The 230,686-nt window shown below is 36.3% G+C and carries 246 protein-coding genes, 1 pseudogene and 1 other annotated feature (1 of these 248 cut by a window edge); of the genes and pseudogenes, 68 read left to right on the top strand and 179 right to left on the bottom strand.

The window, feature by feature from the left end; translation table 11 throughout:
• The 6 genes from priA to ACZ5R4_RS01210 form a co-directional block, all read right to left on the bottom strand.
• Window positions 1–804: the 5' portion of a primosomal protein N' gene (priA, locus tag ACZ5R4_RS01235; protein ID WP_464367982.1), read on the bottom strand. Its footprint begins 1,605 nt before the window's first position; 804 of the gene's 2,409 nt are visible here — the first part of the coding sequence; the start codon lies at window positions 802–804; its stop codon lies beyond the left edge, outside the window.
• Window position 805: 1 nt separating this feature from the next.
• On the bottom strand, window positions 806–2,005 hold the full coding sequence (coaBC, locus tag ACZ5R4_RS01230; RefSeq protein WP_464367981.1) for a bifunctional phosphopantothenoylcysteine decarboxylase/phosphopantothenate--cysteine ligase CoaBC: 1,200 nt from the start codon (window positions 2,003–2,005) through the stop codon (window positions 806–808).
• A 247-nt stretch (window positions 2,006–2,252) separates the two neighbouring features.
• Window positions 2,253–2,462 (bottom strand): DNA-directed RNA polymerase subunit omega, encoded by a 210-nt coding sequence (rpoZ, locus tag ACZ5R4_RS01225; RefSeq protein WP_109984464.1) that lies wholly within the window; start codon window positions 2,460–2,462, stop codon window positions 2,253–2,255.
• Complete coding sequence (gene gmk, locus ACZ5R4_RS01220) at window positions 2,459–3,079, bottom strand: guanylate kinase (RefSeq protein WP_054859528.1); 621 nt, start codon at window positions 3,077–3,079, stop codon at window positions 2,459–2,461. Before gmk ends, rpoZ begins: the two co-directional genes overlap by 4 nt.
• Before the next feature lie 15 nt (window positions 3,080–3,094).
• Window positions 3,095–3,355, bottom strand: coding sequence for an extracellular matrix/biofilm regulator RemA (remA, locus tag ACZ5R4_RS01215; RefSeq protein WP_054787587.1), 261 nt, complete (start codon window positions 3,353–3,355; stop codon window positions 3,095–3,097).
• Window positions 3,356–3,395: 40 nt separating this feature from the next.
• Window positions 3,396–4,277, bottom strand: coding sequence for a YicC/YloC family endoribonuclease (locus ACZ5R4_RS01210; RefSeq protein ID WP_277677830.1), 882 nt, complete (start codon window positions 4,275–4,277; stop codon window positions 3,396–3,398).
• A 150-nt stretch (window positions 4,278–4,427) separates the two neighbouring features.
• On the opposite strand from ACZ5R4_RS01210, the gene ACZ5R4_RS01205 reads away from it, so the two are divergent.
• Together ACZ5R4_RS01205 and ACZ5R4_RS01200 are read left to right on the top strand one after the other, a co-directional pair.
• Window positions 4,428–6,137, top strand: coding sequence for an Rqc2 family fibronectin-binding protein (locus ACZ5R4_RS01205; protein ID WP_109984466.1), 1,710 nt, complete (start codon window positions 4,428–4,430; stop codon window positions 6,135–6,137).
• 232 nt (window positions 6,138–6,369) lie between these two features.
• Window positions 6,370–7,677 carry a DUF2254 domain-containing protein gene (locus ACZ5R4_RS01200; protein WP_464367980.1) on the top strand — a complete coding sequence of 436 codons (1,308 nt, stop codon included), beginning with the start codon at window positions 6,370–6,372 and terminating at the stop codon, window positions 7,675–7,677.
• A gap of 279 nt (window positions 7,678–7,956) precedes the next feature.
• Here ACZ5R4_RS01200 and pyrE read toward each other — a convergent pair whose 3' ends face one another.
• From pyrE to ACZ5R4_RS01105, 19 genes are all read right to left on the bottom strand, one after another.
• Window positions 7,957–8,580: an orotate phosphoribosyltransferase gene (gene pyrE / locus ACZ5R4_RS01195; RefSeq protein ID WP_054859532.1), complete on the bottom strand. Its 624-nt coding sequence runs from the start codon at window positions 8,578–8,580 to the stop codon at window positions 7,957–7,959.
• Window positions 8,573–9,277, bottom strand: a complete 705-nt coding sequence (gene pyrF, locus ACZ5R4_RS01190) for an orotidine-5'-phosphate decarboxylase (RefSeq protein ID WP_277677828.1) — start codon at window positions 9,275–9,277, stop codon at window positions 8,573–8,575. The genes pyrE and pyrF overlap by 8 nt, the downstream gene beginning before the upstream one ends.
• Window positions 9,270–10,184: a dihydroorotate dehydrogenase gene (locus tag ACZ5R4_RS01185; protein ID WP_109984470.1), complete on the bottom strand. Its 915-nt coding sequence runs from the start codon at window positions 10,182–10,184 to the stop codon at window positions 9,270–9,272. Before ACZ5R4_RS01185 ends, pyrF begins: the two co-directional genes overlap by 8 nt.
• On the bottom strand, window positions 10,181–10,942 hold the full coding sequence (locus ACZ5R4_RS01180) for a dihydroorotate dehydrogenase electron transfer subunit (protein WP_464367979.1): 762 nt from the start codon (window positions 10,940–10,942) through the stop codon (window positions 10,181–10,183). Before ACZ5R4_RS01180 ends, ACZ5R4_RS01185 begins: the two co-directional genes overlap by 4 nt.
• Complete coding sequence (gene carB / locus ACZ5R4_RS01175; RefSeq protein ID WP_464367978.1) at window positions 10,939–14,139, bottom strand: carbamoyl-phosphate synthase large subunit; 3,201 nt, start codon at window positions 14,137–14,139, stop codon at window positions 10,939–10,941. Before carB ends, ACZ5R4_RS01180 begins: the two co-directional genes overlap by 4 nt.
• Window positions 14,139–15,245 (bottom strand): carbamoyl phosphate synthase small subunit, encoded by a 1,107-nt coding sequence (locus ACZ5R4_RS01170; protein WP_464367977.1) that lies wholly within the window; start codon window positions 15,243–15,245, stop codon window positions 14,139–14,141. The genes carB and ACZ5R4_RS01170 overlap by 1 nt, the downstream gene beginning before the upstream one ends.
• Window positions 15,245–16,522, bottom strand: coding sequence for a dihydroorotase (locus ACZ5R4_RS01165; protein WP_054859535.1), 1,278 nt, complete (start codon window positions 16,520–16,522; stop codon window positions 15,245–15,247). The genes ACZ5R4_RS01170 and ACZ5R4_RS01165 overlap by 1 nt, the downstream gene beginning before the upstream one ends.
• A complete protein-coding gene (locus ACZ5R4_RS01160; RefSeq protein WP_109984475.1) occupies window positions 16,482–17,411 on the bottom strand; it encodes an aspartate carbamoyltransferase catalytic subunit in 930 nt (309 codons plus the stop codon). The genes ACZ5R4_RS01165 and ACZ5R4_RS01160 overlap by 41 nt, the downstream gene beginning before the upstream one ends.
• 206 nt (window positions 17,412–17,617) lie before the next feature.
• Window positions 17,618–18,166 (bottom strand): bifunctional pyr operon transcriptional regulator/uracil phosphoribosyltransferase PyrR, encoded by a 549-nt coding sequence (gene pyrR, locus ACZ5R4_RS01155; RefSeq protein WP_109984476.1) that lies wholly within the window; start codon window positions 18,164–18,166, stop codon window positions 17,618–17,620.
• Window positions 18,167–18,376: 210 nt separating this feature from the next.
• A complete protein-coding gene (locus tag ACZ5R4_RS01150; protein WP_054859536.1) occupies window positions 18,377–19,291 on the bottom strand; it encodes an RluA family pseudouridine synthase in 915 nt (304 codons plus the stop codon).
• Window positions 19,288–19,758, bottom strand: a complete 471-nt coding sequence (lspA, locus tag ACZ5R4_RS01145) for a signal peptidase II (RefSeq protein WP_054859537.1) — start codon at window positions 19,756–19,758, stop codon at window positions 19,288–19,290. The genes ACZ5R4_RS01150 and lspA overlap by 4 nt, the downstream gene beginning before the upstream one ends.
• A 201-nt stretch (window positions 19,759–19,959) precedes the next feature.
• Window positions 19,960–22,713, bottom strand: a complete 2,754-nt coding sequence (gene ileS, locus ACZ5R4_RS01140) for an isoleucine--tRNA ligase (protein ID WP_109984617.1) — start codon at window positions 22,711–22,713, stop codon at window positions 19,960–19,962.
• A 74-nt stretch (window positions 22,714–22,787) separates the two neighbouring features.
• Window positions 22,788–23,013 (bottom strand) — a binding site (T-box leader).
• A 58-nt stretch (window positions 23,014–23,071) separates the two neighbouring features.
• Window positions 23,072–23,581, bottom strand: a complete 510-nt coding sequence (locus ACZ5R4_RS01135) for a DivIVA domain-containing protein (RefSeq protein ID WP_109984477.1) — start codon at window positions 23,579–23,581, stop codon at window positions 23,072–23,074.
• A gap of 83 nt (window positions 23,582–23,664) precedes the next feature.
• Window positions 23,665–24,438 carry a YlmH family RNA-binding protein gene (locus ACZ5R4_RS01130; RefSeq protein ID WP_109984478.1) on the bottom strand — a complete coding sequence of 258 codons (774 nt, stop codon included), beginning with the start codon at window positions 24,436–24,438 and terminating at the stop codon, window positions 23,665–23,667.
• Window positions 24,439–24,447: 9 nt separating this feature from the next.
• Window positions 24,448–24,717, bottom strand: coding sequence for a YggT family protein (locus ACZ5R4_RS01125; protein ID WP_054787596.1), 270 nt, complete (start codon window positions 24,715–24,717; stop codon window positions 24,448–24,450).
• Window positions 24,718–24,721: 4 nt separating this feature from the next.
• A complete protein-coding gene (locus tag ACZ5R4_RS01120; RefSeq protein ID WP_277677822.1) occupies window positions 24,722–25,144 on the bottom strand; it encodes a cell division protein SepF in 423 nt (140 codons plus the stop codon).
• A gap of 16 nt (window positions 25,145–25,160) precedes the next feature.
• The gene (locus tag ACZ5R4_RS01115; RefSeq protein ID WP_109984480.1) at window positions 25,161–25,841 is read right to left on the bottom strand and encodes a YggS family pyridoxal phosphate-dependent enzyme; all 681 of its coding nucleotides are present in this window, start codon (window positions 25,839–25,841) and stop codon (window positions 25,161–25,163) included.
• 31 nt (window positions 25,842–25,872) lie between these two features.
• Complete coding sequence (gene pgeF, locus ACZ5R4_RS01110; RefSeq protein ID WP_464367976.1) at window positions 25,873–26,676, bottom strand: peptidoglycan editing factor PgeF; 804 nt, start codon at window positions 26,674–26,676, stop codon at window positions 25,873–25,875.
• Between the two features lie 104 nt (window positions 26,677–26,780).
• On the bottom strand, window positions 26,781–27,056 hold the full coding sequence (locus ACZ5R4_RS01105) for a YlmC/YmxH family sporulation protein (protein WP_054787599.1): 276 nt from the start codon (window positions 27,054–27,056) through the stop codon (window positions 26,781–26,783).
• 190 nt (window positions 27,057–27,246) lie between these two features.
• Between ACZ5R4_RS01105 and ACZ5R4_RS01100 the strand changes: the two genes are divergently transcribed.
• Window positions 27,247–27,432 (top strand): YfhD family protein, encoded by a 186-nt coding sequence (locus ACZ5R4_RS01100; RefSeq protein ID WP_054859541.1) that lies wholly within the window; start codon window positions 27,247–27,249, stop codon window positions 27,430–27,432.
• A 58-nt stretch (window positions 27,433–27,490) separates the two neighbouring features.
• Here the strand turns inward: ACZ5R4_RS01100 and sigG are convergent, their stop codons facing one another.
• From sigG to ACZ5R4_RS00990, 22 genes are all read right to left on the bottom strand, one after another.
• Entirely contained in the window at window positions 27,491–28,273 is a 783-nt protein-coding gene (gene sigG / locus ACZ5R4_RS01095; protein ID WP_054787601.1) for an RNA polymerase sporulation sigma factor SigG, read from the bottom strand.
• 73 nt (window positions 28,274–28,346) lie between these two features.
• Window positions 28,347–29,066 (bottom strand): RNA polymerase sporulation sigma factor SigE, encoded by a 720-nt coding sequence (sigE, locus tag ACZ5R4_RS01090; RefSeq protein WP_054859543.1) that lies wholly within the window; start codon window positions 29,064–29,066, stop codon window positions 28,347–28,349.
• A gap of 21 nt (window positions 29,067–29,087) precedes the next feature.
• On the bottom strand, window positions 29,088–29,981 hold the full coding sequence (gene spoIIGA, locus ACZ5R4_RS01085; RefSeq protein ID WP_054859544.1) for a sigma-E processing peptidase SpoIIGA: 894 nt from the start codon (window positions 29,979–29,981) through the stop codon (window positions 29,088–29,090).
• Window positions 29,982–30,205: 224 nt separating this feature from the next.
• A complete protein-coding gene (ftsZ, locus tag ACZ5R4_RS01080; RefSeq protein ID WP_109984483.1) occupies window positions 30,206–31,351 on the bottom strand; it encodes a cell division protein FtsZ in 1,146 nt (381 codons plus the stop codon).
• Between the two features lie 134 nt (window positions 31,352–31,485).
• Window positions 31,486–32,781 (bottom strand): cell division protein FtsA, encoded by a 1,296-nt coding sequence (gene ftsA, locus ACZ5R4_RS01075; RefSeq protein ID WP_109984484.1) that lies wholly within the window; start codon window positions 32,779–32,781, stop codon window positions 31,486–31,488.
• A 164-nt stretch (window positions 32,782–32,945) separates the two neighbouring features.
• A complete protein-coding gene (locus tag ACZ5R4_RS01070) occupies window positions 32,946–33,293 on the bottom strand; it encodes a small basic family protein (protein ID WP_109984485.1) in 348 nt (115 codons plus the stop codon).
• Entirely contained in the window at window positions 33,294–34,028 is a 735-nt protein-coding gene (locus ACZ5R4_RS01065) for a DUF881 domain-containing protein (RefSeq protein ID WP_464367975.1), read from the bottom strand.
• Complete coding sequence (locus tag ACZ5R4_RS01060; protein ID WP_054787604.1) at window positions 34,028–34,714, bottom strand: DUF881 domain-containing protein; 687 nt, start codon at window positions 34,712–34,714, stop codon at window positions 34,028–34,030. Before ACZ5R4_RS01060 ends, ACZ5R4_RS01065 begins: the two co-directional genes overlap by 1 nt.
• Window positions 34,704–35,498, bottom strand: coding sequence for a cell division protein FtsQ/DivIB (locus tag ACZ5R4_RS01055; protein ID WP_109984487.1), 795 nt, complete (start codon window positions 35,496–35,498; stop codon window positions 34,704–34,706). The genes ACZ5R4_RS01060 and ACZ5R4_RS01055 overlap by 11 nt, the downstream gene beginning before the upstream one ends.
• A 200-nt stretch (window positions 35,499–35,698) precedes the next feature.
• The gene (gene spoVE / locus ACZ5R4_RS01050) at window positions 35,699–36,808 is read right to left on the bottom strand and encodes a stage V sporulation protein E (RefSeq protein ID WP_277677817.1); all 1,110 of its coding nucleotides are present in this window, start codon (window positions 36,806–36,808) and stop codon (window positions 35,699–35,701) included.
• A gap of 83 nt (window positions 36,809–36,891) precedes the next feature.
• Window positions 36,892–38,238 carry a UDP-N-acetylmuramoyl-L-alanine--D-glutamate ligase gene (gene murD / locus ACZ5R4_RS01045; RefSeq protein ID WP_464367974.1) on the bottom strand — a complete coding sequence of 449 codons (1,347 nt, stop codon included), beginning with the start codon at window positions 38,236–38,238 and terminating at the stop codon, window positions 36,892–36,894.
• Window positions 38,235–39,218 carry a phospho-N-acetylmuramoyl-pentapeptide-transferase gene (mraY, locus tag ACZ5R4_RS01040; RefSeq protein WP_109984490.1) on the bottom strand — a complete coding sequence of 328 codons (984 nt, stop codon included), beginning with the start codon at window positions 39,216–39,218 and terminating at the stop codon, window positions 38,235–38,237. The genes murD and mraY overlap by 4 nt, the downstream gene beginning before the upstream one ends.
• Before the next feature lie 112 nt (window positions 39,219–39,330).
• Window positions 39,331–40,803 carry a UDP-N-acetylmuramoyl-L-alanyl-D-glutamate--2,6-diaminopimelate ligase gene (locus ACZ5R4_RS01035; protein WP_425454581.1) on the bottom strand — a complete coding sequence of 491 codons (1,473 nt, stop codon included), beginning with the start codon at window positions 40,801–40,803 and terminating at the stop codon, window positions 39,331–39,333.
• A gap of 88 nt (window positions 40,804–40,891) precedes the next feature.
• Window positions 40,892–42,814: a stage V sporulation protein D gene (locus tag ACZ5R4_RS01030; protein WP_109984492.1), complete on the bottom strand. Its 1,923-nt coding sequence runs from the start codon at window positions 42,812–42,814 to the stop codon at window positions 40,892–40,894.
• A gap of 84 nt (window positions 42,815–42,898) precedes the next feature.
• Entirely contained in the window at window positions 42,899–45,073 is a 2,175-nt protein-coding gene (locus ACZ5R4_RS01025; RefSeq protein ID WP_464367973.1) for a penicillin-binding protein, read from the bottom strand.
• Window positions 45,074–45,084: 11 nt separating this feature from the next.
• The gene (gene ftsL, locus ACZ5R4_RS01020) at window positions 45,085–45,471 is read right to left on the bottom strand and encodes a cell division protein FtsL (RefSeq protein WP_109984494.1); all 387 of its coding nucleotides are present in this window, start codon (window positions 45,469–45,471) and stop codon (window positions 45,085–45,087) included.
• A gap of 38 nt (window positions 45,472–45,509) precedes the next feature.
• Window positions 45,510–46,445 (bottom strand): 16S rRNA (cytosine(1402)-N(4))-methyltransferase RsmH, encoded by a 936-nt coding sequence (gene rsmH, locus ACZ5R4_RS01015; RefSeq protein ID WP_464367972.1) that lies wholly within the window; start codon window positions 46,443–46,445, stop codon window positions 45,510–45,512.
• 21 nt (window positions 46,446–46,466) lie between these two features.
• Window positions 46,467–46,898: a division/cell wall cluster transcriptional repressor MraZ gene (gene mraZ / locus ACZ5R4_RS01010; protein WP_109984496.1), complete on the bottom strand. Its 432-nt coding sequence runs from the start codon at window positions 46,896–46,898 to the stop codon at window positions 46,467–46,469.
• A 161-nt stretch (window positions 46,899–47,059) separates the two neighbouring features.
• Window positions 47,060–48,682, bottom strand: a complete 1,623-nt coding sequence (gene bshC, locus ACZ5R4_RS01005; RefSeq protein ID WP_109984497.1) for a bacillithiol biosynthesis cysteine-adding enzyme BshC — start codon at window positions 48,680–48,682, stop codon at window positions 47,060–47,062.
• A gap of 277 nt (window positions 48,683–48,959) precedes the next feature.
• The gene (locus ACZ5R4_RS01000) at window positions 48,960–49,424 is read right to left on the bottom strand and encodes an RsfA family transcriptional regulator (protein ID WP_109984498.1); all 465 of its coding nucleotides are present in this window, start codon (window positions 49,422–49,424) and stop codon (window positions 48,960–48,962) included.
• Window positions 49,425–49,544: 120 nt separating this feature from the next.
• Entirely contained in the window at window positions 49,545–49,718 is a 174-nt protein-coding gene (rpmF, locus tag ACZ5R4_RS00995; RefSeq protein ID WP_054859554.1) for a 50S ribosomal protein L32, read from the bottom strand.
• 31 nt (window positions 49,719–49,749) lie between these two features.
• Window positions 49,750–50,286, bottom strand: a complete 537-nt coding sequence (locus ACZ5R4_RS00990) for a YceD family protein (protein ID WP_464367971.1) — start codon at window positions 50,284–50,286, stop codon at window positions 49,750–49,752.
• A gap of 252 nt (window positions 50,287–50,538) precedes the next feature.
• On the opposite strand from ACZ5R4_RS00990, the gene ACZ5R4_RS00985 reads away from it, so the two are divergent.
• Complete coding sequence (locus ACZ5R4_RS00985; protein ID WP_464367970.1) at window positions 50,539–51,744, top strand: nucleotidyltransferase; 1,206 nt, start codon at window positions 50,539–50,541, stop codon at window positions 51,742–51,744.
• Window positions 51,745–51,761: 17 nt separating this feature from the next.
• Here ACZ5R4_RS00985 and ACZ5R4_RS00980 read toward each other — a convergent pair whose 3' ends face one another.
• Entirely contained in the window at window positions 51,762–52,781 is a 1,020-nt protein-coding gene (locus tag ACZ5R4_RS00980; RefSeq protein WP_109984499.1) for a SepM family pheromone-processing serine protease, read from the bottom strand.
• Window positions 52,782–52,962: 181 nt separating this feature from the next.
• Here ACZ5R4_RS00980 and ylbJ point away from each other — a divergent pair, with 181 nt between their 5' ends.
• Window positions 52,963–54,141, top strand: coding sequence for a sporulation integral membrane protein YlbJ (gene ylbJ / locus ACZ5R4_RS00975; RefSeq protein ID WP_464367969.1), 1,179 nt, complete (start codon window positions 52,963–52,965; stop codon window positions 54,139–54,141).
• On the opposite strand, the gene coaD is transcribed toward ylbJ, so the two are convergent.
• The 7 genes from coaD to ACZ5R4_RS00940 all read right to left on the bottom strand — a co-directional run bounded on the left by coaD (window position 54,138) and on the right by ACZ5R4_RS00940 (window position 58,068).
• Window positions 54,138–54,617 carry a pantetheine-phosphate adenylyltransferase gene (coaD, locus tag ACZ5R4_RS00970; protein WP_464367968.1) on the bottom strand — a complete coding sequence of 160 codons (480 nt, stop codon included), beginning with the start codon at window positions 54,615–54,617 and terminating at the stop codon, window positions 54,138–54,140. The genes ylbJ and coaD overlap by 4 nt on opposite strands.
• 4 nt (window positions 54,618–54,621) lie before the next feature.
• Complete coding sequence (gene rsmD, locus ACZ5R4_RS00965) at window positions 54,622–55,179, bottom strand: 16S rRNA (guanine(966)-N(2))-methyltransferase RsmD (protein ID WP_054859557.1); 558 nt, start codon at window positions 55,177–55,179, stop codon at window positions 54,622–54,624.
• Window positions 55,180–55,436: 257 nt separating this feature from the next.
• Window positions 55,437–55,712, bottom strand: coding sequence for a DUF2129 domain-containing protein (locus ACZ5R4_RS00960; RefSeq protein ID WP_054859559.1), 276 nt, complete (start codon window positions 55,710–55,712; stop codon window positions 55,437–55,439).
• A 108-nt stretch (window positions 55,713–55,820) separates the two neighbouring features.
• Window positions 55,821–56,264 (bottom strand): YlbF/YmcA family competence regulator, encoded by a 444-nt coding sequence (locus ACZ5R4_RS00955; RefSeq protein WP_109984502.1) that lies wholly within the window; start codon window positions 56,262–56,264, stop codon window positions 55,821–55,823.
• 63 nt (window positions 56,265–56,327) lie between these two features.
• The gene (locus tag ACZ5R4_RS00950) at window positions 56,328–56,561 is read right to left on the bottom strand and encodes a YlbE-like family protein (RefSeq protein ID WP_054787608.1); all 234 of its coding nucleotides are present in this window, start codon (window positions 56,559–56,561) and stop codon (window positions 56,328–56,330) included.
• Between the two features lie 13 nt (window positions 56,562–56,574).
• Entirely contained in the window at window positions 56,575–56,955 is a 381-nt protein-coding gene (gene ylbD, locus ACZ5R4_RS00945) for a spore coat protein YlbD (RefSeq protein ID WP_054859560.1), read from the bottom strand.
• Window positions 56,956–57,027: 72 nt separating this feature from the next.
• On the bottom strand, window positions 57,028–58,068 hold the full coding sequence (locus tag ACZ5R4_RS00940; RefSeq protein ID WP_109984503.1) for a CAP domain-containing protein: 1,041 nt from the start codon (window positions 58,066–58,068) through the stop codon (window positions 57,028–57,030).
• Between the two features lie 146 nt (window positions 58,069–58,214).
• On the opposite strand from ACZ5R4_RS00940, the gene ACZ5R4_RS00935 reads away from it, so the two are divergent.
• Complete coding sequence (locus tag ACZ5R4_RS00935) at window positions 58,215–58,580, top strand: YugN family protein (protein WP_054859561.1); 366 nt, start codon at window positions 58,215–58,217, stop codon at window positions 58,578–58,580.
• 123 nt (window positions 58,581–58,703) lie between these two features.
• Window positions 58,704–59,762: a sporulation integral membrane protein YtvI gene (ytvI, locus tag ACZ5R4_RS00930; protein ID WP_109984504.1), complete on the top strand. Its 1,059-nt coding sequence runs from the start codon at window positions 58,704–58,706 to the stop codon at window positions 59,760–59,762.
• Between the two features lie 171 nt (window positions 59,763–59,933).
• Here ytvI and ACZ5R4_RS00925 read toward each other — a convergent pair whose 3' ends face one another.
• The 7 genes from ACZ5R4_RS00925 to cyoE all read right to left on the bottom strand — a co-directional run bounded on the left by ACZ5R4_RS00925 (window position 59,934) and on the right by cyoE (window position 66,408).
• Window positions 59,934–60,389: a DUF420 domain-containing protein gene (locus ACZ5R4_RS00925; RefSeq protein ID WP_054859563.1), complete on the bottom strand. Its 456-nt coding sequence runs from the start codon at window positions 60,387–60,389 to the stop codon at window positions 59,934–59,936.
• A 22-nt stretch (window positions 60,390–60,411) separates the two neighbouring features.
• The gene (gene ctaG / locus ACZ5R4_RS00920) at window positions 60,412–61,293 is read right to left on the bottom strand and encodes a cytochrome c oxidase assembly factor CtaG (RefSeq protein WP_277677810.1); all 882 of its coding nucleotides are present in this window, start codon (window positions 61,291–61,293) and stop codon (window positions 60,412–60,414) included.
• A 189-nt stretch (window positions 61,294–61,482) separates the two neighbouring features.
• Window positions 61,483–61,806: a cytochrome c oxidase subunit IVB gene (gene ctaF / locus ACZ5R4_RS00915; protein WP_054859565.1), complete on the bottom strand. Its 324-nt coding sequence runs from the start codon at window positions 61,804–61,806 to the stop codon at window positions 61,483–61,485.
• 3 nt (window positions 61,807–61,809) lie between these two features.
• Window positions 61,810–62,430 (bottom strand): cytochrome (ubi)quinol oxidase subunit III, encoded by a 621-nt coding sequence (locus ACZ5R4_RS00910; RefSeq protein WP_054787614.1) that lies wholly within the window; start codon window positions 62,428–62,430, stop codon window positions 61,810–61,812.
• A 1-nt stretch (window position 62,431) separates the two neighbouring features.
• Window positions 62,432–64,279: a cytochrome c oxidase subunit I gene (gene ctaD / locus ACZ5R4_RS00905; protein WP_464368524.1), complete on the bottom strand. Its 1,848-nt coding sequence runs from the start codon at window positions 64,277–64,279 to the stop codon at window positions 62,432–62,434.
• Between the two features lie 48 nt (window positions 64,280–64,327).
• Window positions 64,328–65,383, bottom strand: a complete 1,056-nt coding sequence (coxB, locus tag ACZ5R4_RS00900; protein ID WP_464367967.1) for a cytochrome c oxidase subunit II — start codon at window positions 65,381–65,383, stop codon at window positions 64,328–64,330.
• A gap of 89 nt (window positions 65,384–65,472) precedes the next feature.
• Window positions 65,473–66,408: a heme o synthase gene (cyoE, locus tag ACZ5R4_RS00895; protein ID WP_109984508.1), complete on the bottom strand. Its 936-nt coding sequence runs from the start codon at window positions 66,406–66,408 to the stop codon at window positions 65,473–65,475.
• A gap of 360 nt (window positions 66,409–66,768) precedes the next feature.
• Between cyoE and ACZ5R4_RS00890 the strand changes: the two genes are divergently transcribed.
• A complete protein-coding gene (locus tag ACZ5R4_RS00890; protein ID WP_281269922.1) occupies window positions 66,769–67,683 on the top strand; it encodes a COX15/CtaA family protein in 915 nt (304 codons plus the stop codon).
• On the opposite strand, the gene ACZ5R4_RS00885 is transcribed toward ACZ5R4_RS00890, so the two are convergent.
• Together ACZ5R4_RS00885 and ACZ5R4_RS00880 are read right to left on the bottom strand one after the other, a co-directional pair.
• Window positions 67,680–68,912, bottom strand: coding sequence for an FtsW/RodA/SpoVE family cell cycle protein (locus tag ACZ5R4_RS00885; protein ID WP_109984509.1), 1,233 nt, complete (start codon window positions 68,910–68,912; stop codon window positions 67,680–67,682). The genes ACZ5R4_RS00890 and ACZ5R4_RS00885 overlap by 4 nt on opposite strands.
• 112 nt (window positions 68,913–69,024) lie before the next feature.
• The gene (locus ACZ5R4_RS00880) at window positions 69,025–69,306 is read right to left on the bottom strand and encodes an Fpa/YlaN family protein (protein WP_054859567.1); all 282 of its coding nucleotides are present in this window, start codon (window positions 69,304–69,306) and stop codon (window positions 69,025–69,027) included.
• Between the two features lie 161 nt (window positions 69,307–69,467).
• Between ACZ5R4_RS00880 and ACZ5R4_RS00875 the strand changes: the two genes are divergently transcribed.
• Window positions 69,468–69,929: a hypothetical protein gene (locus ACZ5R4_RS00875; protein WP_109984510.1), complete on the top strand. Its 462-nt coding sequence runs from the start codon at window positions 69,468–69,470 to the stop codon at window positions 69,927–69,929.
• Window positions 69,930–70,057: 128 nt separating this feature from the next.
• On the top strand, window positions 70,058–70,648 hold the full coding sequence (locus ACZ5R4_RS00870) for a YhcN/YlaJ family sporulation lipoprotein (protein WP_109984511.1): 591 nt from the start codon (window positions 70,058–70,060) through the stop codon (window positions 70,646–70,648).
• A 23-nt stretch (window positions 70,649–70,671) separates the two neighbouring features.
• On the opposite strand, the gene ACZ5R4_RS00865 is transcribed toward ACZ5R4_RS00870, so the two are convergent.
• Window positions 70,672–70,923 (bottom strand): hypothetical protein, encoded by a 252-nt coding sequence (locus ACZ5R4_RS00865; RefSeq protein ID WP_109984512.1) that lies wholly within the window; start codon window positions 70,921–70,923, stop codon window positions 70,672–70,674.
• Between the two features lie 131 nt (window positions 70,924–71,054).
• On the opposite strand from ACZ5R4_RS00865, the gene ACZ5R4_RS00860 reads away from it, so the two are divergent.
• Entirely contained in the window at window positions 71,055–71,261 is a 207-nt protein-coding gene (locus ACZ5R4_RS00860; protein WP_109984513.1) for a YlaI family protein, read from the top strand.
• A 69-nt stretch (window positions 71,262–71,330) separates the two neighbouring features.
• Here ACZ5R4_RS00860 and ACZ5R4_RS00855 read toward each other — a convergent pair whose 3' ends face one another.
• A complete protein-coding gene (locus tag ACZ5R4_RS00855) occupies window positions 71,331–71,708 on the bottom strand; it encodes a YlaH-like family protein (protein WP_109984514.1) in 378 nt (125 codons plus the stop codon).
• A gap of 99 nt (window positions 71,709–71,807) precedes the next feature.
• Here ACZ5R4_RS00855 and ACZ5R4_RS00850 point away from each other — a divergent pair, with 99 nt between their 5' ends.
• Window positions 71,808–71,981 carry a DUF5325 family protein gene (locus ACZ5R4_RS00850; RefSeq protein WP_245902313.1) on the top strand — a complete coding sequence of 58 codons (174 nt, stop codon included), beginning with the start codon at window positions 71,808–71,810 and terminating at the stop codon, window positions 71,979–71,981.
• 73 nt (window positions 71,982–72,054) lie between these two features.
• On the opposite strand, the gene ACZ5R4_RS00845 is transcribed toward ACZ5R4_RS00850, so the two are convergent.
• Complete coding sequence (locus tag ACZ5R4_RS00845; RefSeq protein ID WP_109984515.1) at window positions 72,055–72,858, bottom strand: inositol monophosphatase family protein; 804 nt, start codon at window positions 72,856–72,858, stop codon at window positions 72,055–72,057.
• Window positions 72,859–73,002: 144 nt separating this feature from the next.
• Between ACZ5R4_RS00845 and ACZ5R4_RS00840 the strand changes: the two genes are divergently transcribed.
• Window positions 73,003–73,620 carry a DUF1054 domain-containing protein gene (locus tag ACZ5R4_RS00840; protein WP_054859570.1) on the top strand — a complete coding sequence of 206 codons (618 nt, stop codon included), beginning with the start codon at window positions 73,003–73,005 and terminating at the stop codon, window positions 73,618–73,620.
• Here ACZ5R4_RS00840 and ACZ5R4_RS00835 read toward each other — a convergent pair.
• Complete coding sequence (locus ACZ5R4_RS00835) at window positions 73,615–73,884, bottom strand: UPF0223 family protein (protein WP_054787620.1); 270 nt, start codon at window positions 73,882–73,884, stop codon at window positions 73,615–73,617. The two genes, ACZ5R4_RS00840 and ACZ5R4_RS00835, sit on opposite strands and share 6 nt — an antisense overlap.
• 140 nt (window positions 73,885–74,024) lie before the next feature.
• On the opposite strand from ACZ5R4_RS00835, the gene ACZ5R4_RS00830 reads away from it, so the two are divergent.
• Window positions 74,025–75,497: an aminotransferase class I/II-fold pyridoxal phosphate-dependent enzyme gene (locus ACZ5R4_RS00830; protein WP_054788639.1), complete on the top strand. Its 1,473-nt coding sequence runs from the start codon at window positions 74,025–74,027 to the stop codon at window positions 75,495–75,497.
• A gap of 44 nt (window positions 75,498–75,541) precedes the next feature.
• Here the strand turns inward: ACZ5R4_RS00830 and ACZ5R4_RS00825 are convergent, their stop codons facing one another.
• The 6 genes from ACZ5R4_RS00825 to ACZ5R4_RS00800 form a co-directional block, all read right to left on the bottom strand.
• The gene (locus ACZ5R4_RS00825; protein WP_109984516.1) at window positions 75,542–76,399 is read right to left on the bottom strand and encodes a polysaccharide deacetylase family protein; all 858 of its coding nucleotides are present in this window, start codon (window positions 76,397–76,399) and stop codon (window positions 75,542–75,544) included.
• A gap of 73 nt (window positions 76,400–76,472) precedes the next feature.
• Window positions 76,473–77,882, bottom strand: coding sequence for a dihydrolipoyl dehydrogenase (lpdA, locus tag ACZ5R4_RS00820; RefSeq protein ID WP_054859572.1), 1,410 nt, complete (start codon window positions 77,880–77,882; stop codon window positions 76,473–76,475).
• 2 nt (window positions 77,883–77,884) lie between these two features.
• Window positions 77,885–79,165, bottom strand: coding sequence for a dihydrolipoamide acetyltransferase family protein (locus ACZ5R4_RS00815; protein ID WP_109984518.1), 1,281 nt, complete (start codon window positions 79,163–79,165; stop codon window positions 77,885–77,887).
• Between the two features lie 30 nt (window positions 79,166–79,195).
• Window positions 79,196–80,173 carry an alpha-ketoacid dehydrogenase subunit beta gene (locus ACZ5R4_RS00810; RefSeq protein ID WP_054788638.1) on the bottom strand — a complete coding sequence of 326 codons (978 nt, stop codon included), beginning with the start codon at window positions 80,171–80,173 and terminating at the stop codon, window positions 79,196–79,198.
• Window positions 80,174–80,176: 3 nt separating this feature from the next.
• The gene (gene pdhA, locus ACZ5R4_RS00805) at window positions 80,177–81,259 is read right to left on the bottom strand and encodes a pyruvate dehydrogenase (acetyl-transferring) E1 component subunit alpha (RefSeq protein WP_109984519.1); all 1,083 of its coding nucleotides are present in this window, start codon (window positions 81,257–81,259) and stop codon (window positions 80,177–80,179) included.
• Window positions 81,260–81,776: 517 nt separating this feature from the next.
• Window positions 81,777–82,421, bottom strand: coding sequence for a YkyA family protein (locus tag ACZ5R4_RS00800; RefSeq protein WP_109984520.1), 645 nt, complete (start codon window positions 82,419–82,421; stop codon window positions 81,777–81,779).
• Between the two features lie 193 nt (window positions 82,422–82,614).
• Between ACZ5R4_RS00800 and def the strand changes: the two genes are divergently transcribed.
• The 3 genes from def to ACZ5R4_RS00785 all read left to right on the top strand — a co-directional run bounded on the left by def (window position 82,615) and on the right by ACZ5R4_RS00785 (window position 84,880).
• Window positions 82,615–83,169, top strand: a complete 555-nt coding sequence (gene def / locus ACZ5R4_RS00795) for a peptide deformylase (RefSeq protein ID WP_109984521.1) — start codon at window positions 82,615–82,617, stop codon at window positions 83,167–83,169.
• A gap of 402 nt (window positions 83,170–83,571) precedes the next feature.
• Window positions 83,572–84,060, top strand: coding sequence for a DUF2243 domain-containing protein (locus tag ACZ5R4_RS00790; protein ID WP_054859577.1), 489 nt, complete (start codon window positions 83,572–83,574; stop codon window positions 84,058–84,060).
• Between the two features lie 94 nt (window positions 84,061–84,154).
• Window positions 84,155–84,880, top strand: coding sequence for a cytochrome c oxidase assembly protein (locus tag ACZ5R4_RS00785; RefSeq protein WP_464368523.1), 726 nt, complete (start codon window positions 84,155–84,157; stop codon window positions 84,878–84,880).
• A 100-nt stretch (window positions 84,881–84,980) separates the two neighbouring features.
• On the opposite strand, the gene ACZ5R4_RS00780 is transcribed toward ACZ5R4_RS00785, so the two are convergent.
• The 4 genes from ACZ5R4_RS00780 to ACZ5R4_RS00765 are packed head-to-tail and all read right to left on the bottom strand — an operon-like array spanning window position 84,981 to window position 88,316.
• The gene (locus ACZ5R4_RS00780; RefSeq protein ID WP_109984523.1) at window positions 84,981–85,958 is read right to left on the bottom strand and encodes an SPFH domain-containing protein; all 978 of its coding nucleotides are present in this window, start codon (window positions 85,956–85,958) and stop codon (window positions 84,981–84,983) included.
• Between the two features lie 29 nt (window positions 85,959–85,987).
• Complete coding sequence (locus tag ACZ5R4_RS00775; protein ID WP_109984524.1) at window positions 85,988–86,758, bottom strand: TPM domain-containing protein; 771 nt, start codon at window positions 86,756–86,758, stop codon at window positions 85,988–85,990.
• Window positions 86,755–87,783: a TFIIB-type zinc ribbon-containing protein gene (locus tag ACZ5R4_RS00770; protein WP_464367966.1), complete on the bottom strand. Its 1,029-nt coding sequence runs from the start codon at window positions 87,781–87,783 to the stop codon at window positions 86,755–86,757. The genes ACZ5R4_RS00775 and ACZ5R4_RS00770 overlap by 4 nt, the downstream gene beginning before the upstream one ends.
• A 14-nt stretch (window positions 87,784–87,797) precedes the next feature.
• Window positions 87,798–88,316, bottom strand: a complete 519-nt coding sequence (locus ACZ5R4_RS00765) for a PspA/IM30 family protein (RefSeq protein ID WP_109984526.1) — start codon at window positions 88,314–88,316, stop codon at window positions 87,798–87,800.
• A gap of 332 nt (window positions 88,317–88,648) precedes the next feature.
• Between ACZ5R4_RS00765 and ACZ5R4_RS00760 the strand changes: the two genes are divergently transcribed.
• Genes ACZ5R4_RS00760 through rnjA form a run of 3 tightly spaced genes read left to right on the top strand, consistent with a single transcriptional unit; the run spans window position 88,649 to window position 90,697 of the window.
• The gene (locus ACZ5R4_RS00760; RefSeq protein ID WP_181397514.1) at window positions 88,649–88,786 is read left to right on the top strand and encodes a hypothetical protein; all 138 of its coding nucleotides are present in this window, start codon (window positions 88,649–88,651) and stop codon (window positions 88,784–88,786) included.
• A 31-nt stretch (window positions 88,787–88,817) separates the two neighbouring features.
• The gene (locus tag ACZ5R4_RS00755) at window positions 88,818–89,027 is read left to right on the top strand and encodes a DNA-dependent RNA polymerase subunit epsilon (RefSeq protein ID WP_054788632.1); all 210 of its coding nucleotides are present in this window, start codon (window positions 88,818–88,820) and stop codon (window positions 89,025–89,027) included.
• 2 nt (window positions 89,028–89,029) lie between these two features.
• Window positions 89,030–90,697, top strand: a complete 1,668-nt coding sequence (rnjA, locus tag ACZ5R4_RS00750) for a ribonuclease J1 (protein ID WP_277678686.1) — start codon at window positions 89,030–89,032, stop codon at window positions 90,695–90,697.
• A 111-nt stretch (window positions 90,698–90,808) separates the two neighbouring features.
• On the opposite strand, the gene ACZ5R4_RS00745 is transcribed toward rnjA, so the two are convergent.
• The 8 genes from ACZ5R4_RS00745 to cbpB form a co-directional block, all read right to left on the bottom strand.
• The gene (locus ACZ5R4_RS00745) at window positions 90,809–91,480 is read right to left on the bottom strand and encodes a potassium channel family protein (RefSeq protein ID WP_109984528.1); all 672 of its coding nucleotides are present in this window, start codon (window positions 91,478–91,480) and stop codon (window positions 90,809–90,811) included.
• A 158-nt stretch (window positions 91,481–91,638) separates the two neighbouring features.
• Window positions 91,639–93,450: an ABC transporter ATP-binding protein gene (locus ACZ5R4_RS00740; RefSeq protein ID WP_109984619.1), complete on the bottom strand. Its 1,812-nt coding sequence runs from the start codon at window positions 93,448–93,450 to the stop codon at window positions 91,639–91,641.
• Between the two features lie 44 nt (window positions 93,451–93,494).
• Window positions 93,495–95,243 (bottom strand): ABC transporter ATP-binding protein, encoded by a 1,749-nt coding sequence (locus tag ACZ5R4_RS00735; RefSeq protein ID WP_109984529.1) that lies wholly within the window; start codon window positions 95,241–95,243, stop codon window positions 93,495–93,497.
• Window positions 95,244–95,421: 178 nt separating this feature from the next.
• Entirely contained in the window at window positions 95,422–95,871 is a 450-nt protein-coding gene (locus ACZ5R4_RS00730; protein ID WP_054788631.1) for a TlpA family protein disulfide reductase, read from the bottom strand.
• A gap of 142 nt (window positions 95,872–96,013) precedes the next feature.
• Window positions 96,014–96,556: a peroxiredoxin gene (locus ACZ5R4_RS00725; protein WP_054788630.1), complete on the bottom strand. Its 543-nt coding sequence runs from the start codon at window positions 96,554–96,556 to the stop codon at window positions 96,014–96,016.
• Between the two features lie 134 nt (window positions 96,557–96,690).
• A complete protein-coding gene (locus ACZ5R4_RS00720; RefSeq protein WP_277678684.1) occupies window positions 96,691–97,806 on the bottom strand; it encodes an N-acetyldiaminopimelate deacetylase in 1,116 nt (371 codons plus the stop codon).
• Between the two features lie 79 nt (window positions 97,807–97,885).
• Window positions 97,886–98,605 (bottom strand): 2,3,4,5-tetrahydropyridine-2,6-dicarboxylate N-acetyltransferase, encoded by a 720-nt coding sequence (gene dapD, locus ACZ5R4_RS00715; RefSeq protein WP_181397516.1) that lies wholly within the window; start codon window positions 98,603–98,605, stop codon window positions 97,886–97,888.
• Window positions 98,606–98,677: 72 nt separating this feature from the next.
• Window positions 98,678–99,112, bottom strand: coding sequence for a cyclic-di-AMP-binding protein CbpB (gene cbpB / locus ACZ5R4_RS00710; RefSeq protein ID WP_054788629.1), 435 nt, complete (start codon window positions 99,110–99,112; stop codon window positions 98,678–98,680).
• A gap of 161 nt (window positions 99,113–99,273) precedes the next feature.
• On the opposite strand from cbpB, the gene ACZ5R4_RS00705 reads away from it, so the two are divergent.
• The 3 genes from ACZ5R4_RS00705 (at window position 99,274) to ACZ5R4_RS00695 (ending at window position 101,204) form a co-directional block, all read left to right on the top strand.
• Window positions 99,274–100,128 carry a metallophosphoesterase gene (locus ACZ5R4_RS00705; protein WP_054859584.1) on the top strand — a complete coding sequence of 285 codons (855 nt, stop codon included), beginning with the start codon at window positions 99,274–99,276 and terminating at the stop codon, window positions 100,126–100,128.
• Window position 100,129: 1 nt separating this feature from the next.
• Window positions 100,130–100,702 (top strand): SCO family protein, encoded by a 573-nt coding sequence (locus tag ACZ5R4_RS00700; RefSeq protein WP_245902314.1) that lies wholly within the window; start codon window positions 100,130–100,132, stop codon window positions 100,700–100,702.
• A 61-nt stretch (window positions 100,703–100,763) separates the two neighbouring features.
• The gene (locus ACZ5R4_RS00695) at window positions 100,764–101,204 is read left to right on the top strand and encodes a YkyB family protein (RefSeq protein WP_054859702.1); all 441 of its coding nucleotides are present in this window, start codon (window positions 100,764–100,766) and stop codon (window positions 101,202–101,204) included.
• Window positions 101,205–101,342: 138 nt separating this feature from the next.
• Here ACZ5R4_RS00695 and ACZ5R4_RS00690 read toward each other — a convergent pair whose 3' ends face one another.
• A complete protein-coding gene (locus tag ACZ5R4_RS00690) occupies window positions 101,343–101,660 on the bottom strand; it encodes a hypothetical protein (protein WP_054859586.1) in 318 nt (105 codons plus the stop codon).
• 108 nt (window positions 101,661–101,768) lie between these two features.
• On the opposite strand from ACZ5R4_RS00690, the gene ACZ5R4_RS00685 reads away from it, so the two are divergent.
• Complete coding sequence (locus ACZ5R4_RS00685) at window positions 101,769–102,923, top strand: aminotransferase A (RefSeq protein ID WP_109984533.1); 1,155 nt, start codon at window positions 101,769–101,771, stop codon at window positions 102,921–102,923.
• 81 nt (window positions 102,924–103,004) lie between these two features.
• On the opposite strand, the gene ACZ5R4_RS00680 is transcribed toward ACZ5R4_RS00685, so the two are convergent.
• Window positions 103,005–103,196, bottom strand: a complete 192-nt coding sequence (locus tag ACZ5R4_RS00680; protein WP_054859587.1) for an aspartyl-phosphate phosphatase Spo0E family protein — start codon at window positions 103,194–103,196, stop codon at window positions 103,005–103,007.
• Window positions 103,197–103,678: 482 nt separating this feature from the next.
• Between ACZ5R4_RS00680 and ACZ5R4_RS00675 the strand changes: the two genes are divergently transcribed.
• Together ACZ5R4_RS00675 and ACZ5R4_RS00670 are read left to right on the top strand one after the other, a co-directional pair.
• Window positions 103,679–104,842 carry a zinc-ribbon domain-containing protein gene (locus ACZ5R4_RS00675; protein ID WP_054859588.1) on the top strand — a complete coding sequence of 388 codons (1,164 nt, stop codon included), beginning with the start codon at window positions 103,679–103,681 and terminating at the stop codon, window positions 104,840–104,842.
• A gap of 15 nt (window positions 104,843–104,857) precedes the next feature.
• On the top strand, window positions 104,858–105,988 hold the full coding sequence (locus ACZ5R4_RS00670) for a S1C family serine protease (RefSeq protein WP_464367965.1): 1,131 nt from the start codon (window positions 104,858–104,860) through the stop codon (window positions 105,986–105,988).
• A gap of 23 nt (window positions 105,989–106,011) precedes the next feature.
• On the opposite strand, the gene ACZ5R4_RS00665 is transcribed toward ACZ5R4_RS00670, so the two are convergent.
• Window positions 106,012–106,458: a hypothetical protein gene (locus ACZ5R4_RS00665; protein WP_054788624.1), complete on the bottom strand. Its 447-nt coding sequence runs from the start codon at window positions 106,456–106,458 to the stop codon at window positions 106,012–106,014.
• A 216-nt stretch (window positions 106,459–106,674) separates the two neighbouring features.
• Between ACZ5R4_RS00665 and ACZ5R4_RS00660 the strand changes: the two genes are divergently transcribed.
• The 4 genes from ACZ5R4_RS00660 to spoVAE all read left to right on the top strand — a co-directional run bounded on the left by ACZ5R4_RS00660 (window position 106,675) and on the right by spoVAE (window position 109,041).
• Window positions 106,675–107,136 carry a hypothetical protein gene (locus ACZ5R4_RS00660; RefSeq protein WP_464367964.1) on the top strand — a complete coding sequence of 154 codons (462 nt, stop codon included), beginning with the start codon at window positions 106,675–106,677 and terminating at the stop codon, window positions 107,134–107,136.
• A 13-nt stretch (window positions 107,137–107,149) separates the two neighbouring features.
• Entirely contained in the window at window positions 107,150–107,602 is a 453-nt protein-coding gene (gene spoVAC, locus ACZ5R4_RS00655; protein WP_464367963.1) for a stage V sporulation protein AC, read from the top strand.
• Window positions 107,603–108,607, top strand: a complete 1,005-nt coding sequence (spoVAD, locus tag ACZ5R4_RS00650; protein ID WP_109984537.1) for a stage V sporulation protein AD — start codon at window positions 107,603–107,605, stop codon at window positions 108,605–108,607.
• A gap of 83 nt (window positions 108,608–108,690) precedes the next feature.
• The gene (spoVAE, locus tag ACZ5R4_RS00645) at window positions 108,691–109,041 is read left to right on the top strand and encodes a stage V sporulation protein AE (RefSeq protein WP_054788621.1); all 351 of its coding nucleotides are present in this window, start codon (window positions 108,691–108,693) and stop codon (window positions 109,039–109,041) included.
• 44 nt (window positions 109,042–109,085) lie between these two features.
• On the opposite strand, the gene ACZ5R4_RS00640 is transcribed toward spoVAE, so the two are convergent.
• Entirely contained in the window at window positions 109,086–110,066 is a 981-nt protein-coding gene (locus ACZ5R4_RS00640; RefSeq protein WP_464367962.1) for a zinc-binding dehydrogenase, read from the bottom strand.
• 4 nt (window positions 110,067–110,070) lie between these two features.
• Complete coding sequence (locus tag ACZ5R4_RS00635) at window positions 110,071–110,538, bottom strand: DUF6884 domain-containing protein (RefSeq protein ID WP_054788620.1); 468 nt, start codon at window positions 110,536–110,538, stop codon at window positions 110,071–110,073.
• Between the two features lie 731 nt (window positions 110,539–111,269).
• On the opposite strand from ACZ5R4_RS00635, the gene ilvB reads away from it, so the two are divergent.
• The 9 genes from ilvB to ACZ5R4_RS00590 all read left to right on the top strand — a co-directional run bounded on the left by ilvB (window position 111,270) and on the right by ACZ5R4_RS00590 (window position 121,152).
• Entirely contained in the window at window positions 111,270–113,003 is a 1,734-nt protein-coding gene (gene ilvB, locus ACZ5R4_RS00630; protein ID WP_109984539.1) for a biosynthetic-type acetolactate synthase large subunit, read from the top strand.
• Window positions 113,000–113,521, top strand: coding sequence for an acetolactate synthase small subunit (gene ilvN / locus ACZ5R4_RS00625; RefSeq protein WP_054788619.1), 522 nt, complete (start codon window positions 113,000–113,002; stop codon window positions 113,519–113,521). The genes ilvB and ilvN overlap by 4 nt, the downstream gene beginning before the upstream one ends.
• Before the next feature lie 58 nt (window positions 113,522–113,579).
• A complete protein-coding gene (gene ilvC, locus ACZ5R4_RS00620; RefSeq protein ID WP_109984540.1) occupies window positions 113,580–114,611 on the top strand; it encodes a ketol-acid reductoisomerase in 1,032 nt (343 codons plus the stop codon).
• Window positions 114,598–116,124, top strand: coding sequence for a 2-isopropylmalate synthase (locus ACZ5R4_RS00615; protein WP_109984541.1), 1,527 nt, complete (start codon window positions 114,598–114,600; stop codon window positions 116,122–116,124). Before ilvC ends, ACZ5R4_RS00615 begins: the two co-directional genes overlap by 14 nt.
• Before the next feature lie 24 nt (window positions 116,125–116,148).
• Window positions 116,149–117,216 (top strand): 3-isopropylmalate dehydrogenase, encoded by a 1,068-nt coding sequence (gene leuB / locus ACZ5R4_RS00610; RefSeq protein WP_109984542.1) that lies wholly within the window; start codon window positions 116,149–116,151, stop codon window positions 117,214–117,216.
• 92 nt (window positions 117,217–117,308) lie between these two features.
• A complete protein-coding gene (gene leuC / locus ACZ5R4_RS00605; protein ID WP_054788618.1) occupies window positions 117,309–118,727 on the top strand; it encodes a 3-isopropylmalate dehydratase large subunit in 1,419 nt (472 codons plus the stop codon).
• 24 nt (window positions 118,728–118,751) lie between these two features.
• Window positions 118,752–119,336 carry a 3-isopropylmalate dehydratase small subunit gene (gene leuD / locus ACZ5R4_RS00600; protein ID WP_054859598.1) on the top strand — a complete coding sequence of 195 codons (585 nt, stop codon included), beginning with the start codon at window positions 118,752–118,754 and terminating at the stop codon, window positions 119,334–119,336.
• Between the two features lie 190 nt (window positions 119,337–119,526).
• Window positions 119,527–120,237, top strand: coding sequence for a TraR/DksA C4-type zinc finger protein (locus ACZ5R4_RS00595; RefSeq protein ID WP_109984543.1), 711 nt, complete (start codon window positions 119,527–119,529; stop codon window positions 120,235–120,237).
• A gap of 141 nt (window positions 120,238–120,378) precedes the next feature.
• On the top strand, window positions 120,379–121,152 hold the full coding sequence (locus tag ACZ5R4_RS00590; protein WP_109984544.1) for an alpha/beta fold hydrolase: 774 nt from the start codon (window positions 120,379–120,381) through the stop codon (window positions 121,150–121,152).
• Between the two features lie 31 nt (window positions 121,153–121,183).
• Here the strand turns inward: ACZ5R4_RS00590 and deoC are convergent, their stop codons facing one another.
• The 7 genes from deoC to ACZ5R4_RS00555 form a co-directional block, all read right to left on the bottom strand.
• The gene (gene deoC / locus ACZ5R4_RS00585; RefSeq protein ID WP_109984545.1) at window positions 121,184–121,846 is read right to left on the bottom strand and encodes a deoxyribose-phosphate aldolase; all 663 of its coding nucleotides are present in this window, start codon (window positions 121,844–121,846) and stop codon (window positions 121,184–121,186) included.
• Window positions 121,847–121,866: 20 nt separating this feature from the next.
• A complete protein-coding gene (locus tag ACZ5R4_RS00580; protein WP_109984546.1) occupies window positions 121,867–122,268 on the bottom strand; it encodes a cytidine deaminase in 402 nt (133 codons plus the stop codon).
• Between the two features lie 19 nt (window positions 122,269–122,287).
• Window positions 122,288–123,100 carry a purine-nucleoside phosphorylase gene (locus ACZ5R4_RS00575; protein ID WP_109984547.1) on the bottom strand — a complete coding sequence of 271 codons (813 nt, stop codon included), beginning with the start codon at window positions 123,098–123,100 and terminating at the stop codon, window positions 122,288–122,290.
• Window positions 123,101–123,114: 14 nt separating this feature from the next.
• Complete coding sequence (deoB, locus tag ACZ5R4_RS00570) at window positions 123,115–124,293, bottom strand: phosphopentomutase (protein ID WP_464367961.1); 1,179 nt, start codon at window positions 124,291–124,293, stop codon at window positions 123,115–123,117.
• 105 nt (window positions 124,294–124,398) lie between these two features.
• Window positions 124,399–125,700 carry a pyrimidine-nucleoside phosphorylase gene (locus ACZ5R4_RS00565; RefSeq protein WP_109984549.1) on the bottom strand — a complete coding sequence of 434 codons (1,302 nt, stop codon included), beginning with the start codon at window positions 125,698–125,700 and terminating at the stop codon, window positions 124,399–124,401.
• Between the two features lie 56 nt (window positions 125,701–125,756).
• Window positions 125,757–126,953 (bottom strand): NupC/NupG family nucleoside CNT transporter, encoded by a 1,197-nt coding sequence (locus ACZ5R4_RS00560; protein ID WP_277679354.1) that lies wholly within the window; start codon window positions 126,951–126,953, stop codon window positions 125,757–125,759.
• Between the two features lie 458 nt (window positions 126,954–127,411).
• Window positions 127,412–128,137, bottom strand: a complete 726-nt coding sequence (locus ACZ5R4_RS00555; protein ID WP_109984551.1) for a GntR family transcriptional regulator — start codon at window positions 128,135–128,137, stop codon at window positions 127,412–127,414.
• 221 nt (window positions 128,138–128,358) lie between these two features.
• Between ACZ5R4_RS00555 and htpG the strand changes: the two genes are divergently transcribed.
• The 3 genes from htpG to ACZ5R4_RS00540 all read left to right on the top strand — a co-directional run bounded on the left by htpG (window position 128,359) and on the right by ACZ5R4_RS00540 (window position 132,615).
• Window positions 128,359–130,239, top strand: coding sequence for a molecular chaperone HtpG (gene htpG, locus ACZ5R4_RS00550; protein WP_109984552.1), 1,881 nt, complete (start codon window positions 128,359–128,361; stop codon window positions 130,237–130,239).
• A gap of 253 nt (window positions 130,240–130,492) precedes the next feature.
• Window positions 130,493–132,430 carry an aconitate hydratase gene (locus ACZ5R4_RS00545; RefSeq protein ID WP_277678824.1) on the top strand — a complete coding sequence of 646 codons (1,938 nt, stop codon included), beginning with the start codon at window positions 130,493–130,495 and terminating at the stop codon, window positions 132,428–132,430.
• 32 nt (window positions 132,431–132,462) lie between these two features.
• On the top strand, window positions 132,463–132,615 hold the full coding sequence (locus ACZ5R4_RS00540) for a DnaJ-like cysteine-rich domain-containing protein (RefSeq protein ID WP_181397538.1): 153 nt from the start codon (window positions 132,463–132,465) through the stop codon (window positions 132,613–132,615).
• 192 nt (window positions 132,616–132,807) lie between these two features.
• On the opposite strand, the gene ACZ5R4_RS00535 is transcribed toward ACZ5R4_RS00540, so the two are convergent.
• The 8 genes from ACZ5R4_RS00535 to ACZ5R4_RS00500 form a co-directional block, all read right to left on the bottom strand.
• On the bottom strand, window positions 132,808–133,683 hold the full coding sequence (locus tag ACZ5R4_RS00535) for a YitT family protein (RefSeq protein ID WP_109984554.1): 876 nt from the start codon (window positions 133,681–133,683) through the stop codon (window positions 132,808–132,810).
• Window positions 133,684–133,811: 128 nt separating this feature from the next.
• The gene (locus ACZ5R4_RS00530; RefSeq protein WP_054859604.1) at window positions 133,812–134,852 is read right to left on the bottom strand and encodes a lactonase family protein; all 1,041 of its coding nucleotides are present in this window, start codon (window positions 134,850–134,852) and stop codon (window positions 133,812–133,814) included.
• A gap of 349 nt (window positions 134,853–135,201) precedes the next feature.
• Window positions 135,202–135,459, bottom strand: coding sequence for a hypothetical protein (locus ACZ5R4_RS00525; protein WP_054787471.1), 258 nt, complete (start codon window positions 135,457–135,459; stop codon window positions 135,202–135,204).
• Window positions 135,460–135,537: 78 nt separating this feature from the next.
• Window positions 135,538–136,065 carry an RNA polymerase sigma factor gene (locus tag ACZ5R4_RS00520; protein WP_054859605.1) on the bottom strand — a complete coding sequence of 176 codons (528 nt, stop codon included), beginning with the start codon at window positions 136,063–136,065 and terminating at the stop codon, window positions 135,538–135,540.
• Between the two features lie 52 nt (window positions 136,066–136,117).
• Window positions 136,118–137,812 (bottom strand): hypothetical protein, encoded by a 1,695-nt coding sequence (locus tag ACZ5R4_RS00515; protein WP_464367960.1) that lies wholly within the window; start codon window positions 137,810–137,812, stop codon window positions 136,118–136,120.
• On the bottom strand, window positions 137,787–138,686 hold the full coding sequence (locus ACZ5R4_RS00510; protein WP_109984556.1) for an ABC transporter ATP-binding protein: 900 nt from the start codon (window positions 138,684–138,686) through the stop codon (window positions 137,787–137,789). The genes ACZ5R4_RS00515 and ACZ5R4_RS00510 overlap by 26 nt, the downstream gene beginning before the upstream one ends.
• Window positions 138,661–139,056 (bottom strand): GntR family transcriptional regulator, encoded by a 396-nt coding sequence (locus ACZ5R4_RS00505; RefSeq protein ID WP_109984557.1) that lies wholly within the window; start codon window positions 139,054–139,056, stop codon window positions 138,661–138,663. The genes ACZ5R4_RS00510 and ACZ5R4_RS00505 overlap by 26 nt, the downstream gene beginning before the upstream one ends.
• Before the next feature lie 217 nt (window positions 139,057–139,273).
• Window positions 139,274–139,894: an alpha/beta hydrolase gene (locus ACZ5R4_RS00500; RefSeq protein WP_054859609.1), complete on the bottom strand. Its 621-nt coding sequence runs from the start codon at window positions 139,892–139,894 to the stop codon at window positions 139,274–139,276.
• A 136-nt stretch (window positions 139,895–140,030) separates the two neighbouring features.
• Between ACZ5R4_RS00500 and ACZ5R4_RS00495 the strand changes: the two genes are divergently transcribed.
• Window positions 140,031–140,666 carry an NAD(P)-dependent oxidoreductase gene (locus ACZ5R4_RS00495; RefSeq protein WP_464367959.1) on the top strand — a complete coding sequence of 212 codons (636 nt, stop codon included), beginning with the start codon at window positions 140,031–140,033 and terminating at the stop codon, window positions 140,664–140,666.
• Between the two features lie 54 nt (window positions 140,667–140,720).
• On the opposite strand, the gene ACZ5R4_RS00490 is transcribed toward ACZ5R4_RS00495, so the two are convergent.
• The 5 genes from ACZ5R4_RS00490 to nirB (ACZ5R4_RS00470) form a co-directional block, all read right to left on the bottom strand.
• Window positions 140,721–141,749: an anthranilate phosphoribosyltransferase gene (locus tag ACZ5R4_RS00490; RefSeq protein ID WP_109984559.1), complete on the bottom strand. Its 1,029-nt coding sequence runs from the start codon at window positions 141,747–141,749 to the stop codon at window positions 140,721–140,723.
• A 2-nt stretch (window positions 141,750–141,751) separates the two neighbouring features.
• The gene (locus tag ACZ5R4_RS00485; RefSeq protein WP_109984560.1) at window positions 141,752–142,492 is read right to left on the bottom strand and encodes a sirohydrochlorin chelatase; all 741 of its coding nucleotides are present in this window, start codon (window positions 142,490–142,492) and stop codon (window positions 141,752–141,754) included.
• 11 nt (window positions 142,493–142,503) lie between these two features.
• Window positions 142,504–143,283 carry a uroporphyrinogen-III C-methyltransferase gene (gene cobA, locus ACZ5R4_RS00480; protein ID WP_109984561.1) on the bottom strand — a complete coding sequence of 260 codons (780 nt, stop codon included), beginning with the start codon at window positions 143,281–143,283 and terminating at the stop codon, window positions 142,504–142,506.
• Between the two features lie 63 nt (window positions 143,284–143,346).
• Entirely contained in the window at window positions 143,347–143,685 is a 339-nt protein-coding gene (gene nirD / locus ACZ5R4_RS00475) for a nitrite reductase small subunit NirD (RefSeq protein WP_054787551.1), read from the bottom strand.
• Window positions 143,686–143,702: 17 nt separating this feature from the next.
• Complete coding sequence (gene nirB, locus ACZ5R4_RS00470; RefSeq protein WP_464367958.1) at window positions 143,703–146,102, bottom strand: nitrite reductase large subunit NirB; 2,400 nt, start codon at window positions 146,100–146,102, stop codon at window positions 143,703–143,705.
• Window positions 146,103–146,312: 210 nt separating this feature from the next.
• Here nirB (ACZ5R4_RS00470) and nirB (ACZ5R4_RS00465) point away from each other — a divergent pair, with 210 nt between their 5' ends.
• Window positions 146,313–148,655: a nitrite reductase large subunit NirB gene (gene nirB, locus ACZ5R4_RS00465; protein ID WP_464367957.1), complete on the top strand. Its 2,343-nt coding sequence runs from the start codon at window positions 146,313–146,315 to the stop codon at window positions 148,653–148,655.
• Between the two features lie 22 nt (window positions 148,656–148,677).
• The gene (nasC, locus tag ACZ5R4_RS00460) at window positions 148,678–150,810 is read left to right on the top strand and encodes an assimilatory nitrate reductase catalytic subunit NasC (RefSeq protein ID WP_464367956.1); all 2,133 of its coding nucleotides are present in this window, start codon (window positions 148,678–148,680) and stop codon (window positions 150,808–150,810) included.
• Window positions 150,811–150,910: 100 nt separating this feature from the next.
• On the opposite strand, the gene ACZ5R4_RS00455 is transcribed toward nasC, so the two are convergent.
• From ACZ5R4_RS00455 to ACZ5R4_RS00435, 5 genes are all read right to left on the bottom strand, one after another.
• Window positions 150,911–151,126 (bottom strand): hypothetical protein, encoded by a 216-nt coding sequence (locus ACZ5R4_RS00455; RefSeq protein ID WP_464367955.1) that lies wholly within the window; start codon window positions 151,124–151,126, stop codon window positions 150,911–150,913.
• Window positions 151,127–151,395: 269 nt separating this feature from the next.
• Entirely contained in the window at window positions 151,396–152,364 is a 969-nt protein-coding gene (locus ACZ5R4_RS00450; protein ID WP_464367954.1) for a 2-hydroxyacid dehydrogenase, read from the bottom strand.
• A 37-nt stretch (window positions 152,365–152,401) separates the two neighbouring features.
• Window positions 152,402–153,211, bottom strand: a complete 810-nt coding sequence (locus ACZ5R4_RS00445; RefSeq protein WP_277678835.1) for a pyruvate, water dikinase regulatory protein — start codon at window positions 153,209–153,211, stop codon at window positions 152,402–152,404.
• A gap of 19 nt (window positions 153,212–153,230) precedes the next feature.
• Window positions 153,231–153,869, bottom strand: a complete 639-nt coding sequence (locus tag ACZ5R4_RS00440) for a helix-turn-helix transcriptional regulator (protein WP_054859617.1) — start codon at window positions 153,867–153,869, stop codon at window positions 153,231–153,233.
• Between the two features lie 369 nt (window positions 153,870–154,238).
• On the bottom strand, window positions 154,239–156,167 hold the full coding sequence (locus tag ACZ5R4_RS00435) for a glycoside hydrolase family 127 protein (RefSeq protein WP_109984568.1): 1,929 nt from the start codon (window positions 156,165–156,167) through the stop codon (window positions 154,239–154,241).
• 170 nt (window positions 156,168–156,337) lie between these two features.
• Here ACZ5R4_RS00435 and ACZ5R4_RS00430 point away from each other — a divergent pair, with 170 nt between their 5' ends.
• A complete protein-coding gene (locus ACZ5R4_RS00430) occupies window positions 156,338–157,573 on the top strand; it encodes an MFS transporter (protein WP_109984569.1) in 1,236 nt (411 codons plus the stop codon).
• Window positions 157,574–157,676: 103 nt separating this feature from the next.
• Here ACZ5R4_RS00430 and ACZ5R4_RS00425 read toward each other — a convergent pair whose 3' ends face one another.
• The 4 genes from ACZ5R4_RS00425 to ACZ5R4_RS00410 form a co-directional block, all read right to left on the bottom strand.
• On the bottom strand, window positions 157,677–159,389 hold the full coding sequence (locus tag ACZ5R4_RS00425; protein WP_464367953.1) for a DNA-binding protein: 1,713 nt from the start codon (window positions 159,387–159,389) through the stop codon (window positions 157,677–157,679).
• A gap of 82 nt (window positions 159,390–159,471) precedes the next feature.
• The gene (locus ACZ5R4_RS00420) at window positions 159,472–160,155 is read right to left on the bottom strand and encodes a hypothetical protein (RefSeq protein ID WP_109984571.1); all 684 of its coding nucleotides are present in this window, start codon (window positions 160,153–160,155) and stop codon (window positions 159,472–159,474) included.
• Between the two features lie 32 nt (window positions 160,156–160,187).
• A complete protein-coding gene (locus tag ACZ5R4_RS00415) occupies window positions 160,188–161,132 on the bottom strand; it encodes an alpha/beta hydrolase (RefSeq protein ID WP_109984572.1) in 945 nt (314 codons plus the stop codon).
• 2 nt (window positions 161,133–161,134) lie between these two features.
• Window positions 161,135–161,674 carry a helix-turn-helix domain-containing protein gene (locus ACZ5R4_RS00410; protein WP_181397519.1) on the bottom strand — a complete coding sequence of 180 codons (540 nt, stop codon included), beginning with the start codon at window positions 161,672–161,674 and terminating at the stop codon, window positions 161,135–161,137.
• Between the two features lie 75 nt (window positions 161,675–161,749).
• On the opposite strand from ACZ5R4_RS00410, the pseudogene ACZ5R4_RS00405 reads away from it, so the two are divergent.
• The 3 genes and pseudogenes from ACZ5R4_RS00405 to ACZ5R4_RS00395 all read left to right on the top strand — a co-directional run.
• A pseudogene (locus ACZ5R4_RS00405) lies at window positions 161,750–161,881 on the top strand (helix-turn-helix transcriptional regulator); the annotation flags it as partial.
• A 72-nt stretch (window positions 161,882–161,953) separates the two neighbouring features.
• On the top strand, window positions 161,954–162,196 hold the full coding sequence (locus ACZ5R4_RS00400) for a hypothetical protein (protein WP_054859624.1): 243 nt from the start codon (window positions 161,954–161,956) through the stop codon (window positions 162,194–162,196).
• A 380-nt stretch (window positions 162,197–162,576) separates the two neighbouring features.
• Window positions 162,577–162,885: a hypothetical protein gene (locus tag ACZ5R4_RS00395; RefSeq protein ID WP_464367952.1), complete on the top strand. Its 309-nt coding sequence runs from the start codon at window positions 162,577–162,579 to the stop codon at window positions 162,883–162,885.
• On the opposite strand, the gene ACZ5R4_RS00390 is transcribed toward ACZ5R4_RS00395, so the two are convergent.
• The 4 genes from ACZ5R4_RS00390 to ACZ5R4_RS00375 all read right to left on the bottom strand — a co-directional run bounded on the left by ACZ5R4_RS00390 (window position 162,859) and on the right by ACZ5R4_RS00375 (window position 165,091).
• Entirely contained in the window at window positions 162,859–163,548 is a 690-nt protein-coding gene (locus ACZ5R4_RS00390) for an ATP-binding cassette domain-containing protein (RefSeq protein ID WP_464367951.1), read from the bottom strand. The two genes, ACZ5R4_RS00395 and ACZ5R4_RS00390, sit on opposite strands and share 27 nt — an antisense overlap.
• Window positions 163,545–163,916, bottom strand: coding sequence for a GntR family transcriptional regulator (locus ACZ5R4_RS00385; RefSeq protein ID WP_109984622.1), 372 nt, complete (start codon window positions 163,914–163,916; stop codon window positions 163,545–163,547). The genes ACZ5R4_RS00390 and ACZ5R4_RS00385 overlap by 4 nt, the downstream gene beginning before the upstream one ends.
• 1 nt (window position 163,917) lies before the next feature.
• Entirely contained in the window at window positions 163,918–164,667 is a 750-nt protein-coding gene (locus tag ACZ5R4_RS00380; protein WP_464367950.1) for a hypothetical protein, read from the bottom strand.
• Between the two features lie 139 nt (window positions 164,668–164,806).
• On the bottom strand, window positions 164,807–165,091 hold the full coding sequence (locus tag ACZ5R4_RS00375; RefSeq protein WP_054787489.1) for a DUF2524 family protein: 285 nt from the start codon (window positions 165,089–165,091) through the stop codon (window positions 164,807–164,809).
• A gap of 126 nt (window positions 165,092–165,217) precedes the next feature.
• Between ACZ5R4_RS00375 and mnmM the strand changes: the two genes are divergently transcribed.
• Entirely contained in the window at window positions 165,218–165,778 is a 561-nt protein-coding gene (gene mnmM / locus ACZ5R4_RS00370; protein ID WP_054859629.1) for a tRNA 5-(aminomethyl)-2-thiouridylate-methyltransferase MnmM, read from the top strand.
• Between the two features lie 37 nt (window positions 165,779–165,815).
• Here the strand turns inward: mnmM and ACZ5R4_RS00365 are convergent, their stop codons facing one another.
• The gene (locus tag ACZ5R4_RS00365) at window positions 165,816–166,490 is read right to left on the bottom strand and encodes an HD domain-containing protein (protein WP_109984624.1); all 675 of its coding nucleotides are present in this window, start codon (window positions 166,488–166,490) and stop codon (window positions 165,816–165,818) included.
• A gap of 9 nt (window positions 166,491–166,499) precedes the next feature.
• Entirely contained in the window at window positions 166,500–167,594 is a 1,095-nt protein-coding gene (locus ACZ5R4_RS00360; RefSeq protein WP_464367949.1) for a tetraprenyl-beta-curcumene synthase family protein, read from the bottom strand.
• A gap of 52 nt (window positions 167,595–167,646) precedes the next feature.
• Between ACZ5R4_RS00360 and ACZ5R4_RS00355 the strand changes: the two genes are divergently transcribed.
• Both ACZ5R4_RS00355 and ACZ5R4_RS00350 read left to right on the top strand, forming a co-directional pair.
• Window positions 167,647–168,162: a gamma carbonic anhydrase gene (locus ACZ5R4_RS00355; RefSeq protein ID WP_464367948.1), complete on the top strand. Its 516-nt coding sequence runs from the start codon at window positions 167,647–167,649 to the stop codon at window positions 168,160–168,162.
• 61 nt (window positions 168,163–168,223) lie between these two features.
• The gene (locus ACZ5R4_RS00350; RefSeq protein WP_277679211.1) at window positions 168,224–169,078 is read left to right on the top strand and encodes a C39 family peptidase; all 855 of its coding nucleotides are present in this window, start codon (window positions 168,224–168,226) and stop codon (window positions 169,076–169,078) included.
• Here ACZ5R4_RS00350 and asnB read toward each other — a convergent pair.
• The 6 genes from asnB to ACZ5R4_RS00320 all read right to left on the bottom strand — a co-directional run bounded on the left by asnB (window position 169,069) and on the right by ACZ5R4_RS00320 (window position 175,351).
• A complete protein-coding gene (asnB, locus tag ACZ5R4_RS00345; protein WP_109984627.1) occupies window positions 169,069–170,973 on the bottom strand; it encodes an asparagine synthase (glutamine-hydrolyzing) in 1,905 nt (634 codons plus the stop codon). The two genes, ACZ5R4_RS00350 and asnB, sit on opposite strands and share 10 nt — an antisense overlap.
• A gap of 247 nt (window positions 170,974–171,220) precedes the next feature.
• Window positions 171,221–172,423, bottom strand: coding sequence for a methionine adenosyltransferase (gene metK, locus ACZ5R4_RS00340; RefSeq protein WP_109984628.1), 1,203 nt, complete (start codon window positions 172,421–172,423; stop codon window positions 171,221–171,223).
• 423 nt (window positions 172,424–172,846) lie between these two features.
• A complete protein-coding gene (gene ytkD, locus ACZ5R4_RS00335; protein ID WP_109984629.1) occupies window positions 172,847–173,341 on the bottom strand; it encodes an RNA deprotection pyrophosphohydrolase in 495 nt (164 codons plus the stop codon).
• A 16-nt stretch (window positions 173,342–173,357) separates the two neighbouring features.
• Window positions 173,358–173,930, bottom strand: coding sequence for a hypothetical protein (locus ACZ5R4_RS00330; RefSeq protein ID WP_054859632.1), 573 nt, complete (start codon window positions 173,928–173,930; stop codon window positions 173,358–173,360).
• 148 nt (window positions 173,931–174,078) lie between these two features.
• Window positions 174,079–174,393 carry a hypothetical protein gene (locus ACZ5R4_RS00325; protein WP_054859633.1) on the bottom strand — a complete coding sequence of 105 codons (315 nt, stop codon included), beginning with the start codon at window positions 174,391–174,393 and terminating at the stop codon, window positions 174,079–174,081.
• Between the two features lie 118 nt (window positions 174,394–174,511).
• Window positions 174,512–175,351 (bottom strand): ABC transporter ATP-binding protein, encoded by an 840-nt coding sequence (locus tag ACZ5R4_RS00320; protein WP_054859634.1) that lies wholly within the window; start codon window positions 175,349–175,351, stop codon window positions 174,512–174,514.
• A 268-nt stretch (window positions 175,352–175,619) separates the two neighbouring features.
• On the opposite strand from ACZ5R4_RS00320, the gene ACZ5R4_RS00315 reads away from it, so the two are divergent.
• The gene (locus ACZ5R4_RS00315) at window positions 175,620–176,867 is read left to right on the top strand and encodes a DNA polymerase IV (RefSeq protein ID WP_109984630.1); all 1,248 of its coding nucleotides are present in this window, start codon (window positions 175,620–175,622) and stop codon (window positions 176,865–176,867) included.
• On the opposite strand, the gene ACZ5R4_RS00310 is transcribed toward ACZ5R4_RS00315, so the two are convergent.
• The 5 genes from ACZ5R4_RS00310 to ACZ5R4_RS00290 form a co-directional block, all read right to left on the bottom strand.
• On the bottom strand, window positions 176,864–178,333 hold the full coding sequence (locus ACZ5R4_RS00310; RefSeq protein WP_109984631.1) for an o-succinylbenzoate--CoA ligase: 1,470 nt from the start codon (window positions 178,331–178,333) through the stop codon (window positions 176,864–176,866). The genes ACZ5R4_RS00315 and ACZ5R4_RS00310 overlap by 4 nt on opposite strands.
• 102 nt (window positions 178,334–178,435) lie before the next feature.
• Window positions 178,436–179,254: a 1,4-dihydroxy-2-naphthoyl-CoA synthase gene (gene menB / locus ACZ5R4_RS00305; protein WP_054787497.1), complete on the bottom strand. Its 819-nt coding sequence runs from the start codon at window positions 179,252–179,254 to the stop codon at window positions 178,436–178,438.
• Entirely contained in the window at window positions 179,251–180,063 is an 813-nt protein-coding gene (gene menH, locus ACZ5R4_RS00300) for a 2-succinyl-6-hydroxy-2,4-cyclohexadiene-1-carboxylate synthase (protein WP_464367947.1), read from the bottom strand. Before menH ends, menB begins: the two co-directional genes overlap by 4 nt.
• Window positions 180,053–181,798, bottom strand: a complete 1,746-nt coding sequence (gene menD / locus ACZ5R4_RS00295; protein ID WP_464367946.1) for a 2-succinyl-5-enolpyruvyl-6-hydroxy-3-cyclohexene-1-carboxylic-acid synthase — start codon at window positions 181,796–181,798, stop codon at window positions 180,053–180,055. The genes menH and menD overlap by 11 nt, the downstream gene beginning before the upstream one ends.
• Window positions 181,785–183,188: an isochorismate synthase gene (locus ACZ5R4_RS00290; protein ID WP_277679208.1), complete on the bottom strand. Its 1,404-nt coding sequence runs from the start codon at window positions 183,186–183,188 to the stop codon at window positions 181,785–181,787. The genes menD and ACZ5R4_RS00290 overlap by 14 nt, the downstream gene beginning before the upstream one ends.
• 264 nt (window positions 183,189–183,452) lie before the next feature.
• Here ACZ5R4_RS00290 and ACZ5R4_RS00285 point away from each other — a divergent pair, with 264 nt between their 5' ends.
• Entirely contained in the window at window positions 183,453–184,394 is a 942-nt protein-coding gene (locus ACZ5R4_RS00285; protein ID WP_054859703.1) for a 1,4-dihydroxy-2-naphthoate polyprenyltransferase, read from the top strand.
• Between the two features lie 21 nt (window positions 184,395–184,415).
• Window positions 184,416–184,799 (top strand): hotdog fold thioesterase, encoded by a 384-nt coding sequence (locus tag ACZ5R4_RS00280; RefSeq protein WP_109984636.1) that lies wholly within the window; start codon window positions 184,416–184,418, stop codon window positions 184,797–184,799.
• A 48-nt stretch (window positions 184,800–184,847) separates the two neighbouring features.
• Here the strand turns inward: ACZ5R4_RS00280 and ACZ5R4_RS00275 are convergent, their stop codons facing one another.
• Window positions 184,848–185,903 carry a M20/M25/M40 family metallo-hydrolase gene (locus ACZ5R4_RS00275; protein WP_464367945.1) on the bottom strand — a complete coding sequence of 352 codons (1,056 nt, stop codon included), beginning with the start codon at window positions 185,901–185,903 and terminating at the stop codon, window positions 184,848–184,850.
• 79 nt (window positions 185,904–185,982) lie between these two features.
• On the opposite strand from ACZ5R4_RS00275, the gene ACZ5R4_RS00270 reads away from it, so the two are divergent.
• Window positions 185,983–186,981 (top strand): potassium channel family protein, encoded by a 999-nt coding sequence (locus ACZ5R4_RS00270; RefSeq protein ID WP_109984638.1) that lies wholly within the window; start codon window positions 185,983–185,985, stop codon window positions 186,979–186,981.
• 37 nt (window positions 186,982–187,018) lie between these two features.
• On the opposite strand, the gene ACZ5R4_RS00265 is transcribed toward ACZ5R4_RS00270, so the two are convergent.
• Window positions 187,019–188,365, bottom strand: a complete 1,347-nt coding sequence (locus ACZ5R4_RS00265) for a glucose-6-phosphate isomerase (RefSeq protein ID WP_109984639.1) — start codon at window positions 188,363–188,365, stop codon at window positions 187,019–187,021.
• A 188-nt stretch (window positions 188,366–188,553) separates the two neighbouring features.
• The gene (gene yugI / locus ACZ5R4_RS00260) at window positions 188,554–188,913 is read right to left on the bottom strand and encodes a S1 domain-containing post-transcriptional regulator GSP13 (RefSeq protein ID WP_054859704.1); all 360 of its coding nucleotides are present in this window, start codon (window positions 188,911–188,913) and stop codon (window positions 188,554–188,556) included.
• 316 nt (window positions 188,914–189,229) lie between these two features.
• On the opposite strand from yugI, the gene ACZ5R4_RS00255 reads away from it, so the two are divergent.
• Window positions 189,230–190,039, top strand: coding sequence for an alpha/beta hydrolase (locus ACZ5R4_RS00255; RefSeq protein WP_277678563.1), 810 nt, complete (start codon window positions 189,230–189,232; stop codon window positions 190,037–190,039).
• Between the two features lie 144 nt (window positions 190,040–190,183).
• Window positions 190,184–191,359 (top strand): MalY/PatB family protein, encoded by a 1,176-nt coding sequence (locus ACZ5R4_RS00250; protein WP_464367944.1) that lies wholly within the window; start codon window positions 190,184–190,186, stop codon window positions 191,357–191,359.
• A 16-nt stretch (window positions 191,360–191,375) separates the two neighbouring features.
• Here ACZ5R4_RS00250 and ACZ5R4_RS00245 read toward each other — a convergent pair whose 3' ends face one another.
• The 3 genes from ACZ5R4_RS00245 to ACZ5R4_RS00235 form a co-directional block, all read right to left on the bottom strand.
• Window positions 191,376–191,966, bottom strand: a complete 591-nt coding sequence (locus tag ACZ5R4_RS00245; protein WP_054787502.1) for a superoxide dismutase family protein — start codon at window positions 191,964–191,966, stop codon at window positions 191,376–191,378.
• A 61-nt stretch (window positions 191,967–192,027) separates the two neighbouring features.
• On the bottom strand, window positions 192,028–192,198 hold the full coding sequence (locus ACZ5R4_RS00240) for a hypothetical protein (protein WP_181397541.1): 171 nt from the start codon (window positions 192,196–192,198) through the stop codon (window positions 192,028–192,030).
• Window positions 192,199–192,486: 288 nt separating this feature from the next.
• Window positions 192,487–192,747, bottom strand: a complete 261-nt coding sequence (locus tag ACZ5R4_RS00235; protein WP_054787503.1) for a phosphocarrier protein HPr — start codon at window positions 192,745–192,747, stop codon at window positions 192,487–192,489.
• Window positions 192,748–192,957: 210 nt separating this feature from the next.
• Here ACZ5R4_RS00235 and deoD point away from each other — a divergent pair, with 210 nt between their 5' ends.
• Both deoD and ACZ5R4_RS00225 read left to right on the top strand, forming a co-directional pair.
• Complete coding sequence (gene deoD, locus ACZ5R4_RS00230) at window positions 192,958–193,665, top strand: purine-nucleoside phosphorylase (RefSeq protein ID WP_109984643.1); 708 nt, start codon at window positions 192,958–192,960, stop codon at window positions 193,663–193,665.
• A 278-nt stretch (window positions 193,666–193,943) separates the two neighbouring features.
• Window positions 193,944–194,420 carry a divergent PAP2 family protein gene (locus ACZ5R4_RS00225; RefSeq protein ID WP_109984644.1) on the top strand — a complete coding sequence of 159 codons (477 nt, stop codon included), beginning with the start codon at window positions 193,944–193,946 and terminating at the stop codon, window positions 194,418–194,420.
• Between the two features lie 84 nt (window positions 194,421–194,504).
• Here the strand turns inward: ACZ5R4_RS00225 and ACZ5R4_RS00220 are convergent, their stop codons facing one another.
• From ACZ5R4_RS00220 to ACZ5R4_RS00210, 3 genes are all read right to left on the bottom strand, one after another.
• Window positions 194,505–195,194 (bottom strand): 3D domain-containing protein, encoded by a 690-nt coding sequence (locus ACZ5R4_RS00220; protein WP_181397542.1) that lies wholly within the window; start codon window positions 195,192–195,194, stop codon window positions 194,505–194,507.
• 92 nt (window positions 195,195–195,286) lie between these two features.
• Window positions 195,287–195,598, bottom strand: coding sequence for a YuiB family protein (locus ACZ5R4_RS00215; RefSeq protein WP_054787504.1), 312 nt, complete (start codon window positions 195,596–195,598; stop codon window positions 195,287–195,289).
• A gap of 170 nt (window positions 195,599–195,768) precedes the next feature.
• Window positions 195,769–196,986 (bottom strand): NAD(P)/FAD-dependent oxidoreductase, encoded by a 1,218-nt coding sequence (locus tag ACZ5R4_RS00210; protein WP_245902325.1) that lies wholly within the window; start codon window positions 196,984–196,986, stop codon window positions 195,769–195,771.
• A gap of 319 nt (window positions 196,987–197,305) precedes the next feature.
• Between ACZ5R4_RS00210 and ACZ5R4_RS00205 the strand changes: the two genes are divergently transcribed.
• The gene (locus ACZ5R4_RS00205; protein WP_054859642.1) at window positions 197,306–198,289 is read left to right on the top strand and encodes an NAD(P)/FAD-dependent oxidoreductase; all 984 of its coding nucleotides are present in this window, start codon (window positions 197,306–197,308) and stop codon (window positions 198,287–198,289) included.
• 51 nt (window positions 198,290–198,340) lie between these two features.
• Here the strand turns inward: ACZ5R4_RS00205 and ACZ5R4_RS00200 are convergent, their stop codons facing one another.
• From ACZ5R4_RS00200 to ACZ5R4_RS00180, 5 genes are all read right to left on the bottom strand, one after another.
• Complete coding sequence (locus ACZ5R4_RS00200; RefSeq protein WP_425454583.1) at window positions 198,341–199,534, bottom strand: MFS transporter; 1,194 nt, start codon at window positions 199,532–199,534, stop codon at window positions 198,341–198,343.
• Window positions 199,527–199,943, bottom strand: coding sequence for a MarR family winged helix-turn-helix transcriptional regulator (locus tag ACZ5R4_RS00195; RefSeq protein WP_054859645.1), 417 nt, complete (start codon window positions 199,941–199,943; stop codon window positions 199,527–199,529). Before ACZ5R4_RS00195 ends, ACZ5R4_RS00200 begins: the two co-directional genes overlap by 8 nt.
• A gap of 268 nt (window positions 199,944–200,211) precedes the next feature.
• Complete coding sequence (locus ACZ5R4_RS00190) at window positions 200,212–200,571, bottom strand: HesB/IscA family protein (protein WP_109984647.1); 360 nt, start codon at window positions 200,569–200,571, stop codon at window positions 200,212–200,214.
• A gap of 57 nt (window positions 200,572–200,628) precedes the next feature.
• Window positions 200,629–201,492 (bottom strand): diaminopimelate epimerase, encoded by an 864-nt coding sequence (dapF, locus tag ACZ5R4_RS00185; RefSeq protein ID WP_054859647.1) that lies wholly within the window; start codon window positions 201,490–201,492, stop codon window positions 200,629–200,631.
• 10 nt (window positions 201,493–201,502) lie between these two features.
• Window positions 201,503–201,751, bottom strand: coding sequence for a DUF1450 domain-containing protein (locus tag ACZ5R4_RS00180; protein ID WP_054787507.1), 249 nt, complete (start codon window positions 201,749–201,751; stop codon window positions 201,503–201,505).
• Between the two features lie 298 nt (window positions 201,752–202,049).
• Here ACZ5R4_RS00180 and ACZ5R4_RS00175 point away from each other — a divergent pair, with 298 nt between their 5' ends.
• Window positions 202,050–202,280: a NifU family protein gene (locus ACZ5R4_RS00175; protein WP_054787508.1), complete on the top strand. Its 231-nt coding sequence runs from the start codon at window positions 202,050–202,052 to the stop codon at window positions 202,278–202,280.
• A 219-nt stretch (window positions 202,281–202,499) separates the two neighbouring features.
• Here ACZ5R4_RS00175 and thrB read toward each other — a convergent pair whose 3' ends face one another.
• From thrB to ACZ5R4_RS00155, 4 genes are all read right to left on the bottom strand, one after another.
• Entirely contained in the window at window positions 202,500–203,417 is a 918-nt protein-coding gene (gene thrB, locus ACZ5R4_RS00170) for a homoserine kinase (RefSeq protein ID WP_054859648.1), read from the bottom strand.
• Window positions 203,414–204,475 (bottom strand): threonine synthase, encoded by a 1,062-nt coding sequence (gene thrC, locus ACZ5R4_RS00165; protein WP_109984669.1) that lies wholly within the window; start codon window positions 204,473–204,475, stop codon window positions 203,414–203,416. Before thrC ends, thrB begins: the two co-directional genes overlap by 4 nt.
• A 5-nt stretch (window positions 204,476–204,480) precedes the next feature.
• Window positions 204,481–205,773 carry a homoserine dehydrogenase gene (locus ACZ5R4_RS00160; RefSeq protein WP_054859649.1) on the bottom strand — a complete coding sequence of 431 codons (1,293 nt, stop codon included), beginning with the start codon at window positions 205,771–205,773 and terminating at the stop codon, window positions 204,481–204,483.
• Between the two features lie 183 nt (window positions 205,774–205,956).
• A complete protein-coding gene (locus ACZ5R4_RS00155) occupies window positions 205,957–206,928 on the bottom strand; it encodes a hypothetical protein (protein WP_054859650.1) in 972 nt (323 codons plus the stop codon).
• A 268-nt stretch (window positions 206,929–207,196) separates the two neighbouring features.
• On the opposite strand from ACZ5R4_RS00155, the gene ACZ5R4_RS00150 reads away from it, so the two are divergent.
• Window positions 207,197–207,712 (top strand): phosphatidylglycerophosphatase A family protein, encoded by a 516-nt coding sequence (locus ACZ5R4_RS00150; protein WP_054859651.1) that lies wholly within the window; start codon window positions 207,197–207,199, stop codon window positions 207,710–207,712.
• A 35-nt stretch (window positions 207,713–207,747) separates the two neighbouring features.
• Here the strand turns inward: ACZ5R4_RS00150 and ACZ5R4_RS00145 are convergent, their stop codons facing one another.
• From ACZ5R4_RS00145 to ACZ5R4_RS00105, 9 genes are all read right to left on the bottom strand, one after another.
• Entirely contained in the window at window positions 207,748–208,134 is a 387-nt protein-coding gene (locus ACZ5R4_RS00145; RefSeq protein WP_054859652.1) for a YbaN family protein, read from the bottom strand.
• Window positions 208,121–208,732: a molybdenum cofactor guanylyltransferase gene (locus ACZ5R4_RS00140; protein ID WP_109984650.1), complete on the bottom strand. Its 612-nt coding sequence runs from the start codon at window positions 208,730–208,732 to the stop codon at window positions 208,121–208,123. The genes ACZ5R4_RS00145 and ACZ5R4_RS00140 overlap by 14 nt, the downstream gene beginning before the upstream one ends.
• Window positions 208,720–209,241, bottom strand: a complete 522-nt coding sequence (gene mobB, locus ACZ5R4_RS00135; protein ID WP_054787513.1) for a molybdopterin-guanine dinucleotide biosynthesis protein B — start codon at window positions 209,239–209,241, stop codon at window positions 208,720–208,722. Before mobB ends, ACZ5R4_RS00140 begins: the two co-directional genes overlap by 13 nt.
• Window positions 209,242–209,247: 6 nt before the next feature.
• On the bottom strand, window positions 209,248–209,481 hold the full coding sequence (gene moaD, locus ACZ5R4_RS00130; protein WP_054787514.1) for a molybdopterin converting factor subunit 1: 234 nt from the start codon (window positions 209,479–209,481) through the stop codon (window positions 209,248–209,250).
• On the bottom strand, window positions 209,474–209,953 hold the full coding sequence (locus ACZ5R4_RS00125; protein ID WP_109984651.1) for a molybdenum cofactor biosynthesis protein MoaE: 480 nt from the start codon (window positions 209,951–209,953) through the stop codon (window positions 209,474–209,476). Before ACZ5R4_RS00125 ends, moaD begins: the two co-directional genes overlap by 8 nt.
• Before the next feature lie 21 nt (window positions 209,954–209,974).
• Window positions 209,975–211,201, bottom strand: a complete 1,227-nt coding sequence (locus ACZ5R4_RS00120) for a molybdopterin molybdotransferase MoeA (RefSeq protein ID WP_054859657.1) — start codon at window positions 211,199–211,201, stop codon at window positions 209,975–209,977.
• A gap of 12 nt (window positions 211,202–211,213) precedes the next feature.
• Window positions 211,214–212,227, bottom strand: coding sequence for a ThiF family adenylyltransferase (locus tag ACZ5R4_RS00115; RefSeq protein ID WP_109984652.1), 1,014 nt, complete (start codon window positions 212,225–212,227; stop codon window positions 211,214–211,216).
• Between the two features lie 14 nt (window positions 212,228–212,241).
• Window positions 212,242–213,258, bottom strand: coding sequence for a GTP 3',8-cyclase MoaA (gene moaA / locus ACZ5R4_RS00110; protein WP_109984653.1), 1,017 nt, complete (start codon window positions 213,256–213,258; stop codon window positions 212,242–212,244).
• Between the two features lie 100 nt (window positions 213,259–213,358).
• A complete protein-coding gene (locus ACZ5R4_RS00105; RefSeq protein WP_054787515.1) occupies window positions 213,359–213,796 on the bottom strand; it encodes a DUF86 domain-containing protein in 438 nt (145 codons plus the stop codon).
• A 128-nt stretch (window positions 213,797–213,924) separates the two neighbouring features.
• Here ACZ5R4_RS00105 and ACZ5R4_RS00100 point away from each other — a divergent pair, with 128 nt between their 5' ends.
• Window positions 213,925–214,191, top strand: coding sequence for an SAV0927 family protein (locus tag ACZ5R4_RS00100; protein ID WP_245902326.1), 267 nt, complete (start codon window positions 213,925–213,927; stop codon window positions 214,189–214,191).
• Window positions 214,192–214,253: 62 nt separating this feature from the next.
• On the opposite strand, the gene ACZ5R4_RS00095 is transcribed toward ACZ5R4_RS00100, so the two are convergent.
• Entirely contained in the window at window positions 214,254–214,529 is a 276-nt protein-coding gene (locus tag ACZ5R4_RS00095) for a YutD family protein (protein WP_054787517.1), read from the bottom strand.
• Window positions 214,530–214,612: 83 nt separating this feature from the next.
• Between ACZ5R4_RS00095 and ACZ5R4_RS00090 the strand changes: the two genes are divergently transcribed.
• Complete coding sequence (locus ACZ5R4_RS00090; protein ID WP_109984654.1) at window positions 214,613–215,593, top strand: M23 family metallopeptidase; 981 nt, start codon at window positions 214,613–214,615, stop codon at window positions 215,591–215,593.
• Between the two features lie 37 nt (window positions 215,594–215,630).
• On the opposite strand, the gene ACZ5R4_RS00085 is transcribed toward ACZ5R4_RS00090, so the two are convergent.
• The 6 genes from ACZ5R4_RS00085 to ACZ5R4_RS00060 form a co-directional block, all read right to left on the bottom strand.
• Window positions 215,631–215,732 (bottom strand): methionine/alanine import family NSS transporter small subunit, encoded by a 102-nt coding sequence (locus ACZ5R4_RS00085; RefSeq protein ID WP_109984655.1) that lies wholly within the window; start codon window positions 215,730–215,732, stop codon window positions 215,631–215,633.
• Window positions 215,733–215,779: 47 nt separating this feature from the next.
• Window positions 215,780–217,261 (bottom strand): sodium-dependent transporter, encoded by a 1,482-nt coding sequence (locus ACZ5R4_RS00080; RefSeq protein ID WP_109984656.1) that lies wholly within the window; start codon window positions 217,259–217,261, stop codon window positions 215,780–215,782.
• A gap of 196 nt (window positions 217,262–217,457) precedes the next feature.
• Window positions 217,458–218,234 (bottom strand): sporulation protein YunB, encoded by a 777-nt coding sequence (gene yunB / locus ACZ5R4_RS00075; protein WP_109984657.1) that lies wholly within the window; start codon window positions 218,232–218,234, stop codon window positions 217,458–217,460.
• A gap of 93 nt (window positions 218,235–218,327) precedes the next feature.
• A complete protein-coding gene (locus tag ACZ5R4_RS00070; RefSeq protein ID WP_054859661.1) occupies window positions 218,328–218,633 on the bottom strand; it encodes a DUF1805 domain-containing protein in 306 nt (101 codons plus the stop codon).
• Window positions 218,634–218,695: 62 nt separating this feature from the next.
• The gene (locus ACZ5R4_RS00065) at window positions 218,696–220,081 is read right to left on the bottom strand and encodes a bifunctional metallophosphatase/5'-nucleotidase (protein ID WP_109984658.1); all 1,386 of its coding nucleotides are present in this window, start codon (window positions 220,079–220,081) and stop codon (window positions 218,696–218,698) included.
• Window positions 220,082–220,142: 61 nt separating this feature from the next.
• Window positions 220,143–220,994 carry a sulfite exporter TauE/SafE family protein gene (locus ACZ5R4_RS00060; RefSeq protein WP_464367943.1) on the bottom strand — a complete coding sequence of 284 codons (852 nt, stop codon included), beginning with the start codon at window positions 220,992–220,994 and terminating at the stop codon, window positions 220,143–220,145.
• Window positions 220,995–221,227: 233 nt separating this feature from the next.
• Here ACZ5R4_RS00060 and tlp point away from each other — a divergent pair, with 233 nt between their 5' ends.
• Window positions 221,228–221,458: a small acid-soluble spore protein Tlp gene (gene tlp / locus ACZ5R4_RS00055; RefSeq protein WP_054859662.1), complete on the top strand. Its 231-nt coding sequence runs from the start codon at window positions 221,228–221,230 to the stop codon at window positions 221,456–221,458.
• Between the two features lie 163 nt (window positions 221,459–221,621).
• Here tlp and ACZ5R4_RS00050 read toward each other — a convergent pair whose 3' ends face one another.
• Both ACZ5R4_RS00050 and ACZ5R4_RS00045 read right to left on the bottom strand, forming a co-directional pair.
• Window positions 221,622–222,101 (bottom strand): GNAT family N-acetyltransferase, encoded by a 480-nt coding sequence (locus ACZ5R4_RS00050; protein ID WP_109984659.1) that lies wholly within the window; start codon window positions 222,099–222,101, stop codon window positions 221,622–221,624.
• A 122-nt stretch (window positions 222,102–222,223) separates the two neighbouring features.
• Complete coding sequence (locus tag ACZ5R4_RS00045) at window positions 222,224–223,408, bottom strand: MFS transporter (RefSeq protein WP_109984660.1); 1,185 nt, start codon at window positions 223,406–223,408, stop codon at window positions 222,224–222,226.
• Window positions 223,409–223,680: 272 nt separating this feature from the next.
• On the opposite strand from ACZ5R4_RS00045, the gene ACZ5R4_RS00040 reads away from it, so the two are divergent.
• Complete coding sequence (locus ACZ5R4_RS00040; protein WP_109984661.1) at window positions 223,681–225,138, top strand: MFS transporter; 1,458 nt, start codon at window positions 223,681–223,683, stop codon at window positions 225,136–225,138.
• Window positions 225,139–225,201: 63 nt separating this feature from the next.
• On the opposite strand, the gene ACZ5R4_RS00035 is transcribed toward ACZ5R4_RS00040, so the two are convergent.
• The 4 genes from ACZ5R4_RS00035 to ACZ5R4_RS00020 form a co-directional block, all read right to left on the bottom strand.
• A complete protein-coding gene (locus tag ACZ5R4_RS00035) occupies window positions 225,202–226,701 on the bottom strand; it encodes an alpha/beta hydrolase (protein WP_464367942.1) in 1,500 nt (499 codons plus the stop codon).
• Between the two features lie 80 nt (window positions 226,702–226,781).
• On the bottom strand, window positions 226,782–227,201 hold the full coding sequence (locus ACZ5R4_RS00030; protein ID WP_054859668.1) for a MarR family winged helix-turn-helix transcriptional regulator: 420 nt from the start codon (window positions 227,199–227,201) through the stop codon (window positions 226,782–226,784).
• Between the two features lie 265 nt (window positions 227,202–227,466).
• Window positions 227,467–227,727: a hypothetical protein gene (locus tag ACZ5R4_RS00025; RefSeq protein WP_464367941.1), complete on the bottom strand. Its 261-nt coding sequence runs from the start codon at window positions 227,725–227,727 to the stop codon at window positions 227,467–227,469.
• 64 nt (window positions 227,728–227,791) lie between these two features.
• Window positions 227,792–228,757, bottom strand: a complete 966-nt coding sequence (locus ACZ5R4_RS00020; protein WP_109984663.1) for a helix-turn-helix transcriptional regulator — start codon at window positions 228,755–228,757, stop codon at window positions 227,792–227,794.
• Window positions 228,758–228,853: 96 nt separating this feature from the next.
• Between ACZ5R4_RS00020 and ACZ5R4_RS00015 the strand changes: the two genes are divergently transcribed.
• Window positions 228,854–229,384: a dihydrofolate reductase family protein gene (locus ACZ5R4_RS00015; RefSeq protein ID WP_109984664.1), complete on the top strand. Its 531-nt coding sequence runs from the start codon at window positions 228,854–228,856 to the stop codon at window positions 229,382–229,384.
• A gap of 154 nt (window positions 229,385–229,538) precedes the next feature.
• Here ACZ5R4_RS00015 and ACZ5R4_RS00010 read toward each other — a convergent pair whose 3' ends face one another.
• The gene (locus ACZ5R4_RS00010) at window positions 229,539–229,901 is read right to left on the bottom strand and encodes an MmcQ/YjbR family DNA-binding protein (RefSeq protein ID WP_054787523.1); all 363 of its coding nucleotides are present in this window, start codon (window positions 229,899–229,901) and stop codon (window positions 229,539–229,541) included.
• 249 nt (window positions 229,902–230,150) lie between these two features.
• Window positions 230,151–230,501, bottom strand: a complete 351-nt coding sequence (locus ACZ5R4_RS00005; protein WP_109984665.1) for a DUF2200 domain-containing protein — start codon at window positions 230,499–230,501, stop codon at window positions 230,151–230,153.
• Between the last annotated feature and the right edge of the window lie 185 nt (window positions 230,502–230,686).

The following is a 230,686-nucleotide window of genomic DNA, read 5'->3' as shown; positions in this document are numbered from 1 at the left end:
TTGATCACTTAAGGGTAGTGGTTTTGTTCGTTTAAATTCTCTGTTTTGGTAAGGATTACGGTATACCTTCTTTTCAATTTTCTTTAACAATCCCTTTTTAATCAATGCTTGAATAGTACTTGTTGTCGTCTCACAAGCACGAAGTAAATCACCTTGTTCGACAGATTCATTGTTTTTAAGAAAATATTCTAACACTAACCGTTGTTTTTGAGCGTTTTTGGATAGATCTTGTATCGCCTCTTCTATTAAGTATAACTCTTTATTTGGTTCAATAAACGATACTTTTTTGATCGTTTCCTTCGATTGAACTATATAATGAATCTGAACATGTCCATTTTTCATTTCCTTGTGTAATTCTCGATAATTTCCATTTCGCTGCAAAAACTCATCAAAGCTAATAACTGTTCTGCCATCAAATAATTTTTGTAAGGACTTCGGCAATTCTTCAAAGGTTAATGCTTCAATTTCCTTTTTGTATTTTGCTTTTAAAACTTGTGGTAGCATTGCTTGATATGCTTGAATATATAAACTAATTGTCTCCTCTGCAAGCCATTTACCTAGTTCTAATAATTCATCTGTTAATACAGGGGTCATATCCATTACCTGACTAATTTTACGCAACTTATCAAATTCAGATTCCGCTACAAGATTGACAACGAATCCCATCACCTTTCTTGGTCCAAACGGTACAGAGACTCTCATACCTTTTTTTATTAATCCTACCATCTCAGGTGGAACGAGGTAATCAAACGAGTGATTCGTTTGATTTGTCGGAACATCGACAACTACTTTTGCTACTTGCATATTAATCCTTCCCTAATTCCTGATCAATAAATAATAATATTTGTCTAGCGATTTCGTTCTTAGAGTTTTGGTTGATGTGACTTTCTTTTCCATCCTTCGTTAAAAAGGTTACTTCGTTTTGATCTGATTGGAAGCCAATATCGATTCGACTTATGTCATTTATCACAATCGCATCTAAGTTTTTTTTCGTTATTTTTTCTTTACCATATTCTATTAAGTGTTGACTTTCTGCTGCAAATCCCACCAGATATTGATCCTGTTTTTGACCTCCAAGATACTCTAAAATATCACGTGTTCTTTCCAATTCTATAGACAAATTATTTGGTTGTTTTTTTAATTTTTGCTGATGGAATTCAACAGGTCGATAGTCTGCTACGGCTGCAGCACTAATCACAATATCCATTTCCCCATACAAACGATTCATCTGTTGAAACATTTCCTCTGCTGTTACTACATCAAATCGGTTCACATGCTTAGGAGTTTCAAGTGAAGTAGGACCAGAGACCAAATACACTTGGGCGCCTTCTTTACTAGCTTCTTCCGCAAGTGCATAACCCATTTTTCCTGACGAATGATTCGTAAAAAAACGAACAGGATCTATTGCTTCTCTGGTCGGTCCAGCCGAAATTAATATTTTCTTCCCTGTTAAATGTTGTCTTGACTGAAATTGTTGCTCTAACAAACGAACAATTTGCTCTGGTTCTTCTAAGCGACCTTTCCCAACATAACCACAAGCGAGATAGCCTTCTCCTGGTTCGATGAAATGATAACCCCAATTGTCTAATGTCTGCATATTCCGTTTAACTGCAGGGTGTTGGTACATATGAACATTCATTGCAGGAGCGATGTATACGGGGGCTTCTGTTGCTAACATTATCGTTGTTAACATATCATCTGCTAACCCGTTAGCGATTCGACCGATTAAATTAGCGGTGGCAGGGGCAAGCAAAATGAAATCCGGCCAATCTGCCAGATCAATATGTGCAATCTTATTCGGGTCCTTTTCATCAAACGTATCAATATAGACTTCATTTCTTGAAATAGCTTGAAAGGATAGTGGTGTAACGAATTCAGTTGCACTTTTAGTCATGACTACTTTCACATTAGCTCCAGCTTGCGTTAGCTTACTAGTTAATGCAATAGCCTTATATGCCGCAATTCCTCCTGATACACCTAATAATACTTTTTTTCCATTAAGCATGATCTCACACCCTCAAAATGAATTTTTACAAGTACTGTATAGAAGAAACCCTCGCAAGCAGAAGCAATGCGAGGGATATAATCGTCTCATTATCAGGGAGACTTCCGTCAGTAGAATTTTCTCTTTCTTCATAGCTAGCGAAACTTATCAGGATGTTAAGCGCCTGTTCTTCTAAGCTTTATATGTTTGATCTACACACCTCTTAAAGCAAAGGAGTTAAGTACACTAAGCGCCGTGATAACTGAAATTAATCTATTACCGAATCTTCGTCTACTGTTAGTTTTTCTTCTAAAATTTCTTCTAAGGCTAAACCTACATATGTTGCAGAGTCAGGACGGGAAACCTGATGGATCTTTGTGTCTTGAATTTGTCTAGCTCTTTTGGCAGCTAAAGTTACCAACGTGTATTTTGAATTGATTTTCGATTGAAGCTTATCAATAGATGGCTCTAATATCATTCTTTTTCAACCTCCAATAATGATTTATATTGTTTAATTACTCTTTCTTTTTTACAATGCTCTCCTTGGACAATGGATTGAACTTTGCTTACTGCATTCATTACATCGTCATTCACCACAACATAATCATAGGCATCCATCATCTCAATCTCATTACGCGCTTCTTCTAATCTACTCGAGATTAGATCCTCAGACTCTGTACCTCTATCTTGTATCCGATTTTTCAGCTCCTCTAAACTTGGAGGAATTAAGAATATGAAAACACCTTGAGGAAAGTTTTCCTTAACCTGCATGGCACCCTGTACTTCAATTTCAAGAAATACATCATGGCCATCCTCGATCATCTTTTCTACATATTGTTTTGGTGTTCCGTAATAATTGCCTACATATTCAGCATATTCTAATAGCTTTCGCTGTTGTATCATTTCTTTAAACTCGTCATGGGTACGGAAGAAATAGTCTACACCATCTCTTTCGCCCTCACGTTTTGAGCGGGTAGTCATTGAAATTGAATATTTCAAGTTAGTATCTTGCTCAAATAATGCCTTTCTAACAGTTCCTTTGCCAACACCTGAAGGTCCTGACAAAATAAATAGTATCCCTTTTTCTTCTATCAAAATACTTCCTCCTATTTATTCATCACTAATTTCATCATGACTAATCACTCTTTGTCCAACGGTTTCAGGTTGAACGGCTGATAGTACAACATGATCACTATCTGTGATAATAACAGCTCTTGTCCTTCTTCCGTATGTAGCATCAACTAACTTATTATTATCTCTTGCTACTGTAATAATTCTTTTAATTGGTGCAGACTCAGGTGATACAATTGAAATTATACGATTTGCGGAGACTACATTTCCAAAGCCAATATTAATTAATTTTAAACTCATCTCGAGCTCCCCCTTATTTAAATAAGAACACATTTCTCTATTATTCAATATTTTGAATCTGTTCTTTGATCTTCTCTAAATCACTTTTCATATGTATAATTTGTTCACTTATTCCCGCATCATTTGATTTGGATCCGATTGTATTACACTCTCGATGCATTTCTTGTACGATAAAGTCCAATCGTCGCCCCACTGCACCTACCTCGTGCACCAATGAATCAAATTGATTTATATGACTATGCAATCTTGCCAATTCTTCAGATATATCCCCTTTTTCTGCTAGGACTGCTATATCCTGATTTAACTTAGTTTGATCGATAATTGGAGCATCCTGAAGATATTCATCCATTCTAGCTTTTATTCTTTCTTGATACTCTATTATAACAATATTTCTTCGTTCACCCAACCATTTTAATTTATTTTCTATGTTTCTTATATAATTCAAGATATCAATGCATAGATTTTGTCCCTCTTTTTTCCTCATTTCCTCTACTTGTTTTAACGCTTCTGCTATTTTTTCTAATATAATGGAATCTAAGTGGGAACTCATTTTGCTATCTTCTTCTTCGATTTCCATAACTTGAGGTAATCGGGCGACTAAATCTATCGTTATCTCTCCAGCAAGGTTCAATTCTTTTTGTACTTCCTTTAACTGCTCGACATATTGCCTCACAAGATTCCAATTCGTTCGCATGCGTTGTTGTTGTAACTGCTCACCTTGTATTTGTATGGAAAGCTCCACTCGTCCTCTATGTAAATGTTTTTTTATCATTTGTTTTATTTTGTTCTCGATTGGTAAAAGGAAATTCGGTATCTGGGAAGAGATATCTAAAAAACGATGATTAACTGTTCTCATTTCAATTATAATATTCCAATCTTCTGTCTGATACTGTGCCTTTCCATAGCCTGTCATACTTCTCATTCCAATCACTTCCAATTAATAACTAGTATGGACGCACTTTATCCACCATAAACATCATACCAAAAACAAGAAAGCTTTCACAACTGATTTTGAGTCTGATTGGGTAAATAATAAAGCATCATGTTATAATATGAAAACGAGGTGATAGAAATGGTCTTTGATGGAGTCGTAACAAGAGCTATTGCTCATGAATTAGATAGGAAGCTTTCTTCTGGAAGAGTCCTTAAAATATATCAACCAACAGAAACAGAGCTATTGTTCACCATCCGACAATATGGAGAGAATAAACAATTGTTACTGTCTGCACACCCTTCTTATGCAAGGATTCATGTAACAGAAGATCAATATGATAATCCTAGAGAACCAACCATGTTTTGTATGATGTTAAGGAAACATCTAGGTGGTAGTTTCATTGAATCCGTCGAACAAATAGAAAATGAAAGGATTCTTCACATCCATTTCCAAACAAAAAACGAAATTGGTGATTTAAGTGTAAAAAAGCTAGTCGTTGAGTTAATGGGAAAGCACAGTAATATCATTTTAGTTGATCAAGATAGACAATTGATATTAGATAGTATTAAACATATTTCTGGTGCACAAAATAGACATCGATCTATTCTTCCAGGAAATGAATACATCTCCCCCCCTAGTCAAAATAAGGTAAATCCAATAAACGTGGACGAAGAAATGTTCATTCGCAAGCTTGACTTTAATGCAGGAAAACTGGATCAACAAATTGTCCAAACATTTATGGGGATCTCCCCACTTTTAGCAAATGAAATTATTTACCAAGCAAGGCTCGGGAATTTAGACGATTATAAGCAAGCTTTTAAAAAAATTATCTCCCCAATTAGAGAAAATGAGTATGTGCCACAAATTCTGCACGATAATAAAAGTCGTTTTTATGTTCTTGATTTAGAAAGTTATAGCGGTGAGAAAAAACGTTTTAATAGTGTAAGTGAAATGCTAGATACTTATTATTCCGGAAAAGCAGAACGAGATCGTGTCAAGCAAAAAGCAGGTGATTTAATTCGTTTTTTAACGAATGAAGTGAAAAAAAATCAACGAAAGCTCTTGAAGTTAGATAAGACTTTAGAAGAGGCAGAGCATGCTGATCGATATCAACGAGATGGAGAATTGTTAACTGCGCATATGCACCTTGTCCGAAAAGGAGATAAACAGGTTGAGGTGACAGATTATTATGATCCAAATCAGGTGACAAGAACCATAAAACTCAATGAGCATAAAACACCAAGTGAAAATGCCCAAGCCTTCTTTAAAAAATATCATAAATTAAAAAAGTCTAAGCAAATGGTGGAAGAAGAGAAGAAGAAAGCTAATGAAGAAATTGTCTATTTAGAAGAGATTATCGAACAAATTAATTCTGCTCGCGAACAGGATATTGAAGAAATCCGAGAAGAATTACAAGAACAAGGTTATTTAAAGAAAAAAAGCGGAAAGGGTAAACCAAAGAAAAAAACGACAAAACCAGAACCTGAAACCTTTTATGCGTCCGATGGTACTATTATCTTAGTTGGTAAAAACAATAAACAGAACGAGTATTTAACCAACCGTATTGCTCGAAAAAATGAAATTTGGTTGCATACAAAGGATATTCCTGGATCACATGTTGTCATTCGTTCCACTGATCCTAGTGCAGGCACATTACATGAAGCAGCGCAATTAGCTGCGAACTTCAGTAAGTCAAAAAACTCTTCTTCCGTACCAGTGGATTATACGTTAATTCGCCATGTTAAAAAACCGAATGGGGCAAAGCCTGGATTTGTAATATATGAAAACCAAAAAACTCTTTTCGTCACACCAGATAAAGCGTTTATAAGCAAATTAAAAAATAAATAGCAAGAGCGATCTCATTTGAGGTCGCTTTTTTTATACGTTAGGAAAGTATAAATTTTTGCAGGAGGTAAAGCGACGAAGCGAAAATCTTGATGTCCAAAGTATAAGAAAAGCTAACGCATCCGCTAAAGGATGATATGAACGGGCGTCCAGCGATTTTGTTCTGGACGAACATCCTCATGCTTAGAAAACTTCATTCAGGGTATGAATAAGTGAAATGGTAAAATAGCGGGAGATGAAATGGATGAAAGATAAATTCTTACTAAAAATTAGAGATAGCTTCTGGTTTGTTCCTTTTCTTTATGGAATTAGCGCCATTATTCTTGTCTATCTTATTATCTATATAGATGCCATTGTTATCGATCATTTTAAACAAGAAATACCCAATGTATTGCTAACCTCTACGGAGGTAGCCATCGAATTGTATGCATCTTTAGTTACTGCAGTGTTAACAATGACAACAATCAGTTTTTCCGTCATTATGGTTGTATTAACGACTTACAGTATGCAGTTTTCTCCGAGGACCTTACAAGATTTTATGCATCATCAAACAACGCAGCATGTTCTTGGTGTCTACAGCTTTAGCTTTATATTTGCACTTCTTAATTTATTGATGGTTGGAAAAGCAGACCTGCTTCTTGGTCCGATAATCATGGTAATAATCGCTATTATTGATTTAGCATTTTTTATTTCATTTATCCATCATTCGGCCAGATGGATTCAAGTAAATAATCTCATTGCTTCGATTCGAGATGATGGTACAAAAATTATTAAACGATCAGATAAAGAGGTAGACTTTGTTGAATCAGAAGAGTGGAATGAAGAAGAAATAAATGGGTTAGGTAAGTTACAAATAACAAAGATTCCAACATTAAAATCTGGTTATGTCCAAAAAATTGATTGGGATGGATTAGTCCGATGGGCTATGAAACATGAGTGTGTCATTCGGGTACATGTACATGTTGGTGATTTTGTTTCACAGGAATATGTCCAAATGTCCGTATACATGAACAAATCCATCGATACTTTCCAAATGCTCGAGGAAATGGTTATTGTTGGAAATGAAAGAACAGACCTACAGGATATTGAATTTATATTACAAAAAATGGTTGAAATAGCTTTAAGGGCTATCTCACCTGCGGTTAACGACCCTCATACAGCCATAAATTGTATTAATCGAATTGGAGCGTTACTTATAGATATCGGTGAATCCTATAAGGAGACAAAATTTATTGCGGATAATAATAACAGACTCAGAGTAATCAAAAAAACGAAAACCTATCAAAATTATCTGTACAAAAGCTTTTATCAAATTCGCCATTATGGAAAAGAAGATATTTCTATTGTTTATAGTATGATAGAAATATTATTTAAAATAGCAATCGTTAGTGACGATAGAATAAAGAAAGAGATTTGGAAATTTCATGGTTACATTATGGATATTATCGATTGGGAATCATTATCAGAGTTAGATTATTACCATTTGAAACAGATATACGATAAATTAGTAGCTTGCTGTTCTGGATATGAGCATACAAAATAATGTGAAATCAGGATGATAATTAAACAATTAACAACCCAGACTCTATCCTTCGGCTAAGTCTGGGTATTGTTTTAGTAATCTTTAATCATCTTTAGTTTTTATGATTAACTTTAAACTTAATTCGATTGATAATAGCCAGCTAATAGTATATTTCCTTAGCGCAAGATTCTACTTAGAGAAAAAATACTACTGCACCACCCACATTCGTCATCTTTGGATTCAGAATAAGTCGAACAATAGCGAATTTATTCTTTTCTTGCGGTTGCCCGGGAAATGAACTTAACTATTCCCTAATTCATCTCGCCATTCTAACAGACTATTTTTTTCTTCTACTGTAATTTCATTATTCTCTACCAATGCCTCTGCTAAAACATCAAAGTTCGTAATGGTGGCATAAGCTATCTTCTCACTTGTAAACTGCTGATCTGCTTTCTTTAATCCATAGCTAAAGATGGCAAGAACACTTAACACTTTTGCACCTGCCTCCTGTAAGCCAAGGGCACTTTCTATAGAGGATCCGCCTGTTGAAATTAAATCCTCAATAACGATTACCTTTTCGCCTTTTTCAATTTTACCTTCAATCTGATTTTGCTTACCATGACCTTTTGGCTTTGACCGAACATAAACCATAGGTAAACCTAAATGTTCTGCAAGCCATGCCGCATGAGGAATCCCTGCAGTTGCACAGCCAGCAATTACGTCTGGTTTTTCTGGCAATTGTTCAATTATATTAGCAAATTCGATCACTATCTTCTTACGGATTTCTGGATAAGACATCGTTAATCGGTTATCACAATAAATGGGGGAATGAATTCCTGAAGTCCAGACGAATGAACGATCTGGCTTAATTTGAATTGCATTAATTTTGTAAAGTGCATTTGCTATTTCTTTTGATTTAAGCATTATTCCACTCCTTTATCACACGTTCGTAATTCGCCTTTGGATTATCTGCTTTAGTAATACTACGGCCTATTACTAAATAATCGGCACCATTTTTTTTGGCAAAGGCAGGTGTTGCTACTCGTTTTTGATCATCCTTATTCGAATTAGCGAGGCGAATACCTGGCGTTACGGTTAAAAATTCATTGCCACATACTTGCTTAATCCTATTTGTCTCTCTTGCTGAACACACCACCCCATCGGCACCACTTTCCTTCGAAAGGAGAGCTAACCGTTTCACAGCATCCTCAATAGACTGTTTAATATATAATTCATTCTCTAAAACAATCTGATCCATCGATGTTAACACTGTAACAGCAATTAGTTTAGGGGGACTATCAGTAGTGCCTGCTTGTAAACCTCTTTTGGCTGCTTTAATCATCTCACTACCTCCAGTTGCATGAACATTGACAATATCGACATTTAGATTAGCTAAATTGAACATTGCTTTCTCTACTGTTGTTGGAATGTCATGTAATTTTAAATCTAAAAAGATTGGGTGATTATGTTGTTTTAACCATTTTATAATTTGCGTACCTTCCCGATAAAATAGTTCCATTCCAACTTTAACAGGAACTCCGTAGAAATTATGCTTATCTATAAATTGTTGCACTTCTTTTGCTGAGCGAAAATCTAGTGCAAGAAAAAATGGATTATCCATCAACATGCCCCTTTCCTATCGCTTCTTCTACAGACAAAAACCCGTATTTCGCCAATGTTGCTTCTAACTGATGAATAATATCAGGACAAGCAAATGGGTTTTGAAAATTTGCCGTACCGATTGCTACTGCATGAGCGCCAGCGAGTAAAAATTCTAATACATCCTCTGCTGTCATAATCCCACCCATTCCAATAATGGGAATGTCTAGTGCCTGTCGCACTTCATAAATCATTCGAATCGCAATTGGTTTTATCGCAGGTCCAGATAGTCCTCCTGTTCGATTAGCGATCAGTGGGGCACGTTTTTTCAGGTTTATTTGCATACCTGTCAATGTATTAATCATGGAAAGTCCATCAGCACCTGCATCTACCACTGCTCTTGCCATTGTTGTAATATTAGTCACATTTGGGGAAAGCTTCACATAAACAGGATACTTGCTTGCCTCTTTCACTTTATACGTAACTTCCTTCGCAAGATCAGGATCTGTTCCAAACTGGACCCCACCTTCTTTGACATTGGGACAAGATATGTTCAATTCAATTGCAGCGATATCTGTTGAATGATTTAGCTTCTCTATAACCCTTACATATTCTTCCACAGTACTTCCTGCAACATTTGCTATAACAGGTGTATTAAACTGTCGTAAAAAGGGTAGCTCATCTTTTATTATAGTTTCTACACCAGGGTTTTGAAGTCCAATTGCATTTAACATACCACTTGAAGTCTCTGCTACTCGAGGTGTAGGATTACCATATCTTGCTTCACCCGTTGCTGCCTTGACAATAATTGCACCTAACTCATTAAGATCGAAAAATTGACTGTACTCTTTCCCAAATCCGAAGCAACCAGATGCAGGCATAACAGGGTTCTTTAAATCTAATCCAGGTAATTTCACTGCCACATTCATGCTAAAATCACCTCATTTGCATAAAATACCGGACCATCCTTACATATCTTTTTGTTCTTTGATGGATCAGCTTTTAATGGAACAACACACGCATAGCAGGTCCCTACACCACAACCCATTCTTTCCTCTAATGAAATATAGCCTTTTTGATCTTGCAATTGGTTAGTAACCGCCTGAAGCATGGGAGTCGGACCACATGAAAAATAATAATCTATCGGGGAATTTAAATTACCAATTATATCCGTAACAAAGCCCTTTTGACCATAAGATCCATCATTCGTTGCAATGTATACATCACCTAGCTGTCGAAACTTTTCTTCGTAAAAAACTTGTGCTTTTGCTTGAAATCCAAGAACACTAGTGACCCTTACCCCTTCTTCCTTCAATTTCTTACCAAGATAGTACAGAGGAGGGACACCAATCCCTCCACCTACTATAAGAGCGTGATCTAAATTTAAATCCTCAATCGGATAATGTGTACCACAAGGGAGGATAACATCTAGGTAATCCCCTGTCTTAGATTTACTTAGTTCACGTGTTCCTTCTCCAAAGATTTTAAAAATGACGGTAAATGTCTCTTTTTCCGTATCTACATTGGCAATGGAAACTGGTCTACGTAACATGTGACCATTTAGTGCAATATGAACAAATTGCCCTGGCTTTAATTCATGACTGATGGTTGAATGCAAAACCATTTCGAACGTATCCTCTGCAATTTCTATATGGCTTTTGATTTCGATTAATTGCTTCGTTATCACAGAACCACTGCCTTCCCTTGTACTGCTGGTCTTGCAGTAAATGTCGTGGAATCAATTACATTGACGATAGCTTCAGCTGTATCTAAGCTTGTGAGACAAGGAATTCCATGCTCCACAGCTTCTCGGCGAATTCTAAAGCCATCGGATCTCGGCTTTTTCCCTGATGTTAGGGAGTTTACGACAACCTGAACCTCACTTTTTTCAATGATGGATAGAACATTTTTACCTTCTGCACCCACTTTTCCTACAGAGGTTACTGGTAAATTTAAGCTTTCGAGATGGTTTGCTGTTCCTTCTGTTGCAAATAAGTGGAAGCCGAGCTCAAAGAATCTCTTGGCTATTTCTCCCGCCTCTTCTTTATCCTTATCGGCAACGGTAATTAGCACGGCACCTTCCATTGGTATCTTTAATCCGGATGCTGTAAGTCCCTTGTATAATGCTTTTTCTAATGTGCGGTCCCGTCCAATCGCTTCACCTGTTGATTTCATCTCAGGTCCGAGCATGGTATCAACACTCCGCAGTTTTTCAAAGGAAAAGACAGGCACTTTTACAGATACCGTTTCCGGTTCAGGGAGTAATCCTTTTTCATAACCCATTTCGGTTAACGATTCACCGATAATACATCTTGTTGCTAAGTTCGCCATCGTAACACCTGTAATTTTACTTAAAAACGGGATTGTACGACTTGCTCTTGGGTTAACCTCTAGCACATATACTTCATTCTTATGCACCACAAACTGAATATTAATGAGTCCTTTGACACCTAGTTTTTCTGCAATTTTGATCGTAATGTCCACACATTGTTGTTTGATATTCTCTGTTAAACGTTGCGTTGGGTAAACTGCGATCGAATCTCCAGAGTGAACACCTGCACGTTCAATATGTTCCATTACTCCAGGAATAATGGTTGTATCTCCATCACTAATCGCGTCAACCTCTACTTCTATACCTGTTAAATATTTATCAATTAATACAGGATGCTTATGCTTAATATGATTCGTTTTGGCAAGATAGCCTTCCAGCTCCTCTTCATTGTAAACAATCTCCATCTGACTACCACCAATGACATACGATGGACGCACTAATACTGGATATCCGATTGATTCGGCTGCTTCCTTAGCTTGATCTAGTTTACGAACACTTTTTCCCTTTGGTTGAGGAATCTGAAGTTCTTGTAACAGTTGCTCGAATTTATCTCGATCTTCCGCTGTATCAATTGCTTCAAGTGGTGTACCTAGTATCCGGACACCTCTACGTTCTAAGCCTTCTGCTAAATTAATAGCGGTTTGCCCACCGAATTGAACAATTACACCTTCTGGCTTTTCTAAATCCACAACATGCATCACATCTTCAAGAGTCAATGGTTCAAAATACAGCTTGTCAGATACACTGAAGTCTGTCGAGACGGTTTCTGGATTACTATTCATAATAATTGCTTCATAGCCCGCTTCCTTTAGAGCTAATACGGAATGTACTGTAGCATAGTCAAATTCTATCCCTTGTCCAATTCGTATTGGTCCAGAACCAATAACGATAACTTTTTTACGATCTGTTACGATCGATTCATTTTCTTCCTCATAAGCACTATAGAAATATGGTGTTTCCGATTCAAATTCTGCCGCACATGTGTCAACCATCTTATAGACAGGCAATAATCCTTCTGATTTCCTAGTCTCATAAATTTTATCGACATTGACTCCCCATACTCGGGCTATTTGCGTATCGGACAACCCGAGATGTTTCGCTTCCTTTAATGCTATTAAATCATTTCGATTATTAGCCAGCTTTATTTCGAAATCTATCATTTTCTTTACTTTTGTTAAAAAGAAGAGGTCAATTTTTGTTAACTGATGAATTTCTTCTACTGTCATACCTTTTCGTAAAACTTCAGCCAAAACGTAGATTCGTTCATCGTCTGGTTTGACTAAACGTTCTGTTAATTCTTCTATGGTGTTTTCTGTTAGTTTAGGTAAGAAAAAGTCTTCACCACTAATATCTAATGAGCGAATTCCCTTTAGCATCGATTCCTCAAAATTCCTCCCAATTGCCATGACTTCACCCGTCGCCTTCATTTGTGTCCCTAATTGACGGTTACCGAGGACGAATTTATCAAAAGGGAAGCGTGGAAATTTAGTCACAACATAATCCAATGCTGGCTCGTAGCACGCATAGGTTGTACCAGTAATTGGGTTCATTATTTCATCTAATGTCATTCCAATCGCGATTTTTGCTGCAATTTTTGCAATAGGATAACCTGTTGCTTTTGAGGCGAGTGCAGATGAGCGGCTTACCCTTGGATTTACTTCGATAATATAGTATTGGAAGCTTTCCGGATCGAGCGCTAGCTGTACATTACAACCACCTTCAATTTTTAATGCGCGAATAATTTTAAGAGATGCCGATCGTAACAGCTGGTATTCGCGGTCGCTTAATGTTTGAGAAGGTGCTACAACGATTGAATCTCCTGTATGAATACCTACTGGGTCAATATTCTCCATATTACAAACAACTATTGCTTGATCATTTTGATCACGCATTACTTCATACTCTATTTCTTTATATCCTGCTATATTTCTTTCAATTAAGCATTGATTGACCGGGGACAAAGAAAGTCCGTTTCGCGTGATCTCTCTTAATTCCGTCTCATTGTAGCACATTCCGCCTCCAGTACCACCAAGTGTGTAGGCAGGACGTACGATAAGTGGGTAACCAATCTTTCCTGCAAATTCTAGTGCTTCGTCTACTGTATGAACAATTTGGCTTTCAGGTACAGGTTCGTTAATTTGATTCATTAGATCACGGAATTTTTCACGATCTTCTGCTTGTTGAATTGCTTCTAGCTTTGTACCGAGTAATTCTGTCCCTGTTTCCTCTAGTATTCCAGATTCATCTAAAGCAACTGCCAAATTTAGTCCTGTTTGACCTCCAAGTGTAGGTAAAATCGCATCAGGTCGTTCTTTTCTAATAATTTTGGATAAGAATTCAACAGAAAGAGGCTCCATATAAACAGTATCCGCTACTGTATGATCTGTCATAATGGTTGCCGGATTCGAGTTTGCTAAGATAACAGTATAGCCCTCTTCTTTTAAGGATTGGCAAGCTTGCGTACCAGAATAATCAAATTCGGCTGCTTGTCCTATGACAATCGGTCCTGAACCAATAACTAGTATTTTTTGAATATCTGTTCTTTTGGGCATTATGCTTCCTCCTTCAATGATGCTTGAAATGCTTTAATCGTTGCAATAAACTGATCAAACAAATAGTTGGTATCATCAGGTCCTGGTGAAGCTTCTGGATGATATTGCACGGAGAAAGCAGGATATTTCGAATGCTTAACCCCTTCAACCGTCTTATCATTTAACGCTATTTGTGTTAATTCTAATTCCGTATTTTTAATGGAGTCCTCTGTTACAGCATAGCCATGATTTTGAGATGTTAAGTACGTACGCTTTGTTTCATAATCGTAGACAGGGTGATTGGATCCTCGGTGTCCAAATTTAAGTCTTCCCGTATCCGCACCACAAGCAAGAGAAAGCAGTTGGTGACCTAAACAAATTCCAAAGGTTGGGACTGTTGGGATTACCTTTTTAATCATTTCAATCGCTTCTGGAACATTTTTTGGATTACCTGGTCCGTTTGTTAACATTATTCCGTCTGGTTTAAGGCGTAATATGTTTTCTGCACTATAATTATATGGAACTACTGTCACATGACAACTTCTTTTCGTTAATTCTCGTAAAATACCATGCTTCATTCCGAAATCTACTAGTACAACTCGATATCCTCTACCAGGGGCAACATAAGGCTTCATCGTTGAAACGCGAGCAACCTGATCTGTAAGTAATTCTTTCGACTCCAATTTAGCTAGTAAAAATTCTTTTTCTTCATACTCCCCATACTCTTTAGCCTTTGATAGGATACCTTTCATTGTTCCATACTTGCGGAGAATTTTCGTTAGTTTTCTAGTATCGATACCAGCTATACCAGGAATATTATTGGCTTTTAGAAATTGATCGAGACCCTCGTCACTTCTAAAATTTGAAGGAGTTTCACAAAATTCTTTAACGACAAAGCCAAAAATTGATGGATTAATCGTCTCAAAATCATCCTTATTGATACCATAATTTCCGATTAATGGATATGTCATTGTCACAATCTGCCCGCAATAAGAGGGATCAGATAAAGTTTCTTGATAACCAGTCATTCCTGTATTAAAAACAACCTCTCCGATACTCTCTTCAGTAGAACCAAATGCTTGACCTTCAAAAACTGTTCCGTCCTCTAAAACTAACAATCTATTCACTATGCTTCCTCCTTATATACGACTACTCCTTGATAGATGGTTGCAATAGGCTTTCCTACTATTTCCCACCCATCAAAAGGTGTATTTTTCCCTTTTGACAAGAAAGTTTTTTTGTTGATTTTTTCTTCTGTTTCAAGATTGATTAAGGTTAAATCTGCACTTGTACCAACCTCTATTCGACCAAATGGTAAACCAAATGTATCGGCAGGTTTTACTGTTAACCAATCAATTAATTGCTTTAAAGTAAAGATCCCCTCTTTTACAAAATGTGTATAAAGCAGTGAAAAAGCTGTCTCAAAACCAACAATACCGAAAGGAGCTTCTTCCATTCCATTCGCCTTCTCTTCATGAGTATGAGGAGCATGGTCTGTTGCAATAAAATCGATCGTTCCATCTAATAACCCATCAATTAAAGCTTGTTGATCATCACTTGCCCTTAAAGGTGGATTCATCTTATAATTTGCATCATTTTCCCTTATAAAAGTATCATTCATTAATAAATGATGTGGTGTCACCTCTGCTGTTACATGAATTCCCGCTTTTTTCGCATCACGGATGACTCTGACTGATTCCTTTGTACTTACATGGCAAACATGGTAATGGCAGTCTGCCGCTTCAGCTAACAGAACATCTCTAGCAATTTGGACTGATTCACATACCGAAGGGATACCTGGTAGATTTAGTTGTTTATTTACCTCTCCATCATGCATCACACCACTATGAATTAAGGTGTTGTCCTCACAGTGTGCAACAACTGGCATATCAATTGCTGCAGCTTGCTTCATCGCTTGGAGCATCATATCTGCAGATTGGACGCCGACACCATCATCTGTAAACGCAAATGCACCATTTTCTTTTAGAGCACTCATATCCGTTAATTGCTCCCCGACTAACCTTTTTGTAATAGAAGCATAAGGTAATACACGAATTTTTGCTGTTTGGTCAATCCGTTGTCGTACATCTAGTAAGATTTCTACTGAATCAGGAGTAGGCTGTGTATTAGGCATGGCACAAACAGTAGTATAACCACCTCTGGCAGCAGCATTTGTCCCTGTGTGAATCGTCTCCTTTGTCTCACCACCTGGTTCCCGTAAATGGACATGAACATCGACAAAGCCTGGTGTCACTAGTTGATTTTCCCCGTCGATAATTTCTAAACCGCTTCTATCAAAATTTTTCCCGATTGCTTCAATTTTTCCATTTTGAATTACTAATTCACAATCATCCATCTGACCATTATCCAATAATCGTTTGACGTTGACTAAAATTTTCTTCATCGAATTTTCCCCCTTGATTGAGTACTCTTTGAATGACAGCCATTCGTGCTGCAACACCATTTTGCATCTGCTTAAATATTCTCGATCTTTCGCATTCGACTAAGCGACTATCCAGCTCAACTCCACGGTTTACAGGAGCAGGATGAAGGATAATGGCCTCTTTTTTCATTCTATTCTCCCTCTTCATCGTTAAGCCATATGTTTGGAGATAGCTATTATGGTCTAAAGCTACGTGGGCCTGATGTCGCTCATGCTGTATTCTTAGAAGCATTAGGACATCCGCCATTTCTACAGCTTCATCCATTGTAATATACGGAAAGTCAAGTGTTTCATCGTGCCAGCTGTCCATGCCTGTTAGGTAAATATCACAGCCCAATTTAGAAAGTGCAATAGCGTTTGACCTTGCAACACGACTATGTTTGATATCTCCTGCAATTACTACTTTAAGACCTTGGAAGCTTTTGAACTCCTGATAAATAGTGACTAAATCGAGTAATGATTGAGTAGGATGCTCTCCAGTGCCATCCCCAGCATTAATCACAGGGATGTTAATGGAATCAGCAAGCTTTTTGGCGATATTGTTTTCTTGGTGTCTAATAACTATTAGGTTTGCTCCAATCGATTCAAATGTTCTAGCAGTATCATATAAGCTTTCCCCTTTCGTTACACTTGAAATCTCCGAAGCAAAGTCTAATACCTCGATCCCTAACCGTCTTTGGGCAACAATGAAACTCATCTTTGTACGTGTGCTTGGTTCAAAGAAAAGATTTGCAACAAAGTATTGTCCTAGCATTGGCTTTACCCCATTCTCTGTGATCCTGTTTGCTTGAAGTACAAGCGTGAGTATTTCCTCTTTAGTCAGATCCTGCATGGAAACAAAATGTTTCATTCGAAGAGCCTCCTTCTGCTAAATATTAAAATCAGCCATTTTGATATTTTGGTCCATCTTTTGCCACTTGCTATCTGAATTTTCTAATTTCCTACTTTAGGCCATAAAAAAACCCCTTTGCAAAATCGCAAAGAGGTAGACGTGTCCTATATATACACGCTTATCTTCCATGCAACCTTGCAAGCATCTCTGTACTTTCTTAAAGGTTACTTATTCTTTTCATATATGATCACATGATCTTCGTGATCAATTTCTTCCAGTTCAACTGTTATAATCTCATTTTGAGAGGTAGGAATATTTTTCCCAATAAAATCAGCCCTTATTGGCAGTTCTCGGTGTCCTCTGTCTACAAGCACAGCAAGCTGTATTTGGGAAGGCCTTCCATGATCCATGATGGCATCCATTGCTGCTCGAACCGTACGACCAGTATAGAGAACATCATCCACAAGAACGACATTTTTATCGGTTACTTGTTCTTTTAGTTTTGCATCATTTAACTGTGGTTCATTTAAATCACCAGCATGGGACAAATCATCTCGATAAAGTGTAATATCTAATTCACCTATCGGTATTTCTACTCCTTCAATTTCTTTAATTCGTTCTTTTAAGCGGTTGGCAATAGGAACTCCCCTTGTTTTAATTCCGACAAGCATGAGTCCTTCTACCCCTTTGTTTCTTTCCAATATTTCATGAGCAATTCTTGTCAATGCACGTTTCATGGCATTGGCATCCATTACATTTGCTTTCTTATTCATCATAAAAACTCCTTTTAGGAACGTTATAGTGTTTCGTAAAATTTTTGGATATTACAGCATAGAAAAAGCCTTATTCTCCGTGAGGGAATAAGGCTTTTTAGATACACGTATACCGTACAACGTTATCTCTGCTCCTTTTCCAGCCTCACAGGACTGTTTTAAAAGGTCTTTATGATATTAAATATATTATGACAAATAATGAGTTTTTCGTCAATAACTTTTTCGAATATTATCTAAAACCTGTTCGAATTTTGCTGGAAGACCTGCTTCAAATGTTAGTTCTTTCTCTGTCATCGGATGGGTAAAGGTTAATTTATATGCATGCAATGCTTGACCTTCTACATCTATCGATTTTTTTTGTCCATATTTGGGATCACCAACTATAGGAAAACCGATATATTTCATGTGAACCCGAATTTGGTGAGTTCTTCCGGTGTCTAATATACATTTTATGAAGGTAAACTTACCATGCAACCTTTCCAATATTTCAAAATGTGTGATTGCTTGTTTACCATTTTCTACAACATCCATCATTTGGCGATTTTTCACACTTCGCCCGATCGGAGCATCTATTGTGCCATATTCATGAGGAATATCTCCATGGACTAATGCTTTATATTCACGTCTCATTTTTTTGTTTTTTAATTGTTCTGCTAACTTCTCGTGAGCTATGTCGTGTTTCGCCACAACTAATAGACCACTCGTATCCTTATCGATTCGATGTACAATGCCTGGCCTCGCTACTCCATTAATACCTGATAGATCTTGACAATGATAAAGCAGTGCATTAACTAATGTATCCTCATAATGCCCTGCAGCGGGATGAACAACCATACCACTCTTTTTGTTTATCACTATCAAATCACTATCTTCATAAACAATATCTATTGGAATATTTTCGGCCTTCACCTCAAGTGGTTCCACCTCTGGAATATCCCATTTTATTACATCACCGATTTGGCATTTATAGTTTTGTTTTACGACATGATCATTAACCTGTACAAGCTTTTTATCAAACCATGTTTTGATCTGCGACCTTGAGTAATCCTCTGTAATGTCTACTAGAAGCTTGTCAATTCGAATGCCTTTTTCGTTATTTTCTACTTTATATTGAAAGTTGTTCATGAATTCTTGCTCCTTTTCTTGTTGCGTTCGTCCAAGATTGTAAAAATAAAGATGCTTATTACCCCAATTACTAAAGAGGAGTCGGCAATATTAAAAATTGGGTAATTATAGCTACCTATGTAAAAATCAAAAAAGTCTACTACTTCTTTGCGAAAGAGACGATCAATAAAATTACCAATCGCACCACCCAGTATGAGTGCTAATGCCAGCCCGAGTAATTTACTCTCTTTCGCATGTTTTTGAATATAATAGATAACAAATCCGATCACGATTACTGTAATAATATAAAAAAATGTCATTTGGCCTGATAATATTCCCCATGCTGCTCCAGTATTCCTATGTGATGTAAGGTAAAAGAAATTTTCTATTACTGTAATCCGCTCACCTAATTCCATATTTTTTACTACCAATAATTTTGTTAACTGATCTAATAATATGACGACAAATGCCACGAGATAAACCCACATAGCTTTAACCTCCAACTTTCCTTCAATTTAATACTCAACACTAAAAATTATTATATCATGTTCTTATTAAATATAATAATTAGAATGGAATCAAGGCTTTCACCCACTTTATCTAATAACTTACCTTTTTCCTCCTATTCCGCATACTTCGCCAATAAAAAACCAACTACCTTTTTGTCATGGTAGTTGGTTTTTCCATCTTTATGCTTCTGTGTAATGTTCGTTAACAACAGATGCACATCTAGCGCAAAGTGTCGGATGGTCATTGTTTTCACCGACGGAATCAGAAACAACCCAACAACGTTCACATGTTTCTCCTTGATGCTTCATAATTTTCACTGTAACAAATTCATAAGCTTTACCATCCGTTAATTCATCGACAATTTGAACTTCAGAAACGATTAACAGCTGATGCAAAAATGGAATATTTTGTAGAATTGCAGCTGTTTCTTCACTGTTCGGTTGGATAATAACTGAAGCTTCCAATGATTTTCCTATTACTTTTTCAGAACGCGCCTCTTCCAATGCTTTAAGAATATCATCCCTCACTTTCATAAAGCTATCCCATTTTTTCTCTAATCGAGCTGCATTACTTAGATCTCTTGTTTTTGGCATTTCACATAACTGGACATATTCTTCTTGGACATCCGGAATAAAAGACCAAACCTCTTCCATTGTATGTGTTAAGATTGGTGTTAAAAGCTTTACTAATGAAGTAACTATTTCATAATACACTGTCTGAATACTTCTTCTTCTCGGATGATCCTCTGCTTCAATATAGAGAATATCTTTTGCAAAATCTAGATAGAATGAGCTCAATTCAATACTACAAAAATTATGGATGGTTTGATAAACTGTTGAAAAATCATAATTCTCATAGGCATTTAATGATTTATCTATTACTTTTTGGAGCTTCAATAGCATAAATTGATCGATTTCTTCTAACTTATCATCCGCCACTTTGTGTTCTAAACGGAAATCAGCTAAATTTCCTAATAAAAAGCGGAAGGTATTACGAATTTTTCGATATCCCTCAGATGTTTGTTTAATAATTTCATCAGAGATTCGTACGTCTGCTTGATAATCAACAGAGGCAACCCATAAACGTAGAATATCTGCACCATATTGCTTCATAATCTTCGCTGGGACTACTACATTCCCAACTGATTTACTCATTTTTCTTCCTTGTCCATCAAGAGCAAATCCATGACTAATTACTGTTTCGTAAGGGGCTTTCCCCGTCACCGCAACTGCTGTTGAGATAGAAGAATTAAACCAGCCACGGTATTGGTCAGAACCTTCTAAATACACATCCGCAGGTCGTTGTAATGCCTCTCTTTCCTCAAGAACACCTTCATGGGAAGAGCCTGAATCAAACCAAACATCCATAATGTCGGTTTCCTTCGTGAAAGTACCATTTGGACTATGTTCAGAAGTAAATCCGTCTGGTAACAGATCTTTTGCTTCCCATTCAAACCAAACGTTGGATCCGTGTTCTCTAAACAAATTAGCAACATGAGCAATCGTTTCATCAGTGATAATCGGGGTTTTATCCTCACCATAGAATACAGGAATAGGAACGCCCCAAGTCCTTTGTCTTGAAATACACCAATCTTCTCGATCACGAACCATATTATACAAACGGGTTTCTCCCCAATTAGGTATCCAGTTAATTCGATTAATTTCAGTTAAGATATCTTCGCGAAAATCTTTAATTGATGCAAACCATTGATTCGTTGCACGAAAAATCGTTGGTTTCTTTGTGCGCCAATCATGTGGATAGGAGTGTGTAATAAACTCCATTTTTAATAAGGCATCAGTCTCTGTTAATTTTTCTGTTACCACTTTATTTGCTTGGTCATAGAATAGTCCTTCAAATCCAGGCGCTTCATCTGTGAAATAACCTTTTTCGTCTACTGGACATAGAACATCTAATCCATATCTTCTTCCGACAATAAAGTCATCCTCACCGTGTCCAGGTGCCGTATGAACAAGTCCTGTACCGCTTTCGGTTGTAACATGATCGCCAAGAATAATTAGTGAATCTCTATCATAGATAGGGTGTTTGGCGACAATGTTTTCTGCTTCTGTCCCTTTAAATGTTTGGATAACCTCAGCATCTTTCCATTCTAAGGTTTCATTCACTTGGCCTAGCATGTCATGAGCAATAATAAATTTTTGGTTTGCCGTTTTTATTACTGCATACTCTAAATCTGGATGTAGGGAAATAGCTAGGTTTGCTGGAATAGTCCATGGTGTTGTTGTCCAAATAATAAATTTCTCATCACCATCTAATAAATCTTTGCCATCCTTTACATCAAAGGCAACGTAAATAGATGCTGAACGTTTATCTTGGTATTCGATCTCTGCTTCTGCAAGGGCAGATTCAGAAGATGGGGACCAGTAAACTGGCTTTAGTCCTTTATAGATATAGCCTTTTTTCGCCATTTCTCCAAACACTTTAATTTGTGCAGCCTCATAGGACTTATTCAGTGTAATATATGGATTCTCCCAATCCCCTCTTACACCTAGCTGTTTAAATTGAACCCGTTGATTATCTACCTGTTTTAATGCATATTCCGCACATTTTTGGCGAAATTCGGCAATGGTCATCTTTTTTCGATTCACTTTCTTTTTGGCTAATGCTTGCTCAATAGGCAGGCCATGTGTATCCCATCCGGGTACGTAAGGTGCATGGTATCCAGCCATCGACTTATACTTGACGATAAAGTCCTTTAAGATTTTATTTAAAGCATGGCCCATATGGATATCGCCATTTGCATATGGCGGTCCATCATGAAGAATAAACAATGGATTACCTTTTGTTTTTGCTTGGACTTTTTCATATAGCTTTTCTTCATCCCATTGCTCTTGCATTTTAGGCTCTTTGTTTGGAAGATTTCCGCGCATCGGAAAATCTGTTTTAGGCATATTTAACGTTTGTTTATATTCCACTATATTTCCTCCTTTTTCTGTCATCCCTAAACGATTCGTATCCTTCATTAGATTAAAAAAGCTCCTCACATCCCAAAAGGGACGAGAGGAGCTCGCGGTACCACCCTAATAGATAATTTCCAGTAAATTATCCACTTTCTATTCGTAACGTGAATCAATCGACTATCCCTACACATCCAATTACTTCAGGATAGCAACTCATGGGTGATCTTCTATTGATACGCTATATTAGGCTCCCACCATCCCTAACTCGCTATGAATAACCTGTTATCAATATACTGTCCCAATCGCTGTATTTATAATGGATATTAATGCATAAATTATAGAGAATTTCAGATAAAACGTCAAGTATGATTTCTTAATTATTGGCTTCTTCCGCCTTTTCTAATTCCTCATTCTCTAATTCAACTTTAAATAAGCCATCCCAATCATCATTGTCAATCAAATCAAGCTGTGCTTCTACCATCATTCTTAACCTTGTGCGGAAAACCTTTGCTTGTTTTTTTAATTCTTCTACTTCAAGTGCAATCGCTCTTGATTTATGTAAAGCTTCATTAATAATTCTATCAGCATTTTTCTCTGCTTCTTTTATGATTAATTTTGATTCTTTTTTAGCATTTTCCTTCACTTCTTCTGCAGTTTCTTGGGCAACTAGAATAGATTTATTTAAAGTTGTCTCGATATTAGAGAAATGTTTTAGTTTTTCTTCTAATTGTTCAACTTTCTCCTTATACTCTTTCTTTTCTTTAATCACTGCCTCATAATCCTTAATAATTTGGTCTAAGAATTCATTGACATCATCTTCATCGTACCCACGGAACCCTCTGGTAAATTCTTTATTATGAATATCCAATGGTGTTAATGGCACACCGGCCACCTCCTTCATTCAAGTCAGTACTTTTAACTATAGTACCATACATATTTGACAAAAACACAAAAAATCCTGCATTTTTATAATAATTTTTCGAAAGTGATTCTTAATTTGTCCTTTTTTGTTTTTCCTTGTATTTCTGTTAGCCTCGTTCTACCTTTTCCGCGCACCGATACCATATCCCTCTCCTCTAAAAAATAGGATGGCTGTTCGATTTTTTGAAAATTGACCTTTACCCATCCTTTTTTAATGAGGTCAAGGGCTTGTTGACGTGATACTTGGTACATTTCCTTTATCAATACGTCTAGGCGTAAAGAAGCACAAGTAGTCGTTTTTTCCACCCAATTGTCGCTATTAACCATTCGGTCTGACAGTGAAATCGGCTCAAATTGAACACTAGCTTTTTTTATCGAGGTAATGTTTGATAAAAGATATGTCGAAATATCTTTGGAGACAAGTATTTGGATTTCACCATGATGGATCTTAATGTCTCCTATTTTTTTTCGTTCAATGCCTGAAGAAAGAAAAGCACCGAGAACATCTGGGTGCTCGATTTTCACAAATTTAATTGGATAGCTTGCCCGAAGTAATTCTGTTTCAAATGATTCTTCTCCCAGCTCTTCATAGTATGGGGCTAATATTGCTCGTTTTCTTTCGGCGTGCTCCCATGCACCAAAAAACGCCAGCTGAAGTGTATCATCATTGCCAATTATTGATTGAAATATCCACTGTTCTCGTGGGTGCAGAAAATCTGTCAGTCGTGGAATGAAGCTTCTGTTGATCTCATCTTTCCAAGACATTACCTGATCAACGAAAGGTGCTTCCTCCTGTCTAAAATGTTGATAAATATCCATCTCCATCACCTAATATAAAATACTCATAAATAAATAAGCCAATCCTTGTCTCGCAAAGTGAAGTACAAAAAGTGCTACAATTGGAGAAATATCAATCATTCCGCCAATCGGAGGAATAATTTTTCGAAACGGCTCTAGGTATGGCTCTACAATTTTTGCTAATACCTGTCCGATGGAGGAATCTCTTGCCCCAGGGAACCAAGACATTAAGATATAAATAATAATCGCATAAGTATAAATCTCCATGGCGATATCTATTGTTCTAAACAACCAAAACATTAAATTACCACCTTTGCTCTGGATCTACATCTTCCATTATTTCCGTGATACTACCAGTTATTTCAATATTCTCAGGCGTACAAAGGAAGGTCTGTGACCCTAATTTTTTTATTTGGCCTGACACGGCATAAACAGCACCACTCATAAAATCGATTATCTGTCTTGCCTGACCTGTATCAACTCGCTGTAAATTAATCACAACAGAACGTCTATTCACAACATGCTCCGCAATATCTTGAACCTCATCGTACGAACGTGGTTCACACAATACCATTTTTGCGCTTGGTTGAACGGATTTTAAGCTAACAACATTTTTCTTGGAGCGTCTTTCCTTTTGTTCTTCATCTGATTCTTCCATTTCTTCTTCGATGATTTCATATTCTTCATCTAGTCCAAATAAGTTTTTGAATTTCCCCTTCATTCCCACCGTGCATCACCTCGTTTCAGTTATCATATGGTCCAACTAATTCAGAGCCTATTCTAATATGGGTAGCGCCTTCTTCAATTGCAATCATATAATCATTACTCATCCCCATAGACAAAAAGGAGCATGGGGCATGCTGCCAATTATTCGCCATGATCTTATCACGTAAAAGTCTCAGCTCTCGAAAGGTATTTCGAATAAGTGCTTCGTCCTCCGTAAATGGTGCCATTGTCATTAATCCAACGACTTGAATATGAGGATAACTTGCAAGTTTTTCGATAAAAGGAATAACTTCATCCTTGGTTAAACCGTGTTTAGACGTTTCACCGCTTATGTTTACTTGAACAAAACAAGGCGTTTGTTTAGATGCCCTTTTATTAATTTCTTTTGCAAGAGATTGACGATCAAGTGAATGAATGAAGTCTACTTTATCGATGATATCCTTTACTTTACGTGATTGTAATGACCCAATAAAATGCCAGTGTACATCTTGTTCCAACTCTGCTTGTTTTTCTAATAATCCTTCTAAACGATTTTCACCAAGATTTGTAATTCCAGCTGCGAACGTTTCTTTTGCCCTATCTATTGTAACATACTTCGTTACACCGATTATCGTAATATCGTTAGGGCTTCGATCCACACGATCACATGCTTGTTCGATTTTTGTTCGGATGCCTGCCAAATTTTCTACTACCTTCATTTGTCAAAACTCTCCCTCTGTCATTTATGCTTTATCTATTTTGTGATGTGATAAAACCAATCATTCTGCCTGTCTTATTATCGTCTCTTCGGTGAGAGAAGAATTGCGAGTCATGAGCTGTACAATATTTGGAAACATATATATTGGATGATTGGATTCCCGCTTCTATTAGTTGGGCATAGTTAAGTTCTTTTAAATTTAGGAAATAGCTCGAATCTAATCTAGAATATACACTGCTGTATGTATCTGGCACGTGTTTAATTACTTGCTCACTTACTTCATAGCATTGCCCACATATGCTTGGACCAATCACTACCTCGATCTCTTCTAATGGAATAGATTGGTTTTGAAATGCTTGAATTGTTTTTGCTGCAATATTTCCGACAGTACCTTTCCACCCAGCATGAGATATTGCAAAGGTTAAATTCTTTTTTGCTAAAAAAAACAGAGGTACACAGTCTGCAAACAATGCAGCAATTAAAATATTTGATTTATTCGTGATTAATCCATCCGTATTTCGTATAGCATCATTAAGTTTGTAGCTTCCTTTACCACAGTCAGAATCATCGACCACTTCCACATTGTTTCCATGTATTTGGTCGGCCAAAACCCAGCTATTAAGAGGCACATTTAGCTCTTTTGCTAAGATTTCTCTGTTTCTCAATACATATGCCGGATTATCATCTACGTGAAAACCAAAATTAAAGCTATTGTATGGACTTTCACTAACTCCACCATTTCTGGTTGAAAATCCTGCTAAAATATTAAATTTCTGTCTCCAATGATCTATATATAAAATATTATTATTTTTTCCAAGAAAAAATGGCTCTTTCATCGTAATCCTCCTATTTTTCATCATTTTACCACATTTTCTGAAAACATAACAATTTCATGTACATTACGAAGAGGAAAACGAATCAGACGCATGAATCAAGCAAGCTACTCCTTCACTCGGATCTGATTTGGTTCGTGGAAGGTATAGTTATCTTTTTTAACTAAAATAACATCTTGCCCTATTTTCATTACATTTTCCCAAGGGATGATAATTTCTCTTGATTCTCCAAAAACACCAAAAACTTTTGATTTTGTTGCGACAACTAAATTCGTTATACGCCCAATTTCAACATTAATTTCTATATCCGTTAAATTTCCTATTTTTGTTCCATCCTCTATAAACACGATATCCTTCATCTGCATAGCCGATAATGTAATCATTTTACCACCACCTTATTAAACAATATATGTTGCTATTGATAAAATATGGTGAACCTTACAACAGATTTTTTAAAATTCATGAAAAAAATCGTATGACAAAACACTCACTGCAAATAATGATAAGGAGACTTTTACTTACTAGGATGGTTTGGGTAAAAGGCTTGATAACTAGCTTTAGGAGTTGATTAGATTGGGTAAGGATGAACATAAATTAAATAGTAATCGAAATAAATTAGCACAAACACCTAAAAATCAAATCGGGGATGGGTTAGATATTGAATTCTCTGAAGAGGTAGCAGATATAGAGGACAAACAAGCACAAGCACGTAGTAGAGCTGCTGATAAGCGTGTAAAAGGAGCTGCTTCTAGAAGTTAGTAAATAAATACAAAACCCTGTTTCATTATCGAAACAGGGTCGTATTTTTGTTACATTTTCACGAATCAAACATCTCTTTATTCATTTCTTTGATTGCGGCTTTTTCAAGTCTTGATACTTGAGCTTGGGAGATGCCGATTTCATCAGCAACTTCCATTTGGGTCTTACCTTGGAAGAAACGTTTATTTAAAATCATTTTCTCCCGTTTATTCAGTCGTTGCATTCCTTCTTTAATAGATAAGTAATTAATCCAGTCATTATCTTTTATGGAATCATCGCTTACTTGATCCATTACGTAAATCGGATCCCCTCCATCATTAAATATTGGTTCAAACAAGGACACAGGATCTTGTATTGCATCAAGCGCAAAGATTACATCTGTTACTGGAACATCTAGTTCTTCAGCGATTTCCATTGGAGAAGGATCTTTTGCTGTTTTACTCATTAACTTTTCTCTTGCATGTAATGCTTTATAAGCGATATCGCGAAGTGACCTTGATACTCGAATCGGATTATTGTCTCTTAAATAACGTCGAATCTCGCCAATTATCATTGGCACAGCATAAGTAGAAAATTTTACATTTTGACCAAGATCAAAATTATCAATGGATTTTAGCAGACCGATACATCCAACTTGGAATAAGTCATCACCGTATTCACCGCGATTGTGAAAACGTTGAATTACACTTAAGACCAACCGTAAATTGCCATTGACAAGCTTTTCTCGCGCTGTTTGATCTCCTTCATGCATTGCTTTAAACAGCCTTCTCATTTCTTCATTCTTTAATACTGGTAATGTAGATGTGTCTACCCCACAAATTTCAACTTTATGTCTTGTCATCATGCACCCTCCCGATTGGAGATCCTTCTCAAAAATCAGTATCACCAATCAGGGCGTTTTTATGCATACATAACTAGACCATCTTATTAAATTCCTTTTGCAATCGCTTGATTATTTTCTTCTCAAGCCTTGATATATATGACTGTGAAATACCTAGCATATCTGCTACATCTTTTTGGGTTTTTTCTTCATTATTTACTAGACCAAACCTAAGCTCCATTATTTGTTTTTCCCTGCCATTTAATTGATCTAAGGCATCCTTTAGTAGTGATTTATCAACACTTTGTTCTAAATCCTTAAATGTTACATCATCATCCGTTCCAAGCACATCTGATAATAAGAGCTCATTGCCATCCCAGTCGACATTTAACGGCTCATCAAAAGAGACTTCTGTTTTTAATTTATTATTTTTGCGTAAGTACATGAGAATTTCGTTTTCGATACACCGTGAAGCATAAGTTGCTAGCTTAATCTTCTTTTCTGGATTAAAAGTATTGATTGCTTTTATAAGTCCAATCGTTCCAATGCTAATTAAATCTTCTATATTGATTCCCGTGTTTTCAAATTTTCTTGCAATATAAACAACTAAACGCAAATTTCGTTCGATTAACATAGCGCGAGCAGATTTGTCTCCATTAGGTAATCGGTTAATTAATTCAAATTCTTCTTCTTTTGATAAAGGAGGTGGTAATGCTTCGCTACCACCAATATAAAAGATCTCCTCTTCAATAAAACCGAGCTTTTTTAATACCTTATAAAGAATCATTTTATATTTGTTTTGTACAATTAGCATTAATTCCACTCCTATCTCTATTTATCCTGCTTTTTTAAATAATCTAGGGTGAAGCAAGCATTGATAGCTGTTATCACCAACTAACCTCCCAAATTGAATACCAATAAGCACGTCTTCAATAAGCAAAGGATTTTGTTTATTCATATGTATTTGAATGTAATCAGGCTTAAATGCAAGTAACCACTCACTCTGACCTCCCACCCCTTTGAAAGGAATGATTCGAAAGAAGGGATAAGGAAATTCATCTGCTTCACCATCTTTGAATTGTTGAAAGCTATCTTTTAATTCTTTGAATGATTGCTTATCGAACCATGTTTGCATTAAATATTCATCACCTATAATGACGGGTAGTTGTGAAATTGGTTCCACAAGCTGATTACCACTATCCATGTAGCCCTTGACATTACTGGTCTTTTCTCGCCAATAGACCGAAACCTCATAGAGATGATCTTTCTTAAATTGATAGTACTTGTGCTTGTCCATTCTCCACTTTGTAAACAGAAAAATTATTGGAAAGCCAACCCCTACAAAGACGACATGAATTTGGGTTGGTTCTAATTCGACATTTAATTGAGTAATGTCATAAGTAAACATATAATGTGCAGCCAATAAGCCACCACCTATTGCAAAAGTCATAAAATAGAAGGAAAAAAGCCTTTTGAGAAATACCGCTAAATTATGAAAACCAAATGCAAGATAGACAATGACGAAAGAATGAATGATTTTTATATACCATGCACCTAAAGAAAGGTCTGGAAAAAGAATGGTTATTGGAACAATAATGGAACCAAAAAAGCCCGCAAAACCTATTCGGTACCATTTCGAGCTTGTAAGATTTATGGATTGTGTTAATAAAAGGATCATCCAATCAATTAGCCAATTTAGTAACCATATCAACTCAACATATATAATCACCTTTTCTATCTCTCCATTATAGGGATTTGTTAATCTTGTTTACCTAGTATAAATGACAAGCTGAAAGAAGTCTGTCAGAATTCGTATGCAAAAAGCCGCTTTTTTTTAGAACTTTTCACTTATTTTGTAGAAGCTTCTTTCTTGTAAATTGTGAGGCTATAGTGAGGCTAGAAACAGAGGATGGAAAAAAAGCAAAAGACCGGGGAAAATCCCCGGTCTAGTTGTTATCTTCTTCGGTTTCGGTTTCGTAAAAAGGTTGGTATGTCTAAAGTATCTTCTTGTTGTTTCGATCCTCTTGAAGAAGAGGAAATGCTAGCAGTAGATTGCTCCTGTGGCTTTTCTTGTACCTCACGTTGTTGTGGGGTATTTTGCTGTAACGAAGATGGCTTTGGTTTAGACTGTGCATTGCGAAGTTGCGATTCATCAAAGCCTGTTGCGATAACCGTTACGACAATTTCATCCTTGAGATCTTCATTAATGACAGAACCAAATATGACATTCACCTCTTGATCTGCTGCAGATGTAACAATGTCTGCAGCTTCTTGTACCTCATAGAGGCTTAAATTAGTTCCACCTGTAATATTCATCAATACCCCGTGAGCACCATCAATAGATGTCTCCAGTAATGGAGAAGAAATTGCTTTTTTGGCTGCTTCAGCTGCCCTACTCTCACCTGTAGCAATACCGATACCCATTAATGCCGAACCTTTATCCTGCATAATTGTTTTCACATCAGCAAAGTCTACGTTAATTAAACCTGGTGTTGCGATTAAATCAGAGATACCTTGTACACCTTGTCGTAATACGTTATCTGCTTCACGGAAAGCTTCTAGCATTGGGGTGTTTTTATCAATTATTTCTAGTAATCTATCATTTGGAATGACGATTAAAGTATCTACATTACTTTTTAAACCTTCAATTCCAGAGACTGCTTGTGTTGCCCTTTTTCTCCCTTCAAAGGTAAAAGGTCTTGTAACCACACCAACAGTTAAAGCGCCTAATTCCTTCGCTACCTGTGCGATAACAGGAGCAGCACCAGTACCTGTTCCACCACCCATACCAGCTGTAACGAAGACCATATCGGCTCCTTTTAATACTTCTTCAATCTGTTCCTTGCTTTCTTCTGCAGCCTTTCTACCAACTTCTGGGTTTGCACCTGCACCCAATCCTCTCGTAAGTTTTGTGCCGAGCTGCATTTTCACTTCAGCCTTAGACAAATTTAATGCTTGTGCATCTGTATTAACAGCAATAAAGTCAACGCCCTGAACACCATGCTCAATCATTCGATTGACGGCATTACTTCCTCCACCACCAACACCAATTACTTTAATTGATGCTAGTTGATCCATATTCGTATCAAAGTCCAACATTTTATTTCCTCCTAATTTTGCTAGTTTACAGGTCTGTCTCTTTCTACGTGTATTATTTTCCAAAATCTACATTTCTCTTACTTTATGTAAGAGGCATATTCACATATAGTTATTGGAAAACAAAGCATTCCCTATTAATCAAAGAAATACTTAAATAAGTTTGCTAGCTTAGGTTCCTTTTTCTCTTTTTTCTCTTTTTCTTTTGGTTGTCTTGTTTTTACTTGTTCCTGTTGTCTTTGTTCAACAGGTTGTGAGACCTCTACTTGCTCTGAAACAGAGCTTGAAAATGCTTTCCCTTGTATTTTCGCATTCTTATAAGCAAATTTCAAGATACCAATTCCAGCCGTATATTGCGGATCTCTAACACCAATGTAATCCGGGATTGCAATTCGAATATTACTCTGAAAAAGTTGCTGTGCTAAATCGGCTGCACCAGGCATGCTCATAGTACCGCCAGTTAAAACAAGCCCACCAGGTATTTCATTATAGCCCATTTTTTGAATTTCTCTAGCACTATAAAGAAAAATTTCTTCTAATCTAGCCTCAATGATCTCTGCAAGATGCACTTGATTATAGACTTCTTTTTGGTTACTACCAATTATATTAACTTCAAAACCTTCCTCCTCATTGGCATCATCATAAAAAGCATAACCGTGATCTAGCTTAATATCTTCTGCTTCTTGAGTCGTTGTTCTCAGACCAATCGACAAATCCTTCGTAATGTTATCTCCACCTAATGGAATAACACTCGTACCTGTTAGCGTATCATCCTCGTATACAGATACAGTTGTACTGCCCCCACCAATATCTAGTAAAGCAACTCCTAGATTCTTCTCATCTTTTGATAAGGCAATTTCACCAGTAGCAAGAGGGTGTAAGCATAAATCTAAGACATTTAATCCAGCTCTTTCTACACATTTTAACACATTATGTAGCATCGTTTTAGAGCAAGTGATAATCGTCCCTTCCATCTCCAGACGAACACCAATCATTCCCCTTGGATCACGGATTTCATCTAAACCATCCACGATAAATTGTTTTGGAATTACATCCACGATTTCACGTTCTGGTGGGATCGAAATTACTTGAGCTGCATCCATCACACGATGGATATCCTCCTCTTTTATCTCCTTGTCTTCACTAGAGACAGCTACCACTCCATGACATGGCTGTAATTCCACATGATTCCCATTAATTCCGACTACTACACTATCAATATGTACATCAACCATTCTTTCCGCTTGCTCTACTGCTGAGCGAATGGAATGAACGGTTTCATCAATATCTACAATTGCACCCTTTTTCATCCCTAGGGATTTCGCGGATCCAACTCCAATAATATTAAGTGTTTCTCCTACAACTTCGCCGATAATTACTTTAATTTTTGATGTACCTATATCTAAGCTGACCAAAATTTCATTGTTGTCCATGAGGCACCTCCTATTTCATACATTAATTAGTCTTATAGTGCATATAGTAAACTATGTTAAACACTATTATAATAAATGTCACGATATTTTTCATGATTTAATGAAAAAAATATCAAGAAAATTGAATTCTCCAAGATAATTCTACACTTTTTGACAAAAAACCGTTATTTTTTTATAAATCGGTACTTTTCCAATAGTAATCTTCTAATTATTGCCAAGTTCTGAAACAATCTCACACCAAATGCAAAAATGGCAGCAAGATATAAGTCAATTCCAAGCTGAACTCCTAGGAATGCTAAGAATGCAGCAAGTGAGACATTGAAGAAGAAACCTGTTATAAACACCTTTTGATCGAATTTATCTTCAAGTTGTGCTCTTATACCCCCGAATAGAGTATCTAGTGCGGCTAATACAGCAATGGATAAATAATTGGCATATATATCAGGAATCGTTATATTTGTCAAAAACCCTAGAATTAATCCCAAAACTAAAAACAATGCAGGCAGCCACATCTATTCTTCACCTTCTTCAATGGAATCCAAAACCTTAAGCCCATCTAAATTAATAGGAGCGTCATATGCTGGTAATACAAGTTCGGTTACTTTTTTAATTTCTAATCGTATATCTTCTAAGGCAAAATAATCTCTGAGCTCACTAACTTCCATATGATCCATTAAATTATTGCTATCACTTGTTAGGACATAGATAGTTGTCGGCAAATCTCCGATTGAGCTTCCATTTACATACACATTATTATTGACATCACGTATTGGGGAAATATTGATGATTCGCTCATTTCCTATCGCAATATCAGTCGCTCCATAATCATTGAGTTCGTTAACTAAAAGCTGTAGTAACTCTGCATTGAGTTGTGGGTATTCAAGATTATTTTCCTTATTACTAAAAAGAGGTTTTAAGCTGATGGTTATACCTTGTCCCTTCTTTTCAGTCAAACCAGCATTTTCCTTTAAATCACCAATGGATTCTTTCAGTGAGGAAATTTGTTGATTTTCTGATTGCCCATTATATTCTTGAAGAACCTTTTCAGCTGTAGCAATTTCATTGTAAAGTGCTTCTTGTGATTCCTGTTCTTCTTTAATACTTGTACGAATTTCCCAAAGATCTCGAGTATCCCTCTGATCTGTTTGTTGATTAGTAACAAATAGGATGGCAATCATAAAACCAATGATTAGACAGATAAAACTAATCCATAGTTTTTCTTTATTTTTCAAGCGATTCATTTTCATCACGTTTCCCTTGCTAGCATCTCAATATTTGATTTTTTTTCAAGTTTTACCTCTACATTATCTTGCACAAGATTATCCACTACACCGTTCTGAAGATTTAAACTCACCTCTAAGGTGTGCTGATCTCCAATTGCTGTTATGACAAATGGTGCTGGGAAGTTGTTTCCATCAATAGAGATTACTGGTCCAACACAAGAGATAGAGCTGTGACGATAGATTCTTTGTCCATTTATCGCAATGGCCTTTGCACCTGCACTATACAGTTCGTTCACAACCTGATGAATGTGCCGGTCATGCACAATGTATTGATTGGCATGCTCTTCTTCTGGTATATAACTTGAATCACTTAACGTAACTGCTACCCCATCACCTGAAACAGAAAGCTCACCTACAAGCTTTTGTAGATTAAGCTTCTGGTCAACTAGATCCTTTAAAACATCCGCTTCATTAGCCAATTCCTGCTCTTGTGTCTGTATTTCTTGTCGGATATTAGCAAGCTCGTTTCTTAGTTGCTTATTTTTATCCTCTAATTCGATTAATTGTTGTCGATAGTAATAATCCTGCTCCCAATCTTTTTCACTTAGTTGCGTTACTTCATTTTTGGATTTAGTATACTGATAACTAAATGTTAACAAAAATCCAAGTACAAAGAAAACAAAAGCAAAAATAAGCTTCCTACTCTTCATCTTTTTCCTCCAACAATTTTTGTTCCTCTTCATTCACATCATATGGAGTAAAGACGGCACCTCCATCATCTATCTTAATGACCCCTTTCTTGTCGCCTTCTAATTGACTAACGATAGAAGGATAGGTTTTCAAGTTTGATGCAAAGTCTCTTGCCGTTGTTTCTACTTCGTAGCCATCATTCATATATAACCTTATAATATATGGATTAGTATCAGATGGTTCACTATGTATTTCTGAAATAAGTGTTCTAATATACCTCGGCAGCTTACTCAATTCATTAGCTAAGCTTTGAAGATTGTTCGCATCTTTAAACTGAAAAATCATAGGGACGCTGCCATCAATCACTTCTTTATTTACTTGCTCCAGAATAGTTCCATCCTCCAATACAGGATACATCACTTGTTCAACTGTCATATAGCCTATATGTGTTAATTCAGTCACTTCAATTTTAATCGTGCCCGGTAACTTTTTTGAAACCTCTGCTTCTTTTATTTGAGAATGATCACGTAATGCTTCTTCTACTTTATTCGATTGTGTGCCCCAGAAATTGGTATCAAGATCTAATTTACTTGTTTCAATAATTTCGTCCTCTGTTAGAAATTGCTCACCCTCTACTTCAATTTTACTTATATTACTCAATGGAGACTGTAAGTAAATACCCACCAATATTAGAATGAAAAATATTACTATGTAAATAATTAATTTTCGATTTGCTTTTTTTCTACGCTCTTGCTTCAGTTTCGGAATACGATCCTCAATCGAAACTACCCTTTTCTCTTCCATTTTTGAACTTCCTTTTTTATCATTCTTTTTAATAGAATGGTATTTAACAATTATAGCTATCACAAAAATTATAACACATCCTCGTACACATGAAAGCATCCAAATTAATCAAATAGTATTTTTTTCAAAACATTCTCTCAAGGTAGTGAAAACCATCAAAAAAGCATTTGTCAAGAATGTTGACAAATGCTTTTTTCGCTTTATTTCCTATACTTGCTAATATTAATTAATATTCCTACTGAGCATAAGGTAAGTGTCAAGGAAGATCCGCCATAGCTTAAAAATGGCAGAGTTATTCCTGTTACTGGGATTAAACCAATTACAACACTAATATTGATCATAACTTGAATGGCTATCATTCCAACTATTCCAATAGCTAACAGTCTTGCAAATAGATCTGGAGCATGTATAGCTACTAAAATTCCTCTCCAAATAAATAAAAAGAATAATGAGATGACAAACATTCCACCAATAAACCCTAACTCCTCAGCTACAATAGCAAATATAAAATCATTATGAGGTTCAGGTAAATAAAAATACTTTTGAAGACTATTCCCAAAACCAACTCCAAATAACCCACCAGGACCAATTGCATAGAGTGATTGAATAATTTGGAAACCATTTCCTAATGGGTCCTGCCAGGGGTCTAAAAAGGCAGTAATTCGGTTAATACGATACGGTGCAGAAATGATTAGAAGTAAAAACCCGATCAAACCAAAGCCAGCTAAAAATACAAAGTGTAATATACGTGCTCCTGCAACAAACAATAATAAAAAGCTCGTAAGTACAAAAACCATACCTGTTCCTAAATCAGGCTGAAGCATAATTAATAAAAACAAAAGAATGATCATCGTAAGGGGTGGAATAAAGCCTTTTCTAAATTGTGTTAAAGTATTCTGGTGATGAACAAGATAACCACTTAAAAACAAAATCATACCTAGTTTCATAAATTCAGCAGGCTGGATACTAAAAGCACCTATTCCTATCCAGCTTCTAGCTCCACCTCTAACCATCCCAATACCAGGGATCAATACTGCAATAAGAAGAAGGATACATCCAATAAAGATCAATTTGCGATACTTGACCCATTGAAAATAAGGAATGTTAGAGACAATAAACATAAAAATAACGCCAATACCCGCAAACAGTAATTGTCTTTTTAAAAAGTAAAAAGAGTCGTTAAATTTATACTCCGCCCAAATGGAGGAAGCACTGTATACCATAAGAACTCCTATCGCTAAAATGGCTAAAATGACAATAATAAGAAAACGATCACTTGACTGTTTATTTGCTTGGACAGTATTTTGCATAAAAAAACCCCCAAATCATTATAGATCTTGGGGCTATGTTGATTGAAAGTCAATGAAGCTTAATTATAGTAGACATGCCCCTACTATAATTTATGCACAGACTCTACAAACATGTTTCCTCTCTCTTCAAATGTTTTGTATTGATCCCAGCTAGCACAGGCTGGTGATAATAGAATAACATCTCCTTCTTCTGAAAGCTTGAACGCTTCCTCAACGGCTTCTTCCATATTATTTACAGTTGCAATACTTTCCAGACCAATTTTCTCAGCAAGTGCTTTTAATTTTGGTGCTGTTTCTCCAAAAAGGACGAAACTTTTTACATTTTTTAAATAGGGTGTCAAATCATCAAACTCGTTCCCTCTGTCTAATCCACCTGCTAACAATATTGTAGGTTGTTGAAAAGACTGTAATGCTTTGGAGGTTGCAAGGATGTTCGTTGCTTTAGAATCATTGTAAAAAAGTCTACCTTCGATATTGTCTACAAATTGCAATCGGTGCGATACTCCAGTAAAGGTAGTAAGTACAGATTTTATTGCCTCATTAGAGATACCTTCCAGCTTTGCCACTGCTATTGCTGCCAAGATATTTTCAATATTATGCTCACCAACCAATGCTATTTTCTCAATCTCTATTATTTTTTCATTTTTATAATAAAGTGCTATCCCATCACTATATGTACCATTATCTAAGTGCTCCTTCGTACTGAACGGAACTAAGTTAGTCTCTGCCTGTTGAACCATTAATTCTACCATTTGGTCGTCGGCATTGTATACAAGAAAATCACCTGTTGATTGGTTTTTAAAAATGTTCGACTTTGCCTCCATATAATGATCTAGCGTATGATGATAATCTAGATGTGCTTCGAAAAGATTTAGCACAACTGAAATACTAGGTTTAAAACATTGAGTTCCTAACAATTGAAAGGATGAAAGCTCTACAACTAATGCTGCACCGTCCTCTATGGTTTCTGCTACCTCTGATGCTACCAGTCCAATATTACCAGCAACCTCTACTTTACGACGATCTTGTTTATACATCTCGTAAATCAGGGTCGTAGTCGTCGTTTTTCCATTCGATCCCGTAATTCCAACTAATGAATCCAGTTCAAAATAATAGAGTAATTCAATTTCTGTAAGAACAGGTAGTCCTTGTTCCGTAGCTTGACGAACTAGGGGGTTCTCATATGGTATTCCTGGGTTTTTTATAATTACGTCAATACCATCTAATAAGGAGAGAGGATGCTCTCCTAAGATGATTTCCATACCTAGATTTTGTAGTTCTTGAACATGGGCATCAGATTCTACTGCCTTTAAATCATTTACTATCGTCTTTATGCCATTTCTATTTAGTAGTTTTGCAACAGCAGTACCACTTTTAGCTAATCCTAGTACGAGCACACTTTGATAAGGGAACTTTTTTAGTTTTCTCATGATGTCAACACCTCAATATAAATACCTAATATAGCAAATAGAATTCCAACTGCCCAAAATGTTGTAACAACTCTCCATTCAGTCCAGCCTTTTAATTCATAATGATGATGTAATGGGCTCATTCGAAACACACGCTTACCAGTTGTTTTAAAAGAAATGACTTGAATGATAACAGATAATGTTTCAATAACGAATACACCACCTATGATGACAAGAAGGACTTCCAGTTTTAGCAGAATTGCAATTGCTGCAATAACTCCACCAAGTGCTAATGATCCAGTGTCTCCCATAAATACTTTAGCTGGATGGGCATTAAACACAAGAAATCCTAGCAATGCGCCCACTGCACTTAGAGCAAACAAGGTAACCGTAAGATTTGGTGTACCATACCATGCTAAAATGGCAAAAGCTCCGAAAGCTATTGCCGCTGTACCTGCAAGTAAACCATCTAACCCATCTGTTAAATTGACGGCATTAGAGGAACCCACTAACATAATAATAATGAAAACAGCATAAAACCAACCTAGTTCAATATTTAATTCTGTTCCTGGAATAGAAATATTTGTCGGAAAATCTTGTTGTTTTAACACCACATAAAAAATGATCGAAATGATAATTTGCCCTAATAGCTTTTGCTTAGAGTTAAGACCTAAATTTCGTTTCATAACCACTTTAATAAAATCATCCAGAAAACCTAATAGACCAAACCCTAATAGCACTAAAAGTAAAAGGCTAATCTCGAAGTTCCAACCACTATTTACCTTTAAGGTTACGATTATACTTGTAATTGCAATACTAAGAATAATCATTAATCCACCCATTGTCGGTGTTCCCGATTTCTTTTGGTGTGATTTAGGACCTTCCTCTCGAATGCTCTGTCCGAATTTTAATCTCTTTAAAAAAGGGATAAAAATAGGGGATAGTAAGACTGTAATCAAAAATGCTATAGCTATTGTAATTAAAAAAGTATATTCACTCATCTATGTTCTCTCCAATCCACTTACATACCCTACAAAAGCATCATCATTCCTGTTCATGAATAATGAAACCCTTTAGGATGTTCCCAACTAAATTACTAATTAATCGAGGAAGTTAACCACGTGTAAGATTTGTCAAAATACGCTGTGCTATTTCTGCATCATCAAAATCTAATACCTCTTCACCGATAATTTGATATGTTTCATGTCCCTTACCAGCTATGAGAATGACATCACCTTCATTAGCAGAGTGTATTGCTTCTTTTATTGCTTCCTCTCGATCAACAACCACTTGATAATTGTCAGCATTTAATCCTTTTTCCATATCTTTAATAATCGCTAGTGGATCCTCCGAACGAGGATTATCTGACGTAAAAATAGCTTGATCTGCTAATTGACATGCAACAGAAGCCATTATTGGTCGTTTTGTTCTATCCCTGTCGCCACCACAGCCTACCACAACATAGATCTTCGCTTTACTGAATGATTTTATGGTTGTTAAAACATTTTGCAAAGAGTCTGGAGTATGAGCATAATCAACAATGACACCAATACCTAAATCATTCTCAATTGGTTGAAATCTTCCATTTACTCCATTTGTTTCTGCTAATACCTCTTGAATTAGTGGTAATGGTACCCCACTGTAAAAAGCAGCTGCTGAGGCAGCTAGCATATTGTAGACACTAAATAATCCCATTAGCTTACTATTTATTTTAACGATACCTTCAGGTGTTTTCATGTCAAAGCTGACACCATTTGCTCGAAGTACGATATTTTCAGCCCTAAAGTCTGCTTGCATCTCAATGCCATATGTTACAACTGGCTGTGCTGTTGCTTTGATAATAAATTCACTATTTTTATCATCCATGTTGATAATGGCATATTTGTTTTTATCTACCTCATAGTGATTGCCTAATTGAGCAAATAATAAGCTCTTTGCGAATAAATAATGATTCATCGTTGGATGGTAATCCAGATGATCTTGCGTTAGGTTTGTAAATACTGCTATATCAAATTCTGAACCGTGCACTCTACCTTGGTCTAAAGCATGTGAGGATACTTCCATGATAGCCGTATCTACCTTTTCTGTAACCATTTGATGAAAGCTTTTTTGTAAAAATAGTGCATCAGGTGTTGTATTCTTCACTGGGTAAACTTGATCGTTAATTCGCATCTCTATTGTTCCAATAATACCCGTTTGTTGCTGATTTTTTTTACATATTTCATCAATTAAATGTGTAACAGAGGTTTTTCCATTCGTGCCAGTAACCCCGATTAATTTCAACCTTTGTGTAGGGTGTTGAAAAAAAGCATTGGCAAGTATTGGTAAAACCAGATCCGTATTTGATACTCTAACTACAGGTATGTCCACGTCTAGTTCTTTTTCTGCTACAATTACAGTAGCTCCATTTTCTACTGCTGATTGGGCAAAATCATGTCCATCAACCGTAAAGCCTTTTATACAAACAAATAGTGAACCTTTCTTTACCTCACGATTGTCCTTCTCCACACTTGTTATCATTATTTCATCGATATTATGATTGCATGTATAATTAGGTACATTTTTAAGTAATGCAGTTACATTGATCATCATTTGTCACCTTACTTTCTATTCCTTTATCCACAACTATAATATTATACCAAAACTTCTGTCACATATCGATAAATCTTTGTAACTATTTATCCCCAAGCACTATACGTATTTTACTACCTTCCTCTACCTTTTCTCCTGCATTTGGTGCTTGATCAATAATATAGTCTCCTTCCCCTAAAGTTTCAATTTGAAGAGATATCATATATTCTGGAAGCTCTGACTTTTTCATACCAATTAACTCAGGTACTTCAATCTTAGGATTTTCTGGCCATTGGTATTTTTTCTCGACTCCATTCTTTTGCTTTGGAACATCTAATGCTCGTAAGCTGTCATCAATTATCGTTCCAACTATTGGTGCAGCCACCACTCCACCAAACTGAACGGCTCCTTTAGGATTATCAATGGCAACATATACTACAATTTCTGGATCATTCGCTGGGGCAAACCCTATAAAGGATACAACATAATTATTCTCCATATACTGTCCGTTTTCCCCTACTTTTTGAGCAGTACCAGTTTTCCCTCCAACTCGGTACCCTTCAACATAAGCATTTCTACCAGTTCCTAACGCTACAACATGTTCTAAGGCATTACGAACTTCCTTGGAAGTCTCAGTGGAGATTACTCTTCTTTTTAATATTGGTTCATTTTCGTCGAGAACTTCCCCCGTTACTGGATCTAACAATGCCTTTGCAACGTATGGCTCATATAAATAACCTCCATTAACCGCAGCCGAAACGGCCATAACCTGCTGAATAGGAGTGACGGATACTCCTTGCCCAAAGGAAGTTGTCGCTAATTCTACTGGTCCTACATTTTCCAGATCAAATAGGATCCCACTTGCTTCTCCCTGTAAATCAATACCTGTCTTACTACCAAATCCAAAATCTTCAATGTAGGAGAATAGCTTCTCTTTGCCTAATTTTTGTCCGAGAACGATAAATCCAGGGTTACATGAGTTTTGGACAACCTCCAAAAAGGTTTGATGACCATGCCCGCCACTTTTCCAGCAATGCAAGTGAGTTCCACCAACCTCAATACTCCCATCATCGTTATACGTATCCTTTAATAGATCTACCTTTTGTTCCTCCAACGCCGCTGCAAGTGTTATAATTTTAAAGGTAGATCCCGGTTCATAAGTACTCCATATCGGTAAATTACGGTTGTACACCTCTGGATCGATTTCTTGATAGTTTGCTGGATCAAATGAGGGTCTTGATGACATACCCAACACACTTCCATCATTCGGATTGACGGCAATTGCAATGGCGCTATCAGGATTAAATTTTTCAACAGCAATATCTAATTCTCTTTCTATGATAGTTTGAACACGGTCATCGATTGTTAGCTGTAGGTGAGCCCCATCCTCAGGAGGTGTATACTTATCAGCCATTTGAGGCAAACGCATCCCCTTTGCATCACTATAAAATGACAAGCTACCTTCTTTACCACTTAGCTGATCATCATAGAATAGCTCTAATCCTGTTAATCCCTGATTGTCTATCCCACTAAAACCTAAGACGTGTGATAAATAATCACCATTAGGGTAGTGTCTTATGGAATCTTCGGCTATATAGACACCCTCTAAGTTAAGTGATTGTACTGCGACAGCTTTTTCCTCGGATATTTTTCTACCTTCCGGAATTTTTACGATTCTCTCCATTTTAGTAACATAATCCAATGCAGATTCATAATCCATATCTAACACTTTAGCAAGCTCTCTTGCCGTTTTTTCTGGTTCCGTTACTTGCCGAGGCACAACCATTACTGTGGGCGCAGAAACGTTTTCTGCTAACACTTCCTTATTCGTATCTAGAATTTGCCCTCTTTCTGGCTCAAAGACAATATCTCTGCTCCATAGCTCCTCTGCTTGTCCGATAAGAAAATCGGACCAAATAAACTGCACGAATCCTAGGCGAAATAGGATGATTAATAAGACGATAATCGCAAAAAGAAACACAGTGACAATTCGCTTTTGAACCACCATATTGGTAATACGCTTCATAGCAAATCTCCTTTAGCAAAAAGAAACTTTTTGTCCCAATATATGTGTGAATCAAAATGAATAGAACACTGTGATCATTCTCAATTAGCTTTCTTCTTCTTTATTACTACTTTCTTTTTTTGGCCCCGATAATTCTATCGTTAAAGTATCTTGACTCGTAATAGGTTTCCCTTTAGCTATACTTTGTTTCACGACATAGCCCTCACCGAACCAATCTAAATTAAATCCTAACATATCACGAAGTACTAAAACTTCTCTTCTTGACCAACCTGTAAGATCTGGTATTTTAGGTTGATCTGTAACAATAAATATTTTTTGAATTGGTGTAATTTGTTCACCAGCATTAACACTTACATCCATGATTTTGTTCCCGTCTCCAATTACCTCATAGGTTGCACCAAGGGAGTCAAGACTTTCCGTCAGCTCACTTGTTGACTTATTTTTCCATTCGGGCACTTCTATTACATTAACAGGATCTGTTTTTTCTTTATCTGCGTCAATATTTAAGTACCGCAAACTATTTTCCATTACATTTCTAAATATAAAGGAAGATGGTGCAGAATCTGGTTCATCATCCTCTAGCTCTGGTTGCTTTACAGAAACATACATCATAAGTTCTGGATTATCAGCAGGAGCCATACCTAAGAAGGAAAATACATAGTTTTCTCTTCCCGTTAAATATCTACCTGTTTCAGGATCAGGGATTTGTGCTGTTCCTGTCTTTCCTGCGACAGTATATCCATCCAAGTTGTATCGATTATAACCTGTACCTACTTTTGAAGTAACGACTGTTTCTAAAATTTTCAATGTCTTTTTTGCTGTCTCGCTTGAAATAGGCTGTCCGACGACCTCGCTTACACCTTTCGAAATCGTTTCACCTGATTCCGCATCCTTTATTTCTTTAATAATGTACGGTTTTAACATTTTTCCATTATTAGCAACCGCAGTAGCAGCCTGCATTAATTGTATAGGGGTTGTGGTTGTCCCTTGTCCAAATGCTGTCGTTATTTGTTCTATCGGATAGTTATACAGAATGCTCCCGGAAACTTCCCCAGGAAGGTCAATTCCAGTTTTTTCTCCAAATCCAAATGCCTTTAAGTAATGTAAAAACTTTTCAGATCCGATTTTTTCATAGGCTAATTTAGCAGCAGCTACGTTAGAGGATCGCTGAATCCCCTCTAAATAGGAGATATTTCCCCACCCAGTCCAGTTATGATCACGAATCGCAGTAATATTTTCTCCACCTTTGTATTTTCCTGACTTAAATTTCTCATCTGGATTCCAAACACCTTCCTCAATAGCTGAAGCCAAGGTGAATATTTTCATTGTTGAACCAGGCTCAAATGGATTGGCTATAGCGTCATTGTACCAATTTTGGACATCGCCTAGATTATTTGGATTAAAGCTCGGTCGATTCCCCATTGCCAAGACCTCACCTGTTTTTGGGTCCATAACAATTGCTGTCACTCGTTCAGGATTATATTCTTTTACTACTTCTGTTAAGGAGTCCTCTAGTAATGTTTGAATTTTTTGATCCAAAGTTAAGTAAACATTGTCTCCATCATCTGCTTTATTAATAATCTCATTTGGGTTAAGAAGTTTCACGTTGAATTTATCTCTTTGGTAAGAAATACTTCCACTTTCCCCTGTTAAATATTCATCCATGGACCCTTCTACTCCACTAATCCCGATAATATTATTATCTTGTTTGTCTGTTAACCCAATGGTATGGGACGCGAAGGTTCCATTTGGATAGAAGCGAATCGGTTCCTCCATAAAATATATTCCAGGTAGATCTAGTGCTGCTATATCATCTTTTTGTTCTTGATTTAACTCCCTAGAATTGGAACCAAATTCAACCTGAAACCTATCATCTTCTTTTCCATTTTTTAAGATTTTAGCAATTTCGCTAGCTTCCAAATCAAGATGTGGAGCTAACTTCGCAGCAGTAGTCTGGATATCTATGACATGTCTTGGCTCGTCTTCATTTGTAGTATACTTCTCATCCAAGACTGCATACAAACGATAGACAATATGCTCCTGTGCTAAAGCCATTCCTTTTCGATCATAAATCGTCCCTCTTTTAGCAGGAATTGTATATTCATTTGTTCTCTTCTCAGCAGCTAATTTCTTAATATCTACTCCGTTCACTTCACCAGTTGCTTGGATATACACAAATCTCCCTACAATAATCAAAAAGGCAATAGAAAATAGACATATCCAAAGAAGAGGCATTATTTCTGTACTCTTTTTTTTCATATTCTTTTCACCTATTCTGCTACTTCACTTGCTTGCTTCACTTTAGCATTTTGAATTTCCAGGCCGTGTTTTTTGGCATTAGCAATGATGCGATCTGGTTGACTTAATTCCTTTACTTCATAAGATAAATTTTGATTTAAAGAAGTTTGTTGACTTATCTCCGTATTCATTGTTTGGATGTTACGGTTTAATTGATCGATGTGTGAGCTAAAATAAACCATGTAGGCAAGTCCTAGTAATAATCCGAAAGCAAATAAAGAGTACAAAAACTTTTCCCCACGAGTAATCCATCGCTTCTGAACGGCTACTCTTTTGCGTACAATATTGGGTTGCTTCGTCTGTTGATGCTCTTTCCAAGTTTCGTGATTTTGAAAATTTCTTGCATGTTGTGTGCTCATTTTTGTTCCACCCTTCTCCTAAATAGTTTCGAATTCAACTACTTTATTTTTTCTATAACCCTAAGCTTTGCTGATCTAGATCTTCTGTTTTCTGTCAATTCTTCATCTGAAGCTATAATTGGCTTTCTAGTCACTAATCGAAAAGAAGGCTGATGTTCCTCTGGTATTATAGGTAAATTTTTTGGAAGATCTGGTGCCTTACTCCACTTTTTGAAAATTTGTTTGCAGATACGATCTTCAAGAGAATGAAATGTAATGACCGATATTCTTCCGTTTACTTTTAATAGCCTGCCAGCTTGTTCGATAGCTTCATGAAAGGCAGTAAGTTCATCATTCACAGCAATTCGAATAGCTTGAAAGATACGTTTGGCAGGGTGACCGCCTTTTCTTCTTGCAGGTGCTGGTATTGCTTCTTTAATAATATCCACTAATTCATATGTAGTCTCGATTGGTTTTTCTTGTCTTTTTGCTTCTATTTTCCTTGCTATTTGCTTTGAGAATTTCTCCTCACCGTATCGGAAGAAAATAGAAACAAGTTCTTCATAGCTCCATTCGTTTACAACGGTATATGCATCTAATCCATGCTCTCTATCCATTCTCATATCTAATGGGGCATTGTGCTGATAACTGAAGCCTCTCTCTTCCTGATCCAGTTGCGGGGAGGAAACACCTAGATCAAATAATATCCCATCTACATTTGGTATAGCTAATTTGGATAACTCCTCCTCCAAAAATCTAAAATTACGTTTCACAAAAGAAATTTGATTTATAAAAGGTTGGAGCCTTTCCTTTGCAGCAGCTATTGCCTGTTGATCTTGATCAAAGGCGATCAATTTCCCTTTTTCATTCAGCTGTTGTAATAAATATTCTGAATGTCCACCGCCACCTAATGTACAATCGACGTATGTTCCATCAGGTTTAATATGTAAGCTATTCACTGTTTCCTTTTTTAGCACGGTATAATGTTCAAACAAAAGGTCACCTCTTTTCTTGCTTTACATTTCGAAATCCAACATGTTTTCTGCTATTTCCGCGAACGACTCTTCTGATTCGTCAACAAATTCATTCCATTTCGATGCAGACCAGAATTCTACACGATTGGAAACCCCAATAACAGAACATTCTTTTTCAATTTGTGCGTATTTTCTTAAAGGTGCAGGAATATTTATTCTGCCCTGTTTATCAATCTCGCATTCCACTGCCCCTGAGAAGAAGAAGCGCGTAAAGGCCCTTGCATCTTTTTTGGTGAGGGGTAGTTTTTTTAATTTCTCTTCAAGCAGGCGCCATTCGTCCATTGGATAGGCAAATAAACATTGATCCAGTCCACGAGTAATCACAAATTGTTCCCCAAGGTTATCTCGGAACTTGGAAGGAACGATAATTCTACCTTTATTATCAATGTTATGTTGATATTCCCCCATGAACATGTTAGGCCACCCCACCTTCTTACCTTATCGTACCACAATCCCCCACTTTGTACCACTATTATTTCAAAAATTGTCCTTCCAATTTTTTATAGTCGTAAAATCCACTTTTGAGCAATAAAAAATAGAGCTAGCAAAGGCTAGCTCTATTTTTTATTGAATACCTATATATACACAATATAATGCTGGTCATTTACTTTGATCTGATTCGTCGTTAGTTCAGATATGATCGAATCTCCATAATGATTTAGAAAATAAATAATATTCCATATTCGTTCTTGTAAGCCATTTTGTGGACGTACATGTAATTGAATATAATCATACTCTTTAAGATTAATCTCATACTTACCTGCAATTTGCTTTTCTATTCGATGGGTCAATTGGTCAACATGATCAAACAGATATTGTAAATTCTTTTCTGCATACATTCCTAAATCATCTTGAACAGTTTTAGCATAACTCCTAATTGGTTGGTGCGCCTCAGCTATGACAGATTTTAATTGCTCTCCTAATAAGGAAACGGGAGGGTTTGCTTGTTGGGCTATCCAATTTTGTTTTTCCTTAGAGATACCGTACTCTATCGCACTAGAGGCAGATATGCCATATTTATTTAATAGCTTTTGTACTTTTCGTTCCATAAATGTGATCGATACACGTGGTAAAACGGGAGGCATTTTTATTGCCACTGAATGGAAAGCTGGCTTCAGAATAGACCAATAAGCCACCTCACTTGGTCCGCCTAGAAATGCTAATGTAGGAAAGAGCTTTTCCTGCATAATAGGTCTTGTTACAACATTATTGCTTAGCTTCTCTGGATTAGAGTGCGCAATTTCCAAAATTTCAGCTTCTGACAACTGATATTCATAATTTTTGCCTACCCAATCTTGGTTTTCCCGTTTTAATAAAATCCGTTCATTTTGGTTGTGAAAGAATAGATGCCCATCATTCGCTTCAACATCAACAGAGATTGGATAGCCTTTTTGTCTAAGCTGGTTTAAAGCAGTATAAACCCCTTCACTTATAGGAGACTGTTGTTGAATAAGTTCTTGAAAATAACGAGACTCTAGCTTTCTAACTAAAGCATCACCAGAATCAATCAACACAATTCCCGAATCTTTAAATAAATCATGAATGAAATTCGCAAAAAAGTCTACAAGCGTGACAGATTTTTCTAAAAACGATACTAGTCTTGCATATAAATCCTTCGTATAAGCAGTCTCATCAAGAAAGTGGAACACCTCATCGAGCCAACGTTGGGCTTCTTGTTTGTTCCAGTTACGATGAGAAACCGAAGCTTTTTCAGAGCCTTGATTGTCTAAAACAACTTTGTTCCATTTAAGGTGATCTGCCAAAAAAACATGATTCACTTCATCATAATCGTGATCTTCTCCCGCAATCCAAAAGACGGGAATAACCGGTATATTCAATTTTTGCTCTTGTTCTTTAGCGAACTGAATGATTGAGATAATTTTATGTATTGTGTAAAGTGGGCCTGATAATAGTCCCGCTTGTTGCCCCCCTATAACGACAACACTTTCTTCATTTTTCAACATTTCGATATTTTGAAAGGTAGCATTAGATCCATTCCACCTTTTATTAAGCGTTTTTAACACATTAGCTAAACCATCTCTATCGAACGTTCTTTCTTTCAAATCTTGGACACGTTGTGTATATACATCCTTATCATATGGTAAATAATCAAAATATTTCATCAATTCATCAGACTGTTTCTTGTAGTCTTGGAGGAATTTATTATTAGAATTGAGTCTAATTGGTTCGATATGCATCGATAACAGGCTCCTTTTATTATCATTATAAACTGTAGTAATTCATTAGTATTTTACATAATCCATTCTCTAAACGCACACATTTTGTTTTAGAATAGGGTTTTAAAATTCGATAAAGGAATAAGAACCTCATCCAATAATCAGATGAAGTTCCCTACTTAACGCATACCATTACATATTTTCTCAAGAATATTCTGCTACATTGTAATTCTTCACTTGCTATCATTTATACTTTTCTGAATGAAAATTAAGCTTCCCACTCATTGCCTTCTATTAATCAATGATTTTTCCCTTTTTTTCTCCATTTGTCCATAATGGCTTCAATCTCTTGAAACACTTGATTACATTCTTCTAATTGTTCCTTCAAGAGATCATTTTCCTTCTTTAGCAATGTAAGCTTTTCGGTAATGTCACTTTTTTGATAATAGGAAGATAATTTTTCTAATGAATGAATTAATGCGGAAATATTCGGTAAATCAGTTTCTGCCTTATCAAAAAATGGTTCTTCAGACATGGAAAGCTTTTTACGGTTACTCTTAGCTAGTTGGATCGCTTCCTCATAATGCTTCCTCAATGTAGCATTCCATCGAAAGCCACAAGCTGCAGATGTCCTTGATAACATATTACCTACCTTCTTAAATGCTTCTAATTGTGTTTTCCCCTCTCTTATATAGCGTAAAACAGTTTCTGCTAGTAATATGTCCTCATCCTTTGTCCACGCATCCTGACGATGTCCTTGCATTCATCCACCTCCTCTATATTTCTGCTATCAATGTATGCAATTAATAGAAGAGATAGACTCGAATCGATAAAAAAATAGTGTGAGCAACTTATAAAGTTACACACACTATTTTAGGAATTATTATTGTTCTACAACTTGTTTTCCATCATAATGTCCACAAGATTTGCATACATGGTGTGGCTTTGTTAGTTCACCACAGTTAGAACATTCAACCATACCAGGTACGAATAATTTTTTATGAGTACGTCGTTGGTTTTTAACTTTTTTTGAAGTTCTGCGCTTAGGTACTGCCATGCATTACACCTCCTTTAAGCAAAGCAAGGAACTATCCTTTACTATCTTCATCTTTACTGTTGTCATCTAATAAGGCTTTTAACTTCTCCAACCGAGGATCCACCTTTTTCGTTTGTTCCTCTTCTGTAATCAGTGTCCAGCCGTCACCTTCTTCTATCGTATTTGCTTCCAGCTTATCTCTGCTAGCAAATACCCGAAAAGGTGTTTCTAATAATACATTTTCCTTGATGTATGGTACTAAGTCAAGCACCTCTGAGTCAATCACATGTACCTCATCATCTTGCTGATAAGGGGAAGTTGAAAAATTTTCAATAACATGAATAGAAAAATCATATGGCACATCCACTAAAGTTCTAGCACATGGTAAAATCATCTCACCTTTGATCGTAAAATCACACATTACTTCTGTGCCGTCTAATTTAGCAAAACCTTTCACTTTTACAGGGGTTATTTCTCTAATATCATTATCTAATTGAACGATATCTGAAATATTCACAACTTCTTCAAACTCCATTGGTTCACCATGGGATTGCTTTAATTTTTGTAAATAAATTTTGATATGAATCACCTCAAGGCAACAAGAAATATTTTAAAAGGAAATTACTAATTTGTCAATGTTTTTTCTTTACACAACAGGAATCTAAAAAATTCACGTACCCGAATAGAGGGCGTAAAGGGCCACCGCCTCGATGCTTGGCGGTAAAAAGTTTTTCCAACAGACTTCCCTCTATGATATACTATCGACAAGAATTATCTTAATTCCTATATATTCCACTTTAACAATATTGAGTGGTTATTGCAAAAGTTTAGGGAGGTTATCATGAAGGCTTGTGGTTTGATTGTAGAATACAATCCTTTTCATAATGGTCATCTTTATCATGCGCGAAAGGCGAAGGAAATATCCAATGCAGATTGTACGATTGCAGTCATGAGTGGAAATTTTCTGCAACGGGGTGAGCCTGCTATTATCGACAAATTCTCGAGAGCAAAGATAGCTGTTGAACAAGGGATTGACCTTGTTGTCGAATTGCCATACTATTATGCAGTTCAGCATAGTGAATTATTTGCAAAAGGAGCTATTACGTTACTAAGTGCACTAAAAGTCCACTCTGTTTGTTTTGGTAGCGAGCATGGTGACATTGCAGGATTTAACCAAATACTAGGGCTTCTGAGCAACCATCAAGATACTTATATAACCTATTTCAAACAAGCCTTAACAGAAGGAAATTCTTATCCAAAGGCTCACCAAAAGGCCTTCTATCGGATTGGTGGAAAAGATCTCCCTGTTGATATTGCGAAACCAAATAATATACTCGGGTTTCAATATGTACACAGCATTAACGAAATTGATCGCTCTATTACACCACTTACCATTCAAAGGATCCAAAACGACTACCATGATCAAGTGATTTCGGAGCCAATTGCTAGTGCAACAAGTATTCGTAACGAATTGTTAAAAGAGAAGCTCCCTGACAAAATATTAAAAACTACCATTCCTAATACAACAAGAAGGATTTTATTAGAATATAAAAAAGATCATAGCTATTGGCATGATTGGGAAAAATACTTCCCGTTGTTAAGATATCGAATTCTAACAATGACGGCTGACGAAATAAGCGGAATTCATGGTGTGGTGGAAGGTCTCGAGCATCGATTAATAAATGCAGCGAAGGAAGCTATATCATTTGAGAGCTTTATGAAAGCAATAAAAACGAAGCGTTATACTTGGACAAGTCTTCAACGGGTTTGTACACATATACTTACCAATACCACAAAACAAGAGATTATTGCAAAGATCCATACCGAAATGGAGCCAGTTCGTATATTAGCCATGTCTTCTGTAGGACAGCAATATTTAAATCAAAATAAAAAGCAAATCTCGGCATCTGTTTACACGAGTATAAAGAAGCCATATCCTAATCATTTGCTTGATGAGCGATTAGCAGCCGCTTATTACAGCATATTGCCAATACAAAGCCAACAAGAACAAATAGCACAAGATTACATGCCTCCTTATCGGCTGTAATCTTGTGTAAAGATATATCAATTGGAGAGATTTTCTAAATATTCTACTGCATCCTTGAAGTGATCAACTGGAACAACTTTCATATCTGTACCTATCTCTTCTGCAACTTTTTTTGCCACTTGATAATTGGAGTTATCTCTGCCATTTTCATTTGGTGCAAAGAAAATATCGCTATTGGCACGATCGGCTGCTACCACCTTTTTGTCAATTCCGCCAATTCTCCCAACATTGCCATCATAATCAATCTCACCTGTTCCTGCGATTTGGAAGCCATGTGTCATGTCCTCCTCTGTTAACTGATCATAGATTTCCAAAGAAAACATTAATCCAGCACTTGGACCTCCTATATCTCCACTTGAGAAGTTGACTGCTGGTTTTTCTGTGACTTCTCGATTAGTGACTAACTGAATTCCAATTCCCGGTTTTCCATCTAGCTCTTCCATTTTTACTAATTCTATATTCTCGTTAAATTCTTTTCCATCTCGTTGAATTTTTAACTGTATAGTATCCCCAGGTTGTTTACTAGTAACAGCTTGGATAAGGTCATCCGCTTCTTGGATTTGATCATGATCGATTTCTATGATCTTATCTCCTGGCTTTAATATTTTTTCTGCAGGCATTCCTTCTAACACGGATACGACATACACTCCCTCATATTCAATATCGATCTCACGATTTGCTGCTTGATAAGCAACTACGGTAGCCGCTTCTTGGGAGCTTTCCATCATCATTAATTGTAGCTGATGATAACTATCATTAGACATCCCTTCTGGCAACACTTCCTCAATTGGCAGAATTTCATGATAGTCTCTCACTTTAGCTAATAAGTATTGAAAAGGAGTAGCTTGCCCTCCTTGAATTGTCACAAGATGCATATCCCCTTCACTTTTATATCCATCTGTTACTTGAACAACTGGATTCAAAGCGTCCGCACTTCCAGGTTTATGTATATAAAACGGTAACTGATAGCTGAAAAATAAAAAAATTGCTACTAAGGCTACGATATAACCAGTAAATCTAAGCGTCTTTCCCTGCATGAAATCCCTCTTTCTTTTTTTAACTTCCATTATCTCCATCAATATAAAAGTATATATTTCTATCGAGAATCATATATCTTGAATGATGGTTGTCCTAAAATTAGCCGGATACAATCCATGCTCATTTTACTACTTATTCCATTTTACGTACAGAATATTGTCGAAATAAGGAGGAAGCAATTTGAAGCAAAAAATCATCTCTATTATTTATGCTTCTTTTATTATATTTATTGCAGCATCCGTTATTTATTTTCCGCAGACTGTGTTAAGTGCTAGCAAACGAGGTTTAGAAATGTGGGCAGGTGTTGTTTTTCCCTCATTACTCCCGTTTTTTATTGTTGCTGAATTATTTATAGCATTTGGTGTCGTACATTTTATCGGTGTACTATGTGAACCGTTCATGCGACCATTATTTAATGTACCAGGTGTTGGTGGCTTTGTTTGGGTGATGGGTATGGCAAGTGGTTACCCGTCAGGTGCTAAATTCACAGCAAGATTACGTCAAGAAGGACAACTATCCCAAATTGAAGCAGAGAGACTAGTTAGCTTCACTAATTCATCTAATCCATTATTTATTATTGGTGCTGTAGCAATCGGTTTTTTTCATGATCAACAGCTAGGTATACTCTTAGCATTAACCCATTACATCAGTAATTTCTTTGTAGGTATCTGTATGAGATTTTATAAGAAAAATGAAAGGGAACACTACATAAGAGAGCCGTTTTCGATTAAACGTGCCTTCCAAAAACTCCATCAAACGCGAATGAAAGATAAACGCCCATTTGGAAAAATACTAGGTGATGCAGTTATTCATTCCATTCAAACATTACTATTAATTGGTGGTTTCATTATTCTATTCTCTGTTCTCATTAATATTATCCAGGAAGTAAAGCTTGCACTATTTTTCTCTCATTTTATCGGAGTTATTCTCAACTTTGCTGATCTTCCAAAAGAACTAGCGATTCCTGTCCTCTCAGGGTTGTTTGAAATCACCTTAGGAGCTCATGAGATTGCACTTGTCGAAAAATCCAGTATGTTAATGAAGGCAATTGTGATGTCTTTTATTTTAGCCTTTAATGGGATGTCTGTGCAGGCACAAGTAGCAAGTATTCTTGCTGAAACGGATATTCGTTTTCGCCCCTATTTCTTTGCACGACTCATTCATGGATTAATTTCTTGTATAGTAGTCATCATATTATTTCAACCAATTTATCAACAAAAAAGTGCGATCCATACATTCTCCCAACAAGGAGTTAACTATTTAGAAAGTTCACTTGATTTACTACAAGCTACTGGTATTCCACTTACACTAATGGCATTGGTTATATATTTCTTCCTTATGTTTCAACAAAAAAACTAGCTAAATTTAGCCTTCAATGCTTTATCAACTGGGGGTGGAACAAGATCAGAGACATCTGCATGATACTTAGCTACTTCCTTTACCATACTTGAACTAAGAAAAGAATATTGATTATTAGTCATCATAAAAAATGTTTCAATTTCTTCGTTTAATTTTCTGTTCATTGAGGTTATTTGCATTTCATACTCGAAATCGGAAACGGCACGTAACCCTCTTAGTACAGCTTGAGCGTTCTTACTTTTGGCATAATCCATTACCAGTCCTGCACAGGAATCTGTTGTAACGTTCTCGAGGTGGACAGTTGACTGTTTCAATAACTCCACTCTTTCCTCTACAGAAAATAGTGGGGTTTTCGATTGATTATTAAAAACTGTTACGATTACTTGATCAAAAATCTTTGCACCTCGTTGTATAATGTCTAAATGACCATTCGTAATTGGATCAAAACTTCCTGGATAAATAGCTAGTTTAGTCATATGTTTAGTCATCCTTTCTTAAAATGGTAATTGCCGTCGTATTGCCATAATTATCTTGTTTCTCGACTTGATATCCTTTTATTGGTAATGGGAAGGAATAGTTAACGTCATGTTCGCAAACGACGATACCTTTATCTTTTAACAGGTTATATAAGTTTATTTCGTTTAAAATCTTTTCATATGGTATTTTTTGATATGGTGGATCTAGAAAAATCATATCTAGCTTTAATTCCCGTTTCTTTATTGCCTTAAGTGCCCGTAAGGCGTCGTTACGATAAATCTCAACTTGTGAATCGATTCCTAGCTGTCGAACATTTGTATGGATAACAGAAATCGCTTTAGGCTGTTTATCAACAAAAATAGCCTTTTCCATCCCTCTACTTATCGCTTCAATACCAAGTGCTCCACTACCAGCGAAAAGATCTAAACAAATTCCTTGATCGAAAAATGGACCAATTATCTGGAACAATGCTTCCTTTACTTTATCCGTAGTTGGACGTGTTAACTTATTTGGAACTGCTTGAATACGGTGCCCTTTATATTTTCCTGCAATAACTCTCAAATTATTACCTTCTTTCTAGCGTGAATCTATCTTACTATAGCACGCATTCAATCTTTTACTCAAATACTGATGTATATTTTTAAAAAAATTGTCCAAACTTTTAGTAGAGCAACTATTGGTTGCTTAATTCGGAGAAGACTTACATTTCCCCATAAGTTCTTCCTCCGGTTTCTCCTCTCCCTTTTCTTTTTATTTTCTGATAGAAAATAAAAAGAACCTGCAACAGTTGGTTGCAGGTTTTTTTTATTCTATAGGTATTAAATACCCATCTTATAATCATATTCTTTAGCCTTATCAATTGACGTACTCTCGAACTCTGTTTTGATAAAAGGCTTATATGATGGTTCTACCTCTGTAACGTAAGATAATTTCAATAATGCAGCCATTACTTCGTCTAATTCTTCTTGATTAACATAAATAATGGCATATTTAAGCTTTTTCGATACATGAATCAAATGACCATATCGTTTTAAATGCTTGACATGTTTCATTTGGTGGAACCAAACAATGACTGCTTGGCGTTTTATTAGCATGATTATCCTCACCTTTTTGAAGATTTACCCCACAAATAACTACAATTAGACCTAGATTAAAAGCAAAAATCAAATAGAGTAAACTGTCATACCCTTTTCTCTAATCCATTAAGAAGCTCTACAGCCACAGCCTCCACTTCCAGAGCCACAACCACAGCCTCCGTCAGTTAATAAAGCTCCATCCTTTGGCACTTTCACTTTATCACTAACACTAAAGGCAACGATTTGACTAATTTCATCCAGTAATCCTTGAAGATTCGTTTCAGCAACTTTATATGTAGCAATAGTCTCGTGCATGTCCATCTCTCTTTTTGCTACACGCATCTCTTTCATAATTTTACTATAATCAGGGTGGTAACGACCGAATCGCTCTACTTCCTCATATAATTCTTTCATTTTATTAAATTCTTTTATTAGCTTCTGCGCATCATTATCTTGCTCCATGCGCTTTTTTGCCTCGTCATAAGCTTGTTTTACTTCAGATTGAAGTACCATTTGGCCTAAAGCCTCGGATTTATCTAAAATATCAACAATTTCCATTGTTGCTATCATCAAAACACCTCCATATTTGTATCATATCAACTTTTAGGCAAAAATAAAAGAGGCAGCATTCAATTAATCATTCATTGAACCTGCCATCTGCATTAGTAATTGCACTAATTGAATATTTTGCTGTGTCTTTTCAAGCCTCTGCGGAAGTGTCTTTCCGTAATATTGCTTCGATGTATATTCCAGTTCACGCAAACGATTCTTATCCCTTGATAAATAACGATACCATTCAGGATTTTTTCGAATGAAGCTCCACAAGTCTTCTCTTTGTTGCAAATAATGGTAAGTTTCTGGCTCCAATTTTATACCTCCTCTAATCTCGCGTTCTAAATGCAAATGGATCTGGTCTATTGGTTACGTCTTGATTAGAAGAGTTGGTATAATCCTTATACTGACCAATTAGACCGACAACCTGGTTAATGGCTCCACTCAAATCATTGATATGTTTCTCTACCTTGTCAAGATCTAATTGGCCTAGCTGCTTTAATATTTTGGCATGTAGTGAATCGCTTTCTTCCTTGTTATGTTCTGATTTGTTCTCCTTCCAAATGGGATCATCTTCACCAAGTAATACAAACTGCTCGTAAAGTTCCTGCCAAGTCGATTCCCCACTCCGAACTTTTTTCACCAGCTCAGGATGGTCTTTTATAAATGCTTTAAATTGCTTAACAGATGGATGGAGTGAATCAGTCATGATCGGACTTCCTTCCTTTTACTAGTATCCACTATAGTCTATGTTGAAAATAGTGACATGTGTCAATCCGTATTATTTTTGTAAAAAGTTTTGGGTATAGTAAAGGTGGTAGGCACCTGCTCCAAGATGGGTATATTCTTCTTTTAATAAGGCATCTCTATGACCTTCGCTATTTAACCAGCCATGAATGACTGCAGGTACATCAACATAGTTTGCAGCAATATTCTCTCCCGCAGATAAATAATAGGCATCTGCATTGGTTAAACGCTCCTTTAAACCGTCACCATTAAGACTATAATGAGAAAAATAATTCTGCTCGAACATATCCTTACTATGATCCTTGGCTGCTTTCGCTGCTAAATCATCCCAAGATAATTCACTCACGTTATACTGAGCTCTGATAAGATTAGTTACATCCAAAATCTGTTTCTCCATCCCTTGCTCAATCCCTTTCCATTCTTCCTTAGAAGGGTTTTCTGGCTCTGTTATCGTTCCAGCATAATAAAGCTCATAAGGCTTTTGTATCTCCATCAGTTCCTTGTTCATATACCGTACACCTGCTAAAATTTGTTCATATTGGTCAAAATATAATTGAACATAGTTGTTATCGGATAACTTTACAACAGGTCGTAACTTTAAATCCTTGTCTGATAATTTAAATCGCAAATTATCAAATTCTATTTCATTCTTTAGTTCGTATGAGTCTGAAATTTCCTGATAGGCTTGACCAATTTTAAAGGGTTGGATGGAGATAGGTTCAGATGGTGTATAGATCGAAACTATCTTGTTTTCTTTAACACCTATCTGAAAGTATTGGTCTTTCTCTTTATAGATCCACCACTCGTATCCATAGGGTGTTGGATCTATTCGATCAGCTTCACCATAATTATCTATTACTTTTTGCACATCTTTGTTCATATATTTCCATATAACATGTTGATAGGCCATAATTGGATGATCTTTCGCTAAATTTTCCTTGTTCGATGGACCTTTGTTTGACACGACATTTTTTTCTGCACGAATTTCTACCATTTCCTCTTTCGTTAAATAAAAGCAAAGAAATACTACAACGGGGATGCCTATGATTAATAGTATCTTGATTCTTGTTTTCATCTATTACTTCCACCATCCTTTTCTATATTCCTATATTAAATATATAGAGGAGAAAAAGTTTTTATACTGATTCTTCAATATAAATTGCATCTTCCTGCAATTCATACTATTATAGTTTTAGTGATAATTTTAGATGGGGTGAATGTATGAAAATTCAAGACACAGGTTTAGAAGAATTATTGATTGATTTAAAACCATTAGATGATGGGATGGAACGCGCTAATTTTGTTCGTGCCGGTCAATGGGATTATGAGCGAGTTACATATGATTATAAAATTGGATCACCAGAAGAAAATGTAACCTATTACATTAGAATGCAAGGATATGCAGTAGAAGGAGATGTGGATCGTGGAGATGCGGTTATTAAACTACTTACTCCTTTAATCGGTAAACATTATTACCCACATGGTATTGAATATGGAGAAGAAGAAGACTTCCCAACAACTACTGTAGAACGCGCGAAAAAAATATTGAAAAATGTGAAGGAAAATATTCAACCATTTGCAAAATGATGTATGTAGTAATGCATATCCGGCTGTATACCTAATTATACAGCCGTTTTTTAGCAAAACTGATAAATAGATTGGCATCTAACACTGGGGCAATTATCCTGTGAAAGGAGAAATTGGTTTATTTTGATAAAAAATATTACAAAACAACAATGGAAGTTAATTATTTCGTTGATCATTATTGTCATTGCAGCTTTCTTCATTTTGCCTGTTTCCATACCGTTAATTATTGCTTTTATTACAGCACTGGTGCTAAATCCACTTATCCGCTGGTTCATGAGAGTAGCTAAAATGAATCGAAAACTTGCCGTAACAACTGTGTTTATTTTATTTCTACTCTTAATCAGCACAATCGGTACATATGCTGTTACAAAATTAATTACTCAAGTAATCCAATTCACCGAAAATTTACCTGATTATATTGTTCAAATAAATCATAAATTAGCAGAATGGGAAGCTAACCTAGAGCATGTTACAGAGGATTTGCCTGATGAACTGATGGATCAAGTAAAATCAGAGATTGAAGGTACATTACTCACTTTAAGCAATCAGTTACGAGAAATTCTTAACATAGAGAAAATCGCAAAAGCTATTAGCCTAGTTCCTGAATATCTTGTAAGCTTGCTTGTCTACTTAATCGGCTTATTTCTGTTTATGCTTGAATTACCAAAATTAAAATCGATCGGATATTCCCATTTAACGGAGAGAACAGCTGAAAAAGTAAAATTTATGAATGCACGTCTATCCTATGTGATTTTAGGATTTTTCAAGGCTCAATTTTTAGTTAGTGTGATTATTTTTATTGTCAGCTTAATTGGATTACTGATTATCGTTCCAGAATATGCGCTTATCATGTCCTTAATTATTTGGATCATCGATTTTATCCCAATCATTGGTTCTATCGTTATTTTAGGTCCTTGGGCTTTATATATGTTTATTGTTGGTGATCTATTTGTTGGGATTCAGCTATCTATTTTAGCTATTATTCTACTGGCTATCCGAAGAACAGTGGAACCTAAGGTGATGGGGAAACATATTGGCTTATCACCACTTGCCACATTGATTGCGATGTATGTAGGATTAAAATTACTAGGCCTGCTTGGTTTTATCGTCGGTCCGTTAATTGTTATTGCATTTAATTCAGCAAAAGAGGCAGGGATAATTAGATGGGATTTTAAACTTTAAAAAGAGCTACCCGCAGGGGTAGTTTTTTTTATGTGTGGCTGGGACAAAAGAATAGTAAAGAAAGAAAAATCCGAACATTAATATTTCTGCACTGAAATCGCAGCGTAAGAATACTCCGTTTAGTCAGAGTGTTCGGATTCTCATTCGCCTTAATTAGTTATCTCCTAACTTTTATGTTCCTAAAATGGCTTTTATTAAACTTGTCGTTTTACCGCCATCATATAAGACGTATAGTAATAAATAGACCACAACTCCTGTAATTGCGGAGAAAAACCAGATTACACTTGTTATTGGTCCAATTTTCTGATGTATGGCAATTTTTCGCTTCAATGCTAAAATGATCGTTACAACACCAAAAACGGCACCTGTTGTGGCTAAAGTAATATGAAATATCAAAAAAATCGTGTAGTAAATTTTTAGATCATCTGGTCCACCAAAGCTTGTGTTTCCTAGAAATATCGTACGTGATACATAAATGATAAAAAACGCGAGTGCACTAAATGCCGCTGCCAACATTGCTTTTTTATGAGCTTTATACTTCTTTTTTATCACTAGTCGCCAACCGATGGCCACGAAAATAGCACTTATAATAATAAAAAGTGTACTAATTGTTGGTAATAGCTCCATAACAACCTACCTTTCCAATACATTAAGTTTGTTGCTCCGTTGGAAGTGGATCAATTTTGTCCGCACCACTTCTAAACCATGGGAAGAAAATTCTGGCAAGAATAATTCCGTAGATAATCTCCTGTGAAATCTTCATTAAAATACCGCCCAATTGCTGATCCTCCACGAGTTTAAGTGGTGAGAACATTTCAGGTCCACTTAATTCTAGCCCGCTAAGTACATTTGCTGGAACACATAGTGCCAGAGCTTGTATCCAACCACCGCTTGCCCCGTAAGTTTGATACAGTGCGTTTGGTGCGAAAATGATCAATGCACAGGCTGGGGTGATCAGAACACCATTTGCGACTATGTATCCAATTTTGAGAATTGGAGACAATGTATCCATTTCTTTAATCGGTGTAAAAACTGGCCACCACATTAAAAATGCTGCAATCAAAATGGTTACCGTAATGAAAGCATGAGCAAACACATCCGCCTTGGCGAAATCAAAAATGACTGGAATATGGTAAAAAGAAAATAAACCGTTAAAAACAATTAAAGCTATCAATGGTTTAGTGAGTAGTCTCAAAATATTCCGAAGAACTGGAACATTGAAAATACGCTCCCATGCCCATTTTGGAATCCCTTTAATAATTAAAATAGGGAAAAACAAATAATACAATGCCATTTGTACCATATGTGCTGTAAACATAATATGAGATAGTAGATCAATTGGAGACCCCTTTATAATGTATAGAAATAGCATTCCAATGTGAAAGTAAATGATTTGGTTTTTGGTTGCTCTCTTTTCCTCTCTTCGTTTAATAAAAAGAAGAAAATAAGCGAATATTAAAACTCCGATAAAAATTAAGTAATAGGGACTCCATAATGCTCTAAATCCAAAAATTTGTAGCTCTTGCCACATTTTTATCACTCCAATTTAAGTCGTCACACTAATGCCTATTATACCGAATGTGAATATAATTAAAAAGCAGATAATCTGATTATTTTCTACAATTTCATGAACAAAACATCATACCCATTCTTCTTTGGTCTTTCCCCGTAATAGAAAGAACCTGTGAAATGTGTTGATCCACTTCACAGGTTCGAATGATTACCACCAAACTAATACAACTAACGCCAAAATCGTTAGAAATGCGGCAAATACTCCACCATAGAACATAAAGGCAGGCATCTCGTGCCCTTTATGACTCATATGCATGAAATAATAGAGTTGAAAGCCAACTTGTACCGCAGCAAGAACAATGATTACTGGAATAACGAATAACTTACTCATTTCTGCCATTACCATACCAAATGCAATAATGGTAAAAATAATCATTAAGGCAAAGGTAATCACTTGTTGCTTCATTTCTTCTTTTCTTTTTTGCTTTTCATATTCTATTTGTGCAGTAGTTGCAGATACTTTTTCCGCCATCGCTTAAAGCACCCCCATTAGGTAAACTACCGTAAAGATAAACACCCATACTACATCAATAAAGTGCCAGTAAAGACTTGCAATGTAAAACTTAGGTGCATTATAAAGATTAAGTCCTCTTTTCGCATTTCTAATCATTAATGAAACAATCCATAATAACCCGAATAGTACGTGGCCACCGTGAAAACCAACTAAAGTGTAGAAAGCAGATCCAAATGCAGAGGATCTTAATGTAAATTCATATTCATGAATATAGTGTGTAAACTCGTAAATTTCTAATCCAAGGAAAGAAAAACCTAATACTACAGTAATACCTAACCAGATTTGCATCTTTTTAAAGGCATTGTTTTTCATGTGATACATAGCATAAACACTAGTTAATGAACTTGTTAAAAGTATCATTGTCATGATAAAAACTAATTCTAATCCGAATAACTCTTCAGATGTTTTTCCACCATTCACAGAGTCATTTAAGGCCAAATAAGTTCCAAATAAGCTTGCGAAAAGAACAGTTTCTCCACCGAGAAAGAACCAAAACCCTACAAATTTATTTCTTCCTTCTAAAGTTCCCTTTTCAGGATTAAGAGGCATTTCTTTTGGATTTAGTACATCGTGTTCACTCATTTTATTCAGCCTCCTTTTCTAAATCCTTTTTGTGAATATGGAATCCTAGATCATCCTTTAATGAACGGATTAACATGGAGCCGAGAGTGATACCCATTCCAATAAAGAGGACCCATAGCCATGCAAGGTTATCTTTTTGATAAATAAATCCGAATCCAGCGATAAATAGACCAACAGACATAACAAATGGTAGTATCGTACTGTTTGGCATGTGAATATCGTTTACTGGTTCAGCAGGAGTCATGCCTTTTCTACCTTCTGTTTTTTCAATCCACAATGGATCTAAACCACGTACTAAAGGTAATTGTTTAAAATTATAAAATGGTGGTGGTGAAGGAATAGACCATTCTAATGTTCGCCCATCCCATGGATCTCCACTTACCTTCTCCCCTTTAACTTGTGTTATAACAATATTGTAAAGAAGGACAATGGTTCCGAGTCCCATTAGGAATGCTCCGGCAGTACTTATAGCATTCCCCAAATCTAATCCTTGATCCTCTAAATATACCCAATATCTTCTTGGCATACCCATCAAACCTAGGAAGTGTTGGATAAAGAAAGTAAGGTGGAACCCTACAAAGAATAACCAGAAGGTTAATTTTCCTAACTTATCACTTAATACTGTTCCAAACATTTTTGGCCACCAGTAGTGTGCCGCTGCAAATAAACCGAAGACAACTCCACCGACAATTACATAATGGAAGTGTGCGACAACAAAGTAACTATCATGATACTGATAATCGGCAGATGCTGCTGCGACCATTACCCCTGTCATTCCACCCATCGTAAAGGTTGGAATAAAACCTAATGCCCATAACATTGGAGTAGTCAATTGGATGCTTCCACCCCAAAGTGTAAAGAGCCAGTTAAAGATCTTAATACCTGTAGGAACCGCAATGGCCATGGTTGCAACCGCAAAGATAGAGTTAGCTGCTGGACCCATACCAACCGTAAACATGTGATGAGCCCACACCATAAAGCCTAAGAATCCAATTAATACAGTGGCAAATACCATTGCCGAGTATCCGAAAAGACGTTTCTTAGAAAATGTTGAAAAGATTTCACTAAAAATACCAAAAGCAGGAAGTGCCAGAATATACACTTCAGGGTGTCCAAAGATCCAGAAAAGGTGTTGCCAGATAACAGCATTACCACCCATATTCGGATCAAAGAAGCCTGAACCGAATAATCGATCAAACATCATTAGGAACAACCCAACTGTCAATGCCGGGAAAGCGAATAAAATTAGTGCGCTTGCGACAAATGCAGACCATGTAAATAATGGCATACGCATATAGGTCATACCTGGTGCTCTCATATTTACAATCGTTACAAGGAAATTAATTCCCCCCATTAATGTACCTGCACCAGATATTTGTAAACCTAGAACATAGTAATCGACACCTTCACCAGGTGACGTAGTGGATAATGGCGCATATGCTGTCCAACCAGCATCTGCTGCCCCACCTGTAAACCAACCAACATTAAGCATAATCCCACCGAATAAGAACAACCAAAAACCAAGTGAGTTTAAAAATGGAAAGGCGACATCTCTTGCCCCAATTTGTAAAGGTACTACCGCATTCATAAATGCAAAGATCAATGGCATTGCTGCCAAGAAAATCATGGTCGTCCCATGCATAGTAATAAGTTCATTGTAAAACCCTGCACTAACGAAGTCGTTCATAGGTTTTACTAATTGCCATCTTATTGCTAGTGCTTCTAATCCACCTAGAATGAAAAATAATCCACCAGCAACTAAATACAGAATAGCAATTTTTTTGTGGTCTACTGTCGTTAAGTAATCCCACAACACTGAGCCAAAGCTTCTTTTTTTCGTTGCTACCATTGTGCTCACGTTAGGTTAACCTCCCTTTATTTCTATCGTCCGAATCCTTTATTTTGCGCTTTCTGGAGTAATTTCAGAAGGCTTTAATTGCATTAAATAATCCGCAATCTTTTCTGCCTCTTCTTCACCAATTGTATCTTCATTTAAATAAGGTGCTTCAAGCATTCCGTTTCCAGGTTTCTTTTCTGCTGGATCTAGAATCCATCCGACTAACTCCTCTTTAGTATGCTCTAATACTCCAGCTACCATAGATCGGTCACCAAAATTGGACAAATTAGGTCCTACTGATGGAGTATTGTCAAGTGCATGACAGGATAAACAACTTTGTTCAAAAAGCGCCTTTCCTTCTTGAGCTGTCGTAGATTCAGGGGTTGCTTCTGGGTCTACATTTTGCATATCCTCCACCCATTGATCATATTCATCTTGACTTACTGCAACAATTTTGAAATCCATTAATGAGTGAGAATCTCCACAGAATTCCGCACATTTCCCCCAATAAACGCCCTCTTCATTCGCTTCAATATACATGGTGTTCTCATTGTCAGGGTTTACATCCATCTTACCAGAAAGTGCAGGCACCCAAAATGAGTGAATCACATCACTTGATAGCATATTCAAATAAACTTTTTCTCCAACAGGGATATACAAATCCTGACTTGTTTGAATTTGTTCCTCTGCATACTCAAAATGCCACCAGAATTGACTCCCCGTAACATTAATATTAATGCTATCCTCTTTTTTTGACTCGTCAGCTAAGTCATATGTAACGGCTATAGTCGGTACTGCAATTATGAGCAATAGTAAGATCGGAATTGTTGTCCAAACAATCTCAAGTGTTTTGTTACCTTCGACTTGTTTTGGAATTTTGTTTTCCTCACCCTTTTTCTGACGGAACTTCATGATGACGTATACGTAGATAATCATAACGATTAAAAATACTACAATCATCACTAAAGTAGAAATAATAATGACTTTAAATGATTCCTCTGCCCCGTATCCTTTTGGCATCAATGCAGTTAAATTATCTTTACCACAAGCCGAAAGAACTAACACCATCAATGAAAACAAGGACAGAGTTCGGATTTTTCCCATCCATTCTTTCATCTTTATACCTCTCTTTCTATAGATACATACTAAATTATTATTTAGAAAAACTTGATAAAAATCAAGTTCTACTGACAATAAATTGTGATTTACAATAAATTATTTGGCAATGTGAATAGTATCAATGATAGAAACATTACCGTAAGATAAATCAATGAATAGACAAACATCTGATTTGCCCATTTTTTGTCATCTTTCACAAAAAAGCCTTTTACAGATAACAAAAACCAGCCTATCGTTAGCAATGCTGCAAGAATGACAAACATATAACCAATACCATGTAGAAAAAATGGAATTGGTAGTAAGCAGGTTACATATAGTATCATCTGTCGTTTCGTGATCGCAAATCCATGAACTACTGGGAGCATAGGGATGTTTGCGCTTCGATAATCATCCACCTTTTTCATTGCGATAGCTAGAAAATGTGGTGTCTGCCATATAAATACTAATAAAAATAAAATCCAAGCAACTGGATGCAAATTAGGTTCCACACATGCCCAACCAATTAATGGGGGTACGGCACCAGAAAGGCTTCCTATCGCTGTATTAATGGTATATTTCCTCTTGGACCACATCGTATACAAGATAACATAACTAAACCATCCAATAAAACCATAAAGCGCGGCCTGAAAGGATGCTAGCGATAATGTTAATAGTCCTATTAGAGAAAAAGCTGTTCCTAATATTAATACATGCTGTAAAGAAACAGTGCCAGTAACAGTCGGCCTATTTTTTGTACGAGCCATCACCCGATCAATATCACGGTCATAATAGTTATTTAAAACACAGCCACCAGCTATCACAAAAGCTGTTCCAATCACACAAACTAACAGTAGATGCCAATTCGTCTTTAAGGAGGTTCCAGTATAATAGAGAGCTAGCCAAAATCCAGCAAATGCAGTCAACGTATTAGAATTTATTATGCCTATTTTTAATAAAGCTTTGAGATCAGACCATTTAAAAATATACTCACTAGACTTTGTTACAAATACGGAATCATTTGTCGATAACTCCATCTTATCCATTATAGTATTCCCTCCTTTCTACCATTACAAAACAAAAATAATCAATTATATCCAATGATATTGTATCACGGATTTAATCAGTGTGCTATTTAACTTTCATTTTCCATTGTAATTATGACATTTTTGTGAACTTTAACAGTTTCCTCCTAACCATGAACAAATCTATATCATTATTTGATATAATAATGATTCATGACAGGGTTTACTATAGGAAAATGGTGAGTTACAACATAATCTCACACACTATATAATTACTAGCATAATCTTTAAAGACTTTGCAAGAATTTTATGTCATTTTTTGTATCATTATGCTATGATGCCATTATAATCCATGCACAGGAGATTGGAAAGAGTGAATTTATGAGTAAACAAATGATTAAGTCATTAAAAGTTTTATCTATTATTACTACATTATGTATGATTTTCGTATTAGTAGGTGGGGCATTAGTTACGAAAACAGAATCAGGAATGGGCTGTGGGGCGAATTGGCCATTTTGTTATGGGGAATGGTCGAAAGAAATGTTCATTGAATTAAGTCACCGACTAGTTTCAGGGCTTGCTGGAATATTGGTATTAGCTTTATCGATTTTGTCTTGGAAATTTTACGGACACATTCGTGAAACGAAATTTTTAGCCTTCATATCCTTTTTCTTTTTAGTACTTCAAGGGTTAATTGGTGCCGCTGCTGTCCTTTGGCCTCAATCGGATTTTGTCCTAGCATTACACTTTGGAATATCACTAATATCCTTTGCTGCTGTCTTACTTCTGACATGTTTAATTTTTGAAATTGATCAAAAATTTGATGCGGATTCGTTACATATAACACCAGTTTTTAGACGTCAGTTTCTATATTTAACTATCTATATTCTAATTGTTGTATACACAGGGGCACTAGTAAGACATTTAGACTCAAGTCTAGCATGCCCGAGCTGGCCATTTTGTGACAACAGCACTCCCTTTTCCATTGATTATCACCTTGGTCAATGGGCACAAATGATTCATCGTGTGTTAGCTGGGGTTGCGTTTATTTGGACTTGGGTATTATTATTTTCTATTTTGAAAAAATATTCAGATTTTAAAGTAATGAAGCAAGGATGGATCATTCAGACTACATTCATCACTTTTCAAGTATTGCTTGGTGCATTCGTTATTTTTACAAGAGCTAACCTTATGATTGCTCTCTTACATGCTCTAGTAATTACTTTATACTTTGGATTTTTGTGTTACTATCTACTTCTATCTTACAGAAGCACAAAAAAAGGCGAGACCAATTAAGGTCTTGCCTTTTTTGTATTGATTCTTCTCGTAGATTGAGCTATTTTTCTTTTATTTTTCGTTTTAAAAGGATTAGCAGATGGTTGTTTTTCTTCTTCTGTTGTCAATTCCTTAAGATTTCGGTTATAGTTTACATGTCTTGCTATATTGTTTAGAATACCAACCGAAAATAATGATACAACCAATGATGTTCCACCATAACTAACAAATGGTAATGGCACTCCAGTAATTGGTAATAATCCACTTATTGCTCCTAAATTTATAATGGATTGAATGGCGAACATGGATGAAATACCAATTGCTATCAGAGCTCCAAACCTGTTTTCACATTGCTTTGCAATAAACAGTCCTCTTAGTACAATGATAGCTATGTTCACTACTACAAATAATACTCCAAATAAACCTAGCTCTTCGGCGATGACCGCCATGATAAAATCACTTTCCGCTTGAGTTAAATATCCTAGCTTCTGAATACCTTGTCCTATTCCAGAACCTGAAATCCCACCAGTAGCTATCGCGATATAGGATTGAATGAGCTGGTATCCACCATGATCTGGATCGGCAAATGGTTGGTAGGCTCCGGTAAATCGTGATATTTTTTCATCTGTTAACATATGGATTCCAAGCGCAATTAAAACTGTAAATCCTATGGAAATTAAGACAAACAGATGGCGAAATTTAATCCCTGAACTAAAAATAACGGAACAAGCAATGGCGAATATGATCGCACCTGTACCGATATCTGGCTGAAGCACTACTAGCCCAACTAATAAACTAGTAATAATAAGAGGTGGTAAAACCCCTTTAAAAAAATCACCTATGTATTCCTGCTCTTGTTTTTTCGTGTAAACAGATGCAAGATAGATAATGATGCCAATTTTAACAAATTCGGATGGCTGAATAGAAAATGAACCGATATATATCCATGATTTTGCGTTATTAACAGTCGCACCAAACAAAAGTACTGCGAATAAAGAAATAATCAATAATAAAACAATCCATTTAGTCAGCTTATGGTAAAATTTATAATTAAAAAAACAGGCAAATAGAAATCCTGCTAATCCAATTACAAACCACATTGCTTGTTTTAGCATTAATTCATAAGCTGGCTCTCCCTCTAAATAAGAAGTTACCATACTCGCACTATATACCATCACTATTCCAAATCCAGCTAACAATAGGGGTGGTAACATTAAGATAAAATCAAAAGTTTTCCGTTTTGGCTTCATAATGAATACCTCTTATATTTTAAATATAGTAGTCTACTGATTTACTACATACTCTATTCTATCATAAAATATAAAAACCTTGCCAATATGGCAAAGTTCCTAATTAAAAATATTATACTTTTTGTGATGCTTCATGCAATACATTCAATTGTCTCTCTAGATTCTCAAGCAATTCTTTTCCGTCTTTTTCATCTATTAGATTAAGTCTAACGGCAAAATCAATTTCTCTAGACAAACCAAACATTTGTGTATCTAATACTTCTTCGTATAGAGGACATTGCGGCATCGTTAAATTATCTATTTGAACTTTGATCAACTGTAAAATTTTATCTGCATCAGCCTTTAGAAGTGCATATGCCTGCTCTTCTTTACTAACCGCCACATCAGGTATCAAAAAAATCCCCTCCGTCAAAAACTTACTTCTATACTTTATATTATCGTGAATAAAGGAAAATTGCAAGATAATACAAGGTTGTTTACTAATATTCTATTCTATTAATTCACATTCATGCATTTTTTATTCCACTCTGCTATTCTTATATAGGGGTGATAAATTTGATTATACAAATTAAGGGAAATGTAAAATATCCAATTACATTGGACCCTAGTGTTTGGATTTTTGATGATCGAAAAATTCTGTTAGAAGATGCGTTCAAGGATAAGGTTATAGAAAAAAATGAGGAAGAATTTTCTGGACAAGATAGTAATCGAGTCAAGCCACAAGTGCACAATAGTATTAAGAAATATAATAAAGATGAATTATTACATAGATCTTATGTAATGCCAATATACGATTTTATTGGTAATGCAGAAATAAATGAGGAAACTGAATCTGTTCAATTAGAAACATCAGAAGAAGTCATCGATATTACGATTGATCAATTGAATTCTGGCTTGCTTCTATTCTCGATCGAAGGTAAACAAATTAAAGAAAATGGACCTGCCTATTTCCTATTCGGTGATGGGTCTAATCAAGAGGCTCCCATAAAAGGACTTAAAGTCATCCACATACTATAATATTTAATATAACGTATCTACAGCTTTTAACTAAAAAGCCATTATCATCTGACAACCTTCTCTAAAAGTGTATGTATATTTTCAAACATAAAACGAAAAATATTCATATAAAGAGGAGGTTATTTTTTATGGTGAAATATATAACAATTGCTTTCGTTTTATTTTTTATGGTAGCCTGTGGTCAGCAACAACAGGAAAGTCAAACGAATGAACAAAATGATTTAGGAACGGTACAGCTACAAAATTCTGATCCAGCTCAACAAGAAAATATGAGTAACCAAGATAAAGCGAAATACCTAGCAAATGTGGCAAGTCAAGTGCCCGATGTCAATGACGCAACAGCACTCATCACTAATCGCGGCGTAATCATAAGTATTGACGTAAATGAAGACCTTGATCGCTCCGAGGTAGGTTCCATTAAATTTTCGGTGCTAGAAGCTATACAGCATGATCCATACGGAGAAAATGCCATTATTGTTGCAGATCCAGATATGCATGAAAGATTGAAAGGAATTGGAGATAAAATACAGCAGGGCCATCCAATTGAGGCAATTACTGAGGAATTATCCAATATTACTGGTCGATTAATTCCTGAAATTCCATTGAACGAAAAACAGTCCGAAAAAATAGATCAAAATAAGCAAAAAATGGACGAAGAAAAAGATCAGGAATTAGAAAATATTACAGATGAGCAATCTAATCATCAAAAGGATCGTTAATGCTAACGATCCTTTTTCCTTTCTTATTGTTTTGCTTTATTGTAATAGTTTACACCATATTGGGAACCTTCAGAAACCATTTCTGCATTTTCTAAGCTAGAATCCTCTGGATGTCCTGCAGAATTAATCGGCAAATCTGTATCCTTCTTTCTTAGAGAATCAGATATTTTTTGGAATTTATTTTTTATTTGAGCCCTTCTCGATTTTCCCATCAACGCATAGGATAATGTGACAACAGCTGCTCCACCGAGTGCACTTGTGATTTTTTTATTCATTTCTCTCACCCTCTCCTTACCTTCTGTTATAAGTTATATACCCTATCAAAACTAACTAAAACATTTTAGGTCTGACAAAATATGTTACAATAAAAAAAGAAAGTTTTATAAAAGTGACCAGAGGTGATTGAATGAGGGTAAAATGTGTCATCTGTGATAAAATCAATCGAATCGATAATGACTGCCCACAAGCAAAAAAGCTTAGAAATAGATTAATTCATACGTATATGTGCCCATCATGTCATGAGCGAATTACAAAAAAGACAAAAACAAGAAAACAATCAGGAAATTTTCGTCTATACCAAAATAAAAAGGTAAAGGATGAATTTCTCTCTTAAAGATAGCTATAGCTAAAATAGAAAAAGCCTGGGAGTCCCAGGCTTTTTCAAGTCGTACATTAAGATGGATTAATGATCATTTTGTGGTTGATGTTTCCGCTCTTGATGGAGTCTTAAACGATAAACTCCCATCACAATCGCTATTATAAATAAACTTTCTGCTAATGGTAAATTAAGACCAAAGATCAGCGTTAAGAAGAACATTCCAATAAACAGTAGTATATAAATGATCAATGATTTTAAAGGTGATAGTTTCTTCGCAAATCCGAACTTATATGCAATAATTGCGAATACGACAACAGTTAAGTATAAAAAGAAAAATCCTCTAATTAAAAGGCCCATCTCTTCATCATTGGCCATATTTACTTCTGTCCCTAAATCTCTCATAAAAAAGTCTGCAATTGGCCAAAGATTGTTAGGTACTTCGATAACCATATCCGTCTTCATTGTTAACCTCCATTATTTCTCTCCATAATCTCTATCATACTAAATAAGAATATGATATGCTAGTAAAATGAGAATATTGTTAAGGTTGGTGTGTCGAAATTGTCTACGATTCAATGGTCAAAATTATTTTTAGCAATATTTGTTATCCTATCTTTCTCTGCAGCAGGGGTTGGAATTGCCCTAAGAAATATTTGGGTTATTGTTGGATCCATTATTCTCGGCTTTTTGCTAATGGGATATGGTATAGCCCAAAAGAAAAAAACAAATGCTTAAAGTTAAAGAAAATTCGAATTAGTTCATCAGGATATGATCTAATTCGAATTCTTTATGTACAATATAATTTGCCTTATTTTAATTCAATGTAATCATTCATCAAACGTTCGTATATCTGTTTATTACAGGTTAAAATTGTATTATTATGCAGTAAATCTATTGGATTACCGTTTGCCTGAACGGTAATGCCACCTACCTCATTAACTAAGATAAATCCTGCTGCAAAATCCCAAGGCGCGAGCTGCATCGTTAAATATGCATCTATAATCCCTTCTGCAAGAAAAGCAAACTCTAGCGCCGCTGAACCATAGGATCTCGTTCCCCTACTATCAATAATCAGCTGTTGTATTTTCTTTTCATTGATGCGTTTATTTTCACAAGCTATTATACTGTTCATGGCAATAATACTTGTTTCTAAACGAACCTCATCATTCAGCGGTTTTAGTCTAGTATCATTTCGGTAAGCCCCTTGTCCTTTAACAGCGGTATAAAGCACATCATCCATTACATTATAAATGAGACCAATTTCACCAATACCGTCATGATAAATCCCAATAGAAATAGCAAAATTTCTTTTTTGGTGAACAAAATTCATCGTGCCATCAATTGGATCTATAATCCATACAATGCCATCAAGTGATTCCACCTTATCACCATAACCCTCTTCTCCTATTAACTTATGATCTGGGTAATTGGCTTTTATGTTCTCCACAAAAAATTGCTCAGTAGCTCTATCAACATCTGTTACGAGATCATTTGCATTTGATTTTGTATCGATTTTGAAGGCTTGCTCCATTTGTTCACGAATGTTATCTCCAGCTTGGTATATCCATTTCTTTGTATTGATTAGTAGCTCTTCTCGGATGGCATCATTCATTGCATTTCCTCCGTTCCAAAATATCAGTAGCTTCTATTTTAGCAAAAATTCAGAAAAATTGAAAATAGAACAGTATTAGTTGCAATCAAATTAGAATTAATATAAAATTATAATTATGTTAAATTAATCAGGAAGGTGACAGATATGACTTTTTCAGGTTTCGAAGCAAAGGATTTTGATACATTTACAATAGAGGGACTAGATGAAAGAATGGAAGCCATCCAAAAGCGAATTCAACCGAAATTCAAACAGATCAGTGAAGAAATTATTTCTGACCTAGAAGAAGCGGTTGGCCAAGATATGTACCTTCATATAGCCCGACATGCTCGTAGAACAGTTAATCCGCCAAAAGACACTTGGTCAGCTTATGCACATAATAAGAGAGGCTACAAAAAACACCCACATTTTCAAGTTGGATTGTGGCATGATCATGTTTTTGTTTGGTTAGCCTATATCTATGAATTACCACACAAAAGTGAAATTGCCAAGAAATTTTTGGATGAAATAGATGATATAAAAAGCACCGTACCAGTAGATTACCAAGTCTCTCTCGACCACATGGAAAACAAAGCAGAATCATTAAAACACATAAATTTAGAAAAGGCCCTGCAAAGATTTCAGAATGTGAAAAAAGGTGAATTTTTAATTGGACGACAATTTAAAGCAGATGACCCGATTTTAAGAGACGGAAAGGTATTTATTCAAGAAGTGAAAGACATTATTCAAACATTAGCTCCGCTATACAAGTCATCTCTGCTATAAATTAACGATCTCATGCTGCTCCAATGTCTTCGCCTTTTTTATGACGCGAAACGGGACATAACCTGATTGCTTTTCAAATTGTCGATCTAATTGCTTCTCTTCCGATTTTGATGGAACAATTTGTTTAAAGCGATGATAAGCAAGCATCAAATCCTGTTTCGCTACACCTTTTTCATAGACTTTTTCAATAATGGAATAATAATTAACAACATCAATAATTTCCTCTGTTGACCAACTTTCATTAAGTGGATAACTATAATTCATAAAAACACCTCTTTAACTATATCTATTCCTATTTTAGCATAATTCATAAATTTATCATAAAAGCTAGCTATTGCACGATCAATTTGCTATAATACATTTTGTTTTATTATTTTTCCGTGTAAAAGGAGCAACAATCATAGATGTTAACCCAAAATGAAACACCACTATTCAGTGGTTTAAAAGCACATATAGAGAAAAATCCACGCGCTTTTCATATCCCAGGTCATAAACAAGGAAAAGGGATGGATCCCAAATTTCGCAAATTCCTGGGTGAGAATACGTTATCACTTGATTTAATAAATATTGAGCCATTAGATGACCTACATCATCCTCGTCATATTATAAAAGAGGCACAAGAGTTAGCTGCAGAAGCTTTCGGAGCGGATCATACTTATTTTTCTGTACAAGGTACAAGTGGTGCTATTATGACGATGATTATGAGTGTTTGTTTGCCTGGTGATAAGATCATAGTACCAAGAAATATTCATAAGTCCGTTTCTTCTGCTATTATATTTTCTGGAGCTGTACCGATATTTATTCATCCCGAGCTTGACCATAAATTAGGAATTTCACACGGGATCACACCGAACGCTGTTCAAAATGCATTAGAAGCACACCCAGACGCAAAGGCTGTATTAGTAATTAATCCAACTTATTTCGGCATTGCTGCTGACCTAAAAAAAATCGTAGAAATTGTCCATCAATACCAGATCCCTGTACTAGTAGATGAAGCACATGGGGTGCATATTCATTTTCATGAAAGGCTTCCATTATCGGCAATGCAAGCAGGAGCAGATATGGCAGCAACAAGTGTCCATAAATTAGGTGGATCTTTAACACAAAGCTCTGTCTTAAATGTGAAGGATGGTTTGATTAATCATGAAAGAGTCCAAACAGTCATGTCTATGCTCACTACCACTTCCACTTCCTATATATTGCTTGCTTCATTAGATATTGCCCGTAGGTACTTAGTACAAAATGGGATGTCTTTATTATCTGAAACAATCGAAAATGCCAGATATCTTAGAAAGGAAATAAATAAGATACCTACTCTCTATTGCCCTGGCAGTGACTTACTTGGAACAGAGGCGACCTTTGATTACGATCCAACCAAGATTATTATCTCTGTCAAAAATTTAGGAATTACTGGGCATGAAGCAGAGATATGGCTACGCTTGAATTATCAAATCGAAGTGGAATTATCGGATATGTACAATCTTTTGTGTATTATTACACCTGCTGACAACCTAGAGGATATGAAGTACCTTCTTTCAGCTTTAAATCATTTAGTGGACACACATTATTCTTCAGCAAACGATACAACTGTAAAAGCACAAGTTCCCGATATTCCAATTTTAGCAGTAAGTCCTAGAGAGGCGTTTTATGCGGAATATGAAGTCATACCTTTGAAGAACTCCGCTGGTAGAATCAGTGCTGAATCGATTATGATATATCCTCCAGGAATACCTATATTTATACCTGGTGAAATTATATCTGAAGAAAACCTACAATATATTTATCATAATTTACAGTCGAATTTACCTGTTCAAGGTCTTCAGGACGAAAGCTTGCAAATGATAAGAGTTTTAAAAGAGCATAAAGCATTTAAATAGAGCTGTAGTTTTCTACAGCTCTTGATTTATGAAGTGATAGGACGTTAAGGAGTTTTTATAGTGGCAGGATCAGCTATTTCATATCCTTTATCCCTTAAGCCTTTTACAATATCAGCGAGTGCTTCGGAAGTCCAAGGTCTGTCATGCATTAATAGATTTGCACCATTTCTTAACTCTGGAGCATTTAACATAATCTCTGTTATTGCCTGCTTTGACTGGTATTCACTTACCCAATCATATCCATAGCTCCAGTTCATTAAAAGCATTCCTTCTTTTTCAACTAAGTTCTTCACAAAGTCTGTGTTGGCACCATTTGGCGCTCGGAAAAATTGTGGTTTTTCTCCAATAATTTCATTAATTAGAGCATTGAGTGATAATATTTCTTCTCTTTGTATTTCTTCATCTACTTCTGTTAAATTTTGATGATTAAACGTGTGATTCCCAATTGCGAATCCCATCTCGTGAATTTGTTTTAAAGTATTCTTTTTCTTTTCTGTTTCAAGGAAATGGCCATTCACAAAAAAAATCGCAGGTGCTTCTAATTCACTTAAGGTTTTTGCCATTTCTAGTGCATGGTCATCTGGTGCATCATCAATCGTCAAAAGAACGACCTTTTCGTTTGTTCCTTCCTTAATTGGCTCTAGAAACCAAACATCATTTATTATGTATAGTGGTTCTTTTTGAACAAGGTGATTAGACTCTTCTACTGAGTCCTGAGCAGAATCTGACTTTACAGGTGGATCCTGTTCATCTTTGTTGTTTTCTTCTGTTTTATCCATTACCTCTTCGTTTGAAGAAGCTATATTATCTTGTTCCTTTTCAGACGATTTATTTTCATTACTACAGCTACAAAGAAGCATCAAAACAAATACGATTATAGCTAAAAAGATTCCCTTTTTCATAAAGATCCCTCACTTTACAACAATTTACATAAACGACTAGAAAAAAGAGTCTGCTAGGCAGACTCTTATCCATTTATTTTACGATATGAATTGGTGAACCAATTGCTACTTCAGCAGCTTCCATCGTAATTTCACCTAGTGTTGGGTGAGCATGAATGGTTAAAGCTAAATCTTCAGCTGTCATGCCTGCCTCAATTGCTAGACCAATTTCAGAAACCATATCACTAGCATTTGGACCTGCAATTTGACCACCGATGATTAAACCATCCTCTTTACGAGTGATTAGCTTCATAAAACCATCCCCAGCATTTAACGAGAGTGCTCGACCATTTGCTGCAAATGGGAATTTAGATGCTACCACATCATAACCTGCTTCTTTTGCTTCTTCCTCTGTATAGCCAACTGATGCTAATTCTGGATCAGAGAATACAACAGCAGGAATCGCATTGTAGTCAATTTCTGCATTTTCACCAGCAATGGCTTCCGCAGCAATTTTACCTTCATAAGAAGCTTTATGCGCAAGCGGTGGACCTTCCACAATATCACCAATTGCATAAATATTTTCTACATTTGTGCGACATTGCTTATCGATTTTAATAAGTCCTTTTTCAGTCATTTCAATTCCAACTTGTTCAAGGCCTATTTCAGCTGTGTTAGGGCGACGTCCAACGGTTACTAATACATAATCTGCTTCAATTGTTTCTTCTTTTCCTTTTGCTTCATAAGTAACTTTCACACCATTATCGGTTTCTTCTACCCCTTTAGCTGTGGCACTTGTAATAATTGTTGCACCTTTTTTCTTCAATTTCTTCTTCACAAGTGCACTCATTTGCTTTTCAAAACCATTTAAGATATCTTTTAAACCTTCAATAATGGTTACTTCTGTTCCAAAGCTTGCATAAGCTGAACCTAATTCGGTACCTACATATCCGCCACCAATAACGACTAATTTTTTCGGTACTTCTTTTAAATTCAATGCTCCAGTAGAATCTAGCACACGATCAGAGAACTTGAATGTTGGTAATTCAATTGGTGTAGAACCTGTTGCAATAATGCAGTTTTTGAAGGTATAAGTTTGAGAATTTTTGTCATCCATTACCTTTGCTGTATTTTTATCAACAAAGTACACTTCACCTTTTACAATGTCTACCTTGTTACCTTTAAGAAGTGATTCCACTCCACCAGTTAATTTTTTAACAACAGAGCCTTTCCATTCTTGTACTTTGGAAAAATCAACGGAAACATTCTCTGTTTTGATGCCCATTGTTTCATCACCTTGAGCATATTCAGCACGGTGTCCTGCTTGGATTAGCGCTTTGGATGGGATACAGCCTACATTTAGACAAACTCCACCAACATTGCCTTTTTCTACTACAGTAACCTTTTGACCAGTTTGTGCTGCACGAATTGCTGCAACGTATCCTCCTGGTCCCGCTCCAACTACTAACGTATCTAGTTCAATTGGGAAATCTCCAACAACCATTATTACCCCTCCATCATAATTAATTGTGGGTCTTCAAGTAAACGTTTAATTTGATTTAATGCTAATTGTGCTGTTGCACCATCAACGATTCGATGATCAAAGCTTAATGATAATGCTAAAACAGGTGCAACAACAATTTCGCCGTCTCTTACAACAGGCTTCTCTGCTATACGACCTATTCCGAGAATGGCAGCTTCTGGATAGTTAATTACTGGAGTAAACCACTGTCCACCTGCAGAACCGATATTAGAAATAGTACAAGAAGCACCCTTCATTTCATTTGGAGCAAGTTTTCCTTCTCTTGCTTTAACTGCGAGCTCATTGATTTCTTTAGAAATACTGAAGATAGATTTAGCATCAGCATTCTTAACAACTGGTACTAGTAAACCTTTCTCTGTATCTGCAGCAATTCCAATATTGTAATAATGCTTTTGCACAATCTCATCAGTGTCATCATCAATGGAAGCATTTAAGATTGGGTATTTAGATAATGCAGAAACTAAGGCTTTTACTACGTATGGTAAGTAAGTTAACTTAATTTCTTGCTCTGCTGCAACAGGCTTGAATTTTTTGCGGTGAGCAACAAGTGCTGTAACATCAACTTCATCATGTAATGTAACATGTGGAGCTTTGTGCTTAGAATTAACCATCGCATTAGCAATTGCTTTACGAATTCCACTCATTTTCTCACGTGTTTCTGGATATTCACCTTCAGGCTTAGCAGCTGGTGTTGTTGTTGCTTTTGCTTCCTCTTTTGGTTGATCTGCAGATGCTTCTGCTTTTTGATCACCATTAATGAAGGCGTCAATGTCTTCTTTTAAAACACGATTATTTTTGCCTGTTCCAGAAACTTCTGCAATGTTAACATTGTTATCACGTGCATATTTTCGCACAGATGGCATTGCAATTACTCGATTATTTGGATCCTTACTAGACGCTTCAGTATCTGGTGATTCTTCTTTCTTTTCCTCTTGTTGCTCAGGCTTTTCCTCTTTTGGTTCATCTGGTTTTGATTCTTCAGCAGAACCTTCTTCACCCTCATAGCCTTCTGCATCAATAGTAATAATTGTTTCACCAACTGTAGCGACAGATCCTTCTTCAAAATGTACTTCCTTCACGGTGCCGTCCACTGGTGATGGAATTTCGACAACGGCTTTGTCATTTTGCACTTCACATAGCACATCATCTTCTTTAATTTCTTCGCCAGCTTTAACAAACCATTTTACGATCTCACCTTCATGGATACCTTCTCCAATATCAGGTAATTTAAATTCAAAAGCCATTCTATTGACCTCCCGTCCAGTATTAATTCATTAGAAATTGATGACTTTGTTTGCTTTTTCGATAATATCATTATAATTTGGAAGCCATACTTCTTCTGCTTGTGTAAAAGCATATACAGTATCTGGTGCAGCTACTGTCAAAATCGGAGCTTCTAAATGTAGGATTGCACGTTCTTGTACATTTGATACAATATAGGACGCTAATCCTGCTTGTCTTTGTGCTTCTTGCACCATTACCATACGGTTTGTTTTCTCGACGGATTGCACAATTGTTTCAAAATCGATTGGCATGACTGTGCGTAAATCGATAACTTCCGCTTGAATTCCGTCTTTTTCTAGTTCTTCTGCTGCTTTCAATGCAGAATGAACCATTGCTCCATATGCAACTAATGTTACGTCAGTACCTTCGCGTTTCACCTGAGCTTTTCCTAATTCGATTGTATAATCTTCCTCAGGCACTTCTTCACGGAAGGAACGATATAACTTCATGTGTTCCAAGAATACTACTGGGTCATTATCTCTAATAGAAGAAATTAATAAACCTTTCGCATCATATGGTGAAGATGGTATGACAACTTTTAAACCAGGTTGTTGTGCTACCAAGCCTTCAAGAGAATCCGCATGAAGCTCAGGTGTATGAACCCCACCACCAAATGGTGAACGAATCGTAATAGGAGCATTCATCGTATTTCCAGAACGATAACGCAAACGTGCCATTTGGCCATTGATAGCATCCATTGCTTCATAAACAAAGCCGAAGAATTGAATTTCAGGAACAGGACGGTAGCCTTGTGTTGCTAAACCAATCGAAATTCCGGCAATTCCTGATTCTGCAAGTGGTGTATCAAATACACGTTCTTCGCCAAATTCTTTTTGTAGACCTTCTGTAGCACGGAAAACCCCACCGTTTTGACCAACATCTTCTCCAAACACTAATACATTTTCATCATTTTTAAGTTCAACTCGTAAAGCATCAGTAATTGCTTGAATCATTGTCATTTGAGCCATCGTTTACTTCGACTCCTTTGCTTCATATTCTTCTAATTGTTCCTGCAAGTGTGCTGGAAGCTCTTCGTACATATTATTGATTAAATCAGATACCTTTTGTTTAGGCTGTTCATCTGTTTTCTTAATCGCAGCTTTGATTTCTTCTTTTGCTTTTTCAATTACTTTGTTTTCTTCCTCTTCTGACCATAATCCTTTTTCCTCAAGGAACTTACGGAAACGAACGATTGGATCCTTCTTCTCCCATTCGTTGTCCATATCTTCCGTACGATAGCGTGTTGGATCATCCCCAGCCATTGTGTGTGGACCATAGCGATAAGTTAAAGTCTCTATCAATGTTGGGCCTTCACCGTTTACCGCACGTTCTCTAGCTTCTTTCGTAGCAGCATAAACAGCTAGAACGTCCATTCCGTCAACTTGAATACCATCAATGCCAGCTGCAACTGCTTTTTGAGCTAATGTCTTAGCAGCGGATTGTTTTTCGACAGGCACAGAAATTGCAAAACGGTTATTTTGTACAACAAAAATCGCTGGTGCTTGATAAGCCCCGGCAAAATTAATTCCTTCGTAGAAATCACCTTGTGATGTACCACCATCACCCGTATAAGTTATTGCAACTGATTTTGCTCCACGTTTTTTCATTCCTATTGCTACACCTGCAGCTTGTGTATACTGTGCACCAATAATGATTTGTGGACTTAATGCATTAACACCTTCAGGCATTTGATTACCATGATAGTGTCCACGAGAGAATAAAAATGCTTGATAGAGTGGCAGCCCATGCCAAATTAATTGTGGTACGTCACGATATCCTGGCAATATAAAATCCTCTTTTTCAAGAGCGAATTGGGTACCTAATTGTGATGCTTCTTGTCCAGCAGTAGGTGCGTAGAAGCCTAAACGACCTTGACGATTCAACGCAATAGAACGTTGATCAAGGATTCTAGTGTAAACCATTCGATACATAAGTTCTTTTAATTCTTCATCTGATAAATCAGGCATTGCATCTTCGTTAACAACTTTACCTTCTTCATTCAGAATTTGAAACGTTTCAAATTGTTCTTCGATATTTTCGACTGTACGCTTCAAAAAGATTCACCTCTTCCTTTCTATAACCCCAAAATGTAATTTATCAAAAATAGCTTTCCCAAAAGATTAAAAAATCTGTACCAAAGTCATCATTATTGCTTTACCCGCTATCGTTACTACTAATCAATTTTGGGTCAAGAACATCTGTTACATATGATTTAAAAAATCAAATTGGTACAATTTTTATTCATGTATAGTTTAGCCTATTGAACGAAGATGGTCAAACACTTTGCAACAATTAATATAATTTTTTTGTGTTTTTCTATGTTTCGTTAACAGAAAAAAGTATCTCACTTTTTTAAAACTGTTTCATTATTAAATTATATCTGTACTATTTTATTCGTGCAAAATAAAGGCGATATAAGCAATTTTTTAGTATCCGCTTACATTGCTGCACTAAAAAACATCATATTTTTTCAATACTTTGGAGTATAAATCATAGCTTCGGCAAAATTTTTCTCTACTGAATTTAAAAATTCCAAAATGTGCAAAAAAACCTTCGAGTTAACTCGAAGGCTTATTCATACACAACATTCATTTCAGTTTCTTCATAAAATTGCTTTTTTAATTCATTATATGTATCTGTCTGTTTATTAAAGGTTTCATTTAATTGAATTACTTCTTCATACGTTTGATTTACTTTATCTATTTGGCTTCGCAATTCCTCTTCGGTCAATTCTTCCTTTGTAAATAGTTCATATAGCTTCTGATCTTCATCTAATGAGGATTGATAAGCTTTATTTAAATTTCCATAGCTAGCATATCTTTCCTCCATAGCTTTCACCATTTTCTCTGCCGTTCCTTGAAGGTCATCCTCTAAATCCTTGACCAATTCTTTTGCTTTAGAGAATTCCTTTTCTCCTGCATCAATGCTTTCTTTTTCTTTTTTTAATAGCTCTCTTCTTTCATTAATATTCGTAATTGCCTGCTCACTTAAGTCTGTAATTTCGTCCATCTGGTCTGAGGAAAGTTCAATGATTTGATTATAAACTTCTTGTTCTTTCTCTTCTAAATCTGCAAACGATTCTTGTTGTTCTGCAAAAGGCTGCTCTAATTCTACTGATTTTTCCAAATGCTCATACATTTTATTCGCAACTGAATCCCCACTACAAGCAACAAGTATACATGCAGCCAAAATGAATAAAAATGATATTTTTTTCATCTACTAAAACTCCTTTTAACAATTCTTCTCCTCTAATTACAACTATATTATTATAACATAAATAGTTTCCAAAAAAATTACTTTCTGGTGATTATTTATTGAAATCACAAGTGATTACTGTTTGTTTTTCTATATTTTTTTCCTGACATTATGTATTATATAGGATAAGATGAAATGTAAAGAGGTGTTATAATTGATAACAATGAAGGATATTATACGCGAGGGAGATCCCATCCTCAGAAAAGTAGCATCCGATGTAGAGCTTCCTCCAACAGCAGAAGAAAAGAATATCTTGGAATCCATGCTTGAATTCTTAAAAAATAGCCAAGATGAAGAATTAGCAAAAAAATATGATTTACGTCCAGGAGTGGGGCTTGCAGCACCACAAATCGGAATTTCTAAAAGAATGTTTGCTGTCCATTTTCAGGATTTCGATGGAGCTGAATATAGCTATGGTTTATTTAATCCTAAAATCGTCAGCCATTCTGTAGCAAAGACCTATTTATCCAATGGTGAAGGATGTCTATCAGTTGATAGAGAAGTACCAGGTTATGTGCCTCGTTATCAAAAGATCACATTAAAAGCAACTGACTTAAATGGAAATGAAGTTAAATTAAAACTAAAAGGCTATGCTGCAATTGTGTTTCAACATGAGCTTGATCATTTGAATGGAGTGATGTTCTATGATCACATTAATAAAGGCGATCCATTCTTCATTCCAGATAATACTATAGCATGTGACCAATAAGGTAATAGCTATCACTTAAAGCTCTTACTACGAGCATTTAAAAGCTTGTTAAAAAAGGTTCTTTGATGGGGAGTGGTTAACCCCCTCCCCTTTTAACCAAACGTTTTCTTTTTATCCCCTCTGTTATAACCTTCTATATAACCCATTCAGTATTTAAAAAGATAATTCCTTCAAATCGTTTATTTCTTTATTAGAACAAATATTCTTCAAAATCTCTCCATTGCCATTCTAATCCAAGTATACCTTGCTCACTAGTTTCTATTTATGACAATTACTATTTAGCCATTCGGAAGCTCTATAGTACAGCAAAAATAATTGGGTCGATCCTATTTATCAGTTGTTTACAGGTTGTAGAAAGAGGAAACACTTATATAAGATAATAAAGTAATAAAGGAGTATAAAATGGCTATTAAAAACGAAAACGACAATCGGTTTTATTACTCAAATCGTAACCTGTGGGCTGGAATTTTATTTGGAATCGGTATTGTGGCTTTTTTAGATGAAACAATTTTTCATCAACTATTACGGTGGCATCACTTTTATGACAAATCCACAACCGATATTGGACTGATTTCCGACGGTTTTTTTCATGCTTTTAGTTGGTTTGCGACTATTGGTGGCTTGTTTATCTATGCTGATCTTCGAAGGCGGAACGGACTATGGATCACTAAGTGGTGGGGAGGAGTATTGATCGGAGCAGGTGGGTTCCAGTTATATGATGGCATTATTCAACACAAATTGATGCGGATACATCAGATTCGTTATGTGGAGAATGTCATCATCTATGACCTGATATGGAATGTGCTAGCTGTTGTAATGATCGTAATAGGACTCAGTCTCATTAAAAGTAATAAACAACAGGCGAAGGAGGTTTCAGATGAACCTCAATAACTACATTCTTCATATCGATGGAGCTTACTTCTTTACTCAAGAGCAGTTGATACCTCAAATATTATTGGCGCTACCGTTTGTTTTAACTTTGGTTATGTATATCTTGGCTGTCATAGTCTCCAACCGGCGTCACAAGCGTTGGCCGTTATATCGCACTGTTTGTTGGATATTTGGCGTTCTTTTCGCAATTATTTCCGTTGCAGGCCCTTTAGCTAACCGTGCACTTGTAGATTTTACAGCCCACATGTTTGGTCACTTGTTTTTAGGCATGCTTGCCCCATTGCTGATGGCGCTTGCTGCACCGATGACACTTATGCTAAGAACACTCACGGTTCCCATAGCAAGAAGACTTTCCAAAATGCTAAGGAGTAGACTCTCGCGAATGCTTACCAACCCGATTATTGCTTCCGTTCTGAATATAGGAGGACTCTGGTTGTTATATACTACTAGTCTATACTCGCTTATGCATGATTATTTTCTATTGCACCTAATAGTGCATGTCCATGTTTTCTTAGCTGGCTATTTATTTACAATATCCATGATCTATATCGATCCAATGCCCCATCGTGTTCCTTTTTTGTATCGCGCGATTGTATTATGTGTTGCCTTAACTGGACACGGTATTCTATCAAAATACATCTATGCACATCCACCTAACCATGTAACTATAAATCAAGCAGAACTTGGGGGCATGGTCATGTATTATGGAGGGGATATCATCGACATTGTTATTATCTTCATCCTCTGTTTACAGTGGTTTAGAGCAACCCGACCTCGAACTAGACTAGCTATATTCAGTAATTGTTTCATTTCATATTAACTTTTTTCGATTCAAAAAACTCTCCCTAAGGTAGGTACAGATTTTATTTTTCAATCTGTCCACCATAAGGAGAGCCTGTTATAAATGTATGTTTCTTCGATTATGCCAATTTATGGCCACAATTACCGCAGAAATTCATGCCACTTGTTTTATTACCACAATTGGGGCAAAAATTAGGGATCGCGTTATTTCCATTATTAGCGGGAGATGATTGTGGTGTGCTTGAATTATTTTGATTCATCCCTTTGACCATTTCCTGTGCCATGTTCATCCCCATCATCATACCTGCCATGTCTGTTGCAGTATTACCACCTTCTGATTTACCTTCTGAAATCGCATCAGTGAAGGCTACCTCTTTATAACGATTCATATCACCAATCATACTATGAGATGCAGATTTAGTAATCATATCTTGAATTTCTTTTGGATAATTAAAGCTCATAATAGTAAAACGAGTAATTTCAAATCCATCACTATTTATTTGCATATCTAAATCTTCTTGAATTCCTTTGCCTATTTCAAAGGAATTAGCTTGCAGGTTAAACATATCTTTTCCTTCTTTTGTAATCCACTTCATTAATAACTGATCTAGAATACTAGTTATTCTTAGACGAATGTCCTCCACTAGATAATTATCTTTTACTCCAGCTATATTATCGATTAATTTGACATAGTCAGTTACTTTGAATTGAAATGTTCCGTTCGCTCTAATTGGCATTCCGCCAGGTAATTGCTGTGTTGGAATATTTATTGCACTTTTCGTTCCCCACTTCACCGTAAACTCTTTTGTATTAACAAAAAGCACCTCTACACGCATGCCACTATTAAAACCAAATTTGAAGCCTTTTAATGTAGACAGAAAAGGAACAATTTCGGATTCGATTTCATATTCTCCTTCGTCCTTGAAGACACCTTCAATTTTCCCTTGATCAAAAAAGATGGCATCCTGACCAGGACGAATAATCAGTTTACTTCCTTTTTTTACTTCATCATTATTCCATTTCCAAAAAATCATATCCTCACGGAATTCATTCCATTCAATGACATCTGAAAGTTGCCCCTTAAAAAAATCAAACATGTATAACACCTTTCCTTTCTATTGTTCTATTAAAAGCCTCCACGACTTCCTGTATGAGAGTGACCACCACTAGTCACCCCTCCACCACCATTACCACTGCTATTGTTTTTCTGGATTTTCGTCTTAGAAACTGTTTTTCGCAAATATACATCTTTCCTGTTTACCACTCGAGAGTTTTTCGGATCGACATAGGTTTCATGCTTCACTGTAACACGACCACCCATATTAAAGATCATTGCACCTACAATAACTGCTCCAATTAAAACAGCAAGCAATAACTGAAACCAAGTTTTTAGAAAAATACTATCAGGACTAATGATCGGATTTACTCCAAGGTAAACTGGCACCTCACTAAAAAATTGCTTGGTTGCTTCTAAGAAGTTGTCTGCACTAAGATATGGCGTAATTTTTTCTCTTATTTCATCTAATCTCGAATCAGAAAGATATTTCTGTTTATCTCCAAAGCCAGATAAGTAAACCTCACTTTTGTTCATATCGATAGTAAGAATAACCGTATTTCCATGTTTTTTATCATATCCTGGTGCATTTTCATCATAGAAATCCTCTGTGTATTGTACTACGTCTCTTCCACCAAGATCATTCTCTGTTAAAACAAGGAATGATAACTCATTTTCTTCACTGTATTGTTTCGCAAGCTTCTCCAATTCCTCTTGTTCATCAGCATTAAATAGATCTGCTTCATCATAAATATACTGTTCTTCCGCACTGACAGGAATTGTTAAAAAGGAGAACAGTATTAAAAACAGAATAGATATTAGACCTTTTTTACTTATTCTCATATTAGATCACCACCTAACAGTAACGCAATCGTTTTTAAAACGACAAATGATCCGCCAGCAATACTTGCAAACCAGATCGCGGCCTTTTGATAGCTAAGTGGTGGTTTACCAACAATTTTACCTGTTTGACCATTCATTGCAAATGTATGCTCTTGTTTATCAAAATCATAGTAAACCATCCAAACTGGCAACAATACATAGTAACTATTTCTTTGCGTTGTGCGAATATTTTTCTGGTGGTAATCAACAGAAGAATATCCTGTAATGGTTGAGGAAATATAGGAGTCTATAAATGTTTTTATTTTATCTTTAACTCTACCAAATAATTCTTTATCTGTGTAATTATATTTTTCAGCTAAATATCCAGCTAAATAAGGTGTTTTAAATGCTTTTAATTCCTCGTAATGATAAGGTTCCAGCTTATCCATTAAAGTATCATCTAATTTTTCAGAAGCATCAACTGTTACCTTTAGATAGCTAACATCAATATCTCGTTCTACCCTGTAATAATGGGTTTCTGTATAGCGATATTCTCCACGCGTATAAGTATTAACTTTTGTTGCAGTCGCCTTTACCTCAACATCATTGTCTAAATCATACATCCAAAATGGAACATACATACCAGTGATGCCTTTCACTCGATCTGCAGTCATAAAACCTTTTGGGGTTAATCTTCCGTTTTTACACCATTTTCTAAAAGCCTCCATTGCCTCTTCCTTACTTATAGTAAACGGTATAACTTTAACAGGTGCTAAATCCCCTGACAACCTGTCTGCAAGCACTACCCCAGCACCACAGAAGCTGCAGGAGGTTGCCGTAGTATCCTTGTCTGTTAATACAACTGCACCACAGTTTTCACACTGGTACTCTTTGGCTTCATCTTCCTCGAACGATCTTTCTATATAAATATCATCATATGTATCAACATGCTCTTCTCTTCCACAGCTGTCACAGCTCAAATGGCCTGTTTCACTGTCAAATGCCATATCTGAGCCACAACTAGGACATTTATAATGTACTAGCATCCCTTTCATCCCCTCTAATAATTTGTATCCTTTCGTAATTCAAGCAATGCTTCTGCTTCTGCTAGCTCTCTTCTCACTTGGTTTTCATAACTTTGCATTTCATTAGATAAATCAGCTATTTTTTTCTTTGTCTGTGCTTCCGTACTCAATGTCTTTAAGTATTGCATACTTTCACTCTGGCGATATTGAAGTCCCTGGAAAGCTTTTAATAAGTTATCATGCTTTTGCTGTAATTCTGTTCGCTCTATCAGCAGGTGGTCAAGTTTGCTTTTGGCAGTCTCTTTTTGCATACGGAAGGAAGCCTCCATCGAAGCATCTGTTGCCTTTTGTTCATAGCGAGTAAATTTAGCAATGTCTTTCTCAAGCTCCAATACTTGTTGTTCTGTTCTGCCTAACTGGACTTGAGCAGTCTCTACTTTGGCTTTTAGCTCACGTATTAATTGATCCATATCTTTTTGAACCTCGATCATCTTATTCTTATCGGAATGGATATTACTTTTTAAAATAGTGCCAATTCTTTTAAAGATCCCCATACCTCTTTCACCTCTCTGCAGTACTATCTCTAGTATATACGAAAAAGATAGAAATTTGTTTCATTTTTCAGAAATTCCTGACAGCTGCTTTTAGCATAATTCTTCCAAAAGTTTTGCATAGTTATATTTTTGTTTGTAAATGCTAATAATGACCACTATGCAACGCCACTTATTACACCCTATTTTGAACCATATCACAAAATTATTTTTAGAGATTTTAGCTTTTTTGTTTCAAAATAACTGAAATCATACTATACTAATAAGTAATAGGGATTGGATCGGTTCATTGAGTACTTGCTTTTCTTTTCTAATCAATTAGGAAGGAGTTGGAAGTGACTATGCTTAAACGTTTGAAGGAAAAACTAAAAAAACGATGGCGAGATGTCTTGAGAAGACGTGTACCAACTACAATGCAACGTTCTAAATTTGATACAAAGCTTAAACGAACTATGGATTCGAAAGAAAAATAATACAAGTATGTAAAGTTGAAGGAGAGATAAAATGGTATATAAAGTACTATATCAAGAGAACGCAAGTGAAATACCCGTACGCGAGAATACGAAAAGTATATACGTACGTGCAAACAATGAACGTGAAGTACGTACGTTAATAAAAGAAAGAAATTACAACATCGAATTTATCCAATTATTAGATGATGAACACCTTGCATATGAACAACAATCAGAATTCTTCCAGTTGGAGAATGCCTAAAAATGAAGTTTGTTAAGAATGATCAAACTGCAGTTTTTGCACTTGGTGGTCTTGGTGAAATTGGTAAAAACACGTATGGTGTGCAATTTCAAGATGAAATCATTCTCATTGATGCAGGGATTAAATTTCCTGAAGACGAGTTATTAGGGATTGATTATGTCATACCGGATTACACATATCTTGTGCAAAACCAAGATAAGATTAAAGGGCTGTTTATTACACATGGTCATGAAGATCATATTGGTGGCATCCCCTATCTACTAAGAGAAATTAATGTTCCTATTTATGCAGGGAAATTAGCAATTGGATTAATTAAGAACAAATTGGATGAACACGGATTACTCAGAAGGGCTAAATTACACACCTTTCAAGAAGAAGACATTATCAAATTTAGAAAAACAGCTGTATCATTTTTTAGAACAACACACAGCATTCCAGATTCCTATGGCATTGTAGTAAAAACACCTCCTGGAAATATTGTTCATACGGGAGACTTTAAGTTTGACTTTACTCCTGTTGGAGAACCAGCTAACTTAACAAAGATGGCTGAAATCGGGAAAGAAGGCGTACTATGTCTCTTGTCGGATAGTACGAACAGTGAGGTACCAGATTTTACACTATCAGAAAGAGTAGTCGGGGATAGTATAAATGATATCTTCTCAAGAATTGATGGCAGATTAATATTTGCAACCTTTGCCTCTAACATTCATCGTTTACAACAAATGGTAGAAGCTGCTGTCAAGAATAACCGAAAAGTCGCCGTTTTTGGTAGAAGTATGGAAGGGGCCATAAAAATCGGACAAGAATTAGGATATATCCGTGCCCCTAAAAATACGTTTATTGATGCAAATCAAATTAATCAACTACCAGCAAATGAAGTAGCCATTCTTTGTACTGGTTCACAAGGCGAGCCAATGGCAGCATTATCAAGGATTGCAAATGGTACCCATCGCCAAATACAAATTATACCTGGTGACACTGTTGTATTTTCTTCCTCACCAATCCCTGGGAATACACTTAGTGTCAGCAAAATTATTAATCAGCTTTACCGAGCTGGAGCAGAAGTCATCCACGGTAAATTGAATGATATTCACACATCTGGACATGGTGGCCAACAAGAGCAAAAGCTTATGCTGCGCTTAATTCAACCTAAGTACTTTTTACCAATTCACGGTGAGTATCGTATGCTTAAAGAACACACGAGATTAGCTGAAAGCTGTGGAATCTCTATAAAAAATAGCTTCATCATGGATAATGGTGAGGTCTTAGCACTCGGAAAAGACTCTGCTGGTATTGCTGGTAAAATTCCATCAGGATCTGTTTATGTAGATGGTAGTGGTATTGGAGATATCGGTAATATTGTATTACGAGATCGACGAATTTTATCAGAAGAGGGACTCGTTATCGTAGTTGTTAGTATCAATATGAAGGATTTCAAGATCGCATCAGGTCCTGACATTATATCTCGTGGGTTTGTTTACATGCGAGAGTCAGAGGATCTCATAAATGAAGCTCAAAAAATTGTCTCTAAGCATTTAAATAAAGTAATGGAGCGTAAAACAACGCAATGGTCTGAGATCAAGAATGAAATAACAGACACTATCGCACCATTTCTATATGACAAAACAAAACGTCGTCCGATGATATTACCTATTATAATGGAAGTATAAACAGGGACTTCCATCAGGAGTGATTCTTAGATCGCCTCTGGAATAAAGCAAAGGCACCTTGGGTATAAAATCCCAAGGTGCCTTTCTATTAGTTTCCAGCTAAAAGAACGATCATTCATCAAGGACTAATTGTTTTTCAAATCTAGAAATATCCTTGTCTGCTCCAATTACGATGAGAACATCATCCTGATCTATTATTTGGTCCGCCATTGGAGAAACATTAATTTGTTTATCATTTGCTTGTTTAATGGCAACAACGTTACAACCAAACTGTGCACGTATATCTAACTCTATCAAGGTTTTTCCATGCATTCTACTTCCTGCCTTTACTTCCACAATACTGTGATCATCAGACAATTCGAGATGGTCTAAAATATTGGTTGAAATAATATTATGAGCAATTCTTCTTCCCATATCTCGTTCAGGATGGACAACATGGTCTGCCCCTATTTTATTCAATACTTTCTCGTGATAATCATTTTGAGCTTTTACGGTTATTTTTTTTATCCCTAATTCTTTTAACATCAATGTAGTCAAAATACTTGCTTGAATATTCTCGCCAATAGCAACAATAACATGCTCAAAATTTCTAATTCCTAATTCTTTTAACGTATTTTCATCTGTAGTATCCGCGATAACAGCATGAGCAACAATATTTTTATATTCATTAATTTTTTCTTCATGGATATCTATTGCTAATACATCCATACCTTCTTCACTTAATTCACGGCAGATACTTCCACCAAATCGACCTAACCCGATCACTGCAAACTCTCTCTTCATGACAAATCCTCCAAAAAAATCTTTATATCCGTTATTTTAGCATACCATGTAACTCTATTGCATTTTTTTATTAGACATTCTAATAGATAAACTCGCATTCGCTCTTTCTTTCTAAGTCGCAAAAAAGGCAAGCCATCATGTAGCTCACCTTTTTTGAATTATAATGCATCAAGCATATCAAATTGTGATTTGACTAATTCGTAATATTCCCCTTTGCTTTGCATTAATTGTTCATGATTTCCTTGCTCTAGAATTCTTCCGTGTTCTAAAACAATAATATTGTCAGCTTCTCTAATAGTAGATAACCTATGGGCAATCATAATGGCAGTTCGCCCTTCCAGCAATTTTTTAAGTGCAAGTTGAATTTTGACCTCGGTTTCTGTGTCAATACTCGCTGTTGCTTCGTCTAAGATTAATATTCTCGGGTTAGCTAGCAGTGCTCGAGCGAAGGAAAGCAGCTGTCTCTCTCCAGCAGATAGAATATTCCCTCTTTCTTCTACCTCTGTCTCATAGCCATGAGATAAGCGCTTGATGAAGTCATTAGCTCCAACTACTTTTGCAGCTTCTTTAACCTCTTCGTCCGTCGCTTCAGGTCTTCCAAAGCGAATATTCTCCATGATTGTACCAGAAAAAATGAACGTATCCTGGAGTACGACGGAGATATTTTCGCGTAGGCTAGTTAAATTCATATCTCTCAGATCGTTGCCATCTATTTTCACTGATCCTTTTGTCGGATCATAAAAACGACTGATGAGATTGGCAATAGTGGATTTACCCGAACCTGTATGGCCCACAAGTGCAACTGTTTGGCCTTGCTTCATCTCAAGTGAAATTTCATGTAAAGCTATGCGATCCTGATCATATGAAAATTGAACTTTATCAAATACAATGTTTCCTTTCATATTTTCAAATTTCTTCGCATGTTTCTTTTCCATTACGTTTGGTTGTTCGTCCAAGAATTCAAAAATACGTTCTGAGGACGCCATTGCTACTAAAAGCTGGTTATAGATCTGGCCAAGTCTAGAAATCGGCTCCCAAAACATACCTAGATAAAAAGCAAAGGAAACGAACGTACCAACGACAATATCACCTGTGATGATGAGATGCGCACCATAGGAAATTAATATTACCGTACCTATTGCATTACTCAATTCTACAAAGGGACCAAAGTAAGCACTTTTTTTCATCGCTATTCGTTCATTTTCATAATTATCCGTGTTTACTCCATTAAAAAATTCAGTATTTTCCTTTTCTTGTGAAAAAGATTGTGTTATTCGAATGCCCTGCATGCTCTCATTTAAATGGGAGTTTAACCTCGATTTTTGGATACGAACAGACTGCCAAGCACGACGAATCGTCCTTCTTAGTTTTGTTGAAATAAGAAACATAATTGGTAGAATGACGAGAACTGCCAGTGCTAGTTTCGGACTTAACACAAACAGTATAACAATAATTCCTGATAACATGATAATATCCATTAATAAGTTAATTATCCCGTTCGTAAACAATTCCTGTAAGGAGTTAACATCATTTAGAATTCTAACTAAGATGGATCCTGCCGAACGTTTATCAAAAAAGTTATGAGATAGCCGTTGAACGTGTGAAAATAAACTTTTCCGCAGATCATATATCACTCTTTGACCAAGGATATTCACTAACTTTATGCGAAACATATTGGCAATATAACTTATTAAATAGAGAATCGATATCCCAATAATTAAATAAGTAAGTAAGCTAACATTCTCATCCTTTATCGCCATATCTATTACTACCTTACCAATCAAAATCGGAACAATTAAACGAACAATCGTGGAAAGTAGCATCGCAAGGATCGCACTAGGTAGTAAATTTTTCACATATGGCTTCAAATAATGTAATAATCGAAGCATTTGCTTCCAATTAAAAGGTTTCTCAACGGCCTGGTCTAATGGATAATAGAATCTTTTTAAATGTGGACTATCCTTTTTCATTTCTTTTGCAGTCAATGACTTTGCCAAATTTTCTCCCTCCCTTTCTATAATGACTCCATTACAATATCCTTATCTTTGTATTGAATATCATAAATTCTGCGGTAAGAGCCATTCTGCTGGATTAACTGATGATGAGTTCCTCGCTCCACTATTTCTCCTTCATCTAAGACGAGAATTTCGTCTGCATGTTTTAGAGAAGAAATTCTGTGGGCAATAATAAAGGTCGTTCTATCTTTCATTACTTCTTTTAATGCTTTTTGTATTTGAAATTCAGTTTCCATATCTACTGCTGATGTTGCATCATCTAACACTAGAATGCTCGGATCAATTAAAATAGCACGTGCTATCGCAATTCGTTGCTTCTGTCCACCAGATAGACCCATACCTCTTTCTCCTAGCATGGTGTCATATCCATTAGGCATTTCCATGATAAAATCATGTGCTTGTGCTCGCTTAGCTGCTGCGATAATTTCTTCCATGGATGCATCAGGATTCCCATAAGCGATATTGGCTTTAATCGTTGTAGAAAATAAGAATGACTCTTGGAGTACAAAACCAATGTTCTTTCTTAACCATTTTAAAGGATAGCTACTTGTAGGTTTTCCATCTATAGTAACTTCTCCTTGGTCTGGTTCATAAAATCTAGTCATTAATTGAGTAATACTCGTTTTCCCTGCACCTGTTGGTCCTATTAGACCAATTACCTTTCCAGGTGGTGCATCAAAAGAAACATTTTTTAATGCGGCATCATCATCTTCAATATAAGTTAATGAGACATTCTTAAAGGTAACATGTCCTTTAAGTTCTTTTGGCTGAACAGGATCCTTTTCATCCATAATATCTTCTTTTGCTTCTAAAATTTCCAGTAGCCTCTCCCCAGATGCTTTCGCTTGTGAAAACATATTCACAACAAACCCTAATTGCATAAGTGGTCCGAGTATATAAGTTACTAAACTAAAGAAGGCGACAAGCTCCCCTAATGCTAATTGATTATTAATCACTAAGTAACCACCATAAACTAGTAAGGCTACCATACTAACATTTCCAATAAACTCCATTAGCGGAAAGTACCTCGCCCAAATATTAGATGTATGAATATTTACTTCACGATAGTTGGTGTTATTTGTTGTAAACCGATCAATTTCAAAATCTTCCTTTGAAAGTGATTTAACAGTATTCATTCCACTAACATTTTCTTGAATTCTAGTATTTAACCTACCTAATGATTTTCTAATGCTACGAAAAGCGGGATGTACCTTTCGATCAAAACGAAATACTACGACCGCCAAAAATGGCATTGCCGCCATAGTAACAACGGCTAATGGAACCGAATAATAAAACATGACACTTAAACTAATGACAATTAACAATAGAACACGAATAAGTTCTTTAAAACCTGCTGCAAGGAAAAAGCGAAAGCCTTCTACATCCATTGTTAAACGTGACATCAAGTCCCCTGTTCTCGCATTATCATAGTAAGTAAACGAAAGCCTTTGCAATTTTTTGTACAATTCATCCCTTAACACATAAACTGATTTAATGCCAAACAAATCACCTAAATACTGTTGAAAAAAGTTTGCAAAACCCTTCAATATCATCAATCCAATAAAAGCAACGGAAAGATATGGAATCAATTGATATTCAGCCGGTGTGACGACATCATCAATTGTTATTTGAAGGATAATTGGGTATACAACAGTGATAGCGGTTACGATTAATACAAAGATGACTGACAAGAAGAAGTATGACTTAAAAGGCCAATAGAATTGCTTCAATTTTTTAAATGTTTCCATTTTAGATTTGCACCCCCTATTTTTTTACGTAAATATAAATATAACGGTATCCGAAATAAATTTCCACCTTTTCGACTTAATTTCTAATAATTTTTTTTTGCTGGTTTGTCTAGCATGGGATGACAAGGTCACGTATGCAAGAAAAAATAAAAAAATGCCCTCAGAGGAGGACATTTTTTTATTTTTCTGTTATTCCCAATACTCTGTTAACTCGTTTGCGAAGCATTTTCATACCGCCACCGCCAGCTTGGAAATGTCGTAAATTTCCCTCAGCATCAAATACATAATATGCTGGCACATATTGGTTTTCAAATGCATCCGTCAATGTATGTTTATTATCAACGAAGATTGGTTGCGTAATATCGTGTTCACTTGCTACTTCTTTAATTTGATCAATGTCTAAATCCTTTTCAGATCTTGGCATATGCACCGCAATGACGTTAAGCTCATCTTTATATTCATCACGGAATTCATTTACGTTTGGCATTGCTTCTTTACATAAGCCACAGCTTACCGACCAGAAATGGATTAAAGTAGGCTTATTTCCAATTAAGTCCTCTCGTGTCACCTCACCATTTAACCATTCTGTCGCGCCATTTAATTCTGGCATTGGAGCTCTTAATTTCATCCTAAAAATCCTCCTAGGTTTATCTTTTTGGCAAAATACTACTTAGTTTTTTGCACGATGTCCAAAAGTCAAAGCAATAATTATATATGTCTATCTAAACATAGACAAAGGTCTAACAATGGTTAGACCTTTTGGTTAGACATTATAATGTTTCTTGACCAGGCTTCCAGTTAGCTGGGCAAAGTCCACCAGTTTGCAGTGCTTGTAGAACTCGTAATGTTTCATCTACATCACGACCGATATTATTATGATTAACAACTTGGTATTGAAGTTCACCCTCAGGACTAATAATGAAAAGACCTCTTAATGCTACACCTTCGTCTTCAATTAATACACCGTATTCCTTTGAAATTTGGTGATTTGTATCTGCTGCTAGTGGATAATTTAGATCTCCTAAACCATTATCCTCTCTTGCAGTCTTAATCCAAGCTAAGTGTGTATGTATTGTATCAGTAGAAACACCGATTACCTCTGCATCTAAATCTTCAAATTCATCATAACGATCAGACAAAGCGGTTATTTCCGTTGGACATACAAAAGTAAAATCCATTGGATAAAAGAATAACACTGTCCACTTGTCATTTTTCATATTCTCTTCTAATGATACTTTCCCAAACTCTTTGTTAGCAAGAACTGCCTCCATTTCGAAACGAGGTGCTTGCTTTCCTACCATACGTTCAGCCATTTAAATTATCCCTCCGTACATTTTTCTTATATCTCTACGAATAAAATTATAATTTAACTGGATGAACTAGTCAACTAATCTACTAGTTACAATGAAAAGGAAACAATAAACGAATGGTGAGAGATAAATCGCTTTTAAAGACTTCTAATCATTTCTACCACTGAATTTACCCCTACTTCTATTGCTCCTTCCTTTGGATTGAGCATACTATGATGCAATCCATATGCCGAGTCCACGCCTAACCAAAACATAAATCCCGGGTATTCCTTCAGAAAATATCCGAAATCCTCACCAGTCATAGCTGGATTTGCATCAATGTAAGAATAGCCTAGGGATGTTACGACATTTGAAAACTGCTTGACATACCGGTCTGTATTTTCAACCTGATAATAATTTGCCCCATAATCAACATCTATTTTGCAGTCAGCACTTATCTCAAATCCTTTTATGAACTGCTCAAGCTGATTTTTTATTTGATTCATTGTTTCAGGCTTTAAAGTTCTTATTGTTCCCTCTAAACGAGCAGTTTCTGCAATAATATTTTGAACAGAACCTGCTGTCATCTTCCCAATGGTTATCACACCACTATCTAGAGGATCGACCCTTCGTGAGATAATTTGCTGTAGCTGTGTAACAAAAGCACTTGCTGTTACAATCATGTCTTTTGTTAGATGTGGGTATGCAGCATGTCCACCTTTACCTGTGAAATCTAAATACAACTCACTAGTATTGGCGAATAGAATTCCAGATCTACACGAGATCGTTCCTACTGGAAGCTCTGGAGCAATATGAAGAGCGAAAATCATGTCTAATTGCCATTTATCGAGCAGTTTTGAGGCAAGGATAGGTTCTGCCCCACCAGGACCTTCCTCAGCTGGTTGAAAAACAATTAGAACATTTTCTTCGATTGGATTATGCGCTAATCGATCTAAAACTCCTAATGCAATTGTCATATGCAAATCATGGCCACATGCATGCATATTACTTGGGTGGATAGACGTATAAGGTAAACCAGTTTGTTCTTGGATTGGTAGCCCATCCATATCAGCTCGATATCCAATCGTTCTGGAAGGATTTTTTCCTTTTACTAGAACAAAAATCCCTGTTTTCCATTGTTCAATTTCTAAATTCGATTGATCCATATTTTTAATCACATTTAATAGATATTCTTGTGTTTTAAATTCTTGAAAACCTAACTCAGGAATTTGATGAAGATCTTTTCTAACCTGGAGTAATTGATCTGTATTCATCTATATCCCCCTTTCACTACCATAATGACATTCTCTAATAAAAAGGCTGTAACTCATATCTGAGACAGCCTTTTTATCCTTACTCGTCTAATTTTCTTAAAGCTTCCATAATTTCTGTTTTAGATTTCGTTTGATCATCGATTTCTTTTAATACTTTGGCAGGAACACCCGCAACTACTGTATTCGGTGGAACGTCCTTTGTCACAATTGCACCTGCAGCAACAACCGCTCCTGCTCCTACACGCACTCCTTCTAAAACTACGGCATTTGCTCCAATTACAACACCGTCTTCAATGATGACAGGTTGCGCTGAAGGGGGTTCTATAACTCCAGCAAGGACTGCACCTGCACCAATATGGCAATTCTTTCCTACAGTTGCTCTTCCACCAAGACAGGCATTCATATCGATCATAGTTCCTTCACCAACAACAGATCCAATATTGATCATAGCACCGAACATAATGACCGCACCATCACCAATTTCGACCTGTTCTCGAATAATCGCACCTGGTTCAATTCTTGCATTAATATCTTTCATATCTAATAACGGAATAGCTGAATTTCTACGGTCATTTTCAATGACATAATCCGTGATATCATTCTTATATGTATCTAATAATTCTTGAACTTCCTTCCACTCACCGAATACTACACCATTTTGATCATTTAGAAAGGTTTTCACATCGCCTGTAGCTTCAATTTTATTTAAGTTTTCTCCTTTCACATATACTTTAACTGGTGTTGATTTTTTACTATTTGAAATAAATGAGATTATTTCATTTGCATCCATCATTTTCATAAATCCGACTCCTTCATAAAATTTTACTTACACAATTTATCAAAAATCTGAATAAATGTCCAAGGTTGTTATCTAAAGATACATGGATTTATTGACTTCTTTTAAAATAGCTCGACGTGTAATGATGCCAACGAAATACCCACCCTCGTCCACCACACAAGCGAAAGCATGATCAATGACAACCTTTAAACAGGTTAAAAAATCGGTATCTTTTGTTATGGTCGGTTGGTCCTTACGCATAACATCCTCTACCTTTTTCTCTGATAGTATTTCCATCTCAAAACGTTCTATCCCCATTACACTTTTTAAGATAGGTGTTTTTCCAATTGTTCCACGATATTTATAATCAATATCTAATACCGGAACAGAAGAGTATCCTGATTCTACTAAAACCAATAAAGCGTGTTCGATAGGGTTTCCTATTTGTACATGTGCTACCTTTTCAGCTGGTATCATGAAATCACGGACCGTTAAATCTTCAAGATTGCGCTTTATTACACTAGACATGTTGACACTCCTTTTGTAATTGGTGAAGGAGTTTGAAATAATCACCTCGTTTATTTTATCATAAATTTAAAAATTATGTGTACTTTATCGTTCCGTGCAGATAATCGCACTATATCATGTTATAATAGAGGCCAATATCGTGAGAGAAAGGTTATCTTATAATGAAGCGTCGTACTTTTATAAAAAGATTACTCGCAGGTATCGTATCAATCTTCGGTTTGGGTGGAGGAACCTATTATTATGCCCGCGAGATGGAACCAAAAATGTTAGAAGTTCATCGTATAGCAATAGAATCTAGTAAAATCCCAAACAATTTTGATTCTTTAAAAATACTACAATTTTCAGATACACATATCGGATTTCATTATACAGTGGAGCAATTACAAAAATTAGTACAGAAAATAAATGCATTAAATCCTGATATTATTACCTTTACTGGTGATCTAGTGGACAATCCACAAACCTATAAATGGAATAACGATATACCAAATATATTAAATCAATTATCCGCTAGACACGGAAAGTTCTGGGTTTATGGTAACCATGATCATGGAGGCTATGGTACAGATATTGTGAAACAAACGTTTGATCAAGCAGATTTTCAATTGTTATTAAATAATAACCATATCATCGAAAGAAATGGTGAAAAAATCATGATTGCAGGTTTAGATGATTTAATATTTGGTAAACCAGATTTAGATAAAACCTTACAAACATCATCTAATCCAGATTTCACTATACTATTGGCACACGAACCAGACATTGCTGATAGAGTAAAGGACTATCCGGTTGATGTCCAAATTTCGGGACATAGCCATGGTGGACAAGTACAACTACCATTTTTCGGCTATATTTATACCCCTTATTTAGCTGAGAAATATGTAGAAGGGAGTTATCAAATTGGTGTAAAGCCACTTCAATTATTTGTCAGTCGAGGGATCGGAACAACCAGATTGCCTTATCGATTTTTTTGCAAGCCAGAAATAACATTATATGAACTTAGAAAGGTTGAATAAAGTGAATAAAAATTACCGTTTATTATTATTGCTTATATCACTCGTCACATTATTAACAGCTTGTGGGAATAAATATGAAGGAGATTTTTCGTTTGAAATAGAGGATTTCACCTACACAAATCAAGATGGGGAAGAATTTTCGAAAAGTGATTTAGAAGGAGAATTTTGGGTAGCGAGTATGATCTTTACGAATTGTAATACAGTCTGTCCACCAATGACTTCTAATATGGTAAGATTACAAGGAATGCTAGCAGATGCTAATATAGATGCACAGCTTGTATCATTCTCTGTTGATCCTGAGGTAGACACACCGGAATTGTTGAAGCAATATGCAGCAGAAAGAGGTGCAAGCTTCGACAATTGGAACCTCTTAACAGGCTATACTTATGAGGAAATTAAAGAGTTTGTTAAAAAATCTTTTAAAGCCCCACTAGAAAAACTAGAGGACGATCAATATATGCATACAACTAGATTTTACATTGTTACACCAGAAGGAAATGCAATAAAAGCATATGACGGTTCCAAGGCTGCGAATATGGAAAAAATAGTTGAAGATATCCAAGCAATGAATTAAAGTATTGGTAGAAGCACATTGTGCTTCTACTTTTTACTTGATGAAAGGAAGTGAACTAATGATGACAAATCATACTGAGCAGATAGGACAAGCCCTCTTCGTTGTTAATCGTCATGCGAAAACTGCGATCGATCCTTCCTTCTTATATCAACTGAAAAAGGAAACAATGAATAAGCTTTTAAAGGAACAAAAAGCCGTAAAAGTAGGCTTACATTTTTCGAATAACCCAAAAAATAGTAAACAACATTCCGTCATGCTTATAAAAGTTGGGGATTACTACTTTCACTTACCTCCTTCCAAGGAGGATATGAAACAACTTGAACATTTAGGTAAACTAGATGAATCCTATCGTAATCCAAGACCGAATCTTTCTTTAAATAAAGCTAAAAATATTTTAGCACATTATATAAACAGGAAAATTCCTAAAAATAAGGTTAAACCTACCTCTGCATTCCATCGTTCTCCTATATCCAACCATTCACGTTTCTTTCATAAGAAATAATAGGAAGGTAATTGGTCAGCAGAAACTCATCTTTTCCAGCATAGTAAGCCCTACTCCTAGGTGTGTATGAGTTAATGATGCTATCTTTTTGTTGACCTTGTCACTAAAGAAATTGGCACAACGTAAGAATTCCTATATTTAGTCTTTTTTAAGTAAAGCCACACTTCTGCGAATTGCTATATAGATGGAGAAAGCAACAATTGTATATATCAAGTACTCCTTTTCTATCATAACTGGAAGTCTTTGCAAGATGAAGACACTTAGAATAATCGCAATAAAAAAGGAAAGGAACAATTCCCATTCTAGCGCGATTAATAATCGTATAATAGGTTTGATAACTAGATAGATAATGAGAATAAATAAAAATACAGTTAAGAAAATGAATAATTCCTTTCTCATTGTTAAAAAAATAAAATCACTTATACGAACAAATTGATTCCAAATAGTTTCCCACATTTTTTCTCTCCTCTTTCATTTATGATAAAATATCAGACAATACTATTCGCATTATTTCCAAATTATTATTTTTATATAAGGAATGATCGAATCTATGGAGGTTTGGAAATGGAACATAGAATCAACAATGAGGTAAAGTCAATAGAAATCTCAGGTATAAGAAAATTTTTTAATCTAGTTAATGACTATGATAATATGGTATCTTTGACAATCGGGCAACCAGATTTTCCTACACCCGAGCATATTAAAAAAATGACGATAGAGGCCATACATCGTAATCATACAACATATACCCATAATGCGGGAATATTATCTCTCAGAACTGCAATATCTAACTATGTTAAAGAAAGATATCAACTTGATTATCACCCAGAAGAGGAGATTTTAGTTACGGTGGGAGCATCAGAAGCGATTGCCGCCACACTAAAAACGATTCTGGATCAAGGAGATGAGGTTATCTTGCCTGGACCAGTTTACCCAGGATATGAACCGTTGATCACACTTAATGGTGCCAAGGCAGTTTATGTAGATACACGACAAAGTAAGTTTAAATTAACAGCTGAATTGATCGAGCCTATGATCACTAGCAGAACAAAAGCAATATTAATACCCTATCCGTCTAATCCTACTGGTGTAACTTTGTCTGAAGAAGAACTGAAGGCTATAGCTTCATTACTCGATGATAAAGACATATTCCTTATTGCAGATGAAATCTATAGTGAATTAATTTACGAAAAGGATCATTTCTCGATTGGAAGATGTAGGAAAATCAAGGATAAAACAATTATAATTAACGGAGTATCTAAATCACATTCCATGACAGGTTTTCGTATTGGTTATATTTTAGGTCCTGCTTGGTTAATTCAACATATCCTAAAGGTCCATCAATACTATGTTTCGTGCGCAACATCAGTTAGCCAATATGCCGCCTTAGAAGCATTAACAAATGGCAAAAATGATGCAGAAGTTATGCGTGATGCATACCGAGAAAGAAGAGATTTTGTCTATAAGAGGTTAGTGGAAATGGGTATCTCTACTTATTTACCCGACGGAGGATTTTATTATTTTATTCCTCTATCATCGAGTTCTAAGTCTTCATTAGAGATCGCTCTAGAGCTCGTGGAAAAAGAGAGATTAGCACTCGTTCCTGGAAGTGCCTTTTCAAAATATGGGGAAGGATATTTAAGATTATCCTATGCCTATGATTTGGATACACTAAAAAAAGGTTTAAATAGATTAGAGCAATTTTTAATAGATTTTTAATAAAGCTAATGAAAGAACTTAAATATTAAGTCACAAGTGAAAGAAAGGTATGTGCCTTATACAAGGTATGATTCCTTTCTTTCACTTATTTTCATTCCTGTCGTTTTCGTCTGCAGCTTTCTTTTGTTTTTTACTTTCATAAATATTTAATAACTGATCAAGTTCCTGACTTATTCCTAACGATTCCTCGCTTGTTATCCCTTTTTTTAGAGCAACATCGGTCATTTGCTTTCTAAGTCTTTCAATTTTGTACATTAAGGATTGATTAGACATAGTACCGTGTTACCCCCAAACCATTATCCATTATTTTTTAGCTCCTTACAGAAAACGTTAAGCGATTTTGATTATCCCAAAAATTAGAACAATTGTAAAGATAAGCGCAAAAATAGACAAAGAAGGATAAAATTCATGATAGAAAAATCCACATTTCCATTTTTTTCGACATTTTTCATTTTTTTCAATCATGGAACAAAAAAATAACTACTCCCCCAAATAGAAAGTAGTTACCTCCTCTACCATTATACACGGTCGAAAATACTAAAGCCCATCAATGCAATAAGTAATATTATAGAGACTATACCAAAAATTTCACCCATGCTTAACACTCCTTATTTCGTTCATTTCTTTCCTATATTATACCGAATATTTTATAATTAACAAGTGAACATTTCGTCAACTAACAATACGGGCGAATATTAGTATTCGTCTATTCATGATATAATATAGCTAGATATTACAGAAAGTGAGCGATTCCCATGGCATTTTGTCCATATTGTGGAAAGAAAGTACAACAAGACGAAAATTATTGTGCAAGTTGTGGAGAATCTCTTCCCCATGATTTACTTGATCGTGCTCCCAAGCGAAAAATAGCCAAAAGATTGATTTTTATTCCTATATTGGTCACTTCTTTATGCTGTTGTTTTTTATTAGCGCTCTTTGCTTTTTATCAATATAACGAAGGTAAGGCTAAAACCTTATTTTCACAAGCGGAAGAGATGACTTTAATTGGAGACTACGAGCAAGCAAGCCAATTATTAGAAGAATCCATCCAAGTGAAGGATAATTTCCCTGCAGCAAAAACTGCACTTCAATTTTTTAACAAGGTTTCCATTATTCAGGATAACTTTAAACAAGTAGAACAATTCAATCAAGACAATAAATATGACCAATCTTTAACCTTATTAAAACAAACGGAAAATGTCATGAGAAATTATACTGGTAGTTTAGTAGATCAATTAACAACTAAAACGAATGATCTAAGGACAGATACGATGACTCAACAAATTGCTTATCATTTAAGTAATGATCCAGATATGGAGGATTTGAAAGCAATTATTTGGAAAGTGGATGGTATGGAGCATGATCGGGCCAAACAATTAGCAGAAACCGCTCGCCAAAACCTATCCTCTATAACGTACCAAAAAGCAACTTTATTACTAAAGGAAAAACAATTTAATCAGGCTATATCATTAATCGATGACACTTTAACGTATGTAGATTCTTCTAAGCAATTAGAAAGCTTAAAGACTACGATTAATAAAGAAAAAACTGTATTTGAAACAGCACAACAAGAAAGGTTAGAACAAGCGATGAGCTTGGTAGAGGAGGAGAAAGAATTAAACCAGAATAATGCACTAAAAGAAATAGATTCAACTATTGACATACAAGGAGAAAAGGTAATGATCAAAGGCGAGTTGAAAAGTGTTGCAACCATACCTATTCACTCTATAAAAGTAGCGTATTCTCTTTACTCAGAAGACGAGAAAAAAATATTATCCAATGAAGTTTTTTTGATTCCAGACACCTTGTATCCACAAGAAATTGGTCAGTTTGAATTCAGCCATTTCGATATTGAGAAACAGTATTTAAAAGACAAGCTTTCTCTAAAAATCGAAGAGATAACATGGTATCTTAACTAACCTTGGAGGAACACTATGAAAAATAAAACAAATCGATTAACTTTAATAATATCCTTCCTCATCTTACTAGCAACGATTGCAGTAGCAGTATTCTGGATTATTAATCGCAATGGAGAACCTTTACAAGTAGAAAATAATTTAGTAACAAATGTTTCTAGTGAAAATAACCACACTAATCTAAAATCCATTATTCATAATGCTCAAAAAGCAATTGTACAAATCCAAACGAATAGTGGTGTGAGTCAGAAAACAGGCTCAGGATTCATCTTTAATTCTAAAGGGGATATCGTAACAAATGCACATGTTGTAGAAGATGCCGATAGTATTATCGTAAGTCTCTCTAATACGCAAAAATACCCCGCGGCCTTAGTAGCCATTGGAGAAAAAGAAGATATTGCCATCATCCGTGTTCCTGAGCTAAAATATCTAGATCCACTACCATATGAAGAAGATTATCAAGCTGAAATTGGTGATGAGATCATTGCAATTGGGAGTCCAGTAGGAATTCAGAATACTGTATCGCTTGGATTAATTGTTGGGACTGACCGATCTTTTACAATTGAGCAGTTTCAGTATGACCATGTCTATCAAATCTCAGCTAATATTACTCATGGCAATAGTGGTGGGCCATTGATTCTCCGAAAAAACGGTAAGGTGATTGGAATTAATTCTGCCGGAATAGATGACACAGATATTGGTTTTAGTATTCCGATGAATAACGTTTTTAAGCAATTAAAAGATTGGACTGAATCCGTGGATGAGGAGAAATTAGATTACCAAATGCCAACTACTGCTACGATCAATCAAGAAAAATTTAAAGAGGATGCCAAGTATATTACGGAGTATTTCTTCGATAGTATTAACCTTAGAGATTATATTAATGCCTATACGTTACTTGATAGTGATTTACAATCCAAAGTAACTTACACGAAATTTAGGGAAGCATTCTCACCTATTGTTAAATTAAATGTAAATGAAGTACTTATAGAAGACCGAAATGAAGAACAATTGAAAATTGTGGCAAAATTAGAAATCACTACAAGAGATAAATCATATAATGAGAAGAAAGAAACTCATGACTATCCCTTAATAATTGGTCTTGAAAATGATCAAATAAAGATCTTAAAATATGGCGAGGATAGGTAAAGTTAATTAAAAAGAGATCCCATTTATTCAAATAGGATCTCTTTTTCTGTTTTGATATTAATCCATTTTCCTTCCATCATAAACTGGGTGTGAATATACAGTCGATGGCTTCCTTTTTCCAAATTTTCTAAGTGTAAGGGTTCTAATGGATTATATTGATTTCCTGGCCTTAACACCATGTTGCGATGGCTTCCTGTGAAGACAGCATTGTCCTTATCTATTGTAATTTGTGTTAATGGGGTACGGTGCTTTATTTCGACCATTTCATCTCCGATATATTCCAATGATCTCAGCACTTGAAATCCATCTTCCGTATCTTCCACTCGAATATGTATAATAAAATCCTGATATTGTTCTTTTATTTGTACCGTTTCTACTAATGATGCCTCAGAGCCTCTTATCAAAAAAATCGTAATGATCAATCCAATAGCAATAAATAAAATAATGACGATTAGAGGTTTCTTCTTCACTTCGTCACCCCTCCCCCAAACTTTCCTACATATATTGACGAATTTCGATGTTAAAAAGTTTCATTTTATTTGCAAAAATTGGATTATTTCATATCTATTCACATTATTAAAGTTTTTCTCATCAAAAAATAATGCATATTTTTATCAAATTATTGCAAGATATTGAAGAGTTAAAAATCTTGCCATAACTATTTTGGATTGGAAGGAAGTAAGCTAATGCATTATGTTAAATTTCTCATAATCCTAGTCTTAGTAAGTCCTTTATTTGTGAGCTGTAATACTAATGATCAGCATACAGAACAGAACGATACCAACATGGATGAAACCAAACAATTGTCTACATCCGATCAATTACAACCATATGAAATTCCTCCTGTTGCTCAACAAGTTCTTGATGAAAATGCAGATGTCATTCATCAATATAAGGCCGTTTCCCTTGAAAAAGATCTCTTTATTGCCATAGAGGTGAAGAGCCTACGCCAAGGAAAGGAACAAGACATTGCTAAAAAAATCCAAAAGCAAATACAGGATAAATTAAAAGGAAAAAAAGTAAACGTGACATCTGATCAAAAGTTTTTTATCGAAATCTCTAAAACACAGGAAAATGGTATGAACGATAAAGAGAAACTGAAAAAAAAGCTAAAAAAATGGAAAAAATTAATAAAGGATAAAGCATAATGGTGGTGAAAAAATGAGTAATGACCCTATTTATCAATCACAGGAAAAGAATGCAGAACCAAAGCGACCTATTTTTAAAAATTGTTTAAAAGCTTTTCTGATTGGTGGTCTCATCTGTGTTATCGGACAAGCAATTTCCACCTTTTACATGTATTACTTTGACTTCACTGAGCAAACAGTTGGAAACCCAACAACCGCTACATTAATTTTTATAACGATGTTGTTGACTGGCTTTGGGGTTTATGATCGTATTGCTCAATTAGCAGGGGCAGGGACGGCTGTACCTGTTACAGGATTTGGTAATGCGGTCATCTCGGCAGCTATCGAGCACCGAACAGAAGGATTCGTGCAAGGTGTCGGAGGTAATATGTTTAAACTTGCAGGTTCTGTTATTCTGTTCGGAGTATTCTCCGCCTTCCTTGTCGCACTGATTAAAACAATTTTTTCTTATTTGGGAGGGTCTTAAATGTTACAAGGTAAAGCAACTTGGAATTTTCAAAACCCTGCCACCATTATTTCAAATGGTACAGTGGGAGGCCCATTTGAAAAGCAAGGAAATATTAACAAGGATTTTGATTCCTTTTTTAGTGATCAATGGATGAAAGAAAAATCCTTTGAACAAGCACACCGTCTCTTAATCGAAGAAGCCAGTGATATTGCCTTAAAAAAAGCAAATTTGAAAACATCGGATATTCATTTTTTTCTCCATGGTGATTTGATTAACCAAATTACTCCGACTAGCTTTGCAGCGAGGTCTTTAGAAATACCTTATATAGGCTTGTTTAGTGCATGTGCAACCTCAATGGAAGGTTTGGCACTATCCGCACTACTAACTAGTGGAGGATATGCGGAAAAGGTTTTAACAGGCGCTGCTAGTCACAATTCTGCAGTAGAAAAGCAATTTCGCTATCCTACCGAATATGGTTCTCAAAAACCAGATACTTCCCAATGGACGGTTACAGGTGCTGGTGTGGCCATTGTAGCAAGTAAAGGTGAAGGACCAAAAATTACGTCTGCCACAATTGGCAAGGTTGTAGACAAAGGCTTAACAGATCCATTTAATATGGGGGGAGCCATGGCTCCTGCGGCCTTCGATACCATTTCTCAACACTTACAGGATCGAAATATAGATATTAATTACTATGATTACATTTTAACAGGGGACTTAGCAAAAATCGGCAGACGGGTGTGCCTAGACTTATTGAAGGAAAATAACTTTCAAGTAGTAGAGGAAAAATTCATTGATTGCGGATTAACTATATATAATAAGGATCAGCCAGTTTTTGCTGGAGCAAGTGGACCTGCATGCTCTGCGATCGTCACCTACGGCCATTTCTTGAAAAAGTTAAGGAATAAAGAGTGCAATCGCATCTTAGTAGTGGCGACTGGTGCACTCTTATCCCCGCTAACCGTACAACAAAAACAGTCAATCCCGTGTATTGCACATGCTGTATCCATTGAAAATAATTAGAAACAGAATGCCATCAGTTAGAGCATTATCCAACTGATGGTTAAGAAAAACTTCATGATGGAAAGTAGAGGTGATCATTAAGCATGGTATTTCTCTGGTCATTTATTGTTGGAGGTCTTATATGTGTGATTGGTCAATTATTATTTGATGTTGCTAAATTAACACCTGGTCATACATTAAGCTTATTAGTAGTAGCTGGAGCCATTTTAGATGGTTTTGGTCTTTATGAACCTTTAATTGATTTTGCAGGAGCTGGTGCGACAGTCCCTATCACAAGCTTTGGTAATTCATTAGTTCATGGAGCATTAGAAGAGGTAGAGAAGCATGGAATTATTGGGGTCGTTACAGGAATGTTTGAAGTGACAAGTGCTGGTATTTCTGCTGCTATTATTTTTGGTATGATCGGTGCTATCTTCTTTAAACCAAAAGGATAACCCTCCCCTTCCGTTACTTTTGGGGAGGGTTATCCTAAGAATTGTTACTCAAATGTAATCGCAATTTTACCAAGCTGCTTCTGCTTATCTAAATAAGCAAATGCTTGATCGATTTCTTTAAAAGGAAATGACTTATCCAATAATGGTCTAATCTGATGCTTTTCGATAAAATTTAGCATTTCTCTTAATTCATCCCTAGAACCCATCGTGGAACCAATTAATTGGTATTGACCATAAAAAAATTCACGCAAATTTAAAGTCATTTTATCTTCCGTTGAAGATCCGAATGTTACGATACGTCCACCTTTCTTAAGTACGTTTAATGAACGATTAAAGGTTGCGCCACCAATACTTTCTATCACAAGATCTATCTCTTCCTTCTCGAGTAATTTCTCCCAATCATCATCGGTTAACAAAGCACGATCAAAGCCTAGTACTTCCGCTTCCTTCAACTTATTTTTATCCCGTGAAGTCGTAATCACTCTTGAACCTATTGCTTTTGCTAATTGAATAATAAAGGAATTTACCCCACTCCCAACACCTGGGATAAACAGCGTTTGTCCTGGTTTTATTTCACCTTGGGTAAACAACGCTCGAAATCCTGTTATACCTGAAAGACATAGTACCCCCGCTTCTTCCCATGTTAAATAGTTAGGCTTAGGCTCTGCGAAATCTTCAGAGATGATAATATATTCTGCAAAAGTACCAGAAAAAGGAGCTCCAACGATTTCAAATTCTGCGGGTGGGGCTGCACTCTTTTCATACCAATTTAAGCTTGGATTAATCATTACTTCATCGCCAACCTGAAATCGTGTAACTTCTGTCCCAATCTGATCCACGATGCCTGCCCCATCAGAGCCCAATATGTAAGCATCTGTGTTATTGGCAAACCTTTCTTTGATCATTAAATCTCGATGATTAAGTCCAGCACTTGTTAGTTTAATTTTAATTTGTTTATTTCCAAGTCTTGGATTGTTAACTGAAATAAATTGATAGCTACCATTTTTCACTACATATGCTTTCATTTCATCACTCCATTTCTGTATGCAAAATTTGTTTATTATCTAGACTGTCCTTTAATAATTTTTGCATCTCCCCTATTCCTCTTGTTCCCAATAGTGGAAATTCTATCTTGTTGGCATAAGAAAAAGCCTGATTGATGATTGGCTGATATTTCTTTCCGGTCAATACAACGATATGTTGATAATTTTCTAAACCTTTCCTCTTCAGTTGTTCTTTAAGCGTATCCACACTTACCACACTTCTATGATTAAGGTGAAATGTTAAATCATAATTACCTGGAACCATATCTGTTGGTAATAAGAAACCATGTTTAGCAGAGAGCGTCACCCAGCAGTCAAAATGTCTCTTTGCATAACGCATACATAAATTGTGAAATGTTCCGATATAAGCATTCTCTGCCATTATTGCCCCTAGGTTCGGATGTTTATCCCAAATTTTTCTTTTTCCACAAGGAATAATACATAATGCATCCATTTATAGCCCCCTCCTCCCTTTCATTATAATGGAAGAACAGATCATACCCAAGCTATATCCTCGTTTGTTTTCATTCTGCAATTATTTTTCTGTTTTCATATCTTGTATTGTTTTGATTAAAAAATAGGCAAAAAAATTTCATAGTAGAATTTGTGATGAATAATGGATTGTAATCGCTTACTAACAGAGTGTTAATTTTGAAAAGTCAGAAAATTATTAAAAAACGGTTGACCAAACGCTCAAATGGTTGTATTATTGTCGTCAATCAGATATTTATCAAATGTACTTTTTATACAAAAATCCATGGACAGGATAGTATGTTTCGTATAGTATAGAAGATAATGATTATCATATAGAAAACGATGAAGGGAATAAAAGTGAAGGAAATTGTATTTCTAGAGAGCCAAGGTTGCTGGAAGCTTGGTAATACACCCTACACTGACTACTCATCCCTGAGTGTTAAACTGAAAAGTATGGAGCTTAGTAGGTTTAGCCAGGTGTGAACGCACCTGTTACCAAAATGAAGCTATTTGTTTAGCTTCATAAGGCAATATTTGTAAGAATATTGTGAAGCAGGGTGGTACCGTGAAAAGAAGGCCTTTTCTCCCTTGTTTATTTGTTAGTAATTTTAGCAATGAACAAGATAGAAATAGGCCTTTTTTTAATATACTTTCGTTTGATGTTATGATGATGAATTATGCGATTCAAGGTAATTTATAGGAGGGATTAAAATGGAAAGAACACAAAGCCATACAGAAGAGGCAAAAATAACTAATGAGCCAAAAACAGGTGCCGATCTACTCGTGGAATCATTAATTAACGAGGGTGTAGATACTTTATTCGGTTATCCAGGAGGTGCCGTTTTACCTATCTTTGATGCCCTATATAAAGCAAAGGGAAGTTTTCATCAAATTTTAGCAAGACATGAACAAGGGTCCATCCATGCTGCTGAAGGTTATGCACGTGTTTCCGGAAAACCAGGAGTTGTCATTGCAACTTCAGGACCCGGGGCTACTAACCTAGTCACCGGTATTGCGGATGCGATGATTGACTCCCTCCCACTTGTTGTAATTACAGGGCAAGTAGCTCAAGGAGTTATCGGAACGGATGCTTTTCAAGAGGCAGATGTAATGGGCATTACAACTCCTATAACGAAACATAATTATCAGGTAAGGGATATTGCTGATCTACCTAGAATCGTAAAAGAAGCTTTTCATATTGCGACAACTGGTAGACAAGGACCTGTTCTAATCGATATACCAAAAGACATTTCTGCTAACGTCATTTCGGATAATATTACATTAGATGTGGAATTAGATTTGCCTGGATATCAACCAACAACCAAACCGAACCCACTCCAAATCAAAAAATTAGCAGAAGCAATTGGAAAAGCAAAAAAACCGATTATTTTAACTGGAGCAGGAGTACTATTTGCCAAAGCATCTAGGGAAATAAAGGAATTTGCTGAAAGCTATTCCCTACCAGTTACTTCTACCCTATTGGGTTTGGGAGCTTTCCCTGGTGATCACCCATTATTTATCGGGATGGCTGGAATGCATGGAACATACACAGCAAATACTGCTCTATATGAATGTGATCTATTAATTAATATTGGTGCAAGATTTGATGATCGTCTAACAGGAAATTTAGCCTCTTTTGCACCAAATGCAACAATTGCTCATATTGATATTGATCCTGTTGAAATTGGTAAGAATGTACCAACACAGATTCCTATCGTTGGAGATGCAAAAGAAGCGTTAAAAAAATTATTGGAGCACGCCATCGAGAAACCAGAGCACGAGAATTGGTTAGTAAGAATTCACGAAAACTTGGAAAATTATCCATTATGGTACAACAACCTTGAAACAGAAATGAATGGCCAATGGGTCATTAAGAAAATCCATGAAGCAACTGATGGAAAAGCCATCGTTACAACTGATGTTGGGCAACATCAAATGTGGACTGCTCAATATTATAAATTCAATACACCTGATCGTTGGGTATCATCTGGTGGACTTGGAACAATGGGCTTTGGCTTTCCATCCGCAATTGGAGCTCAATTAGCCAAGCCGAATGATACGGTTGTAGCCATTGTAGGTGATGGTGGTTTTCAAATGACCTTGCAAGAGCTTTCTATCCTTCAGGAACGTGGTTTACCTGTTAAAGTAATCATTGTAAATAATCAAGCATTAGGAATGGTAAGACAATGGCAGGAAGCTTTTTACTCTGAACGTTATTCGGAGTCCATCTTCAATATTCAACCAGATTTTGTTAAATTAGCAGAATCCTATAATATCAAAGGGATGAAACTAACAACACAAGAAGAATTTTTAAATGCATTGCCTGAAATATTCGATTATGAAGGTCCTGTAGTAGTGGATGCACGTGTCATTCAGCAAGAAAATGTTTTTCCTATGATTCCTACAGGCAAAGGATTAAACGAAATGATTGGGGTGAAACCATGAAACGAATCATAACAGCAACCGTCAGAAATCGCAGTGGTGTATTAAATCGTGTAACAAGTCTTCTACAACGACGTCAATTTAATATTGAAAGCATATCTGTTGGAAGAACGGAAACAGAAGGAATGTCCAAAATGACATTTGTTGTAGATGTAGAGGATTTTCAAAAGCTAGAGCAGGTGACGAAACAATTAAATAAGCAAATTGATGTCATTAAAGTGTCTGATATTACCGATAAGGCCATTGTTGCTCGCGAGCTTGCCCTCATTAAAATCGTTAGTAACAGCCAGTTGCGTGCGGAAATTCAAGGTATTATTGAACCATTCCGCGCATCCATAATTGATGTAAGTAAAGACAGTCTATCGATCCAAGTAACAGGGAAACCGGATAAGGTAGAAGCTTTAATTGAGCTCCTACGTCCATATGGAATCAAAGAACTAGCCAGAACAGGCTTAACCGCTTTTGTTCGTGGTCAACAACCAAACATACAGGATGGTACTGTGCAATCCCTATTAGGATAGTAATAATATAAAAATTATTATATAAAAAAATAAATCAAATTGAGAGGATGTAATTTTCATGACAAAAGTACTTTATAACAACAATATTAACGAAGAGGTATTACAATCTAAAAAAATCGCGATCATTGGCTATGGTTCTCAAGGTCATGCCCATGCTTTGAACCTAAAAGAAAGTGGATTTAATGTAGTAGTAGGACTTAGAAAAGGTAAGTCTTGGGATAAAGCAGTGGAAGATGGTGTAGAAGTTAAAACAGTAGCAGAAGCTTCAAAAGAGGCAGATGTGATTATGATTCTACTTCCTGATGAAAACCAACCTTCTATTTATAAAGAAAGTATTGAACCAAACTTAGAAGCTGGTAATGCACTAGTATTTGCCCATGGATTTAATATTCACTTTAATCAAATCGTTCCACCGAGTGATGTGGATGTATTCTTAGTAGCACCTAAAGGACCTGGTCATTTAGTACGTAGAACTTACGAAGAAGGTGCTGGTGTTCCTGCACTTTATGGAATTTTCCAGGATGCTACTGGTCAAGCTAAAAACGTTGCGTTAGCATATGCTAAAGGCATTGGTGCTGGTCGCGCTGGTATTCTAGAAACTTCATTCCAGGAAGAAACAGAAACAGATCTATTTGGTGAGCAAGCGGTACTTTGTGGCGGAACTTCCGCATTGGTTAAAGCAGGTTTCGAAACATTAGTAGAAGCTGGATACCAACCAGAAGTCGCTTATTTTGAATGTTTACATGAGTTAAAATTAATCGTTGACCTTATGTATGAAGGTGGATTAGAAAACATGCGTCACTCTATTTCTGACACTGCTGAATGGGGAGATTTCATGTCAGGTCCACGTGTTGTAGATGAAGGTACGAAAGCACGTATGAAAGAAGTATTATCAGATATTCAAACAGGTAAATTTGCTCAAGGCTGGATTTTAGAAAACCAAGCAAACCGCCCTCGTTATACAGCAATTAAGCGAGCGGAAAGTGAACATACAATTGAGAAAGTAGGTAGAGAGCTACGTGAATTAATGCCATTTGTAAAGCAAAAGGCGATTAATAAAAAGGAAGTGGTCTCTAATGACGCAAATTAAGATTTTTGATACAACACTTCGCGATGGTGAACAATCGCCTGGTGTCAATCTTAATCAGCTAGAGAAACTAGAGCTTGCCAAGCAATTAGAACGCCTTGGAGTAGATGTGATGGAAGCAGGATTTCCTGCTTCCTCCCAAGGTGATTTTGACTCAGTCAAACAGATTGCCGAATCTGTTAAAAACGTATCTGTAGCAGGATTAGCTCGTGCTGTTAAGTCAGATATTGACGCATGTAGAGAAGCATTGAAAAATGCTGCCAATCCTAGACTTCACGTTTTTATTGCCACCTCCCCTATTCATATGGAATATAAATTAAAAAAGACTCCTGATGAAGTAATCGATACCGCTGTCGAAATGGTGAAATACGGAAAACAATTCTTCGATCATGTTGAATGGTCGGCTGAGGATGCTTCACGTTCAGACCTAGATTTTTTAGCAAAAATTATTGAAAAAGTTATTGATGCTGGTGCTACAGTCATTAATTTACCAGACACGGTTGGCTATACAATGCCTCGTGAATATGGGGCGATGTTTCGTTACATGAAAGAAAATGTCCCAAATATCGACAAAGCAGATCTATCCTGCCACTGTCATGATGACCTTGGAATGGCACTTGCAAATTCCTTTGCTGCAGTAGAAAATGGTGCAACACAGGTAGAAGGAACGATTAATGGAATCGGGGAACGTGCTGGGAATGCTTCTTTAGAAGAATTTGGTGTTGCATTAAATATTCGAAATGATTATTATCCTTATCATACTAATTTAGTGTTAAAAGAAATTAAACGTACAAGCGACATGGTAAGCAAATTTACAGGTATGACAGTGCCAGGTAATAAAGCGATTGTTGGACGTAATGCTTTTGCTCATGAATCAGGTATTCATCAAGATGGTGTCTTGAAAAATGCGCAAACATATGAAATTATCACACCAGAATTAGTTGGTGTCCAATCCAACAACCTTGTGTTAGGGAAACACTCTGGGCGACATGCCTTTACAGATAAAATTAAGCAGCTTGGCTTCACTCTATCCGATGATAAGCTGAAAGAAGCATTTGTTGCCTTTAAATCATTAACAGACCGAAAAAAGGAAGTAACAGATGATGACCTATTTGCCATCCTAACAGATATTCAAACAGATACATCTAATGTTAAAAGATATACATTAGTAGATTTTAAGGTACAATATGGTTCTTCTGATAAGCCAAATGCTACTGTAACATTAAATACACCTAAAAATGATCAACAACTAACGGATTCAGATACCGGGCAAGGTAGCGTCGAAGCGCTTTATAACACATTAGACAAAATCATTTATGAGGATACTCAACTAACCGATTTTCAATTGAACTCAATTGGTAAAGGAAGAGATGCCTTGGCAGAAGTCCACGTTAGCCTAACCGTAGATGGTATAGCAGTAAGTGGACGTGGTTCTGCACAAGATGTATTAGAAGCAGCTGTTCAAGCATATTTGAATGGTGTCAATAGAGCAATCTATCAAGTAAAAGCAATCTAGGATAGTTCATAGGGGGTAGAACAAGTGGCTAATAAAATTGTATTGCTTCCTGGTGATGGAATTGGAGCAGAGGTAATCTATGCTGCAAAGGACGTATTAGAAGCAATTAGCAAAAAATTTGGAAAAGAATTTGAATTTTCTTCTCATGATATCGGTGGTATTGCTATCGATAATCATGGCACTCCCCTACCTGATGAAACAGTTGAAGCTTGTAAAAAGGCAGATGCAGTTTTGCTTGGGGCAGTTGGTGGACCAAAATGGGATAATAATCCCTCTGATCTAAGACCAGAACGCGGGTTGCTTGGGATTAGAAAGGCACTTGATTTATATGCCAATCTTAGACCAGTGAAGGGATTTGATAAATTATTACACGCCTCTCCCCTTCGTCCTGATATTATAAATGGTAGTGACCTATTAATTGTTCGGGAGCTTACTGGTGGATTATATTTTGGGAGACCAAGTGAAAGGCAAGATAACGGTAACGCTGTAGTAGACACCTTAACATATACACGTAAAGAAATCGAAAGAATTGTAGATAAAGCCTTTCAAAGTGCTCAATTAAGAAAGAAACATCTTACATCTGTAGATAAAGCAAATGTGCTGGAATCTAGTAAACTATGGAGAGAAATTGTGGAAGAAAAGAAAGCACAATATCCTGATGTCACAGTTGAGCATGTTTTAGTGGATGCAGCAGCAATGAAGCTAATCACCAATCCAACACAATTTGATGTCATTGTTACAGAGAATATGTTTGGTGATATATTAAGTGATGAGGCTTCTGTCCTAACAGGCTCTCTCGGTATGCTCCCTTCTGCTAGTTTGGCTGAAGACGGGGTTGGACTATATGAACCAGCACATGGATCTGCTCCTGATATTGCAGGCAAAGGGATTGCTAACCCTATTGCCATGATCCTATCAGCAGCGATGATGCTTCGATATTCCTTTCAAATGAATGAAGAAGCACAAACCATTGAAGACGCAGTTGAACAAGTGTTAAACCAAAATTATCATACAGCAGACCTATATAATAAAAATGGAGAGCTTGTAAATACAAATGAAATGACTCAATTAATTGTTGAAACCATTGAATAAGGAAAATTTTTCGGCGTCGACTATTTATCCATAGCATGCGCCGATATTTTTCTACAAAAAGGAAAACAAAAATATAAAAAGGAGTGAAATTGATGAGGAATCCAAAGACGATTATTGAAAAGATTTGGGAGAAACATGTCGTACATCACGAAGAAGGTAAACCGGATCTATTATATATCGATTTACATCTAGTCCACGAGGTAACCTCTCCACAGGCATTTGAGGGTCTTCGTATTAATAATCGAAAAGTTCGCCGTCCAGATTTAACATTTGCGACAATGGACCATAATGTACCGACCATTCATCGCAATGTGATAAAAGACGAAGTTTCCAAGACACAAATGGAAACACTTAAAACAAACTGTGACGAATTTGGCGTACCTTTAGCGGATATTCATCATCCTGATCAAGGGATCGTCCATGTTATTGGTCCTGAATTGGGTTTAACCCAACCAGGTAAAACGATCGTATGTGGAGATAGCCATACTTCTACACATGGTGCATTTGGTGCTTTGGCTTTTGGTATTGGTACTAGTGAGGTCGAGCATGTCCTAGCCACACAAACCATTTGGCAAGCAAAACCGAAAACACTAAATGTTAAAGTGAATGGAAAATTAGGGACAGGTGTTACGGCAAAGGATTTAATCCTAGCAATTATCGGAAAATTCGGTGTAAAATTCGGAACTGGCTATGTTATTGAGTATACAGGCGAGGCAGTGCGTAACTTGTCCATGGAAGGCCGAATGACGGTATGTAACATGTCTATAGAAGCCGGTGCTCGTGCTGGATTAATCAGTCCTGATGATACGACAGTTGAATTTTTACGAGGGAGACGCCATGTTCCAGACGGTGAAGCCTTTGAGCAATTAGCGGAGGAATGGAAGGCTCTTGCTACAGACGAAGGGGCGATATATGATGAAGTAGTGGAAATCAATGCAGAAGAAATTGAGCCACAAGTAACTTGGGGAACAAACCCTGGGATGTGTATTCCGGTTAGTGCAACCGTCCCTACTCCAGAGGATGGAAAAAATGCTATTGAAACAGATGAAATTAAACGTGCATTAGAATACATGGGACTCCAAGGAGGCGAACCAATTTCTTCTGTAAGCATTGAGCATGTGTTTATCGGTTCCTGTACTAATTCCAGATTAGCTGATTTAAGAAAAGCTTCAGAAATTGTAAAAGGACAAAAGGTAAATCCAGGTGTTCGAGCAATCGTAGTCCCTGGTTCTCATAGTGTGAAAGCACAAGCAGAAACAGAAGGAATTGATCAAATCTTTAAGGAAGCTGGATTTGAATGGCGAGACGCAGGCTGTAGTATGTGTCTAGCAATGAACGATGATGTCGTACCAGAGGGTGAACGTTGTGCTTCCACTTCTAATCGTAACTTTGAAGGTCGACAAGGAACAGGTGCACGTACCCACTTAGTTAGTCCTGAAATGGCGGCAGCAGCAGCTATTAAAGGTCATTTCGTAGATGTACGTCACTTGAGTGTAGCTACACCAAGCTAAATTCGTTTTATAGGGGGTAACAAAATGGAACCAATTAGAAAACATGAAGGGCTTGTCTATCCATTAAACCGTGCTAATATTGATACAGACCAAATTATTCCTAAGCAATTTTTAAAACGGATTTCACGACAAGGATTTGGCCAATTTGTATTTTATAATTGGCGATTTGACTCTAAAGGAGAGTTGCGAAATGATTTCTCCTTAAATCAGCCTAAATATGAAGACACTTCAATCCTTGTTGCTGGTGAAAACTTTGGCTGCGGCTCATCTCGTGAGCATGCACCATGGGCTCTACAAGATTATGGATTCCGTGTCATTATTGCACCAAGCTATGCAGATATTTTTTATAATAATTGCACAAAAAATGGTATCTTACCAGTTAAATTGGCAGATGAAGAAGTCCAAACAATAATTAAAAATGCTGAGAGTGACAAATATTATTTAACCGTGAACCTAGAAGCAAAAAAAGTATATGATAATCAAGGATTTGAAGCAGTATTTGACCTAGACGATTATAAACGTGAAATGTTACTAAATGGCTGGGATGATATTGCTGTTACACTCAGCCATGCCGATAAGATTGACCAATTTGAAGCAACTAGAGCATAATAAGAATGTGAAATTTTTATCATTGGAGAATTTTCCCTTTTGATGTGATTTAGCTGATTTTTCTGTTAAACAGAAGATCAGCTTTATTTTTTGTCATTTTTATTTTTTTATGTATAAACAGCTTTGCCAATAACTGATTTAATGGAGTTAAACGCAACGGTTATACTAAAAAGGATCAGGAGGTGAACTGATGTTAAACCGAGCGCAATTAAATGCTTGTCAACGCGAATTGGTCAATCGAAAAAAGGAGCTAGAAAATCATCTGCAGGATCACTTTGGCTTAGACCAAGAATTGTTGAAAGAATCTGTATCCGAGCTCTCTAATTACGATAATCATCCAGGAGATCATGGTACAGAGCTTTTTGAAAGAGAAAAAGACATTGCCTTGAATGATCATTTAGAAAAGGAATACAAGGATATTAAAGATGCCCTTGATTCGATAGATGCAGGAACTTATGGTATTTGTATCGAATGTGGTGAAGAAATAGCAGCAGACAGACTGTTAGCAATGCCTACCACTCAGAAGTGCTCCAAACATGCAGAAAAATATATCGATAAAAATCGTCCAATTGAGGAAGAGGTATTACAGCCAAATTTTCAAAACTTTAATAATGAAATAGCCAACGAAGACACTACGTTTTTCGACGCAGAAGATTCCTGGCAGCGCGTAGAGCAATATGGTTCCTCTGATGGCCCGTCTGACTTTTATGGCATGGAGGCTAAAACATATGACGATATGTTCTTCCATTCAGATGAATTGGTGGGTAGCGTTGAGGAGTTAGAAGGATTTTTACTCGCAGATATGGAAGGGAAATATATAGGGGTAAATGAAAAGCATGAAAAATACGAAGATTATTTAGATGAACAGGATATTGAATCGATTTTATCTACAGAAAAATAATATGCTGGGCCTCCCAAATAATTGGGAGCGTCCCTTTTTTTATTGAGAATCTCCGCTTACATCGGCTTTGTATATTGATACTTCTAGTAGCCATACTAAAAAAATCAGTATTAAAAATTGCAATATAGGACGTGAAAAATTATGCCCTTTACTAAGGAAAAACCACATATTTATTATGAAGTAAAAGGAAACGGTCCAACGATTCTATTTATTCCACCCCCTGCCATGGGACATCTTACCTTTCGTTATCAATATAAGTTGAGTGATCATTATCAAATTATCACATTAGATATTAGAGGGGATTGTAAAAGTGAGAAAGCTCTACCTGTAACGATGGAACTATTCGTTAGTGACATAAAGAGAGTTTTGGACGAACTTCAAGTAGAGAAAGCCATTATTTGCGGATATTCTAATGGAGGAGTTATTGCTCAAGCATTTGCAGCGAGCCATCCTAATCGAATTATAGGACTCATTTTGATAGGTGGTTATTATGAAGTAGCTAGTTTTTGGCTAAAGAAGGAATATCAATTAGGAATATGGATTGCCAAGCAAAAATGGATGTCTTTATTGGCAAGCGCATTATCTTTTAATCATTTTTCGAGTAAAAAAGCTGCAAACGAAATGGCTATAGAGATGAAGCAAACAGATCCCGATATGTTAGAACAGCAATATGCTATTGGTATGAACTACAGCAATAAACACAGTCTTACTAAATTAGATGTCCCCCTATTACTTATATATGGTGCAAGGGATATTTACATTCATCACTATCAGCATTTGTATCAAGAGGTGATAAAGGATGTGGAAATCGCCTATATCGATAAATCCAAACATCAAGTTCCTACAAAGCATGATCATGAATGTAATGCGATTATCAAGCAATGGATTAGGAGCAAAGATTTAGCAAAGGAATAGAGGAGAAGGCTTTCTCCCCTTTTCCTCCAATTTAGTAATCACTTTGAGACTCTTCCCCATTTACAATGGCAACACTGGCACTTGCCCCTATTCTAGAAGCACCAGCCTTCACCATTGCTTGAGCAGTTTTAGCATCACGCACACCGCCAGAGGCTTTTACTCCAATATTAGGACCAACGGTTTTACGCATTAAAGCAATATCTTCTATTGTTGCACCACCAGTCGAAAATCCAGTAGATGTTTTGACATAGTTAGCCCCTGCTGCAACTGCTAGTTCGCATGCTGTTACTTTTTCTTCATCAGATAAAAGACACGTCTCAATAATCACTTTCACTAATGCTTGCCCTTTCGTTGCATCCACTACTGCTTGAATATCATCTTTAACAGCCTCAATCTCTCCTGATTTTAGTTTACCAACGTTCAGCACCATATCTATTTCTGTGGCACCATTATTGATGGCATCTTCTGTTTCAAACGCCTTGACCTCGGAAGTAGAAGCTCCTAAAGGAAAGCCTATTACTGTACATACGTCTACATCAGTACCTTTGAGTAATTCCGCAGCATAAGCTACCCATGTTGGATTAACACAAACAGAATAAAATCCGTTAGCCTTTGCTTCTTCACATAATGTTTCAATTGCTTTTTTTGGTGTATCTGGTTTTAATGCAGTATGGTCAATCATATTCGCTATCATTTTGATCCATTCCTCCCTTGTCATTTCACGTTGGACATGTCATCCGCTATAAAAGCACCCGGAAGCAAGTCACGTACCGTAGTCTCTAATATGTCTCCATCTAAGTTTGTTAATATCACTTTCATTTCTGGATGACAAAGCTCTGCCATTACTTGGCGACAAGCACCACATGGAGAAACCGGTCGATCGGTATCTGCTACAACTGCCATCATTTTATATTCAGTGGAGCCCGTTGCATATGCATGAAATAATGCTGTCCTCTCCCCACAATTACACATGGAATAGGCTGCATTTTCAATATTACATCCATGATAAATATTTCCTTGAGCATCAAGTAATGCTGCTCCAACGCTAAACTTAGAATAAGGCACATAAGCTTTTTCCCTTGCTTTTTTTGCTTCTTCTATCAATTTTTCTTCCACAAACGTTCCCCCCTATTCGTTATCCAATCTCTTGAACTAATTGTTTCACAAATTGTAAAAAGGAATCACGTACTTTCTCAGTTGTCTCCATTACTTCCTCATGTGTTAACGGTTGATCGAGAATCCCTGCTGCCATGTTAGATATACAGGAAATACCTAAACAGCGAATGCCAGCATGTCTTGCTACTGTTACCTCAGGCACTGTAGACATACCAACAGCATCTCCACCTATCGTTGCAAGCATCTTTATTTCAGCTGGTGTTTCATAACTTGGTCCTGTATTCCAAACATAGACACCCTCTTTTAGATTCAAATTTAACTGTTTAGCAACTTGTCTTGCCGTAGTTTGCAATTTCTTATCATAAGCACTCGACATATCCGGGAAGCGTACACCATGTTCCTTCACATTCTCGCCTATTAAAGGATTTTGACCAGTATTGTTTATATGATCTGTAATTAACATTAAATCCCCTGGTTCAAGATTTTGATTAACACCACCAGCAGCATTAGTTACTAGTAATTTTTCAATACCAATTTCTTTCATCACCCGAACCGGGAAAGTAACCGCATCTAAGCCATATCCTTCATAATAGTGAAAACGTCCCTGCATTGCAATGACCTGGACCCCTTCTAATTCACCTATTACTAGTTGTCCTGCATGACCTTCCACTGTCGATAAGGGAAAACCAGGAATATCTTGATAGATAATTTTTGTAGGATTTTTAATTTCATCTGCTAGCATTCCTAGACCTGAGCCCAATATAAGGCCAATTTGAGGTTTCTTATCTAATTGTTGCTGTAAATACTTGGTTGCTTCCTGAAGCTTATGCATTGAATAATCCTCCTTTATTTAATATCGTGTAGGAAACTTTTCCCGTTTAAAGGTAATGTTACACCAAAATTGTCTGCAATGGTAGCGCCAATATCAGCAAACGTCTCTCTCAATGGTAATTGTTTTCCTTCTGTGATTTGATGGTGAAAAACTAATAGTGGGACATATTCTCTCGTATGATCTGTACCATGATGTACTGGATCGTTTCCATGATCAGCTGTAATCATTAATAAATCATCTTCTTTCAATTTATTAATGATGTCCGGTAATCGCTGATCAAATGCTTCCAGAGCTTCTCCATACCCTTTTGGATCTCGACGATGACCATATTTCGCATCAAAATCGACGAGATTGAGAAAATTCAGGCCATGAAATTCCATATCCATTGACTGAATAAATTTTTCCATTCCATCCTCATTATTTTTTGTTCGAATCGATTCCGTTACACCCTCGCCGTCATAAATATCAGAGATTTTCCCGAGGGCAATAACATCGAAACCACCGTCAGCTAGCTCATTCATCACTGTCCTACCAAACGGTTTTAGGGCATAATCATGACGATTAGAAGTTCGTTCAAAATTACCAGGTCTACCTACAAATGGTCGTGCAATTACCCTGCCAATCATGTACTTATCGTTCATGGTTAAAGCTCGAGCTTTTTCACAAATGTCATATAGTTCATCTATTGGAATGATGTCTTCATGGGCACAGATTTGCAGTACAGAATCTGCAGATGTATACACAATGAGATCTCCTGTTTCCATATGATGCTCGCCTAGTTCTTCAATAATAGCAGTACCAGACGCCGGTTTATTTCCCATAATTTTCCTTCCTGTTTCCTTTTCTAACTGTTTTATTAAGTCATCTGGAAAACCATCCGGGAATGTTTGAAAAGGTTGCTCGATCTTTAACCCCATTATTTCCCAATGACCAGTCATTGTATCCTTTCCATTAGAAGCCTCTTGCATTTTGGTATAGTAGGCCTTAGGCTTTAACGCCTTCCTAATACCTTTAATTTCCCGAATATTGCTTAATCCAAGTTTTCCAATTTCCGGCATAGTTAATCCATCCATATGCTCCGCAATATGTCCTAATGTATCTGCTCCCGTATCATTGAAATCGGCAGCATCTGGTGCTTCACCTATCCCAACCGAATCTAATACAATTAAAAATATCCTTTTAAAAGATTCCAATAGTATTCTCCTTTTCTCGAAGTAATATAGCGCAAAAATTATTCTATCAACAAATCAACTCTTATTGTACTTTTTCTGAAGTAGGATGTCCAACCTCTTAAAAAATTAATGAATAATATCATATATCAATGGTATAGCATAATGCGCTTTATCAGAGATTGTATAGGCTTGTTGAATCTTTTCTTCCACATCATTTATATTAGGGGTATTACTATGAATGGTGACTATAGTATCACCAGTTTTTACTTTGTCACCTAATTTTTTCTGCAACTCGACACCTACAGCCAGATCAATTTGAGAATCCTTTGTTAAACGACCAGCTCCAAGAAGACTTGCTGCTGTGCCTATTTCATCGGCAGAAATGCGATTAATCGTGCCGGAAGCTTTTGCCTTCACTTCTATCGTGTATTCTGCCTTAGGTAGTTTCTCCGGATGATCAATTACAGAAGGATTACCTCCCTGAGAGCTCACAAAGGTTTTCAACTTATCAATAGCTTTACCTGAATGAATTGCATCTTTTAACATTTCTCTTGCTTCTTCAATGGATTTTGCCTTTTTGGCTAAATAGACCATTTGACTACCTAAGGTAAGGCATAATTCTTCTAAATCCTTTGGACCTTTACCTTGCAAGGTATCGATGGCTTCTTTTACTTCTAATGCATTACCTACTGCAAATCCAAGCGGCTGATTCATATCTGAAATTACGGCAACCGTCTCTCGTCCCGCTCCATTACCAATGTCAACCATTGCCCTAGCTAAAGCTTTAGCATCTTCTAAATCAGTCATAAATGCCCCTGACCCTGTTTTTACATCTAATACAATAGCATCTGCTCCTGCTGCAATTTTTTTACTCATAATCGAGCTAGCAATCAATGGAATAGAATTGACTGTTGCTGTTACATCACGTAAACCATATAGCTTTTTATCAGCAGGAGTGAGGTTTCCGCTTTGTCCAACTACAGCTATATTATGCTCATTTACCAGTTGATTGAACCTTTCTGCAGTTAATTCTACTTGAAAACCATCAATGGATTCTAACTTGTCAAGTGTTCCACCTGTATGTCCAAGCCCTCTACCAGACATTTTTGCAACTGGGACACCTACAGAAGCTACTAAGGGTGCCAAAATTAAAGTGGTTGTATCTCCAACTCCACCTGTAGAATGCTTATCCACCTTAATACCTTGAATATCTGATAAATCGACTTGATCTCCAGATTGTACCATTGCCATAGTTAAGTGAACTCTCTCTTCTGTTGTCATTCCTTGAAAATATAATGCCATGGCCATTGCCGACATTTGGTAATCAGGTATTTCTTCCTTTGTATATCCTTTGATCATAAAATCAATTTCATCTTTAGTTAATTCCTTACCGTCTCTTTTTTTCACAATTAAGTCTACCATTCTCATATTTCTTCTTCCCTTCAAATATAAAATATCTAGATACGAATGCTTTCAATGTTCATTTAGAAAAACATACCTGCTACCGCAGCACTTAATAATGATGCTAGCATACCAGCTGCTACTGCTTTTATACCGAGTTTCGCAATGTCTTTACGTCTATTTGGCGCTAATCCTCCTAAACCACCGAGTAGAATAGCCATGGAGCTCAGGTTTGCAAACCCACATAAAGCAAAACTTACAATTAAATTTGTCTTATCAGATAGATTCGCCATTTCAGGTGCAAAGGATGCATAGGCAACAAATTCGTTTAATACAAGCTTTTGTCCAATAAATCCACCAGCGATAACTGCTTCACTCCAAGGTACTCCTACTGCAAATGCGATTGGGGCAAATACATATCCCAAAATCGTTTCTAAGGTAATATCACCAAAAATACCGAGAATACCATTAATTAATGCGATCAGTGCAATAAAGGCTAGTAACATCGCACCAACGTTCAGTGCCAATTTCAGTCCGTCTGATGCTCCTTTTGCCGCCGCATCAATCACGTTAACAGACTCTTGATCTTTTTCAATTTCTATATGGTCTGTTGTGACAGATTTATCTGTTTCCGGTACCATTATTTTTGCCATAATAAGACCTGCTGGTGCTGCCATAAAACTCGCTGCTAGTAAATATTCTAATGGGACTCCTAGAAGCGAATAACCAACAAGTACTGATCCTGCCACCGACGCCAATCCACCGGTCATGACAGCAAATAATTCGGATTGTGTCATCTTATTTAGAAATGGTCGTACAACAAGCGGTGCTTCTGTTTGACCAACAAAAATATTAGCCGCAGCAGACATGGACTCAGACTTACTTGTCCCTAATAATTTAGATAAACCTCCACCGAGTATTTTGATGATCCACTGCATTATACCTAAATAATAAAGAACAGATATTAACGATGAAAAGAAAATAATAATTGGTAGCACATGAAACGCAAAAATCGAACCAAATTCTTCACTATTTGCTAACGAACCAAATAGAAAACTGATTCCCTCATTAGCATAGTTAATAATATCCTGTACACGTAAAGTAAACCATTGTAATGCTGATTGACCTGCCTCCCACTTTAATACAATAAATGCGAATAGAATTTGTATGGCTAATCCACCGCATATTGTCCGAATGTTAATCGCTTTCTTTTTTGATGATAGTAGTAAGGCAAGTCCTAATATAACGACTATACCTAATATTCCCCACAATAAGTTCATGTGGCTATCCCCTTTCGTTTATTTATTGATTGGACGTCCTACCACTTTCTACGCTAAAATACTTCTACTCACACGTCCGTTAGCGAATGCACTTCCATACTTTTATACTAAGAGATGTAATTCCACATCGTCAATTCACCTCTGTAGAATATGAATAGTCTCTATTGTATAAATGAAACCCCTTTCTATGGGTACGAAATCATTATAAAGGTTAGACGTCCTACAAGTCAACAACTATTTTTAGATAATGTTCCGAATGGGACATTAGCAATAGTAATAAGGAGCGTGTTCCCTATCCCTCTATCTTTGGACAAGTTTTCCAGTTTTCTTTACAATAGAAAAACTTCGTACTTCGCTCGTCCTTTAGAGGATGAGTTAGCTTTTCTTGTACTTTGATTGAACTTCAAAATTTTTATGCTTTCCTAATGTATAAAAAAACCATCCCCAATGGAATGGCATTAAAATAAACGCTTTCGAAATACACTAAAACTGACCTGATCAGATCGGAAAAAATTAATCGAATACAATATAGGTTTGTCATGAAGATCGTAATGGATCTGCTTCAAAATCAATAATGGTTGATTTTTATCACTATTCAATATTTTAGAAATCTCGTCATGATAACCAATTGTTTTTATTTCTGCTTTTGCATAGCTGATCGTTATCCCTTTTTCTTCTTGTAGTGACTGAAGCATCGATTGTTGATTAAAATGAAAATCTTCCCCGACTAAGGACAAGGGAATTTTATCAATACAGTAAACAAGTGGCTCACTATCTGCTGTTCTAACTCGTTTGACCAGATATACATTCTCATCTGTACTCAGCTGTAATTCCATTTTATCCTCACTAAGCGCTTGTTTTGCTCCATGGAATAATAATTCTGTCCCAGGTTCTTTCCCTTCTCTTTTAATGAAATCTGTAATACTAAATAGCTCTTCTATCCCGCCTGAAAAAACAGGCTTTTTGTTTATAAACGTACCAATACCGTGTCTTCGTATAATGACATTTTCTTCTTCTAAAATCCTAAGTGCTTCCCTTAATGTGTTACGGGAAACATTTAACTGCTTGGCCAATTCCATTTCAGACGGTAATCGTTCTCCAGCTTCTAATTCCCCTTCATTTATTTTCGTTTTGATTTGCTCTATCACATATATGTATCGAGGCGTTTGGTAATCAAAGGCCATACGAATCCCCCCTGTTTGTTTGTACGGACGTTTGTCATATTTATATCATAGCATAAATGATAAAAAATTCTGATACTTTCTAAAATAAGCGATCAGTAGCTTGAAGTCAAATCGTTCTTATGCTTGACACACCAATACTTTTGTGATAATTATTATGTGTTAGCACTCTGACGTATGGAGTGCTAAGTTACATATAAATCGTTTAAGGGAGGAAATGAACAATGGAGAAAAAACAATTTCAAGCTGAGTCTAAACGACTTTTAGAAATGATGGTCCATTCCATTTATTCACAGAAAGAAATCTTCTTACGTGAACTAATTTCGAATGCTAGTGATGCTATTGATAAAATTTATTATAAAGCATTAACGGATGACAGTATCTCCTTTAATAAGGATGATTACTATATTCGTATCGAGCCTAATAAAGATAAGCGTACACTAACCGTTAAGGATACTGGAATAGGTATGACAAAAGAGGAATTAGAAGAAAACTTAGGTACGATTGCCAAAAGTGGTTCCTTAGCCTTCAAAAATGAAGTAGAGATGAAGGATGGTCAAGAAATTATCGGTCAATTCGGTGTCGGTTTCTACTCCTCCTTTATGGTAGCAGACAAAGTAACGGTTTATACTCGTCCTTTACATGGCGAAGAAGGCTACAAATGGGAGTCTGACGGGGAAGATGGTTACACAATTGAACCACATAACAAAGAGGATGTTGGAACAGAAATTATTATTCAATTAAAAGAAAACGCAGATGAGGAAAATTACGATGAATTTTTAGAAGAGCATCGTCTTCAATCTATTATAAAAAAATATTCAGATTTTATTCGTTATCCGATTAAGATGGATATTACTGAAAAACGTCCAAAAGAAGATAATGAAGAAGAATTAGTAGATGTGACAGAAGAACAAACGGTTAACAGCATGGTCCCGATCTGGCGAAAAAATAAACAAGAGTTAACAGATGCAGATTACGAAGCATTTTATCAAGAAAAGCACTTCGGATTTGACCAACCATTAAGCCATCTCCATATAAGTGTAGACGGCATGGTAAGATTTCAATCGATTTTATATATCCCTGAGCAGTTACCTTTTGACTACTATTCTAAAGAATTTGAAAAAGGTTTAGAGTTATACTCTAATAGCGTATTAATTATGGATAAATGTGCTGATTTATTGCCAGATTATTTTAGTTTTGTCAAAGGGATCGTCGATTCTGAAGATTTATCATTAAACATTTCTCGTGAAATTTTACAACAGGATCGTCAAGTAAAGCTAATTGCCAAAAATATTGAAAAGAAAATTAAAAATCACTTACAAAGCTTGTTAAAAAATGACCGTGAAAAGTATGAAAAGTTTTACGATGCATTTGGTCGTCAAATAAAGTTTGGTGTATACAGTGATTTTGGCGCGAACAAGGACAAGCTTAAAGATTTGTTACTATTCTATTCCTCTAGTGAGAACAAATTAGTTAGCTTGAAAGAATATGTCGAGCGTATGCCAGAGGATCAAGAGCACATTTATTATGCGACTGGAGAATCACATGAACGTATCGAAAAACTCCCTCAAACTGAAATGGTCAAAGATAAAGGCTATGAGATTTTATATTTCACAGATGAGGTAGACGAATTTGCGATTAAAATGTTGATGTCGTACGAAGAAAAAGAGTTCAAATCTGTATCTAGTGGTGATTTGAATTTAGAAGACGAGGAATCAAAAAAAGAAGCAGAAAAACAAAAAGAAGAGCATAAAGACTTACTTACAGAGATGAAAGAAATACTTGGTGATAAAGTAAAGGATGTTCGACTCTCCACCCGTTTAAAATCTCATCCTGTTTGCTTATCAGCTGAGGGTGATGTTTCAATTGAAATGGAAAAAGTATTGAAGCAAATGCCAGATAGTCAAAACGTTGAAGCGAATAAGGTTTTAGAGATTAATAACAAGCACGACATTTTTCAGGCTTTAATCCATGCACAACAAAAAGACAAAGAAAAAGTCAAGCTCTATACTAATATCTTATATAACCAAGCATTGCTTATAGAAGGTCTTCCGGTTGAGGACCCTGTTGCTCTAACTAACGATATGTGCAAAGTAATGGTTTAATTGGTTGAAAAAGGCCTCCCTACTCGAAGGGTGGCCTTTTTTATTGTAAAAAATCTCTAAAGCTTGCTACATGTACCAACATTATTTATTTTTTCTTGTATTTGTAGCTAGCCTCATGAAAATTACTATTTCGAACAACCTCACCTTTCCACATATTCACTTAATTTTATTATTTTCCATGTTTAATATTTCCCAAAAGTGAAATAGTAAAAATAAAATGTACTGTTATCAACCTATTTAAGGAGGGAGAAAATTGGCGAAGAATGTTGCACATAAATTAATAGCATCACATCTCGTATCAGGTGACATGGAAGTCGGTAAGGAAATTGGATTAAAAATAGACCAGACGTTAACACAGGATGCTACTGGAACAATGGTCATGCTGGAGCTTGAAGCTATGGGACTTGATCAAGTAAAAACTGAAGCTTCTGCTCAATATGTGGATCATAATCTAATCCAAGAGGACTACCGTAATGCAGATGATCACCTTTTCCTAAGAAGTGCCGCTCAAAAGTTCGGTGTTTATTACAGTCGACCTGGAAATGGTGTTAGTCACCCCGTTCATATGCAACGTTTAGCAAAGCCAGGTAAAACATTACTTGGTTCTGACAGCCATACCTGTGCGAATGGTTGTATGGGAATGCTAGCTATTGGTGCGGGCGGGATTGATGTGGCCATGGCAATGGCAGGTGAGGCTTACCATGTAAAAATGCCTAAAGTTATGGGAATCAAGCTCATTGGCAAGTTACCAGATTGGGTTAGTGCTAAGGATGTTATTCTAGAAATGTTACGTCGTCATAGTGTCAAAGGTGGTGTTGGTAAAATCTTAGAATATTACGGACCTGGTTTAGAAAGTCTTTCTGCAATGGATCGACATGTCATTGCTAATATGGGCGCAGAATTAGGTGCCACTTCTACTGTATTTCCATCTGATCACATTATCAAAGATTTTTTAACCCAACAAGGACGTGAAGAAGATTGGATCGAATTAAAAGCTGACGATGGAGCTACTTATGATGAAGAAGATGAAATCGACTTATCGACACTGGTACCATTAATTGCAAAACCTTCTAGTCCCGATAAGGTGGTACCTGTATCTGAAATAGCTGGAGAACCCATTTACCAATCTTATATAGGATCCTCTGCCAATCCTGGATACCGAGATTTTGCAATTGCAGCTGAAATTGTGAAGGACAAGCAAATCACTCCAGGGGTTTCACTTGATATTAATCCGACATCCAGACAATTGTTAGAGCAACTAGTGAAAGATGGCTATATTGCCCAGTTAATTGGAGCTGGAGCAAGAATGCATCAAGCAGGTTGTAATGGCTGTATTGGAATGGGACAAGCGCCTGCAACGGATCGTAATAGCTTACGAACCACTCCGCGTAACTTTCCAGGTCGATCTGGTACGAGAGAAGATAGTGTATTTTTATGCAGTCCAGAAACAGCAGCAGCCTCCGCTTTACATGGTGTGATTACGGACCCGAGAACTTTAGAAATGGACTACCCGCTTATAAAGGAGCCGACAGAGTTTCCTGATGCTGGAATGCTTGAAGCACCACCAAATTCGAATGATAAAATCTCGCTGGAGAAAGGCCCAAACATTACATCGATTCCTGACTTTGCACCGATCGAAAACAATTTCGAGGTTCCTATATTATTAAAAATGGGAGATAATATTTCCACAGACGAAATTTTGGCTGGAGGATCACGTGTTCTTCCATATCGAAGTAATATTCAAAGGATTAGTACCTTTGCTTTTGAAATTGTTGATGACACCTATTACGAAAGAGCTATGAAGGCTAGAGATGATCATGGTCATGCAATTATTGCTGGAATTAACTATGGGCAAGGCTCCAGTCGTGAGCATGCCGCACTAGCCCCAAGATATCTAGGGCTAAAAGTGGTGTTAGTAAAAGACTTTGCACGAATACATTTACAGAATTTGATTAATTTCGGGATTCTGCCACTAAGATTCGCTAATAAAGAGGATTATAAAAAAATCGAAAAAGGCTCGATCTTACAATTTCAAAATGTGCATGATTCCTTGAAAAAACTAGAAAAAATAAATGTAAGGATAAAAGACACTGATGAGATGATTGAAGTAGAGCATGATTTAACGAAAAGACATATTGAGCTTATACTTCAAGGTGGAGTGATTAATTGGATTAAATACAAAAAAGTATAAGAAGGGAATGAATATAGTTGGGGTCACAAGAAATGAGATGTAAAGCGTGTGAAGGTTCCGGGCTACTAATGGATGATGAGGAATGGCACTATACTTGTACCATTTGTAATGGTGATGGTTTTGTATCCCGTTATGAAGAAAAAGAAATGAGAGAAACCGATCCAAATAATCGCATCATTGATTAATCGCATAAGTCAGCGACATAGCTAAATAAGGAGAATAAATCCGAACAATCTTCTGATTAATCGTAGGCAAAATACGTAGCTACCTATGGGAACGGCATGAGCTAGAGCCCTGCCACGAAAAACGAGCTATTTTGACAGAAAGGTTCGGATTATTCCTTCTTTACTATTTATTTGTTCCATCCACATTCGCTATTAATGAATATTTATTTTCCTAAAGTTTCCACCCTTTACTTCCGCCACATCATATACGATTACAAAAGCACTTTCATCAATTTCCTGAATAATCTCTTTTATTTTACTTTCCTCTAATCGGTTAATAACACAAGTAATCTCTTTAAATTCTTCATTGGAATAACCGCCTTGAACTAAATTAAATGTAGCGCTACGCCCTAAGCGATCACGAATAGTTTCTACCATTAATTCTGGCTTGCTCGTAATAATTTTAAAGGTTTTAGAGCCACTAAGCCCCTCCTCTACTATATGTATCACTTTAGAGGCTATAAAATAAGCTATACCTGATAAAAAGGCTCCAGTAAGACCAAACACAAATGATACAACAACAAAAACGAATAAATTTAAAAACAGGATAAGATCACTTGTTCCAAAAGGAGATTTTCTTGAAAGCAGTACTGCTAGCATATCAATTCCGTCTAAGGCACCACCATTACGTAAGGCAAGCCCCATACCAAATCCAATAATAATACCACCAATTACAGTAACTAATAGTGTATCACCTTCAATAATGGGAGGTATGTGGTGCATCACACTTGTACTAATGGCAAGGGAAGCAATTCCAATGACAGAATATATGGCGAAGCTCCTTCCTATCTGCTTATACCCGAGAAAAACGAAGGGAATATTTAATATTGCAATTAATATACCAAGGGGTAAGCCAATTAACTGTGATCCAACAATACTGAGGCCCGTTACCCCACCATCTGATACACTGTTAGGAATTAATACAGCTTCTAATCCATAGGCAGTGATAAATGCTCCCACTATAATCAAAAATCCTCTTATCATCTTTATAATAATTCGTGTTTTTTTCGATTTTGTCTTGTTTTTCATCCTCAACATCCTCTACTCTTTTTTATCGTTCCATGATTGTTCTGCTAGATCCCTTAAATACCATATAACAAAAAAATAGTTCGATCAGGTATGAATGATTGGTCACCCTAATCGAACTACTTCCCTCATTAGTCATTTAAGAATTTGACACAAACTGCTTCAGGTGCTTTTACATCTTTTTGAAGTAAAGAGAGTTGTCCAGTTTCTTGATCTCGTTCAAACAATGTTAATGTACCTGATTCTTGATTAGAAGCAACGACGAATTTCTCCGTTGGATCTAGTACAAAGTCTCTCGGCCAATCTCCTTCTGTGCTTGTCCATTCGATAAAGGTAAGTGTATTATCTTCATTAACCTTATAACTAGCAATGGAATTATGTCCACGATTGCCAACGTAAACAAATTGTCCATCAGAGGATAGATGAATAGCACTTCCTTGACTGTTTTCCGTAAAATCTTCTGGGATCGCAGAAAGATATTGTACCTCTTCGAATTTACCTTCTTCGTAACGTAAAGCGATAACCTCATTACTTAATTCTGTCATGACATAGGCAAACTTGCCATTTGGATGAAAGGCAATATGTCGCGGACCACTTCCAGCCTTTGTTTTTAGAACATTCACTTCCTTTAATTCTCCATTTACAGGACGATAAGTCGTAATCGTATCTGTTCCTAGATCTACTACAATGACAAACTGCTCATCTGGTGTAAATCCAGCATAATGAAGGTGCGGTTTCTCCTGACGCTCATGGGGACCACTACCTTCGTGTTCCTGGGCTTTTGATGGTTGTAATGATCCGTCATCATTTGTTAAAAATGCTTCTACTTGCGTTGTATGATAATTAGCGGATACGATTAAGCTTTTGTCGCGATTAACACTAACGTGACAAGGAGCAGATCCAGGAGTTGCTTGACTGTTTAATTTTTCTAGTCTTCCATCTTCTTCATTAATTCGAAAAGCAGTAACGCCACCACTATCTCCTTCTTTAGCGACAGCATATAAATTTTGGTTATCTTCACTAACCGTGACATAGGTTGGATTATCTAACTCAGCCGCCAGTTCGACATTCTCAATTTTTTTTGCTTCATAATTTAATTCAAAACGATAGACACCTTTGCTCTCTTTTTTTGTATAAGCTCCGATGTATCCTATAGAACGATTATTCCCCATAAAAATACCTCATTTCTTTAATATGTATGGTTAACATTATAGCAGAATCGCTTCCAATGATCTAATATGAGGCTAAATGGATATAACCCGAACTTTGAAAGTCCGGGTTATTGCAGAGATAGCTAATCATCATCTGATTAGACGCCATCCAACCTCATCCATTAAAATTGGCCCATATTGGTCTGATTTTTCCCTCTACGCATTTGATAATAAGCATATGCTCCAATACCGACAGACGCTAACATTGGCAAAACAGCAAATCTTTTTCTCATGTGTATCCCTCCTATTTCAATTGGGTACACAGTTAGTTTTTCCACTTCTCCATCACTTATCCTGAGCAAAAAATGGATTATTTGAATTTATCACCAATAAACAAGAAAAACAAAATAAATAACCCTATGGTGAATGGTAATGCACCGATTAAGCTAAGACTCATTCCGTTATATCCACCAACCATTTCATTTCCTATAAGGTAGATAATAACTCCTGCAGCACAGCTCAGAAATCCCCACCAATAAGGCATTCGCTTCCAGAGGCTTATCACTACCCCAATCACAAATAAGCATAAAAATATCCATGGAAGCACAACATAAATTGCAAAACTCATCGTAGTCATCCTTTATTGTATCCGTATTCCTTAATTATTATATACCTTTTCTCGAAAAGAAAAAACCAGAAGCTTTGTTTAGGCCCCTGGCTGCATTTCATATATCCCTTGCTTTTTTATTAATTGTCTTGCACGAAATAACCTTGTTTTTACAGCAGATTGAGTGATTCCTAACACTTCTGCTATTTCGGCATCCTGAAATCCTTTAATAAATTTCATATGAAAAACTGCTTGTATCTTTTTACTCGCTTTACATAAGCATTCCGATATTTCTTCCATAGTACATTGGATATCGAGAGACTTTTCAATATGCTCCGTTGCACATAATGTAGTGTTTTCTAAAGTCGTCTCTTCATCTAAGAGAACAGATCTGGATCGTTTTTCTTTTCTTAACAAATCGATAGCTGTACGAGATATTATTGTGCGTAACCATGCACCTAATTGATCAATTTTTTCAAGCTTTATTTGGAAACGAAACACTTTAATCCATGCCTCTTGGACTGCATCCTCTGCTAATTGTCGATCGTGTAATATTTTTACAGCAGTAAAAAACATCATTTCTTGATATTTCTCAACCATTTGATCAAAACTTTTGGTCTGTAACATGATCCTGTTGTTCACATCCTTTCCATTTCATTCATTGTTCTGTTATGGAGTCTTAATTAAAATTCTCTGAGATAAATTCTAAAGTGTTCTCATATGATGATGGTACTTCCATATAGAAAAAGTTCCCCTGCTCATCCAAAATCAAATCGATCATAACTGTAGCATTGCTTATTTGCTGTACTTCTTCATAATTTAAAGCCAAATAATCTTTTCTAATCTGTTCAACGATTTGTTCTATCATTCTCGGATCAAAGATGTTTTGTGGTTCCCTATCCCTAACATGTATCGTTATTTGACTATAATCGGCTTTATCCAAAAATAACCATGGTCGGTTCATTTTCTTAAAAACTTCTTCTTCATAAATCGGAGCTAGCAATTCTTTAAACTCCGCTGTATCTGGAACATAATATTGTCGTTTCATCTTATTACCATTTTCCAAGTAATAAGTGAAGTACAATTTGGAAATATAATCTTTATGGTATTGGGTGTTTTCTTTTACTAGATCTGAGGCTATCAGTGCTTCATGTAAGTCAAGAATTGCCTCTATATCGGCTTTAGCTGTCATTATGCTCGGGTCATCTATCTCCAGATCTAAAGCATTGTGATGAAACATCATTTCATCAATAACCTCTATTCCTTCAATGGAATGTGCTTGTGGTACACGATCGACATAGCCAAACCAATCAAATACAATGGAAGCAAGTACGATCATGGAGATACTAATATAAATCATTAACCCCTTCCACTTCCCCCAAATTCTCCAGGTTTTTTGAATCAGCATTTCAGCTAACAGGTAACCTAAAAATGCACCAAATATATAACCAAAAGTGATCCAGCCGATGTAGTTTCCTGGTACAGATTCAAAGTAGGCACCACCTAATAGCATAAAACAAAATGTCACACCAAATTTGAATATCGGCTTCAGAAATGGAAACGCTAATGCTTGAGATGCTGCTTCAATCGAACGTACTCGATATAGGACTAATGCAAGAACATAACATACGATAGCGAGAATTGAGAAAATCCATAGCTCTACATCCTTTACTTCAGAATTAGACATTTCGATACTCCGTGAAATCGGTGAAAACCGGTATGCTTGATCCTGCCAATTAATACCCGGGCTGAACCCTTTAAGTAACATTCCCAGATTTCTGTACAGAAGTGTCAAAATGCCTGCTGGAAAGATGAGAAAGATATAGCTTAAGACAAGCTGCACAGCGGAAATACCTGTTATCATTCCTACCAAAACCGTAAAGGAATAGATGATACTGACCATTACAATCGAATAGATTAACCATGAACCAATATCATGAGTACTAAAAAATTCATCTACATTCATCGTTCTTTCCATCATGTACATCAATAATCCATTTAGAAGTAATGGGATAAGAAGATTTAAATACCCCATCATAAAATGCTGATGAAATAAACTGCTCCTTTTTATAGGTAGACTGTGGACAAAGTCAGCAAAGCCTCTAACTTGTAAATAACGAAAAGCAAACAATGCTGCTAGTACTGGTACGGTAATCATTAATAAAGCATGCAAGACACCATTTGTTTCAAAGATATTTTCTACTCCTTCATAATATAAAGGGTCATGCTGCAGTTCTTCACTTTTCACATTCATTAAAATCTGTAAAGGAAATAAGAAAACAAGAACAACAAAGTATGCAATGCCGATCCATCCAGTAGAACGAAAGCTTTGTTTTAATAGTTCTTTTTTAAAGTAGAATGTTCTCGATTGCATACCCCGCACCCTCCATTTCGTAGATGAAAATCTCCTCCAAAGTTAGTGGCAAAATATCAAAAACAACAGGATCGTATGTGGATACCTTTGCCTCTATCCCCTCATATTCGCCTCTTACGATACAAATATGAACACTTCCTCGCTTTTCATGATGTAATAGCTGTAGATCTTGGAATAATTCTTCTGACACATCTTGTTTAAATGCTAATTGCACTTTATGAATATCTGACTTTAAGTCATCTAAATCTTTTTCGAGAAGTAATTTACCGCGATGTAAAATTCCAACAGCGTCACATATATCCTCTACTTCCTTTAAGTTGTGAGAGGAAACCATAACCGTCATTTGTCTTTCTGCTACATCCTGGATCATCCATGATTTTATTTTTTTGCGAATTACAGGATCTAAACCATCGAATGGCTCATCTAAAATGAGGTAATCTGGCATGGCACAAAGCGCTAACCAAAAAGCTACTTGACGTTGCATCCCTTTTGAAAAACGATGGATCTTCTTGTTAGGATTTAAATCTAAGAGCTTTTGCATTTGGTTAAAACGTTCTTTATTCCATTTTGGATAGATATTTTCATAAAAGCTTGCCATTTGCTCTACGGTATAATGTGAATAAAAAAATAACGTATCAGGAATAAAGATTAGTCGTTCTTTCAATGAAATATTTTCAAAAATTGCTTTCCGTTCTATCTCGATTGCTCCACTATTTTGTTTGAAAATTCCAGCAATTGTTTTTAACAAAGTTGTTTTTCCGGCACCATTCGATCCGAGTAATCCGTAAATAGAACCTTTGTTTATCATTAGGGATACATCATTTAATACCATTTCCTTACGATATCGCTTATTCACGTTTTGTATTTGGATCATGATGCGCACCCCCAATGATTTCATTCAATATCTCTTTTAAATCTTCAACGGTTAATCCAATATATAATGCTTCCGCTATTTGTTTTTTTAATTGTTCTTTTACTTTTTTTATTTCGGCATGATTTGCTTCTGGCACCATAGAATTTACAAAACTTCCTTTCCCCTTCACAGAATAGATATATCCTTGTGCTTCAAGTTCTCGATACGCTTTTTGAATAGTGTTCGGATTAATAGATAATTGCTGAGCCAGCATACGAACTGAAGGTAGCTTTTCATCTTGCTTAAGTACATCATGGATGATTAATTGTTTAAATTTGTCTATTAACTGCTCATAGATTGGCTTTCTACTTCTTAGATCAAGTTCCAGCATTTCACCCCTACCTTTCACTGTATGGTGTGTATGAATTGTATTAACTGTATTAATATATTTAGTACAGTTATATTATAATCGAAAAAAAATTCTTTTCAAGCATTTTTACAAAAAAAATTAAAAAACGAACGATCTAATAATTATTAGAATCGTTCGTTAGCTACCGTTAGCTTTGGCGATTGTACATCATTTTTTATAGTCATATTCAGTATTATCTTTATCCTTCAGCTATATCTCGATTTTTTTCATACCATGTCTTTGCAGCTTCTACCTCTGTTCGGGATAATTGATGACCATTATTTTCCCAATGTATTTGTACAGACGCTCCATTTTGGCTAAGTATTTTTTCTAAATCCAACGACTCTTGTTCTGTACATAATGGATCATTGCGTCCAGCTGTGATAAACACCTTAGTATTAGTCAAGTCCGGGAGGCCGATTCCTCTCCTAGGCACCATAGGGTGATGAAGAATTGCTTCAGCTAGCCCATCTTGATAATGGAATAGTAAACTAGCTGCAATATTCGCTCCATTAGAATAACCAATGGCGATCACTTGCTTTCGATCAAAACCATAGTTATCTGCAGCTTCACTAAGGAATTGGTACAGCTCATCCGTTCTTAATATAAGATCCTCTTCATCAAAAATGCCTTCCGCAAGCCTTTTAAAAAATCGCGGCATGCCATTTTCTAAAACATTTCCTCTCACACTTAGCACATTAGTATCAGGATCTATTATCTCAGCTAAAGGTAATAAATCATTTTCTGTACCACCAGTTCCATGCAGCAGTAAAAAAGTTGGACCAGATAAGTGCTTACCTTCTTTAAATATATGCTTCATACAATCTTCCTTTCTTCTTAAAGTCTCGAATTCGAAATATTGATTCTTCCTCCATTTTAGAAAAGCGACAAACACTTGTCAAACAGCTTGCCTTGTCAGATAATTGATAATACAATGAAATCACGGAGATGATTGTATGACAAAAATACCAATGATGGTGTCATTATCCAATAAAAAAGTGGTCATTATCGGTGGCGGTCAAATTTCGGAAAGAAAAACATGTAGATTGGTAGAATATGGAATAAAACCCACACTAATCAGTCCTAGCATAACAGAAGGATTGCGACAAATGATTCAACACTATGATTTAAACTGGATAAAGAAAGAATGTTCTCCTTCTGATTTACCTTATTATGATGTCATCATCATTGCCACTAATTGTTCGAGTGTGAATCAGATGATTCTTGATCATAAACCTAAACACGCTTGGGTTAATGCAACGCACCACGCAAGCAAGGGGGAAATAGAATTCCCTATTGCACTTAGACGAGGAAAACTCCAAATCGCTATTTCCACCGGTGGTTCAAGTCCCATACTTGCGAAAAAAATAAAAGCACAGCTAGAGCATGATTTTCCCGAGGATTATGAAACATATATTGACTTCCTTCATCAAGCGAGATCATTACTGAAGCAAGCGAAGGTAGGTTCAAACATTAGAATAGAACTATTGGAAAAGATAGTAAATAAACCTATTTATAAAGTAGAGGAACAAAAAAATTTCTTAAACATGCTAAAAGAACAGTACCTTTTCCATAATAAAAAAAAGCACTAGTAATAAACTGCACACAATGGTTCGATAATCACTTACCATAGGTGCAGTATTTTTTTATGATTTCTTCTCCCATCGATCGATTATCTCTATTACTCGACCGCTATTTAATTGCTCTTTAGCTATCTGAATTCCATCATGTATGGTAGGGGTTATATGAAATAGGTAATAACGTAATCCTGCATTTAATAACACTTGATTATAATAATAAGTAAAATTCTCATCTTTTTCACCGGATAAAATAGAGCGGATGATCCTCGCTTGTTGCTTTGCGTTAAGCTTTTCTTTCTTATCAAAATTTTTATTCTCTAAACCAAAATCTGCTGGTTTTATAGTAAAAGAATCTAGATTTTCACGTTTCCAATGAAAAACAAAACTATTTCGATGAACGGGGACATCCTCCGATCCTTCCATCCCCTGGACGATATAAACATTTTCGTATTCTAATTGCTTAAAGACCTCATTCAACTTATGGATAGCCGTTCTATGAAAAGCTCCTAGCATAATATTTTTAGCACCAGATAAATTAACCAATTTCTCCACCGTGTTAAAAAGTGTTCGAATACCTATTTCCTCTCGAATTTTTCTAATCCTAGCAAGTGGTTGACAGTATTTCTCTGCATCCAAGAAAGTAAAATTCTCCTCATAAATCATCATTTCTACTTTATCCATATTTACCCAGCCCAATTGCTCCATAATTGCTTTTATAGAGGTTCCATATTTGGGAGGTAAGGAGTCACTCGCTGCTAAGCTAACAGGAATATTATATTCTGCTAGTAAAAGAGAGACAGGAATGGTGGCAGCGAAAGAATTTCTACCATTATAAGGACCTGCAAAATCTATGAGTTGATCTGTTATTTTCCTGTTTAAGCGAAGGCTATCAGATTTTTGACGTAATGTATGAATAAAAGCTAATAATTCTTCTGGACTTTCTGTCTTAATACGTTCTGCCACAAGGTATGCTGCTATTTGTGCATCTGTTGCCTCATTTGATAGGATACTTTGTGCTATTTTTAAACTGTCTTCATACCTTAAGTCTTTCGCCCCTTTTTTCCCACGGGCTACCTCTTTCAACCATTGCTGCAATTTTACTCCATCCCTTCCGTTACTTCTAAGACACGATCCTTTAAGATGTCTGACAATAACTCATGTTGACTTAAATATTCTGTCATCAGTAATTCCTGTTCGTCTGCTAGGGTTAATTTCTCTAGAAACTGCTTGATTTCTTTTATTAATAATCCAGTAAAAAGTAGATACGGAACAACTAGAACAGACTTTTTTTGTTTATTAATCTTTTCAGTTAATACTTTTTCAAACTTCGGGGAGCTCGCTGCTAAGAAACATTTTTCGATGAGATTATTTGGGAACTTTTCTCTTAACATTTCGACTAATGTCTCTGTATCATTCACTGCTTGTGGATCACTACTTCCTCTCCCCACGAACAGGATATCAAATTTTTCTGTTTCGTCTGTTGTTTTCTTAATATGATCTTCTACTATTGTGATCATCTTCGGCTCTATTTCAATTGGTCGACCATACCTGAATACTATTTGAGGATATTTATTTCTTTCCTCTTCGATCATTTTAGGTATATCGTGCTTTGCATGGCCTGCTGTTAATAAAAGAATAGGAACAATGGTTATTTGTGTTACACCTTTTGCCACGATTTTATGAACCGTTTCTGATAAATCTGGCTCCTGAAGCTCCAAAAAACAGGTCTCTTGGATCGGAATATCTACTTGTTGTTTGACCTTATCTATTAATTGAAAGGCCTCTTTCTTTGATTCTTCCACTCTACTTCCATGACAAATATATATAACTGCTTTCACTTTGGTCACTCCTAATATGCTTCCACTATTCTTGCATCAGTTATTTGTGGATGATGCTTCAGTTGTTTTAGCCTCTCTCCAATACGGACTACCTCTCCAACTACAATGATGGCTGGATTTTTTATGTTATGTTGTTGGACGAGCATTGCAATGGTACTTAATGTTCCAGTAACTATTCTTTGGTCTGGTGTCGTTCCTTCTTGAATAATGGCAACTGGCGTGGTGTCAGCTCTACCACCCTCTATTAAGCTCATGGTAATATAGGAAAGATGACTCATTCCCATATAGATAACGATCGTATCCACAGAATTCGCCAATTGGGACCAGTTTATCTCTTCTGGTAAACCTTTTTTGCAGTGACCAGTAACGACTGCAAAGGACCTACCAAAATCCCTGTGTGTTATCGGAATATTGGCATATGCTGGTACCGCTATACCTGAGGTTATACCTGGGACCACTTCAAAACAAATTCCATGTCTTGCTAATGCTTCTGCTTCCTCGGCTCCTCGCCCAAAAACAAACGGATCTCCGCCTTTTAATCTTACCACAGTTTTCCCTTTTTTTGCATATTTGACTAATAAATGCTGGATCGACTCTTGTTTCATAACATGCAGCTTTGGCAGCTTTCCACAGTAAATAAGTTCTGCCTCTTGCTTCGCTTCTTTTAATAATTCTCTGCTAACGAGACGGTCATAAAGAATGACATCCGCCTTCTGAATACATTTCATCGCCTTAATCGTTATAAGCTCTGGATCACCAGGACCTGCTCCAACTATATACACTTTTGTCATTTTTAATACCTCCTATTGAAAAAGTGAAGGAAAGTGCCGATAATTCTACACTTTCCTTCCGATTTAGCTATTTATTACTCGAGCAGGAACAAGTACATATACTTGATCGTGTTCTTTTAAAATTTCATATGTTTGTACACAGCCTTCATCTGGTGCCTCTACAAGACCACTTTTCATATTAATCTTCCAGTCATGTAACGGACAAAATACATGCTCCCCACTTACCATACCTTCTGCTAAAACGCCACCTTTATGTGGACAGCGGTTTTCTATTGCACGAACTTCGCCATTTGCAAGCTTAAATATAGCAAGCTCTTTATCTTCTAAAATGACCGTTTTACCGATACGTTCTGGTAGCTCATGATAATTACCTACGAAAACTTTTCGATTTGTTTGTTCCATCCTCATTCCTCCATCCATTATTTCGCTACCACTTTTTCATATAGATCTTTTAATATCGTTTCATTTTCCAAAACTTGATTCCAAGGCTCTTGATATACATTCAGTGCTTCTTCCATTCTTTCATTTAGGGTTTTACGACTCTCTTCATCCATCACTACCTCTTTTATATGTTCTAAACCAACACGCTCCACATAATGTGACGTTCTTTCTAAATACCTCGCATTTTCACGATAATACTGTAAAAAGGCAGCCGTATACTCCAACACCTCATCCTCTGTCTTTACTTTAACAAGCAGCTCTGCCTTTCGTAAGTCAGTCCCACCATTTCCACCTACATAGATCTCCCAAATACCATCTAAACCTACAACCCCAACATCCTTAATCCCACTTTCCGCACAATTTCGTGGGCAAGCAGAGACACCCATTTTTACTTTGTGTGGTGTATTCAATCCTTCAAATTTTTTCTCTAATTGGATTCCCATCCCTGTAGAATCTTGTGTCCCAAAACGGCAAAATTCTGATCCAACACATGTTTTAACTGTTCGTATCGATTTTCCATAGGCATATCCTGATGGCATTCCTAAATCATCCCAAACATGTGGTAAATCTTCTTTTTTAACACCGAGTAAATCAATGCGTTGTCCACCAGTTAATTTAATCATGCCAACATCATACTTTTCTGCCACATCTGCAATTTTTCTTAAATCTGCTGCATTCGTTACCCCACCATACATTCTTGGCACAACCGAATATGTTCCATCCTTCTGAATATTCGCATGCAGTCTTTCATTAACAAAGCGAGACTCCCGCTCATCCTCATATTCTTTTGGATGAATCATCCCTAAGTAATAATTTAAGGCTGGTTTACATTTAGAACAGCCTTCCTCTGACTTCCATCCTAATACGTTCATTACTTCACGAGTATGTGTTAAATTTTTTTGTTTAATCTCTGCAATAACTTCATCTCTTGTCAGATCCGTACATGCACAAATGGTTTCCTTCTCCTCTGATTGATAATCGTCACCTAAAGTATAGGTTAATAAGTCAGCTACAAGTGACTTACATGTACCACACGAACGAGATGCATTGGTATATCCCTTTACTTCTTCCACTGTTTTTAACCCTTGATTTTTAATAGCATTTACAATGGTTCCCTTAGATACCCCATTACATCCACAGATAACCTCCTCGTCACTCATTGAAGCAACAACACTTTCATCCTTATCCTTATTTTGAGTGCTCTCAAGATATTCATTTACCATCGCTTTCTTTTTGATCAGGCTTAATAATTTTGTTCCTTCTTTCGTATCACCAAAAAGAACGGCACCAACTAACTTATCCTGTTGTATCAGAATTTTCTTATAAGTATTTCTCCATTCATCGAATAGCTTTATTGTTTTTGTTTGCTCTGTTTCATTGATAATTCCAGTTGAAAAAACATTCACACCGGAAACTTTTAATTGAGTGGATAGTACGGACCCTTTATAACCTTGATGGTTCATGCCACATATATGTTTTGCTAAAGCTTGACCTTGTTCATATAAAGGAGCAACTAATCCATAAACCATCTCATTATGTTCGGCACATTCCCCTACTGCATAAATGTTTGGAACATTTGTTTGCATATGATCATTGACAACGATTCCTTTATTTACTTGAATTCCTGATTCCATTGCTAATTGCACATTTGGTTTAATCCCTACTGCCATTACGACAAGATCAGCCATTATTTTATTTCCGTCCTTAAATTGTAGACCTGTCACTCTTTTCTTCCCTAAAATTTTTGTTGTCTGCTTTTCTAGTAAGAAATTCATTCCTTGTTTTTCTAATTCTTCTTGTAAAAGCTTACCAGCTGTACGGTCTAATTGGCGCTCCATTAAATAATCCGCGATATGAATGACATCTACTTCCATCCCTAAATTCAACAATCCACGAGCTGCTTCTAGGCCTAATAACCCACCCCCGATAACAGCAGCGCGTTTATACTGACGAGAGGCCGTGATCATTTCCTCACAGTCTTGTATGTCTCGAAATGCGGTAACCCCTTCCTTTTCGATCCCAGGCAGTGGCAGCATAAATGGATTAGAACCTGTTGCGATAATTAATTGATCATAAGGGGTTTGTTTACCTTTATCGGTATAAATAATTTGATTAGCTTTATCAATGCTCGTAACTGTTTCTCCGGGGTATAAACGAATATTGTGATCTTCATACCATTGCCATTCATTTAATGTAATGTCACTAAGCTCTGTATCTCCTTGCAATACTTTAGATAATTGAATTCGATTATAGTTTGGATAAGGTTCCTTTCCAAAGACGGTGATATCGAATTGATCTGGTAACAATTTCAGAATTTCTTCAATAGTGCGAACTCCTGCCATACCGTTACCTATTAAAACAAGCTTTTTCTTCTCCATTGTCTGTCCCCCAATTTCGTTTTAACTTGTGTTTAGATTAACGCGATACTAAGAGGGTTTCCATTTAATTGTTAACTTTTCTAACATTCTTTTTCCTTTTTAGACAACAGAATTTTTCTGTAATATATCCTGACAACCTTTAAGACAAAGACAGTAAAACAATGATAGTCTTCCCTTCAAAGGATTCGATAAATTTAAGGAGGGAACCTGATGAACAAGATGAAGCTAGTTCTCATCGGGAATGGTATGGCCGGAATAAAGTGTATGGAATACCTTATCCAAGAGAACCCAGACCTTTACGACATCACGGTCTTCGGTTCAGAACCGTATACTAATTACAGTCGAATTCAACTTTCCTCAGTGCTACAAGGAAAAACTTCATTTGAAGAAATTACTTTGCATTCATGGGAATGGTACGAAAAACACGACATACTGCTTTATCCTAATGAAACGGTGATACTAATCGACCCAGAACAAAAAGAGGTAATCACCACTAAAAAGCGTTCCGTGCATTTTGATAAGTTAATTATAGCGACAGGCTCTAGTCCCTTTATGCTTCCCATACCAGGTACAGATAAAGATGGTGTCGTAGCTTTTCGAACGATCGAAGATTGTAAAAAGATATTAAAAATAGCAAAAAACAGTAACAAGGCAGCAGTTGTTGGTGGAGGTATTTTAGGTCTTGAAGCGGCACAAGGATTGCTGAATCTAGGAATGAAGGTTGATGTTATTCATTTAGCTGACCGTATTATGAATCAGCAATTGGACAATAAAGCGGCGGAATTAGTGCAAAATGCCTTAGTTAAACAAGGCTTAAATATATTGCTTCATAAAGAAACAGCAGAAATATATGGGGATAAGCGAGTAGAAGGAATTCGATTTAAAGACAACACGGAAATAAAAACAGATCTCATCGTCATGGCGGTAGGAGTGAAGCCGAATGTAGCATTAGCAAAAAAAGCTGGAATAAAAACAAATAGAGGGATTGTTATTAATGATTTCATGGAAACGAATATAGAAGATATCTATGCCCTTGGGGAATGTGCGGAACATAATGGAACAGTATACGGACTTGTAAAACCTTTATACGAACAGGCTCAAATTTTAGCAAAACACTTATGTCAGTGTAAGACACTCCCCTATCAGGGATCTACACTATCGACACGATTAAAAGCTTCTGGTATTGAGCTTTTCTCCGCAGGACAAATAACCGAGAACGAAGATGTCAAAGCAATAACAGCTCACGATGAGATTAATCAAACCTATAAAAAAATGTTCTTCAGAAAGGATAAGTTAATTGGTACCGTCTTATTTGGGGACATTTCAACAGGACCTAAGCTGCTAGACCAAATAAAAAAGAAAAAGTTTATTCCAGATCCGGAAAAGCAAACCTTGATGATGCCCGTAAAAATAAACGAATCTTATGCAGCACAATTAGCAAAAGACGAACAAGTTTGTACTTGTAATCATGTCACAAAGGCACAAATCATCGAACAAGTAGTTACACACAATCTCCAAACAATCGAACAAGTAAAAAAATGTACAAAAGCTTCTAGCTCTTGTGGTGGATGTAAGTCAACTGTCGATGAATTAATCCGCTATATACACAGTGATTACTTTGATAACACAATAGAATCTAATCACTTCTGCTCATGTACAACACTCACCGAAGAACAGGTGGTAGAAACTATCATAGCCAACAGCTTAACAAGTGTTGTTCAGATCAGGCAAGTACTAGGTTGGTCTCAGGCCAATGGCTGTTCTTATTGTCAGGAGGCATTAGCATATTACCTTGAAATGATAGATGTAGAGACAGCTCCTAGTGAGGATCTATTTTATATAAAAAAAGGATGGAGTGCTATCAAGCAAAAAAATGGTACCTATTCGATCTCTCCACAGCTTTATGGGGGAATGGTGGAAGCAAGACAGTTAAAAAGAATTAGTGAAATCGCATTAAAATATGCGTTACCATCACTTGAAATAAACGAACATCAACGTATTGTCTTACATCAAATTCCAGTCGAGAAGTTAGACGACATTTGTGAGGAATTGCAGATGAAATTATATCCCTACACTGATCGTATGTTAAGTAATGTGCAAATAAGTCATGATCTTTTATGTGATTGCCAGAAAAAGAGTTTGACACAGCTAGCGATAGAAGTGGAAAAACAGACGGAATATTTAAGGATGCCGACTTCCTTATCGATTAGAGTCTGTTGCTGCCAAAAGGATAGATACACTACAGATATTCATATCATTCTTTCGAAGGACGGCTGGGAGTTAAAAATAAATGATCGGAAAACAATGAACCATACTATTGTAAATGTAAGCAAAACAACAAAGGAAGTAAGAAAAATGCTGCTTGCCCTCCTTCAATATTATAGGCAATCCGCTAAATTTAATGAACCTATCTCTACATGGATCAACAGAATGGGCATCATACATGTTCGAGAGATTTTATTTAACAAGGAATTACAAAACCTTTTACTCGCCACATTAGTCGAAGAACAAAGGAAGCGGACAGAGGCAATGATTAAGCAAACACAACCGTAAACTATTAAAGGAGTTTATCATAATGACAGATCTCATGTTAAGATATTTTAGAGAAAAGCAACAAAAGGTCCAATCAGAAAATGTTTATGAAACACAATGTCCTTTTTGTAGTATGCAATGTAAAATGCAATTAATCGAACAAAAGATTATTTCTAGGAAGCAATATAAAACAATAGGCCAGGATAATCCAACCTCTGAAGGAAGGTTATGTGTAAAAGGATTAAATGCGCACCAACACGCATTAAATCAAGAAAGAATTACAAAACCATTATTAAAAATAAATGGTCAATTTGTGCCTGTATCGTGGCAAGTAGCTTTAGACACGATTCAAGAACGCTTCACATCTATCCAAAAAAAAGATGGAAAGAATGCTCTCTCTGTTTATGGGAGTGCCTCTATAACCAATGAAGAAGCATATTTACTTGGAAAGTTCGCACGTGTTGCCCTTGGCACAAAGTATATTGATTATAATGGTAGACTTTGTATGTCCTCTGCAGCAACAGCAGCCAATCAAACATTTGGACTGGATCGTGGCTTTACCAATAGCCTTACAGAAGTTCCAAATACTCGTGTCATTATTTTAGCTGGTACGAATATAGCCGAATGTCAACCTACTATTATGCCTTATTTTCAACAGGCGAAGGAAAATGGCGCCTATATCATCGCGATTGATCCGAGAGAAACAAAGACCACTCAGCTCGCTGATCTACATCTTAAGATTAAACCTGGTTCTGATATTGCTCTAGCGAATGGGATTTTAAAAATGATAATAGAGGCTAATTTTATCGACCATACCTTTGTATCAGAACGGACCCATCATTATAAAGAGGTAAAGGATTATGTAACATCCATTACTATGAAGGAGATTGTCACAGATACAGGAATTACAGAAAAAGAAATACGCCAAGTAGCTCATATCTTTGGTTCAGAGCCATCAGGAATGATTTTCACTGCACGTGGAATTGAGCAACAGATAAATGGCACCGAAACCGTTCGTGCATTTCTTAACCTTTTACTTGCTACAGGGAAAATTGGCAAACGATATTCTGGATATGCTGCAATCACTGGACAAGGAAATGGGCAAGGGGCAAGAGAGCATGGGCAAAAGGCAGATCAATTACCTGGATATCGGTCTATTGAAAATATCGAGCATCGAAGATACATCGCCAAGGTTTGGGGAATCGATGAAAAAGACCTACCGAAAAAAGGTGTATCGGCATTTGAAATGTTTGAAAAGGTGGATCAAAAAGAAATTACAAGTATGCTTATTATGTGTTCAAATCCAATCGTCTCCAGCCCAAATACTAATTTTGTTAGAAAAGCTTTAATGAAATTAAAGTTTTTAATGGTGGTTGACCTTTATTTATCAGAAACAGCTCAACTAGCGGATCTCGTCCTACCTTCTACTTCTTATTTAGAGGATGAAGGAACTTTAACAAATGTAGAAGGGCGTGTGCTCTTGCGTGAGGCAAGCTTTCCTATCCAAGGAGAGGCAAAGCATGATTGGCAAATACTTTGTGAAATTGCTAACAAATTAGGTAAGAAGAAACATTTCTCTTACCAATCTTCAGAAGAGATTTTTGATGAACTTCGATTGGCTTCTAAAGGAGGAAAAGCTGACTACTCAGGGATGACCTATAAACGTTTACGCAAAGAAAAGGGTATCCTTTGGCCTTGTAGAGGAGAAAATGATCCAGGAACGGTTCGACTATTCGAAGACGAATTTGCACATGATGATGGTAAAGCCCAGATGGCTTTAGTCAAACACGACTCTCTCAAACAAAAACCAACCTTAACCGATGATTACCCGTTGTTTTTAACAACTGGACGCGTGATGTCTCATTATTTAACTGGTGTACAAACAAGAAACAGTTCCGCTCTTGCTGCAATTAACTTTGAAGCATATCTTGAAATTCATCCGCAAACCGCCAAGATTTATGGTATAAAGGATAAGGAATTGGTGAGGGTCTCCTCAGATAAAGGTTGGATTATCGTTAGGAGTCAATTTTCTTCAGCTATTCGAAAGGATACTGTTTTTGTACCTTTTCATTGGACCGAAAATCAAAACGTGAATCGCCTGATCGATGATCAACTAGACCCCTTTTCTAAAATGCCTGGATTCAAATTAGGTGTCGTACGAATCCAGCCGTTATAAAGTTAGACTTCGATCAGAAAGCCTTCCCTCTAGTGTTAATACCAGAGCCCTCCACTTCTTAGCTTCTAAAATGGAGGGCTGATCAACCCTTAACATACTTTTACAAAGGAAAAAAAGTCTTCCACCATAATAAAAGACTTAATGTAATAGCTATAAACACAAGAATGCTCTTAATTGCATATGGAATGCGATTAGGAATAAAGTGTAAAGCAAGAGTCGCAATAAGACCAGCTAGTAACATATAAATTAGTGCATAGATGAACAAACCTAAAAAGTTATCAACAGGGAATGCCATTGAATTACGAATTAACTGCAACCTTTCCACCTACTTGTATCTTAGTGTATTTTCTCATTATTATTATCATACAATATTTTTCTTGATTTAGAAGATTTTTTAGTTAGTGTCATGATGTTGAACCAGCATGACAAAAACCCCTTTCCATTGAAAAGGGTTAGAAAAACTCGCATTCACTCCTCTTTTGGTAGATGCGTTAGCTTTTCTTATACTTAGGACCTCAAAATTTTCGCTTCGTCGCTTTACTCCCTGCAAACAATGTTCACTTTCCTAACGTATAAAAAAAGAAATTACTGCAATTCCTTTATGAGTGCATCTGGTTTTTCTCCTTTTAATCCTTGGAGCATATTTTTAGCTGCAAACCACTTCATTTGATTCCGTGTTTCCATTGTGGCAGATGCGGTATGTGGTAATGTCACGACATTTTTCATCTGTAATAATGGATTGTTTGGGTCCGTTGGTTCCTGTTCGAAAACGTCTAAACCTGCACCAGCTATTTCATTTTGCCTTAATGCTTCCACTAATGCCTTTTCATCGACAACAGGACCACGCCCTGCATTAATAAAGAAAGCCGTTTTCTTCATTTTGTGGAAACAGTCAGCTCCGATGAGGTGATAGGTTTCCTTCGTTAGTGGAGTCAATAGTAAAATAAAGTCTGAGCTCTCTAATAGTGCATCCATTTCTTCATAACGAATATTTAAATCCTTTTCAACATTCTGTTTTCGATGGCGATTAAAATAGGCTACCTCCATCTCAAATCCAAGCCTAGCTCTTCTTGCTACCTTTTCACCAATTCTCCCCATTCCAATAATTCCTAATTTCTTGTGGTGAACATCTGTTCCGAACAAGGTTTTATCAAGAGAAAATTTCCATTTTCCTTGCTTTACATATTGATCTAATTCAGTTATTCGCCGGGATGTTGCAATAATTAAACCGAAAATTAAATCTGCTACAGTCTCATCTAATACATAAGGTGTATGAGTTGCTAATAATTTGGCATTTTTAATTGCTTCCACATCAAAATTGTCATAGCCAACAGAGACATTACTTACCACCTCTAATTTCGGAGAGGCCTCTATTAATGCCTGATCAATTTGATCCTTCCCAGTAATTAGCCCATGTATATTAACTGCTTTTTTGAGTAAGAGTTCCCTCGGCATTTGGTCTGGTTTTCCCCAATATTCAACCTCTACTTCCTGCTCTAAAAATTGGATAATGGAACTTGGAAACTGTTCCGTTACGAGCACTCTTTTTTTCATTTAAGACACTTCCTCTTTCAGATTCTATTATATATGACTATTTATCCGATCTAATCTTCATAATAATACCGGCTGTTTCTTCTATAGATTTATCAGATACATTAATGATCGGGCAATCTAGCCTTTGCATTAATTGATCTGCTGTTCTTAATTCTTTTTTTATTTGATCCATAGAAGCATATTTGGATTGTGGTGGTAATCCTAATGTTTTTAATCGCTCTGTTCTAATTTTTAACAGGTGCCCAGGATCAATCGTTAGCCCGATAACCATACGATTAGCTGGAAGAAATAATTCTTCAGGTGCCTCCATATCTGGTAAAATGGGTAAATTAGCTGTTTTAATTCCTTTATGGGCAAGGAAGATACTTAATGGGGTTTTCGACGTTCGTGAAACCCCAATAAGAACGACATCTGCTAATAATAATCCCTTTACATCTTTACCATCATCATACTTTACTGCAAACTCTACTGCTTCAATACGTTTGAAATATTCATCATCCAATACCTGTCTTTGTCCTGGATCTGGTTTAGGTGCATCATTAAACGTATCAATATATGCTTGCATCATTGGTCCCATAACGTCTACTGCTCTTATATCCATTCGAATAGCTTCCTGTTGCATTTTTGCTCGTAATTCAGGCTGTACAAGCGTATATGCAATAAAGCTATGATTCTCTCTTACTTCGCCCACTATTTGCTCTATTTCGTCCTCTGACTGTATATGACTATACCTTTTTATAGCTACTTCTTTACTCGTAAACTGCCTAATTGTCGCCCGAACAACCGCTTCTGCAGTTTCCCCTACTGCATCTGAACAAACATAGATAGATGAATTACTGTGTACCATTTCTAAGCTCCCCTTTGTCCTATGCTTCTGATTCCACTTCAATTAATGCTTTCACAATGTTTGTTTTGGTTACTCTGCCCACTACCTTTAGAAGATTTGGCTTATTATCTGTTTCCTTTACAACAGGTAAACTATCAATTTGATAATAAATCATTTTCCTCGCAGCCTCATAGACACTGTCCTCAGGTGTTACAGTGGTAACCTTTGGTTGCTTTGTCATAACAAGCTGGATAGGCATGGATGCTGCTTGCGCATTGCCTAGCGTAACCTTTAGTAAATCCTTTCGCGAAACGATTCCAGTTAAATGGTGCTCCTCGTCAACAACAATAAGCGTACCTACATCCTCTAAGAACAAGGATATCACAGCATCATTTACAGTAGTTGTCGCGTCAATGGTTACAGCCACTCCTTGAATGTCCTTTACTGGTGTACGATGCCACCAATCCGATCGTTCTAGTCGATTTAGATTTTTTTTCCCTAAAAAATATCCTACCTTAGGCTTTGCTTCAATATTACCTGTCATCACTAATACTGCCAAATCTGAGCGAATGGTTCCCTTGCTAACTCCTAGCATTTCAGCGATTTGCTCTGCCGTAATCGGTTCATGCTTTTTAAGTATTTCGATAATTTCTTGTTGCCTCTTTGTAAAGTCGATCATTCTCTTCCTCCTGATCCTTCCATCCCAAACATTTCCTTCTATCATCATACCATACTTTAATCAGGCTTTCTTAAGGGTATCGTAATTCTTAGAAAAACTTAACAGTGTCTTTCCTTGCACCAAAATGGTAAGGGATCGTAGAGATTTTAATAATAAAGCATAAGACTTCCTTCATCCTATATAATACAACATTATTAATATATGTTGTATTATATAGAAGGAAGCTTTTTATGTAAAGTTAATAAAGGTGGAACAAACAGTAAGAGAGAAGGAAAAAGCCGAACATTATGATTGTGTACTGTATCCACTCCATATAGAAAATTGTTCGGATTCTCGCTCTCCCTACTTAGTTATACCCAGCCTCGTCTATTAAATTTTTCGGAGCCAAACAGCCATTTCTCCCTTTCCTCTGTTCCCCCAAAAACTATATGGTATTGCCTTCCATTTTATTTGTTTCAACTCTGGTTCCCTATACTCTCTATATAAAGTGTCATTATCATTCACTTCTCTTACCCCACTTCCAGTTAAAGCTGGAAATCCTAATATTTGGAGATCATTTTCTTCTGTTATTGGTAATTTAGGATTAATGCATATGGAATGGAGTTGACCACCATTATCTTTCTCTTCCAAACAATAGACAATTGGTCCTCGTTGTATTGCTACCTTTCCAACATTTTCGCGTACCTTAGGATGAGAGCTAATTACTTTTGGTGTCATATCAAAAGTTAAACAAATGGTGTCATTGTCTCTCCATTTTCGTTCCATTGTTATATATCCTCCGTTATCAATGACGACTTCTTGAAGCTCTCCATTTACCTTTAACGATGGACTGTTACTCCATTTAGGTTTACGCAGCTTTAAGGTCATCTGTACCTCATTCTCGGTAAAACAAGTAATTCTCACCTCACCGGTTGCAGGATAAGTAGTCTTTTGTTGTAAAACAATATTCTGTTTGTTGATCGTAAAATTTGTTTTATTACCAATATATAAATGATGATATATCGTATCCGATTTTTGAGTATATATATAGTTACCTAAAGAAGTTAATAATCTTGCCACATTCGGTGGGCAACAGGCGCAACCAAACCATCCTACTCGTTCTGACTCTACATGAACATGATCATGTCGATAGTCCGTTAATTCTGGTGCTACTTCTAATGGATTCACATAGAAATACTTCTTACCGTCCAAGGACATACCACTTAATACGCCATTATACAGTGCTTTTTCCAGTACATCTGCATAATCATTTTTTGCTTCTATTTGTAGCATTCGCTGGGCCCAAAACACCAAACCAATCGATGCACAAGTCTCTGCATAGGCAACATTATTTGGTAAGTCATAGTCAAGCGTAAATCTTTCCCCATGCCCTTGTGAACCAATGCCACCAGTAATGTACATTCGCTTTTGTGTTACATTTTCCCATAATTTTTCTAATTGAATCTTCCATTTTTTATTCTGTGTATATTTCACGATATCTGCTATTCCTGCATATAAATACACAGCTCTAACCGCATGTCCTTCAGCTGTTGTTTGCTCATTTAGTGGTTGATGTGCCTGATGGTAATCTAAGCCAAACCATTTATCCTGATGACCTAAGCCTAATGTTTCCTCTTCTAAGAAAACACTTGGTTGATTTCCTCTTTCTTCTACAAAATACCTACTTAATTCAAAATATCTCTGTTCTTGTGTTACCTCATATAGTCGGACCAAGGCTAATTCTATTTCTGGATGCCCTGGATATGTCTGTATTTTTCCCTGTTCTGGCCCAATTATTGTCATTATATAATCAACATATCGACAAACAATATCAATCAATGACTTTTTGCCTGTTGCATTATAATAGGCAACAGCTGCCTCAATCATATGACCAGCACAATAAAGTTCGTGGCCATGACTAATATCTGCCCATCTTTTCTCTGGCTCTTTTACTGTAAAATAAGTGTTTAAATAACCATCATCTTGTTGTGCTTTCCCTATTAGTTCAATTACTTCATCTATTGTTTGCTCGAGTTCCTTATCAGGGTGATAGATTAAGCTATAGCTAGCAGCTTCTAACCATTTGGCGACATCACTGTCTTGAAATACCATTCCTTTAAACTCTCCATCACTTAGTCCTGCAGCAATTTCAAAATTCTTTATGGCATGACTTGGTGCAGCATCCGGTATTTGATCATTTAATGCGTCCCACTGATATGGAATGATGATATCCTTTGCCAAATCAATTCTACCCTTCCAAAATTCATCCGTAATCTCGATATCTTTTAAGTTCAGTGTTTTCGTTTTTAATGCTTTCATTGTCGTCACCTCACTCTGTTTTGTAATCGCTTTCTAAAATAGTATAAACAATTCTATTATGTTCGTATAGAAATATGTTTGATATTTTTGAGCATAAGCGTTTACAATTTGATCATGTGAACATAGAATAGTCTTGGAAAATAATTTTCATACATAGGAGAAAACAACAAATGATTTTTAAAGAGAAAACAAATTACGTCTTATTATTGATTGTTATCTTTGGTGGTTTCTTGATATTTGGGGTCTCAGAAAATATAAAGGGACCTGCACTACCTGATATGCAGGTAGAGCTTAGTCTTAGTGACGGAAAATTAGGACTACTGCTTGCGATTAATTCCTTTAGTTTTTTACTAGCATGTACATTTACCTCTTGGTTAATTAACAAAATCGGGGTAAAAGCTACGAGCATTCTAACCTTTGTAATAATGGCTGGCTCGGGTGTGTTAATCTATTTTTCTACTAACTTCCCTTCATTAGTTGGGGCCTATTTCATCCTATATTTAGGAAATGGTATGTTGGAAATTGGATTAGCTATTATTGCCGCCCGACTGTTTACTAAAAACACAGGGACCATGTTAAACCTCTCTCACTTTTTCTATGGTTTAGGCTCAACGGTAGCTCCAATTGTTGCTGCCCAAATCATGGGATGGGAAATTTCAGCTACTGTGTTAGGCTGGCGCGAAATGTATATGATCATGCTTGCCATATCCTTATTACCAATAATACCTATAGTACTTAGCCGATTTCCAAAAGAAGATGGTACCGAATCTGAAGATAGGACTTCTTTCAAAAAACTAGCTAAAGATCCTATTGCATGGTTAATTGTTTTCGCTTTAACAATGGGTGTAACGACTGAACTAGGGATGGCTGCTTGGTTGGTTAATTATTTAGTACGTGTCAGTGCATGGACGCTTGATGATGCATCCGTTATGCTCTCCATCTTTTTCTTTTCGTTCATGCTTGCAAGACTTTTGTTAGGTCCTGTAACAGATCGACTAGGATACACGTTTTCGATCATAATTTTTTCAGCATTTGCCGGTATTACTAGTATGCTTCCAATTTTTCTTGGCGATTCCTTCGCTATTCTCTTTGCAATTGCAGGATTCGGGATTGGTCCTATTTATCCAACAATGATGGCATTACTCGCGAAAAAATACACAAAAGGAACAGATACTGCCATTACCTTTACTGTTACCCTCATTGGAATTGGAACAGTTATCACTAATTTACTTGTTGGATATATTATTGAATTAGTAACTAACCTTTCGCTTAGATCAACCTATGAAGCTAGTAATCAATTAGGAATGCAGGCAGGCTATTTTTTCCTAGCTACTACGGCATTTCTATGTATGCTAACATGTATGGAGATTTATCGGAGGTTAAAAAAGGAAAAAAACTTGTTATAGCTTATTACTGCGGTTTGTGTGCTTTCGCTGATTAAAAAAATCCGGACTTTATCTCCTATCATTCAGATAAAGTCCGGGTTGTATTTTTTAGTGACAATATGTTTTATTCCGTTAAACTTTTTATTTGTATTTCTTCCACAGTTGCAGTTCCATTATCTAGAAGCTGGACTTGAGCGGTTATCATATCACCTTTTTCTAAAAAAATGGACAGTGGAGCTTTGCTTGCGTTAACGGTGTATATGGTTTGATCATTTGTTAAGAGAAATTGTACCATTTGACCTTGTTCAGTGGAGGTTACCAATACACGATTGACTTCACCACTGCGTGTTTCCAATGTTGCTTCATCTGTCGCTCCAACATTACCAGGGTTCTGAAGGAGAGCCATACGATATGCATCCAATGTTGCTCTGGCGGTATCACCAAACACAGCAAAGTCAGAGTCATTTGCTTTGATATAAGCAAATTGCTTGTGTAAGCCGTTTGGATCTAGAACATTTACAACCCATGTCGGGTTCCCATCAATATTGTACAGTACTGGCATATATCCTTTCCAATTCTTCTCCGGATATTCTTTATTGACAATCTGCTTTGCTCCTTCACTATCCATTATGGCACTATTCTTTTGTCCACCAAAATATGTTAGTTCACCGGTCCTAGCATGTATGAGAGTATACCCTAGAGCAGAATCGATATTTTCCTTCGGTGATGTTAAATCAGTAAAGTAGTACATATCTCCATTTTCATCAAACATCGGTGTAACACCCGTCTCAGAGCCTGATTCATTTGGAATTTTTACATCTCTTTTTCCAAAAATACTATTTAACCAGCCATGAATATATTTACCAAAATATTTGTTTTCCAAGGTGGCTAATTCCGAGCTAATCGAGCCCTCAATAAATTCTGGTGCATCACTTGTTTTATACATATCCATCTCACCACTTTGCGGATCAATGACGACGACTCTTAATTGCTGCATGTCTGGTTTATTAGTAATGTGCATTGGTCGATATACTGTTTGTACGTACCATGGCTTTCCATCCTCGTCAACCTCAATCTGTGCTTCACCACTTTGGATATACTGTGGATATTTGTTATAAATCACGCGGTTAACATACTTATGAAAGTAACTACTGTTCGTATATTGCATGGAACTTTCGTGAAATTGAGGTTGGGCATTTACATTGGTTGCGGAAATAGTAAAATAACCTGCTGTTTCCTTCCCTCTAACAAACTTCCAAAAACCCGAGAATTCTACAGGTGCAACATACACAACCTCACCCTTTAATTGTTGTACTTGTAATTTCCCTAAATCATAGAACTGTGGATTTGGGACAACACTCATCGCCTTTTGAATTTTATTACGAGCAAATTCAGGAGCAACCGTTATGGGTGTTTCCTCTTTAGAGAGTGGCTTCGCCTCCTCTTGCTCAGCAGTGGAAATGGAATCATGTGCTTCATCCAATGACGTAATACTAACAATCATGACCACAACTATCGCTATTACTGCTAATCCAAGAATCGATATAACTGGTCTTAGTACACTTGTTTCAGCTTTTTCTCCTGGCTGAATCATATAAAGATACAAAGGTATAAGTACTATGGCAATAATCGTATTAGCAATTAACATGTTTGGAACCGTAATGGTTGGCATGACAAAATAATACACAATGGCTGTTATAACAAATCCAACGATAAACAAAATCAAACCTTGTTTAAATAGTCTAGAAGCATTTAGTTTTGATACGGTAACAGTAATTATTACCCCTACCATAAATAAAATCATTGACAATAATGTTGCAATTATAACCCCTATCATTCATTATCCCCTTTCTTTTTGTCTATAGTAGTTGTACGATTGAAAAGGTGAAAATGTTTCAACAAATTTTCTAAAAACCATCTTAAAAAGGTTCTGCTGTTCGAAAATAATAATTCTCTTCCTCTGTAAGAATCAATATCCCTTGGCGGTCTTTCTCAAGAAAAATACTCGCATCAATACCACTTCCCCATTTCGGGTTTACCTCGATAAGTTGATAGGGAAATTGTTTAGGAGTACCCTGTTCTGTGTGCAAATCTTCCTCTATCCAATAATAATCATCTGATTCCTCTAAATAGGCCGATTCTACCATTTCCATCAATTTACTAAGACTAACAGAATATTCTATTTTAGAGGTATCTACATTGATCACTTCCATATTACTCGTATCTGAGATAAATGTATGAATATCGCTTTTATCATAGATTTGACCATGTATAAGATTAGCAATTAAGGATAGAAACAAGAAAATATAATTTGCCCAAAAACCTAACCATGCATATGGTTTATACTTTTCCCATGAACCTCTTTTTTTCAAGAATAATGCTAAAATTAGTACTCCTAAAGGTATAACTGCGAAACTGATCGAATGGCTCCTAGAAACCCAATTAAGATCTAATGCTAGGAAGCCAATCAAAATAATAAAAACCAACTTCCAATTCTCTAAATCATCTGTCTTTTTTTGATAAATCTTAAAGGCAATGAACCCTATAATAGACCATGAAATGATCGTGGCAAACCATTCTATCAAATTGAAATGAATAAACATTTCATTCCTCACCCCGTTATATCCCAGTAATTCTAATTACTTTCATTATATCGTAATAACCAGTTTTCTAGAATTGTTTTTAGCTGAGGATGCAATGGCTTGTGGACGTTTTTCTTATATGCATTTTTTGCATCTAAGATATTTGGTTCTTCTGTTTCTTCTTTTAACATATGATCCATTGATTCGAGCTCATAGCACTGTGCATCTGCTACTAATTCCCTTATTCTATCTAATTTTTTAGCATCTGTTTGAATATCAACATTTCCAGTAACAGCTAGAACAGGACAGGTTAATTTCTTTAAATCGCCTAATAAATCATAATCAAAATGTTCCCTCAACCATTTAGCAGGTAATGGCATCATCTGCACTTTTATAATATCCTTATCCGAGTCTCTCATCTTCTTAAATAAGCGTTGGTTTTTTTTCTCTGCTTTTTCCGCTAAAGAGAAGGTACGAAATAACCAACCAGTAATATTTTTCTTCTCTTCTAATGCTTGGAAGCTTAGCTCTCTCTGACGTTTTGTTGCTTCTTCTAACGTCTCGCCCCCACCAGCTAACAGAATTAGGCCACCTACTTCTGTACTTGCTGCAACTGCTGTACCAATCATGGTCCCCTCACTATGTCCTAAGAGCAAAATATTTTCCAAACCGAAAGCTGGATCATTTCTTAAATGCTCGATTATAGCTTTCACATCCTGAATAGAATCATATAACCCTGTCGCAAGATGATTCCCTTCACTTTTTCCTACTCCTCTTTTGTCATAACGAAACGTTATAAAGCCTAGCTCTACCAAATAATCGGATAGATCTTTGTAAATATTAAAATTCACCTTTGGTTTAAGAACATTGCCATCACGATCGATTTTCCCCGAACCTGGAATAAAAATGATTGCGGTACCATTCAAGTTTTCTTTAGGCATACTAACAGTTCCAGATAATTGCACCTCACCGTTCATTATCAATTCTTTTTTTTGCATCGCTATCCTTCTCCCTTCATCGGTATCATAACTGTTGTAATCTTTCTTTTTTTTCTATTTTCAGTTGGCTCATTTGACTGATATTTTTGGTACACTTTTTTCAATTCATAGACAAACTCCTTAAACTCATCGTCAGACATATAATAAATCCCTTGTCGATAACTAACACCATCTGCTAAAAAATCATGATTACCCTGCTCTAAATAATTGCCAAAGTCTTGTACTGTATTGGAAATAAACGTAGTAAATAAATCTAAATGTTCCTCCTTGGATAAACTTTTTAGGTCATTTGGTGCGATACTATCAGCACCTTTTGCTAGACTATATACCCTTTCCATCGTACCTCTCTTCGGTATTTCTTTTTTTACGATAATCAAGCCTATATCATGCAAATATTTGATGTGACGGTACAAGGTTGCATGAGGAACATTGGGTAGAAGTGAAGCAAGTTGAGAGGCTGTAAGTTCTTTTCCTCCGGCTAATGTTTGAATAATTTCCATTCGAACCGGATGTAATAACTTTTTCCATTTGCTATTATCCATTTTCATTCTCCTCATCATTATTATCACTTTTAATAATAATATCATTTTTGATATTAGTCAATAGGTACTGAGTTAATTTTAGTAGTTAATCATATACGAGAAATACGTCAGAGAAGAGGAATTACTCAAATAAAAATGGCGGAAGATTTACAAGTGACACGACAAACAATTAATGCCATTGAAAAGAATAAATATAACCCTAGCTTGTAATTAGCCTTAAAACTAGTGGAGTATTTTGATCTACCAATTGAAGAGATATTTTTTAGAGGAGGACAAAAATTGAACAGCAGAAAAAGAAAAGAATTAGCTGCCATTTCCACAAGATGGATTCCGTTTTTTATTTATACATGTATTTTTATTTGCTCTGTATTAGGATCATTTCTTTATTATCTTTTTCAAGATGAATTTCCACATGAAGTAATAGTAGGTGGGCTTTTAGCATTGATTATTTTATCAATTATCGAAGTAATTAAGCAGAAACGAAAAAAAGACAATCTTCCTGAAGCTGATGAACGAATGTAATAACAGATAAATTTCAATAACTTTTTAACTTTATCTAGTCACTAAAAGAGACAATGATACTCTGAACAATATCTCGCAAAAATATCCGCGCACACGCAAAAAAGCGGGAGCAACTTGCAAAAATATCTGCGCAGATGCAAAAAAGCAGGAGCAACTTGCAATAATATCCGCGCAGATGCAAAAAAGCAGGAGCAACTTGCAATAATATCCACGCAGATGCAAAAAAGCAGGAGCAACTCGCAATAATATCCGCGCAGATGCAAAAAAGCAGGAGCAACTTGCAATAATATCCGCGCAGATGCAAAAAAGCGGGAGCAACTTGCAATAATATCCGCGCAGATGCAAAAAAGCAGGAGTAACTTGCAATAATATCCGCGCAGATGCAAAAAAGCGGGAGCAACTCGCAAAAATATCCGCGCAGATGCAAAAAAGCGGGAGCAACTCGCAAAAATATCCGCGCAGATGCAAAAAAGCAGGAGCAACTTGCAATAATATCTGCGCAGATGCAAAAAAGCAGGAGCAACTCGCAAAAATATCCGCGCAGATGCAAAAAAGCAGGAGCAACTTGCAATAATATCCGCGCAGATGCAAAAAAGCGGGAGCAACTCGCAAAAATATCCGTGCACACGCAAAAAAGCGGGAGCAACTTGCAAAAATATCTACTATTGTACGGAATAATTATTTTCTAGCCATTCCTGAACACTTTGGCCATTCACTTCTCTAATCTCTTCTACATCCTTTTGATCGATAATTGTTCCCTCTTTCATTATTACTACCTCATCCAATAAAGACTCTATTTCTAACAATTCATGTGTTGTCAAAATCACAGTTTGATAATTAAGATCAATAAATTGAATGATACCTTGTATAATTTTACTTTTTACCATTGGGTCTAAACCGGCAAGTGGTTCATCTAGTAATAAAATAGGTGCTTCACGTGCAAGTGTTACCGTAATTTTCACTCGTCCTAATTGACCTTTAGATAAGTATTGAATCTTCTCATTAGAGTCTAGCTGAAAAAAATTTAGTAAGTCCTTTGCTTTTTCTAGCTGAAAATCATCGTATTGAGACTGGTAAAAATTTATTAATTCTTGAACAGAAAAGTAAGAATAAAAATACTCGTTATCTGGACTATAGGCAATGATCTGACTTCGGTCTTTTATATTGGAATCCAATGAAACAGTTCCACTAGATGGATGAAGGATCCCTGCCATTGTTTTTAAGAAGGTAGTTTTGCCACTACCGTTCTCTCCAATAATACCAATTATTTTCCCGATCGGTATTGTCATATTACAGTTTTTCAATATAGATTTCCATCCCATTTTTTTACTTATGTTTTTTACTTTAATCACGAGTCTCCACCCCACTTCTCATCCATCATATTTTCTTTAATCTCTTCTAATGAATAGCCGAGAGCTTCCATAGCCTCTATAAAATCATAAATATACCGTTCTTTCAGCTTTTCTTTCCATTTAGTTATCATTTCTTGCTCCTCCGTTACAAAGGTTCCTTGGCCTCTTCTAGATATAGCCATTCCTCTCGATTCTAATTCTCGATAGACTCGTTGAATTGTATTTGGATTTACACCAAGGTCAATCGCAAACTCTCTTACTGATGGAAGCTTATCCCCTTTTTTCCGTTTATTACTGACAATTTCTTGGATTACTTGGTCGACTATTTGGAGATAAATTGGTTTATCTGATTGAAATTTTCCCTTCATGCTAAACCTCCACTTTTTCTTCTAAAAGCAAAGTGAATAAGTAATAAAGTAGCCACAAGATCCCCACCGTAAAGATAAATAAGCTTAGAGATATTTGGTTATATTGTGTAATAAAAATTAAATCCAGTGCCAGATCTTCAAAATAACCGAAGGATATTGTCCATAATGACCCGATCCAATTAATGAGGGGCTCAGACCAGCTGAACAATTTGCTGAATAAAATAGCTAAACCAACTAAACAAAGTATGCTGATAGGAAAACCTACCCTTGTGATGAGCATTCGATGAATAACCCATGCAGCATAAACAATGACATTTAACCATAATCCGATCATAAAAGTGTAATGGAATAAAACGAATAAGATACTAATTAAAGTATTCGAAGTAACCTCTAAATAATTTATCCACTTTAATACAAACAAAAAGATAGTCATCCAGCCAAAGAACACAAGGGTTACCCAAATACTATGGAGAAACTTAACCTGTATCGTCCTAAAAATAGCATTTCGATTATACAGTAATAAGGACAGCTGATGTACCTCCATATTTAGACTAAACAATAAGGTTGCTGGCATTAATACTAGCCCCAAGTTTAATATAGCAATCACTTCCCAAAAGTTTTGGAAATTGTCCGAGTCATTGTTTAAAAACAGTGACCAGAATATCATGCCTAGCATCACTATAATAACAACTAGTTGAAATCCCTTCATCATTTTCATTTCTTTATTCCATAAACCTTTGTAATTATTCATTGCTCCACCCCTCATTTGTATTAGTGTACTATTTAAATAGTACACTAATACAAATGTTTAATCAATATCTATTTCATACATGGAATATTACCTACCCCACTTCTAAATCAAAAAAACTACCTCAGAGGTCTGAAGTAGTTTAATCATCTAATTCGGTTAGGTCCACTTGATCCATAATCATATCATTCAATTTTTCATTCACGATTAATTGAAATCGATGAAGCTGTTCTTTTTGTTGGGCATTAGCACTGTTCAATACTCTTTCTATTCCTTGGGCTAGCTTTTCTAATTCCAATTGTGCATTATAATAATCTTCGTTCATTTCAAATTGATTTCGATTTGACATATCTAACTGCTCTTCTGCCTGCTGAATGATATGCTGTCCTTCAATCAATAAGTTCTCGATTGAATCTCTCGTCGTCATTTTTATCACCTCATGTTTATTGTGAGGTAATTTTTATTTTTCATACTTCTTTTATTTGTTAAAATAAATTGGAAGATAGCCATCTTTTCAAAATTTCATCAAGTAAAAATTAGGAGAAGAAATAATATGAAAAAAATATTAGCTTATTCACATCATTTGTTAGAAGAGGTTGTCAGACAAGGGGATACTGTAATGGATGCAACATGTGGTAATGGAAATGATACCTTTTTTCTCAGTCAACTAGTTAAAGAAGACGGGAACGTTTTTGCATTTGATATACAAGAAAAAGCTTTAGAAAACACCTCCACACTATTATCGAAAAATAATATACAAAATGTAAAACTGATACATGACGGCCATGAAAATTGCGAAAAATATATTCCTACAAATGATGAACTTGCAGGAGCCATATTTAATCTTGGCTATCTGCCTAAAGGAGACCATCAAATTATTACGACTCCACAAAACACTATTCGTGCCATTCAATCCATTTTGACACGACTTCGTCCGAATGGAAGAATCGTTATCGTTGTTTATCATGGACATATGGGTGGGAAGGAAGAAAAAGAAAAAGTACTCGATTTCTGTGGCAATTTAGATCAATCCTATTATCAGGTATTACAATATCAATTTATCAATCAAATAAACCACCCACCTTTTATTATTGCCATTGAGAAATTATGCTAGAGCTAAATAAGGACATGTATCGATTTTCCACATGTCCCTATTCCCTAATAAAATCAACGATATTTGTATCATTCAGCTTAAATTCCTTTAAGAATTGCTTTAAGTATTGCTCTATATATGCATGTCTTTCAATAGCTAGCTGATATCCTGTTTTCGTATTCATTAGATTCTTCAGTTTTAGTAGCTTCTCATAAAAGTGGTGAAGTCCACTAGACTTTCCTTTTCTGTATTCCTCTACTGTCATTTCTTCTCTTATCTCGATAGTAGGATCATACATGGCAGTTCCTTTTTTCCCGGCATAAATAAAGCATCTCGCGATTCCGATTGCACCAATCGCATCGAGTCTATCTGCATCCTGTACCACCTTAGCTTCCAAGGAATTGACAAGCTGGTTATTCCCTCCTTTAAAGGACATTGTACTTACAATCTGTATAATGTGATCACAATCTACCTCTCGTATATTAAAATCTTTTAACCATGCTTGTATATTATCCATTCCCTCTTTTTCATTGGCAACAACCTTATCATCAGCCAAATCGTGCAATAGAGCAGCTAAAGTTACAATAAAAATGTCTGCATTTTCTTCCATAGCAATTTGTTGAGCTAGTTTTGTCACACGTTCTATATGATACCAATCATGGCCTGTTCTCTCGTTTGACAACCGATCTCTAACCATTTCCTCTGTTTTTGCTATTATTAACTTTTTATTCAATCGATCACCTCAATATCTCCCCGCTAAACGGTTATATAGCTTTATGTTCCAATGGAAGAATTGTGATTTCCTACCGCTTGCCTTGATCAATTTTTTGACTGTCGAATAGGCTTGTTTCATCTTTTTTACCTTTGGATCCGCTAGATATAAGCCTACAAGGCCATGCTGAATCATTTCATGAAAGTAAGCATCTGGTAGTTTTTTTACTTGATTATTTGTTTGTTCCACGAAAAAAATCAGACGTCTCTCCAGTTCTTCTTCATTTTGATAATAGCTGCAGAAATTCAAGTCACCCTCTTCTGCATCCTCTTGTTGATCAATAAAATAATCTAACATAATATGTAACCCTTGTAGATAAGGAAAATAACTCTCGAAAATAACTTCAGCAAGCTGATCTGTCATCTCCCCAGCCAAAGCATAGGATGTCATACAGAAAATACCTAATGTGGATCCAGTACATGCAGAAAACTCGTACCAGCTTAGCATTGGCCATTTGGATTGATAGGTACTAAACCATTTTTCTAATCTTGGAATTCGTTCTTCGTGACAAACGTGTTTATGTACTTGTAAGTCACTATACAATGCTTCAAGCTGAATCATAAGTCCTTGTATATTTTTATAGTTACTTATTCGACTAACTATTTGTTGACACGTCTTTACCAGATCAGTCAAATAGTCCGCATCCTCTTGTTCTTCTCGGTATTGATAATAATTTTTTAGCTTTACATTTGGTGATAAAGCATCCTCCATTGATTGGTGAAGCATTCTAAAATCCTCCGGGTCTAATGAAGTACTTCGATCACATAGATTGTCAAGATAATCACTTATTGTTTGATAGGCTACAATAAATCGAATAGCTTCTTTCCATTGTTCCCCTGCTAATAGACTATACACACTTCCACCTTGGCAATGGAACTTTTTAGAACGAATACTTGCCAACGCTTGTGTTCGTAATTCTTTATTCGGTATTTTTTTAGCTCTTTCCTGCCAATAATCGAGCTCTTTATTTACTTGTGGAAAAACTTTCTGATAAACCTGTTTTAATAAAATTGGGGCATTTGTTGGGATTGTAATAGACAAAATGGTTCCCTCACTTTTCTTCATTTCTATTTCATATGATATCATATTATTAACTATCTAGCAGGAGGTTCATACGATGATTTTAGAATACAAAGGAAAAATACCTAATATTCATCAACATGCATTTATCGCACCTGATGCTGTCATTACAGGGGATGTTGAAATTGGAGAATTTACAAGTGTTTGGTTTAAAACCGTTATTCGAGGTGATGTAGCGCCTGTTAAAATTGGGGCATATGCTAACATCCAAGACCTATCTCTCCTACACCAAAGCCCAGAACTGCCACTTATTATTGAAAATTATGTTACGGTTGGGCACCAAGTTACTTTACATTCTGCCATTATTCGTAAGCATGCGCTCATAGGGATGGGGTCTATTATTTTGGATGGGGCAGAAATAGGCGAAGGTGCTTTTATTGGGGCAGGAAGCCTTGTACCACCTGGCAAAAAAATCCCACCAAACACACTAGCATTTGGAAGACCAGCTAAAGTAATTCGTAATCTTACCGATAAAGATATTAAGGATATGAATCGTATCCAAAAGGATTACGTAGAAAAAGGAAAATACTATAAAAACAGGATAAGCAACTGATTCTATAAATCATGGTTGCTTTCTCGCTATTTCGAATTTCTACAGTTTGATGGAGGGCAAAATGCTTACAACCCTATTTATCATTTCCATTTTTATGTTCTTCTTTTTATTATATTTTTATAAATCTTATCGAAAAAAAATTATTCAATATATGGCATTGCTTTATATACTGCTATTCGGAACGATAAGTATTGGTACAGGGGGCTACTTACTATATACGGCTGATATTGAATGGGTTTATGCAACAGATTATCAGACAAAACTCTTCACGACACATGCCAATCACCATCTTACGCTTGATACGAAAGTAGAGCATAGTGTTATGCTAGATGCACCAATGGTCTATCAATTACCAGAATTACCGAGAGGCTGTGAGGTGACTACTTTATCTATGCTTCTTCAATATCATGATATAGATGTCGACAAACTTACCCTTGCTTCCCAAATTGTAAAAGATACAACAAACTACAAGCAAGAAAACGGACAAATATTTTTTGGTAACCCGCATGAAGGCTTTGTTGGAGATATGTATAGCTTTGAAAATCCAGGATATGGGGTCTATCATCAGCCGTTAACAGAATTAGCCAAATCTTATGTTGGTAATTTAGCTCAGGATCTAACAGGCTCTGATTTTCATCGTGTTATCGAATCTATTTCTCAGCAAAAGCCCGTGCTTGTCATCACAAATGCTACTTTTCAACCATTAGCAGAAGAAGCCTTTGAAACATGGCAGACACCAGAAGGACCTATTAAGATTACAATGAAAGAGCATGCTGTACTAGTAACTGGCTATGATAAAGATTTCATCTATTTCAATGATCCACTTAAAGGAAAACAAAAAAAGGCTCCCAAACATGCTTTTATTAGCGCTTGGGAGCAAATGGGCAAGCAGGCTATCACCATTGATTATGATTGATGTAGCTTGCTTGCTGCTTTATCCTCTTGTTTTAATAATTCGGTATCGAATTTATTTTCAATAAAAATTTGATGCCAGAGCATAAACATAAACACTGTCCACAATTTTCTACTATTATCTGCTTTATTTGCACAATGTTCCTCTAACAATTGAGTAATAATGGTTTTATCCAATAAATGATCTGTAGCACTTTCTTTAATTAGATCTCTTGCCCATTGATTCAATTCATTTTTCAACCAATGACGTATTGGTACAGGGAAACCTAATTTTTTTCTATCAAGGATATGGTCTGGTACGATACCTCTAGATGCTAATCTTAGGATATGCTTCGTCGTGCCTTCTGCTATTTTCATGTCTACAGGTATTTCGCTCGCTACCCGGAATACTTCCTTATCTAAGAAGGGCACTCGTAACTCTAAAGAATGAGCCATTGTCATTCTATCTGCTTTTAACAAAATATCCCCGCGCAACCATGTTTGGATATCGACATATTGCATCTGATTAACTGGATCAATACCTTGAACATTTTGATAAAAAGGTGCGGTAATCTGTTGATAATTAATATTCGATTGATGAGTTTTTAATAGTTTTTGCTTCTCTTTTTCTTCGAACATCTTGGCATTACCAATATAACGATCCTGGAGCGGGGTTGTACCTCTCTCCAAGAAGCTTTTCCCTTTCACACCTTCTGGTAATATTTGCGCTACACGTGCCAATAAATCTTTAGCTGGTGTTGGAATAGATTGAAATACTTTTAATGATTCTGGCTCTCGATAAATATTATATCCACCAAATAACTCATCTGATCCTTCTCCAGATAGAACAACAGTTACATGCTTTTTCGCTTCTCTTGCAACAAAATATAATGGGACACAAGCTGGGTCAGCAAGTGGGTCATCGAGATGCCAGATAATTTTAGGTAATTTCTTGACATACTCTTCTGGCGAAATGATATAAGAGTGATTTTCCACTCCAAGTTTATCTGCTGTTTCCTTTGCAACATCCACCTCTGAATATCCCTCTTGCTCAAATCCTACAGAGAATGTCTTGATATTCGGATGGTATTCCTTCGCCATCGCAACAATTAAAGATGAGTCTATTCCGCCAGATAAAAATGATCCAACAGGTACATCACTTCGCATATGCACCTTAACTGAATCATACATCACATCTTGAATCTTTTTGATCAGTGCTTGCTTGTCCTGATCAACAGGCTGGAATTGTGCATGAAAATAACGTGTAAAGGTGATTTCTTTATCAAGAGGCTTGACAAAATAATGGCCTGGATTTAGTTTCTCTATATTTTCGTGCATTGTCATAGGCTCAGGAACATATTGAAAGCTTAGATAGTGCTGTAATGCTTCTCTGTCAACCGTGCCCTCTATATCTCCTAGCAAGCTTTTTTTCTCTGAAGCAAAATACATTCCTTCTTCCGCGTTTTTGAAGAATAGTGGCTTAATTCCAAATGGGTCTCTTGCCCCATAAAGAACCTGATTTTCTTTATCCCAAATTAGGATCGCAAACATTCCTCTTAATTGTTCAAATGCTTTTACACCATACTCTTGAAACATGGCTAAAATCACTTCTGTGTCTGAATCAGTTGTGAAGGAATAACCCTTTTTTTGTAATTCTTCTCTAAGTTCAATATAGTTATAAATTTCACCATTAAACACCATCCAGTACTGTTCATCATGGTATGTAAACGGCTGATGTCCACTTTCAATATCTATAATGCTTAATCTTCTAAAGCCAAATAAAACGTGATTATCTTCATAATAGCCTTCATCATCTGGACCACGGTGATAAATGGCTGTATTTTTATTTTCGAACTGTTGTCTTTGTTCACTTTCCCACATTTTATTATCAGATTTTAATATACCAATAAACCCACACATAAATTATTTCCTTCCTTCTTTTCCCTTCTATTATAGTAGACGAATTTTACCCTACTGAGGTTACTTCTCCTATCGTTATATATTCGCTCTTTTCCACTATAAGAATGGGTGTAATTTCATGATGATTGTTTAAAACCGAGCATGTACTATTACTCTTATCACCTATACGCGAGACCTTATTCATCAGAAAAGGTCAAGTCCTCACAGGCACTTGACCTCATCTCAATTACTCTATTTTATCTGTTTCTTAGCCTTTTGACAAGTAAGATCTTAATTGATCGACCTTATTTGTTTTTTCCCACGGGAATTCTGTGTCTGTCCGTCCGAAATGGCCATATGCGGCAGTTTGACGGTAAATTGGTCTTCTTAAATCAAGCATTTTAATAATACCTGCTGGACGCAAATCAAAATGCTCGCGAACTGCTGCAACAAGTTCTTCCTCCGTATATTTCCCCGTACCAAATGTATTTATGGAGATGGATACAGGCTGTGCCACCCCAATTGCATAGGCAAGTTGAACTTCACATGCTTCCGCTAATTCAGCTGCAACAATATTCTTTGCTACATAGCGTGCTGCATAAGCGGCAGAGCGATCCACTTTTGTTGCATCCTTTCCACTGAATGCTCCACCACCATGACGTGCATAGCCACCGTAAGTGTCTACAATTATTTTCCTTCCTGTAAGTCCTGCATCTCCCTGGGGACCACCAATTACAAAGCGGCCTGTTGGATTGATAAAGTATTTTGTCTCCGTATCTAAGAGTTCTGCTGGAACAATTGGGTTAATAACAAATTCTTTTAAATCTGCTTGAATTTGCTCTAGTGTTATATCCTGATGATGTTGAGTAGAGATAACAATCGTATCAATTCTAATCGGTTTGTCATTTTCATCATACTCAACGGTGACTTGTGTTTTACCATCTGGTCGCAAATAACTCAGCGTACCATTTTTTCTTACGTCAGATAATTGCTTAGCTAACTTATGTGCCAAACTAATTGGAAGTGGCATTAATTCAGGTGTTTCATTATTAGCATAACCAAACATTAATCCTTGGTCTCCTGCACCAATTGCCTCGATCTCATCATCTGACATTTTACCTTCTCTTGCCTCTAATGCAACATTAACACCACCAGCGATATCTGCTGATTGTTCATCAATGGCTGTTAGCACTCCACACGTCTCTGCATCGAAGCCATATTTTGCTCTTGTATAACCGATTTCTTTAATAGTATTGCGAACAATTTTAGGAATATCAACATACGTGCTTGTAGAAATTTCTCCAGAAACAAGAACTAATCCTGTTGTGACAGTCGTCTCACAAGCTACTCTAGCATTGGGGTCATTTTTCACTATTTCATCTAAAATCGCATCAGAAATTTGATCACAGATTTTATCAGGATGACCCTCTGTGACTGATTCTGATGTGAATAATCTTCTATTTTCTGGCATTATCATTTTTCCTCCTTCAACACTTTCCATTCCAATTGAGCACTTTGATTCTGTCTTTTCTATTTATGAATTCTTAATGTTCTCTTCTAACTCTCTATCTACTACTATACCGTTTTTATCGACAGAATGCACGAAAACCCAATCACAATTAAACCGATTTATTTAGTTGGTTATAAAAACATTATTTTAAGCTAATCAAACAAAATGAAGAGAAACCTACTCCAAAATAAGTACGCTTCCCTTTATGGCATACGTCTCCACACTGTTTTATCGTATCGGAAGTGGATAATAAAGTCAATTTATTTTTAGTAACTAGCTTCTTTCTGATGGTTGCTGGAACGATGTCTATCTAAAAAATCCGAGCCTTGTTAAGGCTCGGATAGCAGTGCGCTGACGGACATTAAATACTTAAATAAAGCAAACTTAGCTTCTTGATTGATTTGAATTAATCAAAAGCTTTTCTTTCACATACTGAATGCTATAGGTTAAAACATCATCTTTCATAATGAAACTAAAGGCCATATTTGATTGAATATCTTCTGGTAACGAATCTAATAAAACAGGTCCTGCTGTTTCAAAATAATGATCGTTTTTGGCTAAGCCACTTATTTCAGCATAATAAATATTTTTGGTTAGTTGATCATGCTTCCCTTTGACATAATATTGGCCAATATAGGTTAACTGATCAACCTCTCCTCCCGTCTCTTCATGTACTTCTCGAATAGCAGCCTCGGCTGCTGTCTCATTCTTTTCTACTTTTCCACCAGGAAACTCTAGTCCACGATCGAGGTGTTTCGTTAGTAGCCATTTGGATTGATAGCGACAGATAACCCAAACATGTTTTGGATTTTTATTAAAGGGATGATCCTCAAAGGATAGCTGTATCTTATTGTGATAATAATCATAAAAAGTTTTCATACATCTATTTTACCTCTTATGAATCTACATGGCTAATCTTAACTATTTTCCATTGATTATTGATTTTTTTAAACTGAATATTAATCATATAATTGCCATATAAATCTGTTTGATTTTGTTGACTTATTTCTACTATATTCCCATCTAATCTTGTTCTTTCATAGTTGTTTTCCTTTTGGAACCATGGTGGTGTTTCCGTTGGTACAATATATAAGCCATCTTGCTTTTCTTGATAATAGTATTCTACATAAGGCAAGGCTACTTCTTTTGTCGTTATTTTTTCAAAAGCTTGAATCAGCTCTTCTTTTGTTTGATAGTGAATAATCTTGTTGTCGCCATCTATTTCCTGTACTAATGTTTGCATAAATTTATCGGTTAGCTCGACAATGGTTTCATGGGATAGTTCTGTTTGTTTTTCTTCCTTTACTAGTTGCTTGATATCCTCAAAGTTGGCATTGTTTAAACTTTGTTGTTTGTAGGCATTGTTTTTTCCAGTTGCTAGACTTTGATCGGTGTTGTATTGGCTAACAATCATGATCGCAAAAATAAGAAGTATTCCTGTTGTCAATGTTACCAATAATTTCTTCAATGCTCTCCCCCCCATCTTATATTACTATTACCTTTTTTCCTATTAAATTAAACCTTTATTACTAGATATTTATTTAAAATGAATACTTTAATTAAAAAGACGATTTAGAGAGAGAAAATGTTTCATTTTTTTATTTATTATTAATAAATCAGTTCTCTTTACCTATATTGTATTTATCCATAGCTGCTTTCGTCTCTTCATCTGCTAGTTCATATATCATTTGATAAACACCTTTTATCCCTTCATCATATGCATCGTTTTGTGGATCATTATGATAAGGGGTAAAAGGGATATGTGCTCGTACATAAGTGCTTAGATCTGCATCATGTATTTCATCAAATTTTAGTCTAAGTAATGTGATTTCTTCATCGTTTGCTTGAATCACAAACTCTGCATTACCACCATATGGGATGTGAGATATTTCTTGGGTACCTATATTAACATAATATTTTTTCTTTTCCATTGTTTTCACTCCTTCTCGATAGTTATATGTTAGAAGAGGGAAAACATACTTAGTAAAACTTGCCTTTCTAAAGGCATAAAAAATCCTCTATCTCTAAACAGATAAAGGATTTTCTTTATTACACAGTTTGCATTTGCTTTTGTTTGGATTCTTCGACTGCTTCTTTAATTAAGCAGCGTCCACGTCCATGTGGTATACACATCGGTGTTCCGAACATTGGGTCATACATCACATCACACTTCATTTGAAAAACATCATGTACTAAGCCACAATTAATTATTTCTTCTGGCTTACCTTGCGCGTAAACCTGCTTATCCTTAATTGCCACAATATGGTGAGCATAACGACAAGCTAGATTTAAATCATGTAGAACCATTACAATCGTACTTTTTCTTTTTTCATTTAGTTCAAACAATAAGTCTAATATTTCAATTTGATGAGTCATATCAAGATAAGTCGTTGGTTCGTCCAATAAAACCGTATCTGTACCTTGTGCCAAAGTCATCGCAATCCACGCACGTTGACGTTGCCCGCCTGATAAGGAATCCACCTCACGATCTTTTAATGCCGTCATATTCGTTGCCGATAAAGCTTCATTGACTGCCTGCTCATCTTCTGGAGACCAACGCTTGAACATCGTCTTATATGGATGACGTCCTTGCTTCACTAATTCTTCAACGGTTAATCCTTCTGGACTTGTTGGGCTTTGAGGCAAAATCGCTAGTTGTTTTGCTACTTCCTTTGTAGGTATTTTGGCAATGTCTTTTCCGTTAAGTACTACATCACCATCTTTTGGCTTTAATAAACGCGCTAATGATCGTAATAATGTTGACTTACCACAACCATTTCCACCGATAAAGACAGTAATTTCACCCTTTGGAATAGCAATATCTAAATCATCTATAATAATTTCTTCTCCATAACCTAATGTTAAATCCTTTGCTACTAATGTTTCCATTCTGGAACCTCTCCCTCGCTTACGTTCGTTCGCAAACCTTTGTGTTATTCCTTAAATGGTTAATCGTTCCATTCTCTAAGTATCTTCTACTTTTTAGTGTAGTGGGTTTCTGCAAAAATGTCAATGATAATCTTTATCAATTATGAAGGAGTTTTTTATTAATATTTAATTTCCATATTTTGTTTCTTCTTATTTCCACTTCTTTGTACTATACTATAGAGAACACACGTTCCTTTTTGTGTTAAAAATCCAAGAGGAGAGAACATCAATGGATTATCATACTTTTCCGAGAAATAACATCCTATGTATTGATATGCGTTCCTTCTATGCTAGTGTCGAGTGTGTCAAGCTAGGGCTTGACCCCATGACGACAATGTTAGCAGTCGTTGGAGATAAAACAAGATCCGGTAGCATCATACTAGCTGCTTCTCCAGCATTAAAACAGCGGTATGGAGTAAAAAATGTCAGTCGCTATTTTGAATTACCAGAGGATCCAAATATTCATATCGTGCAAGCAAGAATGGGGGATTATGTAAAAGTATCGATTGAAATTACTAAATTACTCTATCGCTATGCTCCACGTGAAGCTATTCATCCATACTCTGTCGATGAAATGTGGTTAACCGTTAATGGATTGGAAAAGATATATGGTAATGCCTATCAAATTGCACACATGTTAAAAACAGAAATTTACGAAACGATGGGACTCACTTGTGCTATTGGGATTGGTGATAATAAATTTTTAGCAAAAGTAGTAATGGATTTATATGCAAAGAAAACGGGGATTGCTACATGTCGATATGAGGATGTCGAAGCATTGCTTTGGCCTGTAGAAGTAGAAAAAATTTGGGGGATTGGCAGTAGACTCAAAAAGCACCTTCAACGCATGGGGATTTTGACATTAGGACAATTAGCACAACACCCTTTAGAACAATTAAAGAAACGCTTTGGTATTATGGGAGAGCAACTATATTGGCATGCTTGGGGGATTGACCTCAGTCCTATTTATACCGAAGCAGAAAAGGAAGAGCAAAAAGGCTTTAGTCATGGAATTACATTATTAAGAGATTATTCCGAAGAAGAAACCTATGTCTGCATGTTAGATTTATGTGAAGAAGTAGCAAGACGAACTCGAGCGAGCAAAAAGGCTGGACGCACAATCCATTTAAGCATTGGATATGCAAATAATCTTGGCGGATTCCATCGCTCGCGTTCTCTTGACTTACCTACTAATGTTACGATGGACATTTATCATGTTTGTTTACAGCTTTTCCATGAATTCTATGACCATCATAGTAAAATCCGCCGTGTCACCGTTAGTTTAAATAATTTATATGATGATATAGAGACACAGCTCCAGCTATTTGAAGATAAAGGAAAGAAGAAGGATATTGGTTATGTGATGGATACCATCCGTGATCAACATGGGTCCACCGCGATTTTGCGTGCAACTAGCTATACAGATGCGGGTATTACGATCGAACGCAGCAAAAAAATCGGTGGTCATTATGCTTAACCATTTCTCTCCTCTATCCATTTCTTCAGTTGGTGGCGCTGCAATTTATTGGTAGCATTACGAGGAAGAACATCAGTAAAAAATATTTGTTTCGGTATTTTAAACCGGGCTAGTCGGCTCCGACAATGTTTTACAATATCGTCTTGAGTCAAAGCCCCATCCCTTTTAACAACAAAAGCAACAGGGACCTCTCCCCACACTGGATCAGGAATACCGACAACCCCGGCTTCTGCAATAGTAGGCATAGACAATAGGCAGTCCTCAATTTCAGCAGGATAAATATTTTCCCCGCCAGAAATAATAAGATCACTTCTTCGATCAACGACATACAAAAAGCCTTCCTCATCTTGATAACCGAGATCACCTGTCAAAAACCATCCCTCTTGAAAGGAAGCAAGATTCGCTTCTTCTCGCTTATAGTAGCCATCCGTGACCATTGGACCTCTGACAACTATTTCTCCTATCTCATTCACAGCTGCTTGTTTCCCATTTTTTCTAATCTCTAAGCTAGCAGAGAATAAAGCGTGCCCTGCAGACCCAATTTTTCGCAAAGCGTCATGCTCATTTAATGTTGCAATTTGCGAAGAAGTCTCTGTCATTCCAAAGGTTTGTACAATCGGAACATCAAGAGCGCGGGCTTTTTCTAGTAATGGCTGCGGAGCCGGTCCACCTCCAAGAAGCATGCAACGAAAATTTTTAGGGTAGCGTTGCTTACCTAGTAATTGTAATAATCGCATACACGTCACGGAAACAACAGAGACAATGGAAACACCCTTGTCTATAATAGCCTGATGTACTATTTGTTCATCAAACCTTTCTAAAAGGTAAACTGGCATTCCATAAATAATCCCTTTTAGAATAATCGATAAACCACCAATATGAAATAATGGTAAACAGGCTAACCACTTATCTGTTGACAATAATCCTAAATTCAAAGCTGATGCAACCGCACTTGCCCAATGATTCTTATAGCGATGCATGACAGCTTTTGCCGTTCCTGTGGTCCCTGATGTAAACATCATCGAACAGAGCCCCTCCATTTTAATCGAAGATGGAAGCGATATAGACATTGTTTCTAATTCTCTTATTTGATTAAACGTATACGAGGTAGTCGATAATTGCTTGGCTTTAGATCGATAGTAAGTACTAGTAAGCAATAAATCAACATCAGCAGCCTGGCACTGTTTTTCGATTTCCTTTTCCGTAAGCCGTGTATTTAGAAAAACAACTGGTGCTTGTATATAGGTACAAGCTAAAAAGGCGACGACCATTTCAACCGAATTGCCTGATAATATGCCGATATGTTTTTGTTTACAAGCGACATTTGCGAGTTTTTTTGCAAATAGTTTTGCTTCTTGCTGTAACCGAAAAAAAGTCCATTGTTCTCCTTCAGGCGTTTCAATAGCTAAAGCATCTGGGCTTAATGCTACCCTTTTGTCTAACCAATGCTCCATTACCTCACTCATAGGAACCCTCCTTTATTATCGTCATAGATAAAACCTAGTTTCATACTTATGAAACTAGGTTTCGTCTTTCGGTTTACCATCTAAGAAGACGGAATCATGTTATTAAGGAAAACGTGGGAACTTTTTGAAGTCTGGCTTACGTTTTTCTTTAAACGCATCGCGTCCTTCTTTCGCCTCATCTGTTGTGTAATAAAGTAAAGTTGCATCCCCGCCCATTTGTTGAAGTCCTGCAAGTCCATCTGTATCTGCATTAAATGAAGCTTTTAGGAAACGTAAGGCAGTTGGAGATTTCTCCAGCATTTCTTCACACCATTGAATGGTTTCTTCTTCTAATTTTTCTAATGGGACGACCGTATTTACAAGTCCCATATCTAGTGCCTCTTGTGCGTTATACTGACGGCATAAATACCAAATTTCACGCGCTTTCTTGTGTCCCACTATACGAGCAAGCAACCCCGCACCATAACCAGCGTCAAAACTACCGACTTTAGGGCCTGTTTGACCAAAAATCGCATTGTCTGCAGCAATGGTTAAGTCACAAACAACATGTAATACATGCCCGCCTCCGATAGCAAAACCTGAAACCATTGCAACAACCGGTTTAGGAATGACACGAATAAGTCGTTGTAGGTCCAAGACATTAAGGCGAGGAATTTCATCATCCCCAACGTATCCTCCGTGTCCGCGCACCTTCTGATCTCCACCGGAACAGAATGCTTTGTCACCAGCACCTGCAAGAACAATGACACCAATGCTTGCATCATCACGAGCATATGTAAAAGCATCGATCAATTCATTTACTGTGTGAGGACGGAAAGCGTTACGTACCTCTGGCCTGTTAATGGTTATTTTGGCAATACCATTGTAAGTTTCATATAAAATATCATCATATGTGCGTTCACTAGTCCATTCGACTGTCATAAGATGTCCTCCTTCTTGAAATAGAATTCATCTACTATTGTACCAAAAATCTCTGATTGTTCCACATGAATTGCATGTCCACTGTTTGGCACAACATATAAATAACTATTTGGTATCCTTTTCTCCATTTCTATGCCAATCTGAACAAACTTTTGATCTTTTTCACCAACTATAATGGCTACAGGACAGGTTAGCTCACCTAATTGTTCCCACCAAGAAGGCATCACTCCTGTTCCCATTGTTTGTAACGATTGGGCTAGTCCATGACTGGTTTGACTTAACCGTTCCTTTCGTATCCGCTCTTTCATAGATAGAGGAAGAGACTTTTGGGAAATAAATAGTGGAATTTCTTCCCACGTATCAATAAATGTTTTCAAAGAGTTTGTTAAAATAAACTTAGCTTGCTTTTCATCCTTTTGAACACGAGCTTTCTTTTCCTGTGAATCTGCAATACCTGGTGTCGCGCTCTCTAATACAAGTGTGCGAACTCGTTTGGGATAAAGGAAAGCAAATGATAGAGCAGTCCTTCCTCCCATAGAATAACCTAACAGATGAACAGTAGACAATTGCAATTGATTAAAGATTTGTGCCAAATCATAGCAACAATCCTCCATAGAATGAATATTGGGAGTAGTTGATTTCCCATGACCAGGCAAGTCTATTTTTATGATTTGAAATTTGTTAGCCAATTTTTTTGTTAATTCACCCCAAGTATGGGTAGTCCCAGTAAAACCATGAAGCATAACAAGTGGCGGTCCTTCTCCAACCTTTTCCACCCAGTAGTGATTACTATTTACCTCAAAGAACATCGTCAGAGCCCTCTAATTCATGTAGCAAGTACTGTTTTATCAGATCCCATTTTTGCTGATGCCAGCTAACATTTTCTGTACGATCGGTTTCCACTTCGACAATAGTTAGCCCACCTCTTTGGTACGAGTTTTCCAAAGCTCTAACATAATTGGTCCAGTTTTCTGGTTTTTCGTAGCTTGCATCATAAGCCGCTGCAAGTTTTTGTATATCAATATCTTGAGGTGTACCAAACAGCAATTCATAATGCTTACTCTTATCCTTAGCCTGAGGTAAAAAGGAAAAAATACCCCCACCATTATTATTAATTAATACAATAGTTAGGTTTAATCGATAATTTTTAGCCAACAATAAACCATTTAAACTATGCAGAAAAGAAACATCTCCAATCAAAAGGGTGGTATGCTTATTAGTGGCACTAATGCCTAAAGCGGTCGAGATAATACCATCAATCCCATTTGCACCACGATTAGCTAAAACTTTCACTAGCTGTTGGTTAGAGAACCAAAAGGTGTCTACATCTCGAATCGGCATACTATTACTAGCAAAGAGAACCGTATGATCAGGAATAGTTTGTTGAATACCTATTACCGCAAGTCCTTCTGTTAATCGATCTTGTTTCTCCATCAACACTTCTTTCGTGTACGTATTCCATTTCCTCCAATTAGCTGACCATTTCTCATCGATTTTGATTGGATAGCTTGCCAAATCACGACATAAATGAACCCCGTCACAATGATTAAGAAAATGAGTAGGCACACCAACAGGCTCTCGATATCCTTCTCCTTCTTCGACGACAATGTGTTCAATACCTTGCTTTTCTTGTAATAGCTGTAAATAAGCCTTAGAAACTGGCATAGCACCAAATCGAATAATAAAGTCAAGCTCTAGCAAATCGCGAACAGCCTTTGATTTCAGGATCGCATCATAGCCTTCCACAATCCATTTATTCGAATGTTTACCATTACGTAATAGAGATAATGGATCAGCAAAAATAGGAATCCCCCATGCTTCTGCTAGGTCAACGATAGCTGATCCTAGCTCTGTTCGATCCTGAGGACCACAGACTAGGATGCCCCGTTTTTTATTTTTTAATTTATCTATTAGTAGCTCTACATTCGGTTGCGATAACTGACTAACCGCTCGAAGGGTAAGACTCTTCTCTTCTTCCCCCCATATATCCTGTAACGTAAAGTCAGGAACAAGTGGCTCGCGTAGTGGAAAATTGAGATGAACAACACCACAATTGGGACGTAACGCGGTTTGGATAGCACGTTTTGCTTGATTCCTTGCATAGCGAAGCATTTCTACTGTTGCACTAGGCAACGCCATTTCGTGAAACCATTTAGGATAATCTCCAAAGATTTTTAATTGATTAATCGTTTGCGGTGCTCCGACATCCCGCAATTCATGTGGTCGATCAGCTGTTAAAACAATTAACGGTATTCTGCTATAATGTGCCTCAATAATGGCTGGATAATAATTGGCTGCTGCCGTACCAGACGTACAAACAAGGACTACTGGTTCTCTCGTTTCTTTTGCCATACCTAATGCAAAAAAAGCGGCAGACCTTTCATCAATATCTACCCATAATTGGAAGCGATCATATTCAGCAAAGGTTAAAGACAACGGAGTAGATCTTGACCCAGGTGAAATAACCACATTTCTTACACCACTTACATATAATTGATTGACAAAATTCGCAATATATTTCGTCAATGATTCACGATAACTCATAGTGTCCTCCTAATGCCTGCAGCATTGGGGTGAATTTGATACTTGTTTCCTTATATTCTTGCTCTGGATCGGAATCCTCCACTACACCACATCCAGCAAATAGAGATACCTTGTTTTCTCGCACTAGTGCTGAACGTATAGCCACAGCAAATTCCCCATTAAATTGATCATCCATCCACCCAATTGGAGCTCCATACCACCCTCGTTCTAGTGTTTCAAATTCACGTATAAAGGATAAGGAGGTTTCGCTCGGATAACCACTCAATGCCGGGGTTGGGTGTAATTTAGCAACAACATCTAAGATGGTATGCCCTCTCTTTAACTCTGCCTGTACTGGTGTATATAAATGTTGTAAATTTTTTAATGGATACAAAATTGGTTTGTCAGGAATATGAACTTTTCGAGCACAGGAAGTAACAGCTCCTCGAATCATATCTACCACAAATTGATGTTCTTTTTGATTCTTCTCATCTTGGAGCAATGCTTGGCCAATAACATCATCATCTTTTTTGTCCTTGCCTCTTGGTGCCGTGCCAGCAAGACAAGTAGAAAATAGTTGTTTTTTATTCACTTGAACTAGTCTTTCAGGTGTTGCACCAATGAAACATGCATTATTCTTTTCCCACGCAAACACATAACTATTTGGTTGCATGATTAACAGATTCCTTAAAACTTCGGTTAAATCACAATTATCCTTTAGCTCTATTTGTAGCTCTCTAGCTAGTACAATTTTATCCACTTTTCCTTCTGAAATATCATTCGTCACCTTCTGAACTAAATCTTTCCACTGTTCTGGATCTACCTCATGCTGCAGGTGAATGGCATTCGTATAAGTTATCATTTCTTTCCCATTGAGCAATTGCTGACTTTCAATCTGTAATTGTTGCTCCAATTGGCTTGTATTACTATTTGGTTCTACGAAGACATTAATGGTGAAATAATACTTTTCCTTATCTTTTGTAAGCATAAAGCGTGGTAGGCGGAATTGACTACCTTCAAACCCCTTCCAAAGTGATGGATCCTTTTCATTAGCTTGATCAAAAGGAAAACCACCTAGCACAATTGGCCCTGCACTACTGTTAGGATATGGATTATCGATAATAGCATCATTAATCAGTTCCTGCCACTGCTGCTTTATTGTCGTATATGGCTGATTAATTGCTTGCATGGTATAGGCATTGCCCACTCCAACAAAATATATAGAACGATCGGTATTAGTCCAAAACGTTCGGGTTAAGCCAAGATACTTACCTGTATTAAAAAAAGCAAGTGGATCCAATTCTTCTATCTGTTCCGTTATACTAACAAAGGCTGGTGTTTGCTTTTTATTTGCCTGTTTTCTTGCTGTTTGTAATACACCATCTATATTTAATTCCTTTGTTTCAATCATTAGAAAACCCTCCAATATAATAGGGCATTTTTCATAAACGCTATCCATTATAGTACAAAATCAAATAATTTTAAAGAACCTAACGTATAGATGCCTCACCTTAATAGTATATCAAAAAATAAATCAATAAGGGTGATAATCGCATTTCACGAAGAATATTGACACATATTGAAGTATTCAATAAACTTATAATGTTGTATTATATACTTTTAGGCTATATTTCTAGCCTTTATTTTAAAATCAAGGAGATACTTTAAAATGGGAATGAATAAACCATCGCGAGAAGCGAATCATTTAAACGAAAAACCTGGGTTTCATGTCTGGTGGCGATTATTAAGACCACATACTTTAACCGCATCCTTCATTCCAGTCTTTGTCGGAACAATGCTTGCCGTATTAGATGAAAAATTCCAACTATTATTATTTATCGTTATGCTAGTCGCTGCCATCCTTATCCAAGCAGCCACTAACATGTTCAATGAATATTACGATTATGTCCGTGGACTAGATAATGAAGAGTCTGTAGGAATTGGTGGCACTATTGTTCGAGATGGTATTAAGCCAATAGTCGTGAAAAGGCTAGCCTATTTATTTTTTGCCATTTCCGTTGCTTTAGGTGTATACATTTGCATCGAGTCCAGCTGGTGGATTGCTGTAATTGGCACACTTTGTATGCTGATAGGTTATCTATATACAGGAGGACCAATTCCCATCGCCTATACACCATTTGGAGAATTATTTTCTGGCTTACTGATGGGAACAGTCATTATCGGCATCAGTTATTATATCCAAACATTAACGTTAACATGGGAAGTCATTATCATTTCTATTCCTATCGCTATCTTGATTGGTTGTATTTTACTTGCCAATAACATTCGTGACTTAGACGGGGATAAAGAAAATGGAAGAAAAACAATTGCCATATTAGTCGGGCGTAATCGGGCCATTTCTTTATTAAAATGGTTAATCATTATTAGTTATTTACTAACTGGAATTTATATCTTAATGGGACTTTTACCTATTTATAGTGTGATCAGTTTTCTAAGCATTAAAAAAGCAAGCCATGCCATTAAAACCTTTAAAGAGAATACAACAAATGTTGGAATGATTCCGGCAATGGCTGCTGTTGCAAAAACGAATACCATTTATGGTGCACTTATTGGAATATCATTATTGCTCCATATCTTTATTCCTTTATCATTATAGCCTAGAAAGAAGTGGATAGAAATGGCTGAAAATTTAATGGATGCACTAAGTATAAAGACAGTAACAGTTTCTAAGGAATTAGTGATAATGGAAATGCCGATCACTAATACAGTTAAGCAGCCAATGGGATTCCTTCATGGGGGAGCAACTGTGGCACTTGCGGAAACGGCAGCAAGTATCGGTGGATTACAGCATATTCATCCTAATGAACAATCTATTGCAGGCTTAGAAATAAACTGTAACCATTTGAAAGCAAAAAAAGAAGGATGGATACAGGCAAAAGCCTCGCCTATTCATGTGGGAAAAAAAACAATGGTATGGGAAATCAAAATAGTCGATGAAAAAGAAGACCTTATTGCGATTTCACGCTGTACACTTGCCGTTATCCAGCTTCATCATCCATAAAACAGAGAAGAACCGTGTGACAAGATGATGTCATACGGTTTTTTTCTTTTATTCCAATGGGTTTAAGCTTTCTGTGCCATTCAAAAATGTAATCAGTTCTACTAGTAAAGCAATTTCTTCTTCTATATCCTTAAGACTAGCAGTTTCCACAGGTGAGTGCATATACCTTAATGGTAAGGAAACTAAACTAATTGGTACCCCTTTTCCAGTAAACCTCATTTTATCAGCATCTGTACCAGTTGCTCTCGGAGTAAGCTCATATTGGAGATTGATGGATAGCCTTTTAGCCGCTTCTTCCAGCCATTGATTCATTTTTCGATTAATCGGTGCACCTTTTGCTAGTACAGGGCCCCCTTCTAGCTTTACATCTCCATGCTTTCTTTTGTCAACACTTGGGTAATCTGTTGCAAAAGTTACGTCACATGCAATAGCACAATCAGGATGTAAACCAGCTGCAGCAAAATACGCTCCTCCCATATTCGTTTCCTCATTAACCGTACTTACGGCATAAAGACCTATATTGACTTTTTTCTCTTTCAATTGTTTAACTACCTCTGCCACGATAAAAGCGCCTGTGCGATTATCTAAGCCACGCCCAGATATATACCGATCCATCAGTAATTCCGATTTTCTACGGTATACGACCAAATCACCAATTTGTATCGTTCGAGTTACCTCTTCCCTTGATTGTGCACCACAATCAATAAATAAATCCTCTACATTAAAATCATCCTTCATCCCACCATGATGTTGCGCATTTACCCCGATAACACCAGGTAAAATTCCTGATTCCCCGATAATTTCTACCTTCATCCCTATGGCTGCTTTTGTGTTAATTCCACCCATTTTTTCAACAAAAACATATCCATGGTCATCGATCCGATTCACGACAAAAGCAATCTCGTCACAATGTCCAGCAAGCATAAGATGAAAATCAGCATCCTGATTTACAATCGCAATAGCGTTCCCAGCATGATCTGTTCTTATTTCATCGGCAAATGGTTTGACGTAATCGATCCATTTTTTCTGTATCTCCATTTCTAAACTAGATGGAGATGGTGTATGCAATAAACTTATTAAAAATTCTAAGCTATCCTTTTTCAATGTCAATCACTCCTGTTTTTAGCATAATGTTACTATTTTAGCTCAAACTAAACGAGAAAATACGGAAGGGTGGTTTTACATGCTTTGGAATAAATGGATCCAATTTTATTTTCATCTTCCAATAATTGTTCGTCTACTTCTCTCAGTTTGTCTCATTATGACAAGCTTTGGATTTATCATACATATATTAGAACCCATACATTTTCCGACGACTTTTGACGGGATTTGGTGGGCTTTTGTGACAGGCTCTACTGTAGGTTATGGTGACTATGTTCCATTAAGCAATATAGGAAAAATCATTGGTATCATATTGATTTTGGCAGGTGGCGGTCTCGTTACTTTTTATATGGCAACACTCTCAGCAGGTACAATTAAGCATGAGAAAAGCTTAACAGAAGGGAAAATCTCCTTCAAAGGAAGTGGTCATATTATTTTAATTGGGTGGAACGAAAGGACCAAGCAATTAATTAGGATGATGAAAGATAAACAAATGAAGACAGATATTGTTTTAATTGATCATTCTTTAAACAAGCTTTCCTATCGAAATAATATGATTCACTTTATACACGGACAGCCCACCTCTGATGAAATATTATCAAAAGCAAATATTGAAAAGGCTCATTATATAGTGATTACTGCAGACCCTTCACTATCAGAGGATGAAGCAGATCGTCAGACAATCTTAAACATCATCGCTGCACGTGGTAACAATCCATCTGTTCATATTATTTCCGAAATCCTAACGGAAATACAGCAAAAGAATGCCCTAAGAGCTGGCACTAATGCTATTATTCGTTCCAATGATTTTATGAGTTCCTTAATTTATCAAGCCCTATTTCAGAAAGATATCCAGGTTACAGACATTATAGCAAAAACATTGGAAGAACAGCAATTTTGTATCAATCCAATTGATAACAATATGATAAATCAGAGCTTTTATCATTGTACAAGACAGTTTTTAGAGGATGGAAAATCGTTAATTGGTATAGTTAGAGAGGATGAAATCATTTTACATCCACCATTCTCATTTATTACAGATAAAGCAGACCAATTTATTTTTTTAAAAGCAATAAAGTAAGGCAAGGTTAAATTTAACCTTGCCTTACCTAATGCTCTTATAAGCGTTTTTCTAGCTTCGCTTTTTCTTCTTCAAATCCTGGCTTACCTAGTAGGGCAAACATGTTTTTCTTATATGCTTCCACCCCAGGCTGATCAAATGGATTAACGCCTAATAAATATCCACTTATTGCACAAGCTTTTTCAAAGAAGTAGACAACGTATCCGAATGTATAAGCGTCTAATTTCGGTAAGTGAACGAGTAAATTCGGTACTTGTCCATCTGTATGTGCAAGGAGTGTACCTTGGTATGCTTTCTCATTAACAAAATCTAATGTCTTTCCTGCTAGGTAGTTAAGACCATCAAGATCTTGCGCTTCTTCTTCAATCGTAATATTAGATTTTGGTTCCTCTACATGAAGCACTGTTTCAAAAATGTCTCTTCGTCCCTCTTGTACATATTGTCCTAAAGAGTGCAAATCTGTGGAGAAATTAGCAGAAGAAGGATATATACCTTTGAAGTCTTTACCTTCACTTTCTCCAAACAATTGCTTCCACCATTCAGCAAAATATTGAAGGGAAGGTTCATAATTGATTAGCATTTCAATTGTTTTCCCTTTATTGTAGAGTACATTACGAACTGCAGCATATTGATAAGCAGGGTTTTTGTCTAGGTCTGCTTCACTTAGTTCCCCTTGAGCCTTTTGTGCCCCCTGCATCATTTGGTCAATATCCACACCGCTAACTGCAATAGGAAGTAAACCAACAGCTGTTAGGACAGAGTAACGTCCACCGACATCATCTGGAATAACAAAGCTTTCATACCCTTCCTCATTTGCTAATGTTTTCAATGCACCCTTTGCTTTATCTGTCGTTGCATAAATACGGCCTTTTGCTTCTTCGACCCCATACTTTTCTTCTAAAAACTTACGGAAAATACGGAAAGCAATGGCAGGTTCTGTTGTTGTACCACTCTTAGAAATAACATTAACAGATACATCCTTGTCCTTTAAGACATCAAAAAGGTCGTTAATATAAGGGGCACTGATACTATTACCAACAAAGAATACTTGCGGACTATTGCGTTGCTCTTTAGAAAGTTCATTATAGAAGGAATGATTTAGCATTTCGATCGCAGCACGAGCACCTAAATAAGAGCCACCAATACCTACAACTAGAAGAACATCTGAATCTGATTTGATTTTATCTGCAGCTTTTTTAATGCGTGAAAATTCTTCTTTATCATAATTAGTTGGAAGGTCCACCCAACCTAGAAAGTCATTTCCCGCACCAGTTTTATTATGTATCATTTCATGAGCTAGCTTAACTGGTTCTTTTAAATAATCTAATTCATGCTTACCAAAAAAATCTAATGCTTTTTCATAGTCAAACCGTACATGTGTCATTTTTTACCCTCCATTAATTTTTATCACCTTTTTAATGTACCGAATCCTCTCATTTAAATCAAGAGCTGAGCTACCTATTTTGTCGAAAACTTATCAATATTTATCACAGTATGGATAGTAAAAAATAAAATGGCAGAGACAGAGTAAAACTGTTTCTACCATTTTATTCAAATGGAGTGAGAGAAGAGTTATTCAGATTGCTTTATCCACTCCTCAAGCTTGTCCTTTAACGTGTTAAAGCCATGCTCGCCCTCTTTTTGTTGAATATTTTTTGCTACAACTCGTTCCTCTTTTTTAGGTTCTATTGCACGAATAGATAGAGAGTATTTATTATTTTCCTCGTCTACTTCTAGTATCTTAACATTGACTTTGTCGCCTTCCTTCACATGATCATGGATATCCTTGACGAAGCCATTAGTTAATTCCGAAATGTGTACTAGTCCTTGAACATCTTCGTCTAGTGATACAAATGCTCCGTATGCTTGAACTCCTGTCACAGTACCTTCGACAATATCGCCTTCTTGAAATTTATTAGACACTTTTTCCATCTCCTTTCCTAATGAATTAAGAAATCTACCTGCAATGATTACGAACGAAACAAACAAGTTTTTCTTATAGACAATAAGTAATATTAGCATAAATTGATTTAAAATGGCAAAAATTTATCTTTTTATCATTCTAAGGTTTAAGGGGTAAATTTTTGGGTAAATCTATTAATGTAAGACTTTCTCGTATTCCCCCTGGATAGCAAAGCGAAATTTTAATTCGCTTTGCTTTTTTTATTATTGGATTTCTCTATTGGGATAAATTTTGCTCTATAGTACAACCTATAACAATCACACCTTGAAGGAAGGGTCTTACTCTATGGGGCGTTATTTTTGGTTTAAAGGACATGCTATATGCTATGAATTTCATCCTTCTTCACTTGCTCATAGTGACCACTATATTGTCCTGCTACACGGTTTTCTCGCCTCTAAATATTGTTTCCGACAATTAATATCTCCACTACAGCGAAAATATCATGTGCTCACAATTGATATTCCACCATTTGGTGATAGCTCTAAAAGTAAAGAATGCTTATATGAATATGACCATATTGTAAAGGCCATTGTATTCCTACTAGATCAGTTAGGTATCGATAAAACCGAAATACTAGGACATTCAATGGGTGGTCAAATTGCTTTGCGTTGTGGCTATTTTTATCCAGAGCGATTCTCTAAGCTGATACTGCTTTCCCCATGTTGCTTTATGCAACAATCTCCTCTATTCGCAAAAACAATGGGCTGGAATCCATATGCCCCTTTCATTGCAAGAGGATTGCTACGACATAAGGGTGTTTTAGAAATTTTACGACATTGTCTATATGATGATACACTCATTACTGATGAGATGTTACAGAAATATAAACAACCATTTCTAAACAGAGAGATATATCCATCCATTGTTACATGGTTAAAAGATCATCAAGAAGATCTTCATGAAGAGCAGTTGCAAAAAATCATGCATGACTGTACTATTTTTTGGGGGAAACAAGATTTAATCCTACCATACACATTAGGCTACGAATTATTGAAATTTCTTAAAAACGCTAAATTAATCCTTCTTGATGAAACAGGACATTTTATACCTGAAGAAAAGCCGAATTATATCCAAGCCTATCTACTCCAGTCCTGAATTCTTTAAACTTCCAATTTCTTCTTCATTATGCTTAAATAAAGGGAGACTTCATCAGTCGGAGATTCTTCTCCAACTGATGGTTACCATTGTGAAAATAAGGTAATAGCAGAAGATGCCAAAAAGAAAGTCGAGGGAATCAAAATGGAGCAATATTTTAGTGAAATAACCGAAAGAAAAAATACGAGAGCGGTAAAATGGGACCTTGTAAAGACGCTTTATGGTGCTGATGATATTCTTCCAATGTGGGTAGCGGACATGGATTTTAAGGTTCCTCCCGCTGTAACTGAAGCCTTAGTAAATCGCGCCAAGCATGGTATCTTCGGGTACACATATACAGACAAAGCCTACAACAAAATTGTCACCGATTGGGTGCAATATAAACACCAATGGGCGATAGATAATGGGTGGATCCTCTATAGTCCAGGCGTTATCTCTACCTTAAATATAGCTATTCAAGCTCTAACAAAGGAAGAAGATAAAGTCCTTATCCAAACACCTGTCTATCCTCCTTTTTATAATATAGTCCAAAACCATAATAGAGCACTTGTTAAAAATGAATTAATTTATAAAGACAATAGCTATCAAATTGACTTTGAAGATTTTGAAGCAAAGCTGAAAGAAGGGGTGAAAGTATTCATCTTATGTAATCCTCACAATCCCGTTGGTAGAGTGTGGAACAGGTCTGAGCTTGAACAGATTCTTGCATTGTGTAAAAAATATCATGTGTTCATTTTATCTGATGAGATTCACGCAGATATTATTCATGAACCAAATAAGCATATCCCTATCGCTTCATTGGATGAAGAAATGTTACATCAAACCATTACGTGTATGTCACCAACGAAAACCTTTAATCTGGCTGGTCTTCAAGCTTCCTATGCGATCATTCCCGATCAAGAAATACGCAAAAAAATCAGCCAAGCCTTTGAAAAACAAGGGATCCACGGTATTAATACAATGGGAATTACAGCATTAGAAGCCGCTTATACAGAAGGTAAGGACTGGCTACATCAGCTAATGCTTGAATTAAATAGAAATATCGACTATGTAATGAAAGAGTTGAGTAGGTTAGAGGAAGTAGATGTAACCAAACCAGAGGGAACCTACCTAATTTGGTTAGATTTCACGAAGCTAAATTTATCCCAAAAGGAATTGAAAAAATTTCTCGAACAAAAGGCTAAAGTAGGCTTAAATGATGGGGTAACATTCGGTGAAGAGGGTACTGGTTTTATGAGAATGAATCTAGCTGCACCTTTTCAGCTCATAAAAGAAGGTACAGATCGAATTAGAAGAGCAATCGAAGAAAGAAAAGGGTAAGTAGCCTCTAGCAGGCTTACTTACCCTTTTTCTCTTCCTCTTTATCAACCTCAGTTGGATCAGTAGGCTTATTTTCTTGATTCGATTCATCTAAGGAAATAACTCCACAAACAACTCGATTACCAGCATCGCCCGCAGGCTGAGAAATCCCATCATCTTGTTTCTCATGAATAATGATCGACGTCCCATTCTCACGTAATAATGATGTATTACCATCCATCAAGGTTGCTTCAGGAATATCTAATTCAACATCAACCGCACCACTGGGGTCTGCCTCAATATTAGGCATATCCCCTAAATGTGCTCCTTTAGGATTCATTAAGCCATGATCCTTTCCTTTCGGATTGAAATGGTTGCCAGCTGTTTGAAAATCAGGCCCTTCACAAGCTGGATATTCATGTATATGGATACCATGAAATCCGGGCGTTAATCCCTCTGCTGTTACATGAACCGTTACTTTATCAGCCTGTTCTTTAAATGTTGCTGTTCCTACTGCATCATTATCTGCATTGTACAATCGAACCTCAAGCGGAGAACGTGTATTATCCTTACAAGCACTTAGAATACATAAACTAAATATGAATAATAATATAGGAAATCTTTTCATACGTATATCCACCCTTCTTCTATATATTAGTATGGACAAACGATGAAAAGTTAATCAGATATTATTTTGAATTTGTATTCTTATATTTCTGATCAAACTTCTCTTCTTCTTTTTTGGAGGCTTTCCTAATAAAGTGCATGGCTACAAAAGCTCCAATCACGAAGACAATTAAACTAATAACAGCTGGAATATATTCTGCCTTATCCTCAGGAAAATAAAGAAATTCCATCATTGTCTATCACTTCCTTTGTTAAAGTTACTATTAAACATATCATTAAGTTGTTTTAGTTTAACCATTCTAAACTCGCCTTAAAAGTTACCTATTTAAATAGTACCATAGCTGTAGCCTCTCAACAATTAATCGTAGTAACTATGAGGAGTATGGAAAATTTATGTAATATGAGATAATAGAATGAAATCATTGGCTTTGATAAAATTAGTCATAAGAAAAAAAGCTAGTCAAAGCTAGCTTTTTTCTCCATAAGTATTTGAGATAAAGTATGTGTAAGTAAGCAATCTACTATCCTAAGTGTTCTTGAATAGTTTCTGCAATCCCTTCCAATGCTTGATCTTCATCATTTCCATCAACCGTAATCCGAATCTCAGCGCCTTTAGGAACACCTAAAGACATAACTCCCATGATCGACTTTAGATTAACTGTTTTTCCATTATAATGTAGTTCAACATGTGATTCATACTGTCCTGCCTTATTAACAAGTAAAGTCGCTGGTCTTGCATGAATACCTGTGTCACTTTGGATTGTAAAGGTTTGTTCTTTCATTCCGTATTCCTCCTCATCATCTTCGTCATTACATTGTATAAATAATTACCAATAAAAATGCAGCTACTAAATCTTATTATATACGAAATATTTCAAATTAGAAACAAAAAACAAAAAAAATTTAAGAAGCCCGAGGTTGCATTTGTAATTCCTTCTTTTATGTGCTATTTTCATAATACACAAGCATTGTTAAGCTAAGGAGGATTTTAAATGAGTATACATATTGGTGCCCAAAAAGGCGATATTGCAGATACAGTTCTGCTTCCAGGTGATCCGCTTCGTGCAAAGTACATTGCTGAAAATTTCCTCGAGGAAATGGCTTGTTATAATGAAGTTCGAGGAATGTATGGGTATACTGGAACATATAAAGGAAAGAAAATATCTGTTCAGGGAACAGGGATGGGAGTACCATCCATTTCTATTTACGTCAATGAACTAATTCAGAGCTATGATGTGCAAAAACTAATCCGGGTTGGTACGTGTGGAGCGATCCAAAAGGATGTCAAAGTAAGAGACGTCATTTTAGCTAGCACCTCTTCTACTGATTCACAAATGAATCGTATGGTTTTTGGCGGAATTGATTATGCCCCTACAGCTGATTTTTCTTTATTAAAAAATGCCTATGACACAGGGATCGAAAAAGGATTATCAATACAAGTAGGCAATGTTTTTACGAGTGATAATTTCTACCGTGATAATAATGAGGAATTGCTTGCCTTACTAGATCAATATAATGTACTAGCTATCGAAATGGAGAGTACAGCACTTTACACACTAGCAGCAAAATTCAACCGTAAGGCACTTTCCGTATTAACGGTATCTGACCATATGATAACAGGAGAAGAAACTTCTGCAATGGAAAGACAAACAACCTTTAACGATATGATTGAGGTATCCTTAGATGCCGCAATAAAGTAAGACTTCTATTTGTGAGGTTTTATCATCTAATAGATAATAAATGAGAAAAGGATCTCGTTCCTTTTCTCATTTTTTTCCTAATGATAATACTCACTTCAAGGAAGGGCTTTTCACCTACAGATAAATCCTTTATAAATTTGTTGTTAATTTTATTCACCTGTTATATATTGAGAAAAAGCTGTGCTATAATGTTACAAAGTGAGTTTTCATTGTTCAAGCTTAACAGTTGGTCTAAATCGATAAATTCAATCCTATAGAAAGAGAAAGGATGTATACATTTGGAGCTTTTTTCTAATTTTCCTCTTTGGTCTGCTTTAATCGCCATAGTGTTCGCACAAGTAGTAAAAATCCCACTCCATTTTTTTGCAACAAAGGAATTTAAGCCTGGTCTTGCCTTCAGTACAGGTGGCATGCCGAGTAGCCATTCCGCTGCTGTAACAGCTGTGACAACTGGAATCGGCATTGAACATGGCGTATCTTCTGGTTTATTCGCGATTTCCTGCATCACGGCAATCATTATTATGTTTGATGCAACAGGAATTAGAAGACAAGCAGGAGAACAAGCCATTTTATTAAATATGCTGGTAAAGGATTTTCACCGTTTTGTTACAGAGGCAAAGGGCTGGGGACAAAAAGGAGAATATGAAAAACAAAAAGAATTAAAGGAACTATTAGGACATCAACCTATCGAAGTCTTTTTTGGAGGATTAACTGGAATATTCCTTGCCTATCTACTATACCCATTTTTTGCATAATATCTATTATAAACGGATGATTTGCGCGATGAAAAAAGGTAGCTCCTCTAAAAAGTGGGAACTACCTTAAGAAATTCTTTAATTTTATTCCGATTTTGACTGATATTGTGATCGAAAAACTTGTAAAGCTTCGTTATTATTTAAATCTGCCATAACCTCTTCTGTTAACTTTCCTTCACCATATTCTATCACGTAAACATTTACTTCTTTCTTTCCCCATTTTTCATATACCTCTTCTACCGTTGGGTAATATAGATCTATCTTATTACCTTTAATTGCACTACCTGTATCAGCCACTACCCCGTAACCATATTCCGGGATGAACAATACGGTACCTAAAGGGAAAACATCTAAATCAGCCGCAATCGTAGAATATAAATCTCTTTTTACCTTTACTCCGGAGAAAGTAATCCCATATGCCGGATGATCAGGAGATTTCCCTGTTGATTCCACACCCGCAGTATAGCCTGTTGCCATTACTTTTTTTTGTTCATATTTCTCCAAATTCAGCGTTTCCTCTAACGAAGCTGGGGCTTCGACCTGTTGATTAGAAATATAAGTTGTTTTATTATTTCTGTATTTAACATATTTCTTTTTATCTACTAAAGATTTGCCTGATACATCTTGGGAGTAACTAGTATCCTTTTCTAGGTGGTCCTGCACACCTAATAAAACTTCTTTAGCAGATACATTAGAAACTACTGTAAAAGTGGAAACTAAAGCCCCAACAAACAGTGCTATCATTAAGCATCTTCTACAAAATTTAACTAACATAAAAAAGATCACACCTTTCTAGGTGTCATCTTTTCCATTCTAACTTTTTTTATACATCCACTCACAAAATCAAATCTATCCAACTATCATTATCAAAACATTTGATAGCCATTTTTCCGCAAAAATCGAATAACAAATCCTGCAACAAGAGTACCAACAAAACCTGATGCCAAAATAATCATATCCTGTATTCCTAAGGCCATAAACTCCTCACCAAGTGTTGTAAATGCAAAGGAAGGATCAGTGAAATAAGTGCTGAAGGAAAAAGTATCGACAATAAAAATAACAATGATCGGAAATACAAAGCACATCAGCCATGTCTGCCTTAAAATCATATTTAAGATAAAGCTTATCCCAAAGAATAATACGAAAAACAATAACACGGAAATAAACAATTGAATCATAATGGTTCTCCCTTATGTATCGATGTAATCACTCTTTTTATTCTATTATTTGCCTCTAGCTATTTCAAGAAATACGCAGAACAACTGATTATCACAGTGAGTGTTAACTTATCGGAGCAAGGCATCTACGCTTACCAAAAAAGCAGAGGGAAAACTCCTCTGCTCTTTATTTAACCAAAGATATTAAACTTACCTTTTTTAAGTACTAAGCCAACTCCACCAATTTTGAATAGTGCTCGGTTGTCAATCACCTTTTTCATAAAGGATGCTGACCAACCAAATAATTTCTTACCACCAAAGATGGATCCCATTGCATCTTTATCACCTAAAGAACACACGGTACCTCTGTTAATGAATTCAAATTCCTCTAGCTCGCCACCTTTAACAAGTGCAATTAAGTTATGTGCACAGACTTCTGCTTCTTGCATGGCAATTTGAGCTGTTGGAGGATATGGACGGTCAATTTCTTTGTTCCAAATTAAGGCACAATCACCTACAACAAATACATCTTCATGTGATGGTGCTCGTAAATGTGGAGTTACTTCTACTTTACCACGATTATCTTCCAGACTAGATTCTTCTACTAAGTGGTTTGCACGAACACCTGCAGCCCATACCGTTGTTAAAGTTGGAATATCTTCTCTTTCCCCATTTTGCTCGATCGTAATTCCATCAGGACGGCATTCTTTTAAAAAGGCTCCCAGCTTGAATTCAACACCACGTGCTTCTAATGAATTCATCGCATATTCGATTAGTTCTGGATCAAAGCCTGGCATAATGGTTTCCATTGCCTCGACATTGATTAATCGAACCTTACTTCGATCAATATCATATTCCTTACAGAGCTCTGGTACACGATTTGCAAGTTCTCCTAAAAACTCGATACCTGTAAATCCCCCACCACCGACAACGATATTTAAGCGCTCTTGTTTCGGTTCAGGTTCATTATTATACTTAGCAAATTGATAGTCAATATGCTCACGAATTAATCTTGCTTGGTTAATGCTACCAATAGTGAAAGCATTCTCTAGTAGACCAGGAATTCCGAATGTTGCCGCCTCGAATCCTAATGCTACTACTAGATAGTCATAATCAAGAACGCCATTTTGTAATTCTACCTTTTTATCATCTGGTTTAATAGCTGTTACCGTATCTTGGATAAATTCTACTTTTGCTGAATTGATAAGATCACTAATTTTGACACGGCTTCGATCATGATGAAGAGTTCCAGCTGCTGCTTCATGTAACCAAGTAGATTCATAGTGATAGTCATGCTTATTAACTAATGTAATTTTAGCATCATTGACACCTAATTTCTTTTGTAGCTTTGCTACAGTGGTTAGTCCACCATAACCCGCTCCAAGAACAACAATTTTTGGTTGATTCATCTTTCTCACATCCATTTACATTTTTTTTAATTCGATTACGTGATATTTTTCACGTACGATCTAATACTTTTAATTCTAATTAATTAGTCCATATTATATGTTATTCTTTTTTCCGACATTTTTCAACCCTTGAGTTCACTTTTGTTAAAAAATCTAGCAAACTGTTTGTAATTAAAGGATAATTTCTATCCAAAACATCTTGTATGATTCAAAACCATCCAATCCCAATATAAGTATATGAAAACAAAGTTCTATTTATTTTTTGTAAAATTATGATAAAATAATAGCCATTGATGTAACTTATTAGGGGGAATCTATAGTGTCTCATGAAGTTTATGATATAACGATTATTGGTGCAGGTCCTGTTGGGCTATTCACCGCTTTTTATGGTGGGTTAAGACAATCGTCTGTTAAAATAATAGAAAGTTTACCACAAATTGGTGGACAACTAAGTGCATTATATCCAGAAAAATATATTTATGATGTAGCTGGTTTTCCGAAAATTCGTGCACAAGAATTAGTAGATAATTTAAAAGAACAGGCAGATCTATTTAGTCCAGAAATTGTCCTAAATCAATCGGTTGAACAAGTAGAACGATTAGAGGACGATTCTTTCCGTATAGTAACAGATTCAGAGGAACATTATTCAAAGGTCATCATTATTACAGGTGGTAATGGTGCCTTTCAACCAAGAAAGCTAGCGCTCGATAATGTAGATCAGTTTGAAGATCAAAACCTTCATTATTTTGTAAACAATTTAGATATGTTTCGTGATCAACGGGTAGTACTTTTTGGTGGTGGTGATTCGGCAGTGGATTGGGCTTTAATGCTTGAGCCAATCGCTAAAGACGTCACACTTGTTCATCGTCGTGACCAATTCCGTGCACACGAAAGCAGTGTCGAAACATTAATGAATTCAAATATTCACATTCTTACACCATATGTGCCTGAAGCCTTAATCGGAGAGAATAAAATTGAACAAGTAAGACTCCAAAAGGTAAAAGGAGAAAGTGAAATTGTACTCGATGTCGATCATGTCCTTGTCAATTATGGCTTTATTTCATCGCTTGGTCCAATCAAAGATTGGGGACTTGAAATAGATAAGAATAGTATCGTCGTTAACTCGAAAATGGAAACAAACATACCTGGAATTTACGCAGCCGGTGATATTTGCACATATCCTGGAAAAGTGAATTTAATTGTGTCTGGCTTTGGTGAAGGGCCAACTGCTGTAAATAATGCCAAAGCATATATGGATCCAAAAGCAAGAATTCAGCCGAAACACTCGACTAGTATGTTTTAAAAAGATAAAAAAGTTTGTGAATTAACTGTTCACAAACTTTTTTATTTAAAATTATGATACTTTTGGTTGCTTCTTAAATAAAAGTAAAAACAGAAAAGTTACCATAATCACGAATCCTGCTAAGAGAAAGAAGAGATTAACAAAACCAGTATGTGCAACAATGATTCCTAATAGAAACGATCCGAGCGCTATACCCGAGTCATAAAGCGTAAAAAACGTGGCCGTTGCATGTCCACTTCGATGGGACGGGGATCTTTCCACAACAACGGAAAGCATAAAAGGTAATAAAGAACCATAGCCAATCCCGATAACCCCTGCAGAAATTAAAAACAGTGTAGCCGTAGTAGACAAGCTTAGTCCCACGAAACCAAGTGCAAACAATATCATGCAAGGAATAATTACAGGTAATGCTCCATATGTGTCAAACCATCTTCCCAAATATGGTCTAGAAATTAACATCATAAGGGCAAAAACAAGAAAGAAATAGCTTGATGCACTACTCAGCCCCAAATCATTAGCATAAACGGATATATAGGAAATGATACTTGAATAAGCAAACGAGATAAGTAATCCAATAAATGAAGTAGATAAGGCATTTTTTTCAAATAAATCTTGTAAGCTGAGTTTTTTTGTGAGTTTCTCTTCCTTCATCTCTATATCCTTACTAGCCTTATGATGGTCCTTCACTAGCAATGCTAAAAACACGCTTATAATCGTAAAGATATTAAGAATAATCACCATCGTTTTGTAGGTAACAAATTGGGTAAGTGTTAAGCCAAGGAACGGACCAATCACGATTGCTAAATTCATCGACATGGTGAAATAACCGAGACCCTCTCCACGCCTTGTCTTAGGAACAATATCTGCTGCCAAAGCAGAAGTTGCAGTCGTCAAAATCGCAAAAGGTATACCATGCCAAAAACGTAAGACTAATAGCCCTGTAAAATTCTGTATGAAGACATAGACAATAACCGAAAGTGCAAAAAGAATAACCGTAAGAATTAACATTTTCCTTTTGCCAAAACGTGACAGAATATTACCTGATAATGGTCTAATAACAATAGCGGCTAGTAGCATAACCGTCACCACTAAACCGCCCTTTGCTTCTGTAACTCCCCATTCCTCCATTACATATAAAGGTAGTGTTGTAAGTAAAGCATAAAAAGTAGTGAATACAAATAAATTCACCAATGATATACTAATAAAATTTTTCGTCCAAATTTTCTCTTTTGTCAAATTATTCATCTCTTTCTAAATCCAATTTTGATAAAAATTCATGAAGTTTTATTTGTTCGGCATTGGAAAGTTTATGAAGAAATCTATCTTCACATTTTTTAACGGTATCTAGAATAAGTGGAATTTGTTGGGTAGCCTTCTCTGTCAATTCCACCATTCGTTCTCGCTTATCACTTCCAGCTTTTCTTCTAATCCAGCCATTTTTCTCCATTCTTACAAGTGTTCTCGTTGTTGTAGGAGCCTCTACCTTTAAATATTGCCAGATTTCGGTCTGTGTCATTTTTCCTCTTTCGTGTAATGTGTAGAGAATAGTCCATTGAGAAGCATATAAATCAAACTCCTGGAGGATTTCATTTAATTCCTTAGTAAACAATCTTAATTTTTGATTGAATAAATGGAGTAATTCACTCGTATTCATCCTTCGCCCACCTAGTATTTTATTAGAGTAAAGTGTTTTCCTATAACCTTTTATTTACCTAGGTAAATATATTAACTTATTTTCGCGCTGATGTAAAGAAGAACTTGAACCAGTTTATATTAGAAAAACTCGCATTCGCTCGTCTTTTAGCGGATGCGTAAGCTTATCTTATACTCTGAACATCAAAAATTTTCGCTTCCTAGCTTTAAATTTATACTTTTCTAACGTATAAAAAAAGCTGATAGCAACAATGCTACCAGCCTATTATTTAGCAATTTTCCGGTGTGCCTTCTCTTTCTTTCGCTTTAAAGGAAGAACCACAACCACAGGAAACAATCGCATTGGGATTATCGATCGTGAATCCCCCACCCATCATGTTTTCTTTAAAATCGATGGTCGTACCTTCAATCACATCTATATCGAATTTTTTTATCGTTAATGGAATTCCATTCGATTCCTCTGTATGGTCTAATTCCTCATTTACATCATAATCAAAGCCTAATGAATAAGAAAGTCCACTACAGCCTCCACCCTTCACCCCAAAACGTAAACGAACAGTGTCTGCATCCTCTTCCTTCATCATTTCTTGTATCTGATATTTCGCATTATCTGTTATTTGAATAATCACTTAAAAAACTCCTTTAAGCAGAATTTTCTTTTAGTATACTAACTTATAGTAGAAAGTTCAATTATTACGCTCCCAGTAAAAGACTCCTTCCACTGTGGTCTTCGCTTCGCCTCTCATCCACACTCTTCCATCCATTGCCCATGTAATAAATAAATCTCCACCAGCTAGATGAACAGTGATTTCTTTTTCTTTCTCTAATTGGTGATTTAATACGGCTGCGACTACTGCGGCACACGCACCTGTACCACACGCTTGTGTAATACCCGAGCCTCTTTCCCATACACGGAAATGAAGTTCTTTTTCATTTACTCTTTCGACAAATTCGACATTTATCCCTTCAGGAAAGCGCTGATCTTGTTCTATGATAGGACCGAGGGTTGTTAATGGTGCCTCTTCTATCTTATCAACAAAGAAAACAGCATGAGGGTTTCCCATGGAGACGGCTGTTACTTCTAATCTCGTATGATCGATGGAAAAAGCTTCAGCCACAACCTTTTCCTTATCCTTTCCAATCATAGGAATTTTACTTCTTTGTAAAATCGGCTGTCCCATATCAACGGTAATTTCCTTAATAGATTCTCGATCACCATGTACCTCTGCTTGAACATTGCCGGCTTTTGTTTCAATGGCAAAATTCTTACTTTCTACTAAGCGATTCTCGTAAGCATATTTTGCGACACAGCGTAATCCATTCCCACAGTTTTTACCTTCTGAACCATCTTTATTAAAAATTCGCATCCCAACATCTGCTTTATTAGAAGGATGAATAAGGATGAGGCCATCTGATCCTATTCCAATATTCTTATCTGCAATTACTTTCGCCAGATCCGGTAATTCTTCTTCTTTTATGGAAAATTGATATAAATTAAGGTAAATATAACTATTTCCAAGTCCATGCATTTTTGTAAAAGGTATTTCCATTTCATTTCCCTCACATTTCTTCTAAAAGAACATCCTCTACGTAGGTATGAATATTATCTAGTAATTCATTAGGAGAATCTGCTTTAATTGGTTTACCATTAACAATCGCAACATAATAATTACGACAGATTCCACAATAACTAGTACAGCCATATTCACTCACATTAAAATCAGGATCCCTTAACAGTTCCTGTTTTACTATTTCTGATCCTTTAGCTAAATTTTTCACACAAAAGCCAATGTTTATCGTTATCTTCATTATATCACACCTTATAAATAGGATCGTTAAAGAACGATCTACAACCGAGAGTCTTTCTATATTATATTTACAATACAGAACTATTTACAAATGATACGAATAAAGATAAAATATTATTGAGATTGTTTATCACCTAAATGATTATATGACATAGCTTTTGTTAAATTTAGCTTTTAATAAAGGGAGCTTCCATCAGTGGTGAGTTTTTTATCTCCTACTGAATGGTTGCGCAGCGATAAAAAACTCGGCAACTAGAGCCGTAGTCGCACTTATTAAGGTTTGAAAGGAGATAATAGTAATGGAACAACAAACAGAACAAGTGCAAGAAGTATTAAATAAATTACGTCCTTTTTTACTACGTGACGGTGGAGATGTGGAATTAGTAGATGTTGAGGATGGCATTGTTCGCCTCCGACTAATGGGAGCTTGTGGAAACTGCCCAAGTTCAACGATCACACTGAAAGCAGGTATTGAACGTGCCCTTATGGCTGAAGTCCCTGGTGTCACTGAAATTGAACAAGTATTCTAATTACGATGATGAAATAAAAACGTTCTGAACACGAACGAATAAAAAAGCATTGGTGCTCAACTCTTTCGGCATCAATGCTTTTTTCACTGATTATTTTCTGTTTTACCTATTCTTCATTGTATTTCATCATTTGTGCTATAAGCTAAATAAAAATCCGGACTTTAACTAACAGAAAGCCCGAATTTTGTCTTACATAAACTGTTTCTTTCAAAGTTCGTTTTAACCATCGTGACGTATCATTGATTCCTTACGTGTCTCCACATAGGAGCCTCCATTCTCTACTTGAAGAGAGAGCCATTCAAACTCTGGAAATTCCGAACGCCATTTTTTCAATGCAGTGAATACGTTTTTGTCATCCACTATAGCAATCATCGTAGGTCCTGCACCACTCAAAAAAACACCAAGTGCACTTTCATTTAAATAATGTAATAAATCATCATAATGAGGAATTAAAGACTTACGATATGGTTGGTGAAAGTGATCCTTCTTCATCATTTCACCAAGCAATCTCCAATTCCCTTGGCAAATTGCGGCAACACTAACATTAGCTACACTACTCGCTTGGACACTTTCTTTAAAGCTAAAGGAATTTGGCAAAACGGCTCGTGCATCTTTCGTTTTCAATTCAAAATTTGGAATAATTGCAACAAATGTGACACCCTTAACAGGTATTTGAGTATAAGCTACCTCTCCATCATAATGGCCAATCACACAGCCTCCTAAGAGGGACGGTGCTACATTATCTGGGTGACCTTCAATTTCTGTAGCAATTTCTAATTTCTCATCCTGCTCTAAATCAAGATTCAATAATAGATTAGCTAATTCGATCCCTGCAATAATCGCGGTAGCACTACTACCCAAGCCTCTTGCTAATGGGATATCACTTTTCATCTCCACTCGGCATGGAGTAAGGTCATTTATCCGATCATACCTTTCGGCAACACGTTCCACAATTTCATAAACTAAATTATCCTTGCCAGAAGGAATTCCTTCTAAACATGAAGAAGTAGGAATAAACTCCCATTTATCTGATTTTGCAACAGCTAATTCTAAATAAAGATTTAACGCTAAACCAATGGAGTCAAAACCAGCACCTAAGTTTGAGGTACTGGAAGGTACTCGAATGAACCAACTCATGCTTGTACACTACCTAAAATAGCTTTCATAACAACCTCTTCTTCATTAGGAAGAACAGTTGGTTTGACGTCACTATAGTCAATAGCGGTATTTGGATCCTTCAATCCATTTCCAGTAAGCACATTTACAACCGTTGCACCTTTCTCTACGATCCCTGCCTCTAACTTTTTAAATAAGCCAGCGATAGAAGCACATGATGCTGGTTCAGCAAAAATCCCTTCATTTTGTGCGATCCATTTATAGGCAGCAATCATTTCCTCATCAGTCACTTCATCAATTTCTCCATTGGATTCATCACGAGCATTAACCGCACCTTGCCAACTAGCAGGATTTCCAATACGAATAGCAGTACCTACCGTTTCTGGATTCTCAAATACGCGATTATGTACAATCGCAGCAGCACCACTTGCTTCAAATCCCATCATTTGAGGTAAGCCAGTTTGCTTTAATTCATGATATTCTTTAAACCCTTTCCAGTAAGCAGTAATATTACCTGCATTACCAACAGGAATAAATAAATAATCCGGAGCTGTACCTAATGCATCACATACCTCAAATGCAGCCGTCTTTTGTCCTTCAATTCGATATGGATTAACTGAGTTGACAAGCGCTACTTCTCCTGTTTCAGCTAATTTACGAACAATTTTTAATGCATCATCAAAATTTCCTTGAATCGAATAAATCTCAGCACCATACATGACTGCTTGAGCTAGCTTACCTTGAGCAATTTTACCCTCTGGAATGACCACAATACATCTCAAGCCAGCACGTGCAGCGAACGCAGCTGCTGAAGCAGATGTATTTCCTGTAGATGCACAAATCACTGCTTTTGCCCCATCCTCTACAGCTTTAGCCATAGCCATTACCATTCCACGATCCTTAAAAGACCCAGTAGGATTTAGTCCTTCGAATTTCGCATAGGCATTAATACCGAATTTTTTTGATAATTTTTCTAATTTAATTAGAGGAGTGTTCCCTTCGTGTAAACTGATGAGTGGTGTCTTATCCTCAATTGGTAAATATTCTTTATATTCCTTCAACAATCCTTGCCATGCCATAAACATTAATCCTCCCCATCGACGCGGTAACAGCTAATGATCTCGTTAACTACGTCTAATCCTTTTAAATTTTCTCTACTATTTAATAATTGTTGCTTACTAATCTTATGTGTGATCATCACGATCTCTGCTATTTTTTCCTTATCAGAAGGTAACTGCAAAATTTTCGCAAAACTAACATTTTCATCTGTAAACACATTCGTAATTTTTTGGAATGTTCCAGCTGCATCGTCAACTTCCATACGAAGAAAATACTGCATATATTTCTCGTTATCTTCTTTTAATTGCTTCTCATATTGCGGAGTAATATATTCATTACCAGTAATACCTAATCGGATATTCTTAGCCACGTCCATAAGATCAGATACGACAGCAGTTGCAGTCGGTAAACTTCCTGCACCTGGTCCATAGAACATCGTTTCTCCTACTGCTTCTCCATATACATATACTGCATTGAATTCATTCTTTACAAGAGCTAATGGATGCTCCTTTGGTAATAAAGTCGGTTCAACACTTACTTCTACTTTACCATTATGAATCGATGCAATCCCTATCAACTTAATAGTATACCCTAAACTTGTCGCAAAAGTAATATCTTCCTGGGAAATTGTTCGAATTCCGGAAACCTCTACATCATCGAGACCAATCTCCATTTTAAAAGCTAAATTAGCTAGGAGCACCATCTTACGTGCAGCATCTAGTCCATCCACATCAGAGGTTGGATCTGCTTCTGCAAAACCAAGCTCTTGTGCTTCTTTTAACACAGGCTCAAAAGCAAGCTCTTCATCCGTCATTTTTGTTAAGATGTAATTGGTAGTACCATTCACAATACCCATAATTTTTTGGATTTTATCTGAGGCTAACCCCTCTGTTAATGAGCGAATGATCGGAATTCCACCAGCAACACTTGCATCATATAAAATGTCACACTGGTTCTCTTTGGCAAGCTTTAATAGCTTTTGTCCATGTACCGCCATCAAATCCTTATTTGCTGTGACGATATGCTTCTTGTTGCGGATTGCCTTTTCCAATAAAAGATTTGTATCTTCAATTCCACCCATTACTTCAATAATTATATCAATATCTGCATTATTGACAAGCTCGTCTGGATCTGTTGTTAGCCATTCACGGCTAATCGCAACATCCCTAGCCTTATTTAAGTCATGAACGAGGATTTTCTTTATATTTAGTTCACTACCTACTTTATATTTAATTTCATCTGCATGGTTTTGTAGAATCTTGACAACACCTGTGCCAACTGTACCTAAACCACACAGCCCAACATTTACTTGACTCATCTGATCATCCCCCAACTGTATATCCTAAGAATACATTTGTTTGTATATAGTGGACATTATACATGGCTATCCCCGGTTTATCAAGAACCAATTGCCCAAAAATAAAGAAAAAATTGGTTTATCACCCGAGGTTCTGGTGAAAACCAACAATCCTTCACTATAACTAAGCCTAATGCCACTTATTTAGTCTAATAGCCAATCTAATTGTATTATATCCATATCTCTAAATTCAACAGCAAATAAGGAAAAAAATTGTTTTAAATTCTGCTCATAATACACTTGATCTTCAACAAGTCGATGCCATGCTTTCTCGCCAAGGTCACTATCCCGATATTGGTCGATCTTATCAAATAAATGAATAGGTAAAAGAAGTCGAGCATATAGTAATTTCCAAGCAAATGATGATAAAGGACAAATCGCTAAATATTCTCCCATAAATTGTTGAAATTCTTTATCGTCTAATCCTCTTTCCTTTAATAAAAATGGTCTTATCGATTCTGCCACATCACGAATAGGATGATCGTAAACAATTTCATGTATCCAGATGAAATCATCCATACATTGATTGGAATAACGTGAGAATGTAAGGGTGGCTTGATCGTTCATATGATAATTTTTTTCTTCTTCGGCTATATTTAAATATTGAACCGCGTTCTCCGCTAACCCTACCATATAAGGAAAAACATCTGCTAGCACCCGCATAATGGGTTGGGTTGGCTGCTGTTTATAATACGTTTTGTACAGCGCTTCATATTGATCAATTTTGTTAACCCATAAATTTTTCCAATTACCATACGTACTAATGGTTTGTGGCTGGTATGGAAATTGGAAGCCAGTTTGGTGAAAATGAGCGAGCTTTTGACCTGGAGAGGAATCTAACGTTTGTTTTTTTCTGGCGAAGCATAAAAGAAATTTTTCTTTTCCTACCGTTGTTACAAATTGGTTATGTATATTTCTTATCGGTTGTGTAACATTGGTAAAGGTATTTTGATGAAGGTGGTTGGATATTACGTATTTTTCCCAAATCGCATCCTCTTCTTGCTGAATTGGAATAATAAAGTAATAATTGTTCTGATCGACATATGTCGGGTATGGTTGTGCATTTATTTGTTTACTAGGCACAGAAATAGGGTAATGTAGAAATATTGGATGCATCTTGCGTCCCCCTAACGAATAATTATTTATTTTTGGTATAATAATTATATGTAAATCTTTCTATTAAAATGTTATCACAGTGTGATAAACTGCGAGGTAGTTGACCGGTAAAGCTTCATTGTTGATAATACAGGTCTTATTGGTCACAAGTTGTGGTGTTTTAGTCTATACCCTTTGGCAATACCAGGAAACAATGTCGTTTTGTAATATCAAATTGCAGGATTTATTATGATGATAGTGGAATTAAAATAATATAGGATGTGATGAAATGACTACGGAACGTCAAATGACAGATTTAGAGAAAAAAGCAAGAGAATTATTGAAGCAACGTGGTGTTGAACTTCATGATATAGCAGAATTAGTTTTTTTTCTCCAAAACAAATATCAGGAAAATTTAACAATGGAGGATTGCTATGAGAATGTTAATAGTGTCTTAATGAAGCGAGAGGTCCAGAACGCTATCTTAACAGGTATTCAATTAGATATTCTGGCAGAACAAAAAAAGCTAGATCACCCTCTACAAGAAATTATTGCAACAGATGAAAGCCTTTATGGGATTGATGAAGTTATCGCCCTTTCTATTGTGAATGTATATGGTTCGATTGGATTTACCAACTATGGATATATTGATAAAGTAAAGCCAGGCATCCTAGAGAAGTTAAATGACAAGACAGATGGAGACTGCCATACCTTTTTAGATGATATTGTAGGAGCAATAGCTGCAGCTGCTTCTTCACGTCTTGCTCATAGAGCAGTCCATGATGTAAGCATAGATGATGAGTAACAAAAAAACTTGCTAGAACCGATGATAAAGCCCTCTTACTCGTGAGGGTTTTTTGGTTTAAGCAAGGAAGATGTAAAAATAAAAATGGTAACAAAAATAGCAACGAGGATCATCAATATTTTAACAAGGACTAATGGTATGATGATTAACGTAAAACCAACACTTATCCAAACTATAAGTACAGCCATCCATTTAATTCTAAAGGGTACTCCATTCCCTTTTTGATAATCTAATAAGTAGCGACCAAAATAAGGATTTGTCAAAAGCCAATGGTGAAGCTTAGGAGAGGATTTTCCAAAACAAAAACCTGCAAGTATGACCAATGGAGTTGTTGGCAAAATCGGAATGACGATTCCAATCAACCCTATAATTAAACTTAAGGATCCAAAGAATATCCAAATAAATCGATTAAAGCCTGTCATTTATTACACCACGACTAGCTTGTTGTATTTTTTTCCATTCCTTGTGATCATTGATATTAATAAAATGAAAGCTATCTGCTTCAGGGAAGTGAACATATTTCACATGAAGCTTTTCTAATAATGCTTTCATCGATCGTTGCTTCCGTTGCAATTGCATCATTATCAAATTTTTAACGGAATGATGATATAGTGCAATTAGCGGTTGGTTGACACCATTGACAATGGGAATGATTGCTTGATATTGACCATCACTTTCTTCTATTAGCTTAGCTACATGTGCTAAATGGATGAAAGGTGTATCAATAGGTAATACTACATACCAGTTGCTTGTTTTCTGATTCATAACAGTATAAAGTCCAGCTAGTGGCCCTTCCCCTAAAAAGTCAGGGTGATCTTCCATTAGAAGCTCTTTCTTTCGCAGATTAAACCTGTCGAAATCTTGCTGTCTAGCAACAACATATACGGAACTACAAAGCCTCGAAAGTATTTGAACTGGATAACAATAAAAAGGAACACCGTTTAGTTCAGCAAATGCCTTTGGTGATCCAAACCTTCTAGATTTTCCACCAGCTAACACTATTCCGATTATCGTATCCATTTCGGCAGCTCCTTCACTGTAAAGTTAGCTAAATTATGTTGACAATACTCGAATAATGTTGACTTATCATCAAATCCAAATGAATCCTTTATTTCTCTCAGCGGATTTGTGCATAAATATGCCTGCACATTTGTTAACTTTAATAATTCATCGAGTTCTGTACTATCCTTCGATAGAACAATCTTTGGTAAAGGGTATTGTTTATAGCCTTCAACAAAAAGAAGATCTACGCCTAATGATTGATAGAAGCTGATCATTCGATCAATGGTTAAGTGATTTAAATCTGCTTGCATTTGAACTGTCTCTTCTCCTATTACTGCTGACATAGTCGCCCCTGCACGAAAATGCTGAATAGAATCTACTTCGGCAATGACGTCAGGCTCACCTCCATGACCATGGTGCTTTAATGTGGCAATACGATAGCCTAATCCTTTTAATAATGGAATCCACTCTGTGATGAGTGTAGTTTTGCCACTGTTTTTATAGCCTACGATTTGGATAATAATCATATCTAATTAGCCCCCGCTCACTGGAGGAATAATTGCAACAATATCACCTGAATGGATTTCATCTGAATCAAGTGCATATGCTTCATTTATCGCAACCATTGATTGTTCTACTTGTAATAGCTGATATTGTGTAATTAACTGATTCTTTAATTTCTTTACCGTCCATCCATCACCATCGATTAGAAGTTTATCCGTACCCGCATCCTCTTGCAGTTGGGCAAATAATAAGATTTCAATCATTATTTATACCTTCCTTTATTTCTGGTTTTCCTGTTGGGTAAGAGATATTTTCAAGCTGATTACCAACCCATTCTTCTCCATCTTCCCAACGTTCTTTTTTCCAAATCGGGACCATTTCTTTTATCCTCTCTATCGCATATTCATTTGCTTGATATGCTGCTTTTCGATGTGGAGAAGATACTACGATCACAACAGCACTTTCTGAAATATCTAGCTTACCAATCCTATGGCTAATTGCTATTTCTGTATGAGGCCAGTTCCTTCTAACTTCCTCCCCAATTTTTGCGAGCATTTTTTCTGCCATTGGAATATATGCTTGATACTCTAGGTAGATCGTTCGCTTCCCTTTCGTAAATTCTCGAACAGTACCAATAAAGGTTGTAATCGCACCTGCTTCTCTTCGTTCTACCTTCTTAATCATTTCTTGAACAGAAATTGGTTTCTCCACCACTTCAAAAAGCTTTTCATTCATATTCATTCTCCTCAGATTCTCTTAATCTAATAATAATATATCGACGATACTCCCTTTTTTGTACCCTTCTGTCCCACCTAATAGATGAATAAAACAATTTACATTGGCTAAAGAATGAACCATATTTGATTTATCCTTTCCTGATGGCTTCACTTCTAGTTGATGATTGACATTATTTACATGGCCACGAATAAAACGATCAAATGGATTACTTTTCGGGAAGTCAACAGCTAATACTGCATGCGCCCTTTTAAGACCAATCATTTGTTTTTGTAAATAGCTATCTATAATTGGTTTAGCGAACAATTCAAACCCTACATAGCAAGCTGATGGATTACCAGATAATCCAAATAATAGCTTACCATCTAGCTGAGCAACAGTGGTCACACTGCCAGGTCTCATTGCGACCTTATTAAAAAGCACTTCCGCGCCAAAATGATGATATATCTCAGGAAGTAGATCAAAATCGCCTACAGAGACACCACCTGTTGTAATGAGAAAATCTACTTCGTTTAGTATCTCTCCTATTTTTTTAATACTTTTATCTAGATCATCCGACAATTGGCCAAAATATTTGGCTTTGCCACCTGCTCGCTCAATTTGAGCAATAATCATATAGGCATTACTATTGCGGATCTTTCCTTTTTCTAAGGGTTGATGGATCTCCAGTAACTCACTTCCTGTAGCTATTACCCCAAAAACTGGTCTTTTGCTAACTGGCACTTTTTGATAACCAAAGGTTGCAAGTAAAGCAATGATACCTGGATTAATTTTTGTCCCTTTACTAACAAGGACAGAGCCTTTTTCCACATCCTCTCCTTGAAAGGATATATTTTGGTGGAAATTCATTTCCTGGGAAATTTGTACAGTATTATCATCGTTTGTATTCGTATCTTCTAACATAATAACCGCGTCAGCACCATTAGGTATTTCAGCACCTGTCATAATGCGAACTGCTTCCATTCGCTTGATTTCTTTATCAAATACACTTCCCGCTCCAATATGGCCAACGATGTTAAGTGTAATTACCGTATTCACGCTAGCTCCCAATGTATCCTTTGCACGCACTGCATATCCATCATAAGGAGAGCGATTAAATGCTGGTACATCGTGATCAGCTATTAAATCTTCCGCTAGAATTCTTCCATTAGCTAATTGTATATCAATGTATTCTGTTTCCCCAGTTACCCTGCATTGTATTACACGTTCAACCGCTTGATCTACTGCAATCGGAGTTCTCTTTTCCATTTTTCTCCCTCCTTAACCGACCATTTGATAATATATCTTCTTTGCTTCCTTAATCGAATTGGTGCCATGGATAAAGGTTCTGCCATCCTGAAAAAAGACGATTCGATGAGCTTTTGTCTGTACAGAGACAAGGAATGGATTCTGGTTTACCTCACCAAACCTTTCTAACTGTTTAGCAAGCATTGTTAGCTCAAATTTCTTCCCTCTAATTTGCACCGTATCACGACCACATAAAATCTCTGTCTTCGTACTATTCTTATAGGTCAAAGCTGGATAAGACGCATCCGTACCACAGCTTTTGCAGTCTTTGGCTTTTGCTTTTGATACATCGATCATCTGATATTGATTATGCCAAAGATCAAAGATGACCAAGGTAGATCGCAAATTCCCTTCTGCCCCCACTAAAATCTTCAGAGCTTCGGTCACTTGATGAGCTACAACCATTTGAACGGCTGGACTGATTACCCCTACAGCATCACATGTTGCCCCAAACATTGGGGCAACCTTTATCAAACAATCCAAGCATGGGGTTTTTTCTGGGATAATTGTAAAGGATAGTCCAGAGCTAGCTACACATGCTCCGAATATCCATGGGATAGAATGCTTTTGTGCAATATCATTAATTAAAAAACGAGTATCAAAATTATCGGTTGCATCCATGATGAGATCTACATTGTTCACAAGGTTAGGTAAAGTATTTGCATTCCCATCCATTACATGTGCCTCAATCGTAACCTCCGCATTTATCGAGTTCAAAGCAGACTGTGCCGCAATAACTTTAGGTAATTTCTTTTGCACATCTGCTTCAGTAAAGAGATGCTGTCGTTGCAAATTAGATATTTCGACATAATCACGGTCTATTAAGGTTAGCTTACCGATACCGGCTCTTGTTAGCATCTCAGCAATGGAAGATCCTAATGCTCCACATCCGATAATTAACACATGCTTTTCTCCTAATAGAGCCTGTCCATGTTCTCCGATAGGCTTAAAAAGCATTTGTTTATGGTAACGATCAAATTCCTTCATTTTTTATCCCTTCTTTATCCACCAATATAGGACATTTCAATTTTCTTTCGCTTGCGTGCCGTTTCCTCTGTCCGTTGATCAGAGTAACGATCTTCTCTCTTATTCCACCGGGATATGATGATGTCCCTAAGCTCCGCATTGGTTGCTCCAGAACGAATAATTTCCTTTAGGTTTAATCCAGTCCCCGCAAATAGGCAAGTATAAAAATGACCATCTGCTGCAATCCGTGCTCTCGTGCAAGAGGAACAAAAGGATTCAGAAACCGATGTAATAAAGCCTACTTCGGTATTTGTGTTTTTATAGCGATAACGTTTTGCTACCTCTCCGACATAAGCAGGATCCATTGGTTCCAGTTCATAATTGGCAGCAATTTGCTGATAGATTTCTTTCTTTGTCACGACATGTTTGAAATCCCATCCATTGGTCTGTCCAACATCCATAAACTCAATATATCGAAGGGTAATACCCCGCTCCTTAAAGAATTCCGCCATTGGTAGTACTTCATGATCATTCATTCCTTTTTTTACTACCATATTCACTTTTACATTTAATCCCGCAGCTACTGCCTTATCAATACTCGCTATAATGGAGTGGGAAGAGATCTTACTATCGTTAATAGCCATAAACGTTTCTTCATCTAGCGCATCTAGACTAACATTTACTCTCCTTAGTCCAGCTTCCTTCAGCTCTGGTGCCATTCGCCCAAGAAGTACACCATTCGTTGTGAGACCGATATCCTCTAATCCATCTAACGATGCTAACCTTTTTATCAGGTCTGTGATGTTACGTCTAAGTAATGGTTCACCACCTGTTAATCTTATTTTTTTTACTCCAAGCTCAAGAAAGGCCTTCGCAATACGTTCTATTTCTTCAAAATCTAACAAGTGTTCTCTCGGCAAAAACTGGAAGTCCTTTCCAAAGACTTCTCTTGGCATACAGTAACGACAGCGAAAATTGCAACGATCTGTCACCGAAATACGTAAGTCCTGTAATAAACGCCCTAATTTATCTGTAATGACTTGATCCTGCATACTATCCCGCCTTTTTTAGTATTATATATGTCGATGTAAATGGGAACCATCTGACTTGTGAAGAAAATCACAACCAAGAATTCAAAGAAAGACGGTTGCCTTACTTTGTAGAAAAAGTATTTGCAACCCCCATCTCATTTGCCAAATAGGTGCGAATACGTGTACTAAACTGCTTATAAATGGATAAATGAGCTATTAATAGTGTGTTAATCTCTTCATGGTCTACTTGATCATATTCCTTCACAAGCATTTTCCTCAAATGAATAAGCGACTGATATGCTTCTAGTTCTTCATTAGGAATCACTTTCTCATCCACCAATATTAAAATAATATCGACATAGCTTCCTGGGTCTCTCATCAAAAAACCATCAATCATCATATTACCTACATCGAGAATGGACTCAATTAACACCTGCGTGATCCTTTCAAGGCCAAACTTAGCAAGGTCAGACTGAAAGGATGCACCTTCTACATAAGCTAATGTTTGATCAAAGTAGTTTAATTTTGCCTTTAAATTGTTCATATCAACAAAATACATCTTCTTCGTCCCCCTAGCATCATAGTTTTATTTTACCATAAACAGGTACAGATAAGGAATAGTAAATAAATTATCTTTACTCTACGTTCTCCTTTTGTTAACATATGTGGAAAAAGGAGTGTGAAAAATTGCCAATCGAATATATAAGAAATGAAGAAGAAAACAGCAAAACGAAATTTATTAGTTATAAAGGAGATACTATCCGTTTTGATATTGCTATTATCTCCTCACCTTCTCTTCATCCCAATCACATTGTGGTAGACATGAATTCAAATAAATATACGTCTCTCTCATTAAGTAATATCGATAAGAATAACTATATCGAGCATGCATTACAATATAATGAAATAGAAGCAGAGGATTTTCGCCATTTTATTAGAAGCCATTTATCATGAATACTTCTAGGTGTAAATGCTATTAATGATCAGCTCTCCATTAAAAAGGAGCTGATCTTCTCTTATTGGACAATTTGTTTGACAATAAAATAACGACAACCGAAATTACAGTATTCATAAAGATAATCCTCACTTGTGCTTATCTTTGTATCAAAACTCGCTTTCGGGTTTTGGTCATCATAAAAGCCTTTTAATCTTAATTGATCATATCCCCAATCCCCAACAATAAAATCATACTTGCCCAATACATCACTATATCTTTCTTTAAAGGCCTTTTCATCAAAGCCTTCTCGATAATTTTGTATAACTTCGTAGGTTTTCCCTTGTACTTCAAACATGAACGGACACTCCAATCTTTCTAACCCCCATCTAAAATTAACATATCTTGGTTGCATGAAATAGCAGTTACTAACTCACAATAATGATATCAAAAAATGCAGAAAGGAGGAATTTTCTTTTGTTAAAGCGTACAATAATCCTCATTTTATGTAGCTATTTTCTTCTTACTACTATAGCACATGCAGAGGAAAAAGTGGATGAGGATCAACAAAAAATCCAATTGTTCAAACAAATGGAAGTCTTAACGTTTATTCCTTGGTATTATTATGCTGCCATTAATCAATATGAATCTAATCTAATCGATGATAAACAGCTTATTCATATTACGATACCTGATGAAAAATGGTATGGTTTAGCGCCAATTCGTGAAAAAACTAATGCCAGTATCATCTCCATGTTTGGTGGCATGGGCATGGATGGGGATGGGGACAGGATCGCAGATCCCAAGAATCCTCGAGATACTCTATTAACAATAGGCACCTACTTACAGCAATTTGGCTATACAGAGCAAGATATAAAAACAGCATTATGGCATTATTACAAAAGAGAGCTAACCGTACTTTCTATTATGAACTATGCGAAATTATTTAAGAAATATCAATCTATAACGTTCGATACGACTGCATTTCCAATACCTAAAGGTTATAACTATAGCTATAGGAACACCTGGGGAGATGCCAGAGGTTTTGGGGGCAGAAGAATCCATGAAGGAACAGATATTTTTGCTGACTACGGGACCCCAGTAAGGTCTACGCAATATGGAGTCGTTGAACTTAAAGGTTGGAATAAGTATGGAGGATGGAGAATAGGAATAAGGGATATTTATAATCGTTATCACTACTTCGCACATTTAAACGGATTTGCAGAAGGAATTGAAGTCGGTGACATCGTGGAAGCTGGCCAAACGATTGGATCTGTTGGTTCAAGCGGTTATGGACCTCCAGGAACTGCAGGAAAGTTTCCTCCCCATCTACATTATGGCCTATATAAAGATGACGGAAAAAAAGAGTGGTCATTTGACCCATATCCCTATCTAAAGAAATGGGAAAGAAATAATCCGTAGGCATTTGCACTACGGATTATTTCTTCTATGGCTTTATTTATTCCTTGGATGCCTTTCTGGCTCTCATAATACTTAGAAAAAGGCCGCCCCAAATGATCACAATTCCGATCACTGCCATTACAATTGCACTTGTTGACATTGATTGATGCCTCCTTTTTGTGTGAATGATGTTTCACAAATTAAACTTTATGCTTCATGATCCTTCGCTGGCCATTTTTTAATGGATAGTATTGCTCCTAGGAACATCGCTGCGATGGCAACAACCCACCCAAAATTAAATAGGTATTCGATCGGATAACCACTGTATGCTTCTTGTAATTCCAATTTTAAATTTTGAAGCATCATATATCCTAGTACTATTGGTGTTATTAGCCCAAGGGATAATCTCCACCATGTACCTAACTTAATATCAGAGATAGAATCGGCATGTGCTTGTAAATCCTTTAGTGATCTAGCGAACCAGGCAATCGCAACAACCTCAAATAACCCAGCTAAGGCGACACCATAGTTGTTGATAAAATGATCGACAGTATCGAGTAGATTTAATCCACCTTGATTTGCATAGAACAAGGAGGCAATAAAAGCAAGTCCTCCACCTATTAAAAGTGCTTTTCCTCTAGATATGGAGAATTTCTCCTGTAATGCTGCAATATAGGTTTCAGAGATAGAAATCATGGAAGTTATCCCTGCTAATACTAAGGATGCAAAAAATAGAAAACCAAAAAGACTAGAGCCAGGCATTTGACTAATAATTTCTGGGAAAACCATAAAGGCTAAGCCCACACCACCAGCCACTACATCTTCAATAGGTTGAGAAGATTGGGATGCCATAAATCCTAAGACAGCAAAAACACCAATCCCTGCTAATAACTCGAATGATGAATTTGCAAACCCAGTAATAAATGCATTATTGGTAATATCTGACTTTTTAGGTAAATAAGATGAATAAGTAAGCATAATTGCAAAGGCAATAGATAAACTAAAGAATATTTGTCCATATGCTGCAATCCATACTGATCCTTCTGTTATTCGACTCCAATCTGGTTTAAAGAAGGCATCTAACCCTTCTAACGCACCTGGAAGCGTTACAGCACGAATAACAATCAAAATAAAGATAATGAACAATGTTGGGATAAAGATTCGATTTGCAAATTCAATTCCCTTTTTAACCCCTCTTCCTAGGAAGAAGAACACAAATACCCAAACAAATAAGAGTGGGATTAGTACACTAGGAACCATTGAACCAAAGGTCCCTGCAGCCTCTACGTTTAGAAAATCTCCAGTAAAGAAGGCAGTGGTATCTTCCCCCCATTTCGTTCCAATTGAAAAATAGGCATACATGATGGACCACGCGATAATAATTGGATAATACGTAGAAATGACAAATGAAATAAGTATTTGCCACCAACCGATCCATTCCATTCCTTTACTTATCTTTGAAAAACTTCTTGGTGCAGAGCTACGATATTTATGACCAATCGTATATTCCATGATTAACAACGGTATACCAGCTGTTAATAATGCGAATAAATATGGTACAAAGAACGCACCTCCACCATTTTCGAACGCTGTTGTTGGAAAACGCCATATATTACCCAATCCAACAGCTGAGCCGATCGCTGCAAGCAAGAAACCCAATCTAGTTCCCCATTGTGATCGCTTTTCCATTCTTTTTTTCCCCTTCCTTTTCTCAATAATTATTATTAAGAAGTTATTTGTTTAGTTTTATATCTTTCGACCTATGGCATTATACCGGACTTCAGAAGATTCTGTCAAATCTGAATTTAAGGAAAACAAGAGATTCACTAGATCTCTTGTTCCCGTCTCTTCCATTATTATTTAATTGCCAAGAAAAATCAATAACTTAATTAAGAGGATCTAATGGGATAGAAAGATTAGAATCACCTTCTCCTCCTTGATAATACTCTGGAACTTCTCCCGGATGAAACATTCTCGTCACCGGAATATTTTGCTCTAAAACGACTGGGTTAGAGGCAAAAGGCATTATGATACGAACATTTACTTGAATGTATACATTAACACGAATAAGCGCACCATTTATCCCTGTCTCCACCATTTCACTTTTAACTTCAGTATATACATCACCAACAGCTTCGAGATTGATTGGTATTTTGGGGCCTAAATTTGCTAAAACCGGAACACCTAATGCTTGACCAAGTGGAACCTCAATAAGAAGTCCACGTTCTCGTATGGCTTCTAATAATTCCCTTTCCGATGGTGCAAGTTCCTCTTCTATCTCAAGCGGTGTACCTAGTTCAGGCTGTTCTCCTTTCTCTAATAATTTCATAAAAGTTTCCACTCGATATTGAACATTTCTTCGCACACGATTTTCTACCACTGTATTAAAAATATAATTTTCTACCTTTCCATTCTCATCCACTTGTACTTCAATTAAATCTCCCGCCTCAAGATCTTCTGAAATTTTTCTACTTACTGCGATACCTAGTGCTTTGCTGGCAACTTGTGATACGCGTACTTGAGCGTATTCTACCAAAACTGGCTTAATGCCTTCATTAACCACTAAAATACTCCCAACCATGGAAATAATAAATATAAAAAAAGTAATAAAGACAACTTGTCTAGCTGGAGGTGCCCCTATTCTTCTTCGTCTTTTTCGCATAAAAATCCCCCCATCTTAGTTATATGATGGAGGTGAACCATTTCATTATTAAATTTTAGAAATATTTAAAAAAGTCGCACTCGCTCCCTTAAACTACTCGGCAATTTGTAATAAAGCATCCTTCACTAACATGCCAACCTTCCATTTATATTCCTCTGATTTTACAGTAATTTTATCTAAACGAGCGTGTAATAGATCATCCAATGTCTTGACACCAACTGCGCGACCAGCAATTATTGGACGATCTTGCAATTTTTCATTTAATAGGTCCACATCAAGCGCACCACACATGACATAACCAATGTCATTCGCTATTACTAAAAGTGTGGTATGTGGAAGCTGTACTGTAATTCCTACAAAAAGATTATCTTCTATACGAATAGGCTTTACATCTATCATAATAAACACACCCCTCCTACTAAATTGTATGTCTTAGCCCAAAGAGATGTGCGTTTTTCATGTTAATTTTTTAATAAATCTATTAATAGGTCTCGTAGAAACTCTGGTAAAAAGAATTGTTTTGTCTTAGATCGTGATATTTGCGGGAACATTCTACCAAAAGTAAACATATCTGCTGTAGCAAATGTATATATTCGTTCCTCAGCTATTTCTTCTCCTTGATAGTAAACATTTTTTACATGCTCGATACCATCTTCATCTGTCATGATCTCTATATCTAAACCACTAAAAACGAATTTCCCGATCACTTTACCTCGAAATCCAAATCCCTTTAGTTCAAGCGTAATTAACGCTTGGTCATATGCCCCTCTGATTACTTCCAATAATTCAATTCCACGTAGTTTAACTGTACAAGGATTGATGGGATGTGGGCAAATACGATGGATATCACGCTTTGTAACAGGGCCTTTTTCTAAATGATCTAGTAATAATCCAGCATTCAACATAGCAATATCAGCATCGGTCCATTTTTGTAAATGATCCGTCAATTGTTGAATAATGATTGTATTCAGAAACCAGTTCACTTCTAGTCTTTGCTTCAAAACTGTTACTGGTTGTTGTAACACAATTTCTGCTTCTTTGTTCAAGTGCTCTAATTTTTTCTCTGTCTCGAGATCTTTTTTCATATGACTTGTTTCCATTGCATAAGCATGTTTTTCAATCAATTTGTTTTGATTATGATCCCATAATAAGTCAACCTCACCGACAAAATGTCCATATCTCCCTGCAGCAGTTAAGATGGATTGATTAATAGACTTTTCATTTTTCAAAAGATGGTGAGAATGTCCTCCAATAATGACATCAATAGAAGGAAAATCTCTGGCAATCATTTCATCGTCTGATAAACCTAAATGAGATAAGAGAATAATAATATCAGAATCCTGTTCTACTTTCGGTAATTCTCGCCGTAAATATTCGTAGGGAGGTTCCACATCCCATCCTAAAGGTCTATAAAACGGCGTAAAAGGTGCAGTTAACCCTAGTACGGTAATCTTTATACCTGTTTCGGACTGGAAGGTGTAATGATCTTTTAACCAAACGGGTTGCCTTTCATTCCTTGCTGTTAAATTACCGCAAACCACTTTGAATGTCGCTGCATCATAGAGGTGAAATAGATCATAATATTCTAAGGTAATCCCTTCGTTATTTCCAATTGTCGCTATATTATAACCAACATCATTAAGTAACTCGACATTCCGTTTACCTCGAAAGGCTTCGGAAATAGGATGAAATCGATCCACATGGTCTCCAATATCTACAATCCAATAATGTTCCTTATCTTGACGGTGCTTTTCTTTTTTTTTATTTAAAAAATCAACTATACTTGCCCAATTCTCAAAATGACTATGGAGATCGTTTGTATAATAAAAATGCAATCTTTCTTTCATAAATAAGTAACTCCCCCTATATTAGGCTAGTTAAACAAAGACCTAATACAAAATATCTGCATTATCCAAAGATTCCTTGCCAAATTAATCTTAACCCAATAAACAATAAGACTACTCGGAGTAAATACTCAATCGCTCTACTAGACATCTTTTGACTAACTTTCGCACCTAGTACCCCACCAAACCATGCCCCAGGAATAAACGCCCAAACATATTGCCATTCGATATGACCTAATGCAATATGGGTGATGGAGCTAACCATGCTTAAAGCTAGTATCATAAACATGGAAGTTGCTGAGGCAATATGTGGAGGAAAATGGAATAATATAATCATTGCTGGAACCATTAAAGAACCTCCACCGATTCCAAAAAAGCCTGAAAGCATTCCGACAATAAATGCTATTCCTACTGCAATCCATGGAGTGATGGAATATGTATATTGTTCCTCTCCTATTTTTATTTCTCGATAAATTTTAAATTTACTCTTTTTGCTTAAGGTGTTCTCATCTATCTTTGGTTGTTTCTTAAAAAAGAAGGTAGTAAAGATAAAGAGCATAAATATCCCGAGAAACAAGGAAAATGTATCTGTCTCGACGAATTGATTTAACCAAGATCCTAATATGCCTCCTGGTAAGCTCCCTAAAATAAAGTACAGTCCACTTTTGTAATCAATGCGTTTCAATTTTGCATAGGCATAGGTGGAGGACATTGCTGTAAAGATCATAATAATGAGCGACAATCCAACAATGGTACTAGCATCCGCCCAAGCAAATATAGAGGTTGTACTATGTAAAATTAGCAATACCGGTACTAAAATAACGCCTCCTCCAAGGCCAACAATGCTTCCCAGTAATGCAGATAACAAGCCTATGATAAAACAAATTATGATAACCACTGTAAAATTCCCTTCCATCAACTGTTATTCTTATGAAGTGAAAATACTTCTTTATTAAGTCTTATGAAATAAAAGAAGAGTTCATCTAGGAACTCACTTCTTTATTATATAGGTATTAGAGGAAATTATCCAATTAGAGTTACGAATGGATATGGATTCTATAAGAATCTGTCCATTTGATTCAAGGGTATACATAATTTTTTCTTTCCTACTCATAATAAAATGAATCACTAATTAAGGAGGAATTAAAAATGACAGAACACCAAAACCATCCAAATCCTGATGATCGCTCAGATAATGTAGAAAAGTTACAACAAAAGGTGCAAGACACAATAGAAAATATCGAAGCTGCACATGATACAATGAAATTTGCATCCTCAGAAGAAAAAGAAAAAATCAAGGATAAAAATCATCGTAGAGAAGAAGCGATTTCTGGTATGAGAGCAGAAATTAAAGACGAAGCACGTAATCAACAACAATAAGGTAAAACTCCAGAAGCTCACTAATGGTTAACTTGTTTCCCCACTTCTATCATTGAAGTGGGGATCATTAAAGTTCTGTTTTCCATTAGTTAACAAGGATTCACCTGCTGTGCATACGACTGTTATATCCTAACTATATCTAATTTGAACTAGTAATATAGAGTTACATAAGGTCGATCTCCTTAATAAATAACACTCGATCTTGATCTATTCCATCATAGTCGGAAAATACAGAAACGCCGTCTACTTCCTTATCCCCTTTTTCTATTTTAAAACCTATTTTTGTATGAAAGGCAATCGATACTTTATTCACTGGTGAGGTTACTGCGCGAATAACATTTCGATTATTCTTCTGTGCCACTTGAAAAAACATCTGATAAAGCCGTTTGCCTATATGTTTACTGCGATACTTAGGGTGAACACCTACAAAATGAATATAAGCGACATTCCTATCCGTTTGTGATAAAAATCCAATTAAAAAGCCAACTATCTCACCATTTTTTTCAGCAATAAAGCTTGTCTTGTTAAAATGAACGAAAAATAACTTAGGCAACATCGCTGCCATTTTCCTCCCACCCCACCATTCATCAATCAGCGGTGCGATTATGTTGTAGTCAGAACTTCGTACATTGCGTACTTTCAATGTCAACATCCTTTCTTGTTTTTTAATCAAGGATATCCATAAATAGAGGCTGAGACAAAAAAGTAGTAAGGAAGGAAAATCCCTATATAAATGGAATACTAACCAGCTATAATTCGATCACACTAATTCACCTGCTCATCGATTATTTCCTTCGAGGCAAATAAAAAATATACTAAAAACACACCACTAATCAGTGCGATAAAAGCATAACCCCCAAAAACATCATAATAGCTTGAAAAGTAACCAAATCCCAGACCTACTAATATCAGCATGGCATTTAATCCAAGTGACTGAAAGGAATCGATTGTAGCTCTAGTACAAGAATCTATTCTATGATGCAAATATCCACTAACAATCGGCTCTACAAAGCCCGAAGCCAGCACAATGATGCACATTGCAGTCAATCCAGTATAACCACTTTTAATGGATATAAAAATAAAGCCAACAGTTATAATAGCTGTTATCGTTATTAACACACTTCGGTATTTATATCGCTTAATGACAGCATGTGCAAGTAAATTTCCAGGAATAGTGAGTAACATGAGTGCTGCTAGAAAAAATCCAAAGAAGTGAATAGATATATCCAATCGGTTTAAATATAGCTGCCAGAATTCCCAAACAAAATTAAGTGCTGCTCCGATTGCAATCCCAGCTAATACAACAAGACAAACATTCGTATTTTTCATAAAGAAATGAATAGATATTTTTAAATTTCCCATTATTGTTTGATGCTCTGTGCTTTGATTTTTTGTGATTGGTTCAACTAACATAACTGCTACACACGCTGAGACAAGCATACTTATCACAGATAACCAATAATTTACTTCAAAATCAAATTTGTTGGCCAAAAAGCTTCCACTTAAAGCCGCTAGAATGGCGGATATAAGGTCAAAGGAATTGACTCTACCTAAGTATTTTTCAAATGATTTCTCTTTTTTACTTAGTAGTAAGGAGTCATACAAAAGGGCATTTTCTGCACCACTATTCGCTGAACCTGCTATTCCAGAAAGAAATATAGCGATAGCGAAATGCCAAAATTCTGTCGAATTGATCAACAAGAAAAACATGATGGCTTCAAGAACACTACTTAAAAGTATCATGTTCTTTCGACCCCATTTATCTGCTACAATTCCCGATGGAATCTCTAGTAAAACGATTGTCACTGCAAAAATAACTTCAGTATAAACTACCTCTTGAACTGTTATACCTCTCTCTTCCCAAAACAATCTTTCAATCACATAAGCAGGTATTAGACTCTGAAAAAAACGAATGACATAAAGCTTCCAGACATTTGTTAAATAGTTCATTATCCAGCTCCTCTCTTTTCCGAATTACCTATTATGTCAGAAGAGGGAGGTGCTCGAGAACTATTTAAGTTTACGGCTTAACAGGGAGGTCTAGCAAGATTAATTGGCATTTCATTGCTCCTTTCCTACCGTTGTTTTTTCTATATTATACCAAAGGAGGGGGACGTTTGCATTTGTTCGATCACAAAATTAACTTTAGTTGTCCTCCGTTATTATCATATAAATTGGAGATCTAGGAAAAGATAGTACTAGTTGAATGTTAGGAGGATTATATGGTGTCTAAAAAGGGTAAACTCCATACAAAAAAATTGGAGAAAGATGATATTATTGTTGTTGATACAAAAATGGCAAAGAAATCGGTTATCGCAACAGCAGTTGGTAATGCGATGGAATGGTTTGATTTTGGAATCTATTCCTATCTCGCTGTCATTCTCGGTGCCTTATTTTTCCCTGAGTTCAGTGGACCGTTGCAATTAGTATTCAGTTTCGCCACATTTGCTGTCGCTTTCTTAGTTCGGCCATTTGGTGGACTTTTCTTCGGTATGCTTGGTGATCGTTTAGGAAGAAAGAAGATTCTTGCGATTACACTCATTATCATGGCAATTGCGACTCTTGCCATTGGATTAATTCCTACTTATGATTCCATTGGGATAACTGCACCTATCTTATTACTTACGGCACGATTGGTGCAAGGATTTTCTGCTGGTGGTGAATATTCTGGAGCAATGACCTATATTGCAGAATCCACAGCTGATAAGAAACGAGGTTTTTTATCCAGTGGACTTGAAGTTGGCACATTAGTCGGATATATAACTGGTGCGGGAATTGTTACATTATTAACATTTCTTCTTGGGTCGGAAACCATGCATGAATGGGGATGGAGAATTCCGTTTTTCATTGCTGCGCCAATTGGTATTATCGGATTTTACCTACGAAATAACTTAGATGAAACACCAGCTTTCGAGTCACAGGAAGAAGAGGATAATCAAGAAGGTAAAGCATCTCTTAAAAATATTTTTATTCATCACAGAAAATCATTGCTTATTGGTTTAGGGTTAGTTTCTTTTTATAATACAGTCTACTACGTCATTTTAACATATATGCCTTCCCATCTAAATGCAGTACTAGGCTATGGAGATACCAAGGGACTACTATTAATATTAGTCGTGATGGTCATAATGATTCCATTTGTATTAATGGCAGGTTATTTTAGTGATCGTATTGGAAATAAAAAGATTATACTATTTGGCCTATCAGGAATGATTGTTTTATCCATCCCATCCTTTATACTAATCGGTAGTGGCAATAATTGGCTCGTTTTCTTTGGATTAATGATTCTAGGAGCATTACTTGCCTCCTTTCAAGGTATTATGCCGTCCTTATTACCTTCCCTCTTTTTTACGGAAGTTCGATATGGCTCATTGGCTATTACCTATAATGTAGCGACATCTGTATTTGGAGGGACAGCACCGTTAGTTGTATCATGGCTAATCAGTGTTACGATGAGTCGGATGGTTCCTGCCTATTACATCATTTTTGCTTCTATTATTGGGATCATCATTGTCGCTCTATTTGTAGTCGAAACCTCTGGTAAATCACTTAGAGGTCAACCTCCTGCTGTTGAGAAAAAACAGGAAATACATGACGTGTTAGAGGAACCAGAAGAAGCCTTATGGTGGAAAGATGAAAAACGAGAAATCACTGAAAGAAAAGATGATGAAAATAAATAGTTATCAAAAGAAACCCTTTTATTACATTTAAAAGGGTTTCGAAGTCTTCGAAAAGTATTTAGCTCATTGCGGTTCAGATTTCACCCAATCGACTATATCATTCACCACATATTTTGGAATGTTAGCTGGGATAAAGTATTCCTCTGGTTTACTCATTTCCCCTGTTCCCTCTGTAAAAAAGTGATTTAGCTTAGGATAAAGTTGATACGTTATATTTTCTCGATCACGAAGAGCTGCCTTCCATACCGGGATTTCGACATCGGACAGTACTTGATAATCTCGTTCTCCCTGTATGATGAGGAGCGGTTCGGTTTGATTTTTTGCCATTTCTGCTGCACGGATATCATTTATGGAATCCCAAAATGCTGCCTGACCAAGCTGAAATTCTTCTGGAGGGTTCTCACCAGAAAAATCAGGATCGTTTAACATTTCATATTGTGTCGTGTAAAATTCGTACACCTGCTCTGTTATTTGACCAACTGATAATAGATACTCGAATTGATCAAGGACAACATCTTGGATCGTGCGTGCTGGTCCCCCCATTATAATCGCCCCTGCAATATTCTGTCTTTTGTCTTCCTCGATCATTTTCGGAACCATCATACCACCTTGACTGTGACCAAGAATATAAATTCTCTCCTCATCAATTCTTTTTTCCTTTTCAAGTAAACGTGTTGCTAACAGCGCATCGTCTGTTGTTTCTTTATCAACGGTATGATTTGGATCTGCTGTGGTCTTAATCGCATGCTCATAGGTACGTTTATTGTAACGAAGTACTGCAATTCCTTGAGAAGCAAGGCCAAATGCTAGATCACGGAATGGCTTTAGTGCATACACCGTTTCATCCTTGTCAGTGGCTCCTGATCCTTGAACGAGTACCACTGCTGGGAATGGCCCCTTTCCTTTTGGTATGGACAATGTTCCAGGTAGTGCAAAATCTCCTTTTCCAATCACTACTTCCTTTTCAGTGAATAATTCTGGTTTACTATATAGCGGAGCTTCAGCAAAAGGCCCCATAAAGGAATCCAATAGAAAATCATCAACTTTTGCCGATCGATCCATTCTTAGAATAAATGGAAAGGTTGCCTTCTCAAATAGAAGCTCCACCTCTACATTCGTATGAACTCGGTTCGATTCCTTTACCGTTACGGATCCAATACTAAGAAATTCTCCTGCTTGAGACTGCAATTGCTGCTTAAGCGTAACCCAATATTCCTCTAACCATTGCTCGGAAATCGATTTTTTCAAAGCTCTTGAAGTGGATTTTAATGCATGTTGATACTTTCCTGCTTCGAGATCACGGATATAATGTCTTGCTTTCTGTTCAAATCTGTCCTGGTGTTTATCCTTATCAACAATAGGTCCTTTCCTAGCTAGATTATTTTGTTCAAGTTGTGTAGAAGTTGTGAACCTTAACAAATCCCCCGAAAGCGCATTCAATTTCCCGTTAAGTTTTACATGGTGTTCTACTGTATCAGATTCTTGTCCAAATACAGTAGTAGGTATACATAGAAAAATGACAAACAAGGTAACCAACAATTTTACTTGAAATAAATGTTTCAAAGAATCCCTCCCTATTTATTTAACACTTATAATCTAGTACGTAAAAATGAATAGAGAGTTTCATCTTTTTGGTTATTTTTTTATAAAGATTTATTTAATTTTTCATAGATTGTTAATAATTGTTTTCTTTCCTCTTTTGTTAGCTGTTCAAATAGCCGTTTGCGAAGCTCTACTCCTTTTTGATTGGCACGTTGCACTACCTCGATTCCTTTATCGGTAATTCCTAAATGGATAATTCTACGGTCAGAATCATCTACCAATCTTTTCGCAAGATTTTTTTGAACTAATTTTTCTGACAAATAAGTTAAAGTTGGAGGAGTAAGTCCTAAAATCTTAGCAATATCTGATGGTCTACTCTTCCCATGCACTTTTAAATGACCGAGCACGAGAATATGGGAAACACCAAGATCCTCCTCAAAAACTTTATTCCACTGTACTATTAAATTATTTGTCACCTTATCCATATTATTAATAATGTGAAAAATAGTTTGTTCTTCCATTGAATGACCCCTGCTTTCTATTAGAAAAACTCGCATTCGCTCGTCTGCATTAGCTTTTCATATACTTTGGACATCAAAATTTTCGCTTCGTCGCCCTACCTCCTGCAAAAATTTATACTTTAACGTATAAATAAGAGCCCTAATCTTTGATAGGAGCCCTTTAATTATACCTCTATTTTCAAGATTAGTTAAAGAAAACTCAATTTGACTACTTTATGCATGTTAGCTCAAGTTTTACTACTAGAGGACTCGATTAATGATAGAATCAAGTTTCCTCAGCTAGTTTTCTGCTTAAATCCTCATTAACATGATAAAGAACACTACCAAACGTTATTTTAGCTGGATATATCACAAGAATAATTGCTATAAATTGACTAAATATCTTTAGCCAACCATGAAGTTCTAATATATCACTAATTAGGAAATTTGCTAGTCTAATAAGCACGAAGGCAATAGCCACCATTGCAATAAATGTAATGATAATTAAGCATACTTGTTTGATTGAGATCTTTCTCCATTTTTTCATACTTTTCATTTTACCATCATCCTATCTATTATTTGCGGAAGTAAAAATCTAACCATAAATTAATTTAGTATCTATTATAATAAAAGTCAATAACAGACATGGCTAGCGATACAACTCTATCCGGAAGATCCTTGGGATATATGACTTTTATTTTATTTGCAAATCCCAATATAAACTCTATTGCCTCTTGCTTGTCATTAAATCTTAAAGTTACTGGTATCCAATTATCGTCATTTGAATTTTCTACTTTTATCACTTTCACAAACTTACTAGTAAAATTAATTCTTTTCATTATTTCTGGATGAATTTCTACTTGTACATCGTATTTAGGTAAATTTTGTACAAAATCTATTTTCGATTGTTCCCAATAGGCAGCTAGGTCGAAATCTAGCGGTCTTTTAAAGGTTTGATTTTCAATCATAGCCTTATGTATTCGTGATACTCTATAATTTCGAAGCTCTCCATCTCTTAAGGCAACTAAGTACCATTTATCGCCCTTTGCTACTAATCCTAATGGCTCAATTATCCTGTCCTTTTGCTCCCCATTTGCTTGTTCATAGTAAATCTTCAGCCTTCTACTATCCCAAACTGCCTGCTGCACGGTTTTAAGGGCGTCTTTTTTTTCTTCAAATCCTCTCCAAGTACCGGAGTCAATATAAATTCTCTCCCACATTGCCTGTGCTTCTTCTCTATAAGTACTGGGGATAGCTGCAAGTAGTTTTTGTCTTGTATCTAGTAGCTGATTATTCAAACCTAAATCTTTAAGTAATTTTCCAGAGGGGAAGAGAAATAATGCTTGCATCTCACCTTTAGTTAGTCCACTTAATTTACTCCGAAAATTATCTAATAAGCGCCAGCCTCCGTCTTTTCCTCTTTCTGAAATAATTGGGATTCCTGCATTAGTTAATGCATCCATATCTCTGAGAATGGTTCTATTTGATACCTCTAATTCTTTGGATAGTTCCTTTGCCGTCATTTTTCCTCTGTTCTGTAAAAGGATCATAATATTAATTAATCTGTCAGCTCTCATTATAATCATCCTCTAATAGTATTTTTTATTATATGACATAAGATGTCATATTTTTATTTTATAATTAATATGTAAGTTGATGAAAGGAGAATGATTATGAGTCAAAGAAGAAAAATCGTATTATTTATTGCATCAAGCTTGGATGGATACATTGCTTCGAAGGATGAATCTCTGGAGTGGTTATTCAAGGTTGAAGGAGAAGGGGACAATGGTTTTACAGAATTTTATCAAACGATTGACACCATTATAATGGGAAAAAGAACTTATGATTGGATCATAAAAGAAATAGAAGATTTTCCTTATGAAACGAAGGAATGTTATGTTTATACAAGGTCTTCTTATCAAGATACCGAGAATGTGAAGTTCATTAATGAGGATATACATCATTTTGTAAACAACTTAAGGAAGAAAGAAGGGAATAACATTTGGCTAGTTGGTGGAGGTGAACTTTTAGATTCCTTTATTCAAGAGGATTTAGTCGATGAGTTTATTATAACTGTAGCACCAACTATCATAGGTAATGGTATTCCTTTATTCAAGGAAAGTAATCACTATGTAGAGCTTTCCCTAAAAGGCACGAGGAATTTTAATCAATTTACTGAGTTGCATTTTGAAGTAAAAAGATAAGTAAGACTTCCATCAGTGGTGGGTTACTTTCCCCCTACTGATGGTTGCGAAACTTATCAAAGGTCTAATTAAGAGAGCAGTTTTTTCTTCTGAAATACCCACAATCATATCATGTACAATACATGAAACATGGTATAGTTATCCATTATTAATCTCACGATTCCTTGGTTAAATAAAAGCTTTGCTCAATTAACTTATAAATCTCTCCTTTTGGATCGGCACGTTCTAAAACAAGTGTAATCCAATGCTCCTTATTCATATGATATGCGGGTAAAATATCTTTTCCGTTTCTTAAAATATCATTTAATTCAGGTGGACATTTTAAATTTAAAATATCTACTCCATCATTTCCATCTAATCCTAATTTCTCTGGAAGAACATTCATCACTAGACCATACCATTTTCCATCAGATATATGTCTCAAAACAGCATAGTTTGGAAACTTACTAAACGGGTAGTCAGGCAATGTACCATAGTTTGCTTCGACGTGCTTAAAGATATCTTCTCTTGTTAACATATTGAATAATTCCTCCAAACAGTAATTAGACTCCACTAAACCAATTGCCCTAGAGATATACCTTGCTACCTCTAAATATATGATATAAAAGTTAATACTCGTCCAAAGTGAACCTGTATACTCTCTGTATAATTGCAATGCAACACACGATGAAGGAAGTGATATAATACATTCGGAGCTTATAAGAATTTCTACACGTATTTCTTTAACTTAGATTATTATTCTAGAAATGGTCTCGATTGTTTAAGATTAAGTCCGCAAAATCTTCTCCATTGCTTTTCCCTTTGCTAATTCATCAATTAACTTATCCAAATAGCGAATTTCCTGCATTGTTTTTTCTTCAATGTCCTCCACTCGGACACCGCAAACTACACCTTTAATCAATGCTCTCGATGGATTCATTAAGGGAGCTTCAGCAAAGAAGGTCTCAAAGTCGGTCTGTTTATCTAATTGTAATTCTAATTCTTCTAGACTATATCCAGTCAACCAACTAATGATCTCATCGACTTCCGCTTTTGTACGTCCTTTTTTCTCTGCTTTTGTAATATAGTGGGGGTAGACTTTTGCAACACTCATTGTGTAAATTTTATGCTTGGTCATGTTAATCCTCCTATAAAGAATCCATTTATTTATTTTAGTATTCTTATTTTATTATCTTTAAAAATCTTAACACATTCACTAAATCCATGCGAAGGTCTAGTTTTTAGAACAGACTTTGGTTACCTTATTTTTGGGCTGTAAATAAATAACTAGAAAAATAACCTTTATTGTCTTATGATTAAGAA

The organism is Gracilibacillus sp. JCM 18860 (assembly GCF_055395245.1).
This window is presented reverse-complemented; position numbering and strand designations above follow the sequence as displayed.

Coding starts and splice junctions, on each gene's coding strand:
- coaBC (WP_464367981.1), bottom strand. CDS start 2,005: ATGCTTAATGGAAAAAAAGTATTATTAGGTGTATCAGGAGGAATTGCG.
- rpoZ (WP_109984464.1), bottom strand. CDS start 2,462: ATGATATTAGAGCCATCTATTGATAAGCTTCAATCGAAAATCAATTCA.
- remA (WP_054787587.1), bottom strand. CDS start 3,355: ATGAGTTTAAAATTAATTAATATTGGCTTTGGAAATGTAGTCTCCGCA.
- ACZ5R4_RS01210 (WP_277677830.1), bottom strand. CDS start 4,277: ATGAGAAGTATGACAGGCTATGGAAAGGCACAGTATCAGACAGAAGAT.
- ACZ5R4_RS01205 (WP_109984466.1), top strand. CDS start 4,428: ATGGTCTTTGATGGAGTCGTAACAAGAGCTATTGCTCATGAATTAGAT.
- ACZ5R4_RS01200 (WP_464367980.1), top strand. CDS start 6,370: ATGAAATGGATGAAAGATAAATTCTTACTAAAAATTAGAGATAGCTTC.
- pyrE (WP_054859532.1), bottom strand. CDS start 8,580: ATGCTTAAATCAAAAGAAATAGCAAATGCACTTTACAAAATTAATGCA.
- pyrF (WP_277677828.1), bottom strand. CDS start 9,277: ATGGATAATCCATTTTTTCTTGCACTAGATTTTCGCTCAGCAAAAGAA.
- ACZ5R4_RS01185 (WP_109984470.1), bottom strand. CDS start 10,184: ATGAATGTGGCAGTGAAATTACCTGGATTAGATTTAAAGAACCCTGTT.
- carB (WP_464367978.1), bottom strand. CDS start 14,139: ATGCCCAAAAGAACAGATATTCAAAAAATACTAGTTATTGGTTCAGGA.
- ACZ5R4_RS01165 (WP_054859535.1), bottom strand. CDS start 16,522: ATGAAGAAAATTTTAGTCAACGTCAAACGATTATTGGATAATGGTCAG.
- ACZ5R4_RS01160 (WP_109984475.1), bottom strand. CDS start 17,411: ATGAAACATTTTGTTTCCATGCAGGATCTGACTAAAGAGGAAATACTC.
- pyrR (WP_109984476.1), bottom strand. CDS start 18,166: ATGAATAAGAAAGCAAATGTAATGGATGCCAATGCCATGAAACGTGCA.
- ACZ5R4_RS01150 (WP_054859536.1), bottom strand. CDS start 19,291: ATGAACAACTTTCAATATAAAGTAGAAAATAACGAAAAAGGCATTCGA.
- lspA (WP_054859537.1), bottom strand. CDS start 19,758: ATGTGGGTTTATCTCGTGGCATTTGTCGTCATATTATTAGATCAGTTA.
- ACZ5R4_RS01130 (WP_109984478.1), bottom strand. CDS start 24,438: ATGGATATTTATCAACATTTTAGACAGGAGGAAGCACCTTTCGTTGAT.
- ACZ5R4_RS01125 (WP_054787596.1), bottom strand. CDS start 24,717: ATGTTTTGGTTGTTTAGAACAATAGATATCGCCATGGAGATTTATACT.
- ACZ5R4_RS01115 (WP_109984480.1), bottom strand. CDS start 25,841: ATGAAGGTAGTAGAAAATTTGGCAGGCATCCGAACAAAAATCGAACAA.
- pgeF (WP_464367976.1), bottom strand. CDS start 26,676: ATGAAAGAGCCATTTTTTCTTGGAAAAAATAATAATATTTTATATATA.
- ACZ5R4_RS01105 (WP_054787599.1), bottom strand. CDS start 27,056: ATGATTACATTATCGGCTATGCAGATGAAGGATATCGTGTTTATAGAG.
- sigG (WP_054787601.1), bottom strand. CDS start 28,273: ATGACAAGACATAAAGTTGAAATTTGTGGGGTAGACACATCTACATTA.
- sigE (WP_054859543.1), bottom strand. CDS start 29,066: ATGCTAATTGTACAAAACAAATATAAAATGATTCTTTATAAGGTATTA.
- ftsZ (WP_109984483.1), bottom strand. CDS start 31,351: ATGTTGGACTTTGATACGAATATGGATCAACTAGCATCAATTAAAGTA.
- ftsA (WP_109984484.1), bottom strand. CDS start 32,781: ATGGACAACAATGAAATTTTGGTCAGCTTAGATATAGGTACATCAAAA.
- ACZ5R4_RS01070 (WP_109984485.1), bottom strand. CDS start 33,293: ATGTGGCTGCCTGCATTGTTTTTAGTTTTGGGATTAATTCTAGGGTTT.
- ACZ5R4_RS01065 (WP_464367975.1), bottom strand. CDS start 34,028: ATGAAAATGAATCGCTTGAAAAATAAAGAAAAACTATGGATTAGTTTT.
- ACZ5R4_RS01060 (WP_054787604.1), bottom strand. CDS start 34,714: ATGAAGAGTAGGAAGCTTATTTTTGCTTTTGTTTTCTTTGTACTTGGA.
- ACZ5R4_RS01055 (WP_109984487.1), bottom strand. CDS start 35,498: ATGGAAGAGAAAAGGGTAGTTTCGATTGAGGATCGTATTCCGAAACTG.
- spoVE (WP_277677817.1), bottom strand. CDS start 36,808: ATGCAAAATACTGTCCAAGCAAATAAACAGTCAAGTGATCGTTTTCTT.
- murD (WP_464367974.1), bottom strand. CDS start 38,238: ATGAGAAAACTAAAAAAGTTCCCTTATCAAAGTGTGCTCGTACTAGGA.
- mraY (WP_109984490.1), bottom strand. CDS start 39,218: ATGAGTGAATATACTTTTTTAATTACAATAGCTATAGCATTTTTGATT.
- ACZ5R4_RS01030 (WP_109984492.1), bottom strand. CDS start 42,814: ATGAAGCGTATTACCAATATGGTGGTTCAAAAGCGAATTGTCACTGTG.
- ACZ5R4_RS01025 (WP_464367973.1), bottom strand. CDS start 45,073: ATGAAAAAAAAGAGTACAGAAATAATGCCTCTTCTTTGGATATGTCTA.
- ftsL (WP_109984494.1), bottom strand. CDS start 45,471: ATGAGCACACAACATGCAAGAAATTTTCAAAATCACGAAACTTGGAAA.
- mraZ (WP_109984496.1), bottom strand. CDS start 46,898: ATGTTCATGGGGGAATATCAACATAACATTGATAATAAAGGTAGAATT.
- bshC (WP_109984497.1), bottom strand. CDS start 48,682: ATGCATATCGAACCAATTAGACTCAATTCTAATAATAAATTCCTCCAA.
- ACZ5R4_RS01000 (WP_109984498.1), bottom strand. CDS start 49,424: ATGCAAGGACATCGTCAGGATGCGTGGACAAAGGATGAGGACATATTA.
- rpmF (WP_054859554.1), bottom strand. CDS start 49,718: ATGGCAGTACCTAAGCGCAGAACTTCAAAAAAAGTTAAAAACCAACGA.
- ACZ5R4_RS00985 (WP_464367970.1), top strand. CDS start 50,539: ATGAAGGCTTGTGGTTTGATTGTAGAATACAATCCTTTTCATAATGGT.
- ACZ5R4_RS00980 (WP_109984499.1), bottom strand. CDS start 52,781: ATGCAGGGAAAGACGCTTAGATTTACTGGTTATATCGTAGCCTTAGTA.
- coaD (WP_464367968.1), bottom strand. CDS start 54,617: ATGACTAAACTAGCTATTTATCCAGGAAGTTTTGATCCAATTACGAAT.
- ACZ5R4_RS00960 (WP_054859559.1), bottom strand. CDS start 55,712: ATGCTAATAAAACGCCAAGCAGTCATTGTTTGGTTCCACCAAATGAAA.
- ACZ5R4_RS00955 (WP_109984502.1), bottom strand. CDS start 56,264: ATGATAGCAACAATGGAAATTGTTGATATTTTAGATAAATCCGAGGCT.
- ylbD (WP_054859560.1), bottom strand. CDS start 56,955: ATGACTGATTCACTCCATCCATCTGTTAAGCAATTTAAAGCATTTATA.
- ACZ5R4_RS00940 (WP_109984503.1), bottom strand. CDS start 58,068: ATGAAAACAAGAATCAAGATACTATTAATCATAGGCATCCCCGTTGTA.
- ACZ5R4_RS00935 (WP_054859561.1), top strand. CDS start 58,215: ATGAAAATTCAAGACACAGGTTTAGAAGAATTATTGATTGATTTAAAA.
- ACZ5R4_RS00925 (WP_054859563.1), bottom strand. CDS start 60,389: ATGGAGCTATTACCAACAATTAGTACACTTTTTATTATTATAAGTGCT.
- ctaG (WP_277677810.1), bottom strand. CDS start 61,293: ATGTGGCAAGAGCTACAAATTTTTGGATTTAGAGCATTATGGAGTCCC.
- ctaF (WP_054859565.1), bottom strand. CDS start 61,806: ATGGCGGAAAAAGTATCTGCAACTACTGCACAAATAGAATATGAAAAG.
- ACZ5R4_RS00910 (WP_054787614.1), bottom strand. CDS start 62,430: ATGAGTGAACACGATGTACTAAATCCAAAAGAAATGCCTCTTAATCCT.
- ctaD (WP_464368524.1), bottom strand. CDS start 64,279: ATGGTAGCAACGAAAAAAAGAAGCTTTGGCTCAGTGTTGTGGGATTAC.
- coxB (WP_464367967.1), bottom strand. CDS start 65,383: ATGAAAGAATGGATGGGAAAAATCCGAACTCTGTCCTTGTTTTCATTG.
- cyoE (WP_109984508.1), bottom strand. CDS start 66,408: ATGGATAAGATGGAGTTATCGACAAATGATTCCGTATTTGTAACAAAG.
- ACZ5R4_RS00890 (WP_281269922.1), top strand. CDS start 66,769: ATGAGTAAACAAATGATTAAGTCATTAAAAGTTTTATCTATTATTACT.
- ACZ5R4_RS00885 (WP_109984509.1), bottom strand. CDS start 68,912: ATGAAGCCAAAACGGAAAACTTTTGATTTTATCTTAATGTTACCACCC.
- ACZ5R4_RS00870 (WP_109984511.1), top strand. CDS start 70,058: ATGGTGAAATATATAACAATTGCTTTCGTTTTATTTTTTATGGTAGCC.
- ACZ5R4_RS00865 (WP_109984512.1), bottom strand. CDS start 70,923: ATGAATAAAAAAATCACAAGTGCACTCGGTGGAGCAGCTGTTGTCACA.
- ACZ5R4_RS00860 (WP_109984513.1), top strand. CDS start 71,055: ATGAGGGTAAAATGTGTCATCTGTGATAAAATCAATCGAATCGATAAT.
- ACZ5R4_RS00855 (WP_109984514.1), bottom strand. CDS start 71,708: ATGAAGACGGATATGGTTATCGAAGTACCTAACAATCTTTGGCCAATT.
- ACZ5R4_RS00845 (WP_109984515.1), bottom strand. CDS start 72,858: ATGAATGATGCCATCCGAGAAGAGCTACTAATCAATACAAAGAAATGG.
- ACZ5R4_RS00840 (WP_054859570.1), top strand. CDS start 73,003: ATGACTTTTTCAGGTTTCGAAGCAAAGGATTTTGATACATTTACAATA.
- ACZ5R4_RS00835 (WP_054787620.1), bottom strand. CDS start 73,884: ATGAATTATAGTTATCCACTTAATGAAAGTTGGTCAACAGAGGAAATT.
- ACZ5R4_RS00830 (WP_054788639.1), top strand. CDS start 74,025: ATGTTAACCCAAAATGAAACACCACTATTCAGTGGTTTAAAAGCACAT.
- ACZ5R4_RS00825 (WP_109984516.1), bottom strand. CDS start 76,399: ATGAAAAAGGGAATCTTTTTAGCTATAATCGTATTTGTTTTGATGCTT.
- lpdA (WP_054859572.1), bottom strand. CDS start 77,882: ATGGTTGTTGGAGATTTCCCAATTGAACTAGATACGTTAGTAGTTGGA.
- ACZ5R4_RS00815 (WP_109984518.1), bottom strand. CDS start 79,165: ATGGCTTTTGAATTTAAATTACCTGATATTGGAGAAGGTATCCATGAA.
- ACZ5R4_RS00810 (WP_054788638.1), bottom strand. CDS start 80,173: ATGGCTCAAATGACAATGATTCAAGCAATTACTGATGCTTTACGAGTT.
- ACZ5R4_RS00800 (WP_109984520.1), bottom strand. CDS start 82,421: ATGAAAAAAATATCATTTTTATTCATTTTGGCTGCATGTATACTTGTT.
- ACZ5R4_RS00790 (WP_054859577.1), top strand. CDS start 83,572: ATGGCTATTAAAAACGAAAACGACAATCGGTTTTATTACTCAAATCGT.
- ACZ5R4_RS00785 (WP_464368523.1), top strand. CDS start 84,155: ATGTATATCTTGGCTGTCATAGTCTCCAACCGGCGTCACAAGCGTTGG.
- ACZ5R4_RS00780 (WP_109984523.1), bottom strand. CDS start 85,958: ATGTTTGATTTTTTTAAGGGGCAACTTTCAGATGTCATTGAATGGAAT.
- ACZ5R4_RS00775 (WP_109984524.1), bottom strand. CDS start 86,758: ATGAGAATAAGTAAAAAAGGTCTAATATCTATTCTGTTTTTAATACTG.
- ACZ5R4_RS00770 (WP_464367966.1), bottom strand. CDS start 87,783: ATGCTAGTACATTATAAATGTCCTAGTTGTGGCTCAGATATGGCATTT.
- ACZ5R4_RS00765 (WP_109984526.1), bottom strand. CDS start 88,316: ATGGGGATCTTTAAAAGAATTGGCACTATTTTAAAAAGTAATATCCAT.
- ACZ5R4_RS00755 (WP_054788632.1), top strand. CDS start 88,818: ATGGTATATAAAGTACTATATCAAGAGAACGCAAGTGAAATACCCGTA.
- rnjA (WP_277678686.1), top strand. CDS start 89,030: ATGAAGTTTGTTAAGAATGATCAAACTGCAGTTTTTGCACTTGGTGGT.
- ACZ5R4_RS00745 (WP_109984528.1), bottom strand. CDS start 91,480: ATGAAGAGAGAGTTTGCAGTGATCGGGTTAGGTCGATTTGGTGGAAGT.
- ACZ5R4_RS00740 (WP_109984619.1), bottom strand. CDS start 93,450: ATGAAAAAGGATAGTCCACATTTAAAAAGATTCTATTATCCATTAGAC.
- ACZ5R4_RS00735 (WP_109984529.1), bottom strand. CDS start 95,243: ATGGAAACATTTAAAAAATTGAAGCAATTCTATTGGCCTTTTAAGTCA.
- ACZ5R4_RS00730 (WP_054788631.1), bottom strand. CDS start 95,871: ATGAAATTAAGAGCTCCAATGCCAGAATTAAATGGCGCGACAGAATGG.
- ACZ5R4_RS00725 (WP_054788630.1), bottom strand. CDS start 96,556: ATGGCTGAACGTATGGTAGGAAAGCAAGCACCTCGTTTCGAAATGGAG.
- ACZ5R4_RS00720 (WP_277678684.1), bottom strand. CDS start 97,806: ATGAATACAGATCAATTACTCCAGGTTAGAAAAGATCTTCATCAAATT.
- dapD (WP_181397516.1), bottom strand. CDS start 98,605: ATGAAAATGATGGATGCAAATGAAATAATCTCATTTATTTCAAATAGT.
- cbpB (WP_054788629.1), bottom strand. CDS start 99,112: ATGTCTAGTGTAATAAAGCGCAATCTTGAAGATTTAACGGTCCGTGAT.
- ACZ5R4_RS00705 (WP_054859584.1), top strand. CDS start 99,274: ATGAAGCGTCGTACTTTTATAAAAAGATTACTCGCAGGTATCGTATCA.
- ACZ5R4_RS00695 (WP_054859702.1), top strand. CDS start 100,764: ATGACAAATCATACTGAGCAGATAGGACAAGCCCTCTTCGTTGTTAAT.
- ACZ5R4_RS00690 (WP_054859586.1), bottom strand. CDS start 101,660: ATGTGGGAAACTATTTGGAATCAATTTGTTCGTATAAGTGATTTTATT.
- ACZ5R4_RS00685 (WP_109984533.1), top strand. CDS start 101,769: ATGGAACATAGAATCAACAATGAGGTAAAGTCAATAGAAATCTCAGGT.
- ACZ5R4_RS00680 (WP_054859587.1), bottom strand. CDS start 103,196: ATGTCTAATCAATCCTTAATGTACAAAATTGAAAGACTTAGAAAGCAA.
- ACZ5R4_RS00675 (WP_054859588.1), top strand. CDS start 103,679: ATGGCATTTTGTCCATATTGTGGAAAGAAAGTACAACAAGACGAAAAT.
- ACZ5R4_RS00670 (WP_464367965.1), top strand. CDS start 104,858: ATGAAAAATAAAACAAATCGATTAACTTTAATAATATCCTTCCTCATC.
- ACZ5R4_RS00660 (WP_464367964.1), top strand. CDS start 106,675: ATGCATTATGTTAAATTTCTCATAATCCTAGTCTTAGTAAGTCCTTTA.
- spoVAC (WP_464367963.1), top strand. CDS start 107,150: ATGAGTAATGACCCTATTTATCAATCACAGGAAAAGAATGCAGAACCA.
- spoVAD (WP_109984537.1), top strand. CDS start 107,603: ATGTTACAAGGTAAAGCAACTTGGAATTTTCAAAACCCTGCCACCATT.
- spoVAE (WP_054788621.1), top strand. CDS start 108,691: ATGGTATTTCTCTGGTCATTTATTGTTGGAGGTCTTATATGTGTGATT.
- ACZ5R4_RS00640 (WP_464367962.1), bottom strand. CDS start 110,066: ATGAAAGCATATGTAGTGAAAAATGGTAGCTATCAATTTATTTCAGTT.
- ACZ5R4_RS00635 (WP_054788620.1), bottom strand. CDS start 110,538: ATGGATGCATTATGTATTATTCCTTGTGGAAAAAGAAAAATTTGGGAT.
- ilvB (WP_109984539.1), top strand. CDS start 111,270: ATGGAAAGAACACAAAGCCATACAGAAGAGGCAAAAATAACTAATGAG.
- ilvN (WP_054788619.1), top strand. CDS start 113,000: ATGAAACGAATCATAACAGCAACCGTCAGAAATCGCAGTGGTGTATTA.
- ilvC (WP_109984540.1), top strand. CDS start 113,580: ATGACAAAAGTACTTTATAACAACAATATTAACGAAGAGGTATTACAA.
- ACZ5R4_RS00615 (WP_109984541.1), top strand. CDS start 114,598: ATGACGCAAATTAAGATTTTTGATACAACACTTCGCGATGGTGAACAA.
- leuC (WP_054788618.1), top strand. CDS start 117,309: ATGAGGAATCCAAAGACGATTATTGAAAAGATTTGGGAGAAACATGTC.
- leuD (WP_054859598.1), top strand. CDS start 118,752: ATGGAACCAATTAGAAAACATGAAGGGCTTGTCTATCCATTAAACCGT.
- ACZ5R4_RS00595 (WP_109984543.1), top strand. CDS start 119,527: ATGTTAAACCGAGCGCAATTAAATGCTTGTCAACGCGAATTGGTCAAT.
- ACZ5R4_RS00590 (WP_109984544.1), top strand. CDS start 120,379: ATGCCCTTTACTAAGGAAAAACCACATATTTATTATGAAGTAAAAGGA.
- deoC (WP_109984545.1), bottom strand. CDS start 121,846: ATGATAGCGAATATGATTGACCATACTGCATTAAAACCAGATACACCA.
- ACZ5R4_RS00575 (WP_109984547.1), bottom strand. CDS start 123,100: ATGCATAAGCTTCAGGAAGCAACCAAGTATTTACAGCAACAATTAGAT.
- ACZ5R4_RS00565 (WP_109984549.1), bottom strand. CDS start 125,700: ATGAGAATGGTAGACTTAATTGTGAAAAAAAGAGACGGTAAGGAATTA.
- ACZ5R4_RS00560 (WP_277679354.1), bottom strand. CDS start 126,953: ATGAACTTATTGTGGGGAATATTAGGTATAGTCGTTATATTAGGACTT.
- ACZ5R4_RS00555 (WP_109984551.1), bottom strand. CDS start 128,137: ATGGCCTTTGATTACCAAACGCCTCGATACATATATGTGATAGAGCAA.
- htpG (WP_109984552.1), top strand. CDS start 128,359: ATGGAGAAAAAACAATTTCAAGCTGAGTCTAAACGACTTTTAGAAATG.
- ACZ5R4_RS00540 (WP_181397538.1), top strand. CDS start 132,463: ATGAGATGTAAAGCGTGTGAAGGTTCCGGGCTACTAATGGATGATGAG.
- ACZ5R4_RS00535 (WP_109984554.1), bottom strand. CDS start 133,683: ATGAAAAACAAGACAAAATCGAAAAAAACACGAATTATTATAAAGATG.
- ACZ5R4_RS00530 (WP_054859604.1), bottom strand. CDS start 134,852: ATGGGGAATAATCGTTCTATAGGATACATCGGAGCTTATACAAAAAAA.
- ACZ5R4_RS00525 (WP_054787471.1), bottom strand. CDS start 135,459: ATGAGTTTTGCAATTTATGTTGTGCTTCCATGGATATTTTTATGCTTA.
- ACZ5R4_RS00520 (WP_054859605.1), bottom strand. CDS start 136,065: ATGTTACAGACCAAAAGTTTTGATCAAATGGTTGAGAAATATCAAGAA.
- ACZ5R4_RS00515 (WP_464367960.1), bottom strand. CDS start 137,812: ATGCAATCGAGAACATTCTACTTTAAAAAAGAACTATTAAAACAAAGC.
- ACZ5R4_RS00510 (WP_109984556.1), bottom strand. CDS start 138,686: ATGATCCAAATACAAAACGTGAATAAGCGATATCGTAAGGAAATGGTA.
- ACZ5R4_RS00505 (WP_109984557.1), bottom strand. CDS start 139,056: ATGCTGGAACTTGATCTAAGAAGTAGAAAGCCAATCTATGAGCAGTTA.
- ACZ5R4_RS00500 (WP_054859609.1), bottom strand. CDS start 139,894: ATGAAGCATATATTTAAAGAAGGTAAGCACTTATCTGGTCCAACTTTT.
- ACZ5R4_RS00495 (WP_464367959.1), top strand. CDS start 140,031: ATGACAAAAATACCAATGATGGTGTCATTATCCAATAAAAAAGTGGTC.
- cobA (WP_109984561.1), bottom strand. CDS start 143,283: ATGACAAAAGTGTATATAGTTGGAGCAGGTCCTGGTGATCCAGAGCTT.
- nirD (WP_054787551.1), bottom strand. CDS start 143,685: ATGGAACAAACAAATCGAAAAGTTTTCGTAGGTAATTATCATGAGCTA.
- nirB (WP_464367958.1), bottom strand. CDS start 146,102: ATGGAGAAGAAAAAGCTTGTTTTAATAGGTAACGGTATGGCAGGAGTT.
- nirB (WP_464367957.1), top strand. CDS start 146,313: ATGAACAAGATGAAGCTAGTTCTCATCGGGAATGGTATGGCCGGAATA.
- nasC (WP_464367956.1), top strand. CDS start 148,678: ATGACAGATCTCATGTTAAGATATTTTAGAGAAAAGCAACAAAAGGTC.
- ACZ5R4_RS00450 (WP_464367954.1), bottom strand. CDS start 152,364: ATGAAAAAAAGAGTGCTCGTAACGGAACAGTTTCCAAGTTCCATTATC.
- ACZ5R4_RS00445 (WP_277678835.1), bottom strand. CDS start 153,211: ATGGTACACAGTAATTCATCTATCTATGTTTGTTCAGATGCAGTAGGG.
- ACZ5R4_RS00440 (WP_054859617.1), bottom strand. CDS start 153,869: ATGATCGACTTTACAAAGAGGCAACAAGAAATTATCGAAATACTTAAA.
- ACZ5R4_RS00435 (WP_109984568.1), bottom strand. CDS start 156,167: ATGAAAGCATTAAAAACGAAAACACTGAACTTAAAAGATATCGAGATT.
- ACZ5R4_RS00430 (WP_109984569.1), top strand. CDS start 156,338: ATGATTTTTAAAGAGAAAACAAATTACGTCTTATTATTGATTGTTATC.
- ACZ5R4_RS00425 (WP_464367953.1), bottom strand. CDS start 159,389: ATGATAGGGGTTATAATTGCAACATTATTGTCAATGATTTTATTTATG.
- ACZ5R4_RS00420 (WP_109984571.1), bottom strand. CDS start 160,155: ATGTTTATTCATTTCAATTTGATAGAATGGTTTGCCACGATCATTTCA.
- ACZ5R4_RS00415 (WP_109984572.1), bottom strand. CDS start 161,132: ATGCAAAAAAAAGAATTGATAATGAACGGTGAGGTGCAATTATCTGGA.
- ACZ5R4_RS00410 (WP_181397519.1), bottom strand. CDS start 161,674: ATGGATAATAGCAAATGGAAAAAGTTATTACATCCGGTTCGAATGGAA.
- ACZ5R4_RS00395 (WP_464367952.1), top strand. CDS start 162,577: ATGCAAAAAAGCGGGAGCAACTCGCAAAAATATCCGCGCAGATGCAAA.
- ACZ5R4_RS00385 (WP_109984622.1), bottom strand. CDS start 163,916: ATGAAGGGAAAATTTCAATCAGATAAACCAATTTATCTCCAAATAGTC.
- ACZ5R4_RS00380 (WP_464367950.1), bottom strand. CDS start 164,667: ATGAATAATTACAAAGGTTTATGGAATAAAGAAATGAAAATGATGAAG.
- ACZ5R4_RS00375 (WP_054787489.1), bottom strand. CDS start 165,091: ATGACGACGAGAGATTCAATCGAGAACTTATTGATTGAAGGACAGCAT.
- mnmM (WP_054859629.1), top strand. CDS start 165,218: ATGAAAAAAATATTAGCTTATTCACATCATTTGTTAGAAGAGGTTGTC.
- ACZ5R4_RS00360 (WP_464367949.1), bottom strand. CDS start 167,594: ATGAAGAAAAGTGAGGGAACCATTTTGTCTATTACAATCCCAACAAAT.
- ACZ5R4_RS00355 (WP_464367948.1), top strand. CDS start 167,647: ATGATTTTAGAATACAAAGGAAAAATACCTAATATTCATCAACATGCA.
- ACZ5R4_RS00350 (WP_277679211.1), top strand. CDS start 168,224: ATGCTTACAACCCTATTTATCATTTCCATTTTTATGTTCTTCTTTTTA.
- asnB (WP_109984627.1), bottom strand. CDS start 170,973: ATGTGTGGGTTTATTGGTATATTAAAATCTGATAATAAAATGTGGGAA.
- metK (WP_109984628.1), bottom strand. CDS start 172,423: ATGCCAGAAAATAGAAGATTATTCACATCAGAATCAGTCACAGAGGGT.
- ytkD (WP_109984629.1), bottom strand. CDS start 173,341: ATGAAAACTTTTTATGATTATTATCACAATAAGATACAGCTATCCTTT.
- ACZ5R4_RS00325 (WP_054859633.1), bottom strand. CDS start 174,393: ATGGAAAAGAAAAAATATTATGTTAATATAGGTACCCAAGAAATATCT.
- ACZ5R4_RS00320 (WP_054859634.1), bottom strand. CDS start 175,351: ATGGAAACATTAGTAGCAAAGGATTTAACATTAGGTTATGGAGAAGAA.
- ACZ5R4_RS00315 (WP_109984630.1), top strand. CDS start 175,620: ATGGATTATCATACTTTTCCGAGAAATAACATCCTATGTATTGATATG.
- ACZ5R4_RS00310 (WP_109984631.1), bottom strand. CDS start 178,333: ATGAGTGAGGTAATGGAGCATTGGTTAGACAAAAGGGTAGCATTAAGC.
- menB (WP_054787497.1), bottom strand. CDS start 179,254: ATGACAGTCGAATGGACTAGTGAACGCACATATGATGATATTTTATAT.
- menH (WP_464367947.1), bottom strand. CDS start 180,063: ATGTTCTTTGAGGTAAATAGTAATCACTACTGGGTGGAAAAGGTTGGA.
- menD (WP_464367946.1), bottom strand. CDS start 181,798: ATGAGTTATCGTGAATCATTGACGAAATATATTGCGAATTTTGTCAAT.
- ACZ5R4_RS00290 (WP_277679208.1), bottom strand. CDS start 183,188: ATGATTGAAACAAAGGAATTAAATATAGATGGTGTATTACAAACAGCA.
- ACZ5R4_RS00285 (WP_054859703.1), top strand. CDS start 183,453: ATGAATAAACCATCGCGAGAAGCGAATCATTTAAACGAAAAACCTGGG.
- ACZ5R4_RS00280 (WP_109984636.1), top strand. CDS start 184,416: ATGGCTGAAAATTTAATGGATGCACTAAGTATAAAGACAGTAACAGTT.
- ACZ5R4_RS00270 (WP_109984638.1), top strand. CDS start 185,983: ATGCTTTGGAATAAATGGATCCAATTTTATTTTCATCTTCCAATAATT.
- ACZ5R4_RS00265 (WP_109984639.1), bottom strand. CDS start 188,365: ATGACACATGTACGGTTTGACTATGAAAAAGCATTAGATTTTTTTGGT.
- yugI (WP_054859704.1), bottom strand. CDS start 188,913: ATGGAAAAAGTGTCTAATAAATTTCAAGAAGGCGATATTGTCGAAGGT.
- ACZ5R4_RS00255 (WP_277678563.1), top strand. CDS start 189,230: ATGGGGCGTTATTTTTGGTTTAAAGGACATGCTATATGCTATGAATTT.
- ACZ5R4_RS00250 (WP_464367944.1), top strand. CDS start 190,184: ATGGAGCAATATTTTAGTGAAATAACCGAAAGAAAAAATACGAGAGCG.
- ACZ5R4_RS00245 (WP_054787502.1), bottom strand. CDS start 191,966: ATGAAAAGATTTCCTATATTATTATTCATATTTAGTTTATGTATTCTA.
- ACZ5R4_RS00240 (WP_181397541.1), bottom strand. CDS start 192,198: ATGATGGAATTTCTTTATTTTCCTGAGGATAAGGCAGAATATATTCCA.
- ACZ5R4_RS00235 (WP_054787503.1), bottom strand. CDS start 192,747: ATGAAAGAACAAACCTTTACAATCCAAAGTGACACAGGTATTCATGCA.
- deoD (WP_109984643.1), top strand. CDS start 192,958: ATGAGTATACATATTGGTGCCCAAAAAGGCGATATTGCAGATACAGTT.
- ACZ5R4_RS00220 (WP_181397542.1), bottom strand. CDS start 195,194: ATGTTAGTTAAATTTTGTAGAAGATGCTTAATGATAGCACTGTTTGTT.
- ACZ5R4_RS00215 (WP_054787504.1), bottom strand. CDS start 195,598: ATGATTCAATTGTTTATTTCCGTGTTATTGTTTTTCGTATTATTCTTT.
- ACZ5R4_RS00210 (WP_245902325.1), bottom strand. CDS start 196,986: ATGAATCAACCAAAAATTGTTGTTCTTGGAGCGGGTTATGGTGGACTA.
- ACZ5R4_RS00200 (WP_425454583.1), bottom strand. CDS start 199,534: ATGAATAATTTGACAAAAGAGAAAATTTGGACGAAAAATTTTATTAGT.
- ACZ5R4_RS00195 (WP_054859645.1), bottom strand. CDS start 199,943: ATGAATACGAGTGAATTACTCCATTTATTCAATCAAAAATTAAGATTG.
- dapF (WP_054859647.1), bottom strand. CDS start 201,492: ATGGAAATACCTTTTACAAAAATGCATGGACTTGGAAATAGTTATATT.
- ACZ5R4_RS00180 (WP_054787507.1), bottom strand. CDS start 201,751: ATGAAGATAACGATAAACATTGGCTTTTGTGTGAAAAATTTAGCTAAA.
- ACZ5R4_RS00175 (WP_054787508.1), top strand. CDS start 202,050: ATGGAACAACAAACAGAACAAGTGCAAGAAGTATTAAATAAATTACGT.
- thrB (WP_054859648.1), bottom strand. CDS start 203,417: ATGAGTTGGTTCATTCGAGTACCTTCCAGTACCTCAAACTTAGGTGCT.
- thrC (WP_109984669.1), bottom strand. CDS start 204,475: ATGGCATGGCAAGGATTGTTGAAGGAATATAAAGAATATTTACCAATT.
- ACZ5R4_RS00160 (WP_054859649.1), bottom strand. CDS start 205,773: ATGAGTCAAGTAAATGTTGGGCTGTGTGGTTTAGGTACAGTTGGCACA.
- ACZ5R4_RS00155 (WP_054859650.1), bottom strand. CDS start 206,928: ATGCATCCAATATTTCTACATTACCCTATTTCTGTGCCTAGTAAACAA.
- ACZ5R4_RS00150 (WP_054859651.1), top strand. CDS start 207,197: ATGACTACGGAACGTCAAATGACAGATTTAGAGAAAAAAGCAAGAGAA.
- ACZ5R4_RS00145 (WP_054859652.1), bottom strand. CDS start 208,134: ATGACAGGCTTTAATCGATTTATTTGGATATTCTTTGGATCCTTAAGT.
- ACZ5R4_RS00140 (WP_109984650.1), bottom strand. CDS start 208,732: ATGGATACGATAATCGGAATAGTGTTAGCTGGTGGAAAATCTAGAAGG.
- mobB (WP_054787513.1), bottom strand. CDS start 209,241: ATGATTATTATCCAAATCGTAGGCTATAAAAACAGTGGCAAAACTACA.
- moaD (WP_054787514.1), bottom strand. CDS start 209,481: ATGATTGAAATCTTATTATTTGCCCAACTGCAAGAGGATGCGGGTACG.
- ACZ5R4_RS00125 (WP_109984651.1), bottom strand. CDS start 209,953: ATGAATGAAAAGCTTTTTGAAGTGGTGGAGAAACCAATTTCTGTTCAA.
- ACZ5R4_RS00120 (WP_054859657.1), bottom strand. CDS start 211,201: ATGGAAAAGAGAACTCCGATTGCAGTAGATCAAGCGGTTGAACGTGTA.
- ACZ5R4_RS00115 (WP_109984652.1), bottom strand. CDS start 212,227: ATGAAGGAATTTGATCGTTACCATAAACAAATGCTTTTTAAGCCTATC.
- moaA (WP_109984653.1), bottom strand. CDS start 213,258: ATGCAGGATCAAGTCATTACAGATAAATTAGGGCGTTTATTACAGGAC.
- ACZ5R4_RS00105 (WP_054787515.1), bottom strand. CDS start 213,796: ATGTATTTTGTTGATATGAACAATTTAAAGGCAAAATTAAACTACTTT.
- ACZ5R4_RS00095 (WP_054787517.1), bottom strand. CDS start 214,529: ATGTTTGAAGTACAAGGGAAAACCTACGAAGTTATACAAAATTATCGA.
- ACZ5R4_RS00090 (WP_109984654.1), top strand. CDS start 214,613: ATGATATCAAAAAATGCAGAAAGGAGGAATTTTCTTTTGTTAAAGCGT.
- ACZ5R4_RS00085 (WP_109984655.1), bottom strand. CDS start 215,732: ATGTCAACAAGTGCAATTGTAATGGCAGTGATCGGAATTGTGATCATT.
- ACZ5R4_RS00080 (WP_109984656.1), bottom strand. CDS start 217,261: ATGGAAAAGCGATCACAATGGGGAACTAGATTGGGTTTCTTGCTTGCA.
- yunB (WP_109984657.1), bottom strand. CDS start 218,234: ATGCGAAAAAGACGAAGAAGAATAGGGGCACCTCCAGCTAGACAAGTT.
- ACZ5R4_RS00070 (WP_054859661.1), bottom strand. CDS start 218,633: ATGATAGATGTAAAGCCTATTCGTATAGAAGATAATCTTTTTGTAGGA.
- ACZ5R4_RS00065 (WP_109984658.1), bottom strand. CDS start 220,081: ATGAAAGAAAGATTGCATTTTTATTATACAAACGATCTCCATAGTCAT.
- ACZ5R4_RS00060 (WP_464367943.1), bottom strand. CDS start 220,994: ATGGAAGGGAATTTTACAGTGGTTATCATAATTTGTTTTATCATAGGC.
- tlp (WP_054859662.1), top strand. CDS start 221,228: ATGACAGAACACCAAAACCATCCAAATCCTGATGATCGCTCAGATAAT.
- ACZ5R4_RS00045 (WP_109984660.1), bottom strand. CDS start 223,408: ATGAACTATTTAACAAATGTCTGGAAGCTTTATGTCATTCGTTTTTTT.
- ACZ5R4_RS00040 (WP_109984661.1), top strand. CDS start 223,681: ATGGTGTCTAAAAAGGGTAAACTCCATACAAAAAAATTGGAGAAAGAT.
- ACZ5R4_RS00030 (WP_054859668.1), bottom strand. CDS start 227,201: ATGGAAGAACAAACTATTTTTCACATTATTAATAATATGGATAAGGTG.
- ACZ5R4_RS00025 (WP_464367941.1), bottom strand. CDS start 227,727: ATGAAAAAATGGAGAAAGATCTCAATCAAACAAGTATGCTTAATTATC.
- ACZ5R4_RS00020 (WP_109984663.1), bottom strand. CDS start 228,757: ATGAGAGCTGACAGATTAATTAATATTATGATCCTTTTACAGAACAGA.
- ACZ5R4_RS00015 (WP_109984664.1), top strand. CDS start 228,854: ATGAGTCAAAGAAGAAAAATCGTATTATTTATTGCATCAAGCTTGGAT.
- ACZ5R4_RS00010 (WP_054787523.1), bottom strand. CDS start 229,901: ATGTTAACAAGAGAAGATATCTTTAAGCACGTCGAAGCAAACTATGGT.
- ACZ5R4_RS00005 (WP_109984665.1), bottom strand. CDS start 230,501: ATGACCAAGCATAAAATTTACACAATGAGTGTTGCAAAAGTCTACCCC.